Here is a 203,947-nt window from a genome sequence, read left to right as displayed (position 1 = left end):
CAGACAACTGCCCCCGCGACCGTTCGGACGACTGCCCCCGCGACTGTCCAGACAACTGCCCCCGCGACCGTTCGGACGACTGCCCCCGCGACTGTCCAGACAACTGCCCCCGCGACTGTCCAGACAACTGCCCCCGCAACCGTCCAGACGACTGGCCCCGCAACCTCCCCGGCTACCTCTCCTGCTGCGACTCCTTCTGTGACCGTTCCAGCGGAGGCTCCGCGCAGCGCGACTTTGGATCGCCACAGGACTTTCGTGCAATTTATTGAGGCTGTAACAGACAAGACCGTGCCCCAGGAAATTCAGGACTTGCTCCAGGGGGTAGTGAGCCTCGAGCGGAAGGGTAACGATATCGAATTAACGAAAGAGGATGGAAGTAAGGTCATGGCTGGCGGTGAAACTCATTTTGGCGCCACCGTAATTGGTGATTTCTCGGAGGCGAGGGACAAGGTCGCGCTCAAATTCGGTCCGGAAGTTGGTGCGCTAATTGATGAATTCGTGGGCGTCAAGGCAAGTGGTTCTCATCTGGAGGTGATTCGCACTGGTCCCGAAATTGAAGACATTGATTTGAGCGAAAAGAAAATCAATCGTCAATTGCCGCTCAGACGCGTGCGGCTCTCGAAAATTTCTCTCGATGTCGATGTTGCTGACTCGCATCCTGTCTTGCGTAACATTACTGGCATCGAAGCTGTGCCGAATACTGCTTTGGAAATTCCTATAGTCCTCAAGGAGTTTTCGCGTTGCAAGAATTCCAATGGCGACGATGTTTTTACATTCGGTGTAAAAAATCCCATTCCTTTCGTCAAGCCATTTAAGAAGTTGCTGGGAATCAAAGAGATCATTCCGCTCACATGGACTGTCAAAAGGCCAGATGCAGCAAACAAGGAAATCGGCGTGAAGGTGCCTGCTGAGCAACTCGGGGAAAGGATTGGCGCTGAGACATTTAAGCAACTCGGGGAAAAGACTGGCGCTGCAACCACTGATCAACAGCTCCAAACAAAGACCGGCGCTGCGACCACTGACCAACAACTCCAAACAAAGACTGGCGCTGCGACCACTGACCAACAACTCCAAACAAAGACTGGCGCTGCGACCACTGCGCAGCCCGGTACAAAAAACGGATCCGAGACCACTGAGCAAAAAGAGTAATACCCACAAGGATTAACTCAGTTGGAGGACACTTTCGTTCTTTCAACACTTAATTGCCGCACGCTCTTACACTAAATCGTTAAATCGTTTCTGGTAATTCACAAAAATTGGAAGGTGTGTAAAATTGAATAGTAGGTAGTTGGAATCCCGGAACAGCTTACACGTGATTTTAACTGCCTATAAAGTTTTACTAGTTCGGGCAACCTTCCACTGCCCGGACCCAACAAGCAAAGCGCCCGGACATCCGGGCGTTTTTGTTGCGGTGTGAAGTGCATTTCCGCTAAGATTGTTGTTCGTATAGTTGGCGAGGTTTTCGCTGTGTCTGAGTTGATATCCGGATTGAAGATGGTCGAGGACATGTTGCAGGGCGCAGCCAAGGGATTCTTCGCCAAACTCGATGCCATGACGTTCAAAATGACCCTGGACGGACTTAAAGCTGAGGACTACGAAGCAATTTCGATAACGATTGACCAGTTGGTCAAAGAGCATCGTGCGATAAGTATTCCGCCACTGTATGTGGTATCGCAAGCTCACCCCAATCCGGCCGTTCGCAACAAGGCGTATGATGCCCTGAAAAAATTGGATCCTAAGCTTGAATTTGAGCATTTAACTGAAGGTAAGCCGGTTGAGGAAGCTGCGAAGGCTTTAATTCAACGATACGGCAACTATAAGGCATGACCTATTTAGCACAGCGATTTTTTTTCGTTCGTCACGGACAGACTGATGCAAACTCCGGTAATCTTGCGGCTGGAGCTGGTTGGGACATCGATTTGAACGAGACAGGTTTGGCGCAGGCTAGAGAACTAGCAGAAAGTGAGCACATCAAATCGTGTTTGGAAGTTCAAACAATTTGCGTGAGCCCCATGCGCAGAGCCATGCAAACAGCAGATGCCCTACGAAAGATCATAAATGCACCTGTTGTAGAGATTCATGAGTTGCGCGAATGGCATCTCGGAGACTGGGAGCGCCGCAGCTGGAGCGAATTGCCGAATCTATTTCATCCTGAGGCAAATCCGCCAAATGGCGAAAGTCAGCTCGAATTTGGAGAGCGGATTGCAGTCGGTCTGAAAAAGGCGCTTGGGCATCCCGGACCGGTGCTGATCGTCGCACACGGCGGCGTCTGGCACGGTATTGCAAGGATTCTGTCACTCCCCGGCGGTAGCATCAGCAATTGCGAATTGAAACACGTGACACGTGACCTTTCTGGCAATTCGTGGGTTCTGGGATAGTAACTCGGTAAGCCCGTCGATAAGCCCGTCTGTGAGTCCGTCCATAAGCCGTTGGTAAGGAGTAGCACTCGGTTAGTCAAGTGGCGGCTGCTTGCCTGCCTAATTCGCCTTCATCATCGCCTCTGAATACTGATTCCTGAACCGGGGAAAATTGTAACGCTGAACTTTTTTGACTCTTGTTACGTATTACTTCTTGAACCAAGTTGAGGAGGGCAGCACATGATTTTGAATGAGTTGGAGTACGCTCGAGCAAATGCGCGCATCGCCATGCTCAAATCCAGGTGCGACCTTATGCGCAGGCGGGTCGCTGACCCTTATAAGGCGGCAGCTGCCGAGATCGAAATCGATCGTCTTGAAATAAGAATTGCCGAATTAACAAATCAAGTACGGGCTTACTATCGGGTCGTTGACCGTAGCGCGGTTGTCCAAAATATGTCTGCAAGCTTTACGCAAGCGCTTATTGATATTCCCACTAGACTGATCGAACGCCGAATTAGAGTTGGCTGGTCACAATATGACCTCGCAAAGGCGTGCGGGCAAACGAGGCAAGTCATCTCCGGTTACGAAAGATCTCGCTATGCAAGCGTTTCTTTGAAGAGGTTGATTGCAATTGATTTTGTCTTACGGACTGAGGAGATCCGCCGATTTGGAGCACGAGGTAAAGAAAAGCTTGGCATGGACGCAATATTGGGCTCAGATGGTATAGCATGTCCATTTCGTGCGGCAGACCAGGATTTCGAGGGGAAAGATGAGCGTTAAGACAGAAAAACAAACAAGCGTGAAGGCTTTTATCACACGGCACTTTCGCCACTTTAACGCAGCTGTTGTTGTAGATGCGGCCGAAGCATACGTCAAACATCTGCAAACCGGCGGCAAAATGTTTATGACTCTAGCTGGCGCAACCAGCACTGCCGAGCTGGGTTTGTCGCTTGCTGAGATGATTCGGCAGGACAAAATTCACGGCATTTGCTGTACCGGAGCCAATCTAGAGGAAGATATCTTCAATCTGGTTGCACACAATAACTATGTACGCCTACCGAATTACCGTCACCTCTCATCGGAAGAGGAAGTGGCGCTTGCAGACAAAGGACTGAATCGCGTCACTGACACCTGTATTCCCGAAGACGAAGCTATTCGCAAGATCGAGAAAGAAGTCTTGCAGCTTTGGAAAGCCGCTGATCAAAAGGGTGAGTCATATTTCCCATATGAATTCATGTATCAGTTGATCAACAAGAAGATGATCGAGAAGCACTATCAGATTGACCCCAAAGATTCGTGGTTGATTGCAGCTGCTGAGAAGAATCTGCCAATCTGGACTCCAGGATGGGAAGACTCCACCCTCGGAAATATATTTGTATCTCACGTCATCCGCGGTGACATCAAGAACATACACACTGTGCGCAGTGGGCTCGAAGCCATGAAGACGCTTGCGGACTGGTACAAGGCTACTGCACCAGACTCGCCTGTTGGTTTCTTCCAGCTTGGTGGTGGCATCGCCGGTGACTTCCCGATTTGCGTTGTGCCAATGATTCGTCAGGATTTGGAAGAAGAAACCCCATTCTGGGCTTACTTCTGCCAGATTTCAGATAGTACAACTTCATACGGATCTTATAGTGGCGCTGTTCCGAATGAAAAGATCACATGGGGCAAATTGGATCTCGACACTCCACGATTCGTTATTGAATCCGACTTCACGATCGTAGCTCCGCTTGTATTTGCGTACGTCTTGGATTGGTAAGTCGCAACTTGGCTGTCGTTAGTTTGTTGAAGGGGTGCACCAGATACGGTGCATCCCTTCCTGTAAGCTTCGATGTAAACTGCTTGTTGTGCAAGCATGGAAAATTGTGTCGAGATGAGCATAACTTCAAATTCTCTTGACTTGCCTCGTGGTAAAATGAAAACCGTTTCCGTTTGGGCTGTATAATAGAGATATGTTAGGAAAAGCCGGAGCCACCTTGGAGAAAGTAACCAGGGAAGTAGACGAGCACCAGCACGAGTCAGTGCGGGCGCACAGCCAAGCGATTGCTTGTGAGAACAGCTACGCACTCACCCGTGAGCAATCTCAGGAGTCGCATATGCATGAGCCGCATGAATCAGACCATGAACATGGTCACCAGCACGGGCATGCTCACGACCACGGACATGCTCACGACCACGGACATGCTCACGATCACGGGCATGCTCACGACCACGTAATTGTCATAGAACCGGAGCACAGGCGGGAGCATAATACCCGCCAGACTATCGTGTCGATGGATGCGCTAGGTATCTTCGCTTCAACCCTCTGCCTCATCCATTGTCTCGCAATGCCTATGGTGGTTGCGTTCCTACCTGTTTTGGGTTTGCAGTTCTTAGAAGGACACGGAGCGCACCAGGCGCTGGCTGGCTTCGTCGTCATGTTTGGATTGTTAGCAATTCTGCCTGGCTATATGAAGCACCACAAGCCGGCTGTATTGGCTGGCCTTATAGTTGGCCTGACGCTCGTGCTCATTGCCACGTTCGGTTATGTAGTCGGCCTGAGTGAAGCGGCAGAGTTGCCACTCATAACAGTCGGTAATCTGGTTCTGGTAATCAGTCACTTATTCAACCGTCAGCTTTGTAAGTGTGAGCACGGTCACTGAGCAGGTCACTGAGCCCGGTCACTGAGTCGCCACCTTGCTTGGAGTAACGTAAGTCGCCACCCTTTCTATGGATGTAGATCTTGGCAGGGCCTTACTCCGATGTAATTAATTCCGTGCGTATGGAGTGCCAACTGGTGGGCATCGTTTGTCATGTAATTAATTACCTTGAAGTAAGGGGATAACAGGATACGCCACCCTGAATCGAATGGCTGGCAAAGGTTTCGGGCTATGTCGGCATGTCTTTCGTATTTGTGAGCGCCTGGAACGCTGTAAACATGCGCGTTTGATACAAATGGGTGCTGACGGCACCTATGTAAGCGTCGCACGGTCACGATCGCGGCCAGCGTATCTAGACCTAGTCGGTACGGGAGTTAGATACTTTCGGTTGACCAGAAGGTTGAATAGCTAGATACAGCAAGTTGAACGGAATTGCGTGTCCAAAGAATGTCGGATCATCTTCGGTGTAATCGATAGTCTCGATTCCAGGGATCTGCGGTTGTTCCTTGTGACGGAACGCGCCGTTCATCATGCCAAGTCTTATGCCGCCATGCAGCATCTTTGACAGCAGCAGGCGATAATCGCGATACGAAGCGAAAATGCGTGTGTCATTCGAGCATTTCACAAACAGATCCGAATACTTTTTGAAGACTTCAAAGTCGATGTCCGGCGAGCACAGGAATATATGGTCGAATTTTTCGGGCACATCCGAACCTGAAGCTTTTGCCTGTTGCAGAGACCAGCAGAGCATCCGGCATCCCATGCTGTGTCCGACCAGAATGATGTTTTCTTTTCCGTAGCGTGTACTGAGATCTTGCAAGATCTCAGTCAATTTGAACGATGCCCATTCAGCCATGTTCTCATCCGCGGCGTAAGTAAGCGGGTTGCGTCGCGAAGGCCATGAGTACATAATCACAGGCAGTTTGAGCTCACCAGACATCCGGGCTGCAACCCGGCTAGAGACGTCGATGTTCATGTCGTATCCATGCACATAGAGGACGACCTTCTTGGTGTGTCGTAACTTTTGCGAATTTGCTACTTGTTCCCAGAAGCTATCTTGCGGCAGATCTGCTGGCGGCGTCTCGCTTTCGTACTTTACTTTTTGAGATTTTGTTGATGACAGCGTGATTTCTCGGGAGCCGTAGCTCAGTGTTTCCGATTTGTCATTTGTGTATTCAGGGTTCTTGCCAGAACTTTTTTGTCGATTGGTAATGTAATAGACTGGCACCGTAGTTGGTGTCGTTGGTAAACGCGTAAATGCCACTGAATTTAGTGGGACCGGAATAGTTGGATCGGCACTTGCAGGAGACGGGACTAGGGACAAAATGAGCGCAAACGTACACGCGACTGTGCTCAGAGCTTTCATCGCCTTGGCCAATTTATTGGGTGCATCGTAGTTTGCATTCGTCATGTTCAGAATTTTTGCGGTAGCTTCCTCTTGCAACGACTCAAATTTGCTCAACATCTCTTCGGTCTTTCTAGTCTCGGTCTGGTCTCGGTCCGTATCAGCTAAATTCAGCTTGTTCTGGCCTGGTCTTTTTTCTCAATAGCCTGAATGGCCAGCAGTCTCAGCCTATTAAATCATAATAACGAGGACTGTCGCATTCCTTGCATAGTTCTCTAAAGCATAACTGCCGCAGCGCTTGGTGTCACTTGACAGGTACTTAAGGTTGTCAGATGTACGACCAGGGCGGCGTTGACGTTTTTACAATCGTCACCGAGCAAGTATATACACTCTGGAGCGTGCAGAATTAGTGGAGTTTGATTGTAAAACTTCAAAAACTTGGACTGGTGCGCCGCCTGATGGCAAATTGTGCGATATCAGCGACAAGCTCAACCGTTGTCGTGTTGTTGTATAGCCGTGTCCATCAGATTTCGCGGGACTGGGAGCTAGACGCCATGTTAACTGGCGCGTCTGATGACTAGTAGTAGAGATTGCCCCAAACGGCTTCGAGCGAGTTCATTCGGCGAGTCAATTGTTGCTTTTCTCTTCGGTCGGGCGTGCAGTATGACTGCCAATACAAATCCCACCACTGGCTGTAGGCTTCCTTTTTGCCGTTGCTCGCTTCTTTCTGTAGAACTTCGTCGCCAATCAGAAAGAGTTTCGGCATGCAGACGTCGCCGTCACATTCGTAGTTTGAGAAATCGTCGCTTTTTGTGTCTGGTCCTCGTTCGATCCAGACTTTTTGAATGTGCTTTCTCGTTACCGGGTGCAGATGTTTGAGTTCTATCGAAAATCTGTCGTCATCTCGGCGCAATCCATGTGGATGAATCTCAATCGTGCCGTCGTCAGGTATATGTTGCTTGGGCTCGATCGGCGCATTGCTGCCGTCGTAAATGATCACGTATGCCGGATGTGTGGTCAGTAGCTTGTCGAAAAGCGCTTGCTTGATGCGCATCCAGAGCCGGGTGGTGAGCGTCAGGTGCCCATCGTTCGAGGCTGAAACAGCTACCGACACTGTCTTCAAACTATTGACTAAGGAATGAAGCGTGAACGCTTCGTTACTGCCGATTGTGCTTTTGTAAAACTCGTAGGCCTGGTCTAGAGCAACTTTTTCTCTACGGTCTAAACGTGCCATGACTGTTCCCTCGCATCCGGGTTCCCAGTAGGAGATATACCCCTGCTGAGTGGCAGATAAGTGGTCCGCAGGATTAATTTAGCGTGGAGGAAACTCGAACTCAAAGAGCGCCTGACCGACAGTCAGGTCGAGTATGCCATTCTTGAAATTGGGCACGTCCCAGTAGAGTGAGCCCTCAATCGTTTGACCGGGCGCGATTGTGGTTGCACCGAGGCTGCTGCTCCTGATATTGAAGGCTGTCTGCTGCGATTTCTCGGTAACGTCGGCAGCTTTTTGCAGTGCTCTAGCTTGAGCCGCGTAGTCAGGAACTTGCGTCATCATCGTGGTCATGTTGCCGTTACGACTGATGTACGGCATCGCGCCACCGTAGCTGTAGATGGGCTGGTAGCCCCACATGCCGCCATTGCCAATCATCGTCGAAGTCATTGTCTGAGTGGCGTTTTCGCCCCAGAAGCGAATCCACTTCGCTTTCTTATTTCCTGATTTCTCAACGGTTTGCGCCAGGGTGGTAGGGTCGAGCAAGTGTGCAAAGTAAATCTTCGGAGTCAGCGTGACCAGCTGTGGTGGCTGCCCGAGAAACTGAATCGGCTTGTCCGTATCATTGCGGATTTTGATATTCAATTGTGCATACTTGGCAAATGTCGTCGAGTTGGCTGCAATAGCGGCGCCGACAGTGACACCATTGGCGGTGGTGATCTCCAGCTCGTTGCCATCGATAAATTTGCGCAAGCAATTAGGTGAGCCGTCTAAAAATCTGAATTGCACTTTGTCCCAGTACGGTTGCGGTGCATACTGTTTGCTGACTGCGTTGTAATTGAGTTTGACCTGAAGGGAAGACTCAAAACACCTTTTTGATTGTTCTTGTTTCCCCTGCTTTCGATAGATGACCCCCAGTTGATCGTTGAGATTCGCTGCCATCAAACTGTCGGCGCCGTACTTTTCGGTCTGGAAGGCTAGTGCCTGTGTGCCTATCTTTTCTGCTTTGTCCAGTTGACCATTGCGGTCCAGCAAGTTGACGAGGTGCATGGCCGCAGCGACATAGACGGCGGGCTCGTTGGCTGCATTGGCTTGCTGCAATGCTAATGCCTCCGTCATTGAGTCAAGCGCTTTGTCCATCTTGCCTTGCGTTTGATAGTAGTAGGCGTAGTCGTCCAGCAGTCGCGCTTGCAATTTCTGATCGGCATTTTTCAAAAGTGATTTGGCTTTGTCGAACTGCTTTCCAGCGTCAGATAGTGAACCCTGCCACAGTAAAGCTTCTCCAAGACCAAGCCTGAGATATCCTTCTGTTTCTGCATTGCTGCTACCGGTGGCAAGCGCGCTCGAGAAGGCTTTCTGTGCTCTTGGATAGTCTCCGGTCTCAAGCGCATTTTCGCCATCTGCATTCGATACGACGTTTGTCGCTGCTTGCACGCCCCCGGCATTCGCTGACGCCGTGGCAGCTGGTTGCAACATACCGAATGTAAGTGCCACCATAGTTAACAAAGCGGACAAACGCATATAGTCACCCCTATTGATTGTCGATCCGGTTACCACGCCTGCTTGTCGAGTCGGTCGCGGCATCGAATCGTGCTTGTCGAATCGGCTGCGGCATCGAATTTGTGATTCGGCGAATTGGATCGACGCATCGATTCCTTCCTGTCGAATCGTCTGCTGCTAAATGCTTCGAATCGGCTACTAAACAATAACCTTTTTGAGCTTATTCTTCCAGAATCTTGTACCCGAAGGGCTCGGTAACGCCCAGCTCCGGCGGCAATATGCTGGCTTCGACATCAGCGCTTGGCTCATTTCGTAGCAATTCCATGACAAATTTTTGATCGCGAACAACCTCTTGATCTTCCACATAGAAAGCGCATGAGAATACGCCCTGGTGAATGAATGCCAGGCATGTGGAGAAACTTTCCCTCAGGCTGATGGCTAGACATGCAGTCTGGGCACGGGTTTTCAACCATTTGCAAATAAATTCTACGTATTCCGCGGCACTCATATCGTCCGTCCTGAACACCGGGTATCCAAGAAACAGAGCCGACATCGGCAGTACCGTGGTCTCGTGCAGCGGATACACCTTGATGGTGCCATTTGGATAGTGTAAATCGCGCACAACCAGCTTGATTGCTTCTTCTGTCGGCTGCGTCAATGGCATCGTTTTGGTGGCGTAGATGCACCCGACGGCTCGTCCCTGATATAGAAGCAATCCCGAGCGGGTTTTGTGTGCATCATTGGAAGAGATCACGCATCCGGTAAGTGCGCTGGTCGCCCATTCCTCTATGATTTGGCGAGCATTTATTTCGCTTGTCTGCATAATTTTGAAGCTGTTGCCAATTGGCGGCGGCAACAGGTCAATTGCTCGTTTAAAGTGAAAACTGCGTTTGACGGGCGACATGTTGATGCCGCCCGCGCTGAGCTCTTCTTCAGTTGCTATTTCTGAATCTGGCTGAAATGAAATTTCGTCATCTTCAGTAGGTTTTTTGGCCATGACTCGCTTCGCGCATCAAGAGAGTTGACTGATCACCAAACGAAAGTAGAACTCAATGTCCAGACGTGAGATGCCGGCGCTTGAGTGGTCGCCTTCAGCGCATGCTTTCTCAATGTCATCATGATTGTTGATCAAAAAGGAGATAAATGACTTTTCTCGCATTGGAACATCGGGATTATTGAGATGTGCCGCAAGCTCGTCCATTTCGATGAATCCATTCTTGTTGACGTCGAGCCGGTCGAATGCGTCGTACGCGTATTGCTTGATCTCTTCGATATTTTTCTGCACCGGTGAAAGCTTCTTTTGCGAACTGGGCTCCGCCGCTGCGGGAGTGCGGCTGAACCAGGCGTTATCGAAGCTGGAATCCTTCTTTGCGGTTGCTTGTTCGTCAGCCACGTCATATCCCTCGTAAAGTCCTGATACTGCCTTATGCCCAACCTGCAACAATAAGACGCATCGGGTTACTTTTTATCAGACCGCATGACTGTCGAAACGATTCAAACTCTAGATTTTCTCGCGCCGTACACTGGTTCGAGCGATTTGACCTTGTTGGAGGTCGGCTGTGGAGAGGGTGCGCTTGCCCTCTCGCTGAGTCAAAAGCTCATTGTGACGGCAATCGACAAAGATGAGAGGGCTGTTCTAACTGCCGCGCAAAAGGGCGTTGAAGCCCTACTGGTGAACTTCCTTGAGTATCCTGAAGGCGCGGAAAAGTTCGATATCGTCTTGTTCACCCGGTCATTGCATCATATTCAACCTCTGGCAGGGGCGGTTTCAAAGGCTGCAAAGTTGCTTAAACCCTCAGGGCTGTTAATTCTCGAGGACTTTGCGGTGGAGAAAGCTGATGCCGCAACAGTTGAGTTCTTTTTCCGTGCCAGAGCAGAATTGGTTGCTGCGGGGCTGCTGTCTTCTCACTCGTTTATCCATTCGTTCGACCCTTGTGCCGATCCCATGACCTGGTGGCGTCATCATCATCTTGAAAAGCATCATGTGGCGACGGGCGCGGAGATGCTCGCGGCGATCTCCGAGCATTTTTCAATTGAAAAGGAAGATTATGTGCCCTACCTGTACAGATATTTGGTCTCGGATTTGCTGCCGGGAGTCGATACGACCGATGTGGAGTGGGCAATTTTTGGCAACGAAGAGCGCCTGTGCGTGGAAGAGAGGATTCTTCCGATCGGTTATAGATTAGTTGCTACTAAGAAATAGAATTCGCTCCTAATAAAAATTGCCCCTCCGTTATCACTCCATTGGAAGTGATTTTTTTTGGAGGATATATGACCAGTCAGCGTGTTCAAAATGTAGTGGATGCTTCATGTGGTTTTCTTTGCGGATTTTTCTTCATGTCATTCGCAACGCTGAAAGGTCATTTCTCTGATGTTTCCTTCATCGCCAGTCTAGCTGCTCTCTCAGCCTGTTTCGGATTCGGTTTGATTCAGCATCTGCGCAGAATGCCTGTTCAAGACAAGAATTTCAGTTTTGCGATTGGCGCACTTGTGCCGCTCTGCTCGCTGCTGTTCTACAGCTCACTGAGAGCGCTTTCGTCATTCAATGCTGAACCGAAGCCTACCTGGATGCTTGTGTCGTTAGCAATTTCGCTTGGTGTTATTGCCACTCGGACGATGGTTTCGATTGCACCGTCGCTGTTTACTTCAATCAACCATAGTCTGTCACGACGCTAATTCGAAGTCTCCGTTGGTCCAGAAGACCGGGAGAGATGAGAGAGACGCAGCAGACGAGCAAGCCCCAGCTTGATTCTAAAGGTTTATCGCGAACGAGACGCACTATCAGTTTTCCTGATAGTGCGTTCTCCTTTTCAAATGTGCGTTCTCGTTTTCAGAGCGCGTTCTCTTTCATAGTGTGTTCGCTAGAGTGTTCTCTTTCATAGCGCGTTCTGCTATGCCTTATGATTATCGAGCTGGTTTCCGCGCGTGACGTGTTCGATCGAACACAATTTCAGACGACCAGGATTATCACCAGCGAGCTTGCGACAACCACGTGACCATCCACTTTTCTAAGTGTTGTTATTGCAACATTAAAAACTGGACTGTACCGATATACTTTCTGTAGACTATGGCCAGCCTTGAAGAATGGACCGATGAACAAATTTTTGTCAGTACTTTTCTCGATTTATTTCTTCGCTTCATGCGCGGTACTCTACTCCGTGTGCGCAATGATTTGTCTGCTTACGGCACCGTTTGATCCACTAAGAAAGGCTTGTCATGCCTTTTCATGCTGGTGGGGATACCACTATTTTCAGCTTAATCCTTTCTGGAAGCTTTCGTATGAAGGTGTCGACAATATTAGACCGGATAAAACATACGTCCTGATAGCTAATCATCAATCGCTCGCAGATATTCTGGTCATCTATGGATTACACAGAAGATTTAAGTGGGTATCCAAAGAATCCATTTTTAAAGTGCCTTTCGTCGGCTGGAACATGGGACTAAATCAAGATGTGCTTCTGCGCCGTGGCGATATCAAAAGTATTCGCGAAATGATGGATGTTTGTCGAACCTGGCTTAAAAAGGGCTGCTCCATTGCGCTGTTTCCGGAAGGCACTCGTTCTGAAGATGGCGAAATACATGCCTTCAGAGATGGTGCGTTCCGACTGGCTATGGACTGTGGAGTGCAAGTGGTGCCGATAGTGATCGATGGAACCTTCGATCTTCTGCCGAAAGGAAGTACGACACTCAACTTTCGAAAGCACATCAGAATTAAGGTGCTGCCGCCTGTGGATGCGAGCGTGTTTAAGGGCAGTTCCGGAGATATGCGCACTGCTGTGCGCGAGCAGATGATTGCAGCGCTGGCTGAAATGCGCAAACAGACCACGACTATTGCCGAACCTGCTCCGGTGCTCTAGCGGTAAAGTCTGAAATAATGCTAGGAGTAAACTATCGTGCATCGCGGAATCAATCCGCATGACGAGTTGACGAATTGAGATCCCGGATAATTCACCAATTCATTCTTCGAGGGACAGAGTCGTGTCAAGAGTAAGTGTAATGGCAGCATCGTGCCTGATGTCCAGTCTCAGTTTTTTCAGTTTGATTGCGGTCTCAGTTTCTCCAGCCTTTGCAGAGACATTTTCAGCCAAGGTCGTGTCGGTTCCAGACGGCGACAGTTTGAATATTGTGCGCGCACCGGGTGGAAAAAGCGAGAAAGTAATTTTGTATGGAATCGATTGCCCGGAGATGGGGCAAGAATTCGGCCAGGAAGCACGTGCCTTCACCGATGGTGCATGCTACAAGAAGGAAGTTAAAGTCGAAGAGACCGGAAAAGACCCTAAAGGGCGCATCGTCGCCAACATCTATCTGACCGATGGCACGAACTTGAATCAGAAGCTAGTGGAAAAAGGATTAGCCTGGTGGAGCGATAAATATGCCCCAACTGACAAAACTTTGAAAGATTTATTTGCCGCGGCAAAAGCGCAAAAAATCGGATTATGGTCATCAGCGACCAAGCCTATTCCACCGTGGCTATTCCGTAACGGCGAAAAAAATGTAGGCGCTCAAATCCGACCGAAAGACTGAGATTTTCGTGATCTGTGAAATCCAGGTTTATAGATTCGGAGCACCTGGACTTGCACCAGGGAAGCCGTGAGGCGGCTGCTTTACAGGCAGGTGGATTTGCTGCTCTCCCATGCTCCGGTGTATTTTCCCTGAAGACGGATTCGAACCGTCAACCCACTGCGTTTAAAGCAGTTGCATCTGCCAGTTGTGCTACTCAGGGAAATTGGTCTGAGCGGAAGGTGCTGCCCCCTCTACCTCTCGCTTCCAAAGCGAGCGCTCTGCTAGATGAGCTACGCCCAGATATGGCGGTGCCGAGGAGATTCGAACTCCCGTTTTCTGCGCTGACAACACAGCGTCCTGGCCGCTAGACGACGGCACCATATTTAGTGTGCGAATTATTTGTATTGTTGTAAAAGGCTGCGCTCCTCTAAGGCACTGGATATGGTGCCGCTGTGCAACGACTTGATGCGCAAGATGTTTGCGCACTGACGTGTTGTGGATTGTTTGAAACCTAATACTGGCGTGCTTTTACGGGATTGGAATTGGATCTGCAAAGTGTCTGCACTGTGCAGTCTTCGAACCAAAATCGAACACACAAAGATATAGCGCTAGCGGGGTTCGAACCCGCGTTCCCAGATTGAAAGCCTGATTTCCTGACCAATTAGAAGATAGCGCCGCGTTTAAGTTGACTGGTGCAGAAGCCGCCAGATTAGCCGTTAAACGCGTTTTTCTCTCGATGAACATGATCCTTTTCCCTATATAAATTCACAACAAAATTCAGCCTTCTCGGCTGCGTATCGTTTTGTTGTGGATAGGGATACAGTTTCATGACCTTAGACCTTTATTGTCGCGCGCCAATTTGCGCGATCTCTCTATATCTAGATTACATCCAGTTCTTTTGCAGGTCAAGTGTAATTTGCAATTTTATTTCAAGCAAAAAAATGATGCGAACTTCTAAAGTTGACGAATTGATTTTGAGGTTGTTCCGATTGAGAAAAAAAATGATTGCGCAGATTGCGAATTTAGATCTGAGCAAATGGTTCTGCGTATCATCTCAAATTCTCTGCGCATCAGCTCAGGTTCTCTGCGCATCAGCTCAGGTTCTCTGCGCATCATCTTGGTTTGCTTGCATCTCTGAGCATTCGATCTCGAATCTCAGCTTGTTGCGCCAGACAATTCACGACGATCGCTTTTGGTAAACCAAACTTATCGAGGAGCGCTTCAATTTCTTCTGCGTTTGCAGATACAGAAACCACTTCGGCTTTGAACCAGATGTCTGGTTTGTCGTCGGAGCTGTATTCGACCATTCGCACTGTAGCGCGGCTCGATGGTGGCGCCTGGTGTTCGCTTTTTGCTTCATCAGCCACTGCGCTGAATACATCGTCGCAGGGTGGCATGGATTGCCATCCTTCGTCGAGCAGGTGAAAATCGTAGTTGCATCTGTTTATGGACATTTTGGAAACCCGCCAGTTGAACTCGACGCGCGCTGCTGGAGGATGTTAACCGAGACTATCAAAAAAGGAAATATGTACCGCTTTTAATACTTGAGCTGTTCTTGTCACGGCTCTGCCGGAACTGAGAGCAACAGGCACTTTTCAATACAAAAATCCTTGAACCCCCCATATTTGCCATTCCCTCTCCCCTTTGAAAGTTCTCATAACCCTGCCACAGCAATCAATTTGGCATTATGATCAACGGGTTTATTGGTTAGTTTGAATGGCAGCGACCGATTCAAAATCTACTCGAAAATATTTCAGCGCCGCCCTTGTTTCGGTGTGCCTTTTGCTGGCGCTAGATGCGTGCTATTCACTCGCGCGTCCCCAGGGGAAAGAAGACCGTTTCCAGCTGGAGCAGTCTGATGTTCTCAATGTCTTAAAGGCTTATCGCAGCGAACCCAAAACACCCGATCTTGCATTGCTCGGCTCCTCTCTCATTGAAGTTCCAACCATTGAAGCTGCTGCCATCGCGGCGAATAAACCTGTTGATCGGCTTACCCATCATCGCTGTGATTATCTGGAGAAGGAGCTTGCTCCCGCAGTGGGATATCAGCCAACCATCGTCTCTCTTGCAGTTGGTGGGGAGATGGTCTCTGACGCCTACTTGCTGGCGAAACGTTTATTGGTTGGCGATCGCGCTCCGCGTGCCATCATATACGGTATCGGACCTCGTGACTTTCAAGATAATTTGATGCCTGGTGTCGATTCCAGTGACACGTTTAAGATGTTATCGTCAATGGACGACGTGCCCGACTTGTGGTTGTCGCGGCAACTCTCGCCTGAAAGCAAATTGGCGCTGACGATTGAAAATCTTTCCGGCTTGTGGGGCAATCGCACACAGTTAGCTTCATATACAAATCAGTCGATGGCAAAGACGTTGACTCCGTTATTTCCGGAAATGAAGCGCTCTATTTCCGATGCCCCTAAAAAGACAGATGTGCGTACCTTCATTGCAGGCATGATCGGTCCAGGGCAGGCGGTTTGGCATCCAGACGACGAGTACATGCTGCAGAATTATTTGCAGCGCTATAACCCGATTGCACCGGTTCAAATCGAAACTCAATTGGGTTATTTCGAGCGGCTGATTCAGTTGTGCAAAGCCCGCAAAATACCGATTATGATTGCCAACATGCCGCTCGGTGAAATCAATAGAAAGGTTATGGCGCCTGGATTTTACGAGAAGTATCTGGCTGATACGAGACGAATTTGTGCTGAGCAGAATGTTCCTTACGTTGATTTGAACGTTGCACCGCTCGCTTCGAAGGAAAATTTCCTGGATACTGTTCATTTGAATCCGACCGGCAGCGCGCTTCTGTTTTCGATGCTTTCGAAGCGCATTGATCCTGCAATTGCGGTGGCTTTGAAGTCCGATAGCGCCCTGGCGACCAAGCCAGCACAAACGTACTAGGTACAGTCGGCGCGCGCTAGTGCGTACACAGCTACGGGTGTTCAGCTAAGCGGCGTAAACAGCTATGGTGTAAAAGCTACAGGTATTCAGCTAAGCAGCGTAAACAGCTATGGCGTAAAAGCTACAGGTATTCAGCTACGCGGCGTAAACAGCTACGGCATACAGAGCTTTCGCGCACAAAGCTACGGCGTGAAATCCAGAGTGTATCTTTCAAGATACTCTTCGCCCGGTCGCAAAATTGTGTTGCCAGGGAAGTTCTTTTGGTTGATTGAATCGGGAAAGTGCTGTGTTTCCAGCGCAATTCCACTGAAATCGTAGTAGGGGCTCTTATCACCCAGTTCGTGGAAGGATTGGCTTGTAAAAATCTGTAGCCCGGGCTGTGTTGCATAGATTTTTAAACGTCTTCCGCTCGCTTTTAGCTCCGCCTTTAATGCAGTCGAGTCTTCCCAATTGCGGAAACAGAAATTGTGATCGTAGCCGCCGCCGGCTTCTTCATGTCGCTCTCCAATTGTATGGAACTGCCGGAAATCAAAAGGAGTGCCTGCGACTTCTTTCAATTCGCCGGTGGGAATCAAGGCATCATCAACCGGTACGTAATGATCCGCATGAATGAGCAGCTCATGATCGAGGATATTGCCAATAGCCACTCCATGCAAGTTGAAATAGGCATGGTTGGTCATGTTGACGATTGTAGGTCGATCTGTGGTGGCTTGAAACTCGATTTCCAACTTGTTGTCGTCAGTCAGTTTGTATGTTACGCGGGCGCTCAAATTTCCTGGAAAACCTTCGTCCATGTCTTTGCTCAAATGCGTGAAAACGACTGTTTTTTCGTCTGTTTGTGACGCATCCCAGAGCGCTTTGTCGAATCCCACATTGCCACCATGCAAGGTGCACGTTTTGTTGTTGAGCGCTAACTTGTATTCTTTTCCATCCAGCATAAACTTGCCGCGCGCAATTCGATTAGCGTAACGACCGACGGTGGCGCCGTAATAGCATTTGCAGTCGAGGTAATCCTGCAAATTGTCGAAGCCGATTGCGATGTTGGCAAACTCACCTTGACTGTTCGGAACCCACAGTTCAGTCAGTGTTGCCCCGTAATTGGTAACTTTCGCCCTGGCTCCGCCCCTGTTGATCAGCGTGAAGAGTTCGGCTTTTCTGCCGTCGGCTAGAGTTCCAAAAATTTCGGCTTTCAAATTTGTATTCATAACAGACCTTATGCTCAATCTCGACCGTCGCAGGCTGAGTTTACATCACGTTCGCGTGAGTACTCACTTGATGCGACGCAGTCCGGGTCTGGGCAGTGTCAGAAGATCGGCGAAGTGCTCGCGCAAGAACTCGACTGCATCGCGCTCTGTGACCATGTCAGTTTCTTTTTCGAATTCAGCGCGCTTGAACTTTTTCATCGAAGCTACAAATTGTTCCCAGGATAGCTTCTTGGGACTGTCAGGACCAATCGCGATGTCGAGAACAAACTTTTCGCCGACTGGCAACTTTTGCAAATCCCAAGTGAGCGCTTCGATGACTTGTTTCGTTTCGACTTCGTTCAGACAGTCGTCTGGCAAGTCAAACTGATAACAGTTTCCATGTCTTACTTTTGACATGTCCCCACCTCCAAGACTTCAAATGCTAAGCCATATCGGCTGTGAGGGCAACCGTGGGGCTAATATTTAATGATGGATGTAAACAGAAAGGTCACACCCCCTGCGATGTGACCCTTCCTTCTCCAGAAATCATTTGTCGGTGGTAAACCACCACTACCTGTCCGGTTTGATTGTCATTTGTCTAGTTTGCTTGACGAGCTGCTGCCACCTGTTCGAAGGAAATTACTCGACCGTCTCTGCCTGTGACGGCGCGATAAGTGGTTCCGTTATTTGTGCTGATTGTCGTGTCATAGCGTCCGGTGCGTGCGTTGAAGTTCGTTTCGACCTGACGTACTTCTCTGATTGGTTGGTCTCCTGTCGGTGTTCTGATGGTGAGATCGGCACCGTTGCTGGCGAAATTGGTTTCGTAATTGACGACGCTGCGTACTAATCGTCCGGATGCATCAGTCGTTTGTTGGGCTGTGTACCTGGTATCGCGGACCCATCCGTCGTTCAGTTTGCCAGTGAAGTTAGTAACAGTGCTGCCGTTTTCCAGGCGCTGGCTCAGACCTGCTTCTCTAGTTGCCACTGCTGGGTCGCGTGAGCGGTCTCCAGCTAATCCCGGAACAGCGAGCGGGTTCGATGCACCATTGCGAGGAGCAAGTTCCGAATTATCTGGTGAGAGATTCGGGGTGTAAGGACCAGCTGGTCTGTCTGGGCGCTGTTGTGCAGGTGGTTGTGGCGCATCGCCTGGGCGTCTTTGTGCTTCCTGCGCGTTCGGAATGCGCAATTCGGTTCCAATTGGTACACGGTTCGGGTCTGCCAGATTGTTTTCACGAGCGATGGTGTTTACGTGTTCGAGAATTTGAGCGTTAGTCGGACGTTGACCATTCTGTTGTTGCAGAGAATCGCGCGCTACGGACCAGAGTGTGTCGTTTTGGCGAACTGTATAACTGCGGCTTCCGTCGACGGGGTTGTTAGTAATTTCGCGGGTGCCCATGCGTTCTGTGGCTGGCGCTGCAGGAGCAGAGCTTTCGACACGCATGTTACGGGCATCGCGTTGTTCGACCGTGCGTCCATCTTCACTGACGGTGACCAGGCGACCCTGCTCGTTTACACCGGCGATGCGGAAGTCTGAGGGAAACCCGAGGGCGCGCATGTCAACGCTTCTATTGATTTGATCCAGATTGCGCTGCAAGTGTGCAGGATCATTCTGTTGCATTTCTCTGATCTGACCAGCAACACGAGAGAAATCCTGGTTGCTGCGCATCCCTTGCAGGTCGTTAACGATATTGTCTACTTCGCGATTGCTCATTAGTAATTTGCTCCGATTGATTTGAGAAGAATGCTTGCTCCGTGATACCAATGTAATTTTTTGGCGTGACGGGTCGGTGGCACTTTTGTGACAGTACTGTGGCAGTCTAAATTTTCTCGAAATTACTCTTTTGATTCGCTTCGAAAGGCGGCGGCGCAAGCCATAGTGACCAGCGAGCCGAGCATGATGCGCCAGGGAAAGCCGATTACTGGCACAGGCGCCAGGAGCGCTACAACGCCCTTCAGCCCCAACGCCTCCGCCGTGCCTGAGGCGAGCCCGCTGTAGATTGCCACGACAAGGAAGCCAACCAGCATTCCTATTAAGTTGCCGGTATCCGTGCCCCGCCCTTTAGTGAGTAGTCCCAGCAAAAAGATTCCCAGCATCGAGCCGTATGTGTATCCGAAGATGCCGAGAACTATCGGTATGATGCGAGAATCTGGATGTGCGATGACAAAATATGCTGTTGCCACTGCCACCACAATTACCAGACCGGCAAATACATAAGTGAATTTGCGCACATCGCCGACTGCCACCTCATCCTCTGTATGTTCGGTGTGACCAGCCCGGGCTTGAACGAAATCGCGAGTGTAGCTTGTTGCCAGTGCATTTAAAGCCGCACTGAGCGAACCCATTGCAGTAGCGAAGATGCCTGCGATGAGCAGACCGCGCAAGCCGATTGGCATTTGTTTGAGAATGAAGTAGGCAAAGACTTCATTTGTTTTTGTGGGCAGCCCTGCATCAGCGTGGGCTTGATAGTAGAGATTCAGCAAAATTCCGATTGTCAGAAAAATGAATCCGATGGGAAGATCTGCCAGACCAGAGAGAACAAGCGAGATTCGACTTTTCTTATAGTCAGGTGCAGTGAGCATTCTCTGCACCATGTCCTGGTCTGTGCCGTGCGTTGCTAGCGTCGTGAAAGTCATGCCGATCAGCGCCGCCCAAATTGTGTAGTCAGCGCTGAGAATTTTGCCCAGGTTGGTCAAAAGGCTGGCGCTGGCATCTGTGCCAACGGTAATCATGGAAAGCTTGCCGCTGTGCAAAAGCTGGTCTACTGCCGCATGAGGTATTTGCGAGAGCAGGACAAATATTGCACCTATGGCGCCGCCGATCATGACTGAAGATTGGATACAGTCAGTCCAGATAACCGCTTTGATGCCGCCGATGGCCGTGTAAAGCGCAGTGATCAATGTGATCAGCACTATTGAAACAAGATAAATCAGGAATTGCTGCGATGCGCTCGGTTGTACTCCGGTAATCAGTGTGAATGCTACTGCGAGCACGATTGCCGCTACGTACAATCTGGCTCCGGATGCGAGAATGCGCGTCACTAGAAAAATTGCCGACGCAGCCTTTCGCGTTCCCGGTCCGAATCTAAATTGAAGGTATTCATAAATTGAATAGACATTGCGTTCATAGAATGGTCGAAGAAATACAAATGCCACTATAATCCGGCCGATGATCATGCCCAGCACGAGCTGCAAATATGTGTAGTTTACGAGTTTGTATCCCTCGCCTGGTGTGCCCAGGAACGTAGCCGCGCTGGTCTCGGCAGCAATGATGGATGCCAGCACTGCCCACCAGGGGATCGATCTACCCCCGAGTGCGAACGATTCGAGTGAATTTTCCTTTTGCCCAAAGACAAGGCCGACGAAAACGACGGCGCAGAAATATGCAGCGATGACGAGCAAATCGATGGCAATTTGAAAGTCAATTTGCATTGGCATTCGGTGTTTCAGTTTTTTGTGACGGACTGGTTGTCATGATCTTCGGGCTCAGCGGGTGAAGACGTGGCGGGAGCTGTATCCAAATATATTGCATCGCTGCCGTCGCATGTGGTGCAAATGTGAGTGTACTCATTCATGGTGCTATGCTTGTAGTTGGATTCGGAATTCGAGGGCAACGCAGTGGCTACCGCAAACGCTAAAAAGCAAGCTGGGGCGACTTCCGGAATACGGTTTCTGATTGCCGGTTTCGTTTTTCTCTTGGTTCTGTTCTTCTACGCCTGGGACTATGTGGACGGGCTCTCTTACTTTCGAACCGTGCAAAGCTGGCCGGTAACAGAAGGTATCATCGATCGAAATACATTGGCGCCTGTGATACCGCGCGACAAAGTCGACCCTTTGCAAAAAACCTTCGCTCCGCCTTCTGAGGAACAGGGAATTCAATATAGCTATAAAGTGGATGGCAAGGACTACAGCTCGACACGATTGGTAGCGGTGCAGCCACGCAAGTTTTTGCAGAGTCTGAAGATGTTTTACGACATGCCTGACGAGAAGCAGCTAGGCACAAAGTATCCAGTCGGCACTCCCGTTGAGGTTCATTACAATCCCGAAGTGCCATCGGAAGCTTGCCTGGATGTTACTGCCGGCTGGAAAAGTCGCTACATTGCTATTTGCTTCAGTGCATTGACAATCGTCGTTCCCACCATCGGTTTCCTGCTAGCCAGCCTGTTTATCCTGAAGGCTGAAGCTGCCGGAGATGTCAATCGCAGCGAAACTTAGTGAACTTGAACTTAGTGAACTCACATAATCACGTATTTTGACGTATTCTTAAAACTATTTCTTGTTTTCAGCGTCAGCCATGTCTTTAAAATCACCATAGACGGTGCGCCTCTAAAAGGTCGGTGACAGCCATGCCGCTGAGCTTCCATTGTAGCCGCTTGTGTGGAGTGTTATCCGCGGAATAACCACAATTCGAACTTATGATTTTTTCGCGATTAAAGGTCCCAAGACGAGCATTTGCTTGTTGGAAATAAAAGTAGTTTTCAAAGGTGTCTCATAGTGGCCAGTACACATCAAAAAATGAACAGCCTGATTTTAACGTCGGCTTTACTACTTCAATTTAGTTTTCCAGCTTTAGCTGCGGACCTGCAATCAGACCCCACAATTCAAACGGAATCTTCTGCTCAAGCCGCTACTGATCGCAATGCAAATCAGGCGACCTGGTTAGATCCGGACGTGTCGAAGTCGTCAAACATCGATGCATCGATAGCAAAAGCAGCCGAAACGCAGGCGGATGCTGCGGCAAAACCCGAAACGGAAACGAGAGCGGAGGCTCCTGAAACCTTCGCGAAAGAGGAACCGTTTACAGGTTTTGCGCCTTCGAAGGAGCTATTGGCGTCTTCTCAATTGGCTGCAGTTCAACCAGAGCCCACAACTGACGCCATTCTTCGTGGTGGCGTGTATAGTGATCCGGTTGTCGCTGGTAAACAAGTGGATGATCTGACACGTCAGATTCTAATTAAGTTGATTGAGCTTGAACGGTTCAATTTGCACTACACCCTCGAAGTCGCCAAACAGGGACGCTGGAAGGGATGGCGTTACGCATTCTTCCAGGAAATCAATACCGGAACCGGTTTGGCCGGTTCAATCATCTCTACGGTCGAACGCGGCAGTCACCTTCACAGTCCGGGAAGTGTTAGTAGGGTCGTGCAGCAACGCGCCAACATTGTTCCGATGATCGGTTCAATAATCGGTGCTGGTGCAGCAGCCATGGAATTTGGTATCAACGAATATCACGATGTCGTTGCTCGCTCCAAAGGGTTTGCACCCAAGACGGCGCGCTTGCATGTTGCTGGCATCAAGGCAGACATTGACCGTCTGATGGCTCAGCGAGAGGCCTTGTTAAAAGTCGAAGAGACATCTTCCGCGTTGCAAGCTCGTGCCCACATCGATGAGGCCGAAACTAAAGTCTTGAACGACTTGCGCGACGAATGTGTAATGGAATTCGAGCGCTATCAAATTGGTGCTCGGAAGATCTTTGCCTTCCAACAGTCGCAATACTTCTTCGACTGCACCAAATACACGCTCAATGCCATCGGTTCATATTTTGCCTATAAGTCTCTCCATGACCACGATCGTCGTTGGAATGGACGAGCTGGCGTTATGTGGAATATCTCCGGCGGTGTGTTTATCTTTGGTCCAATCATCAGCCGCGTCATTGCGAAGGGTGTGGGCGAAGGACATAAAGCTGCACTGAGAGCCACTGTGGGTGATGCTCATGCAACTACGATCGCTAAGCTCGAAGCCGATCGGCAGATGTTGGAAAATCTCTGCAAGAGCGCAAATTGCAGTCCGGACAAAGTCGAAACGGCAGTGGTAAGAACTGCGATGTATGAAGGGCATCAGAAGCGGTTCTCACAGGAAATCACGGGTGGGCAAAAGTCTGCCGCTAAAGCTAGAACCACTGCAACGCAGAACATCGGAGCCGGTATTTTTGTTGGTGGAGCGAGAGTTGCCTCTGGTGTGTTATTCACCATTCCTGGTTTCAATCGCGCCTTCAACGGCAAGACCGAACGTGCCGGCAAAGTCACAAACCAGGACCTGTTCGCCGCTGCTGTTATTGGTATTCCGGCCAGTACATTCGCGATGTTAGACACATTGCGAATTCAAGTCAGTGGCGAAATCAATCGCCAGAAACTCAAGAAAGCTGGAATGCTACCGGCTCAACTTGCCAATGCTCGGTTGAAGCAGTTGGATGAGATGGAAACACGGTTGTCGCTCAAGTGATGCAACTGCATTGCTTTTATTTGGCTACCTTTTCTTTTGCCTGAACGAGTTCTGTGACTTCGTAATACTGGATAAGTGGTGGCACCTGTGGTGACAGTTTGAAGGATAAGCTCAAAGCTTCTTCGCCGTCCCCGTCGAGGACTGTAACATCGGCGCAAGCGGCGTTCTGGGCGACGATTTCACCGCACTTGAGCGGGCGTTTTATCTCGGAGAAGACTTCGAAATCTTGTTTCCGACGTCGCAAAGATTCGTCGAGTGCTACGTTATCCGCGAAAATTTTCTGCGCCCGCTCGTCGCTCCAATCGTTCAGCCAGGCGATAAGAGCCTCGGCATGTCTTTGTAGAGCAGCGGTCGGACGTACTCTGGGTGCGGGAAGTAAGCCTTCGGCCAGCAAGGTCTCAAGGGCAATGTAATTCGCGTCGAACATTGGTGCGTAGGTAATATTCGCCAGTGCAATTAGTGCGACTTGCCGCTCCGGGTGCCAGATCATATTCGTTCCGTATCCGGGCAAACCACCTGAGTGTGTAACCAGGTAACCGAGTTTGGTGTCATCAAATATGCGCAGCCCCATGCCGTATCCGGCGAATATATTTCGTTGCGAAAGACCCGGTGCGCTCGTCCGTCTTACTGCACGAGATATCTGCTGCATCTCTCTGCGACTGGCTCGACATAATGGACCCTCATCTTTTCCATCTCTTGCCGGAAAAGCATTCAACATAAAGTTGGCCCAGAGCAACAAGTCATCGACATTACTCCACAGTCCTCCCATAGAGGCAAACCCGCCGTCTCCGAGTGGCGGCGAGCCCTCATCGATTGCCGCTCCTTCTCTGCGTCTGTGCGGCGTTGCGTGGTGTGCCAATGGCGTCCATCCAGTCGAATGCATTCCTATAGGTGCCAGAATTTCTTGACTGATGAACTCTTGAAACGATTGACTTGACGCATTACTGATAACGCGTCCGAGAATCGCGTATCCGTAATTCGAGTAACAAAAATCTGTGCCGGGTGGTTCCGCAAAATAGCCGCCATCAGCGAAGAGCTTCTGCAGAAATTCATGGTCTGCGTCGAGGTGCCTATCGCCCCATGGGTCGTCGGTCGCCAGTCCTGAAGACATCGTCAGCAGATGCCTGATTGTTACTTTGGGGGAGTCGCTGGTTGGAAGAGGCAAATTCTTCAATTCAGGAACGATGTCGCCTACAGGTTGGTCTAGCTGTAGCTTGTTTCGATCTCTGAGCAACAGCACTGCCGCCGCTGTAAAGCTTTTACTCATGGAGGCAATGCGGAATTGCAGAGTATTGTTGTGTGCAGCGATTTTTTTGTTGCCGAAGGTGATTCCGTACGCCAGGCTCGGCGCTTTGCAGGCGTTTTGAATCAAATTGAAGTGTGTCTTCAGCACCGCTGAAGCGTTCGGATTTTTCTCGCCCTTTTTCACGTAAAGCCTCCACTGACTCTGTTGTTGCTAGTTTACGACACTAACGCATTGGGAATGATTTCCAGTCTCAGCGAGACCTTTAAGGATTTGTGTAATTTCGTTAAGGTTGTCAAGTTGAAGCGTAGGATGTTGCTACGGAAAAGTATGAAGTCCCCGAAAAGCTAACCATTCAAGCAGTGCCACCAGGCAGGCTTGGAGCGTCTTTCTACTGATGCCGAAAAACACTGCAGGAGTTGCGTGATGCCTAACGAAGATGAAGAGCCCAAAATTGCGAACCTTCCTGGTTACCAATTCTTCAGCACCGATCTCAACTATAACTATTTCGGTGATCAAAGTGCGTCAACGCCGGATGTGTTAGCCACTAGTGCCGGTTCATCATCACTAGATCTGTTGACGACAAGTGCCGGTTCATCATCACTGGATCTGTTGACGACAAGTGCCGATTCATCATCATCACTGGATCTGTTGACGACAAGTTCCGGTTCATCATCACTGGATTTGCTAACAACAAGCGCCGGTGCATCATCGCCGAATTTATTGACGACAAGCATCGGTTCATCGGCGCCGAATTTATTGACGACAAGCATCGGTTCATCGGCGCCGAATTTATTGACGACAAGTGCCGGTTCATCAGCGCCGAATTCGGTAGGGACAAGTGCTGGTCCATCAACACCGAATTCGGTAAAGACAAGTGCGGTTTCATCGGCTCAGAACGCACCTGTGGTCGAGAATTCTCCTGTTCGCGTTGCCTATTCGTTAACTGAGGACGGACCTGAGCCAACTTTTGAAGAACGAGTTGCCGCAATGGAGCGAGAAATCGCAGCTGCTGACGCCGCTTCTGCCGCTGCGCGTGCTGCCGCCGCCGCCCGCCCTGCGACTGCGCCAAATTCTGAAATTAGTTCAGCCTCGATTTTTGCTCCCGCTAAAGCACGAACTCCTGATTCGTTGTTTGCGCCACCTCAACATCTTGATACGACTCCAAATTCTTTTGCAGCACCCGTTACGTGTACAGCTTCGGCTCCTGCTCCGGTGTCAGCCGTTCACACAACACCAGTAACATCACCTGGATACGTAGCCCAGCAGGCTTCGACTCCGGTTCAATCTGAGCCAAAATGGAACCAGTACGTGGAACCGAGTGTGGTGCCTGACGTATTTAGTTCAACTTTCAATTTCAATCGCTCGCTGCTCAAGATCTTCTGGCGTATAGATATCGATCACAACAATCGTGTCAGCAAGAACGAGTTGGCTATTGCCCTGCAAGAGAACTGGTTTGAAGGTGATGAAAGAGTGCTGGCAAAACTCTTGTATGAGAGCTACGAAGATATATCGCCTGAAACGATCTTTTGTGATGCAGGGCTGTCTGTCAACAACATTTTGAGCTTTGGACCATTTGCAGAGATGGCAGCTTCTCAGTTGGAGTCACAGATTCCTGAGCCTGTACGACCAGAAAAAAGTGCGCGCCCTGCGCAAAAGAAATCTAATAACAAATCTGCGCAGTCACTAAGAAGCTTATTTAAGCGTTAGTGTGATTTCAAGGGGCGAGGCGAAAATCACGCGGGATATACCTCTCCCGCTGGATTGAAGAGCAGCTCAGGCGCGATATTGTTATGCCGTCAACCAATCAGGGAGCTGTGAACATGTCTACTGACACAACACTTTTCGAAATCTATAGCGAACTCAATATCCTGGACATCATGCAAAGCGAAGAAGCGCAGGAATTTATCGGTGAAGAATGTGAAACCGTCTGGAATGCTCCGATCGTCGTCGTCGCTGCTTAGTCAACTTATATGGTATTAAATATAGTGGCTTGGTAGTTACTGCTACTTACAGCCGGCTCTGCCCTCGAGCAGTTGTCTTAATTGCCATGAGCTGCCGGACATGCCAGATTTAACTTTCTTTTCGCGAGCAGTCGCCAGCGTTGGCTCAGAGCCCTTGTCAAAGCGCGGAGAGTGCGCAAAGGCTCAAATCCGGGTACTATTAATTAGACACGCTCGGATTTGAGATGAAGACCCCGATTTGCCTAGCGGCGCTTTTGTTTGTTGGAGTATGTTTTCCGCCACAAGCGGGAGCATATGATCCCAACGATAAGGTGCTCAAAGAAGCGCTCCAGCTGTATAACGGTGGTCATGTGGAACGGGCGATTCCGCTCTTTTTGCAAGACTTAAAAGATAATCCGAATAACGGAACGGCTCATTATTACCTGGGCATGGCGCTGAAAGAACATGGCGCCGATGCAAATGCAATCAGTGAGCTGGAATTAGCCGCAAAATTGTTGCCGGCGGGTGTTACCCAGGAGCTGGCTAAAAAGGCGCTGCATGGTGGATTTGAAGAAGATCCGATTGTGCCTTCAACGCCTACAGCCCCTGCTAAAGCGGCTCCGGCACAACCTCAAAATTGGTTTTCGCCAATTCTCAATTTTTTTCAGCCGCCGCCTAAGTCTGCTGAGCCCAGGGCTCCAGTCTTTGTCACTCCGAGCCTGCCTGCATTTCCAGACCTGGTCAGTCCCATGGGTGATGCCTGGAAAAGCACGAAGCACTGGATTCGCGGTCAGGGAAAGGCGGTTCGCAGCCTTGGAAAGAAACCTTCAGACGCCCGTCAGACACGAAACGGCGAGCCAGACGTCATACCGATGGGCGAAATGTTGAACCTTGCCGACGACAGCCACGCGCTTCCCGGGCACAAGCAAAGCCACCCTGGCGGCGTAGTAGTCTTTGAGCAAGCGCCTGAAAATTCCCTCTCCTGGGATAACTGGATCAGGCGATTCCGGAAAACTTTCGACGCCCAGGTTTTCCGATATCTTTTCAAGGATGCAAAGGACGAGAGAACTGGTATTGCCAGTGTCATATTCAGTGTGGACAGCAAGGGGCATTTGCGTGGAGCCGTCTACTCTGCCACCGCGGATGATACCTTGCAGCAATGTTTGCTAAAAGCTATCCGCGACCTTGATAAGTCGTATATTCTGGCTTTTCCACCGGAAAGCGGAATTTCGGGCTGGAATTTTAGAATGACCTGGAATTTCGGCAAAGCGCTTACTTTTGTGCAAATGGTACGGGAACGGCGCGCTAAGTTGGCAGCGGTGCCGCCGCCGGTGATCAAAATTGATACAGCCGCGATGATCAAGAAGATGAAGCAAGATCAGCTTTCCGCTCAGGCAAAGAAATTAGCAGAGCAAAAGCGTCTTGCTAAGACCAAAATGGCCGTACGAGTGCCGCCACCACCAGTGGTGAAGACTGATGTCAATGCACAATTAGTGAAACCAGTAGAGCTGAAGGCAAACGCCCTCAAACTCTCTGATATGCCGCCGTTGCCTAAGAATGCAAAACCGCTCACAAGAGAAGACATGGATGAGTTCAACATTCTCAATCAAGACGTCAGCGGTCTCTTTCACTAATTGTTTGCAGTATGCCTACTTATGAGCGGCTCCATAGAACGACTACTTAAAATGGCTACTCAAAACGGCTACTTAAAACGGCTTTCTCAAAACGGCTACTCAAAACGGCTAATCAAAACGACTACTCAAAACGACTACTTAGGAGCGACTATTTCCAGTTCGCTGACGTAGTCTTTGCCGTAGCAATTTTTCGCTAGACTTTCGATGATGCTTTTTTCCCTGACGCTGTCGACCGGTCCGCGGAGAGTCATTTTTCCATTTTCGTCAATGAGTTTGACATTTTGCGCATTAACCGACAGTCCTTTCTTTTTCATGATTGCTTTACGCAGCGTTGCCGATCTCTCGACTGAAGCCTTATCATTCGCCTGGTTTTGAGCCGTCGGCTTGCTATCACTGATTTCTCTGGCATTTCGTTTAGTGTTGTCAGCTTTTATCTCGTCTGCTTGCATCGGCAGAGCGCTGTAGTTTAGTGAGAGCAAAGATGCTGCAATAGCTAATGTCATTTTTTTCATTCAAAACTTCCTTTCTGGTTTGAATTGTCGCGTTTCGGATAGTCCTCAGACGCATGTGACAGTGAGTTGGGTCCCTTTTTGTTGCAAAAATGTCGATAAAGTTCCTGCAGTTGAGCTTGTCGCAGGTTAAATGCTGGCGCGTTCGTACTTTCACCAATGACCGGGCGCGTCAATATCTATAGGATATTTTTGTTCAGCGCACCCCTTCTCTCTCCATAATCGCGACTCGCTCGTTCATGCACGACTTCCGTTTTGCGCGGTTTTTAAGTGGTGACAGATGTCCCTTGAAGTTCCAGTTTCGACGAAAAACGATTCAGGCTCTGACAGCGCCTTGAGCCTGGCTAAGCTTTCCGGCCAAGCGCTCCTTTACTCTGCAATACAATCGCCTATGGAAGGCGTGACTCAACTCGTCAATAAGGTGGCTGAGCGTCAGGTGCTGCCTTGTCCGCAATTGATTGACGCTCCGGACGCGACTGAGTTCGGTAGCAAAGCTTGGGTAGCGCAAACAATCGGCTCCGGCGTTGGCATGGTCGGACCATTTCTCTTGACAGAAAAGATTTCAGGCGGAATGTTGAACAAAGCGGGCCTTCTAAAAGAAGAAGGGGTGGCAAGCACGTTGAATAAATCCGGTCTTCTGGGCGAAAATACAGTCGGTCGCCTGGAGGGCTCTATGAATTTGACAGTGCCTGCATCTCGAATGGCTGTAGCTGGTGCTCTTTATGGACTTGTTTTAACCCCTGCAAGTGACCCGACCCGAGACTTTTGGGAACAGCGAGCAGTCTCGGCAGCCAGTTCTGCGATCACTTTTGCTGCTATGGGAGCCTCCTCGCTTGCTGTTGCTAATGGGATTGAATCCGCCCGCATTGCTATTGGTGTTCCCGTCGCGCAATCAGCTGTCGAATCAATCGCCATCAGAGTTGGAAGCAATGCTGTTGGTGGCGCAGTTGGTGGCGTCGCCAGTGCGGAAAGTAATTCGCTGCTTTCTGGAAAGGGCTTTTCTTCAAGGGAAGAGTTGGTGCACTCTATCGCATCATTCATGGTAACTGGCGCTGGACTTGACGCTGCTCACATCGCCGGTGCGCACATTGCGGGCGCCAAGAGTGCTCCCGCTGAGAGTGCTCCCGGGGAGAGTGCTCCCGGGGAGAGTGCTCCAGCTGAGATTGCTCGCGGTGAGATTGCTCGCGCTGAGATTACACCAGCTGAGAGTGCCCCAGCTGACGTTGGCACAGGCAAGACAAATGAACAAATCGCCGCCAGAGAATTGCCGGCTTCAAAACTTACACCGGGTGAGCATCAATTGCTGGACAAAATGCAGCGAGCCCACTTCGAATATTTCAGACAACAAAGCGATCCAGTTACAGGCTTGACCAGAGACAGATCAACCGATACATCACCTGCAAGTATAGCTGCGGTTGGGTTTTCTTTGACTGCACATCCGGTTGCAGTCAGCAGAGGCTGGATCAGTCGTGAAGAAGCTACAGACTACACTCTGAAGGTGCTGAAGAACTTGTCCGAGACGCCGCAAGGACCGGACGCGAAAGGAACCTCAGGAGATCACGGATTCTTCTATCATTTCCTCGACCCCAAAACTGGATTGAGACAGGGAGAAAATGAACTCTCAACCGTTGATACCGCGCTGCTCATGGGCGGAGTTCTTTTCGCTAAAAATTTCTACGATGGAAACAATCCGAAAGAGACTCAGATTCGCGAACTCGCAGACAATCTCTATAAGCGCGTCGATTGGCCGTGGGCTCTCAATGCTGAGGGCCGTTTATCGATGGGATGGACTCCCGAGCACGGCTTTATTTCTTCCGATTGGCAGGCTTACAACGAGGCACAGATATTGTTGTTGTTGGCGATGGGCTCCCCGACACATCCATTGCCCGCTGCAGCCTGGGACAAGTTCATGTCGACCAGCAAAGTGGTTGAGATGAACGGGCAGAAGAGTCTCGAGTTTGGACCGCTCTTCGGACACCAATATACACAGATATGGATGGATTATCGTGGTATCAATGACGCCACCAATCGCAAAGTCGGCTTCGACTATTTTGAAAATTCCAGACGTGCCGCAATGGCTCAGCACGCGTACGCAGTTGCGAATCCGATGGGGTGGAAAGGCTATAGCGCTCTCGATTGGGGTCTAACAGCGTGCGATGGTCCAGGCGATGTGGTCAAAAATGTTGATGGAAAGCCAGTGGAGTTTAAAAGTTACAATGCACGTGGATTTCCCAACGCTCCAGATGACGGTACTATAGCTCCGACTGCAGCGGCTTCATCGCTGCCGTTCGTGCCCGAGCTCGTGCTTCCGACGATTAAGCACTGGTACACCAATCGTCCCGAAATCGTTGGACCGCTCGGCTTCCAGGACGCATTCAATCCCACATTTGACGGCAGCAAACCTTCGGGTTGGGTAGATAAAGAGACGTTGGGAATTGACCAGGGTCCGATTTTGTTGATGACTGAAAACTATCGAACTGGCATGGTTTGGGACAAAATGAAGAAAGACACTTACCTGAATTCCGCTTTGAAAAAAGCTGGTTTCAAATAAACGCTTGATCTGAGAAGTTTGCTGTTCAATCCGCTGGATCTTCAAAAGCCGAAGCCTTTAGACCACAACAAGACCTCATGTTGACGCAGCTATCGAAGTGTGGTCTGGGCGAACGCTGATTATATGAGGGTGTTTGCTTTGCCACTCCGATTCGATTTTGTGAATCGTTTTGATCGACTCTGCATCGTCGATGACGTGTCCGAAAATTGTGTATTTCTGGTCCAGGTGCGGCGCACTTCCTAACAAAATCGAGAATGACGTTACGGCTGAATTCGGGTCATCTCCGTGCGCCATCGAAAGAACATACTTCTTGTGCAGCACTTTGCCGGACTGTTGGGCTTTCACTTCCAGTGGCAATCGTCTGAGCATCGTCGTTATATGCGGCGAATTGAGTTTGAATCCATCTGCTTTGTTTTCCGCTAGTGCCGTCTGCAGAACAAAATTGTGTTCGTAGCGCACGATGCTCGTGCCGTCAAATGCACCTGCAGTAAAGAGCTTGTACATTTGTGTGGCATTGATTGGTGCTACCGCCGGGTCTATAACCATTCGAATCGTACCGGCTGACGTTTTCATTTCAACTGTTTTTGGAGCAGTTAGCAGCGGCCCGTCAGTCTTCGCGCTGAACACAGGATAAGTCTCATCCACGTTTTTCTTCACTTCCTTAGGGGCGTCAGGTTTTATGCCGCAATATAGGTCATTGCACGCTTCATCGGCTTTAGACTTGCCAGACAGTGCATTCAATTGGGCGGACGCATCCGCAAGTAAATCTGATTTGCTGTTTGGTGCCGGGAGGTCTTTTGCACTAATGATATATGGGTGCGCTTTTGTCCAGGTTGCGATCATTCGTTTCATGGTTGCCGTAGTCACTGCATCTGGTATCAGGCGACCGAAAACTGTGTACTGGTGATCCAGGTGGGGTGCATTGTCCAGCAAGATTGAAAAGGAACTTACGGCTGAATCTTCGGCATGAGACCGAGCCATCGTCAGCGCCCACTTCTTATTAAGTCCACGTCCTTCTTTGTGACTTTCCACTTCCAGCGGCAATCGTCGCAATAGCGCTGTTTGTTCCGCTGTTACGGGTCTTTTCGGATCGTGTTTGATGTCGATTGAACCAACCTGAAATAAGTAGTTTGGCTGATAAGTGATGACGTTGGTGCCATCGAATGCGCCCACCTTGAAGAGCTTGTAGAGTTGGGTTGCATGCGCCGGAGCGATGGTGGGATCGATTACCATATGTAGCTTGCCAACTGAGGTCGTCACTTCCATGGTCTTCGGTTCTGTCAACAGTGGTCCGTCATTCTGTGCGTTAAAAGGGCTGTAGATGTCGGAGCCATTGTAATCTTCCGCCGTCGAACCATTGGCGTTGGAAGCCAGTGTCGGCGCATCTTTCCAGTTTGGCTTGACGAAGTGCGGATCGTCGTAAAAGATTCCTTGTGAAACCATGGAATCTTGTATCTTTCCGGTGGTGTTGTCGTACACCGAATCAATTTCGAAGTGTTTTCCTTTCGGCAGAACCAGGCCGTCTTTGAAGTATAGGTCACCTATTTTTGCGATTTCCAATCCGTGATCGGTTTTCGTTGTGATTTGTGTGGTCCAGGCTGGCGTCTTTTTTGTTCCGTCACAAACCATCAAAGTCACGTTTTTGCACAACGGATGCACGTGAGTCCATACGGCACGCACTGTGCGATCTTCTGTGTTGAAGCCCATGTCACGCCCGTCTGCGATGGGACAGGTGTATGGTTGTATGCCTGGTGGCACGAGCCAGTGCCCCGTCGTCTTTCTATCGTTGGCGTCGGTCATCACCGCCCCGGGTACCGCATTAGGTGCGTTATCACCTCGAGATATGGCCATGCATGACGGACCGTGAATGCTTGGTTCTTTGATTCTGGTCTTTTCGTTCAACTCCACTGCCACATAAGGCGTATACCAGGAGAGTGCTTTCATTGGCTTTTTCAGCTCTGAGTCTTTAACAAAGTCAATCGTGCAAAGGTGTTTGACTCTGCGATGTTCAGTCGTTGTACGATTTGCTGCCTGAAATGCAATGTGCAGAAATTCTTTGCTCGAAAGCGGAACTGCATAGCCTTCAGGAAACCGAAAGTCGGTTTGTCCCTGTGTCAAGGTGAAGAGTCTGGGACTGCCTGTGTGGATTTCAGGAAATACAGTGTTACGTGGATCCACATCGATATTGAAGTGACAAATAAATTCCGCTGTCGGCAGCGGCTTGTCATTCTCGTCCAGCACGATCAGCTTTACGCCTTTTGCCCAGATCAATTCTTTAGGCTCATTCGAGTGAACAATCGCGCTCGTCCTCGAGTTGCTTCCGGCGTTGCCGCTGCCATTGCTCCCGGCATTGCTTCCGGCATTGCTTCCGGTTCCGCTTGCGGCGCCTGCCATCATTGATGGCTTGTTGCCATTTTCGACAAAATTTACGGCAGACTCATTCACCGATATCTCTTTGGTTGCGAGCATGTCCGCCACCCTGAAGGTCTCGTTGACGTAAGGACCTTCCATAGAGCGATATTTGCGATGAAGGTCGAAAGGACCGGCTGTGATTTTGACTTGATGAACCGGCTCTTCCAGAGAGTCGACAGAGTATTTCGATTGAGCCTGGGGTGGAGATACGCTGAGAGTGCCCGTCTGCGTGCCCGGCACATGTATCGAACACGAGGTCAGCGACAAGGTGCTCACCAACATGGTGAGCACTGTCAGAAGGCACGATTTGATGTGCGCGTTTTGCACTGTTAAGCAGTCCGCCGAAAGCTGAACGTCCGGTTCTTGGCTGATTTTACTATATAGGCATGGTTGCCAATAAGCTTTGCGACTGAATGCGTTGTTATGCCTTATTCATCTGAACTATCGGTCCATAAACTGAAGAACGATTCTGCCACTATCGCTCAATTTCGCCAGTACGTCGAAATTTTGATTATCGGCTGAACGAACTGGTTGAGCTTGTGAGTTAAAGGCGACCACGAGTTTGGGTCGGTCGTAATTCAGTCCGTTCAAGTTTTGTTCCATCTGCGATTTGATCTGCTCGAAGGAGTTCTCGAAATCTTGAAAGCTGTTGCGGCGCAAGTCGAAGACAAGTTCGCTGAATTGCTGATTTAGCTTGTTGAAGGCGTTTACGCACGCAAACTTGAGTGATTTCCGGTCTGTTCCGCTCGCGAATGAGCATGAATTCATCTGCGCGTTGCGAAGATTAGCTGCATCGTTTTGAACCGCCGAATCAAGTCTCCACTGTGTTAACGACATTTTTTGCTCCATCTGACAACTGACTGGTTTTTCAACCAACTTTGTTGTTACGAAGTGGGCAAAAAAATTAGGCGACTTCTTAAACCCGGCAGGGATTATGAAATCGATGTTATTCTGAACGTGTAGCGGTACTGAAGGGTGCCATTCTGATTCCATGAACGCTGAATTGGCGTAAAGCTGAACATGCAAAGCAATCGAAGAGCTAAGCGAACAAATCAATTTTTAAATGTCGGTGACTGCAGCGGTCAGTTAATAAAGAGGGGCGTTCTCGCCGTAATCGCTCTGACCATTTCGGTAAGCGCGGGCTTTGCCAGATCAGCCGAAGATGCGCAGGCCCCCAATCGCCCAATTCGCGATAAGTGGGCGCTGGTAGTGGGAATTAGCGAGTTCGAAAATCCTAAATTGAACTTGAGATATTCTGCAAAAGATGCCGCCGATTTCGCCAGTTATTTGACTAATAGTGCAGGATTTGCTCCCGATCACGTAAAGATTCTGCTAAATAAAGATGCGACTCAGCGACGCATTTTATCGGAGTTAGGAAATAAGTGGTTGCCCCACGTGGCAAATCCCGATGACCTTGTCGTGATTTTTCTTTCAACCCACGGCAGCGGTTCTGAAATGGATATTGGTGGGCAGAACTATTTGCTTGCTTATGATACCGATATCGACGATCTCTATACATCTGCAATTCCAATGCAACGTCTTGCGCACGATATAAAATCCCGAGTGCATTGCGACCGCGTCATTATTTTTCTGGATGCCTGTCACAGCGGTGCCACCGAAAGTGGTGGCAAGGGCATGATACGCACCGGAGTCGATGCTAACGAACTCAGCACCGGCTCTGGGCAGTTGGTTATTGCTTCCAGTAAAGAAGATCAAATCTCCTGGGAAAGTAAAAAACTCGCAAACGGCGTTTTCACTGCTGTGTTGCTTGACACTTTGAAAAAACAAGGCGACTCGACGACTATTGGCAAAATGTTCGAGCGTTTGAAAGACGATGTTCAGGACACTGTTTTGCGTGAGCGAGGCACCCTGCAAACACCGGTCATGAAAAGTCAGTGGAGCGGTAATGATATTTTGATCGCTGGAAAACCGACTTCGCCGAGACCTGGGTACGATGAAGACAAGGCGAGTTCGCTCGAGACGCCCACTACGGTCGCGGCTGCTCCTCCGACACCTCCTTCTCCGCCGCCGTTACCCACAGCGGTTCCGTCAGCTGTACCTGTTGCTTCCAGGCGCAAGCAGACGAAAGCAACGGCATCGGGTTCAAGTTCGCTTGCAAAGAAGTTCGGCACAGGTTCATCAAACCAGACATTATCGAGCCAACCCGGGTCTGCCGATAAGGCTGATTTGGCCACAGACAAACCAGAGCCTGTCAATCCTCGAATACTTCTGGTGCCTGGGCAGTCTGTCGCGAGAATGAACCTTGGCATGACCAGCGCCGAAGTGCTAAATCTGCTCGGCAAGCCAACTTCTAGCAGCGACAACGTTATCACTTACTGGACATCCGACCGTAAATATTTCCTCAGCGTTCTGTTGAAAACTGGCGTGGTCACCGAGATTGCCTTCAACTCACCGGCGTTTAAAACGGCGAATATGATTACTTTGAGCAACTACTCTGCTCACTCCAGAGAATTTTCGAAACCATCGAATTCGTCCATCACTCTTCTTGACGGCGGATTTTCAATTGTCGAACGTGGCAAAGATTTGCCGGTCGGTGTGATTTTCAAGAAACGCGGTGCTCAAGCTCCTTCTGGTTGGTGGGAGGCACATTCGGCGCCTCCAGCAAAGCCGACGCGTCCGTCGCAAAATTAGTTGAATTTCCTCTCACAGCGCCAAAACGCATCTTATTTTTCTCACTATTAGCGGGTCAATTGCGGTACGCTCAAACCTTCAGTCATGCTCGGTCTGTGCTGTGCGTGTCTGGTATCAAAGATGCCCCGTTTCCGCGGCAAAGAGGAGTTTAGTATGGATTTGCAGAAGTTGTTAAGAGTTGGAATTTGTGTTGCAGGAATTGGCGTGAGCATCAGTGCATGCACACCAAATGCGACTGAAACAACAACTTCTGATTCTGCTGCCAGGACACAAGTTGCTGTCGAACAGGCCGTCTGGGAAAAGTTAACCAATGACGGTGACGCAGCGAAAGCCAAGGGCGATCTTAAAAAAGCCGAAGAATGTTATCAAGCAGCCGTCCAGGAAGCGCAAAAGCTTGGCGAGAATGACCCGTCTCTAGCAAAAACGACCGCAAATCTTGCCGACTTTTATTACGCTCAAGGCGACGGTGCACAGGCCGATAAGTTGTACAAACAAAGTCTCACCATTCGTGAGAAAGCTCTTGGATTAGAGCATGCGGATCTGGTGCAATCGATTCTCGGTTTAGCGCGAGTTTCATCTGCCGAGAAGAATTATGCAGAATCAGTTGCCCACTATGAAAGAGCGATTGCAATCTTGAATAAGAACAGCATGCCTGTTTCTGATGAAGTGCAAGCCGAGTACAAAAAGGCTAAAGACAACGCTTCAGGTACTAAAGGCTCGACTAAGACAGAAGCGGAAAGCACTGAAGAAGGCGGAGCCAAAAAGTCGGAAGGCGGTGCCAAGAAAGGTGATGCCGAATCGAAGAAAGGCGACGCTGAATCGAAGAAAGGCGATGCCGAATCGAAGAAAGGCGATGCTGAATCAAAGAAAGGCGATGCTGAATCGAAGAAAGGCGATGCTGAATCAAAGAAAGGCGATTCCGAATCGAAGAAAGACGATTCTGCCAAGAAAGAACAGTAATTCCTATTTTGATTCGGATGAGTGATTCGACTTGGATTGATCCGCACCGCCCGCGGTGACAGGTTGGAATTCCAGCGACTTTACGGCTTCATCGATTAGTGGCATGAAAGCGTCGTAGGCGCCTTCGATCGCAGTGTAGTTGAATGCATACGCGATTTGATTAGCGACGACTAAATACTGCAACATTTTTGCCGACGAACCTTCCGCATCTAATTTCAGAATATAGATTGATTTATGAGCGTCGAGTGAACCAATTTTGCATGCCGATTCCTCGACGCGAGTTAGTGGTGAACCTTTGACTGGATATTGCTTTTCGAGTTCTTGATTGACATTTTTCGCGTACTCTTCAACTGTCATAGGCACGGATAATTTTTCGGCACTAACACGATAGCTCACGAGTCCGTTGTCAGTTAAAAAACGGCAGATGAGCGGTGGCTGCCCTTCGGCTTTTTCCCAGTTCTGCGGATATTTGATGCTGAAACCGAATTCGGAACTTTTATAGCTGGCAAGATTTGTCAGCGCTTTTTCGCATTGCTCTTTCAATTCGCTGGTATTTGGCACTTCTACAGCCATCGCTGTGAGCGGCGTCAATGGCATCCAGGCAAGGCACACAAGCACAACACCTTTTCGCAGCAGCTTCGCAAATTTCATTATCTACCTACGATTCTTCGGGACATCTGGCAGAAATCACGATAGGGATAAATCAATCCGCCACCGTTAGGATAATACCAACCTGTATGGTGGTGAAATTCTATCATTGAAAATGGCACACACCCGACCAAATACAAGTCGGGTGTGCCTCTCGGTCAAACATCGAAACTTCTGCGTTGCCAGCGAAGGACTCTTAAATTCTCGAGCTCGACAGGGGATATTCGAACTTGGCAGCGCCGCCTGCTCGGTAGATAGACTGTTTTTGCTGCTTGCGCACGTATTCTGCCTTCATCGCCTCATATTCCTGGGCGAAATTCCGCTGAGAAAAGCTGTAATTCTTAGGAGGGCTCATCGGGGTAAAGAGAGCAATCAATAAATCACGCATAATGCAGACTCCTTAATGATCGAGGTCAAGCTGGCTTCAAAGCTCTTCGGCGCTTGGTCCTTTGCGACAGGGGCAAACCGAACTGGGTGTTGGTCATGTTTTAACTTTGCCAGCCAAGTGTGATCTTTTGGTTCCCCCCATGAAAACTGTCCATGCTCTAGAATAAGGGCTGCTAAATCCGACCTAGAGACGTTTATGAGTTCTTCTTCCTCCGATATTAAAGCGAAACGCCGCTCCCAGCGAATCACGGCTGAGTTCAATCTGCCGGGCGTAATGGATCTCAACCAGGCTGCCACGACCGAATCCCCCATCATGCACGTCATGGCTTACAGCGAGCATGCATATGTGGAGCAAGCGGTAAGGGATCCGGCAGGGCTGATTGAATTTCTGGCTAAGTGGCCTGTCACCTGGATAAACGTAGACCCTGTCGGATTTGGTCCACATGCTCAAGCGTTTATGGATCGGCTGGGCAAACTCTTCAATCTGCATGAGTTGGAGCTTGAAGACATCATCAATGTTCATCAACGCGCCAAAGTCGAAGAGTACGAAGAGCATATTTTTGTCGTCACGCGTATGTTAGTCAATCGTGATTCATCCGAAAGCGAGCAGCTCAGCTTGTTTCTGGGCAAAACTTATGTGCTCACTTTCCGCGAGGTGACTGCTGACTGCCTGGATCCGGTGCGGGACAAAATCAGAAAATCGCGCGGAAGAATTAGAACAGAAAAGTCGGATTATTTGATGTATGCAATCATCGATGCTGTTGTTGATAGCTATTTCCCATTGCTGACTAAACTTGCCGATCGCCTGGACAATATCGAAGAAGAAATTCTAGAGAAGAGTGAAAAGAACACGCCCGAAGATGTTTATCAAGTTCGGCGCGATATTCTCGCTATTCGTAAGTCTGTTTGGCCGACACGCGAAGCGTTGAGCACTTTGTATCGTGATACCAATCCTCTTGTTAGTGAGGCTACGCGTCTCTATTTGCGTGATTGCTACGACCATGCCGTGCGGATTATCGACTTTGTCGAGATGTATCGAGAGGTCGCATCGGCACTGATGGAGTTGCACTATACACGTGTCAGCAATCGACTCAATGAAGTAATGAAAGTATTGACGATTATCACGACGCTGTTTATAGGACCGAGTTTTGTCGCCAGTTTGTATGGAATGAATTTCAACACTGAAAAATCACCGCTCAATATGCCTGAGTTGAGTTGGTATTTTGGCTATCCGCTGGCCCTCTTTTTGATGTTCACCTTCTCGTGCAGTATCTTGATGTACCTGTGGTTTCGCGGTTTTCTTGGTCCGCAACGTCGCGGTTAACTCAACTGTTCATTTAAAGAACAACACCTGTAAGCAGAGTATGATTGCGCCACTAAATAACTGGCGAGCTAGTGCTCGTCCAATTTTGCTTTGAAGGAGAAGAAATGTCTGGCAAGGTTAAACCAATTCCCGATGGATACCATACAGCAACCCCTTATCTGATCGTCAAAGGTGCAGCAAAAGCAATTGACTTCTACAAGAAGGCTTTCGGTGCTACAGAACTCATGCGCATGGGTGAAGGTGATTTGATTCATCACGCCGAAATCAAAATCGGCGATTCACTTCTTATGTTGGCTGACGAATGTGTTGAAATGAAGGCAGTCAGCCCGCAGACCCTGGGTAACAGCCCAATCACAATTATGCTTTATTTTGAAAATGTCGACGAGTATTTCAATAGAGCAGTGGCTGCTGGAGCGACGGTAGAACGCCCGCTCGCAGATCAATTCTATGGCGACAGAACCGGCGGCATTGTTGATCCGTTCGGTCACAAATGGTATCTCGCGACTCACGTCGAAGACGTTTCACCAGAAGAAATGAAAAAGCGGGCGGCTGAGTTCAACAAACAGATGAAAGAAAAACACACTGCCGGAGTTGCATAACTGACGGCAAGCTCAGAAGCTCAAAAGCTCAAGAGCTCGGAAATCTCAGAGGCTGGTGTTAGTGGGACTGTGCAATCAGCACGGTCCCATTTTCTTTCGCAGATTACTAGACTTGCTGTTCTAATTATGCGCGTTGGCGTCAATGTCAACAAATGGTGCCTGCACATGCACTTTGCCACCATCCTTTTTGACCTTGACGAACGGTAGACTTACGTTGACATTGTCATCTTTGTCATTGCCGTCGATCTTCACACCTGGAGCGCGCACTTTCACTTTTCTTACGCCATCCTGGTCTTCACCAAGCTGAATGTTGATCTTGTCATTGTCTTCAGGTGGCGGAGTGGTCGTGACAGTTGTTTTCTGTTGAAAAAGCTTCTTCTCGACGACGGTCGTGGTCTTCGAGCCGTCAGGATTATCGACCGTCGTGGTTGTTGTTGACTCGCCGCATCCGCTCAGTGCGAGCGAGACACACGCGATCACAGCGAAATTGATTGAGCGATTGTTCGTAGTCATATTTTATCTACCCATGCTTGCTGGATTATCCATTGATGCCTGCACCGTTCTGGGATCGACTCTACTTAGTTCGATATCCGGATTTACTTCCTTGAATTTGTTCAGGTCCCACTTCGTTTTGAAGAGGAGCACCGGATCTTCAAATTTATCGGTTGCGACAGTATAGCCAGACCGGCTGGTTGCGGTCTTCATGGTCTCCCACGCACCGACTGGCCACAGGGCACAGTGCATATCAACGACTCTAAGTATGGTGGCAACGCCGTACTCTGACTGCAAGCGAAATTGAACTACTTCGAATTGCAGTGGTCCCACTGCCGCAAGCAATGGTATACGGGTGTCGCGTTCCGTCATCCAGAGAATCTGGATAGCGCCTTCATCTTGCAGGGCGGTGATGCCCTTATGGAATTGTTTGTAGCGGCTTGGTTCTTTATTTTCCAGGAAGGCAAAAAGTTCTGGTGCGAATGTCGGAATGCCCGGGTAATTGATTTTCTTGCCACTGGTAATGGTGTCGCCTATAGCAAAAGCTCCTGGATTGCTGAAGCCGACTATGTCGCCTGGGAAGGCTTCTTCGATCGATTGACGCTCTTTGGCAAACAATTTTTTCGGCTGGCTCAGTTGAATCGTCTTTCCGCTGCGACTATTGGTTACATCCATGTCTTTTACGAACATGCCGGAACAGACGCGAACAAATGCAATTCTGTCTCTGTGACGCGGATCCATATTTGCCTGAAGCTTGAAAACGAAACCCGTGAAGTCAGGAAAAGTTGGCGCAATCTCGCCTTCAGCGGCTGTGAATGAGCCGGGCTTAAGCGAGAGTTCGATGAAAGAGCGTAGAAAAAGCTCGACGCCGAAATTGTTCATGGCGCTGCCGAAGAAGACTGGCGTCAACTGTCCGTTGTGAATTTTCTCCAGGTCGAGTGGATGCGAGGCGGCTTCCAGGATCTCTAACTCTTCCATGAGTTGGTCGTAAAGACGCGCAGGAACCAGTTCCTTAACTTTTGGATCATCTAATTTGTAAGTCGCGACGTCTGCTCTGGTGCGTCCGCCAACTGAACGTTCGAACAAGTGCACGATCTGGGAGGCGCGATCGACCACTCCTTTGAATTCATCGCCTGTACCAATAGGCCAATTGACCGGATACGTCGATAAGTTAAATTCCTTCTCGATTTCATCGATCAGCTCCAGCGGTTCGCGGCTGGGGCGGTCCAGTTTGTTGATGAAAGTGAACAGCGGAATCTTTCGCAAGCGGCACACTTCGAAGAGCTTGCGCGTCTGCGGTTCAAGACCCTTGGCTGCGTCGATGAGCATGACGGCGTTGTCGGCCGCTGCCAGGGTGCGATAGGTGTCTTCACTGAAGTCCTGGTGACCTGGAGTGTCGAGAAGATTCAAACAATGTCCGATGAATTCGAACTGCAGCACGGTCGATGTAATGGAGATGCCGCGCTGCTTTTCCAGTTCCATCCAGTCAGAAGTGGCACTGCGCTCGGCACGGCGAGATTTGACGGCGCCCGCTTCGTCGATGGCTCCTCCGAAAAGCAGCAACTTCTCTGTGAGCGTCGTCTTACCTGCGTCAGGGTGAGAGATGATGGCGAAGGTGCGGCGCCGCTCTACCTGCTTCTCGATAGTGGCGGTGTATTCAGCCGGCGCTAGTTTTGTTTGTCCAATTGTGTCCGAGTTCATCGGTTGTCCTTGCGAATCGCCTGTTTGTGTGGCGGAACCGATTTGTCAGTTTAACACGCAAGGGCACCGGCAATGGTCTTTGTCTGACGCGTTGCTGCTCTTTGTTACTTAGACTTAAGCGCTCAACTGGCTGGGCGCATCTCCTCTTCCGGCTGCGCCCAGAACAGCTTGTAACGCTGTTTCTTGATGCGGTCGAGGGCTACCTGAATCTCGGGCAGTGGGCGTGTCAAACTTTGCAATGCCAGTCTGGTTAGTTCAATGCTGGCTTCGAACTCTGGTTGAACTACAGCGCTAGCACCTGCCGCCCTGAAGGCATTGATGTCTTCAGTGCGATGTGCCCGAGCCACTATCTTGATGTTCTCATTGCAACGTTTGGCGTAGTTGATAATGGCAAGTGTGGAAATAGGATCAGGAGTTGTCACTACGAGACATGCCGCTTTTTCCACGTGCGCTTTGTCCAGCACCAGCGGACTGACGGCATCTCCATAGATATGTTTGATTGCTCTCATGGCTAAATCATCCATGATACCGGCGTTCAACTCTATGACTATGAACGGAATGTGGTGTGCTTCCAGAACATGACCGACGTTCTTTCCGATTCGCCCGAAGCCGCAGACAATGACGTGGTCGTTGAGCGCATCGACATTTTCTTCATCTTCATCACTTTCTGATTGATTGCCGACATCATTTTCGCTGCCGTTACTGCCACCAGTATTAGTACCAGTTGGTGACAATCCGGCAGTTCGACGTTGATGCGACAGTGCCGAGAACTTTTTCAATAGTTTAGGCATCAAAGTCATCAGTGCGGGCGAAGCTATCAAAGTGACGACGGCACCAGCGAAGAAAAGATTGTACATGGCGGCGGATATCAGCTTCGAATCATAGCCAAGCGACAGCAGAACAAACGAGAACTCTCCGATCTGTGCCAGACCGACACCTACCAGGATGGCGCTACGCAGGTTCCTGGTGGCGAAGAACGCGCTCAATGTCCCAATCAGGATTTTTCCGATAATCAATAGAAGTACGAACGTAAGCACTTCTAGCGTATGACTGAAAATGAAACGAGGGTCGAGCAACATACCAATTGAAACGAAAAAGACGGTTGCGAAAAGATCGCGCAGAGGCATCAGATCGGTCAACGCCTGATGAATATATGGCGACTCGCTGATCATGATTCCAGCAAGGAAGGCGCCCAGCGCGATGGATAGACCGATTTGTTGGCTCACCAGCGCCACTGACAGGCACAGCACCATTAGAGTCAGCAGAAACAGTTCACGATTGTTCGATTTCGCTGAAAACGAGATGATATGAGGAACTACCTTTGTTGCCCCCGCAATGATGGCAAGTAAGAACAGCGCTGCCTTCCCCGCGGATATGAGAAAGTCTGTGTAGTTCGCGTTCGCTGTCTCTTGCAGAACCGGCAGGAATGGAATGATCAGAACTAGACTGAGATCCTGTACTAGCGCCAATGGAATCAAGATTTGTCCATGAATAGAGTCAGTCTCACCACGTTCGCTCAGCACTTTTGAAATGATTACGCTACTCGAGATGGCGCAGACGCAGCCGAACAAGAATCCCGCCGCTATGTTCGGTGCCAGACCAATCGTTGAAGCGAGCCACCACGATGCGGCGATTGTGAGCAGCATCTGCGTGCTCCCGGCAAGGAGAATTTTCTTCGCTGATGAAACTATCTGCCGCAAAGATAAATCGACTCCCAGGGCGAATAGCAGCATGGCTACGCCGAATTCGCTGATCACTTTGATCTGGTCCATCTGATTGATCAACTTGAGCCCGTGCGGTCCAATAGCGATGCCTACTAGCATGTAGCCTGCCATAGCAGGTTGTTTTGCCTTGATACAGATGTATCCGGCTATTAATGCGGCGCTCCATATGATTGCCAGATCGGCAATCAACGTAAATTCTTCCATGGTCTGTCCTCAATTAACGTGTCACGTCGAAGACAGCTTTAGATCAATAAAGAGCAGAATAAGAGCCAGAGCGAGCCCCGGTTGTTTACAGAAATTGAGATTTTTCGATTGGACGCAGCGCAAATCGATTGTCGGCTGCCCGCTTGCGCCGGTCCCAGGCTGACGTCATTATGCGGATAAGTGTTATTGTCAGGGCGAGACTTGTTAGATTTGATCAGGCAGAATTCTGCGTCCGCCTCCAGGCAGGCAGAGAACAACCGGTCGGTTCTTTCAATTTTGGAATCTGAAAGAATTGCGTGCGAGAGCTGAGCCGGAGGCAAAAGAGGCAACAGTTGCGCGATAGCGACTATCAGGAAAACAAACAGGCTTTCGACTATGTGTTTTTTCATAGCGTCTCCTGAAAGGCGCGCGTTTAAGCCTTAAAACTGCTAAGGCTGACTCTATTTGCAGTTTAACCTGCCAACCTGTCAAATGCCTTTCAAAAAGGCGCTATCCTATTGTCGAGCTTGTCTGAATGGATGCCTCTGTAAGGCTTTCGGGGAACGATAGGTAATCCGCCGGCTGTTTGCTTTATCGGTAACTGGGTATCAGATATTTGGCGACAAAAGGATGGTTCAAATGCCGCTTGTTTTTGTACATGGCGTAAACGTGCGCCTCGGAACGAAATACGAAAAAGAGATGCAGCAACGCAACCAGTATTTCGTCAACATATTTTATAAGCTCCTGGGACGCCAGTTCAGTGCGGATCGTGTGATAAGCCCGTACTGGGGCGACCTTGCCACAAATACGACAAGTGGAAATCCATATTTGCCGCAGAGTAAATTCGAGACCGGCTTGGGCCGCGACCGCACGCGTCTGAATGCCGGACTGAGTGGACGTTCCGGCGCAGCCTCAGCTGTTCGAGCAGATGCAACTTCCGAATCAGGTTCCGATGCAAGTTCAGAGTCCGGATCCGAAGTTGGCTTCGGTGTTGGGGTAGATGGACCTTTTGATGCAGCCGGGGAGTCCTGGGATGGTGAAGAGTCACATGGACGTTCCCTGGTCAATCTTGCGCGCACTGATTCCATCGCGAAAGTATTTGATATCGTCATCGCTGCTGCTTCGGAGCAATCGCTGGACGCGTCGCTTGAGCAGGCGCGCGCCCTCTCGGAGCTGGCTCTCAGCGCGCTTGATCTGAGCCGTCGTTTTAAGTCTCTCGATGAACAGGTCGCATGGCTTGAGGGTGTCGTCGATGATGCACAGTTACTTTTGAAGATTGAAGATGAACTGAAAAGAGACTCCAGTGCTGACCAGAAGAGACGTCAGCTCAGTCTCGAACAAATGAAACTTGCCGGTACCTGGCTGCAGACTCGTTATGATAAAGCCAGCCAGTTGACCCGGGATAGATTGCAGCTGCGCACAAAGCAGTTGCAAGCTCGGATGAATCAGCTCAAAATTACCGCCGGTAACAGCATGAAGCAGGTGCGCGAGACCAGACGAAAAACTGCAACTCATATGGCTGCCGCCGCGTTGACCTCACCGGTCCGCAAACTCTTTCACGACCGATTGTTCCTCTTCCTTGGCGATTCGTTTTTATACTTTGGGCAACGTGGCACTCCCGATGCGCCTGGTGCGATTGTTCGAAAAATTTCTGATGCGTTCGAGTTGGGCTTGAGTATGAAAACAGCCGAAGACCCGGACTTGATCGTGGTCGCTCATAGCATGGGCGGAAATATAGTCTGCGATGTTGCCTCTTACTTCAGACCTGATCAGCAAATTGATCTGCTCATCACAGTGGCGACGCAATTTCCGCTCTTTGCCGATTTGCACATGTTTCCTGGTATCGATTCGCGAACCCGACCAATTAAGAAGCCACCGAATGTGAAGCGCTGGATTAATGTGTATGATATGAACGATATTTTCGCTTTTACGGCTCAACCTATGTTCGAGGACATAGAAGATCTCGAATTCGCCAGCGGACGCTTAGGAATGACTACACACGCTGATTGCTTCAAATTTGTATCTCTCTACGAGCATCTTGCCAGGGCGGTGTCTCGTGAGTAATGAGTCTGACAAGTTCGACAGGGTTTTCGAAAATGTGGATGCTTCGCCAATCGATGCGAAGAAGAAGAACCTCGAGAGGATTTATAAAGAGGAACAGAGCAATTTGATCAAATTGCGCCACGATGTGGGTAGCGCGATCAACATTGATAAGCAACTCGAGCAACAGTTGAAAAATCTCAAACGCAAGCATTTTGGAGAGAGTGAGACCAATCCGGAAATTGCTGCTTTGGAACACAGGCTCGCTGAACACCGCAAGGTGAAGGATGCTTTGAAAAGCCAACTGGCTGAAAGGGAGAAGAAGTTGCAGGCTGTCTATGATGAAAAGCCTGGTATTATTGGTTCGCTTATTTCTGAACCCAAAAACGTTTTTGCTTTGATTGTCTTGCTCGTGATCATGGCCGCGTTATCGAAAATTCTCTAGATTTAGCTGTTTTCGGGATGGACTGATTCGAGCTCACTGCACTCATCATGAAGAAACTGCCAAACCGTTCTAAACCACCCAAACGTTTGAAGGATTCTACAGCCAGGGAGCGAGAGTTCCTGACGCCCGAGGAGGCCGAACGTCTCATTGCGGCTGCAAGGCGTCATGAGGCATTTGGTTTGCGGAACGCAACTATGATTGCATTCGCTTACAATCACTCGCTGCGAGCTACAGAGGTTCTGGATTTGCAGTGGGACCAGGTTGACTTCGAGAATAAGCGCATAACTGTGAAGCGGCTTAAGCGCGACTCTGAGTCTCCGAACCTGGAAATTGCATTAGACGATGCTGAAATTGATGCCCTTGTCGAGTTGAAGCGAATCAATGAGGGTTTGAAAAAATCCAGTTTCGTTTTCGTCGGTCCGCGCGGTTCGTTATTTGTCGATTCATTCGAGTTGGTGGTCAAAAAGGCTGGTGAATCTGCAAAGATAGGTTTTCCCGTGCATTCTCACATGCTACGTCATGCGAAAGAATCGTCAAACAGCTAACATGAAGCGCAATGCGAAACGTTCGTCTGGCAGCTAATGTGCGCGTCACGCATGGTTCGTCAAACAGCTGATCAGTTGGGAATATTTGAACCTGCGTGGTGTACTTGTGCCACCATTTGCGGTTCGCTGGATTTTCTGAGGTAAGCGACATCTTCGCCGGCAATTTTGGTCCCTGCATATTTTTCTACGATATATACAGGTGTTCCGACTGGCACCAGGCTATACAGTTTTTTGATGTCTTCGTTCTTATGTCTGATGCAACCATGGCTGGCATTTCTTCCAATCATAGACTGTGCGTTTGTGCCGTGCATTCCTACGAAACCTGTGTTCAAACCTAACCATGCAACTCCAAGCGGATTGCTGTGTGTTTTGCTCCAGCTTTGCACTTTTCTTTGCTTGGGGTCAATGCTCGCAGGTGGTGTCCATTCCGGGTCCCAGCGCTTGTTCGCCACCGCCATCCGGCCGTTCGGGGTCGGGGTTGTCTTCTTTCCGGTGGTGTTGGCAGCGCTGAAAATCTCTTTTAGTTTTCCGTCGTGATTTTGCAACACGTGTGTGATGTGCCGTTCCTTTTCAACTACTACAATCATTGGTCCTTTCTGGGGATGGTCAGTCTCGATGATTGTGGATAAGACGATGGTTTCTTCGGGCGGATTTGCATCTTTCTTTTCGGCAGCGTCATTTTGTGCTTCTTCGCTCGTTTTTTCACTTGCCGTGGAATTCAAGTCGGCGGTTTTTGTTTCTTCTTTCAAGGTGCCTACTCTTGTCTGTGTCAATGGTGCGTGCATCAATTCAACGGCTCTCGCGGGCGAATCCCATCCCATTAACACAGATAAAACCGCGACACAAACTAAACTTCCACGTTGCATAGAAGTATCCTCCTTCTAGTTTTGATATAGCCGAAAGCCGCGGCTCAACCAGATAACTGGCGGTCGCGCTATTCCTTTCTGTTTACTAAAATAGCGGAGACTCGTAATGCGCAAATGTTCCCGCTGTTAGTCGGTTGTCACGCTATTGTTAAATTGATGCTAACGAGAACGCATCGCCGCATCTAATGGCAAAATTTTCTTTGTTAGTTCGATAGAATGTCGTCATGTCGTTTGCTGCAGGCATAATTTTTTGCGATGCGCTTTGCTTGCATCGATCAAATCGATGACCAACTATTCGCAGTGAGAACTTACGAAAAACCCGATGATTACACGAAAACAACTACTTGCACTTACCGCGTTTGTTTTAATTGGCGCGGTCCTTATATTGATGGGAAGAGAGGAGCCATCAAAGAAAAATAAAGATGACGATCAAGCACTCCTAAATAGATCGAGTCAGGTCGTAAACCAAAAATTACCAGAAGCATCTGATTCGACAGCTCAAAATTCTGTCGCGATTGAGCCGAAATCTGTTTCACCTGATGCCCCCAATCCGACGCATCAAAATCCTACAACTGCAGCTGAAACGGCAGGTTCGATACCTCAGAATTCCGATGCCGTGGGTCCGTCAACGGTTACGTCGGTCGCTGATGCTTTTCCGCAACGCCCCGGTCGGGAAGTATTTCTGAGCCGCTGTACGATGTGTCATTCTTTGCAATCTATCGCGGCGAGCCCGAACCTATCTCGCGAAGGTTGGGAAAAGGTTGTGGCGAGAATGATCAAAAATCATGCTGCCGACATTTCCTCGCCTGAAGCTAAGCAGATCGTTGATTATCTGGCTGTTGTTAAGGGCTCCCGGTAGCCGTGACGACAGTCCCTTACGCTTAGGCTTAGCGCATACAGCATGCGCCGAGACTAGCGACTAGAACATATGTCGAGAGCACGACAGTATCTTACGACATTAGAAAGTCGAGCAATTCCGGAAATTCAACGGTATGTCGATCTTCGACGCAGAAGTGTCCATAGTTGTGAAATTCACGGTATTGAATATGGTGCACAGTGGACATGATTCGTTCCACGCTTGTGTGAATACTGTGACCGTCATTATCTGAATTGAACAGAGCCGTTCCTTTCGTCCGCGTTGGAAATTCTGGGTCTAGATGAAAATTGAAAAACTCTGTCGTGCGAGTTCGTTCAACATCTATCCACGGCGCGACAAGCGCAACTTTGCCTACCGATACGTGCGGGTGGTCGCAGAGCCATCGTACAAGGAAGCCGCCACCGCAGCTGTGTCCAACCAGAATCGTATTTTCGTTAATATCGTATCGCTCGAATTCTCTTTTCCAGGTTGGATAATGCGGCTCATGCGGGTTTGGAATTTCCGGAGTGTGTGCTTCATAACCGCGCACGATTAGCTGCTTCTGCAACCATGGCAACCAGTGGTGGTTGCTTGGTGATGGCACGCGCCCGTCGTAAACTTCGTCGTGATTGGGCGCGCCGTGAACAATGATTGCTGTTTTTCGCATGGAATTCCTGACCTTTAGCTGCGAAATATTATGCGCCTGCTTGTTTGAATATTCCAGCTAATCGATGCAGGTGTTACGCAAAAATACGTATATACAACTTATGCCGGCGTCAGATGGGCAGTTAGAATCAAGCATGCGCGACTCTTTGAGCGTGAACCCGGCTTTTTCCAGTGCCCTGCATGAAGCTTTGTTTTCCTTTTGTGGAACTGACACCACTGCATCGCACTCGGGATACAGTTGGAACGCTTTTGTTACCATTTTTGAGATTATCGCAGGACCAATGCCTTTTCCTACAAAGTCTGGGTTTCCGATTAGATAGTCAATGCCGATGGAATTTTCTACTGCTACTGTTCTATCCCAATCTGGAAAATCTGCGTGTTTGTAACACTGAATCATTCCAATCGGCAGGTCGTTTCCACTCTTCGGTTCCTTTGCAATCACCGGTTCCTTTGCAATCACTGGTTCCTTTGCAATCACCGGTTCCTGTTCAATCACCGGTTCCTCTTCAATCAACGGTTCCTGTTCAATCAACGGTTCCTTTTCAATCGGCAAATCTTTCAAAGATGCAATGAAGACATGTGTTTTCGTATCCGGCGCCATGCGCGGCCCGTATTTTTCCTTTACGGCTTTGAGGTCCGTCAGACCGTCCCAAAACCTAGCAACATGTGGGGCATTGATCCACTCGACAAGTGTTGGGAGATGTTCTGGTGCTAGCGGAACTAGTGCAATCTTCGGTGTGTTACTTGACATTGTCATGCTGAGGTTCCTGGTTGAGTGTCTCCGTGATGAGCACCTGCGGTAGACTATCAAAGCGAGTCGAGCCGTGTGTGAACACAAGTTGGAGATGCATATGCCAGTCGTCACATATAACCAGATCGAAGTTCCTTCCTTCATGTACGGAACAGCGTGGAAAAAAGATGCGACTGCTCGACTGGTCGAGGAAGCAGTCGACGCAGGATTTAGATCGATTGACACCGCCAATCAACTAATTCATTACTACGAAGAAGGTGTAGGACACGCTCTGCAATCGCTGGCGAAGCGCGGGATTTCGCGCGAGAAACTGTTCTTGCAGACCAAATTTACATCCGTCAACGGACAGGACCATCGCACTCCTTACGACGCGTCCGCAAATGTGACGACACAGGTTAAGCAGTCATTCGAAAGTTCGCTCAAGCACTTGCACACTGACTATCTCGACAGCTACGTGCTGCATGGACCTTACACTCGCGGCGGTCTGGTGCGCGAAGATTGGGAAGTCTGGCATGAGATGGAAGCTCATTTTGCCGCTGGTAAGACACGCATGATCGGCATCAGCAACGTCAGCGCCTATCAATTGACTGAGCTTTGCTCGAAGGCAAAGACGAAACCGATGATGGTGCAAAACAGGTGCTACGCGTCTGCGGGGTGGGATATGGAAGTGCGGCAGATTTGCCTGGATAGCGACATCATCTATCAGGGCTTTTCTTTGCTAACTGCCAATCCACAGGTTCTCGTCGATTCAAACGTTCGTGCGCTGGCAAAGAAATACAACACAGGCACTGCGCAGATTGTTTTTCGCTTTGCGATGCAAGTCGGAATGTTGCCGATCACTGGCACCACTAGTGCAAAGCACATGCAAGAAGATTTGACGTGTGAGACCTTCACTCTTGAACCGGCTGAAGTTCGCCAGATCGAGTTGATTTCAGTGCAAGCTGCTCGCTAAAGCGCCAATCAAGGAAACTGAGGTGCGCAATTTATTTCTGCCCGTTCAGCTCTTTGATTTGATTCTCGAATGCTTCTAGTGAAGCAGGTGCTCCGGCTTCGTTTTTCAGAACCTTGCCGGCCGCATCAAGATAGATCAGCGTCGGATATGCGTTGACATTGTATTTTTCTTTCAACGCACTGTTGTCCGGACTATCGCCATCGAGACTGACAAATTGGATACCTTTGAAGTGCTTTTGCGCTTCTTCGAAGTGCGGTTTGAACTCCTGGCAGGGACCGCACCAGGTGGTTGAGAAATCGATGATCTTCTTTACCAGCCCTGAACCACTGCTGGTGGCTGCTGTCGCAGATGACGACGCAGCCGGCTTAGGCGCAGGTGCCGGAGTCGCCGTGGCGATCGGCGTTGGAGCTGATGTTCTGATTTTGTCTATGGTCGCCAGTCCCCGCTGGGCATAACTGCGAAGAGGCTCGGCGCCGTTTGCGATAACCCAGTTATATTCTGCTTTCGCTTCGGTCATGCGATTCAAGTTCTGTGCGCACAGAGCAATGTAATAGTGCGCAGTAGGATTGGTCTTCAGGTTAAGAGCCTGGAGCTTCTGAAGACAGGCGAGATACCTTCCGGCATTGTAGTCATTTATTGCTTCTTGGGCACTTGGCGCCGCTATTGCTGTCACGCTTGCAGACAGACTAGTGAGGATTATGGTTGCGAACAGGAGAGCCGTTTTTTTCATGACACATTCCTCTAAGTTGCATCGCGAAGGTCTTTTAAGAAGTTCTTCGCGGTCACATTGTCGGGGTCGAGCGCAATAGCGTTGAGGAGCAGTTTTTCAATTAACTCTGCCAGTTGGTCGTCCACTTCTCCTTTGGCGAGATTCAGATGGCAGGCGGCCATGGCCGTGTAAGACTCGCTGCTGGTCGGGTATTTATCGATGCAGTGTTGGCAGATGAATTTGCCCAGCCATTTCAATGGATCAGTGCAGCCGTGAATCACTGCGACATTCAGCAGTGTCGGCACCAAATCTTTGTCTTCGGCAAACTCGGCAACAAGTTTTTTAACTGCTTCTTCGCCGCCGGTATCCAGCAAAAGCGCCAGCCTGCGGGCTATCGCGTCGACGGCAAAACTCTCTTCATCCAGATCGTCAGTGACATCGTCCTGGTATCCGTCTTCCTCATCCCAGAGAAATACTTTGTATGCGAGCGGCACGTTGTCGGTGTCTGGATAGAAGGTTCTTAAAACAAGATCCTTTTGCAAATCGCTGTAGAAAGCATGCAAATCTACCGCTGAGATCTCGGCAAGTTCTCCACACTGAGGGCAGATCGCTGTCAGATCGTCAAAATCAACATGCGACAGCAGATGCAGCCAGTTGATCATTTCCGCCCAGTCACTGTACGCAACTTTTGGCAAATGCTTGATGACGTTTGCTGTGAACTCTCTGCCACAGTTGTCACAGCGATATTGACAGAGCCGTGAGTCCATAGCCAGAGCTCCAAACTCTTTTGTCAATTTGGTGCGCCCCGAGAGCACGGTGTCATCGACAAATGTTTCGAACGGTAGTATCGCCCGTAGTGCCGTCTCCGAGGGCGGTTCCATGTCGAGCCAATCGTCTATATTGAATTTCTCTTTGAAGTCCCTGGTTGGCGTTCGCTCGTGTGCGAGGTCTTGCAGCCATTTGTGAGCTTCAAGAAGGTTTTGTTGAGCTGCCCACTCAATGTAGCGGGCGCCGCGCTCGACGTCTCGAGCCGTGCCATCTCCGACCCAGTGCATCGTGCCGCAGACAAACGTTCCTTCGAGGTGACCCTGGTCAGCCAACTCTTCGCAAATAATCAGAGCCGCCACCGGGTCGACTTCGCAACCGATGCCATTTCTCAGCATCTGAGCAAGGTGGAATTTTGCGTCGTCATTGTCTGATGCAGCCAGACTAATCCACTTAAATGCTTCGGCGTAGTTCTTGCCGATTGTTTTGTCGTACTCGTAAAGATTTCCTAGTTGAAATTGCGATGAGCTGAATCCCAGTTCAGCAGCTTCATGCAACAGTTCTATGGCATCATCGAGGCGCCCTTCGTCCATGTGATAGAGGGCGAGCTCGTGCATCGCAGGTGGTGCGTGCTGCAATGCTGCTTTTTGAAACCACTTCTTCGCTTCCTCGCGATTTGTTTCTACGCCTTCACCGTCGCGGTAATGCTGACCGACGAGTATTTGCGCAAACGGCAGACCCTGCTCGGCTGCCTTTACGTAGCATTCAACGCCTTTCGAAAGATTCTTTTGTACGTCGACGCCGACCAGATATTTCGAACCAAGCGCCAGAAGGGCGTAAGGCTCGCCTGCATCTGCAAGCTCTTTCAGCTCGCCTTGCCCCAGCTCAAGCATGGCGGCAAGTGCATGTTCGTTGTGAAGGTAATGAGGGTGATGAGCCGACGAGTCAGTTGTCAAACCAGAGACCAGATATAAGGATGCAACTCAACACTTTAACAGGATTGGCGAAAATCAGACAGAGTCAGCGTCAAAGTCCTGCCGTGTGAGCGGCGTTTAACTCCGGTAAAGGCTCTTGAATACGCCGGGCGGCTGTTCTACTGCGCCTCACTATGGTTGCGTCGGACATAGTCGTGATTAACGTTGCTGATTTCCAGTGCGGGCAGGCTTCCTTCAGACTGCATCGTTTGGGAAGCTTGCATAATTTGCGCTCTCTTTCGACTTTCCGCGTTGAAGTATCCAGCCCGATTGCTATACGCGCTTTCGATGTTAGTAGTCGGTTTGGCTTCGAGCGGTTCCGGAGCGTCATTAGAATTTGTTATTTGACTGTCCATTTTGTTCACTTCGCGCTGTTAATTGACGGTTGGGCGATTCGGTGCTTTTAACGTAATGCACTCGGGGTAAAAGCGAGGTAAAGCTCCAAACGATAGCCTTATGGCGCTTGCGCCGGCTCAAGCCATGGCAGCACCGCTCTCCCGAAGCATTATTTAAGCGAGTAAGCCAGGAGCAGATTCATTCTCGTAAGTGAGCAATGTCTGCCGGGCTGTGCGACACAGGTTTGGGCTTGGAGAAGCTTCGATTCTTGTTTCGATGCATGACGGTAAAGATTAGCGGTACCCAGAGCAACGTGAAGAACGTCGCTACCACCAGCCCCCCAATCACGGCTCGACCGAGAGGCGCGTTCTGTGCGCCGCCGGAACCGCTTCCGATTGCCATCGGCACCATACCAATAATCATCGCCGCCGCCGTCATCAGCACCGGGCGGAAGCGGGTACTTCCGGCTTCTAATGCTGCTTTCATTGGGTCCAGACCCTCGGCTAGCTTTTCACGTGCGAAGCTGACTACCAGAATGCTGTTTGCTGAGGCTACTCCGATGCTCATGATTGCGCCCATAAGAGCCGGAACGCTAAATGGGGTTTGAGTCAAAAAGAGCGCCCAGACTATTCCGCTCAACGCGCCTGGAATCGCCATCAAAATAATGAGCGGATCTACCCATGATTGGAAATTGACCACAAGCAGCAAATATACAAGGACGAGTGCAAACAACATTCCTGTTAGCAACCCGGAAAATGCTGCTTGCATGCTCACCATCTGACCGCGCAGATCGAGGAAAACACCGTGCGGTAGTTTGCCTTTGTACGAACCGACAATAGTTTGTACCTTTTGAGCAACGGAATTTAGATCTGTTCCTTCAACGTTAGCCAGAATGTCTATTACCGGTTGCACGTTGTAGTGATTGATCACGGTTGGTGCAACCGATCTGTCGAAGCTCGCCAGGTTACCTAAAAGCTGACTCTTTGAGCCTTCAGCGTTTGTTACTACTGTATTGGAAAGGTCTGACATCGAAGCTATTAATCGTTGTGGCGTCTGAACCGCCAGGCTGTAGTTGACACCATTCTTGGGATTGACCCAGAAATTTGGTGCGGTTTGGAAGCTGGAGCTGAGTGAAACGAGCATCGAGCCTGCGATGTCTCTTTGCGTATAACCGAGCTGCGCGGCTTTCTGTCGGTCTACATTGACATTGATTACAGGTCCGTTAATCGATTGTTTGATGTGCACATCGACAGCGCCAGGAATCTTTTCAATTTGTCCGCGAATCTTTTCCGCCAGAGCATAATTGCCCTTCATGTCCTGACCCCGCACTTGCACGTCGATCGGCGCTGCTAGACCGGCATTCAAAATCTGAGTAACGATGTCTGCCGGTTGGAAAAAGAACACGCATTCCGGATGCAACTTAGGCAGTTTCTCGCGCAGCATTTTTCTGTAATACGAACTTGGTTTGTCGTGCTTTCTCACGAGCGTCACTAGAATTTCACCGTCTGCTTCGGTGTAGTTGACGCTGTCGCTCGAAGACAGGTTCAAGCCTGAGTTGGGAATTCCCATGATGTCTGCGATGTTGTCTATTTGATCGGCTGGAATCCATTGCGCGATGTCAGCCTCGATTCGTTTGATCAGCCGCTCTGTTTCCTCTACGCGCATGCCGCGGGGCGCTCCCACGTGCATACGAAGAACACCGGCGTCGATTGTTGGAAAGAAATCTTCGCCCAGGAAAGGTACGAACGAAAAACTGATTGCCATAAAAATTACGGTACAGGCAACCACAGCCCACTTGCGCAAAAGGATGTAAGCAAGAAATGAGTGATAGACGTGCCGAACTTTGTCGAACCCTGAATCGATTCTTTTCGTCAGTAGAGACAGCAGCGCAGAAAATCCTGTCCTGGGCTTATGGTGCAGCTCGGCGTGACTGGCGAGCATGTACTTAGCCATCACGGGCACCACCGTTCGTGATAGGAAATAAGACGCCAACATAGAGCCGCACACTGCCAATGCGAGTGGGTAGAAGAGTGAGCGCGCGGGTTCCGTCAAAAGAAATACCGGAGTAAACACAATACAAATGGAAATTGTCGATATGAAAGCCGGTGCCGCGATTTCAGCAGCTGCTTCGAGAATGGCTGACCTCATCCATTTGCTGGTTGATTCTTTGTCGTCCATGACTCCTGCTTCGTGCGCTGCCAGTCGCTGGGAGCGCATCAGCTCGAGGTGCCGGTGAATGTTTTCGACTTCTACAGTGGCGTCGTCAACCAGCATTCCTACAGCGAGTGCGAATCCGCCCAGAGTCATAGTGTTCAGTGTTTGACCAGTGAGCTTTAAAATGATCAGTCCAGCCAATACAGATAGCGGAATAGATATCGCTACGATGACGGTGGATTGCCAGTCGCCCAGCAAAAGCAGCATTAAGATTGCCGTTAGCCCGGCAGCTGTGAGTCCTTCTTTCACGACATCGTCGACAGCTTCTTGCACGAAAATCGATTGGTCATTGAGGATTCGCAAATCAACGCCGGCAGGCAAAATGTTTTCGATAGCAGGAATTTGCGCTTTGACTCTGTTCACGACATCGATAGTCGAAGCAGCACCAAGTTTGACGACGTTCTGGAGAATAGCTCTGCTGCCGCTCTCGTTCACCACGTTTGTCTGAACGGCGAGCCCGTCGTGGATTTGTGCGACGTCTTTCATCAAAATCGTCGCATCACCAACCTGCTTAACCGGCATTTCGTTGAGCTGCTCTACAGTGGTGGGGCTGCTGTTCAGCATGACATAGTATTCGGTTGTGCCGAATTTCGCAGTTCCAGCCGGCAGAATAATGTTCTGTTGATTGAGAGCCAGAGCCACGTCTGCCGCCGAAACACCTTTGGAGGCGAGTTTTTGCGGGTCGATGTCGACCATGATTTGTCTCGCCGCACCACCGTAAGGCCACGGCAGGGCAGCACCTTGCACGGTGGCAAGTTGTGTGCGCACGAAATTGTTAGCGAAGTCAAATAACTTCGTTTCAGGAATTGTTTTAGAGCTGATACATAGCTGCATAACCGGGATGTCTGTCGCACTGAATGCGGTGACCAGCGGCGGCGTGACGCCAGGCGGCATCTGTTTCAACATGGTCTGGCAAATTGCGGCAAGCTCGGCAAGTGATTCTTGAGCGTTGGCATCCTGATGCAAATAGAGTTTGATTACGCAAACACCAACCAGCGAGAGTGACTCTATATGCTCGATTCCAGTGACAGTTGTGGTGGCAGCGCGCTCCGTGACGTTTGTGATACGCCGCTCCATTTCAACGGGAATCAGCCCCGTGTAATTCCAGACGCAGGTGAGAACCGGAATGTTGATGCGAGGAAAAATGTCTACCGACATCTGTTTGATCGAAAGTGACCCAAACAGCGCGATTAAAATCGCCACGACGACAAATGTGTAAGGCCTGTCTAAGGCAAGTCTGACGATCCACATAAACTTTTTGACCTCGAGTCTAATCAATTATAGCCGGATTATCGATAATTCGGCTATAATTGCTAAGGGGAAATTTTTTCAAAAAATCCCTGAAGTGATTGATTCGGCGATAATTGAGCTGCTTGGCAAGTTTTGCCGCCAAATTGGGTAATTATCGATAATTTGGGTGAGATCAACGGTGCAATCGACAGATAAGACGACTCCTGAGAAGTCCAAAAATTGTGCAAGCAATCGCATAAAAGATGTGATTTTGCAGCGTATCTGCGATGGAACATATGCACCTGGTCAGAAACTTGTTGAGCTACAAATTGCCAAAGAATTTGCCACCAGTCAGGCTCCCATTAGGGAGGCTCTTTCGCAGCTCGAGGCAATGCGTGTAGTCGAAACGCAACCATATAAAGGTACGCGTGTCAGAGAAGTTACGAGCCGTGAAATGCAGGAGTGTCTTGAAATTCGGGGCGTTCTCGAACAACTTGCGGCCGAAAAGATGGGTGACAGATTGTTGCCTCGAATGGATGAGTTACGCGCGAAAGCTCTTGAAACAGTCGCTGCTGCGCGTGAGCAGAATGCGCAGAAATACGGTTTTGCCAATATCGAATTCCATAGAATCATTGTGGAAGCCTCTGGCAATGCAACTTTGATGATTGTCTGGGAGACGATAGCGCCTGAGATTAGAATGCTTTCGCTAGCCCACTCCAATTTGTTCAATCTCGAGGAGTGTGCGCAAGAGCATATGGAAATCATCGAGGCATTTGCTGAAAACGACAATCGTTATGCCGGCAAACTTCTAAAGTTGCACACTGAAACTGTCTTGGTCGGAGTCGAGTCTCCAGGGAATCCGTCCACATAAAGACATAAAGAGGAGTAAGAGACAAAAGCATGGAACCGAATAGCGACACGTTAGCATCTGCGACATTGCCTGAGAGTCAGGTTCCGGTTGCTGCCGGCGTTCCCGCGAAAAAATCAGCTTTGCCCTGGACTATTGGCACCATAGTGGTGGTCGCACTGATCGGTCTTATTGCATTCGGTGCTTTGCCAAGAATTTTTCAACAACAAACACTGATTCAGGACACCAAGAAGCAGATCAGCGAAGCCCCCAGTGTCTCAATCGTCGTTGCTCAACCCGGAGCCGCGATACAGGAATTTGTATTACCAGGTTCCACTCAAGCGATTCAGGTTGCCCAGATATACGCACGCGTAAATGGCTATTTGAATGAGCGGTTTGCAAATATCGGTGACCAGGTAAAAGCCGGTCAGGTGCTGGCAACGATTGATACGCCTGAAATCGATCAACAGGTGCAGGCAGCAGAAAGTGCGGTACAACAAGCCAGAGCCCAGGTGGAAAATGCCAAAGAAACTCAGGTAAAAGCTCAGGCTGATATGCGCACCGTGGCGGCGAATGTACGCAAGGGACGGACTGACTTGCAGTTCTACACAGCTGAAGTTACACGCTACACCGGGCTTGCTAAACAAGGTGCAGTCAGTCTCGAAGACAGAGATTCTCACGTGCAGCAATATAACGGTGCAGTTGCAACACTTGAATCATTGAATGAAGCCGAGCGATCTGCCAGGGCGACATACAACTCTGCTGCAGCAGCGGTCAAGGCAGCCCAGAGTGCGCTTGACACAGCAAAGGCGCAGCATCAGCAAATAGAAGCGACCCGGTCGTTTAAAAAAGTGACAGCACCGTTTTCCGGAATCATTACCAAGCGAAACGTTGACGCTGGTGCGTTGATTAGTTCCGGAAGCAACAATGGCAGTTCGATTTTGTTTGAAGTAGCAAAAACAGATGTGTTGCGTGTTTTTGTCTACGTGCCCGAGCAATACGTCCCCTACATTCATCAGGGCGAGATCGCAAAATTGACGTTCCCTGAGTTTCCACGACAAGATTTCGAAGGTACGGTGACGAATGTCTCGGGCGGCCTGGATGAAACATCCAAGACATTGCAAGTTGAAATTCATGTGCCCAATCAGAATCATAAGCTCTTGCCCGGAATGTATGCCAAGGTTCGCTTTCAAGCTCCGTCTACGATGAGGCTGCCGGTTATTCCAGCGTCGACTCTAGTGACTCGCGCCGATGGACAATTTGTCTATGTCCTGGATAAAGATAACGTTGTACACGTTAAGAAGCTTGATGTAGGGCGCGATCTGGGCGGACAATTTGAAGTCGCCAATGGTGTCAATGATGGTGACAGAGTGATTATCAGCCCGCAGGATTTTATTATGGATGGAATGAAGGTAAATCCTGTGGTGGCACCGATTTCTCAGACCACCGGCAAGTAGCATTTCGCATACAACAGGTCGTTCTGTATTTCGCTGCCGCTCTGAGCTCTGCCCTGTCCGTTGCTGTTCCTACTTTTCAGGTTTTGCATCATGGAGGAATCTTGATGGTGTATCTGGGATCGGCAAAATTGCATCTCGCACCAGCTCGAACATTGATGGTGAGATCTTAAGTTCGCCGCTGTAAGGGTCTGAGTAAGCCGCCAGGAGCCAGATGTTTAAAGCCAATGCCGCTGCAACGAGAGTCGTCATAGCACCTTGCACTTGATGAAATTGCGAGGCAAAGACATAAGTGAATGCCACCGTAATAAGTGCGCCGATACCTACCACTACCCATAGTGCTTTTGGCATCGCCGTTGATGCAAGCAAGATTCTTTGTCTACGCTGTTCTCCAAGTGATTGCATGGAAGCGATCATGCCCTGTTGCAAATTGCTCTGCCTGTCGTTCTCTGGCACGGTTGCCAAAACGGCTTCCCACAGTTGTTGGTAGGTCTCCCATCCGTGATTGATTTTTTCGTGCCGTTGCATCTTCGGCCACTCAGAGTTGATCACATCATCAACGTAAGCTCGACAAAGATTACGAATTCTCGGTCGGTCGATATCCGACATGCCCCGAGCTATACGAAATACGCTGGCCACATTGCTTGCTTCCATTTGTCCACACATTTGTGCGTCTTGATATTTGGTCATGGCGCTGGCGATCATGAATCCGAGGAGCACGGAAAATAGTGTTCCAACAACGCCCATCATGGCTTCGCCGGCGCTGTGATGTTGCTCGAGAATTTCGATTTTTACGAATCTATTGACGATGTGTTGACCCACTAGAGCAATTCCTACAAAGAGGAATACAAGTAGGAATGCGTCGTTAGCGGTGTTCATCATTTTGTTTTATTGATTAGTTTAGGGCTTGTCGTATCGCTAGGTTCGGCTGATTCGGTCACTCTTATATTAGAGTCGTGCTCGTCATGGGATCTACTCTTGAAGACTTTGAAAATCCAATTTTGCAAATCATCCATATAAGTGAAGACTACAGGCACAACAACCAGTGTCAAGAGAGTAGACATGAACAATCCACCCACAACTGCTATCGCCATGGGTGCTCTGGCTTCCGAACCGGCACCCAGCCCTACGGCGATGGGAAGCATGCCCGCTATCATAGCAGTTGTTGTCATCAGAATCGGTCGCATCCTGGTTCGGCCGGCACTAAAAATTGCCTCGCGACGACTCATGCCGCTCGACATCGCCGCGAGGCAGTATTCGACGAGAAGAATAGCGTTTTTAGTGACCAGACCCATGAGCATGACGATGCCAATCAGCGCATACATGTCGATCGGCTTGTTGAAAAGTACCAGACCGATCAAGGCGCCTCCGAGTGACAGCGGCAACGACATCATGATCGTGAAAGGCTGCAAAAATCCTCGGAACAATAGCACCAGAACTGCGTAGATAAGGAGCACTCCGGTGACGATGGCATAACCGAAGCCTCCGAAAATATCGCCCTGAATTTCGGCATCGCCGGTCTTATGTTCCTTCAGTGAGGGCGGCATATTTTTGTATGCGGGCAGGTTGTGGATAGCCTCGAGTGCTTGCCCAAGAGTGTAATTGGCGCCGAACTTGGCGTTGATGGAAACCTGGCGAGCCCGGTCGTGTCTGTCGATTTTGAACAATCCACTGTCGAGAGAAACTTTAGCGACACTCGACAACGGCACGAGCCTGCCCCCGTTACCTGCGACACGCAAATTGCCTATCACCGACATCTTGTGACGATATTTGGGATCGATTTGCACAACAATCGGTATCTGTCTGTCAGCCAGGTCGAATTTTGGACGGTTTGCTTCGGTATCGCCCACGGTAGCAACTAGAGCCGTTCGGGCTATCGATTCGACCGAAACTCCTTGTTCCGCTGCTCGGGCGAAGTCAGGCCGAACTACGATTTCAGGTCGCAGCGATGACGCGGTTGATTGAACGTCTGTCAGCTCTGGAATTTTTCGTACTTCTTTTGTCAGTTCTTGAGCCGTCTGCTCCAGGGCTGCAGTGTCGTAACTGGTGAGCAGAATTTGCACGCTGCCTGAGCCCCAGCCGCCGTTGAAGGTTACACGCGCACCTGGCACTTCAGCGAATTGTGGGCGCAATTTGTCTTCAAATTCATCTTGCGAAATTTTGCGCTCGCCTTTGGGCTTGAGAACTATGTGAATGCGTCCCTGATTTACCTCACCACCTTTTCCGACAGAGGAGAAGATGGTCACTACTTCAGGTTGTTTCTTGATAATTCCGGTCAGCTTGTCAACGACATTGAGCGTGTCTTGCAATTGTGATCCCGGTGGCAATTCCACCGTAATTGTCGATTCGCCCCGGTCGATTCGTGAGACAAGTGAAGTCGGTAGCGATTTGAAAAGCACGCAGCTGGCGCCAAAGAAAATGATGCCGGCGATTGCCGTAATCAATCTGTGTTTCAGGGCAAGAGCGAGGAAGTGTTCGTAGATATTATTGAGTGTATGTGATTCCTTTACTTCTTTGTGTGGCTTGAGCCAGTAGGCTGCCATCACGGGAGTAATCAATCTTGCCACCAGAAGTGAGCAGAATACGGCTACCGAAACAGTCAATCCGAATTGGCGGAAGAATTGACCCGGTATACCTCCCATAAAGGCAACCGGCAGGAAAACAACCACTGCTGCCATTGTGGTGGCAACGACCGCTAGACCAATTTCGTCAGCCGCGTCAATTGCGGCGAAATATGGCTTTTTGCCCTGGTTCATATGCCGCACAATGTTTTCGATTTCAACGATTGCATCGTCGACGAGAATTCCTATGACCAGCGCCATTCCGAGGAGCGACATGTCGTTGAGCGTAAAGTCTGCTAATTTCATGAAGCCGAACGTCGGTATTACAGACAGTGGCATAGCAACGGCTGCGATAATCGCCGCTCTTCCGTCCCTGAGAAATGCCCATATGACGATTACAGCTAATATTGCGCCCAGCAAAAGCGACTCGAAGGTAGAGTCACATGATTCGCGCACATATTTTGCGTCGCTGAAAATCCGAGTGAATTTTATGTCTGGTCCTAATCGCTTTTGTAAGTCGTCGAGAATTCGCTCAGCGTCTTTCTCGACGGCGACAATGTTTTTTCCGCGGCGTCGAATGATTTCGAAGCTGACTACTGAGTTGCCATCCAGCATTGCTTTGTGCCGCTGCTCTGATATCCCTTCCGACACGTCACCCAGCGCCCGCAGTTCCACCCAGCGGTTGCCCGGCAGCATGATGCGTGTCGATCTGAGAGCATCCACCGTGGGGGCACTGCCCAGCGTGCGAATCGATTCTTCAGCCGCGCCCACCGTGCCCCGACCACCAGGTAGATTGATGTTCAGCGCGCGCAGCTGCGTGTTGACCATGTCTGCTGTGACTCCAAGGGCTTCCAATCTGATCGGGTCCAGGCTGACGTTGATCTGCCGATCCACTCCACCAAATCTGTAAACTTGACCGATGTTGGAGTTCGCCATGAGGGCACGCGAAACGTCATTGTCGACAATCCAGCTCAATTCGAGTGTGGGGCGATTTTTTGTCGATGAGATTGTGTATGTGATTGAGGAACCGCTGACGTAATCCTGGCGCTGAACTATCGGTTCTTCGATGCCGCGAGGCAGTTGTTGCCTGATGCGTGAAATGGCTTCGCGAACATCGTTGGTGGCTCGATCGCTGTTCGTTCCCAATTCGAATTCAATATTAGTGTTGCTTACTCCAGTATTTACTTCTGAATAAATGTGTTTGACGTTGGCGACGCTGGCAATTGCGTCTTCCACCTTTTTAGTGATTTGCGTTTCCAGCTCGATTGGAGCTGCGCCGCTCATGGTCACACCCACCCAGACCCAGGGCATGTCGATGTTTGGCTCTTCTTCGATGCCCAGTTGGGCCAGCGATGTGCAGCCGAAGACGGTCAGCAGTACAAACAAAATAATGGGCGGAATTGGATTGCGGATGCACCATGCGGAAATATTCCAATTCATAGGATTATTTCGCGACGCGAACGACGTCGCGGTCGGAGAGGAATCGTGCGCCCTGCACTACCACAGTTTGCCCTTCATTTAGACCACTGATGATTTCGGCATAGGTGTCATTTTCTTGACCGACTTTTACCGGGTAACTCGCCACTCTATCGCCGTCCAGGGTGAATACCGCTGATTGACCGTTTCGAGTGATGACCGCACCGACTGGCACGGTGATGGCGTTGCGTTTGCCGAATGTGACATCGGCACGGGCGAACATGCCTGGTTTCAGCCCCGCGTTGTCTGGAAGCGAGATGCGCACAGTTCCCAGTCGTGTTAATGGATCGACCTGTGGGCTTACGAGTTTGACGGTCGCCTTGATCGGTCTGGAATCTTCCTCTGTCGAGGTTACAGTGACAACCTGTCCGGGTTTGAACTTGATCAAATCCTGGTCCGATACTTGAGCGCGTAATTCCAGTTTGTTCAGTCTGATGATTGAGAAGAGCGGCGTACCAGCAGTTGTAATGTCGCCGATATGGGCATCGCGCTTCGAGATCAGCCCATCGTCAGGTGCGACGATGATGGTTTGGGCGATTTGCTCTTGCAGTTGATTGATTTGAGCTTTTGTTTCTGCCAGAGCCGCTCTGGAAATTTCTATATCTTCGTTGCGTCCGCCGTGAGTCGCTGCCAGCAATTTTTCGCGTGCTTGCGTTTCAAGAAATTGCGCAGCCTTGATTTTTGCTGTGGAACTGGCTACTTCTTCGCGTGCGGTATCGGCTGCCAGTTGCTTCGCTTCCGCTTCCTGTGCGCTGTTGGCACCCATTCTAGCCAGGGTCTTATAACGGGTGGCATTGATATTGGCGTCTCGCAAATTTACTTTTGCTTGAGCGGCGTGTGCTTGCTCCTGGGCTGTGTTTGCCTCTGCCTGCGCCAGTGCCGCTTGCAGAGCGCGGATGTCCTCAGAGCGATTGGGTTGAATTGCCTTTTTCAAGTTCGCTTCATTTGAAGCTAATCTTGCTTGTGCTTGTTTGAGTTGCGTCTTAAGAACAGCGGAGTTCAGCGTCACAAGCACCTGGCCTTTCTTGACGCGATCTCCTTCTTCTACATTGACCGAGTTGATGCGAAGTCCACCCACTTCAGAGCCTACACTGAGAGGGTCCCAGGCGCTGATAGATCCCGTCACGACGAGGTCGTCGTCAACCATGCGTTTCTCTGCTCTCGCAGTCGTAACTGTAACCGCAGGTGGTGCTGCCTTGGGAGCCTGATGCGGTTGCCAGGGCTTGTTGTTGTACAAGTAGATGCCGAGCATTCCGGCAATGCCCAAAATTACAGCTGCTGCGATCGCCAGTGTGGTTTTACGCGACAGTGCGGGTGCATGATCTATCTGACGCAGTTGTTGGTTCTTATGTGGTTGAAGAGCACCAGGTTGCAAGCCCACAGGTTGCAGGGAACCGGTCTGTCGAGAATCCGGCTGTAGTGAATCGGTCTCGACCGCATCAGGCTGCAGGGTATCAGAACGCATAGACGTGGCATCCTGACCTCCAGTCCGTTCTGGAAGCTGTTCTTCGTGTTTACTGTTTGCCGAATGATCGCCGATTACTTGTATCGATGATCCAGTAAGGGATTCCGAGAATTCTTTAGTCATTACTTCGGTCTCGTTTTCCGATTGGCATTAACCGGAAAACCTGGCGCGGCGGATCTAACTATCGATTGTGAGATTCTATCAATGCTACCGCGATAAGCGTAAGTTTGCCTTAATTCTTGGCAAAGCCGCTAAATGCAGTGCCGAGCGATCTCAGCAACTTATTTTCGATCGTGAATCTTCTTTTCCAGAGCGTCTGCTTCGTCCAGATATTTCTTTGATTCAGCAACGCGCTTTGTTTGTCGAAGCAGATCGGCGTAACTGCGCAGAGATAGTACTTGCAGCTCGGGATCTACGCTCTTATCTCTGGAGAGTTTCAGGGCCTCGGCTAGTTCCGCTTCTGCGTCTTTCATGGAACTCTGATCGAGATCGAACTGACCCAGTTTGCTCAGAGCTCGCACGTATTCAGACGGATCTGACTTAGCGTTGGCTTTTCGAATCTCTACCGCATCCAGCAGAATTGGTCTTACTTCGGAGAATCTTCTCAAAGCGATGAGTCCGTCCGACAAATTGACTTCAATTCTGGCGATAGGCGGTTCTTTGTCTCCAATGAGCTTCTTTTCGACGTTCAGCGCTCGCAGCAAATAATCTACCTGGTCGTGATACATGCGCCGTCCATACAATTTAGATGAGGTCGCGAGAATACTCGGAACGTCGGCTTGCGCCCTCAGCTGGTCGTTTGTATGCGATACGCTGGTATCTTCAGCCTTGCCCGAGCTTTTTGTTGCCCTTTCCAGAACGATAAGGCTGGCGATTTGACGTGCAAGTTCGTTGCGTATACGTTCGTCTTGAACGTTTGTGATTTCTACGTTTGTCTTCTCCAGCGCTTCTGCGTGACCTTCCCACTTCGCGTAGAGATCTGCTTTCTGTCGCAGAGCCGCTTCCAGTCTTGTTTTTGCGTCGGAAATGTTGTTGGTGGCCGCGATGGCGTTGTTTATACTTCGCTCAGCGCCCTGGAAGTCGCCGCTTTGCACTTGTGAAGATGCTACAGACATATTTATCGTCCAAGTGAGCTTGTCGAGAGCGCTGCCTCTGTCCTCCGGCGGTCCCTGGAACATTGTCAGTGCCGCAAACACTCCAACGATAAAAAGCGACGTCACCCCCGCCACGATCTTCCAGACCGGACTTGGCGGTTTGCACTCGGCAGCCGCCTGCGCGAAGGTTGGCGTGTCGGAAAGCGAGCTCATTGGTCCGCTCACCGCAGCTCGTTTTTTAGTTCCCAGCTCATTCAATTTAAGCGAGACTGCAGACAGATGATCGCGAATTTCTTCGGCTGTATCGAAGCGATCTTCAGGCTTCTTCTCCAGACATCTGTCAATAATTCTTTCGAGTTCTACAGGCACTTTCGCATCAGGCGCAAGTTCGTGAATTGGCTTCGGTTTTTCGCCAACATGTTTGTTCAAAGTCTCTAGAAAGGTCGCCCCCAGATGTGGTGGCACACCAGTCAAAGTTTCATACATCAAACAACCGAGTGCATAAATGTCTGAATGTCGATCTACGTCTTTGCCTAAACACTGTTCAGGGCTCATATAAATCGGGCTGCCAAAAACTTCACCGGTTTTGGTCAAACTCTGTTGTTGCTTACCCGAAGCCGGCAATAATTTGGCGATGCCGAAATCGACCAGCTTTACAAGCTCGAATCCTTCGTCTTGCTTTATCAGCACTACGTTTGCGGGTTTCATGTCTCTATGGACGATGCCTTTTTTGTGGGCGGCCCCGAGCCCATCGCAGATTTGTTTGAAAATGCCGATGGCCCGTTCCCACGGCAGTTTGGTCTTTCTTTCAAGGCAGTCGGCCAGACTTTCCCCATCCAGAAAGTCCATAACGAAGAATGCTTCGCTCTGCGGCGTGACGCCAAAGTCATAAACCGTAATGATGTTTTGATGATTCAGCGAGCTGGCTGCCTGCGCTTCGAGCCTGAATCGTTCCAGAGATAGATGGTCGCTCTTTATGTTGCCATGCAACATTTTGATGGCAACCACCCGGTCCATCAGGCGATGCCGGGCTTTATAGACGATGCTCATGCCGCCCAGACCCAACACCGATTCGATTTCATATCGCTCTGCAAAGACCTTTCCAATCAATGGATCGTTCTTTGGACCGCGAAGTTCAGCGCCATCAGACGGACAAACTTCGATGGCGCCTTCGAACTGCCCGTAGCATTTGGGGCAGTACTTTTGCTCAAGTTTAATACTTTTGGTGCTGTCTTGTGACATCGGTTCTGTGTTATTCTCGCCAACTCATTATCTCATAACCTCGCAAGGTGCGAGTCCGGGGGAGAAGGAAGATGTCACGATTTAGAGATATGTGGATGTCGGGTAAGTACGCTGTCGACCGCAAGTCGAAAGGCGAAGTAGATAAGCGCGCCGAGAAAGAGGCAGCGCAGTTGATGCATCAACTTATTCCCGAGCCCTCCCAACAGCTTTATCAAGATCTGAGCGCTCGTCGAGGCAGTGAGACTGGCAAGTGGCTGACTGGGCTGGCTGGGGAAGCGCCGGCGGCTGCCGAGAGCTGGGTGCAAGCCCATGCTAAAGCAGTAGACACTTTCGAGGAAGCGCGGGTATGGATCGACGCTTTGTTTGAAGAATTTGCCGGATTGACCTTTGGATTTAACGATAGAGTCGTCGGAACGGACCTTTTCGTCAATTGCGAAAAAGCCAAGATTGTTGAGACTCGAGATGAGGATATCTGGTATCACCCTGTTGTGAAAACGATTCAGGGACGATTGGCTACACGTTTCTGGTGTCTCTACGTCAAAGGGGATGGCGATAAAATCGCTATTTATCTATTCCCAAATGAGATGACAATTGCTTTCAAGGCTGGTCAGATTTCCGATCATGATTCGCCACCACTATTGGTGGCAGAGCATAAAGAAGCTGATGGCAGGAAATTTTGGTCGATCCAGGGCGGTGAGGCTTCACTAGCAACGATTCCGCCACTGGCAAAAGAGCTGTTCGGTGATTTGATTCGATTGGCTTCCGGCAAAATGGATAGCTCCGAACTCTTCTCCAAGCGCAATGAGAAGCCGAAATTGGGCGAAAACGTCGCTGTCGGATATAAGAGCGATGCTCAGGCTGGGGCTGCTACTGCTGCTGCCGAAGTTACTTTGAAAGTCGACGAAGCTCATTTGCATGAGGCTTGCGATTTATTGGATAAAGTGATTGAGAAGGAACTGCAGCGTCTTTATCAGTCTACTTCCAAAGCCACACCGGGCACGCCGGAAGCAGATCAACTGCGTCGTGAAATTTCTGCCGTTACAACTTTCCGCAGCAAGATTGTTGATGCATTCGAAACTTTCACCAAGGAAGCACAGGAAATTTTGAACCCGTCTCCGGAGCCGGATCGGATGCCGATGCCGACGCCTCGTCCGTTGGGACGATAAAGCAGGCGATTAGGTGCACGCGGGACGCGTGCGTTCCATGAACAACTGGGACACCTCCCATGGGTTGGGTACGCGGGACGCGTGCGTTCCATGGCGTGCTCAGGTTGTGCGGGCTTTTGCTCGGTCTAGTTGTTTCGCGCCTTCTTTTAAACTGAGCGGGGAGAGCTTGTCTTTGTTTTTATCCAGGAATTTGCGCACCGATTGTGGTGCGGCGTAGCTGTACTCTCGCAGTGCCCAGCCGATCGCTTTGCGAATGAAAAACTCTTTCTCGTGAGCCCGGTCCAGGCAGTGCTCGAAGAGCATCGCTTCATTTGTCTCGGATTTGTGTCTGTTCTGAGACAAGATCGCCGTTCGTCTGATCCACATGTCCGGGTCTCGAATCCATTTATTCATTTTGGGCTCGAGCCTGGTTCTATCCTTTTTCAAGGCAATACCAACTAACCAGATTGCCACAGGATCGACAAAATCCCACCACTGACCCTCGCGCACCAGTCGCTCATAGAGCGCAACGGATTTGTGCGAGATGAATTTGTCGAAAAACATGGCGTATTCAATCGCAGCATATTTTTCTTCCCGATGCGGTAACTGCCAAAGAGCCAGCACACTGTCTTCGTATTCTTCTTGTGATGCGGGCGCGTACTCCTTTTTCAGTGTTCTATAAATGGGCACGCGCAGCGGTTTGGGAATACCATAAAACGGCATTTCCGTTTTCATGTACGCTGCCATTGGCACTGCATTGACCGGGTCAGCAAGCTTCTGGAATTCCTCTTGCACATAACTGACAATTAGATCCGGCAGCGCATTCGATGACGAAGTGCCCGACCGTTTTTGATCGGGCACTTTTTTCAGATCTGGTGATCTCTTTGACATTATGCAGGGCTAGCCAGGCATTTTTACAGTCTGGTCGCCATTTGCATTCGTGTAGAGGTCGACAAATCGTTTCGCCTGCACCGCTGGTCTCATCAATGCATCGATTTTGATGATGGTGGTGACGTTGCAGGTATTGTGTTCACCTTGATTTATGTGCTCAGGATTAGCTGAGTCGTGCAACATGGCAAGCACAGCCCGATTGCGGTCGTTTTGATCCAAGCCTTGTGCATAGATTTGCTTGGAACGTGTAAACATGCGATTCGCCTGGTGCAGCAATGCCGCCTTGTCTTTATCTGACATCGGGAAAAGTCGATCTTGTCCCTTATCGTTTTTGTTGGTCAGAATTTGAGTGATCGCTTCGGTGATCAGTTTTTTCTCGTCGGCAGTGAAGCCCTCTGATGCTGCTGCGATGTGTTGCTTCAATTCGTCAGCTTCGCTATCAGCTGTGTGCAGTCCTCTGCCACCTTCATCTTCGTCCAGGTCACGTCCGCCCGAGTTGTCTTGCACTCCGCTGCTGTGATTCCAATCAACAGTTTTTGCGTCGAAACTAAGTGACAGCCCATCGTTACCACGCGCTAACTTGTTCTTGCCGGGAGCCGGCAAAGCGCCGGGGCTGACGCTGCGAGTAGGTGGACGCGACACGTCAACCTGGTCTGGTTCGGCGCAATAGTTCATAGCAGAAGCCAGTTCATCCGCTCCTACCCAGCCGTTTCGAGGTTCACCGTTTTCATCACAGCCCCACGAATTGAGCAATTTGTATTCGTGTTGAGATGTTTTGCCTTTGCCTGATTTTCGATCGCGGCGTTCGCTGATTACTACGACATGCCCGCCTAGATAATTGTTGTCTGCGTGAAGACGTCGCAACACCTCATCTGAGTAAAACATGCGAGTAATTGTGTTGAGGGCGACAATCAAAGGTTGTCCGCCGAAGTTGTCCCATGCTTTGTCCAGGTCTGCACCAGTGGCAATCATTGGCACATTCTGATTCTGGAACGGTGTCAGTTTGCCCATCTCCTGTCCAACAACAAAGTAGGGTCTGCCGTTCAGACTTTCCTCGAGGAAAGCGATTCCGTCTATGGAGGCGGCGAGACCAGGACTGTCACTGCCAAACTCCGGACCCGTAAATTTGTTGATGTGCATCTTCTCGCCGTTGTTTTGAGCGTGCCCAGCCCACATCGATCGCATGCTCTGCGTGTAATAGCAGTTGGCAAGCCGTTGATTTACATCGTTGGCATACAGGTGACTCAATCCGGCTACATATTGATCTCTGAGACCATTGTTTACGCCGGACATATCAACGTCTTTGCTCTCTTTGAACGCCCACATCACTTCTTTGGCGTCGTCTTTGTTTTGGCAGCCGTCATTGTGCAGGCTGTGAATGTCGTAAGAAACTTTCACTTTGCCGCCCTTAACAGCATGCGCTCCTTCTAATGCGGCTTTATCCAGAGCGATCGAGCTGACTGGAATGGCACTGCTCAAGCCGAGCACCGCTATTAGAGCCGTTCCTATAGCGCGACGATTGATGTGAGGTTTTGAGAGTGATAGTGAAAATGAGACTCGCAATTTTTTACTCCGTTTTGTGTCAGATTTTGTCGTTGCTTAGATTTTGGTCGGTTACTGATTCGACGCTACTTTGGGACGGTCCTTGATTACATAGTTCAAGTTGGTTGTTGCCCAGTCATCCAGATCGATTTTTGCTGCTTCCTGCTCCGAGTCTTTGCGCACATCCCGCACGCCCCTCGTTACCATCGACTGAAGTGCAGAGTTTCCGGGCGGTGTAGGAGCCGCGTCTCTCAGACCTTTCTTGGTCAAAACCGAGAAGTCTGCAGGTTTGGTAGTGCCAATTACTTTCACCGTCTCGGTACCAAGAGGATAGTCTGCCACCAGGACATCTGTCTTCATCGTGTCACCGGGATTCAGTGCCTTGCTGGTGGCATCGTAGAGCGCGTCAATCGCTCCACTCGAGCCGATGCTGAGCAGATTGATATAGACCGGTACGTCTGCCGTGTTTTGCACTGCGAATCTGAACTTGTCACCAGCGTGGAAAATCGGCGAAGCAATCTGATCTTCTTTTCGGATCTCCTCAGTTGGAACCTTTAGACCGTTATCATCCTTGTGATACCCGGTCACTCTAATCACCGATAGCTTCAACTTGTTGTTCAGTGGTGAGAGCTGATTCCCCAGGCTTCTGAGAAAATCTTGTTGGCTTTTCCTGTGAACGATCTTCAACAGTTTTGTCGCTGCATCCGGATCTTTCTGATTGACAAAGTTGTTGAATAGAGGTTCTCCGCTTGCATCAGTCAGATAAAAGACAGGCGTGTCCTTAGGCGGTGCGTCGGGCACTCTATGACCTGTGTCGAATTTTTCAAATGTGCTATTCGCCAGCACCAGGTCAAAGTCTGCTGAACGTCCTTTGAAAGGATTTGCAGAGCGTCCGGCGATTCGCACAATCGGATCGTCCTTAACGCTTGTTTCGAAAGTACTCAGTACCTTTTGCGCGTCTGGAGTATTGAGCTTTTTGTCACTCGGTATTTCCAGCATCACCCTTTGAGGCTCCGCTTTCAGCTTCGAAGATGCGATTATCGCCTTAGCCGATAGAGCATCTTGTTCACTAACATTTTCAGGCATGGTTACTTCGGCAGAGAGCGGCATTACTTTAGTCACCACTCCCTGTCCAAGACGATTTTTGTCACCTTCGAGTTTCAGTGTGCTGGCCTTGTAGAATGCGATGATACTTCCTTCAGTGACACCGATATTGGTGCCGGCGTCTATAGTGATCAGCTTCTTGTCTTTGTCCACTTTTGTGACGCGCAATGATGCATCAGATCTGTCTGCTGATGAACCAAACACGGCTCGATCCAAATCACCGACGATGTCTGGGTGTTGATTGTCGTCCTTCATCTGTTTTTGAAGCATGTCACGCAGCTCTTTGTACGTGGTGGTGGGCGTCACCTTGCTTAGAGCCGTAATCAAGTTGCGTGTCATCAATCCGTTGCGCTCGGATTCAGAAGGGTCTTCAGTTTCCTGTGCAGTCTCAGTTGGTAGACATGCTGAAATGCAGATGTATCTGTCAGTGCGACGCGTAAAGCCCCCGGCGTTGTCGTCGTCATCGAGACCTCTGGACTTTTTCAACTGGGCTGCCAGATTTGCTGGAATCGGGCGCTCATCATCTTTGAGCGCGCGTGTCTTTCTGTTCATGCGGTCGATATGACCTGAATGACAACTGTCAAAAGTCAAGATTGCATTCTTTGTGTATTTCGTCAGCTCTGCAATCAGGGGGGCGATCTCTTTATCGATCAAGTCGTAATGGTCAGGCGTTCGTGAGTCTGCCGGCACGATTGTTTCGTCAAATCCATCTTCATCACCGTTGGTTGCGTCTTTCCATCTAGAGCCGTGACCGCTGTACTGGAAGTAGAAGAATGCATCGGGATGCTTTTTGGCATTTTCGACGAGCTGCGTTCTGAAGTTGTCGATGATTGCCTGTTTGGTTGCGTCATGATTAGACAGGACTTTGATGTGCTCTGCATCTTTTGGCCAGCCGTTCTTTGCCAGCACTTCGGTTATGTCATGAATGTCTTTGTTGCAGCCATTCAGTTTATTGATATTCGGTGAAATGTAGTCATCAATCGCAATCAGCAGTGCATAGTTGCCACCTGCGCTTTTCGCGGCTGTTGATGCGGCTGAATTCGCTGCACCAGATCCCGTTGACGAAGAGTCGTCGCTCTGTGCAGCGAGTGGAAAAGTATTTGAGAGCAGAAAGAGCGCCCCTGCTGCTACTGAAGCGAGTGTGCGTTTCTTGACTGACTGGTACTTACCTGAATTCATTTATTACTCCAAACAGGATCTCTGATCGACGTGACGGCTAGATCAAAAATAGTGACAATTGCGCCGAAAAAAACTTGACTCCAATGAATTCAAATTTTATACGGGCAAGAAATTTGGCGCTTGGATACCGGGGACACCGTTCCGGAAAAAATCTGGAAGTCCACAATATCACTTCGAATCGGAAAGATCTTAAAATCTGTTCTTGCACCAGTTAATATTCTCGGTGTCAATTTCGATTGTGGTCAAGAGCGACAACTAGCGGCATTTTGAGGGTTTTGTCAAGCGCTTGCGGGTGAGCATGTTTTCGCCAGTGGGATAGAATTTCTGTACGATGCGGAAACTCTGTTTGGATGCAACGTAAATCAAGTGGTCGCGGATTTCTTTCGTTTCTAAATATTGCGAGACTTTTTCGTTTGATTTTTATGAACCGGGCTAGAACTCTTTTACTGGCAGCTACGCTTTCAATTACTACATTGCAAGCGCTGCCTGGTCTTCCGACATTTTCCGCTCCCTTTGCCTCGGTCAAGTCGAATCTGCCACAGGTGGGCAAGCGAGTTGGGCTTGTAGCTGCGTATAGCGGTGACTGGGTGCTTGAGAGCCCTAAACAGAAGCGCCCCGTCAAACGCAGAGGGGTCTCAGTTTATGAGAATGAGCGTCCCGTTCGTGTCAGTAAAGAGGGCTCCTTGACGGTTGTGTGCGTCAATAATACGACGGCGGTCTGTCCCGGAAATCATAAAATCGGCGAGCCATTTCTGCTGAATGAAGTTGAACAGGTCGATGATTGGTGGTCTCAATTTCTGCCGTTTATTTCTAACTATGGCGGCTGGATCTTTCCCGCGAGCAGGGATGTTAATGGTTCTGTCGCGCTTACTGACGCTGTTGTCTGTCTGCCGGCGGGGGCTGGTTCATCTGCGTCTGCAAATTTTGATTTTGGTGATGTCATGGCCAGGCTGCCGGATGGAAAGTATCAAGTGTCACTGACTGAGTTCGTTGATGGCAAAGAAGTTGACGCCAGTTCAGTAAAGTTCAAACTGGAAAAAAGTGGTGCTTCAGCAATTGCTGATCCTTTGACGGCGACAAAAGTTCGGTCTGTCAGTCCAGGTCTTTTCACGTTCAAGATTCTTGCTGGTCCTTCCGCTTCGAATGTTGATTGGTCAGCTCTGGGCGTTGCAATCGTAGAAGTCGCGACGGCTGCTAATTACGAGGTGCACAAAGCCAACCTGCAAATCTTGCTGAAGAAGATTGAAGCCTGGAGCGATAGCAAGGCGAGCACTCGAACTGATTTAGTACGAGCTTTCCTTTTGGCGCAGACTAAAGCACCCGGCTCTGATTATCCAAAAATCTCAATACCAAACAGAAAGAAATAGTTGACCGATGCGATTCATGAAGCGGCGATCGGATGTTAATTCAAGATAGAGCTGCGTCAGTTGAAGGAATTCGCCGGTATGGTCAACACGACATCCGTTCCTTTGCCTTCGAAAATAGTTGATGGAGACTTCCACTGAATTTCTCCGCCGATAAGCGTAGCTCGGCTTCTCATTGTTTCCAGCCCGCGTGAATCTTCTCGACCGGCTCCCAGTCCCTGACCGTCATCTGAAATAGTCAAGGTCAGGTTCGCGTCTTGTTTCTTCAAAGTCAGTTTTACGTTAGTTGCTTTCGAATGTTTGATGATGTTTGTAAGCGCTTCTTGCGTAATCCGGTAGACAGCCAGTCTGTTCGTCTCTTTCAAATCATTTATGCGTCCATCTGACTCATCATTCAATTCCGCTTCTAACTTCGCTACCTCGGCCCGCTTAACGAGGCGTTCCATATTTTCGATCATGGTGAACTTTTCAAATTGCGCCGGATACAGATCCTGAGTTATCTCTCTGACATTTCTTTGCGCCTCCGTCAGCAACTCGACTGCTTGCTTGACGTGCTTTTCGGCACCTGCCTGATCTTGCAATACTCTTGAGATGGACATCGATGCTTGTCTGAAAAGTGAACTGGTATCATCGTGCAACTCTTCTGCAATTCTTCGCCGCTCGCGCTCGGTGCCTACATCGACTGCACGCACTAATTTCTTCTCTGCATTCAAGAGTTCCATTGTGCGCCGTCGAAACTCGCGCATATGCTCGTAGATGAAGTATCCCTGTATAGCCAGCACCACAGGGATGAAATCAAACCACATAGAAAATGAGGTGAAAGATGCCCAGCTTGTCGCACCCAGCAGCACCAGCAACAGTATCGTGCTCGCCAGAGGCACTTTGCTGTCGATGCTTGAAAATTTTGTATTTATAAATGCCAGAAGAATTCCTACCATTACCTCTATAAGGAATAGGAAAGTTTCGCTGGAGGGGACCAAACCCACCTGCTGCATTTCAGTTTCAATGATCGAGGCATTGATAAGAACCCCGGGCAACCTCCCGAGCGGCGTTATGTACGTGTCTGTGGGCGCGTGATATGTGCCCCCCAGAACAACGATTTTTGCATCACCACCATTGAAAAATGATTTCCAATCTTCCGTATCGTGTAATTTCAGCACTGAATTACAGTTCATCTCGGCATCTATGGTAGGAACAGAAGCAAAGTTCAGATTCTCGCGCTCATATTCAGCATTCATTTTTACCGAGTGCACGGGACGAGAGCGCTTGATGAAACGCAGCATTATTTCGTTTGCGTCGGGGCTGCGCATGGGAGCGCCGGTGGCTTTTAAAGCAGCCCACGGCAGGCTGTCGAGTTCGCGATGAGTGCGACCTGAGCGGCTGTACAATCGTCTCAAGTAATGCCGCACCACTCCGTCGGGATCTTCTCGAAGTGCGGCTACGCCCAAAGCTACCTTTGGGTTTATCTTCTCGATCGGTGTGCCCAGGGCATAGAGTGTTTGCTCTTGTTCTTGATCGCCTGGACCTTTTGCAGGCACGGCAGCCCAGACGATTGGTACGTCTGTTTTGAAATTGAGCAAGGATTTGAATTCTTCTTTGGATGTATCGAGATCGACTACAATCTGGCGCGGATGAGCATCTGCAATAGCGGAGATTACCTTTTGCAATGCTTCCGGCGATAGTTTCCAGTTGAATAAGTTTTTGTCTTCAAAATCAGATTCATCTATAGCGACGACGAATACATGTTCGGGGGCGATAGGACGCAGGCGAGAGAAGGCGTCGATGGCCGGGTCGGCCAGCCCATTCAGGGCGCCGATCTTGTGCGCCAGCGTGCAAGCCAGGCTCACAATCAAAATCATGGGGAGGGCCTTGAGAACACCTCGTAGTATTGGATGATTCGTGAGCATGCCGCGTGCTGTTGGCTCGGTTGCGGTTTCAGTGCAGGTCCATAATAGCACTGGAGCGCCAGAGTGGCGTTTGACGTTTTCGTCATAGACAGCTTTCAGAAATTTGTTCGATGATTGCCTTATAGTTATGGAATTAAAATGGAGAAATTGTTATGGATCTTGCGCCCACATCTGAAACAGTTGCGCTCAGCTTGAGAGAACTGACTGTTTTGATTGCCGATGATAAAGAATTTTGGCGTCAGTGGTTAAAAGAGGAAATCGAGAAACTTTTTCCCAATATTCAGCGCATAACGGTAGTTGAGATGGCCGCAGAGGCTATTGCGCGGGCTTCCGCCGAAAAGCCGACGCTGATCTTTCTTGATATTGAGTTCAGAAAGGAAACCGAAGACGGCATTCATGCTGCCGAGCAGATTTGGAAAAACAATCCGCAGGCTTCCATCATTATTGTTTCGAATCACAGCGAAGAAGCGTTCGTTAAGCGCCTGTACAAAGTGACACCAGAGACGGGGGCATATGGCTACCTGCTTAAAGATAACGCCGGTATGTATTTGCAAAAGGCTGTAGCTGGTGTTCTTGCCGGCGATTGCTGGATTGATCCCGAGGTCGCTCGTGTTGTCAGTCGCATGAGCAAGCAGGAGCACTCTTTGAGTGAAGGTGAATTCGAAGCTCTGGTTTGCATTGCATTGGGTTATACCGACACAACCGCCGGGAAAGTTTTGCACGTTACCGAGCGCGCCGTCCAGGCGAGACTGCGGTCTCTATATTCAAAATTTGCCATTCCGGCGAAGGACCACGAAGATGCTGGAGTTTTGAGCCCGCGCTGTCGTGCCGTCTGGTTGGCCACGCAACGAGGTATTTTGACTGAAGCCGATTTGAAAAAATGGAGTGAAAAGTTAGCAAAAATTGGAAAAGATTCTGGTATCAAATTAGATTTGCGCTAGAATTCTATACGCGAATCAAACACAAACAAAAAAGCGCAGTCTTCTCGACCGCGCTTTTTGTTGTTAAAAGACACCACACGTTGAGGAGAATGTGGTGTCTTTTAGAGTTCCAATTGAGCACTTGACTGAGATCGCACGTTGAGGAGGATGCGACACCGTCTCAGTGCCATTTTACGATGAGCATGTCGTACGTTGAGGAGGATACGACATCTGCACCGTAATGCAGCGTGCCACAGGTGGCGCTCGAATCGCGAACGATTGATTAGAGTCTGAGTCAAACATAGTACTTGCTCCTGTTCTGAACTGGACTCGCAGAATGGCGAACCTTAGCCGCGGGCTTGTTGGTCGATCGAATTGGTTTCAGTTTGCCCTTGTTTCTGTTTTCGAGTAAACAAAGCATGGCCAGATCGCTAATTTGTCCGTCGCCTTGATTGGCGGCACTTTCAAGCCATTTCGCGGCTTTGCGACGATCTAAGGGAACACCGCTGCCGCGACAGTAGCGAATCGCTAGTTGCAATTTCTCGTAGGCATCGGCGTTCTTTGCAGCGGCGATATACAGTCTTTCCGATTTCAATACGTCTTGAACGACGTTATCTCCGCGTTCGTACATTTGTGCGAGGGTTCGTAACGACTTGTTGTGACCCTGGTTGGCTGCAACTCTCAGCCAATAGATGCCGAGGAAAATGTCATGTATTGGATAGTCAACGTCCAAATACATGAGCGCCAGATTGTATTGTGATTGTGCAATGCCGTTGCTGGCTGCGCGCTGATACCATTGAAATGCTTCCTTCAGGTTTCGCTCGACGCCGACTCCTAACTCATACATGACACCCAGATCGTTTTCAGCTTCTGCCAACCCCTGCGCAGCCGCCTGCAGAAGCAGCTCGTGCGCTTGCTTGTGTGCCGTTGCATCTCCTGTGGCTATCTGTATTTGTGCCAGATACAGTTGTGCATGCGGATCGCCTCCTTTTGCTGCCTGGCTGAACCAGATTGTCGCTTTTTCGTAGTTTTTTGATTCCGGTGTTACGTAGAGTAGCCCTGCTTGATAGTGCATGGCGGGGTCGCTGCTAGTGAGTGCTTTCTCCAGGATGTGGTGCTTAAGCGCTGATATTCGCGTCGCGCTCAGTGTCTTTCGCATCTGCTGTTCTTTTGCTCTCATGCCTCCGTTCGATCGAAACATAATCTGAACCTCCTGTGTTGTTTCCAAACGTTTACGTACGTGCGGGCATTTCTATTTTGAATTGCACTATGAGCGGTGGCGACCAGATATTCACCAGAAGCTCCTTGACGTAAACGTCAATTGATCTCTGACGATTCTGCCGTGCTGCGAAACTCCGCTGTCAGCGAATCTGAAAGAGGAAATACCTTTTGGAGGACTTGATTATGTCTACGCAAACCCTGGTCGGAAACGACCACTTAGATCCTGAAACGAAACTGGTCGGCAATCTGCCACGCTGCAAGAGTAAGTTGTTTTCCGGCAAGCCTGACGCGCTGCGTCGGCGAACTATCTTGCGCGCCCTGGCGGAGAAAGATGACAACATTCAATTTCAAGCCGGTCTTTTATATTTGAATCCATCTTTGATCAAACCCAATCATGCCAAAGCGGCAACCTGGTTTCACAAAGCTGCTCGCAACGGAAACGCCCAGGCTCAATACAATTTGGGACTTCTATATATGTCGGGGAAAGGAGTCAAGAAGGATTTAGGCTCTGCTCTTTACTGGTTCACGCTGGCGGCGCAAAGTGGCGTCAGTGAGGCTCAGAATAACCTGGGCGTTATGTATGAGCGTGGAGTAGGGGTTGATCCTGATCCTCAGAAAGCTTTTTACTGGTTCGAGACTGCTGCAGTAAATGGATTGCCGAAGGCGCAATTCAATGTCGGATCAATGTATTGCATTGGTCAAGGTGTCGCTCCAGATTCTGAACAAGCGTTCTATTGGTTTCACAAAGCCGCGCAGCAAGGGCATCGTAAAGCTCAATACAACGTAGCCTTTGCTTTTGCCAATGGTGTCGGTGTAGCTGCCAATCCATACCAAGCCGAACGTTGGTTTGAGCAGATTGCAAAAGAAGGCGATGCCAATTTCCAAATTGAGCTCGGTCTCAGGTTCTACGCTGGTAACGGCGTGCCAAAAGATTACGACAAGGCTGCTTTCTGGCTCTGTCGAGCGGCTAAACAAGGTTCTTCTCGCGCTCTCTATAACCTGGCGATGCTGCATTTTTCTGGAAAGGCGATGCGTATCAACAAGAAAACTGCTGTGCGTTTGGTACGGCTGGCTGCAGAGCGCGGCTATCCGAAGGCACAAGCCTTTTTGCGTTCTGCAGAGAAGCAATCGCCGATCAATCACGAATTTGATTGAGTCGGACAAACAATTGCCGATCAATCAGGAATTGATTGATTGGACACACAATCGCCGATCATTCACGAATCGATTGAATCGGACAACTAACCCCAGTTACCTCTATATTTTTTCACAAGGAGTGAAGTTATGAAGTTTCGAAAAAGAAAAGTGGCTGCTACAGTACTATTGCAAGCCGCACTGTTACTTGGATTCGGTGCTCAACTGAGTGGAGAGCCTGCTCACGCTGCGTTGTCGGGAAACATCGTTACGACGACTGGCGCTGATTTGCCTGCGGAGGCTGTGGCTCAACACGTTATGGAATCGACAGTTAAGTTGATTCTCAGCGATCCGGACGGACGTAATGCCGTAACAGGCTCAGGCTTTTTCATTGCACCAGATATGGTAGCAACAAATTATCACGTCATTAAGGGAATGGGTGCAGGCTACGCCAAGTTTGCCAATGATTCCAAGCAGTATCGCATTGTCAAAGTTGTTGCCAGCGATCCTGTCAATGACCTGGTCATTCTTTATGTTCCGGGGACGAAGGCGAAACCGCTTGATATCGATCCATTGCAACAAAAGATAGGCGAAACTATTTTCGTTGCAGGCAGCCCGCTTGGTCTGGAGGGTGTATTCTCACAGGGCGTTCTCAGCGCCATTCGAACCAATGGAGACTTGCAGATTACGGCTGCAATATCGCATGGAAACAGTGGTGGTCCAGTTCTGGATGGGCAGGGCAACGTAATCGGCATTGTCGAATATACGATACCTGCCGGTCAGAGTCTAAATTTTGCAATTCCCGTGAAGCAACTGCTGAACTTGATGAAAACCGCAAATGCTTGATGGGGCGTGTTGTGTTGGTATAGAATTCGGACTCCAGAGAGTTCGTCAATAAGAAAGAGGTGAAGATGGAAAGACTATTCAAACTTATGCTGGCGATGTTTGCGGTTTTCGCGATAATGGTGCCAAATGTCAATGCTGCTGATGAAGCCAGTGACACAAAATATAAAGTGAGAGAATTACCGGCCGTTAAATCTGAAAAGGTTTCCGGCAAAGATTCACACATCAAAGTAGGAAAGAAAACGAACTCGAAGGAAAAGCCTAAAGCGAATCCATCGAAATCAAGAGCCAGCGGCTGGGGCGCTTTTCGCGTCTACAATAAGACCGGTTGGTACATGGATGTCTACGAAGACGGTACCTATGTAGGCACCATATCACCGTGGAGCTATGCCACCTGGACCGCCTACGGCAATACCAGTATGTACTGCAAAGTTGAATTCGACAACGGCGATTCACTGAACTGGTCATACGCAGCCGATGTTCAGACCGGTGAAATCGTTTACGCCGCACCATCAGCCTAGGCGTAATGCAATAGCCCTACTAGCGTAGAGCCACCTGAAAGCTAAGAGAGCATCACCAACGTGATGCTCTTTTTTGCTCGATGGCGAATCTGTCAACTCGGTTTTGACGTTTTCGTCATTCTGGTTTTGCCTGTCAAAAACGAGAATGAAGATGTGGATGCGAGGTGCTCCACAAAACACCAATATTTCACTCTCTACAAAAGGAATAAACATCATGAACACTAAACTTCAATCCCGTATCTTGGCTGCAGTACTTATGCTCGCTTCAACTTCAGTTTCTCTTCAACCATCATTTGCGGCTTCAAACAACGTGTCTAAGACCGTTTACGCAACACCGGCATCAAGCTCTGTAGACTACAACACTGTCTGGAATCAAATCTACGCCTTGCTCAAGGCTGGCAACGGAGAAGAGGCACTCAAGATTGCCAATCAAGCAGTTGACACTGAACCAAACAGCCCAGTTCCTTATGTTATGAAGGCTTTCGTTATGTACAGCAGTAAGGCTGACTGCAAATCGATTCTGACGCAATTGAACAAGGCTATTGCACTGAAGGCAGACTACAGTGATGCGCTCTACCTGCGTGGATTGGTCTTCGAAGACATGAATGATTTGCAGAGTGCCGGCGCAGATTTCGACGCCTGCATTGCTCTCAACAATCACGATCTCGATGCAATCAACGAGAGTCTGAGCGTCAAGTGTGCGCTTAAAGATTGGAACGGAATGCTCTCGGTTTTGAGTATTGAATTCGCCAACAATCAGGTTGATGGCATGGCATACTTCGCCCGCGCATACGCAGAATTTCAACTCGGTCAGACATCAGCAGCGATCGCTGATTTCAAGCAGGCGCAAACGATGTTTGTTGCTGCCAATGATACGAAAGATGCTCAAGCTGTCGCTCAGATCCTTCAGCAACTTCAAGCTGTCTAGTCAAAACTTTGGGAGAGAGCTGAATGACCCCTCGTTCTTACGAGGGGTCTTCGGTTTGTGGTCGTTTCGGTGTTCGGTTTTGGGGGCTTCGGTTTTGGGGGCTTCGGTTTTGGGGGCTTCGGTTTTGGGGGCTTCGGTTTTGGGGGCTTCGGTTTTGGGGGCTTCGGTTTTGCGGGCTTCGGTTTTTGCGGGCTTCGGTTTGACGTTTTCGTCATTCAGGTTTTTAGCCTGGAGAACCAAAATAGAAATATCGGCACTGAACCTCTCTCACCAAAAGGATTTACACCATGAATACCAAACTTCAATCCCAAATCTTGGCTTCTGTACTTGTTTTTGCTTCGACTCTTACATCTCTGCAACCTGCTTATGCTAGTTCGCAATCCGGCGCGATGTCGGTTTCAACGACCTTTGCGAACACGGCCGTAAAAACTGATAGCTTGTGGAAAATCGTCAAGTCTCTGGCAAACGCAGGCAAAATACAGGAAGCGATGAATGCTGTTGACCAAGCGTTACAAGCAGATCCGAAGAATGGAACTGTTCAGGCAATGAAAGCCTTCGTCATGTACAAGTCTCACGCGAAATCAGAGGCAGTTCTCGCTCAGATCAATCTAGCTCTTTCGAATACGCCAGATAATGTCGATGCAATTTATCTGCGTGGGCTGGTTTATGAGGACATGAATGAACTGCAGAAAGCCGGCAGAGATTTCGACACATGTATCGCCATGGATAATCACAATATCGATGCCGTCAATGAAAGTCTCAAGATTAAGTTTGCCATGAAGAATTGGTCCGGCGCTGTTTCTCTTTTGAATTTCTACATTGCTAACAACAAGGTCGATGGAACTTTTTATTACGCCAGAGCGTTCGCTGAGTACAGGCTTGGACAAATCTCTGAGGCTATTAATGACTTAAAGAAAGCCGAGTCACTGTTTATCGCTGACAATCAGCAGGAGGATGCTAAGACCACCGCTGAAATGATCAAAAAGCTTGAGCAGGCGTAATTCATACGCCAGAGGTTGATCCCGAAAAGTCGAAACCCAGGCTCGAGTACTGCTCAAATTCAAAACCCCTCGCCAATGCGAGGGGTTTTGTGCGTAGGCGTTTTGTTGGCATTGGCGAATCAGTCAGTAGGCTTTTGACGTAAACGTCATTCAGTTTCCTGGTTCCAAAAACGAGAATGATGTTGTGGATGCCGAAGCGCTCCACATACTAACTCAATCATTTTGGAGAACAAAAATCATGAACAAGAAATTTCAAGCCCAAATTATGTCGGCACTGCTCGTTCTTTCCGCCGCTTCCACAACTGTTGTACCTGTCTTTGCTGCCGACCAGGGCGCCTCAACACAAGTTGTTGCTGAGTCAGGAGTACAGATGAATGACACGCAATTGATAAATGCAATCGACAAACTTTTGGATGCTGGAGATATCAAAGGTGCCTACGAAGCTGTGGAACAGGCTATCAGCGCTAATCCAAAGAACGCTACTGCTTATCTTTGCAAATCCTGGATTCAATACGCCGATTACATGGATTTCAACAAAATTATGGTGTCTCTCGACCAGGCAATTTCGATAGCACCTAAGTACATCGATGCTCATCTAGCAAAAGCTAGCGTATTGAAATTGATGAATGACTGGCGTGCTGCTGCTAAGGAATTCGATCAAGTGATCGCCATCGATCCAACCAACGAAGGCGCTATGAAGAACAGCATTGCGCTCAAGGCCGACCTGGGCGATTGGGCTGGTTTGGTCGATAACTTCAACGTCCAGATCTCTAACAATCCAAACAACGCCGAAGCTTACTTCGACCGGGCATATTGTGAAGCCAAGCTGGGTCAGCGAACTCAGGCGATTGCAGATTACGAACAAGCCGAGAAGCTATTCGTCGCTGCCAACGACAGTGAGCGCGCTAAGGCTGTAGCTGATGAACTTGCCCAATATCAGCAGACTGCATAACAATCGCGGCATTTGTCTAATCAGTTTTTGGAGAGAGCAAGAGACCCCTCGTTTACGCGAGGGGTTTTGCTCTGGTCAGGCCAAAATGCGCTCTCTGAAAGTGAGTTTTGACGTTTTCGTCAATAGCCTTGTGCGGTTCCTGTCAGAGGCACAGAGCTAGCGTTTCGATGTAATAGAGACATCACCCAAGAGCCACAACGTGCTCACTGACCCAAATAGAAGGAGATTTCTTATGAACACTCATAAAGGTAAAGGAACTAAGGATGCTCGGGTTTCCACCGAAAATGCAAAAAATGGCGTCAAAGGAAAAGCAGCTGTTAAATCGTCTCGGTTCACCGTTCGGCATCGGGCTGGAAAGGTTCCGTTGATGATGCACGACATGGCCGATTGTACTGGTGAAGGCGATTGCATTCACGAACAGGGCATTGCCGGTGTGGAAAGCATCGCCAGTCTCGATAGCATTGCAAGAAGAGACGGTATTAAAAGTGTTGACACCATTACACGTGTAGATTCGATTGCTAAGGCGAAGGTTGAGCCTGTTGCCAAAGTAAAAATGGCTCCGCAGAAAAAGGTTCGTGTTGCAAAAAGGATCAAAAGTGTGAAGGTCTCGACAGAAAATATGAACACCGTTCAATCATCAATCGAAGCACCCGCAACAAATCAAAATACCGGAACCAATTCTCAGGAAAATCCTCTTAAAAATGTTGTTCAGCTTCATTCGGTCAAAAAGGTTGTTGAAAACAATCGGAGAATTTTTACTGGCGGAATAATTGCAACCCTGGTCGCAGGAATAATTGCTGGAAGCACGTTTGGAATTGGCAAAATGCTTCCTGCTAACACGGACGTCGTCACATTTGTCACCGGAGCTTTGACTACGAATCACGCAGACCAGCTAGGTAAGCAAGGTAAGACCAGCGACGCAATTTTGGAATATGAAAAGGCGATTCAGCAGTCACCTAATGATCTAAATGCCTATAAGAAGCTTGCAACAATCTATGAGATGGATACTCGCGAATGGAGCAAGGCAATTAAGACATTGAACGACGCTGTCATGATTAGCGACAATGACGCAGATGTTTATCGTCTTTTGTCCTATGCTCAACTGTGGGCTGGTCAGTCAGAAGATGCGGCTAAGTCTGCACAGAAGGCTATTGACCTCAGACGTGGCGACGCGCTTGTCACATCTACAATGGCTCTTGCCGTAGCTGCAGGCGGTGACCTTTCGAAAGGAAAGGATATGATGCAGCAAGCGCTCAGCATGGACGGAAACAACGGGCGCGTAGATGCGAATGCAGCCCTCTTTTATCGTGTTTATGCGAAAGATAATGATAAAGCCGAAGAACTGATTCGCAAGGCAATCAAAATTTCACCGGATGATGCTAGTAATTATTGGGAATTAGCCAACCTAATGAAGGATGAAAGCAAGACTGGCGATGCTGAAGCTGCTTTGAGAAAGTCTCTAGCATTGCAACCTGACAGTGGTTTCCGCGCCGATGATCTGGCTGATTACTTGAGTTCGTCGGCCCTTAAGAAGTATTCAGAAGCAGCTGATATGTATCGCAAGGCAATTGCTCATGGATATGATGATGTAAGTGTTGTTGATGCGCTTGGCGCTGCCCTGTTCAATGCAGGTAAGTACACGGACGCAGTCGCCGAATATCAAAAGCTAGTTAAATTGGAACCGAACAACGCTGACCACGTTCTCATGCTTGGCCGGAGCCAATTCGAATCTAAGAATTATTCCGCAGCGAAGGATACTTTCACCAAGCTTGTCGGAATGAATGCCTCGGCTTCCAGCTACAACTGGTTGGGTTGCGCTAATTATGGATTAGGTGAGTACGATACCGCAATCAACAACTTCAATGCTTCACTCAAGCTCAATAATGGAGACGCTACAACCTGGGCGAATCTTGCAAATGCGACGGATAAAACCGGTAATACCTTCGTTGCGGCAGGCTATGCATTAAATGCACTGGATTACGATGCTAATAACTCCGTAGCCTGGGTCGTACTCGATCAGATTGGTAATCACATGATAGCCAACAATCAGAAAGACATGGCTCGTGATCTGTTCTCACAAGCGACGAAGTTGTTTGTCTCTGAGGCTCCAGGTCGTGCGCAGGTGTTAGCTGATCTTTCGCGGATTCAATGACGGGTGAGATAGGCGAATTGCCGGCGGTGCTCAGTGCATCGCCGGCTTTTCGTTGGAAAAGTCTTGTGATGTGGTTATGTGGATGGTGACTTTATTATCAATGTTCTTTGGTGTTTACATCATGTGCACTGAATACGGTGCTTGCGATGATAGATGTGTAAGCCATCAAGGTCTAGTTATAACCCGTTAAATTGAGGAAGCTTTATGAACAGAACTAATTTGAAACGCATCAACGGTTTGATTTTGGCGATAACGATTGGGATTTCTACCGCGTTATCATCGAGCGCACTCCCGTCGGAAAGCGGCGACGTACCTGCTAATAGCGATATGTGGAGCAGCCCCGTGCAGCGGATTCCTGCTGCTGAGTCGAATCAACTATATAAACAACCACAGAAGAAAGAATTATCCAAAACTGAAACGCTTGATGAAACATACAGAAAGAGCGGGGACATGAAACTAAGTGATGGCGACTTCACTGGTGCGCTCGACGAGTATGACAAAGCGCTCCAGGTGAATTCCAAAAATGCCATGGCTTATTACGGGCGTGGAAGAGTGCGTCTGGCAACATCAGATTATTCGGAAGCGCGTATTGACTTAAACAAGGCTCTCACTATCGATTCTAATCTTACATCTGCGCGTCTTGCACTGATTGGAATCCTTATGTATACGAGGGACTTCGCATCAGGCATTTCGGAAGCTACTAAAGTTATCGAGAGTGACCCTCGCAATGCGCTCGCGTATTATGAGCGCGGTATCTGCAACGGGGAAGTCGGACGACGTGCCGATGCAATAAATGATCTCAGTGAAGCGAAGTCCTTGCTTCTCGCCGACGGCGATCAAGTTGGATGCGACTTTGTCAATTTTTCACTCGGAAAGCAGTATCAAGAGAATGGTCGCTATGCTGCTTATCAAAAGGACTTTGAGACCGCGCTCAAAGATTTCGATGCGGCACTGAGCATAAACAGTGCTAGCGCTGCCACGCTCATAGCAAAGGCATCTGTAGAAGCTGAGATGGGCTCCAAAGAAGCAGCGCTGGCAGATTACAACAAGGCGATTGAAGTGGCGCCATTACTTGCGGACGCTTATAAACAACGTGGCAATTATTACATGCAAACGGCTTCCTATAAGCTGGCGCAGGAAGATTTCACGCGAGCTCTGGCTATCGACCCGAGTGATCCTGAGTTATACAACTCACGAGGTCGAACTTATGAAGCACTCGGCAATATGGATGACGCCAATGCTGACTACAAGCAAGCTCAGGTCGTGGCAAAAACCCAGAGCAAGCAAGAAACTGAGCAGCTAACGAAGACGATTACTGATCTGGTGCAAAAGGTTTGAGAAGCGCGAAGCATAAGAGCGACGGAGTGCCTGGTCTTAAAGACCAGGCATTATCGTTTCAATGTCCTCTATGATTTCAATTCCCTCTTTGTTTCCTTTGGTCGTTGAATTGGATATTTGTTTAAGACATCGTTGTATTATTGTGTTTCTTTCTCCTGTAGTGTAGTTCCAGCCAAAAATAGACTGCTGGTATTTGACACAAAGATTGAAGAGTTGTGCTAAACGTTGAATGGTTCAAAGTCGTCTGGAGGATTTGGGATGTCTACGATGAAGCGTTCTGGGATTGTGCTAATTGGTTTTGCACTGGCCTCTGTGCTATCCAACACAGTCGCTCTGGTGAATCCTGCACGCGCTGAAATTTCAGCACATCAATCACCAGCGTATGTTGCTGGGACCGGGGTTTTGCACTCCAAACGCTTAACTCTCCATAAACCCGCTGTTCGAGACGATGATCCTGCCATTCCGCTTGTCACTGAAGCTATTGCCAAATCCAATGCAGGTGATAATCAGGCTGCGGTGGAAGTTGCCACAAAAGCGATTACGAAGTATCCAAATAGTGCCATTGCATATGCCTATCGCGGTTCGTTCTATTACATGCTCAATAAATTCCCAGAAGCTCTGGCTGATGAAAATAAGGCTTTGAGTCTTTGCCCTACTTACGCGCAGGCTCTTAAGACTAGAGCTGCGATTCATATTTTTGGTTCGCCTCAAGACATGCAGGCGGCAACCGAAGACCTCACCAAGGCGCTGGCTTCAGACTGTAGCGATCCCGTTATCTGGTATTTCAGAGGTTATGTACGCTTCCTTGCGAACAATTTTGCTGAGGCTTTGCCTGATCTGTGTGTTGCGAACGACATTAGCGGCGGCGGCTGGTTCTTTTCTCATTTCTTCAGGGGAAATACGTTGACCTATCTCTCAATGTATTCAGTCGCCGAGCCTGATGCACAGCAAGCAATCAAACTTGATCCAAAGAGTGGAGATGGTTACTGGCTACTTGGATACGTCTATGAGCACACCAACAGAAAGCCAGCTGCAGCCGAGCAATACCAGAAAGCGGTCGATGCTTTTACTGCTGCGAATGACACAGCTAATGCTGAATTCGCGCGTAACGCATTGAAGCGAGTTTCGTCCTGAGCAGCTAGTTTCGTTCTGCGCAAAATGTATCAGCTGCAATCATTAGCGTGAATCTTAGCTAAAACGAAAAGAAGGTTCGACCTGGCAATCGAACCTTCTTTGTGCTTTTTATCAGTTGTTTGTTTAGTTCCTCCTTTACTGTTTTCGCTTCATCTACTAATTGGTTTCCTTTGATGCCGGGATTCCTTTGTTGTTTTTCTCTTCTCTTCTTCTCCTTTTCTTCTTTTCTTTTTTTCTCCTTCTCTCGTTATCTTGTTTATTTCTCTTTCCTTATCTTTTCTGTTTCTGTTTGCCCTTTCTCTTACCTATCCTCGTTTTTTGTTTGTTCATGGACGCTGGAACTCAGGCGCTGAAAAACTTCGGTATGCATGTCATGGCGAAAATGCCTGCTCCGATTGCCCAATATTCCATTGGAATCCAGTACAGATGGCGACGAATTTCTCGTCTTCGTAATTCGAGTCCTGCTGCTGCTAAGACTATTGCGGTGGTGAGAGCTGAGATGAAATTGATTGCATTGTCTGGTACCGAGTGCCCCAGTACCATGGCTGTTCCGAAGCTGCATATGACAGCGATTGCTGGTATCAAAAGACCGACTCCACTCCATATAAGTAACATGATGCTGTTCCTCCGTTCGATTCGTTGTTCCGGTCATTCAACCGACTCTTTCAGGATAGTTTCTGGTTGCATTTGTTCGAATAATGAGAACGCCAGAGTCGACTTGCGGTTTTCGTCAATTGCTTGAAAGGGCTGAAAGGATGTGAGCCTCTCGAATTCTCGAGAGGCTCATCCTGGTTCTGTGTTCAAACTTGTGGGCGAAGCTCAAGCTGCCAACCTTACTGTTGTCAAAATTCCATTGCGACCTGGCCAGAAATCGACTGGTATGAGTTGTGCGCCGACTCTATCGTGTTTGGCAACGAGAATCAGCACCGTTGCCAGCAGTCCAGTGGTAGTGAAGAATGCAATGACGAATTCGTGATTATTGCCGTGATCGTTCATGAACGGATTCAAGATCAGAAAGCAGAAGTAAGCCGCTAAAGCAACTGCTGTGTAGAGTCTTACCAGATAATTCGAAAACATGATTGCGTCCTCCAGTGGGTGAGAATTTGTTGGCGGTGTGTCGTCAACCGATGTCTTTAGAATAGTTTTCCGGGCGCTCGCCTTTTAGAAGGAGAACGTCAGACTCGATTTGACGTTTTCGTCAATCGGCCGTATGACAACCTGTTTGTGCGGTCGGTTGGCTCCGCGCTTTGCTATTTCATAAATTCGATTCTGTGGCACTGGTGAGCGTCTTGGCGCATTTAAAACATCGGGGCTTGTAGAGTTGGTATGATGCTCCAATTCTATAAATAGGGATCCCTCGTCGTCGCCGTCCAGATAGCAGGAGCAACAATGCAGGCAAAAAAGCATCGCTATGGGAAAAAATCATTCATCGTCTTGCAAGCGGTTTTGGCCGTGGTGTGCGGAACGCTTCCAGTTTCAGCGTATGATGCGTTCAACGCCGATCTGAAGACCGATGTCACCAAAACGTTGTTATCCGCACCATCGAAGAGTCGTTCCACCATTAGCGCGTTAGCTGCAAGTGGATGGAAGCGACTGCAGTCTGGTGATTTTAAGGGCTCCTGGCAAGACTTTAGTCAAGCAATCGCTCAAAATCCCGGTGACCCAGAGGCTCGTGCTGGACGTGCTGCGATAAGTATCGACAGAGGCGACTACAACAGTGCATTTGTTGACGCTAACTATGGGGTTTTCGCTGATTCCGACAATGTGCAGGTGCGATGGGTGCGCAGCATAGCGAATTTTGATATCAATAAATTTGGTGATGCTCGTGATGATTTGAAGTTCGTGCTCAGTGTGAATCCCGACAATACATCTGCTCATGAACACCTGGCTGAAACTTATCGCTTCCTGGGCGATCGAAAGAATGCTTACAACGAGTACATGACCGCAGCGCGATTGAACGCTGCAAGCAATCCGGATCGAGCAAAGACCTGCGCCTATTTTGCTAACCTCGTAAATCCCAACCCGGGTGGACTGCCGGGACGGGATGTTGTTCCTCCGCCTCCAATGATTGTCGAGAATCTCGCGGCGATGTATAAAGCATCACCAAAAGTTGAAAACGGAAGAGCACTTTTTGCGCCGTCAGCTAAGTGGCCTGTAGGAAAAACAATCACGGTTGCGTTCAATGGTGGTGATCCTGCGCTTTGTCAGAAGATCGCCGACACCGCTCCTGAATGGTCGAAATACGGAAATATCAAATTCGATTTCAAAGATCCGGCTACAGGACAATTTAGAAAGTGGAGCCCCAGTGATACTAAATACAGTGCGGATATCCGCATTGGCTTTGGGCAGGATGGATACTGGTCTGTCATTGGTCAGCAGAGTGTCTCTGTTGTGCCTCCGAACCAGAAATCAATGAACCTGGACCCTACTGATTGGCAGCGGTTGGGCAGATTCTACACCGGTACAATTCTGCACGAGTTTGGTCACGCACTCGGTTTCTTGCATGAACATCAGCATCCTTTTGCTGGTGGCATGACTGAGATTAGATGGCAAGACGACTATGGCTACGTACCGACGAAAGACAACAGCGGCACTTACATGGCAGATTCAGCTGGTCGCCAGCCGGGGCTGCTTACTTATTTCGTCTCTACGCAAGGTTGGAGCCCGCAGATGAGCTATTCGCAAATCGCAACCTATGAAGATACGGATGCCCTGGCCCTGGGACCTCTAGATACAACGTCAATTATGCAGTACGCGCAGACCCCGTTTTTGCTGAAAACCGGCAAGGCGAGCCCCGCCTATGCTGATGAAAATGATGTTTTATCGCCCGGAGACAAGGTAGCCATTCAGAAGCAATATCCCGGTCCTACCAGCTTATCGGGAGGGCACTGATTTTGAACGCCGCACAAGTAGATTTATTCGACTTCAAGGGATTAACGGTAATGCAGAATTTGAAAGCTTTGAGTTTGAGCGTGCTGATGATAGGAAGCCTGATGGCTCTCAGCGCACCAGTCTATGCAGCCAATGACGGCAGCATCCGAGGTGAGTGTAAACGTCTGTCGAGAGGCGAGCGCGGAAGAGATTTCGCTAGTGCGGGCACTCAGGATCTCGACGATCTGGGTTACAGGGCATATCAGCAAGGCAATTACACAACCGCGATCAACTATTTCACTCAGGCTATTGATAAAGATCCGCAGAACGTGCAGGCTCTTTTGGATCGGGCTGATGCGCGTCGCGCTGTTGGAGATTACTTGAATGCCATCGCCGATTATTCAATGTTGCGAATCGCTCCTCTTCAGCCGGACTCGCTGACAAACATTGGTTATTGTCATGCCAGTTTAAACAACTTTCCTGGTGCGCTCGCTGATTTCAACAATTCTCTTGCTTTGCGCAGCACTGGAGATTCGGCGGTGTCTGCATATTCCGGACGAGCCGCGGTTAAGCGCTTGATGCATGATATCCAGGGAGCTCTTGCTGACTGCGATGCTGCTTTGCGCTTAGACCCAGACAGTCTAGATCCAAGATGGCAGCGAGCGGTCACCTATTATGCGTCGCAACAGTACGCAAAGGCCGTTCCGGACTTGACCATCGTTGTTGGGAAGGAGCCGCGCTTTGCTGATGCGCATTTGATGCTGGCGCAGTGTTATGAAAGAATGGGAAACAAAGCCAACGCAATCGCTGAGTACCAGAAGGCGAACTATCTCTATCAACAGGCTCACGATGATGATGGTGTGCAGCAAACTACAAATGCTTTGAAAGTTTTGCAGGCAAGTGCTGGAGCTAAACTGCGCCCTGTCAGTTGAATTTGCAACCCTGTGGATTGGATGCAGCAGCCCTGTCGATTTACTGTTGCAGGTTCTCTGTCGAGTGCAGAGTCTATCGAATCGGGTAGTTTAGCTTTTCATGCTCCGCGCAACGTAATTGCGAATTGGCGTTCGTTTCGGCTCGTTGCTCTGCAATCGATTGTATGCGTTGCATCAACAGTTTGAGTTCCTCTTTTCGAAGCCAATATTGGGTGCTGCTACCTGATGTGTTCCAGGATTCTACTTCGATGATATCGTTCAGGTTTCCGTACATTTGTCATTCCTCAAAAGAGAAGTAAATTGTCTTGTTGTTAACGACAAGCGTACTGTCGCAGCTATTGACTAAGGCAAGGTTAAGGCTGCGCGAAGGCGGAATTAATTCTCTGATTTGAGTTTTTGCTGAGTGATTAATTTGTGGCGGCGTTACGGTTCACAACTCAGGCGGGCGAATGTTTTCAAAAGCTACTACCTTTTCCATTCGTTCCAGATCTTCGGCGCGTCTGGATATATAAGTATCTGTAACGAACCTTGCTTCGGCCTCGAGTAGTTGCCATAACTCCATCGCTGATTTCAAATCGGTAGCAGCACCCGCGGTATCACCTGAAGAGTGCTTGACTGTTGCTAATTTGTCGAGCACAAATGCTGTTTCGGCCAGGCTGTTGTCGGTTTTTTGCACAATTTGCAGCGCCGTCTCATAGCACTCTTGCGCGCGTGGATTGGCGAGGCGACCTTGAACCATGTGCGCATCTCCCAATTTGACGAGAGCAGAAGCATATTCGAAACTGTTTTCGCCATGATCGAGTTTCGCCTTCTCTGCAATCTCTGCCAGGCTCTCGGGCTTTGGACCGAATGCTTCATAAGAACGTGGGTTTGGCGGTGTTGGGTCTTCTTCCTGGAAAAAACTGCTCACATTGACCTCGATTTGACGTCTTAGGGCATCCGGGACGGATGCGCTCCATGGAGTACGGTTGCCTTCGGAAGGATGCGCTCTATTTGAGCAATTCAGGTGCATCCGGGACGGATGCGCTCCATGAAGTGCGATTGCCTTCGGACTGATGCGCTCCATTTGAGTGTGCCTGCGATGGCAAATGTAAAGTGTTTTGTTGGATTTGTCCATCACCGTTGTTCTTGCAATTGCTTTACAATAACCCGATCACTGAGTGAACTGTTGTTTTTCCCGCTCGGGCATACAGCTTCCTTGACATCATTTATTTGTCGGGAAGCAGGAGTCGAAATGGATATTCGCAGCATTACAACTGACCGGTTGTTATTCAACATGATCTTGTATGTTTGCCTGCCGCTCTGGCTCGTTATGGGTTTTGCTGACTATTACTGCCACCGGAAGTCTAAAATCGAGTTGACGACCGGCATGAAAGAATCTGTCTATCACGCTGTTATGGGAATACAAATCGGAATTCCAGTTTTCCTCGGTTTGTTTTTCACAATCAACGTCTTGCTGCTTCTGCTCATGTTTGCGGTGCTGGTGTTTCACGAGTGGGTCGCACATCACGACGTGAAATACGCGCTAAACAAGCGTGAGATCTCGATTATGGAAACTCATGTACACAGCTTTCTCGAAGTCTTGCCGTTTGTGATTGTAGCTTTGATTATTTGCATCAACTGGAATGCATTTGTAGATTTGATCACACTCAACTGGAACGGTCAGATGACTCTCACTTTGAGAGAGAAACCTCTGGATTTCTGGTACGTTTGCGGCTACGTCGCACTGATGCTATTCGCTGATGTATTGCCGTTTTTAGAGGAATTCATTCGTTGTTGGCGTCACCGGCATTCAATCAATCCTGATTCTAAGGGGATTACATAAATGAGCACTCAACAAGCGTTTATAACTAGTTCTGGCAGTTTTCTACCGGGACCTCCGATTTGCAACGATGAAATAGAGTCGATTCTCGGACTGGTGAATGGAAAACCGTCGAGACTGAAACAGAAAATTCTGCGTGCAAACGGCATTAAAACCCGGCACTACGCATTGAATCATAATCAACAAAGCACCTATCAGTGCAGCGAACTCGCCGCTCAAGCTGCATTGCATTGTTTGAATAATGCCTTTGCAGACAGTGATGATATTGATTTGCTCGCAGTTGGTTCGACGCAAGGTGACCTACCCTTGCCAGGCCTGGCAAGCATGGTTCAAGCCGAGTTGGATATTCCTGCCTGCGAAATAGTCAGCACTCACGGCGTATGCAGCAGTGGTGTGATGGCGCTTAAGGCGGCAGCAAATCAAGTGAAACTGGGTGAGAAGCAGACGGCACTTGTGTGCGCTTCTGAGCTTGCTTCTCGATTGCTGAAGAAGAGCAGATATGAAGCAGCCAAGCATGAAGCATTAGATCTGGAGGCGGAATTCTTACGCTGGATGCTCAGTGACGGTGCGGGTGCACTTCTGGTTGAATCTAAGCCGCGTCCTCGTGGAATCAGTTTGCGCATCGATTGGATTGAGGTGATGTCATATGCGTCAGATTTCGATCTATGTATGTCCTGCGGCACCGCCGATCAAAGCCAATGGTCGGCTGGGCACTATTCACCTGCATCTGCTGCGGCGCCGTCACTGGAGAAACTGAGTGAATTGCAGCAGTCGGCACGAAAGACAAACTCTGCAACGTTGTTGCGCGAGCGCTCATGGCAAGACTATGAAACCTACGCTGATGCGGAGCGTTCCGGTGCGCTTCTATTGAGACAGAATCTTCGCATTCTGGACAATATCGTCAAAGTAGGTGTGGAAGGATTCTTGCGATTGATCAAGCAAGGTAAGGTCAAGCCCGAGGAAATCGACTATTTCGTTTGCCACTACTCTTCGCATACTTTTCGAGGCAAAATCGTTGATTTGCTGACTCGATCCGGTTGCATGGTGCCTGAAGAGAAGTGGTTCACGAACCTGTACACCAAAGGTAATACCGGTTGCGCTTCAATTTTCATTATGCTGGATGAGCTTTATCAGAGCGGTGAATTGAAAGAGGGTCAGACGCTTTTTTGTACGATCCCCGAGAGCGGTAGATTTACAACTGCATACATGAAACTCACAGTCGTCGGAGGCAAACAATGATTACCGCAGATAAGTCTACGACGCTCAGCCTGGCAGGTCAGTTGACTTTACGTGATTTGCTGGCGGTCTGGCTGCAATTTGAGCGGCAGCTCAATCGCGTTCCCATCATTCGACGTCTTGAGCAGGGAACATTTTCTGACGAAGACTATATGACTCTGCTGCGTAATTTGCGCCCGCAAGTTGTTGAAGGTGCGCGTTGGATTACGCGGGCAGCGTCCAGCTTCACATCGGAGTACGCGGAGGTTCGTTCTGTCGTGATCCGCCACGCCCTGGAGGAGCACCGTGATTACGAATTGATCGAGAATGACTATGTTGCCTGTGGTGGAGACCGCGATACCATCCGCAGTGCACCTAGAAACATCGGAACGGAGGCGCTTGCCGCGTACCTTCTCAATCAGGCCAGCCAGCCGAATCCGCTCGATCTTCTGGGTGCCATGTTTATCATCGAGGGCTTGGGCGAGAAAATGGCTAACAAGTGGGCGGGTCGCATTCAGGATTTGCTCTGCATCGAACCTTCTAAGACTAAGTTTCTCAGCTATCACGGTGCAAACGACGAGTCTCACATCGAGAAACTTTATGCCTTGCTCGACCAACATGCTGAAACTGCATCCGATAAAATAGTGAAGACCGCCAAGGTGGTCAGCCGACTTTATGCGATGCAGTTAGAGGAATTAGACAATGTATAATCGCGCCGACCCATCATTGTTCGATGTTCTGGCAATCGATGATAGCCTGCCCATGGACAAAGAAGCGGCTCGTTGCTGGCTCGTGAATTTGAAGCATCCGTTACGCCTGACGGTTATGCATGTTTGCCGGTTAGGCGCGACTATCACTCTGTGCACTGCATATTTTTTGAAGCGGCTCTTTCCGATTCAGTTTTCAGCGCATCACGCATTGCAGGCGACCATTTGTTGGTTTATGAAAAATGTTGTAACGCCAGAAGCTAACTACATTATCTTGCGTCACTTCTGGACGGAATCCAACATCATCAATTTCGTCATTGCCAATAGTAAGAACTGCAAAACTCCACCTGCAGATCTTTATCCCTGCCAGATCGATGATTTCATGAAACAGACTTTCATCGATCACGACATTGTTCTATTCAATTCATTGCATGACCTCGGTAGCGTAGCCGAGGAGGATTGGCCGGTGCCGTTGGAGAAACTGGACTTTTCTTTGATGCGCGATATTGACTTTCCGTTCGATGTAAACAAGCGGAAATTTGCACAGGTAGTCGACTTCGAAACTGCTCACGAATTATTCAAAGCTTTGTTTTGTGTTCTCTTGAAGGCTTCTGAATATGAGCGATCTATCAATTCATTGCAATTCGATCAATCGCTTGCAATCCGTGCGGCGCGCATCACAGGGCATGCTGAGATCGCCGCCCTGGCTGGAAATACTTATCCGATGTTTCTGGTGGGACCACTGCACCTTTCGCAACGCTTTGTACTGCATGGACTGTTTACGGAACACTTGCATGAGTACCTGCTGCAATTGCGTGACGCTCAGTCAAAACTAAAGCAGAAAGTGCCAGTATGATTGAATTTATAGTCGCCTTTGTTTTGCTGTACACAGTTCACATGCTCGGTGTCACGGTTGGTTATCACCGTTTTCTGTCGCATCGATCTTTTAAATGCAGCAAAGTGGTTGAATACTTTTTCGTGCTTGCCGGGTACCTGGCGATGGAAGGGTCGCCAATTACGTGGGCGGTAATTCATCGCGCTCATCACAAACATCCCGACACGGCAGCAGATCCTCATGGTCCATCCGCCGTATGGTTCTATCAATACGCCGGCTGGATGTTGAAGTTTAGATACACGAATGAGACTTCGCCGGCTGCGCTCACCCCTGACCTCTTGAAAGATCCTCTGTACCGCTTTCTTGATCAGGATGGGCATCTCTACCGCGGCTATTTCTTATGCGTTGTCATTTGTGTTCTACTGCGCATCTCTCTATTTTTCTTAGTCGATTCGAGGATAGCGTTGGCGAGCGTTTTCGCTGGTATAGCCGCGCAACAGATGCCGTTGATTCTCAATCTTGTGTCGCATATTCCTAAATATGGATATCGAAATTTCGAGACGTCAGACAATAGCGTCAACGTTCCGTGGATAGCTTTTTTGACTCTGGGAGAAGGCTGGCACAACAACCATCATGCCTTTCCTGGTTCTGCACGCAGCGGCTTCGCTGCTCATGAAATCGATGTGTCCTGGCTCGTGCTTCAGGCTCTGCAACGCATCGGGCTGGTGCAGACGTTGAATCTTCCAGATAAATCGTTGCCGTCGAAATTGCAAGCCTATTAACTTCGGTTTTCTGAGCATCAACTGTGCGCCTCTTTTGGAGGCACTGGTTCTGCTGGATAAGCGCGGAGAAAGCTTCATGAGAGTAATGAAGGGAAAGCTCGACAGGTACATGCTAAATTGATGAGGCACCCCGGTCTCGGGGATTGCAAATATTGATTTGTCCGCGTTTGGATATCTTTTCGATATGCCTGCGGCTATATCACTTTTGCATAGTTGGTTTCAAGACTGATTAGAAAGTCCAATCACTGGTTTAAGAGGAAGTTAAAGTGAACACAAAATTCTTTCACCGACAGTTAGCTGCAGCCACCGCGGTCACGATATCAATCATGGCTGGACCACTTGCGGTCTTGGCCAAAGGCGCTGTGACGCCAACGGTGCAACCAGCTTTCACTGAAAACCAGATCTTTAAAGGCAGCGTCAGCGCCGGGGTTAAAGAAGGCGAAGCTGCTTTGATGAGTGGTGACTACGCCAAAGCCACCGATGCGTTTCGAACGGCGCTCAATCAGAATTCCAAAGATACAAATGCGATGTGCGGACTTGGTTTTGCCCTTGCTTTGCAGTTCAAATTGGATGGCGCTGAGCAGCAGTTCAACAAAGCGATCGCCATCGACGCGCAGAATCCACTTGCCCATGTCGGTATAGCGTTCGTTACTCTGAACCGTTTGCAATCTTCATCGATGACCATTATCAATCAACGTGCCGCGCTGCTTACACGCGCACAATCCGAAGTTGAACTGGCGTTGCGTTCCGATCCGAATATGCCGGAAGGTTTGCTGGTGCAGGGACTGATCGCAAAAGCGCAGGGTAATACCGCCCAGGCAAAAGCAAGTTTCGCAAAGTCAATTGCTGCCGAACCAAAATATGGTGTTGCCTTCGTAAATCGCGGGTTGATTTCACTTGATCAAGGCGATACCTCAAGTGCGATTGCAGATTTCAAAGAAGCAATCAAACTCCGTTCCAGTAACGGTGCCGCTCACTACGCGCTGGGAAAAGCTCTGGTCAAAATTGGACAGCTAGATGCTGCACACGATGAACTGAATACTGCGCTCTCGCTGAATAAAAATAGCGCGCCGGCTCATCTCGTAATGGGAGATGTCTATCGTTTGCAAGGCAATTCTGTTGCGGCGATCAAAGAATATAACGCTTGCATAGCTATCAAGCCTGAATACGCCGACGCATACATTCGGCTCGCAGACATCTACAATGGTCGCGGTGATCTGGAATTCGCGGCGGCCCAATTGCGATCTGGTTTGGTGGTGCAACCAGACAATATTGATCTGCATCGTAAATTAGCCGATGTGCTCTTGCGCAGCGATAAGCTCGACGATGCGTTGAAGGAGTACAACACTGTGCTCAGCTACGCTCCTGGAGACGTTTCTGCTGTTAATGGCATGACCACTGCTCTCATGCTCAAATCTCAGAAGGAAGCTTCGGGTGCATTTTTTGTTTCGAACAACTTCGAAGCTGCTGAGCGCATGTTGCAGCAAGCAATAAAATTGAATCCAAACAATTTGCAGCTGCGACTCGCTGATTGCAAGTTGCGCGCTCTATCAGGTCAAACTGTAGATCTATCTGCAGTTGGAGTACCGAGCAATGATCCCGAGCGCATCGCTTATGCGCAGGCTTGCCAGGCTCAGTTTAAGTTCAATGACGCCAGTCAGGCGATGAATACTGTGATTGCTGACTGTCAAAATGCCGATGATGCTTTTGCTGTTGCAGATATGTCTTTGTTGATTCACGACTTGGACAGCGCTACTGCTGCCTACAAGAAGGCAGGCGGTTTCCCCGGACCGGATAACAACGCCCGAGCACAGCGTGGCTTAGCAAATGTTGGATCGGCACGAGACAAGGCAAAGCAATCGTTGACGCTGGCAAATGATCTGGCCAAACGAGCACAACTCGCCAGTGCGATTGACAACTACCGTGCTGCCGCCTATGCGAATCCAAGACTGGCTGATGCGCATCTTGGTCTTGCAGAAGTACTGGAAAAGTACGGCAAAAAGGATTCTGCTTCCTTGCGCGAAGCCAATCTCCATTACAAGGCCTATCTGACGCTTGAACCGAATTTGCCGGCAAAGGAACGCGAAAGAATCAGCAAACGCGCCACTGCTTGTCAGGAGACCGCCTATAAGCTTGACAACGGGCAATCGACTTCGAAGATATCAGCGCTATTTCAGCCGATCGGCAACATAGGCAAGAAGGTTGGCACTGGTCTAAGCGATCTTGGTGGCAGTCTGAAAGACGCGTTCTAGAACGGATTAAGTCCTGATACACTTCCGGTGGATTAATTTAGGCGTGAGCCTAAATTAGTCCACGTCGAAGATTGGATTGCCGTGGTCTATTTCACTCGGCTTGCCATTTTCATAGCGTTTTAGAAACGCTTTTGCCTTTGGATAGCCGCGTTCTGCAGCCATGCGCACCAGCCGCAGTGCACTTTTCTTGTTCAATTGAAGTGCACCACCGCAGAAGTAGAGCATGCCCAGATTGTACAAGGCTCTTGAGGAGCCTTGCTTGGCTGCTTTGCACAGCCATTTGGCTGCTTTATCGTAGTCTTTATTGACACCTCGACCGGCATAAAATCTCAGACCCAGTTCGATCTGGAAGTTGAGATCCGACTCCTTGCCGAAGGAAATAAACCACTTTTCTGCTTCTATAGGGTCTGCCATGGTCCCGACACCATCTGCATAGGCGCAGGCAAGATTGTATTTGGACATTCTGTGCCCTTGCTCTGCTGCTTTGCGGAACCATTTGAAGGCTCGCTGTTCGTCGGCGTCTACGCCAACGCCTACCTTATACATAGATGCAACGTTGTATTGAGCCTTTGCTAATCCATTGTTTGCAGATAATTCGTACCAGGTAAATGCCTGACGCTGGTCGCAGTCAACACCCAGTCCGCGCTCATATAAGAAGCCCAGATTGTTTTGCGCTTCCGCAAAATTTCCCGCCGCTGCCAGTGAAAAATACTCGTGAGCTTTGCGGAAATCGCGTGCTACGCCCTTGCCGGACATATACAGTAAGCCGAGGTTATACTGAGCTGCATTATGACCGCTATGCGCTGCCTTCATGAACCAGACTGCCGCTTTCGAGTAGTTTATTTGATCCAGTGACGGATCAAGGTACATGAGAGCTACTTGAAATTGTGTTGCGGGGTCCCGCTCTTCGATCGCTTTCGCAATCGTCTCTTTTCGCAACGCCTCAGTTTTGATTGGTATCGAAACTGGTGCTTTCGTTCGCGAGCTTGTTGCGCTTCGACTGCTTGATTTTGATTGGGTTGTCTTTTCTGATTCGATCGATTTTGCTGATCTCATCGACTTTGCTGATCTCATCGACTTTGCTGTTTTGTTTGCTTTCGTTGACCTGGTTGTTTTTTCTGTTTGTACTTCTCTGGTTTTTTGATTCGTGTCAGTCAGTGCTTTTGTCGGCATTTCAAGTTCCTCCGTCAGTTACCCTTTTAGCATCGTTGATGCATGAGCAAGTCGGAGCTGCATTTACGTCAAGAGACCTTTGACGTAAACGCCAAAGATCTCTCAGTACTTTTACCGGAATTTTTACTGGAGTTTAGTTACCGAGTCGAGGGCTCGTGCGTAATTGTTGAAGGTCGATTCACCGATAATTGTCTGTCCGACTTTACCGGTCGGAGAGACGAATACAACCGTTGGAATTGGTCCGACTTTAAACTTATCGGCAAGCGCATCGTTGGCTGAATCTTCGATGTTGACGCGATTTATTTCGACCCGGTCACCATAGGTGTTGGCGAGTTGCGCCATAGCATCGTTCATGCCTTTGCACTGGTCTGCCCAATTTGCATAAAATGCATAGACTTTCGCTTTACTGGCTGGTGCGAAGATCTGTGAGGCACTGCCTGTAGTGTTAAGTCCGAACAGACTGCTAAGCTTGTCGAACGGGCTCGTTGACTGGGCTGGTGTCGTTGGAGTCGAAGCCGGCGCAGCGCCGGAACCGACCGCAGTGTAGTTGCTTGCGGCACCACCCCCGCCCGAATATCCGCCTGCTGCACCACCCGCACCGGCATAACCGCCCGCTGCACCAATGCCCTGTCCTCCGATGTTGAGCAAATATGAGTTGAATGCCTGCGCCTGATCGCCACCGGCTCGGCGAATTCGCATTGCCTGCCTGAACAAAGGTCCAGCTTTTTCAGGAGCACCGCTCTGGAAATATGCCTTGCCGAGAAGAGCCAGAACGTTCGGGTCCGTAGGTTTTTGTGCGCGAATTTGTTCAAGTGCGTTGATGGCATTGGTATATTGCCTGTTATCGAGCATTTGTGCCGGTCCCTCCAATCCTGCGAGATTGATGGGAGCGCGACTGCCAAATCCTGCTGGACCACCATAACCGCCACCGTAACCACCACCGGGTCCTCCAGGAGCCCCGATGCCATCCATCGGTCCGCGGCGAACACGCCTGCCAACTTTGGCCGTCAACCACGACGATATGACTCGGAAATTTTGATCACGTGGTCCGGGGTCCTGGGTTTGTGCTTCTTCAAAAATCAGATGCTCACCGGGCACAGCGAAGAACGATTTGTCTTTAGCTGCAACATCATTGAACAATTCCCATGTTCCTTCCGGCTTCACGAGTTGATCGCCAGTGCCCTGGACAAACAGCACCGGCATGTCGGTGACTTTTTTAGCTGCATCATGATTGAAGTTCATGAAGTCCTGGAATTGAATCAGCTCTTGCGGGCTCAAATTCAATCGAGCCAGCGGGTCATCTTGCCACTGACTTTTCAACTTTTGATTCTGCGTTGCTTGATTGACAAGATCGTTGCCAACGTTGGCGACGTTAAAGCCAGTGAGCAGATTCAGGAAGACTTTCATGCTCGTTTTTCCCTGGTTGAAGCGTTCACCTGCTGGAACCGATGAAATCAAGCCATCAACAAGCTGGGGGTAAAGAGATGCCGCTCTCAACGCGATCGCGCCGCCCATTGATTCGCCCAGTAAATAAACTGGCTTGCCGGGATTGGCAGCATGAATTGATTCGAGTGTTGTTTTTATATCGTCGAGGCACTCATCGAAATTGACTTTCGTTTTGCCTTTTGCGTTCATCCAGGAGCCGAAGCCTCGCACGTCGATTGCGTAGACGGCCAGACCGCGTCGGGATTGTTCCTTGCCAAAAAATTCGTATGAATTGCTTTGCAATCCAAGACCGTGGATACATAACAGACATGCAACTGGTGTCTGATCAGGAGGTAGCCACGAACGACAGGGTGCAGAGACTTTGCGCTGCGGAGCTGTGGTCGGATTGCTACCTGTAGACAGATTAGTGCCTGCTGCAGTTCCACCACCTGATACAGAGGCGGCACCTGTGAGCGGGGCGTTCGGTTGTGCTGGATATTGCGACCCATAAGGATATTGCCCATTCTGCTGTATTGAGCTTGGTTGATTGGTTCCGTACGGGTATTGACCGCCTGTCTGGTTCGGATATGGCGAATTGATTTGACTTGGGTTGGGTTGAAGATATGGATTTGTTTGGCTTGGATACTGTGAATTTGTCTGATTGGAATATTGCGAATCCGTCTGACTCGAATATTGCGAATCCGGTTGAGTTGGATATTGCGGTTGAGTCTTAGGATTTTGCTGATTCTGCAAATTCTGGTTTAAGTTGTTGATGACACGCTTCTGCGCATTGTCCAGAAGCATCTGACCGGCTTGTTTGAGAAATGAAGGAGTTTGCGTCGAAGACGTTGAACCGGCCTGGGCAATCAAGTCATTAGCAGAAGCAATTTGAGCCATTGGCGCCGTCATTAAAGCGCACAGCGCACAACCCGAAAACAGTGCTGCAGGAACTCTTTTTATTTTCATTTGGATCTCTTTTGGAATTAGCCATGTGTGCCGAATTCAGTATAATCTACGGCTGCGATCGACGCCTGAAATGTGCAATACTTGGGTTCGCCAGCTTAAATTCTCCGTCGAATTCAAAAGCTTGAATGCGCCATCCATGCGCCGTGGCGCTCGAGAATATATACAGGACGTCAAGATCATTTGTAAGCTTAAACAATTCGCATTATTAATAGTCGCCTTCTTGATGTTCCCGGTCAGCGCCAGTGCCTGGAGGCAAGTTGAATACTGCGACGTGTACCTTGGACCAGAGAAGGTTTTTACTGTTACCAATACGCCTGTGATGTCAGCAGTAGACCGGGCTCAGAGCATTACTTCGCACTTACAGACGATTGCCGCGACGACAGATTATGACCCCAGTCAATTGAGTGTACGAAAAGCACTTGATGGCGTGCCAGTACTAATGTTGGGCAACGTCCCCATATGCGGTGTCACTGCTGAAGACAGTGCTGTTTTTGGCAAACCCGCTGATAAGGTTGCCATTGAATGGGCGGAAGCGCTTCAGAGAAGAATGGAGGAGATGAAACGGACGGCTCCTCCATCTGCGACTCCTAAAGCTCATGAAAGCAAAACGCTGAATGAGCACGCAGTGCTCTTGTTATTTCTTGAAATTGGTGTGCTGCTTTTAGCATCATTGCTGTTCGGGGAGTTGATGGTTCGCCTTGGTCAGCCAGCCATTATCGGGCAGATTCTTGCGGGGTTGGTTTTAGGCCAGACATTTTTCGGCAACTTTTTTCCTGACCTATCGATCCAACTATTTCCGCAGGATAGCTCTCAATCTAAATTGATAGAAGCTGTTTCCTGGATTGGCGTCTCCTTCCTGTTGATGTTGACGGGCATGGAAACCGACACGTCGATGCTCAAGCGTCTCGGAAAACCGGCACTCTATTTAGCATTGATTGGTTTGTTTCTGCCTCTGGTTGTGGGTGCGGGAATTTCCGTAATTCTGCCGGCTGATTTGCGAGGCGACCCGTCAGCAGGATTGGCTTTTGCAGTTTTCCTCGGCACCGTCTTCGCCGTCTCTTCGGTGCCGGTAGTAGCGAAAATTTTGATGGACATGAAGCTGCTCAAGCGCGATGTCGGGCAATTAGTTCTCGCTGCTTCGCTTTCGCATGATTTGCTTTGTTGCTTATTGCTTGCAGTAATTGCTGTTTTATCCGATACAAAGAGTGCCTCGGGAGGTGGCGGTAATCCGTTGCTGACGGCAATTATCGGAACGATTGGATTTGTTTCGATCGTCTATTTTGGGCGCTTTATGTTTTTCCGGCTGCTTCGTTGGGTCAATGATAAAGTCTCCACGAGCGACGGACTGATTACAGCGATGATCGTTATGTTGCTTTTGGGTGCTGCCACCACTCAAGCACTGGGCATTCACATTGTGCTCGGGGCTTTTGCTGTAGGCGTTATCTTGTCGCAAGCGCCGGTAATCAATCACAAAGTGGTGCGTCCGCTCGAGATTGTGACGATGGGGTTTTTCGCTCCGATATTTTTCGCTGCCTCTGGATTGAACGTCAATCTGGGCTCGTTGTTGCACCCCAAACTGGCCGCTATCACTTTGTTCCTCTGTGCAACTTCAATGGCAAGCAAATTGATCGGTTGTTACGCTGCGGGCAAACTCTCCAAAATTGGTGCGTGGGAATCGCTCGCTATCGGTGTTGGTGCGAATGCCAAAGGTTCTATGGGGTTGATTCTGGCGATGCTCGGATATTCGCTGCATATCATTAGTCTGGATATGCTGGCGATCGTCATCTTTGTGTCGCTATTCTCGACGGCTGTGGCACCGCCGTTGATGAAGTGGTCTCTCGGTAAAGTTAAGGTCACCGAGGAGGAGCAGATTCGACTGGCGAAAGAAGAGCGTCGCGCCCGTACCGTTTTAAGCAGTATCAGGCGTGTGCTGTGGCCCACTTCCGGAAAAGCTCGAAATCGGTTCATCGGGAAATTACTGGATAGCATAGGCAAACGACAGGTTATCGAGACAGTGGTGCTCTGGGTAAAACCGCCTGATGCAGCGGGTGATGAAAAACCGTTTGCCAGCATTGCGAAATCCATCGATACGAAACTAGTGGGTCTGGAAAAGCGCACCGTCAAATCTGACGATCCAACTTCGGTCATTGTTGATGAAGCAAACCTGGGCTATGACTTGCTGGTAATGGCTACCGATAAGCCCCTTGCTGGTGCCGAGCATGTGTTCGGTCCACTTGTCGATAACGTCATTTTGAATACGAGCACTAGAGTTCTGGTTGTCTATGATCCTGATCAAAGTGGTGACAGAGAGATCAAAAAGGTGGTCGTACCGGTCAGTGGTTCAGAACTGTCTGTCAGCGCTGGTGAGTTCGGAATTTCATTGGCCAGCTCACTGGGCGCCAAAGTTACCATTTTGAGCATTGCCGAGTCTGAACTGGAAGATCTGTACAGTGAAGAGACAAAGAGTGGGGAAAAAATTCAACGCAATATCACTGAGGACATTGAAGGTTCTTTGAAGGAACTGGCGAATGCACTGAACGTGGAGTTTAACGCCATTCTTGTTCAATCTGCTGCTCATGCTGCTCAAGCTATCATCATGTCAGCACAACAACAGGATGCCGATTTGATAGTTCTCGGTGCCGAACCAAAAATGGGCAAGGGATTATTTCTCGGGCACACAATCAATTTCGTTTTGAGAAATGCACCGTGCGCGGTGGCAATTCTAAAATTACAGGCTTGATTCCAGAGCTATAGACTTGATCCCAGTGCTATAGCTTTGATTTTAGAGCTATAGACTTGATTCCTGAGCTTACGCCTGACGCATAATCGTTCGGAATAACTAGTAGTATTTTTCTGCTTCCTTTGGAGTCAGAATCTGTCTCTTGGGATAGTTTATATGGAAGTCGGGATCAAATACTTCTCCATTTTCGTTATTCACTTGATCAAATCCAGGATCCATATCGTGTTTCTGTGGTGAATGCCAGAAATAGTCTTCTTGCCCTTCGTGTTGCTTGGCCCAATTCTCGAAGTCTTTGACGCCGGTGCGAGGATCAGCCTTATGCTCAGCCTTATGATGTTTGCTCTCAGTGTGCGAGCTGCGTTCGCTGACTGGGCTGGCTGTGCCGCACGAGCCGTAAAGGTTGTCGGCTGTACCCATGTCGAGAAATTGCGCTGGTTTTGATTGATTTGAATAGGATGACCGCTCGGTCTTGAAAAATGCTTGCATATCTTCCGCTGAAACACTCAGTTTGGCGCTAACGTCGGAATGTTGGAAGGCTTTATTGTCCAAGCGATCGGCTGTTTCTCTGGTCATTGTTCGCCTTCCGATTTGGTTGGGGTCGGTGCTCTCTGTGACCATAGAATCCCAGAAAGTTTTGGCACGCGGTTGGCAATTCGGCGATTTAATGTTTCTGCTGTCCGAATTCTTTCCTTACTGCATATACCTGTTTACTCGGCGAACCTCATAACAAACACCGGCTACTTCCGCAAGGGTAGACCGCAGTCAGTCATGGGTGCTTTGGAGAATTACTAAATGTCGAAAGCGAACTTAGAATCAGCTCAATCCAAGCATGAAGGCGGTTTTCTTAATGGCGTAGAGGAGTTTCTTCACGGAGCAGCCTACGGCGCTATTCAAGTTCCAATCGATGGCGTCAGTCAGTTTATCGATCATGTGACTCCTGGTCATCTCCCACATCTTGAGATTGTTAGCAAACCTACGGATGATTCATTAGCTACAAGCGCCGGAAAATTCGCCGGTGCCGTTTTTGATTTCGCTGTATTGCAGAAAGTTCTCGGTTCAGCGGCACCCAAGTTCTTCGGTGCTGAGTCGACGGCTCCGGTGTGGTTGCGTGCCGGTGCCACAGGCGCTGCCTATCAAGCTCTTATGCCAACGAGTGAGAATGGAAATTATTTCCTCAACAAAACGCGCGATGTTGGTATAGGTTTTGGTGTCTTTGGTGCAATGGGTGCGGTCACTGCCTATGCTGCACCGAAATTCGGTAATTCATTGTTAGGACGTGTCGAAGCTGGTGCTGAAGGTGGATTTGCTGGCGGCGCCACTGATGCAGCTATGACTGACTTCCTCTACTGGCAGAAACCCGGCTTCAGAGATCTCGAGAAGATCGGAAAGTACACCGCATTTGGTGCTACACTGGCAGCCACGAGTTACTTTGAAGATGATTTGAAGACTCGTTGGGAGAATGCAAAAAGATCCTTCGAACAATCTAGTTCACATGCTCAGCCTGAGTCTGCTAAACCCCTGGAGTCGAAGCCTGCAATGACTGTGGAAGAGTCGGTGGCAAAGTCGCAGTCTGTTTTCAATGACGCTGATGTTGTTCCGGCTGGCAAGCAATTATATGAAGTGAAATTCCGAAAGGTTACCGATCCCGCTGGTGAACTTGTGCCAACACTGGAGAATCCTGCCGGCGAAACCGTGCAGCAGGGGCATTGGGTGGCACAGCGTCTCGACGCCAATGGTCAGCCTGTAATCGAGCGCGGTCAGGTGAATCAGTGGCCGATTTCGACTGATGTGAAAGTGGCGAAAACATACAACGTAGACCCTGAAACTCTCGCCACTAAGACTGAATTCGTTGCGCCGACGAGGGTTGATGCACCACCAGTGCACGTTGTCAAACTGACTGAGCCAATTACAATTCAGACTAAGTGGGGTTCTATGGAAGGTAAACCCGGCGATTGGTTGGCAAACTATGATTTTAATAGCGCAACCAACACACCGGGCTCAGATTATGCGATTATTTCAGCAACATCGTTTGAGCAAACTTACAAGGTTCAGAAATAATCATTTATTGCGGGTCGACCCCATCACCAGAATCAACGAATAGGAAGCACTCGCTAAATTCGCGTTTTGTCGATGCCGCTTCTGCGTCTGCGCGTTTGCTCGTGTATACATTTTGCCTGATGCTGCTCTGCTCTCCTTGCGGTCTGGCAGACAATTTTCTTCAGCAGGACGGCTCGCATTCTGCCGAGTTGAAAAGTACTGCAGGCACCAATAGCAACAAGAAACTGGCTAGAAATCCTGAAACTGCGACTGGAAAGTCTGAGACTAAACCCGGAAAGTCTCATGGTAGTGGAACCTCGAAGTCTGGTCGAGGCGTGATAAAGATTGAGACCGCAACGGGAAAAGCTGGGACCGCAACGGGAAAAGCTGGGACCGGATCGGGAAAAGCTCATACTGGAACGGGGAAGTCTGCGACTGGAAATGAAAAGTCTGGGACTGAAACGGGAAAGTCAGAACAAACTGCGCAGCAGGCTTATGCGGCGAACCGCGAAATGTATGCGCAGATGTTTTTGCGCATGCGCGCGACGCCTGATAATCCGCGCGGCGCAAAACTAATTGCTGCTCTTCAAAAGGTGGCATTGAAGTATTTTCGGATGCCCATAATGCTTGTTTCAGAAAGCGAGGAGGGTGGCGTTACGCACCTCGTTTATAAAGCAACCGATCCTTCAGTCGATTTGTTGATTAGTTGCAATGCGACGAAGGCAGGCGGCGAGTGGGTTTTTACCGATCATGATTTCAAAGGAAAAAACTCCACGGATGTTGCCCTTGATCCATTCAATGCCATTGCAAGTGTTTTCCCTCAGGAAATTTCAGAGATAACGCTCGGATTGACAATCTTAGGGTTCGGTTTGTCTGGTTGTTTTGTTTCGGCAATTCTTCTCTTGATTGCATCCTTCCGTGTTTCAGTGCTTTGGGGACTCGTGACTCTCTGCTTGCCATTTGGAAATTTGATATTTGTAGTATGCCGATGGCGCGAAGCCAAAAACCCTTTCCTTGTTGGTTTCATTAGTTTTGTTGTAACGGTGATCGGAGCGTTGATTCCGCTAGCTGTATTGCAGTCGCTCAATGGTGTGCAAAAAATGCTTCCTGACTTTGTTCCAGGCATGGACAACGAGCACACAATGCAGTTGATTAGAGCTGGATTGAAACAGTCCAAAAATGCATCTGGTGAGTTAGTACCAGAATTGAATGATGATCAGACAACCCAGCTGATTCGCAATGGATTCAAAAACTCTCCCAATATCAAGATACAGCGCTTAAATTGATTTTGAGTCTATTTAGATCTTTCCAGGCTTGATAGTTTCAATTCCGCTTCTCGCTTGTTCATCAGCGAATTGATTTTGGCCATATTGACGAAGTGATTGAGACTGTCTTTCTTATCTTGTGGCGTGGTTTCCATCACGTACGTGCCACCGTGACCGGCAACTAATCGGCGGCTGATCTCGCCACCGTTTCCCAGGCGCGCGTGGATTTCCAGTTGTTTGTTTTGGAACGCCCATTTTTCCTTGAAGCTGGAACCCTTTGGTGCGCTTTCGCTGTCGCTCCATGCCGCACCACTCATAGCCAGGTCGTTCGTGGCGCCAATCACATATGCGTGTCGGGCGACGCTTGCGTAGAGTCGGTCTGCGTCAGCTACTTTTCCTGTAGCGTCAGTCGGTGCCATGGCTGAACATTTTACGTCTGGATGTGCCAGTATGACCTCGTCTATCAATGTTGCATTGGTTTCTTTTCGGTGTTGCAAGTATTTTGTGTCGAACATGGCACCATGGCTGAAGGCAATCATGTCTGTCTGATCTGCTCCGATGTGGCTGATTGCCTGGTCCAAAACCTTCTCGAATTTCGGATATGATTCTGCTGCACCGCGTCTATTTATGTCATAGGCTGCTTGCAGTCCATATGTTTCGTCCCGAACTGCAGTAGACTTCCAATCTACGTTGACTACTGAGTGTCCGTTCGTCAATTGCAAGGCTAGTGCCATGAAATCAGCATCTTCGGCTCCTGTTCGGATACCGTGCGTGTAGAATGATACGTCTTTGGGATCAGTCAATCTGGCGTTGATTGCCGATTTGTCAGACAAGTCTGATTGACGTTTTTGCGCATGGTCGACCAGCGCCTCGAATTGTTTGGCATCAATTGGTTGTCTATCTTTGTAATCGAACTTGCACTCTTTCAGCGAAGTTGCGTTGTCGGGAACGGTTATGTTTACCAGTCTTTTGAAGTGCTCTGCGCTTGTTGCTCCTGGTGCAAGGTCTCTATCTGTGATGCCGATCTGTTCTATGGTGTAAGTCGTGGTGCCATCCTGTGCATTTCTTACAGGTGGAAATCTATCTGCATCTCTGTTCAATGCGGCCTGCGTGAAAGGTGTGAAAGCTGCTTCGCTAGCCAGTTGCGATAACTGCTCCGCCACTGCGATTTCATATTTGTTTTTAGGAGGCTCGGCCGTGTCGCTAGTAGATCTGGAGCGATTGAGACGCGTAGTTTCTGGTTTAGTTTCGGAAGGATAAATTGGTGCGCTCAGATCGAGGCTGCGATTCTCATTTTTGATTTCTGGTAAGCCGGCGAAGTTCGATTTGCTACTAACTTGAAATTGTTCGCCGCTTTTGCGGCCGTTATGTTCAGTGGTTCTAGCAGTCTCTCTGTTTTCGCTGCCTCTGGCCGGTTCTCCGCTTTCGCCGTTGCTGCCGAGTGGCGCTAATTTTCGCCCATTTGTTTCTAGGCTCGCTGCTCTAATCGACAGAAAATTTAGAGTTCCCGGTGTTTGAACTGGTTGTGGTGTTTGCGGCGCCGCATCGCTTGTTTCAAGACCCATAGATATGATGCATCCTCTAGGAAGTAGAATCGGGTATTTGGCGGGGCTAACGGCATTGGGGATGTAACCGTTACTAAGACTCTAAGCATCATTTGTGAGATAAGTGTGTCTAAATCAAATAAAAATTTCGGCGCGCATAAAACGCCTCCGTCCCGAATGCGCCATGGAGCGCGCCCGTCCCGGGTGCCATGGAGCGCGCCCGTCCCGGGTGCCATGGAGCCGCCCCCGTCCCGGGTGCCATGGAGCCGCGCCCGTCCCGGGTGCCATGGCACACACACGTCCCCGGGGGTGCCGGCACTGCCTATTTCTTAGAAGTTTCCATCGGCACAGTTCTAGCCGGCGGTTTCTTAGACCGGGTTGCGGTCTTCCAGTTTCGTGTAGCAAGGAATAGCGCCGGTCCAACCGCTCCCAGAACGAGTACGAACAAGATGCCCGTAAAGGCTGTATGGGCGCAGATCAGAAAGATTAGCTGATCGATTGGCTTTTCAAAGACAATCATTCCGCGAATCTTGTCGGTCAATTCCTCGGACACTGATTTTTGATTCGGCACAATATTGATGAAGCCGTTGGGCGCTCCCGTCTGTATCGGGTTTTTAGCTCGGTCAAAACCACCAATCAGGTAGCGTCTGGGACCTGACGTGAAGCAAACGATCATGCCTGCGTGAGGGTTTATCCCTTGCGCTTTGCATGCAGCGGCGAGGTCGCCGACATTCTCTTTCGCTGCGAAACATCTGATTCCTTCACCGCGTTTGGTGAATGGATTCGTGTATGACAGATCCCCGCGCTCGTTTGGTCCGGGATATCTTCCATGTCTCTTGAAGAAGTCTTGCGTGTTACTTCTGAGCGAGTACATCTTGCTTGCAACGGCGTTTTCCGGCTCGGTTGCGTCAAAATATGTGGTGGCATACTGGTCTTGCATTGCGTAGCCATTCCAGCGCAGAAGCAGATTGTTGGCGGAGTAAGTGACAATGAAAACGGTAGCCAGAGAACCAGGAGTTCCGTCATAGACTGCAACGGGCAGCTTTGTGCGATCCGCAATATCGGTACCGGAAATTTCGCCGTTTCCGTCCTGTGACCATGACAGAGTTGCGTTACTGTCAAAAGTCTTGAAGGGCCACTTCTGCCCTTTCGCCTTGCAATGCTGCGCGTTTAATGTGCGAAAGTCGCCGTGCGGTATCTTGTATTGCTCAACCGGATACGGGTGGGTCAGCCACCAGAACACCCCGTAGACGAGCATGCCGAAGAGCCCCGTCGATGACACCACGATTGATGTGCGGGCTAGAAATTCTTCCAATCTTGAACTTGTCAGTTTCTGAACGACCGTTTGATAGAGAACAACGAACGGATTCGATTCGCGCATGATCTGTTTGTCCAGCGCGACTGCCCACAGCCCCTGCAATGTGCGTGCGTGTTTGCCAGGCTCAATCTTCGATGCTGCTTCCGAACTCTGAGCGGTCAGGAGCACCGACGTGAGCAGAATATTCTTCGCGTCACCGCCGCCTTCAAGTGATGTCCATGCCTTCAGCGCTTTCTCAAGGCGGAATATCGGTATCATCGCCTCGTCAGAAAGAAGTCCGTATTTGTCTTCAGAGAGCTTCCGAGCCTTGTCGAAATAGTTGACCGCGTCCTGGAATTGTTTCAGTCCCAAATAAGCGTCGCCGATAGCCAGGTAGCAAGCGATTTTTATCTTTGCCGCTTCCATCTGGTCCATGGTTTTCAGGCTGTCTAATAATTTAGTAGCCGTTTCGATGCACTCGGAATACTCCTTTTTCTGGAGTTTTTCCTCGAATATTTGCATCCTTTCTTGTTGAACGTCAACCATTTATCAGACTCACAATTTAGGGTGGTGGCAATGCGCGCTTGGGATCCAGCTTGCCGATCGCTTCGGCAAAGGACAAGCTACCGTTCTCGATGCGTCCTTGCGCATTCAAAACACGTTTTAAATCTCCCTCTGTGAGCGAGCCCTGGCTGACCAGCACTTCGCCCGTCAATTTGCCGCGGCGACGACCTTCCTCGACAGCAGAAATCAGCTGGAGCGGCGTAATCATAGTCGAAGCAACAAGCAATTCACCCAGACGGCTTCCTTTGAATGTCTCGATTTCTCGAGTGACAGGCTTGCGCAACGCTTCAGGGTTGGCCACTTTTCCGTCTGGCTTTTTGCAGCGACTCAATAAATCGACAGCTTCCTCGAATGACACTTCACTGAGCAGGACTTTCTCTTGCATTGAGAGCAGGTAGTCAGCAGTCTCCATCGTCACGACATTGCGCTGAACGAGGGCTGAGAGGTACGGAAGTTGGTAGGGCACGCAGGTGGCCAGGGCCTGTGAGTTGTCCCTGGCGCTAATCAGCGAGGAGGCGAGCAGTAAGTCTCGCAATTGCCTTATATTCTCGTGATAAGCATGGTCCCAGCCGACAAGAGTCAGGGCTTCTTCGATGGGGATATCTTTCTCGCTGAGCGTTTTGACCGCTTTGAGTGCGACTGATCTAGTGAGCAACTTTTCGTGCATATACATCTGGCAAAACACTGCGCCGCGAACGATTTGCGGGTTCAGCTTGCCCTGCCTGAACATATACTCGCCTGGCTCCATGTTGGCGTCGAGGCAAGCTAAATTGAGCACGGCAAGGTGCTCAGCCTCGAGAGAGAAGCATTCAGACAGTAAATCAATTGTCGTCGGAACCGTTTCGGCCATAGTAAATAACCCCAAAAAAGGGAGTTAATGACGATCATATACCCAAATTCGCCAACCGGTACAATCTGTGGCTGATTTTGCCGGAAATTTAGGGACTCCATGCTCTGCTCTTGTGTGAGCTGTGGGGTGGCAGAGGATGGATGTAGACAAGGGGGTACTGTAGAGTCGGTCCCAGATTCGAATTGCACATGAGCGGAATCCAAAACACTTTATACGCGAAGTTCTATCCACCTGCGCCACCGCGATCGATGTCGCCCCTTAATGCGTTTCTCTCCGGGTTGATTATTTCTTGCAGCATTGTAGTTGTCCTCGAGACGGAACCAACGATTGCCGGCCCGAATCGGCACATGTTTGTGTTGCTGGACACACTATTTGCAAGCGTGTTCATAATCGAATATTTTGTGCGACTCTGGGTGATTGGATGCGATCCACGTTACTCAGGCGTGATCGGACGTATTAAATACATGGTGACACCAATGGCGGTGATTGATTTGCTTTCAATCGTGCCATTTTTCTTTGTTGCTTTCAGTAATAATTTCTTCCTTGTTCGCGTGGCTCGCTTATTCAGAATGATTTCGCTTGCTAAGTTCAGCAGATATTCCCGAGCTATGACCGAATTTGCAGAGGTGATTCTTTCTCGCAAATCTGAGTTGCTGCTCAGTCTGGGAATTGTGTTTACGGTGCTGCTGTTTGCCTCGGCGGTCATGTATGAGGTGGAAGGTGTCGCTCAACCGGAGGCTTTCGGAAGCATTCCTCGCGCTCTCTGGTGGGGCGTAGAGACTTTAACAACAGTAGGTTACGGTGATGTGTACCCGCGCACACTGCTCGGTAAAATTTGCTGTGGACTGACTGCGATCGCTGGTATCGGTTTGATAGCGATGCCGACAGGTGTCGTGGCTGCAGCGTTTACTGAGACCTTCGCACGTATGCGAGACCAGAATTTTGACGACGAATAGTTTGTCACGAAAAACTTTGACGTTCTTTTGAATCATTTTTGCACTGTTTTCTTTTGCCTCTTTACGCACCATCGGTACTGTATTTGTGCACCATATTTGGTGTCGGCTCTATTCTTTGAATCGGAAGTTATAGATTTAACCAGGCTGAGATAGCTCAACGATTGGAATGATCTCCATTCCTTGAGATGCGCACAGGCACTTATCTATGGGGTACACTTGAATGAAATCACGTGCACGACTTGCAGAGGAATTGATGTAATGAATGATTCGGATAAAAAAGTAGCGATACAAATTCTCAATAAGATTATGGAACTCGAGTTGGCAGGAGTTGTTCGCTATACCCATTATTCTCTTATGATTTATGGATATAACCGCATTCCAATCGTGAGCTGGCTCAAGGATAACGCCAACGAGAGCCTGCAACACGCTTACAAAGCAGGTGAACTGGTGACGCTAATGGGCGGTCATCCTTCGCTTAAAATCGGACCTCTCCTCGAAACTGAAAAGCATGATGTGGGTGATATATTGCGTGAAAGCCTCGAGCACGAGAGTGCCGCTATCACTGCTTATTACGAACTGTTGAAAGCCAGTGAAGGCAAGTCTGTATTGCTCGAAGAATATGCACGAGAGATGATTATGGGCGAGGAGTTGCATCTCGACGAAGTTAATAAGATGCTGCGTAAACCTGGCGATATTCAGCCATTCCATGAATAGGTATTGAGTAAAACTCAGTTCTAATTCGATTGAAACGGAAGACGCTCGGCCAAAAGCTGGGCGTTTTGTTTTACGTCATTCGCAATTGACTCGACTGTCCTGGAAATTGATGTGTCATGCAAAAGCTATGCCCTTGCCGGTTTTGCAACAGTGCTGCAGTGTTCGATGCGATGCATTCCACGATGAATTGTGCGAGTGGTTCGCAATAACAGGTGAAATTGCGGTGTGCGAGTGATTCGCAATAACAAGACTGCATGGAGTCTGCAATGTATTCGCAACAACGGACAAAAGAAGTTGCGATAGGTAATCAAATTTGGAAATACAAGGCATCAGATTGAACAGCCTTAAATGGCAGAGAATATCGAAAATTCCCCTGACAAGCAGGTTTATCAGCGACATTTTGAGCCGAGAAAAGATTAAATTTGGGCGGTATTTTAGTTGCAAAGACGACTGGTTTCAGTCGGTTGTTAGTGCCGAGTGTTAGTGCAGAGTGAACTTCGCTTTCTTCAAATTGTTGCTGTCAGTGCCGCAGTAGACTTCGAATTCTCCTGGTTCGGCGACATAATTCAAATCAGAATTGTAGAATTTCAGATCATCAACAGTCAGTTTGTATTCGACTGTTCTCTCTTCACCTGGCTTTAGTTCTACCTTTTGATAGTGTTTGAGTTCTTTGACCGGACGAGTAATCGATCCAACCAGATCCCTGATGTAGAACTGGACTGTTTCAACTCCTGGGCGATCACCCGTATTTTTTACCTTTGTTGAGACAGTGATGGTTTCGGCGGGAGTAATCGAGGTGCGGCTCAGTTGCGGCTCGGTGTAATCGAAAGTTGTATAGCTGAGACCGTAGCCGAATGGATACAGTGGCTGATTAGGTATGTCGAGATACTGCGATCGATATTTTTCGTTTGGCGCGTATGGGCGCCCGGTGTTTTTTGCGTTGTAGTAGATCGGGATCTGTCCCACGTTTATAGGGAACGTGATTGATAATTTGCCTGACGGATTCGCGTCACCAAATAGCGTGTCAACAATCGCGTCACCAGATTTGGTGCCGCCATACCAGCTCTCTAAAATGGCATCCATGTTCGCGTTTTCCCATGGCAGCGTTAGTGGTCTGCCGTTCATCAGGACGAGTGCGATCGGTTTGCCTGTCGCCTTCAATGCTTTCAACAGGGCGACCTGGTTTTCCGGCAGACCGATCATGCTTCTGCTGGCGGCTTCACCGCTAAATATGAATGGTTCACCCAGCACTGCAACCACCACGTCAGCCTTCTTTGCCGTTGAGACGGCTTCGTCGATCAGTTCTTGCGGCGAGCGCTCATCTTTTTTGAGCAAGGCACCATCGTGGTTGAGTCTGGAGATCAGGACTTCATCGTCCAGTATATTGCAGCCTTTTGCGTAGAGGAATTTGTCCGCACCAAATTTGGTGTCGAGTGCTTGCCAGATGCTGGTGGCTTTGTTCCAATCACCAAAGCCGCTCCATGACCCGAGCAAGTTTCGTTGGTCTTTGACGAGAGGACCGACAAACGCTACTTTCTGAGATGCGCTCAGCGGTAGGGTTTTGCTCGAATTTTTCAGAAGGACCATGCTCTTTATGGCTGCTTCTTTTGCAAGTTTAAGCTTGTCTTCACTGAGCATTTCTTTTTTGTTTCGCTCTTCGCTGATATAGCGGTAAGGGTCATGGAACAGACCAAGTTTGTATTTGGCTTCCAGCACTCGGCGACAAGCTGCATCGACTTGTGCTTCGGAGACTTTTCCAGATTTGACGAGAGCTGTTCCGTGTTTGATGAAAAGCTCACTGACCATGTCCATGTCGATTCCGGCATTAATCGCCAGTTCTGAGACTTTCGCTTCGTCTCCTACGCCATGTTCGATCATCTCACTGACTGCGGTGTAGTCTGTGGCGATCAGTCCCTTGAAACCCCACTGTTTGCGCAAAACATCGGTGACCAGCCACTTGTTTGCAGTTGCCGGAACGCCGTTGATTTCGTTGAACGAGGTCATCACCGAATCGACCCCAGCCTCGACAGCTGCCTTGTACGGCGGTAAGTATTCGTTGTACATGCGCACAAGGCTCATGTCTACGGTGTTGTAATCGCGCCCGGCTTCAGCTGCACCATAAAGGGCGTAATGTTTTACGCATGCCAGAACGGTATCTGCATTGTCGTAATTCTTTCCTTGATATCCCCGCACAGTTGCTTTTGCCATCTGTCCGCCCAGATATGGATCTTCTCCTGAGCCTTCTGAGACACGCCCCCAACGAGGGTCTCGAGCGATATCAACCATTGGGGCAAAGACCCAGTTCAATCCGTCAGCTGCTGCTTCGCGCGCGGCGGCACTGGCTGTGCGTTCCACGAGTTCAGGTTCCCAGGAACAGGACATGCCGAGGTTAATAGGGAAAATAGTGCGATGACCATGAATTACGTCGTATCCAAATAGCAGCGGAATTTTCAGTCTGGAGTTGTTGACGGCCATCTCTTGCAACTTGCGCACGGCCGATGGTGTGATGGTGTTGAAAACACCTCCCACGAGTCCACTCTTGATTTTTGCATCCACATCTTTACTGACAACAGGACCGGTCACATCTACTCCGATCGACAGGAGATTCATCTGACCGATTTTTTCTTCCAAAGTCATCTGGCTCATGAGCTCATCGACTTTTTTCTTCATTCCTTGACTGTTTGCAGAAGGCACTTTTGTTTCATGAACCTCAATCGCGTGCGCCGCAGGCAATGTTTGTTGAGTGGCAATCAATATAGATAGCGCGGTAATCCAGTGCTTCACAACCTGCAGGCTCCTCTGAAGAATTGACGGTGATCTCGAAACTCGGGCATTGAAACAGTATCTCACCGGTTGTCTTGTTTTATGGTCAATTTTTTCTGCTTGGCTATCGCATTAACTTTGCAAGAATTTGAAGGTAACTGGCGCTAAGATAGTGACGCACCTTGAAATCCGTAGGGCTATGACAGCTGAGTTTTCACATACTGAGCCCGACCCATTGGCTGGACAAATAGCCAGGGCACATGATTCTGTCATGCCGCAATATTGGGCGCCTCCGCGAAATGGTGTCACGCCGCAGCTTCGCATCGGCAAACGCTGGTTCAATGTGCTGTGGCTAATTCCTATCTCTGTGACAATCCTGGTTATTAGTGCAGGCGCGGCGCATGAACTGCGCGCACTGCCCGTGGTGAGTGACTTTATCGCCAGATATCCCGGGCAATCGTCTACTACTGTCTATTATTCTGGGTTCCCGGTCTGGTTGCGTGTTCAGCACGTTCTCAATCTCTTCCTGATGATGTTTATAATTCGCTCTGGGATTCAGATTTTGGCAGACCATCCGCGCCTCTATTGGAACAAAGATTGTACGCCTGGCACTGAATGGTTTCGATTTCAGCGTGAGGTGCCCAGGGATGTTTTGTGGACAGCGAAGGACGACGCGGTAACGATACCAAAATGGTTGGGTATCCCTGGCATTAGACATTCTATCGGTCTGGCTCGCTGGTGGCATTTCAGTTGCGATTTCGCCTGGCTACTGAACGGGGTCATATTCTATGGTCTGTTGTTCGCGAGCCATCAGTGGCAGCGCCTTGTTCCCACATCGAAAGAGTTTCAGGAATTGTATGAGGCTAATTTCGTCAACTACAGTTTGAGCGTCGGCGGATTGGTCGAAAATACACATGATTTCTCGTATGAAGAACTGCTCTCTCTACCGAAACAGGAACAAACGACTGAACACTTTTGTATTCAAGGCTGGTCAGGCATTGCCAGATGGGGCGGAGTTCCTATGACCAGCATAATGGACATTGTCAAACCGCTGCCGCATGCCCGCTTTGCTGTTTTCTATTCTTTTGGCGAAGGTGGCGAAGGGGGCACGTATTATGACGTGCACAGCATTGCGAATATGAGGCACCAGCTTACTATTCTTGCCTATGAGATGAATGGCAAGAAGTTGCCCTTATTGCATGGTGCTCCTGTGAGATTACGCTGTGAAAACGAAATTGGATTCAAGCAGGTCAAGTGGATTCGCTCAATCGAGTTTGTGGCTGATTTTAATTCGATAGGCAGCGGGCAGGGCGGCTATAACGAGGATCATGAATTTTACGGATATAGAATGCCGATTTAACATCGCAATGGACTTTCTGTAATCTCGGAATGTCCAGCTATTTCTACGTTTTCGGTTTTGAGCAACACTTTGCCAGGTGTTGCTATTGGTCCTAATTTTCAGCTATTACCAATTAAGTAGAAATTGAAGGCGTAATCGCGCCTCAAGCTATAGAAATGGTGGGTAGCTTTGAACACATCCGGTGCTAGTGCAACAAACAGAATTTCAGCTGCGAGGAAATCAGGAGCAAGGGCTGCTGGCGCCGAGCGAAAGTTCGTTTCGCCATTTTATGCGACTCTCATTTTTTCGCTGTTCTTGCCGGGAGTTATGCTGGCAGGAAAGGTGGCAGGTCTGCATCACATTTTTGCGCCGGCTGTGTCCGCCACCACTCACGTCCCGTCCGTCAATCTGTGGGCTTGGGAACGCGACGAAGATCTGTCGTTCATCGACCCGTCAAAGGTCGGTGTATCGTACTTTGCTGGAATGATTTATGTGCGTGGAGCCAGCACTGAATTTCGCCCGCGCACTCAGAAGTTGAAATTACCGGCGGGCGTCCATTCTGTTCCGGTATTTAGAATCGAAACGTTGAGAGGTGAAGGATTACCAGGCTCGGTGTCGACCTCAGATGCACGTCCTCCAGAATTTGCTGCGGCTGATTACATCGCAAAGTCTATTGTTAAGGCAATCAAAAGTCTTCCATCGTCGGATACGGTGCAGATTGATTTTGATGCGTTGGCAGACGAACGTCCGTTCTACAGAACCATCTTGAAGAAGCTTCGGCAGGAACTGCCGCCTGAGAGAAGAATTTCAATAACGGCGCTGGGTTCCTGGTTGCTATCGGATAAATGGCTTCAGGATGGCGATGCAGACGAGGTCATAGCCATGATGTTCAGTATCGGGGCGGACCGAAAAAATATTCTGCAACGTGTGCAATCTCAAAGATTGGACTCAGGCACAAATGCACAGGTATCGCTGGGAATTTCGGCAAACGAGAGTCTTACTAACAAGGCATTGTTTGCTGCGCATCTTCAGAACCAGTTCGACAAGGTCTACATATTCAATTCTCGTCCATGGAATCGCGATCGATTCGATGCAATTGCAAAAGAGGCTTTTCAAAAATGATTACAAAGACGCGGGGTCTGTTCGCCGCATTATTGGCCGTATCTTTTATCGTCAATCCAGTGCCGCCGGCAAAAGCGTGCGCGCCTGACCTCGCTTACAGCATTCTGGTCAACGGCAACCATCCTGACCTTCCCTTGCCTCTTTTCGCCAGGGGAAATATAGGCGTCGTGCAAGCTGGCTGGGCGAAATCATATCTGGTGGTGGCATACCGTTATTTGAATCTCAAACCACTTTCTGCGGCAGAGCAGGAGAGTGTCGTCAGTCTATGGCACTCTCGCATCAAAAACGGTTCTTCATTTAGCAGCATGGGGTTGATTGACGAGCGAGATGCTTATCTTACGATGCGTTCGAAAGCGATCGGAGCTTCCAACAAGAAAAACATGGATCTCGCATGGAAGATGTCGCAGTTTTGGGAGAAATATGCGATCGGTGACGCATCAATGTCGCAAGCCAGACGAACACTGGCGAGTTTGATGCAGAAGTATAAACCCTTGAGCCCGCAGGTTCGTGCCTGGGTCAATGCTCAAGATGGCGTGTATGGCTTAAGCGCGCAGAAAAATCAAGAAGTTGTCGTGCCTGCGCCGTTGCCCGGCTCTGCCGATCCAGAGCTGCAAGATTATCGAAATTACCAGATTGGCGCTGCTAATTTTTACCTGTCGAATTATGGGAATGCTCTTGCGGCTTTCGAGAAAGTTGCAGGTCGTTTCGGTTCGCCGCTGAAAGACCTGGCATCGTATATGGTTCTACGGATCAAGGCGGCACAGGTAAGAAACGTGCAAAAGGATGAAAACAATGCAGTCGCGAATCTTTTGCAAAGTGCTGCGGGCAAAGCCGATAAGGTTTCTTCGCGAGAGAATATATTAGATCTGTTGCGTCCGATCAACTATATGAATATGGATTCCGCGGCTGCGGTCAAAATGCTTTCATCTGTCGTGCTAGCAGGTGGTGATCAACGATTCGGCGGAGATGTTGGTGATTTGACTTTCTTGCTTGACGGTAATCCGTTGCACCCAGATACCTCTGCACCAATATCTATGATCGGTGGCGACGGTTCTGTTGCAGGTTCTGCCAATTCTTCTGTGAACAGTTCCTCAACTAATTCTTCCGCGAGTTCTTCCACGAGTTCTTCTGCTGATAGTTCTTCCGCCCAGCAGTCAAAAGCAACGGAAGAGCTTGCTGCCGCAAGTGATCTGGCTGATTGGGTGCTGACTATCCAGAGCAGCATGTTCGCTGACGATAATTTTGATGATTCTCCGCAAGCGAAGGCAAGGATGAAAGCGACCGCTCAGAAGAATGCGTCCCATGCGCTGCAAATGTGGCGAAAGACGCGCAGCACTCCATGGCTTGTCGCCGCTGTTACCACCAATAGTCTTCGAAATCATGGTACTGACGATCTTTATGCTGCGGCGCAAAATGTTTCAGCCGCATCGCCCGCTTATTCCACATGCAGATTCTATCTTGCCGATGCGCTCATCGCTACTGGCAAGAAGAGTGAAGCTCGAAATATGATTTTGCCTCTGCTGAGCGACAAAAGTCTGCCACCATCTTCCCGCAATTTGTTTGCGATGCAAATGGCTGCGGCTAGTGAAACAACAGCGGATTATTTGAAATTCGCAGTACAGGAAACGCCCGAGGTTCTTCAATCTCTAACCGATCTCGTTTCGCCAAAATTCTTGAAGATTGAAAACAGCAAAACGTATGTTACAGAAACCCCCGCTTTCGACGCGGAAGTTGCCGATGATATCAGTCGAAATGCACCACTTTCTACGTGGATGTCTTTCTCGCAGAATGCTTCCGTACCGGCGGCGTTCAGAGCAATTGTTTTGCGAGCAACATGGACACGCGCCCAGTTGTTGAACCGGGATGATATGGCGATGAAGATATCAGATGCAGTGGCAGCGTCTAATCCCGTTCTGAAGAACGCGATTGCAAAATACAAAACTGCACCTGAGGGTCCAGCCAAACAATTTGCTGGCGCTTGTGCGGTGCTGAAATTCTACGGCATGACGCCTTACATTCAGGGCGGTTTGCAACGGCATGGTGAGCGTCTTGATGAATTCGACTGGTACAACGGTAACTACTGGGTGCCGTTTCCGGTGGTCAAAAGACAGAAGACTGAGGAAGAAATGTGGTCTGACTACGAGACCGTATGCTTCAACGGTTGTGCGTCAATGAGTGAACGAATTAAGTCATATGGCGAGAATGGTTTGGCGAGCCGACTCACTGCTGCTGAAAAGAAACAGGCAACAAGCGAGCGAACTCAAATCTTCAAAAACAATCCGTCTCGATACTACGGTCAAATTGTTCTTGATTGGGCGAAATCGCACCCTTCTGACCCGGATGTGCCGGAGATGTTGTATCGCATCGTCAAATTGCCGAAGTGGACGACAGCATCGGATGTCGGCAGCGAATATTCCCGAAAGGCTTACATGGCTCTGCACGCGAGTTATCCCGGCAACAAGTGGACCAGGAAGGCTGTTTGCTATTACTAGCTAAGCCATGCTCGATTTTGCGAACTGCTGATAGATATTGCCGGCATTCGCTGCACGATCCCCGAGGGCGGCACTGCGTTCGTACTTCGACTGGAACGCCACTGCAGCTTCTTGCGGTGTGGTGGCAGATTTGATGGCAGCCATAGCTCTGCTTTCTTTGCCGTTCAATTCATGCATGATGAAATCTGCTTGTACGTGCCAGTCAGTCACCGGTTTACCCTGCTCGCGGGCAAAGTTTTCCAGGTCGGTTCTTCGACCGCCTTCCCACTGACAGAGCCCGATTGCGCCTTCACCTGCGTTATAAGCACTGGTTTTGAAACTGGATTCCGTCTGAATGTTGCCCAGAATGCCTGAGGCTTGCGCGGGAGTGAATCCGTGCTCAACGAAGTAATCATAAAGTTGCTTTGCCTGGACTGTTTCGCCTGGTCCAATTGGTTTGCCTGTTTCGCCAGTCGAGATCGAGCCGTCACCAGCGCCGCCGTTGCCTCGGAACATACCGCTGCTGTCGAATCCGCCGTTTCCGGCAAAACCGCCGGCTCCGCCGTCTCCGCTGCCGCCACCGCCGCCGGGACCACCCGACGAACCACTCACGCCTCTCGGTACGAAGCCGTTTTCAGGCGGCGGTGCAGGTGGCTGGTTGGCTGCTGGTGGGAACGGAACAAAGTCAGGTAAGTTTGGCTTGGCGTTGACCAGGTCTGTCATCCATGACGGCACTGGCTCACCAGGGTGTGCTTTTTGGAACAGGCGAATCATGTCTTGAGCTGCCTGCTTCTGCATTTCCGTTTCGTGCGTGATCGCATCGCGCAGGCTCTTGTTGGCTGCCTGGTTGGTATTCTGTATCTCAATATTGATGCTGCCATCGGGGCTCGGTGTCGCCTTTGGATTCGGCACCATCTGACCCTCGGGCGTAAAGAAGTAGTCTGGTTCCCGGTGAGCCTCGGCGTTTTCGCCTGGTGAACTGAACCTGATTGTCGAGCCGCGTGATATAGCGCTCTCGATCGGCGCTGGAATCTCAGGTCTTGGTCCTGATGCCACTGTCAGCCGTGGCACCGGCACTTCGCGCTGCCCGTCTCCGGACGGTGGAACGACTAAAGCCGATGTGTCTCCCAGCGGAATTGCAGCATATGGATGATTCTGTCCAGAGAAAACCTGCTGGTCGCCGACTGGTGTATGAGCGGTGCTCAGGTCGCCTATCGGTGCAAGTGGGATGTGTTCTTCGGCTGGTCCGGATGATTTCGACATACTTGTGGTCTGGGCCCCATGGGTGTACGACTATGACGTGGGCACCCCAAATATAGGGCAAATATTAACTTCTTGTCAAGTTCGAAACCTCGTAATTACCGGGGGATAGACCGGTTCAAGGCCACTCCTGTGGAAAGATTAAATTGATGGTCCGGAGGTGCGGCCGGGCTCACGCCTGCTTTTGCCTGCTCATGAACTCATCGCGCAGCTCGGTCAGTATTCGCACAAACACGGAAGATGGAAAGTTTGTGTTTGGAGGGTCTGGTCGTCCCGTCAGGTGAACTAGTTCCCTGGGGTAACTGTCGAGTAAAGCTTTCAGCACCTCCTGGTTTTGTTCAATCTTTGCTTTGATGGCTCGCTTAATCAGTGCGTGGTGCTCGGTGCTTCCCAATTTGATCGTGGTGCCACCGTATTCGGTTTCGGTCGGTTTGGCTGCCTTACCGGCTCTTTTCGCTTCTGCGCCAAACAGTTTGTTCATCTTCCGTCGTTCATCCTGATTTGAATATTTAAGACCAACATAAAAGCCCTCGACCGACTGATATCTAACATCGTCAAGTATGAAAGGAGTGTGCGCGAAGTTAGACAGTAGTTGTGCGTTTTCGTCAGCCGAAGTGCTGATTACGTTGAGCGGGCGCAGGTTCTTGGGACGCGTTTCACTGATGGTTCCATCAGGGGCGCTGTAAATGCGTGTCCCATCCGGCAGCATCTGCACAACTCCCTCATCGGGTTTGCGAATTTCTTTCTTTCCATCGGGCGAAATGATCACGATGGTCATGTTGGCTTTTGTAATCACGCGAGTGCCATCTTCCAGCACTACATCTGATACTACCTCTGTCCGCATTGCATCTCTCTTTATTGCTTACAGCCATTGTAGCTAATCAATGATTTGCTCTAGAATAGCTGCAGTCACAAAGAGTCGGGAGTTCTCGTTCTGGTATGCGTTACCTCGCTTTGGCTTGCGATTACGACGGCACATTAACATCCAACAATCAGCCGGACCCTGAGGCTTTTGGCAGGCTCCGGCAGGTGCGTGCATCCGGCCGAAAGGTGATTTTAGTGACCGGTCGCACACTCGAGCAGTTGACTGAATCCTGCCAAGAGTTGGATGCCTTTGACAGCATCGTCCTGGAAAATGGCGCCGTTCTGTACGACCCAAATACCGGTAACAGCCGCTTGTTGTGTGATCCCGCTCCGGCTGGATTCGTTACCAGGTTGAAGAAAAGAGGTGTCGCCCACGTCGGTGCAGGAAAGGCAATCGTTTCGACCTGGTCTCCGCATGAAAGTGCGGTTTTGGGCGTGATTCGGAAGATGGGACTTGATCTACAGCTCAGCTTCAACCGCAATGCCGTGCTCGTGCTCCCGCCTGGCGTAAACAAAGCCTCAGGTCTGCAAGCCGCCCTGGAGGGTCTTGGAATTTCTCCTCACAACGTTGTGGGAGTTGGGAACGGCGAGAACGATCATATATTTCTATCCTATTGTAAGTGCTCTGTCGCGGTTGCGAATGCCACGTCGCTTGTCAAACAAGACGCCGACTGGGTCTTGAAACGTCCCGAAGCTGAAGGATTTTGTGATCTTATCGATGAGCTGGTCAATAATGACTTGCAAAAGCTGCGATTAGAAATGCATCGCGACCGTTTGCAAATTGGGTCGTCTGAGCAGGGGCCTGTTTCAATTGACGCTTATAACAGCCGGGTTCTCATTGCCGGTCCATCGCGCAGCGGCAAGTCGCGTCTGACGTGTGGACTTCTTGAGCGTCTCGGTGCAGATCGATATCAATACTGTGTTGTGGATCCCGAAGCAGATTTTGATGGATTCCCCGGGGCTGTCACGCTGGGGAGCAATACCCATGCGCCGGATGTCGATCATGTTGTGTTGGCTCTGAAAAATCCTGATAACAGAGTGACTGTGAACCTGGTTGGGTTAGCTTTTGCTGAACGCCCGGCATATTTCGTGCGCCTGCTCAATGCCGTGCAAGATCTGCGCCTTTCGACCGGGCGTCCCCACTGGTTTGTCGTTGAGGAAGCACATCACATGCTTTATCCTGACTGGAAACATGCCAGCCAGGCCATGCCGAGAGACTTTCCTGGTCTGCTTCTTGTTACCGTGCATCCTACGGAATTATCTACTGATGTTTTGAAGAATATTGACACGGTAATTGCCACCGGTCGAGATGCGCATGATGTCATTAACGATTTCACCAGAGCGCAGAAACTGAAGGTGCCACCAATTGACAGGGTTGATCTCGATGTCGATGAAGTGCTTCTCTGGTTGCGATCTTCGCCTCGCCAGGCGCGCAAGTTACGCCTGCTGCCGACTTTGCACGAGCATCGCCGCCATGTACGCAAATATGCACAGGGAGACGTCGGATACCATCGCAGCTTCTTTTTCACCGGTCCAGATTTTCGTCTTAATTTGCAGGCAAGCAACTTGCGAATTTTCGTTCGCATCGCCGATGGTGTCGATGACGATACCTGGTTGCACCACTTGCACCTTGGACATTATGCAAAATGGTTTCAAGAGGTGATTAAAGATCAAGAACTTGCCGATCTTGCCGACTCTCTTGCTCATAGTGACGTGAGCGCAGCAGAGAGTCGCAACGCAATTAATAACTTTATTCATTCAAGATATACTTTACCTGAGAGACCCAGCTTATTTGGTGCTTGAGGTTTAGCCTTTTGCGTCAAAACCCTGTAAATGAGACGAGCCAGCGGCGCCAGAGCAAGAAGTAAAAGAAAAGCTGACTTCAATTGTTTTGAAGTCAATAGTGCTGCATACAAGTTTTATAAAGCTGGAGATTATAAGAATGCGGCAAAGATATTGCTTTCCAATAAAAGCCATATCGCGAAGCTTGGAAAAATGGATGAAGGAGCGGCATACGCTTATTGGCTGCTCGGGATCTCTCTTTTCATGTGTGAGAAGTTTGCTGCTTGTGAGCCTTACTTACTTCAAGCAGGTCGCATTTACGATGACTTGAAAAAGTCAGAGGTATTGAACTGTATGTGGTGGCGTGCCATGTCGTTGCAGGCTCGAAATCAGTTCAAAAGAGCGGCGCGTGTCTTGAATAAGGCAATTGAGTGGACTGAAGCAAATGCTTTTACGGACTCTGAATGGCCACAGCGAATGCACGCGCAAGTTGGTTATTGTTATTGGAAGACGAAAGACTTTGATGCAGCTTTTGACGCCTTTGAAAAATCGGTTCGACAGAGTAAGAATGTTCCACTTGCTGCGGTTTCTGGATTAGTCGAAAAGCTGATGCATCTCCTTAGCGTCGAGGCGAAAGATCCTTCACATAAGAAAATGCTTCGCAGGTTACTTCGACGTGCCAATAAAAATGTTAGCCACTTGCTGAACCAAACCGTTTTTCCGGAAACAAGGAAAGAAGTGGTTAGTGAAAAGCATTTCGGAGCAATGATCAGTGATCCTTATCGCTGGTTGGAGGAGGTGCACGCAGATGAAGTTAAGCAGTGGATTGCAGTTCAGAATCGGTATTCGAACTCCTATCTCGAGGCGATTCCCGGACGTGGAGAAGTCCTAAAGCGTGTTCATAAGATGTTCTCGGCGAAGACTTTGAAAGTGATCTACAAAGTTGGACCGTATTACTTCAGCTCAGACAAACCAGCGACAAAGTTGTTCCGCAGTGAAAGACCAGGGCAATTTTCACAACTTGTTTTGAGCTCTGAGGATTGGTCTAAAAATTGCAGGCTCGGTAACAGTTTTGTCAGCCGAGACGGCAAGTACATCGCGTACTTCGTTATGACCAACGGGTCTGATTGGCAGACAATCTATGTGAAAAATATGGATACCGGCAAACGGGTCAGGGGCGTGATCAAGAATGTTCATGCAAGAATGCTGACCTGGGACAAAAACAGCACCGGCTTTTACTACGCTGCTTTTGATCGAGGTGATGATCGGTGTCAAATTCGCTATCACAAATTGCATACCAGTCAGGCTGAAGACAAGGTCATCTATAAATTCGACGAGCCGGACGTGTACGCATCGATCAGTATAATCGGAAATCATAAATATCTGATGGTCACTACTTATGGTACCAAAAAGACTCGGCATTCTATATTCTTGATCAAAATTCAAAATGTCAGATCCAGGCGTTTAAATGTTTTGAAAGAGCAGTCTAAGGGATTCTATTTTATCGGGCAGAAAGATGATCGGGTGTTCTTTATCACTGATAAAAATGCTCCCTTGTTTCGTATCGTTTCCCTTTCTATTCGAGAAGTAGAAGAAAGTGCAAAATCGAATCGCCTTCCACGCTTTCGTCAAGCGCTCGAGGAACAGCCGCATTTACTCAAGCGAGCGTTTAAGTGGGGCGAATATTTGGTCTGCGTCTACGCTACGGACGAATGCGAAATTATTCAGAGATGGAATACGGTTAAAAACACGAAACTGGCAGCCATCAAGCTTCCCGTTGGCACTTCTGTGAATGAAATTTATTATATGGATTATCCAAACATTCGAATGCTTGTTGAAGGGTACACAATACCGACGACAACTTATGAATTGAATTTTGAGACGGGTAAATTTACTACTAAGTCTGCGTATCAGTCGATGCTGGACACATCGCAGTTCGTCACCGAAAAATTGTATGCGCGCAGCCGCGACGGAAGCAGAATTCCGTTCTTTGTGCGCTATAAAAAAGGGTTGAAATTGAATGGCGCCAATCCAACAATCATGACCGGTTATGGTGGTTTCGATCGCGATGTCGACCCGTCCTGCGACAATTATGATCTTGTTTGGATGGACCTTGGCGGCGTTTGCGTCGAAGCTATTCTTCGGGGCGACGCAGGTCTGGGCGCCGATTGGCGTAAGGCCGGAACGCGTGAAAGCAAGCAGCATACATTTGATGATTTCATCGCTGTTGCGCAGGCATTGATTCGTCGGAAATATACCCGGCCCGATCGTTTGGGAATTTCAGGATTCAGCAATGGTGGCTTACTGACTGGAGCGGCTCTGACTCAACGACCTGACCTGTTTGGTGCGGTAGAGATTGGATGTGGACTTTTGGACATGCTGCGCTTTCACAAGTTTGGCACCGAGAGACATTTTGAGCTCGAATACGGCACTGCCTCTACAAAGAAGTTTTTTGAAATATTGCGAGCCTACTCGCCTTTGCATAATTTGAGAAAGCGAAAATATCCTGCTGTTCTGATCAACACCGGCAGCCACGACGATCGAGTCAGTCCGGCTCATAGTTATAAATTCGCAGCCACGTTGCAAGAGCTTCAGCAGAGCGATGCCCCCGTGCTCTTGAATGTTGAAATGAATGCCGGTCACGGTTTTCATGCTCAGTCGTACCTGGGCATCAACAGACTATCGTTTTTCGGTTATCAATTGGGTCTCATCCCAAAAGCTTTACTGTGAGCTTTCTTTCGTGACTTCTGCTCGTAGCTGGTGCCGCAATATGCTTCATTCATGTTGCCCGCCAGAGCCCAGTCAGGGCGCACAAACTTGTTGTCTGAGCAGTACAGTGCCATTCCTGCCATTGAATCTTGCGGCTTGCTTGAAGTGTTGTTGTATGTTGCCTGCAGTTCGTAGCTCTTGCCTGCTTCAAGTGGAATTCCAGGTACGGAGCTGATTGTATCAATCTCAGTTAGTTGCAAGTTCTTTTCGTCTGTCTTTGCTTTTACAGTGACAATCTCTTTGGTCTGACCTTTGTCGTGCTGAATCAAGACACACTTTTCACAGAAAGGATGAACGTGTGTAAGTACAAGATGAATGTCGGTATCGGCTGCAGCAAATTTCGCCGTTGACATTGACCCGATTGTGTTGATAGGGCTGGCGTAGGTGTGCACTCCCGGCGGTACCACCCAGTGCCCAATCTGGCTGCGACCGAGTTTGTCTGTGAAGATCATGTTTCGCATGCTAGATGGTGCCGGTACGCCCTCTGAGATAGCACTACAGTCCGGGCATGACTTTCGCTCGGCTTTGATGCGCTCGGCTGAGTTTCTGTCAATTACAACGTTGATTACAGGGTAGTACCAGAAGAGTGCTTTGATCGGATAGACAAGCTCGCTGTCTTTAACGAATGTGAGCAGGCAACGTCCTTTGACCTTGCGAGGTACATCGCTGGTGCGGTTTATCGTCTGAAATACGAAATTCCAGCTTTCATCACTGGCGACGGGCAGCGCAAATCCGTTTGGAAATGCGAATTGGGTTTGTCCTTGAGTTAGGACAATGTGTCGCATATTGCCTGGATGCTCGCTTGCCGGAAATACTTGATTGCGAAAGTCCAGATCGACATCGATAGTCGCATGGCAGAAAAAAGCAGCATCTGGCAGTGGTTTGTCATTTTCGTCCAGCATGTCTATTTTTACTGACTTGAGCCAGAGTAATTCTCGTTTTTGATTGGCTGCATTGCCGGCCCCGTCGGCACTAATGGCCCCGTCGTTACTCATGGAGCGCAGCCGTCCCGGCTGCATCGAGGCCCCATCGGCACTACCAGTCATGCCCGGCCCAGCCTGTGCGGCTCCGGGTATTTTGACGTAAGATTCCGGAATGCTGACATTTTTCTCTGCCAGGATGTCCGCAATTTTCAAAGGAACCCGAACATAAGGACCTTCCATTGAGCGGTATTTCTGCTTCAGATCGAATGGTCCGACCTCGATTTCGGCAGTTACGGCAGGACCTTCGCTTGTGGTTGTGGCGGACTGTTCGTTGCTCGTTTGTTTCTTTTGCTCGTGGTGCTGATTTTCAGGTGTATCGATTGCCCTCGCAGTGGTGGTGGCGGGTCCCATCAAAAGTATGATGCCTGCTATCGACAAAAGTAAGTTGGAGCGCTGAGAAAACATCAAGCTTTGACCGTGGGGCGTTCTGTCGCTGGATCCCTAACGTCTGTGTTGGCTTGCGCACAGGCTTCATCACTAACTTCCGCAAGTTTATCGCCAGTAAATACGCCGTTCAGGTGCATGTCCTGGATGAACTCTGCAAAATACTGCACAGCGGCATACGGATTCTCCGGCGGAAACATAGTGCATGCGAATTGAGCTAATTCGGCGTATGAAGAATCAGTTGCTGTCATCCGTTCGATCAATGCAGCGGCATGTTGGTCAATTTCGAAGTCCTGAACCAGGTGATTGTGCGCATTTTGATATGTGAGCAGGTATGTTTTGGACTTCTTGACGTTACGAGGAATTCGCTTTGAATGCCGAAGTCTTTCATCAATTTGATGTACAGGAAATTCATACTCCCGCAGGGTCAGAGTGGCATTAAGTATAGGTTTGTATTTTATGTAATTTTCCGGCGTGTCTAGAGAGCAACGCGGTGCAGTTTCTATCACACCTTTGTGGTGAATAGCTTGTGTTTCGATGCGCTCGTATTTTGCTAATTCGAGCAGAAACGGAAACGCTTTTCGATACCGAGTGAAAAGCCGGTCGGCGACGAACTGCGGAAATGCATCGCCCAGCAACAGCATGTCATGGCTGCGAGGAGGGTACTGTTGAATGTACTCAGCAACGATATTTTTCCAGGTCGGTTTGAGAATCGCTGCGCACGATGGGTACGCTTTCGTCATTGAGTTCAGATAAGAACTGTGGATGACGTTAACATAGATGGGCAGTCTGCTGGTGTCAATTTCATTGGCTATTTCACTTGAAATAGTGTCTATCATTCCCTGGGCCAAGCGATCGGATTTGTCAGGATCCATCCAGAGTTGTTGCATTACCTTTTCGACGCGGGCAAGACTGTCTGGCGGCGCTGGTTTATCATTCACCAGAGAGTGAATTGTGATTGAGTATTTTTTGAGCTGCGATTGCTGGTTTCCCTTTGCTGCTAACTCGCTTGGAGCAGGTTGGATACCGCTTCCGGCTATAGCTCTAATTTCGTCCAGTTCCGAGAGGATTTCATTGAAGTCGTCCGGGAAGTTCTGATCACGCTCGAGCAGAATTGCCTTTACGTCTGTTCTTTCCATAACGTATTTCAGCAGTTTATAAACGGGACCGATAATGGGGGCGCCGTGTGTGTCGACATAAGCGTCGAATTCAGGTGCATGGATATGCCCGGCTATGTGTAACTGCACTGTTCGATCGAGGGGAATCTGCTCTAAAAATTCGATCGGATCAAAACCGTGATTCAGTGAGTTGACGTGAACATTATTGATATCCAGCAGCAAGCCGCAGTCTGAAAGCTCCAGAACTTCAGACAGGAACTGCGCTTCCGTCATGGTGCTGCCTGGTATGCGCATGTAATAAGTAATGTTTTCGAACAGAAAAGGGCGCTCCATATACTCTTGTATAATGCGCCCGCGTTCCGCTACATATCTTGCTGTTTCTTTATTGAATGGAAGCGGCAGGAGCTCGTTCATGTATGTGCCACCATGACTGGTGAAACAGAGATGATCACTCCACCAGGGCGGATTGAGTTTGTCTATGAGCGATTTTAGTGTCTTTTGGTAATCTGAATTAATGTCATCGGTGCTGCCAATCGACAAATTGACACCGTGAGGAATGATTTTATAAACGCCGGAGGCGCGTTCGAGTAATTCTCTACTGGCGCCTCCGGCATTCATATATTGTTCTGAGATGATCTCGAGCCAGTCAATGCGGTCGGTTGATTCGAGTGTCTTCTGAGCAACTTCCGAGCGAAGACCAAGTCCTACGCCTATCGTAGGAAACGTTTTCTTCAATGCAGAAAAGTTGGCAGTCATAGCTCGAAGTTGTGACCGTTTTGCGCTGGCTCTTTCTCTTACTTGGTTTCCGTTTTGGTCTCAGTCTTTGATTCTGCAGCAGGCATTTTGCCACTGCCCTTCATCGACTTACCGCCGTAGTGGCAGCCGCAAGGGTAGTTGCAGCCGCGACCTGATACGTCACGGTTTTTAGTGACAGATTTCTTCTTCTCTTCGATCTTCTTTTCATCGGTAGCAGAAGATTTCTTTTCTGTCTTTGTTTCAGTTTTTGTTTCTGTCTTAGCCTCTGATTTTTCTGCCAGAGCTGGAAGACCGGATACCACTACACCTGAAGTGATGCTGAGCGCTGTCAGCAAAGCTGTCAAGTCTGGTTTGGAATTTCGTTCCATTTAACACCCCCAAAGTGTGGACAGTTGACGATTGATATACCACGTCGTGAAACAGCTGTTCATGAAATCTCCAAATGTCAATATGAATGGCTGAAGTCACCTTTTTATTCCTTAAAACAGGTAATTAGCTTTTGCGCAAGCGTGAAACGCCTTTTCGATACTGTATATAGTGGCATTTTCTTTTCTTTTCACGACTGAAAACTGAGTGCGTATATGGAATTGCCGTCATTTATTATCCGATTGAAAGATTTTTCCTGAACGCTGCACCGATTCATCTGAGCAGTCTGCCGATTCACCCGAGCCGTCTGCCGATTCACCCGAGCCGTCTGCCGATTCATCTGAGCCGTCTGACGATTTTTCCTTAACTCTGTACTGGCAGCCGGACAATTGGCTGGACGTGGAGGTGTTCTTCGGTATACGCTTTGGGTCCGGCCGGCCTATTCTGGTCCAGAGTGTCGGCAAAGCAACCCGCAGGGGATCAAAGGGAGCGCTCAAATGTACAGTCAAAAACTCTTGGCAGCAAGTGCAGTTCTAGTTTTGCTTTCAGCCATAAACGCAGTGTGTCAGTCGGTGCAAGCGAAGCCCGCACATAAGTTACTGGCCGCAAAGACTCAGCAGTTTGTTGAAAAAGAGGGTTTTGAGCGGAAAGAGAAAGATGTGATCAACACGTTGAAAGACAATGACGTGGCAAAATTTTCGACATTGCTAGATGGTTATACCCAAGCCTATTCTCTGGATAATACGTTGAAAGGCAATGGACCATTCACGATTTTTGCTCCAACCGATAAAGCATTTCGCAAAATGCCAGACGATGACAGAATGTCGCTGTGGGCTAACAAGAACAAGTTGAAGCAGGTTCTTCAATACACTGTAGTGGAAGGCAAGATTAAAACGGTTGACTTAAGGAAGGAGCCGAAGCTGAAAACGATGGAAGGTCACTCCATTTCAATCACAGCCAAGGGCAACGACATTTATGCAGACAAGTCTTTAATTCTCACGACAGATATTCCTTGCTCTAATGGTGTTATTCACATATTAGATGAAGTAATCATGCCACCATTAAGCAAGTGATCGTTACGTCGGGAAGAGGTTTACGCATCAGCTGGTTCGCCGAAATGTCAGCGATGTGGCATGGCTGTGTCACATCTGTAAAATGACTTTGTAACGTGCGACGAATGGCTCTAATTATTTCGAGTTGAATCTATATCCTGCGCCGTGTACTGTTTCAACGACGGAACCTTCAGCGCCAGCTGCTTCGAGTTTCTGACGCAATCGCTTTAGTGTGCTTCTGAATGCGTCTGTCGAAGTTTCAGAGTCTGTGCTCCAGACTCGCATCATTACTGCTTCTGCTGTGAAGACGCGATCTGGATTGCGCATGAAAAACTCGAGGAGGCTAAATTCCTTTGGAAGCAGAGGTACATCTTTTCCGTTGAGGGTCAATCGCATCTGCTCTGGCGACAGTACGATGCCTTTGAATTCCAGTTGATTGGAAGTGAGATTTGACGATCTGCGAACCTGTGCACGAATTCTTGCCGACAATTCTTTCAGTGAATATGGCTTGGTTAGATAGTCATCGGCACCGCCGTCTAGCCCGTCTTCTTTATCTTGCACATTTGATTTGCCCGTCAACATGATTACCGGGGTCGTGTGACCTTTTGAGCGAAATTCTCTCAACAGGTCAAATCCCGATTTGCCTGGAAGATCCCAGTCAAGAAGGACTACATCGTACTGTCGCATCAGGAGGTATTCGAGCCCATCATCTCCGTTTTCGACGTGATCGATGTTGTGTCTCTCGGCTTCCAGCCAGTGCACTACAATTTCTGCACCGGTTTTGTCGTCTTCAACTAAAAGGATTTTTGCCACTGTTTCAATCTGGTCAATTTGAGCGTAGACACGACAAACTTATCATAAAAGTACTGCGGTGTTTCCCGCTACTTTTAAGTCTGATTGATTTTTTGCGAACTTTTTTAGTTCTTGGCTGCGGGTAGACCTGAGTTTGTTTCTTCTTCTGAATTTGATTGTTTTGCTTCTGCTTTTGCTTCTTCTTCTAATTCTGTTTGTTCTGCTTTTGCTTCTCTGATTATTTCTTCTTCCTCTTGACCCAATGGTTCATCGGTTTTGGGACCGAATTTCGTTTTTTGATTGATCAGTCTGTACACCGCTGGTAGTACCAGCAGGGTTAGAAGAGTGGCCGAAATGATACCACCGAGTACTACAAGAGCGAGCGGACGCTGAACTTCGGCACCTGTTCCCGGGCTGACAATCTTAGGAATAAGACCGACTGCTGCCACAAGCGCTGTCATCATTACCGGCCGGAGTCTGACTGTAGCACCTTCACGAACGGCATCATCCAATGACTGGCCCCGTTCTTGCAACTGCATAATGTAACTGATCAAAATGACCCCGTTTTGCACCGCTACGCCAAACAGTGCAATGAAGCCGATAATTGCTGGTACAGATAACGTTTCGTGCGATAGAAAAAGCGCAACGATGCCACCAATCATCGCGAATGGTACGTTCAACATGATCAGTCCGGCATTGCGCAGAGAGCGGAATGATGCGAAAAGCAGCAGGAAAATCAGCAGTAGCACGCAGGGCACGACAAGCGAAAGCTTTGCCATGGCACGTTGTTGATTCTCGAATTGTCCGCTCCAAACAACTTTGTAGCCACGTGGGATTTTGACGTTCTTGGCAACTCGTTCTTGCGCATCCGCAACAAATGAGCCCAGGTCTCTACCTCTTACATTGACCAGAACCGCTGTACGGCGTTGTCCGTTCTCTCTGTTGACGGTGACAAAACCGTTGTCCATATGGATGTTAGCGATCTGCGAGAGCTTGATACGTGCTCCTGTAGGGGCGATGATGAAGATGTTTCCGATTTGCTCTGGTGTGCTACGGTAGTCCTCGTGGAAGCGAATCAATACATCAAAGCGCATGGTGCCTTCGATTACTTCGGTAACGGCTTGACCGGCCAGAGCCGCTCTAATAATCGTCTGTACATCTGCAACATCCAAACCAAGCCGAGCAATTTTGCTGCGATCGATTTCGATTTTCAGTTGCGGTAGTCCCAGCAATTGTTCGCGTTGCATGTCCACTGCGCCGCGAACTTTACCGACTTCATGCAGAATGTTTTCCGCGATTGAATCGAGAGTTTTGATATCGGGTCCGAATATTTTGATGCCGAGATCGGCGCGAATCCCCGCTATCAGGTCATCAATCATATCTGCGATCGGTTGAGAAAAACTGAACATCAACCCGGGAATTTCGTCGAGTTTCGCAGCCATCATATCGACCAGCTTTTCCTTGCTTTTCGTCGTGGTCCACTCACTTTTCGGCTTCAGCCCAACATACAGATCTGTCGATTCGACGCCTTCAAGCCCCGGACCGGTTCCGGACCGACCTGTTCGTCCGACGACTGTCGTCACTTCAGGAAATTTGAGCAGTAGTTTTTCGACAATATTGCAAATACGAGATGTTTCAGTGTGCGCTGAACTCGCGTGCAACTTTGTGCGAAGAAGGATTGGACCTTCATCCAGCGATGGAATAAACTCGGAACCAAGAAATGGCACCAGGCAGAAACTGGCGACCAGGGCTGCAACAGCCACAAGCATTGTTTTCTTCGGGTTGAGAATTGCTCTGTCCAATGCCGGCTTATAGACTTTGGTAATCCAGTTAACGACAACGTTTTCCCGTTCACGAAGTGGCTTCTGCATGAAGAAATAGCAAAGAACGGGAATCACAGTTAGCGCTACAACCAGCGAGCCAAGCAGGGCATAGATAAATGTCAGCGCCAGCGGATGGAACATTTTTCCTTCCACGCCTTCAAGTGTGAACAATGGAAGGTAGACAACCATAATGATGCTGATTGCAAAAACGATCGGTCGTCCAACTTCCTGCGCGGAAAATCTTATTGTCTCGAGAACTTCTTTTTTTGTTCGTTGTTGATGATGGTGGGATAGATTTCTGAAGATGTTTTCCACCATGACGACTCCGGCATCTACAATGACGCCGAAATCAACCGCACCTAAAGTCATTAAGTTGGCGCTCAACCCTGTGAATTTCATCAAGATGAAACTGAAGAGCATTGAAAGGGGAATGATCACAGCGACGATCAATGCACTTGGTATGTGCAGCAAGACCGCGGTAAGAATGACGATGACAAGTCCGCCGCTGAAGAACAGAATTTCTTTCACTGTTTCAATGGTTTTGTCTACAAGTTCTGTCTGGTCGTAGTACGGCACGATCTTTACATCGGGCGGCAACTCACTTTGGATCTCTTTGACGCGCTCTTGAACTCTCGCTACTACTTCTTTTGTATTTACGCCTTTTCGGGTCATCACCATGGCAGTGATTGCTTCGCCATTGCCATCTTTAGTAGCTGAGCCGCGCCTGAAGCCTTCGCCAATGACGACATCTGCGACCTGCCAGATACGAACCGGTGTTCCATCGATCGTTTTCAACACAATCGACTTGATATCGTCGATGCTTTCTATGCGACCGATACCTCTTATGATTACTTCTTGCCCGGCTTTCTCAATGAAGTTGCCTCCGGCGTTTTCGTTATTATCGTTGACTGCTCTGATCAAATCGGTCAGTCGAAGACCATAGCTGTGCAGGTCTTGAGGGCGGACGATGATGTGATATTGCTTTACAAACCCGCCATAAGTCGAGACGTTCGCCACGCCTGGCACAGCCCGTAGCTTTCGGGCTACTTCCCAGTCCTGAATTGTTCTTAGTTCAGTGAAATTTCTTCTATCGCTTTCAAGACAATACATATAGACGTTGCTGAAGCTAGAAACGACCGGACCCAACTGAGGTGTCGGGCAGTCTGCCGGTAGCGACGAAGACATTTGTAGAAGGCGCTGCTGTACTAGTTGGCGTGCAAAGTAAACGTCCGTACTGTCCTCGAAAATTGCTGTGATGATTGAAAACCCAAAACTCGAGCTGGAGCGAATTTTTTCAATGTAAGGCAAACCATTGAGAGCATTCTCAATGGGATATGTGATCAATGTTTCGACTTCTTCCGTCGCCATGCTCTGCGGTTCGGTGATTATCTGAACCTGAACGTTGCTCACGTCGGGAAATGAGTCGGTAGACAGATTCAGCACAGACCAAATGCCAAGCCCCGACATCACCACGGCGGCGGCCAGCGTGACTATACGCTGATTGAGCGAGAAACTGATAATTTTGTTGATCATTTGGCCAGTAAAACGGCGCCACCGGCTAGATGGAAGGTACCCTATCGAAACATGGACCGTAGTGTATACGCCGGATCTTTCAGTTTTCTTTCATGCCGCTGTCGCGTATTGCCAAAAGCAGGCTGGAGAACTGATTGGATTCCTCTTTACTAGCGTAGTGATAAGCCAACACACTTGTCAGGGTACGGAGACCTTTGAGGCAATGCTTACTTCAAGGTAGTTAAATACATGCGTCTCGAGTGCCAACTGGTGGGCATCATGCCGCATGGAATCAATTACATCGGAGTAAGGCCCGGACAAAAATACTTTGGTCGGAATCCGCTGTTCATAAGCGTCTTAATATATCGAAGAGGGTTGTAACTGCTCTGGCGATCGTGTTGCGGTCCACAGGCTCAGGCTTTTCTGGCTTTAGCCTGTTTTAGCTTGCTTTGCCATGGCTAGGATCTATAGAGTGTCCGTGCTGTCTAACCTGACGAAGCGACAGTTTATTGATTTCGTTAAGAGCCGATTCATATGCGCTTTTGGAATCTTGAGAAAACGTGTGTCGTAATCCCGATGGTTTGTTCGAGTGGCGCAAAAGCGGAATGACTTCGCTACAGCTTTCTGTTCCGATAATCCATTCTGCCTTATCGATTTCGTTGTCATCTACGCCACTTAAGCTGAAGGTGAGATTGTAGATCTGCTCCATTGACATTGCATTCAGCATGTACGCGGCAGACGTGAACCCTTTCTTGTTAGTGAACAGCTTTATGGCTGATTCGTGCTTTTTGTCTTTCAGCCAGCCGTTCTCGTAGGAATAGATGCCTGTGATCTTTCCGCCATGGAAATACACGACAGCGCTGGCATTGTTGTCATCGTCTCGCATAACAAAGCAACCAGGAACCTTGCGCGAATTGATTTCGTTACTGACGCCGGCAAAGAAATCGTGTGTGCTTTTGTTCATCGGTTGAACTTGTTGGTGTCCTTCGAAGAAAGCCGCGGCTGAGAGAGCTGACTCTTCTGTAAGGGCGTGTATGGCGAGTTCAGCTTGTTGGTTCAATAAATCGATTTGAGCACGCGAGAAAGCTTCTGTACCAAACGTATAGTGCTGCTGCCCGCGCTTTCCGTAAACGCAGGATAATATTCTGCCTCTGAATATGATCAGAGTTGCGCGTGACTTTTGTTTGCTACACGATATTCGGATGCAGCATGTGCTGCGGTTCGCTGCCAGAGAGTAGAAAACTGCGTGCTGATTGAAGTTTTGCGAAACGATGGTTTTTCCTTCAGACATTTCTGCTGCTGGCGCTAAAACGGCATCGGCTCTCCCGCTCATCTTCTGTCTTTTGAATGAACCGCGACGTTTGAATTCTTCTCTTTTATGAAAGCCAAACATAGATGCACCCCGCAGTGAGCATTGCGTAGTAGTAATTGATTCAAAGGCGACTGCTAGTAAATTTGGGTTGCGTCGCTATGAATCAATTAAAACTGGCAAATGTGACTTTTTCGGACCTCAGGTGCTCCGGATTCATAAAGTGCGGGATGTGTTATGTGCAAGTACTTTCGAGAAGTTGTTGCGCTAAGAAGAGCAGGCAGGGGCAGCAATGTTCTTGCACAAGGCAGCATTGTTGCGCAAGTAGACTTCGTGGCGCACCTAATCGTGCAAATATCTAAAGATGTACAGCAGGGTCAGCATCATTCCCGACCAAACTACAATTATGCAGGTAAAGGAATTATCCATAAAACTCGACTTTCCGTTAGCGATAAACCATTGATGACTATGATGTAAAGGCTATCTGCAAGCGGTTAACGACCGGTTAAGGCTAATTTCTTTGTTACTGAATGTTGATGACGTGTAAGACTGGTAGGATCATAAGCTACTCCGCAGGAGGTGTTATGAGTCAGACTACCGAACTAAAATCTCAGCTGGAAGGGCGCATTGCAGAGCTCAAGGATGTCGAGCCGCTGGAACGTCTGGTTCAGTATGCTTTTCGAGGTGGAAAGGCAAGCAAATCCTGGACTGGGGAAGAGCATTTAGTTCGCGGTCCGAGAATCACAATCGATGGGCTCCATGACATTCTCAATGGAGTAGATCAGGTCATATTGCTTGCTGAGTTGGTTGATGGTGGCGAGCGGAAATTAGTTGGCTGCATCCACTTGAAGAGAGAAGGCGAACACGGACACATCGGTATGCTCGCAGTCGATCCAGACAGTCAAAGTACTGGTGCTGGAAAGTTTTTGATGAACTGGAGTGAGGAATACGCCAGAGAGCACTATCACGCTAAAGCTATAGTCGGGGAAGTTGTCTCTGGCCGCCCTGAACTGATGGCATGGTATCAGCGTATGGGTTACAACCCGACTGGTGAAACTGCGCCTTTCAATCCCGAGGGCGTAGTGCACCTCGTAGACGGTCTGCACTTCATCAAAATCGTCAAGCCAATTGTCTGATATTGGACCGTAACATTCCGCGCTGGCTCGCTCTTTTACAGCAGAATGTCTGCGACGGGCAAGATTGGCTCAGGAAGGTTCGTTTCGCCTATCATCTGCAGAAGTTCTATCTCGATCGTTCTGCATATCGCTGATAGTGGCACATCGTTGAGCGCAAGTTCGAATGGATCTTCGCTGCTGTCTCCTACTTGCTCCATTGTGATGAACATCCAGGAAATCAACACGCTAAAAGGTACTACCAGCAATGTGAGACCGGCAGTAGTTGCTTTTGCCAGCTCGTCAATCAAACCAAAAGGCAAGAGGAGCAAAAATATCCAGACGAAAACTTCGCTGAAGTAGGCATATTGGCGTGGGAACGGGAAGCTTTTCAGACGTTCGCATGCACCTTGCTCTTTGATGCATTCGATTATGGTGTCTGTCATTTTTTCGCAAACACTGCTATGAGTGTCGCTGAGATTTGCCAGTTCCTCGATGTCTCTGAGCTGCAACTGCAACAGGGATAGCGCCGGATTTGAGGAGCCATTCATATGCAGTTTATCTTCGGCAGTAATGGATCTTTCTAAATACTGCTGCAGGGTCTCACGGTCGTATTTTTCTTTAAAGATAGATTCGATCAACGTTGCTTCTGAAGAGGTTTTGTGCGCATTCCTATGGGCTGGATGACTTCGCAAGCTGAGTTTTAGAGTGTTGCACCACGCGATTTGCCTGTGGATCAGTCGGTCCTGGAGTTTTGATTCAATTGGTTTGTGAGCACCAAGAGCGAGCACCAACGCTCCAAATGCGCGGGACAAGTTTGTAATTGAACCCCAGATTTTGCGACCTTCCCAGAGTCGTTCGTACGATGCATTGTTTTTGAAACCAACATAAAATGCCACCGCTGTTCCGATCGTGCCGACAGGCAGAAACGGTATTGCCGCGAATTTCCAGTGGAGGACTTCGAATGCATACACTGCAGTTGCGCTATACAACGTGAAGAAGACGAGATGCCTCCAGCAAAACCAGAGGATTATCGATGGTCTGATTGAGCTTCTTACGTACATTGTGCAACCACCTTGTTTGACTCCAGCGTTCGATGATACATCATCGTCGCTGACGGTGGTTGATCAGTTTAGCCATTCCAATGAAGAAGGATGGTTTCGAGTTTCTTTGCTACTGTTGTTTGTCTTCCAAAAACTCGTAGGACGTCGTTAGTGGCTTGGGTCTGGCATTAAAGTCCCACAGCAGCTGAACCAGCGCGGGAATACCGACCGCAACCATCTCAAACAAGATTATGGGTAATGTTACGGGAATGTGGTGTTTCAGCATTCCGCCGTAAATGAATTGATCCGGTCGGAGCATCGCGCACATCATCGCTGCAAAAAATGCACCGAAAAAAGTCGATGATACCCCAATCATGATAGTTTCCTTCCATGGTTTTTTCAGCAGAATCATTGTTAGTGGCGGCAGAATGGCGCAACAGATGATAGTTATCACGCCGCATATAAGGGGTTTGACTCCCAGATCTACGAGCATAAATGGCCCGCAGTACGAAAAGGCTTGCACTATTTGATACTTCAATATCGCGCCGTTCTGGCTCGACTCTAGCTTTGCGATTTCGTTTTGCTGTGTCAAAGGAATAACCTCGGTTGCACAAGTTTATCCAGGCGCTCATGACTATTTGGTGCCCAAAAAACGCTCAGAACTATCTTCCGGAAACATAGAACTGCCTGTGGGAAGCTCCGAACGATTGTGTGAAGCTGAGAACAAACTGCCGGAAGCTATCCCAGGGAAACGTGGCTCAGTTAAACATCTATCACGCAATGGCGGTGCTGGTTGCTAAGCGGATTTGCTAAAATCACGTCTTTAGAAAACCCGTTTAGACCCCAACCGTGAGCATTTTCATGGCAGCGCCAGAGTCTGCGCCTGACAACGACGCTACTTCCTTGAACCTCGGTCCTGACACTGGCAGAACAGCGGTGGAGCAGCTGGATGCTTTGTTGCGCGACTCCGACCGCATCGCGCATCAGCAAAACCGGCGAAAGGTTAATCAGCGGAACCCTCGGGCTAAATCTGACAAGTTGAAGTGCGTTCTGATTTCCTCCGAGAAAAGGTCGCTGATTTCCGAACTTGAAGAGCTGTGGGATTATCGTGAGCTAATCTTTAGTTTTGTGCGACGAGATTTGACCACCCGCTATCGGCAGACTATTCTCGGCGTCGGCTGGGCTATCGTTCAACCTGTTTGCATGATGCTTGTCTTCACGCTATTTCTCGGACGTTTTGTGCACGCGCCGACCGACAATTGCCCCTATCCCGTGTTTGTATACACCGCTCTCCTCGTCTGGCAATACATTTCCACTTCCTTGACTAAGTGTTCAAATAGTGTGCTTGATGCCGGCAGTTTGATCAAAAAAGTCTATTTCCCTCGCCTGTGTGTGCCGATTGCAAGTGTTATCCCGGCGCTCATTGATTTCTCAATTGGTCTGGTATCACTGACAGTGCTGATGGCATTCTACGGAATGGTGCCTTCCTGGCATGTGGTTTTCCTGCCTGTGTTCATCGCCCTGGCGATAACTACGTCGCTGGGACTCGGCTTGTGGGCCGGCGCATTGCACGTAAGATATCGAGATGTCCATCATATTGTGCCGTTCGGGTTGCAGCTATGGATGTTCGCTTCCCCCGTAATTTATTCGAGCGCCCAGATACCATCTTATTTGAAGCCGCTATCAAGCTTTAATCCGCTCGTCGGAATACTTGAAGGTTTTCGATGGAGTGTTTTGGGCACCGTTGGTGATATCGTCTGGCCAACCGTATTTTCCGCTTCGGTTTCCCTTCTGCTCCTGCTCTCTGGCTTCGCTTACTTCCGATCTGTTGAAGACTTATTCGCTGATTATCTCTGATGAAAAAAATTGCTGTTAGATTTGAAAATATCTGCAAACGCTACGATGGTCCGAAGCGAAAACCCCTGCGCGATTTCTTGACTGGAAAGATAATCAAGAAAGTAAGCGCGAAAAGCGATAGCGCCGCGAAATCAGTTGAACAAATCTGGGCTCTGAAAGATGTTTCTTTCGAAATCGAGCAGGGCGAGGTAATAGGTTTCGTTGGATCCAACGGTGCGGGTAAGAGCACACTGCTCAAAATATTGTCGCGCATAACTAAGCCTACCAGCGGATTTGGAGAGATAACAGGTCGGGTCGCCAGCCTGTTGGAGGTTGGCACGGGCTTTCATCCGGAGCTAACTGGGCGAGAGAATGTTTACCTGTCAGGCTCCATCTTGGGAATGAGCCGCAGCGAAATCGATCGGCGGTTCGACGACATAGTTGAATTCTCTGGAGTCGGATCCCAGATCGACATGCAGGTCAAGTTTTACAGCAGCGGTCAACATGTCCGACTCGGATTTTCCGTGCTGGCGCATCTGGAGCAAGAAATTTTGATTCTGGATGAAGTACTTGCAGTTGGTGACCAGGATTTCAAAGAAAAATGCATGAAAAAGATGCATGACCTTGCCGGCAGCGGGCGAACTGTGCTGCTCGTCAGCCATCAGCTGGAATCGCTGGAAAAGTTGTGTGACAAGGTTATCTGGCTCGACCGAGGCCAGGTCGTTGAATTCGGCGAAACGTCCAGAGTTCTGGACGCCTATCGTAATGCGAAAGCGTTGGCTTGACCGGATAGTCGATTTCTCTGATGTCGACCTCCCGAATGGGCGATTTCCCTAGTGCGCGATTTCCCTAATGCGCGATTTCCCTAATGCGCGATTTTCCTAATGGGCGTGCCGTTTAGACTTCGTCGAGTGCGCAGTCGGGTAAAGTGGCACGGGCCGACTCATGGGCTCGTACGTTTCCACGGTTCCGTCCGAATTTCTTCGTACGTGCACGCCACCGATGACTTTGGAGTAAGACCGCGAGACAATCGGTCTTCTGTACACCTGGTTCGATTGTTGCCCGAGCGGCTCAGGCGACGAGCTTGAATCGAATGTTTCCACTGTTCCATCGGGGTTCTTCCTGACAGTGACTCCGTCGGAATAGCGCTGTTCCGACGCACTCTGAGACGGATTGGCAGAAGCCGGCATCCCACAGACGGACAATAACCATGTAGCTAGTAAACCAAGGGACGCCACGGCAAAGGTCGGGCGGGCGAAACTTTTCAGCCACTCCCTGAAAAATCTGGGCGCGTTCTCTTTCATCTGAAGTCCTCATATAGAGTTGACTTTTATGTGATAACAGAACGGTGTTACCAGAAAGTTTCACTGGCATGGTTTGGAGGGCTAGTCGCTGTTTTAATGTTGCAGCCAAGACATCAATAAATGGGCACAAGTAATTTAGTCCTGGTCTCAGAGATAAAATATGACGGTTCCGGACCAATCCACTGATCAAAGCACCACACAGTCCAGGAAGCGCGACCCGCTGATCGGAACCGAAATAGCGGCTCGCTATGAACTGGTCTCTTTGTTGGGGCGTGGTGCGACCACAAGCGTCTACAAGGCGAACGATAAGGTCAAGAATCGATTCGTCGCGGTCAAAATTCTGCGCACTGATTCGATATTCAACGAACAGTTGATTCGCCGATTCGAGCAAGAATGCAAGACTCTTGGGCTTTTGAAGCACAGGAATATTGTTCAACTGTATGACAGTGGTGTCAACGACGCGGATCAACCTTTCCTGGTGATGGAATACGTCGATGGTATAAGTCTAAAGGAGTTGATTGACGCTGATGACTGCGTTGATTTTGCGCGCACGCTAAAGATATTTATTCAGATTTGCGCGGCGCTGGCGGCTGCTCATGAGAAAGGCATTGTTCATCGCGACATGAAGCCTGCAAACATCATGTTGATGAAGAATTCTGATGGTGAAGAGCAGGTGAAAATTTTGGATTTTGGTGTCGCCAAATTGTTGGTTCAGGGAGACACTTTCCAAACTAAAACTCAGACTGGTGAAATGCTCGGTACGCTGCTCTACATGAGCCCTGAACAATGCCTTGAGCAGGTTCTTGATGAGAGATGCGATGTCTACTCGGTGGGTTGTGTTTTGTATGAGACGTTGACAGGCAAACCTCCCCTGATCGGACGCACCGCATTTGAAACTATGAATAAGCATTTGACTCAAATGCCGGAGAAGCTTTCAAAAGTTCGCCCCGATCGTCAATTCAACGATCGGTTTGATGTCGTCTTGCGCATCGCTATGGCAAAAGATGCCAAAGACCGATATCAAACAATCGGTGAATTTCAGACTGCACTGTCCGCGATACTAGCCAAATTGGATGATACGCGTGGGGATGAATCTCCCTCTAGCACTCCGGCCGAGGTTGTTCCAGAGAAAAAGCCTGAATCCGTCAATCGTTCCGTGCCACAAGAGTTGCTAGAAAGGGTGACGATAACTGAGTCAGATTCTGGGTTGTCTCCAAAGATAGCTGTTAATTTGGTGATCCTGGTTCTGTGGGGAATATTTGCCTTTACATCTATCAATTCAGGATTGTTCTTCCCTGTCTCCATAATTTGTTTTCTTGCTATCGGATGGAATTCACTCTTTAACAATCTCGATGCTCCTGTCATTCGTTCTGAACCGGAACGTCGTCTCATTACTGTACCGAAGCCAACCGGTGATGATTCATCTCGGGAAGGCGCGATTTATTTTCTGGCTGTGGAGTCTCGAGACGGGGTAGCCTGGAGGAATATCTATTCCAATCAAATCGCGCAGTACAACATCAAAGATTCAGAAGTGAGCGCTATGCGAACTCGACTTGTTGCAGCACAACGCGACGCCTGGTCAGAAGTGAAAACTTTCGTAATGGAATCTTTCGATAAGCTCGATACTGATAAGGATGGCTTCATTAGTAAAGCTGAGTTGAACGATGCGCGGGCGCGTTCGAAGCCGTATCTTAGAGCCTACGCTCTGTTATCTTTTCTGATTACAAATATGGAGGATATTCAGAACGTCGTGAACAGTGGAGAAAGTCCCGATAAAGGTGTTCGACGCCAGGATCTTTCAGAATATTTCTTGCATCTCGAACGTACCGAGCAAGAACTGCACTAAGCGGATAGTCATTCTTCAATCGATTTCGCTAGAGAATTGAGATGCGCTCTAAAAGTGTAATCTTGCGAGTCCTTTCGTTTTTTCAAGTATTCAGTAAATTGGAACTGCTCTCTCAGAGTCACTCCGTGAGCGGCGACGTTCGATTGATTTCGTTCTTTCACTCTTATTGATTTGGCGACTTCTAGAATCTGCTCAACGTCCATTGAATTTACAAAGACGACTCCATCATCGTCCACGAAAGCGGTATCGTCGGCGGTGACGATAAATCCTTCAAATTTTGCACTCGCTAAAGCATCCGGCTCCCTTGCATCTAGTCGTGCTGGACCTGAGGGATATGCTCCGTATGAGAAGATCGGCAGTCCTATATCGATAAGATCGCTTGTGTCGCGATGCAATCCACGGACGATTATTGATTTTATGCCGGCATTTTTTGCCTCGAGTACGATTAAATCACCAATGCATGCTTCGTCCTGGCGCGCCTGGTTGTCGATGACCAGAATTTTTTCCTGCGTGTCGCTGGTTTCCAGCGCTTCTAAAAAGATGTCGACGCTCCCATAATGTCGTGATGGTACGACTTCTCCCCAGATCATCGCTCCCATTCTTGTGATCGGTTTGATTCCAGCCGGAGCTATCCGATATGCCAGCTTCAGTCGCATACAAGCGTCAACTATCTGAGCTGTTGCTATGGCGTAGTCAGTTTGCGATGTGGTAGTCATATGCACCTCGGCGAGTCACCTGCGTTATTCTACTGCACTGGTGCGCCTGAGTGAGAAAGATACAGCCGTTGGGCTTTTCACAGGACCAGGCTTGGCTGATTTCGAGGGTAAGAAATAGTTGTAACTTCAAGCAGTTCGCTGCTAAAGTCTACGTGTCAGTGGTCTTAAGCCATTGAGCTAGCGGAACCCCTATGACTGAATCATCAATCAAAACATCCAGCGAGCCAGCAATTATCGACGGTATTCCGTTCTCGTGGGGTTCATACGTACCCGCGATTTTGCTTGCTGGTCTGGGTTTTCTAGTTGATGTGTATGACGTGCTGCTATTTGCGATTTTGCGCGTTCCCAGCTTGCGTGATTTGGGTGTATCTGCTGAAAACACTTTATCCGTTGGCGTAAACCTTTTGAATGCGCAAATGGTCGGGCTGGTGCTTGGCGGAATTATTTGGGGTTGGATTGGCGATAAGAAGGGGCGGCGCGCCGCGCTAGTCGGTTCGATTATCTGTTACTCGATTGCGTCAATTGCAAACAGCTTTGTCGATTCGGTGCCGTTGTACGGTCTGCTGCGTTTTCTTACCGGATTTGGTCTGGCAGGCGAGGTCGGTGCTGCGATGACGATAGCGGCTGAGATTACACCCGCAAGATATAGAACATTCGGCACAGCAACTGTTTCATTGATGGGTGTGTTCGGCTCTCTTCTTTCCAGTTATGTCGGCGCTACTGTCCCCTGGCGCGCTGCATTTTTTGCTGCCGGAGTGGCGGGGCTGTTGCTTTTGTTGATTCGTGTGTCGATGAAAGAGACCGCGCTTTTTGAGAAGGTTAAGGCTGAAGGAATCTCTGAGCGTCAAAATCCGTTTGCTCTCTTGAAGAGCCCTGCAAAGATTTTGAAAATTATTAGATGCGTTTGCATCGCGCTGCCGTTGTTTTACGTGTTCGGCGTTCTGGTTACCTTCGCGCCGGAGATAAATCACGCCGGTAACGATAGTGCTGTTATGGTGGCAAAGATTGCAGCCTTTTATTCACTGGGTGAAGCGATTGGCGAGGCTGTTTGTGGGGTTCTCAGTCAGGTCTGGCGGAGTCGGAAGAAGGTTATTCTTTTGTTCCAATTCTGTGCGTTCTTGCTCACGCTGTGGGTGATTCGCAGCGATATTGAGACTTATACGCTGCTCTGTTTGCCTCTCGGATTTTTTGTTGGCTATTGGGCGATTGCTATCACCACGACTGCTGAACAATTTGGTACCAATGTGCGTTCGACTGTGACAACGCTGGTACCAAATTTGATGCGTGCCTGTCACATACCAATCAACATTGCCTTTGCTGCGATATCGCAATCTATTAATACCTCTGCATCGGTTATGATTTTAGGAGGTGTCAGCTACTTGCTGGCATTTGTCTGCTTGTTCTTCATGGAAGAAACGTTTGCAAAAGATCTTGATTTTGTGGAGACTTGAAACTATAGCAGTGGGCTGCTTTGGCGGGTAGGAATGATTTTAAAGCGCATAGCTCGAACGAAATTTGCGTATACCCCGCTGCTAATGATATGTTTCAGAGTTTCGTTAATCATTTTCTTTGCCCTGGTCGCATCCTTTTGTTTGCCTGGAGTCGTGATTGCTGGCGATGGCTCCGCCGCTCAAATAGCTGGAATTTCAACCCATCAGATCTTGCCTTCCGATACTGATTCTCGAATCAATACCTTCAGTGGTCAGGGGTTCGCGCACTGGAGCTGGTTCTACCCGTCTGTTCGTGATACAGGGCAGCTCGTAGTTTTCCTGCCCGGCACTGGCGGCAAGGGCAACGGCTCAGCGCCGTTCAATCTAACGGCCGCAAGCCTCGGATTCCATGTGCTTTGTCTTGCCTATCCGGACGACATCAGCATGTCCACCTTCAATAACAGTGATGATCAAGGTGCCTTTGCCAAGGCACGTACCAACGTAATCACTGGTAAAGTGCAATTTGGCAATCTGAACATCAATGAATTTAATTCGATGAGCACCGGCTGGTTATGGCGCTGCGTTATCTTGCGCGTAGTTATCCGAACGAAAACTGGGCACAATTTCTCGATCGCAGCAACGATGTAGATTGGGAAAAATTGATTCTCACTGGTCAGTCACAAGGCGGTGGTCATGCCTGTTTTATTGCGATGAAGATGCATAGAGTGGCTCGCGTCTTGATGTTCGGCGCGCCCAAAGATTTCAATGTCTATTACAACAAGCCTGGTGCATGGTTCTTCGAACCAAGTATTACGCCGGGAAATCGTTTCTTCAGCTTTGTGCACGAGGGCGATGATCACAACGGTTGCACTTACCAGCAGCAGTTGCAGATTTATCAGGCGATGAGGCTGATGCCGCAATACAGCGTTGTTGACGCGGATCAAGTGCCATATCCATACAAGCACAGTCGTCTTCTCACTGGTTCTTTCCCCCAAACCAATGCACATGGCGCACCGATTCGCGATCAGCGCTACGTGAATGCTTGGAAGTATCTGCTGACTGAGCCTGTTCAATGAAGTTCTTAGATTTGTTCGCAGTTGCATTCCTGTATTGAACGACGTCGTTGTGTCGCGGTGCCGCATTTGGTATCTTATGTTTTCCGCGGATGATCTTGGCCGGAAATGCAGCTATTGTTCTGTTTGCCAGTGGAGTAGATTATGTCAATTCAAATAGTAATCAGCGCCTTCAATTTGAGCGACCTCGGGAAACAGCTTAAAAGCAAGAATAAGCAGCTTGCAGAAGATGCGATTGAGGCTTTTGAAGAATTCGCTGAGGAAGTCGACCTGGACGAAGATCTGATCGATGATGGAAAAGTTCGCATCAATGACTTGATTTTGAGCGGGGCAAAAGAATCCACCGAGACGGTTGCCGAGGTCTCTGCGATAAATTTTCTTGTCGCAAATTCTGCCTCACCGATAGAAGGCGATTGCGAAAACGAGTGGCCCTGGCAGTCTCTGAATGATATGAATGTGCAATTTCAGAAGAGATTTGATGAACGAACAAGAATTTTGTTCAATTATTGTGTGGAAGGCAGACCATACATTGGAAAAGAGTTTGATAGCGACGCTGGATTTTACTGGTATTTGACCAACTCAGAGGTCGTTGAACTTCATTCCGGTCTGGACAAAGTCTACGTAGTAGTGGCAGAGATTATCGATAGTGGTGCCATGAATGAGCAAGATTTTGACGGCAATCTGGTTGATACTCTACAAGCGTTTATGGAGACTCTGGATTCCGTTCGCGAGACAAAAATGGATCTTTTTGGAATAGCCTGTTAGCTCCACCAGCGCACCATTTTGAGGCTTTGTGCTCGCCGTTTCTCTTGACAAGCGGGCGCTACAGAGCTAATCTGGAAGCGTTACGCTTAGCCGCCTGCACTTAAAACCGCCTCGCGCAAGCGTAACTGACAGGTCAAGGTAAATCCGTTGATCTAGAACTAATTTACTAGTCGGAGTTCCCTGTTGGAGAAGGTAGCGAAATTGTTCGCTCGCATTGAGCAGACTCTAAGACCAGAGTCTGGGGTTTCCGACGCTTGCCGTCCGAGCCTGAAAGCTGCTGTATATGTCTCGAATAAAACTCCGAGCCTGAACGCTGCTGTATCCATCTCAAATACGAGTCCGAGCCTGAACGCTGCTGTATCCATCTCAAATACGACTCCGAGCCTGAACGTCGTACCTATTTCGAACAGGGTTCCTGGTTTGAACTCTGGCTCAGACGCGAATTGTGTGCGAGCCGGGTTGGAAATCGTTCCCAATTTGAACCCGGATTCAGAGGCTAATAGTATCCGAGCCGGGCTCGAGATCTTTCCCAAATTAGTTCCAGTCTCGGAATTTGCCGACAAAGCTGGCGGCAAATCGTTTCTTCGCCGCACGGCGCAGTTGTTCGAAACTGGTCGTCAGAATCAGAACCGACTTATGTTTCTTGTTTCTTCCGTTTTTCTTGGTCTAGTAGTTTTTACGCAAATTTGTGCGCCACTATTCAGTGTGAGCGATCAGCTGCAGTTTTCGCCTTTGAATCCGCCGCAGTTAGCCGGTGACTGGGTTGTTAACGATGTCAGTGACTCACCGGGTGGTCCGCATAATATTCGTTTTACTAACGTGCAACAGCATTATTTCGATCTTCACGGAAGAGGAACTGATGAATTCGGAGACTTCGAATTGGTCGGTAAGTTGAGCCCACCTAACAAGATTCATCTGGTAAAGATTCACGATAATCCGCTGCTTCAGGACACGCAAATCATGGACGGCGATTTGACTCTCGATAGCACTCCTCTATACGCACACGGTAGCTGGACTCGAGCTCACGCCATCGATGCATCAAAGGAAAGTTTGCAGGCTGAAGGCTACTGGGACGCTAATTTCTATTCGACTAACCCACAACCGCATTTTTATAGAGAAGGCGTCTTTAGCTCACCGGGCGCCTTGATGACATATTTGCGTTCTGGACACATCCCGGATTCGAGTCAGGAGCAAAAGGAACCGGCAACAGAATAAATTGTCAGCATCATTTTTAGAGCGCGGATTAGTTCTTTTCCAGTTGCGCATGTTTGCGCGTGCTGAGCAGGAATTTTTTTCGGAACTGAAAGAGAATCCTGATAATGCTCTGGCGCACACAATGATAGCCATGTGCAAAATCAGCATGGGGAAGCATAAAGACGCGCTGCAGTTCGCTGTCAAAGCGTTGGAATTAGATCCCGAACTGTCGTATGGGCACTATGTCCTGGCAATCTGTTACGCCAAATCTCATCGCACGTGGCTTGCTATGCCGGCTATCACAGAAGCCTTGCGACTTGACCCCGATGCTCCTGAGTACTGGGGGTTCAAAGCGTATTTGCATCTGTGCCTGGCCTCTAAGATTTTGCCCAACCATGCGCAGTCTGCGCTTGACTGTGCAGAAAATGGTCTCAAGTGCGATCCTGCAGATGCACAGTGTATGCAGATGAAGGTGCGTGTCTTGCTCGCCCTGAACTGTAAAGCGGAGGCTTTTGCCGCATTGGGTGAAGCTCTGGCACTTGATCCAAACGACTCCGAATCACACGAAATGCGCGCGTGGTTTGCGCTGGAGGGCGGCAAGTCTCAGGAGGCACGAGCGTTTTACGCAGAAGCTTTGCGCCTTGATCCCGGTTCGGCCAGTGCTCGCAGCGGTCTTCTGGCGGCAATGCGGGCTAAGCATGCCATCTATCGATTTCTTCTCAAGTTTATGAGCGCTGATGGTTCTGTAAACCTGGTGCCGCTTTTTTTGATTGGCGGCGCACCATTTGCAGTGGCATATTTGCATAAAATTCCGAACCCTGTTTGCCAGGCCTTGAGCCTGGCGTTGATCATGCCTGTTGTGTTGTTTACACTCTTTGCGCTGTTTGCATTTTTCCTGGCAAATCCAATTTTCAATCTGATTATCTGGCTTGATCCTGAAACTCGGTGGAGCCTCACGGCTGATGAAGTTCTCGCTGCAAAATTGCTCGCTATTAACCTGCTTATTGTCGCTTCAATCGTTCCACTAGTTGCCTTTAGCAGTGTTCTCTGGTATTTCCCGCTGGCAATGTTCGGATTGTTGCTGGCGCCGACCGTGATCATTTTTTCCTTTCAGCCAGGCAAGTTTCGGAAGTTTCTCTACGTGTATCTGGCTGTAAACTTTCTTTGTGCTCTGGCTGGTTCAAGTTTGTTGTTTGCCCTGGATTTCCTTGATCGAACTTTCAAGGGCAGTGGCGAATTGATTATCCATGTTTGGGCTTCAGCAATAACCGCCTCCATTGGTTTGTCCATATGCGCCTTCTGGTTTGAGGCGCTCGCAGGCAGAGTGGTCGTTCTAATGTCGAAATTTCCCCGGCATCAGCGATAATTGTGTTGTTGTTAACTGTCTGGGCCTAAGGTGAATCTCAAGCTGCCAAAACGAATCGGATTCTCGCGCTCGTTGCTGTGTGCGCTAGTTTCAGCCGTCACTTGCACGTTGTTGTGCGGTAGGTCAGCATTTGCGGAACAAAGCCTCAACTTCGTGGACGATGGTTGGATAAGCTCACGCTACGATTGGGCGATTTATCTTTATCCGAAGAGTATTCCGAATTTTTTGAACTATCCGACTTCAGGACTTTCCCCTGGTCTGAACATGACTGTCAAATACAGAGTTGCCGCCAGGTTTAATCCTAAATCGTTAGAGCAGATGCATTACGAAGATCTCTGGTATCACGGCGCAACACCGATTGGTTGCCGCATGTTTTCAAAGCTGGAAATCGGACCCGGTTGGCAGGGCGCGATTGTTGTGCCACCATCGGATGATGCAAACAAGAGTGCGGGCGCTATCGCCAACGCAATCGCGAGATTATTGTTGGATGTCAATTTGAAGAAGTGCAATCTGGTCGTTGTTTTTGCCGAGCCGCAGCTAGAACGTCAAATATGCGATCAGCTAAGTCTTTTCAAATTCTATAAGACTAATGATGATGCGCTGGAATCTCCAGGTACTTTACGATTTTTCCTTTCATCGGGAGATATCAAAGACCGAACATTTCTGGTTTATGGATCTCAGAAGTAATTGCTCCTGTAACCCAGCTGTCACTTTACAAGTATAAGATTCCTCTGTCGCCATCAACTGGAGCTTATATGACTGCAGAGCACGCAGAGTCGGGTAATTTTGACGGTGGTGTGTCCAGCGTCTCAGATGGTGCACAGCGGAATGTCTGGGCTGAAATCAGCGTTCAAAATGCTCCGGGTGGAATTACCGCGGCGTCGCGTGAATTCGCCAGCTTTTCAGCTGGCATTGGCGGTACCTCTGATGCCACGATAGGCGCAGACTTCATTACTTTTGCGGGTACTAAAACCGGTTCAGACTTTGCGCAGAGAAATGATGGTGTGACAACTGACAGTACCAGAGAAGGTTCGAAATTCAGCGGGCAGCGTACTGATTTCCCTGATGGTAGCGCGAGGGCGACAGTGGCAGATTTCGGCAGTGTGACAGATGTTGAGATCGGTCCGGATGGGCAGCTCAAAGGTATCGGCGTTTTGAAAAATGATGGACGGCCGACTTCGCATGAATCGGGTGATGAACTTAAAGACAAATTTGTGCCCAACATGGGTCCCGATGGTAAACCGGACGGCACTAGTTCTTACACGACTCCTGAAGGCGTGAGAATTGACAAAGGAAATTGCGGCGAAGTGACTAGCGTTTCGAGAGCAGGACAGGCGGTATTTAGTCGCGATGGATCGCAGTGTCTTTCGTAATCCAACTGGAAATTTGTTGATGCGAATTTCAAATTTCTCCTGATATAGTCGGCTTGCTTGTGTCGAATATAGCCGACATTGTTCTTTAATTTTATTGGGTTCGAGTTGAATATAGCCGACATTGGAGCTGCGCGTTTCATCAAGCTTTCAGAATTCTTTCATTCTGCTGGCTGTAGATTTTGCTGCTACAATCACTTGGCTTAATTGACGGGAGTCTTACCTGCTGACAAATTCGTTATGCGGATCCGCGTTACGTTGTATAAGGGAGAAATACATGAAATTGTCAAAGTACTTTGCATTATTCTTAGCGCTGCTGCTATCGTTCGCCGGCGCTAGCAGTGGTGCATTCGCTGCACATCAGGGCGTGGTCGTTCAAAACAGTCCGATCCTTTTGCCTGCATACTGCGGTGATGACGAAACTAAGTCTGGATTCGTTTCAACACCAGGTCTGCCACTGCTTTCTTCGGCCGAAGTTGGTGTTGCAGGTGGTATCATTGTTCAACCTGGTTTTGTTGATTTGCTCGATATACCTGGGTTGACCAGCTTGCCTCAGGGGAATGCACGATTCAACATCACGTTGAATCCACAGCCAGGAATTCCATTTGGCTTTGTCGCTGTTGAATACACATTTGTTCGAAATGCCACTCCAAATGTTACGAGAACAGGTTTGAGCATTTTGCCTCTGAGTGCTCTCGACGGCTCGCTTTTGTTCAACAATAAATTGGTCAAAGGCAAACAGCTCAATTTGACTGCATATGTAAACACAGACTTGTTTGCGCAGCGCGGTAGCTTGATCAACCTGATTGGCAATCTTGCTAACCAGCCTGCGTTTCCAAACACTCAGTCTTCAAACTTTCAGTTAAAGGCAATTGCACCATTATTGGTTAACTTGAATTCGAACGCTGGTATCGCTCAAACTTTTACAAGCGGCTTCGCGCTTAATGTTAATCAAGGACCTTTTGCTGTATCGACTGGGCAGTTCAACGTCAACCCTTCGGGTACAACTGTTAACTGCAACGCGGTCGCAACCAACGCTGCTGTGCAAGCCGCTGCTCAGGCAGCTGGCGCCGCGCAGATGAAGTAATCGCGACAGCTCAGTTCGTCAAAAAAGGGACCGAATGGAAGTTCGGTCCCTTTTATTCAAAATCTCTGGCGCTTTATTCGTCGCCTTCAATCATTTCGTACGAGCCCGAAAATTCTATCTCGCCGGTGCGCAGAAGCATTTGGAATTTCAGTGCATTGTGTAGCACTGTCGGCGACACCATTCCTGTTTGCATAAGCACCCGACCAAGTAATAGTTTATGCTCTTGACTCAGCTTGAGCGCAATCTCAAGATCTTCAGAACTTAACTGCCGAGCTCCGACAAGCAGTTCTCCCAACTTATATTTGTTGCCCTTTACGCAACGCACATTGCCGTTTCGCAGTTTTTGCTCGAATGCCCGCGCTTCGAGGGCCTGTTTTGATTGACTTGCCAGGTAAGGATTTCGATGGGTAACTAGAGCACTCAGTATTTCATCACAGACGTCTAGCTGATTCGCTAAACCCAACCTGGTCGATCTGTCTGAACTTCTGGACAGCATTTCAAGCACATCTAACGGGCATGCTGGGTTCAGCGCCACCGCTAACATAACGCTGCTGTTTTTGTCTGTTGCGAGGAGGCGTAGTACTGCGGGCGGTGTAGTTGAGCTTGAAGCTAATATCGTTCGAATTCGGCTGGAAGAGTGTTGGGCAAGCGCTTCAACATCAACAAACGAGGATTCCGGCTTTTCGAGATTATGCTTCATGGGGTAGATTCCTTGTTGGCCGGCTTAGTCGCTGTTGCTTTGTGTTGCAGGCTGCCTTTCCAACTTATTGACGATATTGGGGGGGAGAATTTATACTTGTATGCAAGTTGCGCAATTTCGCAACTATGCAAACGTGAGGCTGGAAGGATGCTGGTAGGAAATTTGCCTTTAGATACAACCGAAGAAGAGCTTGTTTCTTTCTTTGAAGCGGTTGGAAAAGTCAGTAATGTAGAGCTGCTTGCTGATAAGAGCGGCCGATGCAAGGGATTTGCCTTTGTCACTATGGTCGATCCGGCTAAACGGGAAGACTTAATTCCTGTTTTGGACAAACGACCTTTTAAGGGACGTATCCTGAGCGTCAGTGTCTCTGACAGACCGGCGCGCTCGAAACCAGCAGGCTTTTTCTCAAAACTATTTGGTGCTAAATAAGGGCAGTGGTTTCCCGTTATACACCATCTTAATTTTGATTGTTGAGCTGTTGTTCCGCTCGGAGCCAATGAGTTAGGTCGTCGCCCTGGTATCCTGCTTCTACCCAGTACTGGTATGCGAGGGCCGCTACGGATGTAGGCTGCGGTTTCTCAACTGTTAATGTGCTCGGCTTCGGGGCAATTTTTACAACTTTTGCCTTCTTTTTTGTGTTGTTCATTCTCGTTCCTCAATCTTCGTGTTAATTCTTCTGCCAGTGTTTTGGCAGGCGCCAGTGCGGATTCCATTGATGCAGCAGAATTGCGCAAAGCAGAAAGAGGCATTAGCACTGTATCTGGGAGCTAATTGCGTACTTTCGCAATTTCGCAATTCCGCATGCGTTATTACAATAGTATCAGCTGCAAATTTTGCAGTCAAACACCTTACCTGGTTGTGTTTTCAATTTAGTTACCGAAGACCGGATATATCCTTGCTCTATATTCCTTGTGCACTGAGGCCTTGTGCACTGAGGAATACGCTGCGGATAATTGAAAACCTGGTATTTCTTTTCTTGTTTGAGTTAGATCCTGTGACTAAGGATAGTTTGAGAGCAGCGTGTTTGTCGTATTGTTTGAGTAGTGTACGTCAGCATTGTTGGCTGCATCGACGTAAATATAGTAGTTGAGATTGGATGTATCAGCAGCAGTATATGAGTTGTTCTTGACTGTGTAATTCTGACCGCTCGTGGTGCTGTCTGCGCCGATGACATAGATGACTGAATAAGCGCCAGACGCGAGTCCGCAATTGCTAAGCTTATTTCCATCCGCAGTCAGTTGCGTATCGTGATACGAGTAGATGGCATTATTTTGCATGCCGCTTATCGTGTTGTTGATGCTTTGCGTATCGTGACAGTACTCGCTCGAGATGCCGTAGCTGAAGTTGCTGATTTTATTGTTTTTGAAAACAATGTTGTTTCCGTTAAGAGCCAGATTGTAGGCAAAGATTCCATACATCGCGTTGTTGCCGGTCAGCGTGTTGTCGCTGATAGTTACATTCGAACCTTGAACGTAGATTCCATAGTAGCCGGAGCCGACATTTGTGATCGAGTTGCCCGAGATGGTTGAGCTTGAACCGGCGATCGTGTAACCGCCTGACCTTTCTATATAGATGCCGTAATACGCTGGTGCAACAATCTGATTGTTTTGGATAGTCGATGTCTTTGTGTTGTGCACCCATGTGCCATATAACGTGTTGGTCACTACATTGTTGTTGAACACAAAGGTGTTCAGGTAGTCGCCTTCTGCACTAGCGTAACAGTGATCGAATTTGCTGTTCGTCATCGTCAGGCTTCCGGGCTTAGGAGTGATACCCGAGTTGTTGTATCCCAACGCGCCATAGTAGACATTATTGAATGAACATTGGTCGGCCGTGATTGTATTTTTTAGCGGGTTATATCTGATCGCCCAGCCCGAGCCGGAGCCATTAAAGTTGCAGAATGAGAAATTTACTGATGATTGATTTCGAACTTGGACTGCCATGCTTCCACTTGGAATATTTACGGTTATATATTGGATTCCCAGTCCGGTGCTGGAAGTTACGTTGAGAGCAGTGTCCCAGCCATTCAATGTGATGCCGGATATCAATGCATTTATCGTAGCCGTGAAATTAACTCCGGATATTTTCTGGGTGCCAGTGTTGTTAATCGTGACATTTAGGAGCTGAGCGTTTCTACCGTTGATGTCAATTTCAGCATTTGGATCTTCGAGATTAATTTCTGCATCTTTTTCGCCTTTCAAGGTATAGCTATCGATTGCGATTTTTGGATGCCCCTTTCCGATTCTGTATTTCCCCTTGGGAAAGTAGACGGCATTTGCAGCATCATGGTTCTTATAGGTTAGAGTTTGAATGTAGCGACAGGCTGTGTATATGGCGTCTGAATCGTCATGAACTCCGTCACCGACGGCTCCATAGAATTTCACGTTCGTGACCGTTGTAGCGTGCGCTGGTGCGCAAGAACAGGCGACCAGGGCAAAGATGGCGAACGCCCAAAGATAGCCGAATCTGCTTCTGGTCGTTGAAATTCTCATGCTCATGTAGGTTTTCCTTTGTCGACGTGCGCCAACGACCCGGAGGCGGGAGGCGTTTCTGGATTCTTAATGCTGAGCTTATCTTATTTCTTCGCTTTGGTAAACTCGCCCGGCGAGTTTTCAGAGGCATTTAAGATCGTGTCGGACTTTTGGAATAGGTGGCTATGAACAAGAATTCCGGTCATTGACCTGGGCTGTTTGCTCCGATCTATTTAACGGCGATTTAGATGGATTTTGTTTTTGGTTTACCTTCAGATGCTTTTAGCTGTTTCAGTTTGCTTGCTACAATCTCGTCTGACTTTATGGACAGTGCCTCGCTGTATTCGACAATCGCGCCTTTGAAATCTTTGTGTGATTGACATGATTCAGCACACTCTACGCGAGTCTTGAACGACTTTGGATCTTTGCCTTGATTTTGCAGAGCGGCGTTCAAGTTACTTCGCGATGCATCATTTTTAGGATCCCAGTAAAGTGCCAGGCGGAGAAGTGATAGAGCCTTTTCGGGCTCGGTGTTATTTGCTATTGCTAGATTGTTTGCAGCTACGGAGAGATTTTTTCTTGCCAATTCCTGATCGGGATTTATCGCCAGGGCTGCTTGCAATTTTTCAATCGCCTTTTCGAAATCGCCACTCATTGCCGCTGCTGAGCCAACGTTCGTCAGTCTTTCTGCTATTACGGACGGTGGCAGAGGGCGTCCGTATTCGTCTTTGTCTGATAGTGCAGTAGATGATTTGAGATCGCTGTTGTAGAGCGCCAGTAGGGTATTTATATCCCGATCGGATAGACCCTGCTGCACTATTAGTGTTGAATACATGATGTCACCTTCGGTGGGGCTGTGCCCTTCCAGCCCAAGCGCATGCCCGATCTCGTGAAGACATACGTTGTACAGCATATTTTTTCCGACAGGACCATCTTTCAGTGGGTCGACTGTCAGCAATTGAATATCCGCCTTAGACAACCCATTAGGACCGTAAGATGTCGTAGCCAGACCTGCCTCGGCCTTCAGGGCTGGAGCGTGCAGGTCGCTGGTCCATGTAACTGTCATGTCGGCATTCTCAGGTGACTGTAAGAATGAGAAATTGACTTTTCCGTTGCTTGCTTCAGACCATTCATCGAAAGCCTGGCGCAGAGCTTCTTCAAGCTCAGGTCTGTAACCTTCTAACCCGGCTCCATCTTTTATGTACACTTTGATGTTTTCTGGCGAAGGCCATCGCATCATTGCGTTTTGAGTAACTGCTGCCAAATAGTTGCCGACCTCAGCTTGTACTTTTCTGTGCTTTTCTGCCTCGGCCGCCACTGAACTTTGTAGTGCCTGCTGCAAAGCTTCGTACTGCCCGGTGCGTTCATCGCTGGGACTGGAAGCAATGAATTTTTTGTACCATTCAATTGCTTCCTTTGATTTATGCATGTTCTGACATATTTTTCCCATCAAAAGCGAATCTTCCGGGGTCTCACCAGTTGTCTGCATAGCTCGCTTCAATTCGTCCATCGCATAGTGATATCGCGCCAGTTTGTACAGGACGTCCGCATGCAATTCGCGTACTGCTGCATCGTCGCTTGTTTTGAGGAAGGCTGCTATCTGTTCTTCCGCTTTTTCTGGGCTGGTGTCATTGATTAGTTGGCGAAACTTTGCCACGTTCGCGCTTTGCGTGGTGGATTGTTTGTCTGCTTTTGATTTTGCCGGCGCTGCTATAGTGACCGCAGGTGCGTTTGCTGAGATTGCGGTAAGAACGACGATGAAAGTTAGCAGTGATAACTTTGAGAACTCTGATAACTTTGAGAAGCTGTTGTTAAGCACGGGCGCTCCAGATTGCGATCTATTAGCACCAGCATGAAGATTTAGCAGAAACTCTGAGTCGGATCTTGCTGGGTGCCTGAGGATGTAGGTCTGCCTGACATTATCTGCCCTGTTGACGACGAAATACAACCTCAAAGTGAATCTGCGAATTAAGCATTGGTCAAAGGGAACCAGGATTGGCTCTTTCATAAACGTCTGATTTGAAAGTTCCGATTCCACCGGTTGTAGATTACAATGTACACTTCTTTGCCGTGATTCCGATGAAGTGCATCTAACTGGGGGCGACGATTTGTAATGGAAAGTGATTGGGAACAACGGTATGTCGAGTCGAATACGCCGTGGGATAGCGGTGTTCCGTCTGAGCACCTGAAAGACTTTTTGTCGGATAATGGTATCAGTCCCGGACGAGTCCTCGAGCTGGGGTGCGGAACGGGCACGAACGCAATCTACCTGGCGCAGAACGGCTTTGACGTGACGGGAGTTGACCTTTCAAAGACTGCAATCGAACGCGCTCGGCAAAAATCTGAGGCAGTCGGTGTTAATGTAAGGTTCATTGAGGCAGATGCTACTAATCTCGGTGATATTGGGCAGCCATTTCCATTCGTCTTTGACCGGGGAACGTATCACGTGATTCGGAAGGTGAATCTTGCCGGTTTCCAGAAAATGCTCGAAAGTGCAGTTGCTAAAGGAGGATACTACCTTGTGCTAGCTGGAAACGCTAATACTCTCGCGCCCCCCGAACAGGGGCCTCCTATCGTGCGAGGTAGTGAAATTGTTTCCGAAATCGAGGCCGCAAATTTCGATCTGATAGAGCTACGACAAACTGTTTTTCACGGCATTAGAGTTAACGGGATGGAAATTGTACCGCTGGCATGGTGTGGACTTTTTCAAAGGCGCGAAAAAGATCGAGCGCAGTTGTAGAGTTCCACGCCGTTAACTCTCACTTCTTTCAAGTGATTCTCAGTGGTTGCCCCAATCTCTTGGGCCACCATGACCGTGCCAATCTCCGCCGTTGTTGCCTCCGTAACCGTTGCCTACCCCATTGCCGTTGCTGCCGCCGATACCGCTGCCGCTGTAAGATAGGGAGGAGTTAAGTTGCGTGTTGATTCGATCGAGATCTGCTGAGATGCGATTAACCAGATCTGGTGGCAAAGCAGTTGTCGCACTTTGCAGCGGATAGCTGACTCTGTCTAAATCTCGCAGCAGTTCACGCGATGCTCGGGGTGAAAGTTTGCCGCTCGACGCGCTGTCATTTATGCGTTTCTGCAAATCGGTTTTTCGAGTTACGAGATCCTGAAGCGGATTGATTGAGACTCTGTCGATCTTTGCACTGAGACGATCTAGATCGGCGAGTATTCGGTCTGCTTCGTTTTTATCGAGGCGTCCACCGGACTGACGGAATCCCGCTTCGATCGAGGCGATCCAGTTGAGGTTATCGTTCAGTCGTTGTGCGTCGCCACCTTTGATCAAGCGTTTTGCCACGCCGTCGTCGATTCTCTTTTTGAGGTCCGCTTGTTTTCTATCGATTTCTGGATACTGACTGGCAATTGGATCTGATTTGTCTTTCAGCTCGCGCACGATTGAATCGAGTCCGCGTTGTAATACATCAATTTCGTAAGGGCTTAAATTTCCGTCGGCACGATATGAGGCTTCAAGCTGTTCCAATCTTCGATAGTCAGAACGCAAATCTTCAGCTTCAGCGCTGGTTAGTCTGCCGTTGGCAGCTCTTTCATCAATGCGCTTCAGCACGTTTGCTTGTCTGATATCAAAATTTCTGCCGTCATTTCTATCGCCGTCTTTGTTCCAGCTGCCGTTGCCCGAGAAACCACCGTTGTAACCGCTGCCTGAATAGCCTCCATTGTAACCATTGCCTGAGTAACCGCTGCCTGGATAGTTATTGCCTGGTCCGCCGCTACGGAAGTCATTGTTCGGATAACCGCCGCGGTAGTCATCGCCCGGGCGTGAACCCGACGAGACTGGGACGCTGGCACCAGGAGTAGTGCTAAGCATTTGATTGAATGAGTTTTCTACTTTAGTCAGTTCTGCATTTATAGATGCGGTTTCGACTGTGCCTAGAGGACCGCGGGCTCGATAGTTGGCTTCCAGCGCTTTGAGCTGGTCTAATTGGACTTTCAGGTTTTGCGTGTCACTGGGACTGAGCTTATTGTTATTGATTGCGTCGACGATTCGGTTGGCTAATTGTGTTTCGCGCGCAGTGATTGAGTCGGTTGACGGGCTCGTTGTAGTTGTGTTTGCGGATGGAGGTATCAGCATATTTTTGAACATATCCGTCCATTGATTTGCGTTAGACGGTTGCGTTGCCGCGACCAACGAGATACCCAGTGCGCACATCGTCAGGCGCATTTTCGTTGTTATGGTGACCATGATCTCTCCAATCTTTTGCCAGTGGAAGCGTGGGGACAGCCAATTGACGCTCCGCTTGATAATTTCGGCTCGCATTAGCTTACTCAGCATATGACGTTGAAGCTATCTATTTGGTCCCAACCAATTTATTTTTTGTGTAATTTCTAGGAAAGAAAAATTGCAACGCCATTGTGCGGTCTGCGGCTAAATTTGGACTACAGTGTAGTCATGAGGGGCGTGCCCTTGCTCCTCTACTTTGTACTTCTAGTTGCAGTCCGATCAATCCTTGTTATTTCCTCGCCTGAACGTTCATGCTTTCTTCCGAGACTCGGGGTTCTTTCTATGATTGTCCATCCATCTCTGCGCTGATAAGAACTCCTCGTTATGCGGCTCCAGCGCGATCGCTTTGTTCAGAAAGACCTGCGCTTCGCCATACCGATTCAGTCCGCACAATGTGTCACCATGTTGGAAATAGGCAAAAGCTCTAGCATTTGTGCTAATTCTGTAAATCTTTCTACTATCAATTTTTTTGAGCAGCTCATCTGAAACTGCTAGGGCTTGTTTGTAATCTTTTTTATTTCGATAAGTTCGGACGAGGTAAAACCTGGCCTGTAGGAAGTCCGAGTCTGCCCTGATTACTTCCTTTAGCTTGTCTATGTCCTGATCGTAGACCGCACGAATGAATTTTTCCTCGAATTTCGCTTCCTGGCAATCAGGGTCGAGAATCTTTTGTTCGAGAAATTGACGAATGTTCGGTGGAGTTGTGACTGAACCGAATATGTAGGCGGTGGTCCATTCAGCAAGAGACTCCTCTGGTTGCTCTGCTGCGTACAAACTTGGTAAACCGAAATATTTTGCGCCATAATCATCCAGAGCAACAATTCCATGCTTGCGGCTGAATTTCAAGGCTGCCTGTAATTCTGGCACTTTCTCGTCAATAAAGGTGAGCCATTGTTGCGAAAGCGAAAGATGTGAACCGACATCAGCCTCATGTGTTACTTCGTGCACCAGCGTTCGGCAGCGATTGAACGCTGTCGCAGAAAAAAATATGTCAGTCAGCACTATTTCATTGAAGCGTGCTTGCGCTGCAGATTCTTCTTTCTTCTCGTCTAGTGAGCTGTAAAACTCATCCTTATCAATTCTTGCTAGGCATAGTCTGTCATTACGGCTCGCTCTAAGCGCTAATCCCGGCACTGTGTCGCAAACCCATTGCCAAGTTCTAACAACGATTTTCTTCTCCTCTTCAGTAAATGATTTAAGATGTTCGCCGGGTCTGTCTGTTGGAGTCAGGAATAGAATTCTTTGCTCAGCCTGTCCCTTCAAGCGGTCTTTATATTTGTCCTGACCACTAACGGTAAATCTAGGGATTCCATCTTGTGCCGGATTAAAGTACCCGTATGAAGAAAATTTTTGTGTACCCCTTCGATCTGAGGTTCCTGAGAAACTCGCCACATTCCTTTGTTGCCGCTCCGGCGCTGACTCCACCGTAGTAACCTGTTTCATGCGGGCGAGCGCCTGGTTGAGTAATTTAGAAGTGCTTAGAGGTTCTGTTGCACCATTGGCGGTGTCAATCAGAACTGGTTGATATGTCCCCCTTTTTTCTAAGTCCAGATATGCAATAACTGAGGGCGATGTGGTTGATACCGTGTAACGTTGAACGGTGGTACCAGCGAAGGGCGTTAAGTCGCGAGTTAGATGACTCTTTGCGTCGGCGAGATACAAGTGCACTGGTGAGTCGGCACGAGCACGCGCCATGTACACGACGCTTGCTGATTTCGGCAACCATTGCACCTCGGAAATTCCACCCGGGAAAGGTACTGTCTGAAAGCTCTGTTCCGTGAGCTTTTCCAAAATGGTAATGCGTGTTGAGTAATGCCCCGGGCCCCCCACGATGTACGTGTACACGGTGTATTGACTGTCAGGGGAATCCTTTCGTTGCGGCTTCGGACTTTCGATACTGTTAGGTTGGGGTGTTAATGGAGCTTGAGCTGTCTTTGAAGAGGTGACCTTAGATTCGTCGCTAGCAACCAGAGTAGCCGGGCTCGGGTTTGCTGTATTTTGTGTTGTTGCGCTTTGAGTTGCAGCATTCTTGGTCTCGCCCAAAGTGGGGGAGTCAAGTGCCCCCCCGTGAGCGGAGATTCCATAGAAAAGGGCAATCAGAAGTGCTAGCAAAAACGAATGCGCAAAGCGCGAAACCGGCAGCCGCGAGGCTGTCATTTTTTCTTGCGAAATATCTTTCATTGTTGTTTTAGTAAATGTGGAACCTGTAATCAGTATCTGCGCCCCACATAAAATCGTTGCTAAATGGTGAATTCCTCAACATGGTTGGTTCAACCTCAAGCGTGGAACTACTCCTCAGCTATTGCTAGATAGATAGGCTGGTTGGTTATTAGAGTGGTTCTGGACTATAATTCCTGGCACTTCATGCATGTGAGTGCAGATCTGAGGTGTGGAGCTGCTCAGGTAGTTTGGAATTTGTAATCAGGTAACATAAGGAGACAGTATGCACGAGTTTGAAGGCAAAGTTGTTTTTGTTACTGGGGCGACATCAGGCATCGGAGAAGAGATTGCCGTGCAGTTTGCCAAGCATGGTGCCAGCGTCGCCTTTACCGGAAGAAGGACGGAAGAAGGTGAACGAGTCGCGGCGAAAATAAAAGATCAGGGTGGCACTGCAATCTTCATAAAATCAGATGTGAAGGAAGCGACGGACGTAGAGAAATCTATTAACGCTGTTGTTCAAAAGTTTGGACGCATTGATATTGCGGTAAATAATGCCGGTGTCGAAGAAGCAATGACTCCATTCCTCGAGCAAAAGGTCGATAAATTCGATCAAATATTCGATATTAATGTGCGCGGCATGTGGCTCTGTTTACAGGGTGAAATTCGTCAGATGCTCAGCCAGAAATCCGAGGGTGCAATCATCAATATGTCTTCTGTCGCTGGTCAGATGGGATTTCCGCTTGCCTCCAGCTATGTCGCCAGCAAGCACGCCGTTAACGGTTTGACAAAGTCTCTTGCCTCTGAATTCGCGGCCAACAAAATTCGCATCAATGCTGTGGCACCGGGACCGATTCAAACAGAGATGTGGACAAGATACGCTGATAGTCAGCCAGGCACAGAGCAAATGGTTATACAGATGGTGCCGACCGGAAGGGTTGGTACGTGTGATGAAGTTGCAAGCCTTGTTCTCTGGCTAGCGTCTCCTACTGCGTCGTATGTTACCGGTCAAATCATTGCCGTCGATGGTGGCATGGTAAACGTCTAGAGCTCAGCGATTTATAGTTGCTGAAAGTGCTTTTCGCTTCGCGGCCAGTAAGTCTTCGCCTGCTTCATGTAGGCGTTTACTTCGTTTATGTCCCATTTCGCGAATGGAGAAACCCTCATGTCGAGCAAGTCAGTCACTTTGCTTTGAAGATCATTGCGGATATCGTTGGTGATGGCTGTCATCAAGTTCGCGTTTTCCGATTCTTCGGGGGCGTATTTGAGCTTAAATGACGGCCAGACGGTCACCATAATTTTTACCGGCAGCGGAATTGATCCAAAAGGAAACGGCAGCCACGGAAAGAACGGCGTTACGGGATAGTATGGCCACTTCAGCAACTTTGCTACCGGTTTGCAGTTAACGAGAATTGGATATATTTCGTCACCGCCTATAGTGACTACAGGAATTAAGGGCGAGCTCGTAGCGATGGCGGCTCGAACGAAACCCGAGTGGAATTCTTCTAACTTGTACCTGTTTTTGTACAGTTTGCCGGTCCCTTTTTCAGCTTCAGGATAAAAGAATACAAGTTCTTCCTTCTTCAACAGCTTGGTTGAGACTTCATAGTCAGCAGGAGTACATCCAAATGAGCGCAAAATATCGCCGACGGCGGGATTCTTCAACAGAAATTTAGAGACCAGAAAACGCAATCGGCGTGGCTCAGGATGGTAATTGATGATGCCGTCATAAAGGAGAAAGCCGTCTAGCGGAAGTCCGCCGGAATGGTTTCCGAAGAGCACCGCGTTGCCTTTTGCGGGGATGTTTTCGAGCCCTGCAACTTGCACCTGGAACCAGCTTTTGTAAAGGAAGTGCGTAAAACGCTCTACGTTTCTATATTTCGCCGGATGGAAACCGAATTCGTCTACGTCGTCTTCGTAGCGTTTGAAGAAACGACTCTCTGGAGTTTGTTTGGTGGGCTCTGGCACAACTAGGTCAGTCATTTTGTGTTCCGCGAATGAGAAGGTGCTTCAGAAGACTCCAAACTCGGCCGTTCGGTTCCCGTTTAGTTATTTGTAGCATTTTTTGATGCTTAAACTATTCCCTGTTTTCAATTCAGGATATTTCTTTTCGGATTGCGGACGGAGCAGCCAACAGTTTTTGATCAGGCTTTTCGAGAGTTCAATGCGATTTAAGCATGGTTAGAGCGAAAGCACATAGTCGCTTTGTTCTCGCCTGGTTTACAATTCCTCTCGACTGAGCGAGCATACCGAAGATGTAAACAAAAAGCGCTTCCGCCAGATGTTCCGAGGACAGGTCTGATCTGAATACACCACTTAACTGACCATTTGAGATCAGCTTGGACAAAAGCTTTTCCACTCTAATCAAATGTTTCTTGAGTACTTCGCTTGCTTTTGCATCACGCTGGCTAAGCTCTACCACGGTGTTAACTGCGAAGCAACCTTTAGGTGTGTCTTGTTTGCAACAGAGAATTTCCATTAAGCCCAGTAAGGAGATCAGCGCCCGTTCTGGATTGCGATCAGACTCCACTGCAATTTTCATTTTTTCGAAAAGGCTATCAAGATAATCTTCGAGCGACAGAAGAAACAGATTGTGCTTGTCTCCAAAAGCCTTGTAAAGACTGCCTTTTGTTAATCCCATGGCATTGAGAAGGTCGTCCATAGAGGTGGCTTCGTAGCCGCGCTCCCAGAATGTGGAAATGGCAGCTTCCATCGCCTCGTGCATATCAAATTCTCTAGGTCTGGCCATATTCTCTTCCTTTACCAGACTTCGAGGATAACGCGTTGGGGACCACCTGGTCAACAATCAAAAAGTTTAGACGGGGAAACACTTTTGAAACTTCAATAGATGTATGGGATTACCTGTCATGCGAATCTTTCCTGTGAGCAAGCCGATCGGGATGGTACGACGATGATTCAAAAAGTCAATCCAGAAACTAGAATCAGCTGTTACTTTCAAATCAGCAGTTCCTTCGTGGATCTTAGTTACCGTTAGTTTCCCTTTGTTAATCCTGATTCCAGCGCAGGCAGGTTCCTTTCCAGTGAAAGTGAAATGCAAATTGATATCAATGTCGCCGGCACGTTTTCTCTGAAAAACCGATCTTAAGCCGCTGATGAAGGTTTCAATCGAATTTGGTACCAGACTGTTGTTGACAAATCGAACTGTTTTGTGTGGAAAGCGTTTCTTCACGTGTTCTTCTGCATCGGTATCACGAACCACATAGATGGGTTCTTCCTTTTTCTGCAGTGGTTTAACTACATCTCCAAGAAACTCTTTTCGGCTGTTTAGAAACTGCCCGATAACATCATCACCAGCTGGGCACACCGACATACAGTACGCTGCTTTGTAATTCGGTCCGAACGACAGGCTCTGCCACATTGAAACTGACTCTGCGGCAGTTACTTTAGACTCATAGTCTTTGCGTCCACGACTGTCGGCGACTGTTCCTACCCAATCGTTGAAGCCACCCATGAACTCGCGATAGTTGTGGGTATAGCACGCAGAAAAGTCGAATTCTCCGGTTGGTGCTATCGCTCCTACAGGACAGACTGCGACGCAAAGCTTACAGTCAATGCATGGATTGTAATCAATGGGCTTGTCATACCGGCTGATGGGAGTGTCAGTGACAATAGTGCCCAGCAATATGAAGTTGCCGAATCGTGGATGTATAACGTTTCTGTTGATTCCCATTTTCCCGAGACCCGCAGCTTCTGCTATGGGTTTATGTGATATCACCCACACTTTTCCAGGAAATTTTTGCATCTCCATTGGAAATCCCATAGAAGGGTTTAGAGCTCTGACGCTGATTTTTTCCAGCTTCGCGACTATTTGTCTGGCGATCGCGTTTACCTCTTCGCCTTGATTGTGGAATTCGAGATTCGCGACTGATCTTGCTGGACTTCTTATCGGTTCTCGGTTCATGCGGACAACTATGCTGATAAAGGACTTAGCCTCAGGAAATACATTTGCTAATTCCAGCTTCTGTTGAACCATGGACTGTCTGTCAATGTCGACAAATCCTGCGTCATCCGCACCAAGACTGATCACCAATTCCTTGAGTGCATCATAGTCAAGACTTCCTTCCGCATTGAGCAGCGCTTTGTTTGTCTGCGGTAGCATCTCCGCATGATGATCTAGCGGACTTTCGACATGTGTCATTGTCGACTCTCCTCGCATTCGTTTTTATTGGGAACCGATTGGTCTATAATCTCAGAATATCAGTTTGGAACCATTCGGTCAATAATTATTTTGAGTTTGTGAACCTCTCGAGCCGAAAAGGCAGTATGTGGATACTCATGTTTTGGAACTAACGGAGCGCGAGACCCGTCCACCTCAGCTGTACGGTGCATGAACAGGGTACGACTTTTAAAACCAGCGAGCTTTATGATGACTGAGCCATTAGCGCAATCAAACCCGGATACGATCCCTTCACAGAGCCAAGATTTCTCCAGTTTTTTGGCGGAGTCGGATGGCAGACTCTCGCATGCAGAAGTTATTCGGAGGTTGTTTTCGCCCGCTAACCATTTACCGGAACCTCGCCAGGACAAAGCCATTGTTGTTGTCACGGCTGGCGAAACTGAGCGGGCTGTAACGCACGCGCATATCGAGAATCTTGTCTTGCACGGTGTCGAAGAATTGACGGCACGAGGCGTGCGTGCGGGCGATAAAGTCCTGTTCTACAGTGAGAACAGTCCTGAGTATACTTCAACGATTTTGGCGTGCTGGTCGATGAATGCCATGGCAGTTCTAGTTGACTATCGAGCCGACCGCGCGGATGTGCTGGCAATAGCAAAAAAGTTGAATGCAAGTGTGTTGCTCACATCTAAAAAACTCTACACGGATTATTCATTCGAAACTAAGCTCTTTGCCGACGCCGGGATTCAAGTAGTGGATGTGTCTGTACTGATTGACCGGAAGGATAAGGCTTTTGATTCGCGATTGGATTTCAGTTCTATTGATATTGACAGACCTGCATTCACGATTCTTACTTCAGGAACTACGGGGGCTCCCAAAACCTCTGTGCATACTCTCCGTTCGCTGATCGACAACATAATTGATCTTGCTGAAGCTGCGCACGAGCAAGGGGAAATTACCGCTCTGACGCCGCTTCCGATCAGTCATGTTTTCGGACTGACAGTTTTTTTGATTGCACAGGTGCTTGGCGCTAAGACCGTTCTGACTGAACTCGAACCTGTTGGATTTGTCAAAGCTGTTCATCGTCACAAGCCCGAGTGGATTGCTGCTCTGCCTCAGTACTACGGTGCCTTGCTTTCCGCGCCGCATGGATTCATTAAGTTGGAAAATGCCAGATTGTTACTTTGTGGCGGTGCACCGCTCACGGTATCATTGGCGGATAAGTTCGAAGAGACTTTTGGTAAAAGGTTGAACAACGGCTATGGTTCTACTGAATGCAAACTTGTGGCATTCAATCGGGATAATGGTCCACCGCTGTCCGTGGGAACTCCAGTTGGTGCCATCAAGATCGACATCGTCAACGAACAGGACGAGGTGCTGCCGGAAGGTAAGCTTGGCGAGGTGCGAATCGCCGGCTCGATGTTGATGGATGGCTACCTTGATAACGAGGAGGAGAGCCGCAAGGTTTTGCGCAATGGGTTCTATTACACCGGTGATATTGGACGGTTTGAGGACGGACATTTGTTCGTCGTTGGGCGTAAAAATGACGTTGTAATTGTGGGCGGCGTTGTTGTTAGAGTTGGCGTGGTGGAGGAAGCTCTCCGAAATAATCCCGAAGTTAAAGATGTGGCGGTGACTGCGGTTCACAATAGACGGCTGGGACAACTGGTCAAAGCCTCCGTCGTTCTTGTCGACGATAAGATTGGTGAAAAGCTGAATTCGACGAATTCGATGGAAAGGCTTGAGACGCAGCGTGTTTTGGAGCGCCGTTTTAAGGAGTTTTGCAGACAACACTTGTCGCGCTACCAGCGCCCTATGAGGTGGGAGTTTTTAGACTCGCATAAGAGCTTGCCGAAAACGCTCGCCGGCAAGACTGACAAGAAGAAAATTAGCTGAACCCAGAGTTGGATAACCTATGCGCCAATCTGGATTTTATGCGTTATAAGTACTACAGGCAGCCAATTGCGCTGCGGTCGAAAGAAAGACAAATGAAACAGCGCCGATTTATATTTTTAATGTCCGGGCATAATATATAGTCGACGCGACTTATTGACGCATTTGGAGTCTCAGTTGGCGGAAGAAAAGCCATGGGCTGACGGATTTAAAAAGGCAGACGGCGCGTTCAGTAGAAAACTAGATCGTGTCAGATCAACGCAGACTGGCTTGCCTGCCGCTGGTGGTCAAGTTCGAGAATGGAATTCTGGCGTTTTCACTGCGCGCACTCTGGATGAGCCGAGCAAGAAACCATCCACATCATCTTCTCAATCTTTTCCGATCATCCCTAACAACGCCAATAGGTCCCACTTCAATCTTCCTGCGCAGCCTGTTTCTTCACCGTATGAGTTGGCGCCTGAGTACACCGCTGCTCAGGGACCTTATAAACCAGCACCGGTGACGAACCAACCGGCGCAAGCTCCATATCAGGCGCAAGCACCGTATCAACCAGCGCAGGCATCGCACCAACCAGCGCAAACACCGTATCAACCAGGGCAGGCACCGCACCAACCAGCGCAAGCACCGCACCAACCAGCGCAAGCACCGTATCAACCAGCGCAGGCACCGCACCAACCAGCGCAAACACCGTATCAACCAGCGCAGGCACCGTATCAACCAGCGCAAGCACCGTATCAATCAGCGCAGGCACCGTATCAACCTGCGCAGGCACCATATCCAGCTTCGCAACCGCACCAACCGCCGCTAGCAACGTATCAAGAGCCGCAAGAACCGTATGCGGCGCAAGCACCGTTTCCTTCGCCGTCCCGAAGCTACGAGCAAGGCCCGGCATTCCACCAACCGGAACCGTCGACACGAACGCACGCATCCCTGGCACCAATACCGATTCCAATAACGGCGACGAACCCAACACGTCCCGCAACGCAGGCGACACCGGTAATGCCGGCAACACCGAACACGAACACGACATCTCCGACGATACCGGCTCCTGAGTCAGGTAATTCCGGTCATTCATCCGTTCAGAGTTCAGATTCATTGGATTCGACAGGCGTCTTCGATGCTCAGACTCAGACCTATAGCTTCAAATATATGGTGAGCAGGATTCAGCAGGAGCTGATTCGTTCACAGTACTTTCAGCGTCAAGCCGCCGTTTTTGTGGTCGCCATCGACATACTACAAGCCGTTCCATCAACCTGGGGTCAGAAGGAGAAGGATAGGGTCCTTCAAGCGGTGTCGCTCAGTCTTATAAATTCGGTTCGCCCTGTGGATTTGGTAGGACGATTCGCCGAGGAACGATTTTTTATTCTATGTCCGGAAATCACTGTTGATTCGTCACAGGAACTAGCGGAAACATTGCGCGCGGCATGTTCCGCAACAAAAGTGAAACATGAATGGCACGATATTCCGCTGTCGGTCAGCATCGGCATAGCCGTGTCATCAGATCAAGTTACGGACATCGAGACTCTGCTTGCTGAAGCAGATGTCGGAGCCGATCTTGCTATGCAAAATGGTGGCAATCAGTACTACTGCTATTAAAACTGTTGCTAGATACAACTGTTGCTAGATAGATACAACTGTTGCTAGATAGTCGATTCGCTTTGTAGCCGTTTGTCCTCCCTGCTGTAGCCACTTGTTCATTGCGACGACACGCCTGAAGCCCTCCCAGGTTGTGATTCGGTCTGCGACAACACCCTAATGGGGGACATTTAAAGAATTATTAGCTTGGTATAATGTTTTTGGCTCATCAGTCAAGTCGTTTAACGTAGATTTGATTCGGTCGCAGTTAAAACCATGTGCAGCGGAATCCCGGCATTCTTCTTTATCGAGTCTATTCGCGAGGATTTCTAATGCATCCGAAGAAGCGCAGGCGCGGAGCCACCTTGGGTTTGGTGGCGGTGGTTACGATAGTTCTGGTAGTTCTAGGTCTGGGAATTTTCTTCCTGATTAAAATCCTCGGCGGTCAGCGCGAACTGCAGAATGCCGTCGACTCCGGCGTGCTGAACGTTGCGAAGCAAAGCCTGAGAACGCCAACAGTTAATCTTTTCGGGGCATCCGGACCGTATGACCTGTCCGGCCAAGCACTGGACATTGCTCGACAGAATTTCAGTGAGTTGCGCGACCCGACGACCGGCGAGGTAAGCCTGATCGTCTACAACCGGTTGGTTGGGCAGGCGATGCTGGTGGCGATGAATGCGGCGTCAGACAACTTACCTGGTAAGCCTTCGCCTGACGGCATAGCCAATGCGAAAAGCCTTCTGAACGTTCTGACAAACCCAGACGATGGAATCGGCACTTTGCTGTCCAAGAAGCTCATGGTCGATTCGGCAATGGATCAGAGTTTCACTAAGTTGGCTGGCATGCAGAGTATGCGAATGCTTAATTCAGGACGTTCTGTGGATGCCGCTGCGGCAGAGAAGAACGTTGCTTATATGACTCGAGAGACTGCAACCAATTTGCAGGTCGCATCGGCATCTATTCCTCTGGAATTTTCGTTAGGCCTCGCGCCGGGATTTCTGGGAAATGCCACCGTTAAGAAGAACTCCAAGACATATTTAAAGGGCTATTCGCTGTTAGGAATTCCATCGATCACCGATGGCGCTAATCTTCAGTTAATGGGTGTTGCATTGAGACCTGGAGAGAAACCTCACCTTGTGTCTTATAGTGATTTTCTGAATCAGGCAACTTCGCCTCTGCCGAGTGGTGTAGGCAGCCGCGTTCCGCCCAATGCCTTCAAGACTGGTGGCAATACGCTTGAAGCAAAGTCGGGGGCTACGGCGCAATCAGTAGCCTGCGCTCAAACTTCATCTATCAATGATCAGGGTGAGTATACGGCTTCGATTCCGTGCGGTTATCTCGTTATTGCGAATGGAAATGGCTCCACGCCGACCGGCAAGACCGAGGGCACAGTCACCACTGACGGCGATGCGGTTGGACTGGAAGACAACGCTTACGCAGGTTCAGGACGAGATATCTTCTCAGACGTACTGATGAACCAGCAAGTGTTCGTTACTCAGAACGGCGCCATCGCTTCGAGTTTGGGGGCTATTACCGCCATTCAGAAGTGGAAACAACAGCAGCAGGCGCAAGGTCTGCCTGACACTCCAGTGCCTTCAAATCTGGCGGATGCGCTCGACGGTCCATCTCCAAAACAAACATACGCTGATGGAATCAGTGCAACGGAAACGGCTGCTGCTTGCGATAACTTCAACTCGGCTCCGGGACCCAGTGCCAACAGCACCTGTATGAATAATTTGTCGTCGATGGCATCTGTTTACGGATCGAGCCTGCCCGACAGTGGTAGCGGCAGTAAGCTACTGGGGCTTATGACGATCGAGAAAGAGAAAGCGCAGGTCATAAACCCGCGACCATCTGGAGGACCAGCTGTCGTGACCGGTGTCAACAAATGCACCGGGCTGAAAGTCTACCCGTTAGACGGAATAACTGCCGCTGATCCAATTCAATTCGGAAAGCCAGCGACGCTGGGCGATCTAATGAAAGCTTTTCGTCAATATGCTCCGACTTCAAACGCCGGTGGTGCGATCTACAATCAGTTCGTCACCAAAGTCAGGCAAATTCGTCCGCAGTCAACCCAGGCGGATATTGATGCACTCATGGCAAACCCCCTTCCGATGGGATCCGTTCGGTACGTCTGGATGGATAGCAAAGGCGCCCTTCAGTTCACCGACAGTGCTAGCCTGCCATCGTGGATTAAGCCATCAAAAGTTCTGCCCGACGGCACAACAACGGTTGCGGATACTGGACTGCGCGATCCAAATAGAGTCTTCGTCAACTTGTTCAATGAGCAAGGCTTCCCCAGTCCCTGGGATGCTCCCGGCGCATCAACCGTCCAGGACAAAGAGATCTGGACCAGATCGTCTGGATTTAACTGCCTGCAGGGAGTGCTGCGATTCATGAATTGTGCAACTGATGAAGGAAAACCGTGGCACGCACCATGCTGAGAAAGAAGAGCGATTGTAAGAATCGTCTGCCGAGTTCGATGTTGTTGCTGCTAACGATGGCACGAATTGCAGTGGCACTGTTGGTGGTACTAATTCCACTAACAGTAACTCCGGGTTGCGCTCAGCAGCAGAGCCCAGCCCTAAGTAGATTACCCAAGTATCCGCATCGAGATCGTCCTCCTGCAGCTGACAGTGAATTCAAGGCTGATCGTCTCACTCAAGACATTGATTTGCCCTCTGTTCCACCGTACTCCGGTAAGAAGATTTTTTTGAGTGGTTTCAGATATCCCAACGACAAAACAGGCGAGCGTGTCGGCATCACATATGGTGTCATGGAGCCGGAATCGCAAGTTGTCGACTGGTATAAAGATGCCTTAAAGAAATATGGTTGGGATATTCGCAATGCGTCTGAATCGAATTTGGTGGCGGCGGCGAAAGGTCCGAAGACATTTTCGGTGCGAATCACACCGAGCAATTCGCGAGACTACCGCTCGATGATCACGCTGTCTCTTAAAGAGTCGAAGTGACATTCATCTCGGACCCTAAATCCTTGACTCTAAATCCTTGAGCATAAATTCTGAAGGAAGTTTGCTAGAAGTCGATATTTGAGTAAAGCTGTATTTCATTCTTTTCGCAGTGCTGTACGGTATTGTACGAAGCGAAGATGCCGGTTGGCTTGATAGAAAATTTTGCGAACGTTCCTAAAAGAGCTTGTTCTCTGCGCTTGAGATAGCAGATCATGATTGGTTGCGAATAATCGAAATGCGATAGCAAGCGGATAGCACTGAAAAGCTGGGATAAAGAACAGTTGAAAAAAGGCGGATCGCAAAAGATGACGTCGTACTTTTCTTCAATATTCGTTGGTTTGTAGATGTTCCAAAATCGGAATCCAGGCAGCAATTTTTCAAATCGGGTGTCGATATCCAGCGCGGAAATTTTCCTTTTCTGTCCAATGGTTTCTTGATGCGATTGAAGAGTCTGCGCCAGAGTTGGAGCGCAAAGGATGCATGGATTTTCAAACGTCGCTAGCAATGAAGAAAATTGCTTGAGCGTTTGATCCGTGAAAAAATACTGCTCGTTTTCGTGTAGTTCTTGCATGTCAGATAGACGCGAGCTTGTGAAAAATTAGGGAGTAAGTGAGTTTTTGCCCGAAAGCATTCCCAGTACTATCGTTCAGCGGATATTATAGATCCGCCCTCTTACTCCGATGTAATTAAAGAGATGCTGTTGACAAGTCGTTCCATGGGAGTCTCTAGGCATGGAATTAATTACATTCGAGTTGTAAGGGGTAGATTTTTAGATGAGGCAGCACGGAGTAAGGGCGGAACGAAACATAGTTCCGTTCCGCGGCTAACCGAGAGTTGCTCTATCTGTTAAGGACGGGAAGCAGTCATCGCACTGGTCGCAGGATTTGTCGCTACAGTCGTCGCTGCGCTTGCCGCTGCATTTGCCGCTGCGCTTGTCGCACCATTCGTCGCACCCGTCACCGTTAATGGTGCTGTCGTTTTTTGTGCGCTTGACGGTAATGCGAAGCGCGCCTGGAAGAACCTCATATTCTCCGGTTCGTAGGTCATTTCCAATCCTTTGATTTGGTTGCACTGTTCCTGACATAAGCCGACGCCATATGCCACTACGTCCATGTGTGAGTTGGTATAGACGCGTCTGGGTACAGTCAATCGCACAAGTTCTAATTTCGGATAATTGTGCTGTCCCGAGACTTTGTCACGGCCGGCTGACACAACCCCTCTTTCCATTGCGCGCACGCCAGTCTCCAAATATAGTGCTGCTGCGAGGCTCTGCGCAGGGAATTGATCTTGGCTCAAGTGCGGAAGCATTGCCGCAGCATCTATGTAGACAGCGTGTCCACCTATGGGAAGAACAATCGGCACACCATATTCCTGAATTTTTTCACCCAGGTAATGAACTTGTCCGATGCGCTGGTCGAGGTGGTCTTCTTTTACAGCTTCTTCAATACCACGCGCCATGGCTTCCATGTCGCGTCCTGCCATGCCACCATAGGTATGCAGACCCTCGAACAGTGTTCCAAGCTCAGATGCCTTTTCATACAGCTTTGCGTCACGCAGCCCCAGGAACCCGCCTATGTTTACGAGCAAATCCTTTTTGCCTGACATTGTGCAGGCGTCGGTCAGACTGCAAATTTCCATCAGGATTTGGGCAATTGATTTATCGCTGTAACCCGGTTCCTTCTTTTTGATAAACCAGGCGTTTTCCAAACATCTCGTTGCATCGAGGACAACTTTTATTCCCTGTGAGTGACAATATTCAGATACGATCTTGAAATTTGCCAGCGAGAATGGCTGCCCTCCTGCCATGTTGACACAGGCTTGAAAATTCAGATAAGGGATGCGTTCGCGTCCAACGAGGCTGACTAAGTTTTTCAGTTTGTCCAGATCGACGTTTCCTTTGAACGGATGCACTGATTTTGGATCATGGGCTTCATCAATGATGACGTCTACGAAAGTGCCACCAGCCAGTTCCTGGTGTGCGCGCGTTGTCGTAAAGTACATGTTGCCAGGAACGTAATCTCCTGGTTTGATCAGAAGTTTTGAAATGATGTGCTCGGCACCACGACCCTGGTGAGTGGGCAATACAAATTCATATCCATAATATTTTTGCACTGCTGATTCGAGTACATAGAAGTTCTTTGATCCAGCATATGCTTCGTCGCCGAGCATCATTCCAGCCCATTGATATTCGCTCATCGCAGCGGTGCCGCTGTCAGTGAGAAGATCGATGTATACATCGCGAGATTGCAGAAGAAATGTATTGTAGTGCGCATTCTTAATGGCTTGTGAGCGATACTCCCTTGTACTCATCATCAAGGGCTCAACCATCTTGATTTTGTAGGGCTCAGCAACCGGCATTTTCTTGTTCAACATGATCGACTCCTGATTACGAAAGTAAATGTATCGCTTGATTAAGCGATAAGTTTCTCGCGGCATAAAGAAAAGAAAAATCATTCCGCGTGTGGATTCTTTCAGGTAACTACCCCGCGCGGATCCAGTCAACATCAGACTTTTGGGCTGCGGTGCTGTTAACTTCTTCGATACAAAGCGTCAAGCCTCGCGAGTGTTTGCTAAGAGGGTAATCGTGCAGGTGGATACTTATTTGTAACCATGGTGCGAGCATCTCTCATTTGTTAGCATTTCGGGCAATCGTTGAAAACGAGTGGGATAGAAGCATCCCAACCTCTTTTAAGAGGAGAGCAGATTCAAGGGGGCTGAATGATTACTTATCCCACACTTATTCAAGGCGGAATGGGTGTCGCTGTATCAAACTACAGGCTGGCGCGAGCGGTTTCTAAAAGTGGGCAACTCGGTGTTGTCTCAGGGACAATGCTGGATACCGTGCTGGCAAGGCGGTTGCAAGACGGCGACCCTGATGGATCAATGCGGAGAGCAATATCTGCTTTTCCGATAAATGACATATCAGAGCGTGTGCTAAGAGATTATTTTATCGAAGGCGGCAAGGAAAAAAGTGCTTCTTATAAGCCGGTTCCGATGCACTCCATGAAGTCATCGAGGAGTCTTGTCGAGCTGACGATACTCGCCAATTTTGTAGAAGTTTTTCTGGCTAAGGAAGGACATGGTGGTGTTGTGGGAATCAACTATCTAACCAAGATTGAGCTTCCCACTCTGCCGTCATTGTTTGGTGCAATGCTGGCGGGTGTTGATTATGTTTTGATGGGAGCAGGCATTCCCAAAGCAATTCCGGGCATTCTTGATTGCTTGAGTGAAAAGAAACCGGTGAGTTTGAAGATCGATGTGCAAGGATCCAGCACGGATGAAAGCTATGTTCTTGAGTTTGATCCTGCTCATTTCCCCATCGAACAGGCGAGTTTGAAGCGACCTAAGTTTTTGGCAATCGTCTCTTCGTCAGTATTGGCGCAGTCTTTGTCGAAAAAGTCGAGCGGTAAGGTGGATGGCTTCGTCGTCGAACATCATTGCGCCGGAGGGCATAACGCACCACCGCGTGGTGGTATCAAACTGGACGAAAAGGGCGAGCCGATTTACGGTCCAAAAGACGAAATAGATCCTGAGAGCTTTCGAAAGTTAGGATTGCCATTCTGGCTTGCAGGCGGATATGGCACAAGTGAGGGGCTTCAAAAAGCGCTTGATGCGGGAGCCCAGGGCGTGCAAGTAGGTAGTTTATTTGCGTTTTGCGACGAGTCGGGTATTACAGCCGAAATCAAAAAGACGGTGATTAAACTGGTTAAGGAAGGCGATCCAAGCGTGTTTACAGATCCGTTGGCTTCGGCGTCACGTTATCCGTTCAAGGTCGTGCCTGTGGAGTCATCTTTTTCGGACGAGCAAATCTATTTGAGCAGAGAGCGGGTTTGCGATCTGGGCTACTTGCGAGAAGCCTATAAGAAAGAGGACGGCTCGGTCGCGTTCAGGTGTTCGGGTGAGCCTGTCGGTACCTATGTGCGGAAAGGTGGAGCTGTTGAAGATACTTGTGGCAAGAAGTGCTTGTGTAATGCGCTCATGTCGACGGTTGGCCTTCCTCAGGTTCAGCACGACGGATACGTTGAACCACCGCTCGTGACAGCCGGTGACTATCTTGGTGAGATCGCCAAGATAGTTGGCGAAAGCAGAGATTCATATACTGTGCAAGACGTTCTAAATTTCCTCTTCGAACGCGAAAAAGTTCCGCACGCTGTTTGAAGAGAATTTTAGCTCAGTTAATCTCGTCCTTGCGGACGATGCGGGCAGGTGTTTGCGCTGCATCCGTGTGATTCGGTTGTGCTTTCAGGGGTGCCGTTTGTGTCGCTGGTGCAAGCGTTTGTGTCGCTGGTGCAAGCGTTTGTGTCGCTGGTACAACCGTTTGTGTCGCTGGTACAACCGTTTGTGTCGCTGGTACAACCGTTCGTGTCGCTGGTACAACCGTTCGTGTCGCTGTTGCAACCGTTCGTGTCGCTGTTGCAACCGTTCGTTGTTCTTGTGCGATCCATAGGGCAGATGCAATTGACGTGAAACATCTCATCTGCCAGTGACTTGATCTGCATATAGATGTCTAGGACCTTCTCGCCGCGCTCTGTAATCAGATGATCCACGTGCCGAGGTAAAACATCGTATTCCTTCCGCTCGATCAGTCCGTATTTTTCAAGCTCTTTGAGCCGTACTTGCAAGCTTTTCATGCTCAACCCCGGGATGACACGCAAAAACTTGCGTGTGCGCGTCGGAGTTACTGCAACTTCCCTCAAAATTTCAACTGTCCATTTTGCCGCAATAATCTCCAGCACCTGGGTTATTGGACATGGAGCTAGTAGATTTAAGCCAGGGCTTGTATTCGCGTTTGTGTTTGCAGTTTCATTTGGAGTTCCATCTCCATTTGGAGTTGCATTCGCGGTATGTGATTCTGGTGTTTGATATTGCATAGATGTCGCCAAATAGTGGATCTCCAGCGCAAATATATCAATTTTAATCAGGCGCTCCCTCATCCTAAATGATTAGCGTTTCAAGCAGATTTTCGGCACTTTTTCCACAATACAGCGACGCATCATTCGCAAGTACGATACTTCATCAGATGCAACACGGTACCGTGAAAATTCTGCATTACTCGTGAGCGCTCAGGAGTTTCCCATGGATTTCAATCTTTCCGACGAACAAGAACAGATCAGACGCCTGGCAAAGGAGTTTGCCGAGAAAGAGATCGTACCTAAGAGTGCTCATCATGACGAAACCGGAGAATTTCCCCGGGCGATATGTGAAAAGGCGTGGCAATCGGGGTTGATGAACACGCACATACCGGCTGAATTTGGTGGTGCAGGTTTGGGCGTGCTTGAAGGTTGTTTGATTGCGGAAGAAATTGGTGCCGCATGCACCGGCATAGGTACTGCCATGGAAGCAAACAATCTCGCTGAGGCACCACTTATAGTGGCAGGTAATGAGGCGCAGAAGAAAGAATTTCTTGCGCCGATGGCTGACGAATTTAAGTTCGCAGCTTATTGCGTGACTGAGCCTCAAGCTGGCTCTGATGTGGCAGGAATAAAAACAACGGCAAAGAAAGTCGGAGACGACTATGTGCTAAACGGTCAGAAGATGTGGATTACCAACGCCGGTGTCGCAGATTGGTACTATGTCCTGGCTGCTACCGACCCAACCCAGGGTAGTAAAGGCATGAGTGCATTTATCGTAAGACGAGATAGCGATGGTATCGTCGTCGGCAAGAAAGAAAACAACATGGGGCAGCGCGCCAGTGACACCAGAGCGGTGACTTTTACTGACGTAAAAGTAAGTGCTAAAAATCGGCTCGGCAATGAGGGCGATGGATTCAAGATCTCGATGGCTGCGTTCGATCATACTCGCCCGTTGGTGGCGGCTGCCGCTGTTGGTTTAGCACGCTCAGCTATGCAATACGCAGTTGCCTATGCGTGCGAGCGCGAAGCCTTCGGCCAGCAAATTGCCAACTATCAAGCAATCGGATTTATGCTCGCTGATATGGATAAAAATGTGGAAGCGGCGCGGTTGCTTGCGTGGAAAGCCGCCTGGCTGATTGATGCTGGAAAGCGCAACACTCGTGAGGCGGCAATCGCTAAAGCTTTTGCCGCTGATACTGCAATGCAAACAGCAGTCGATGCGGTGCAAGTTTTTGGAGGATATGGATATTCACGAGAGTATCCAGTCGAAAAGCTGATGCGCGACGCCAAGATTTTCCAAATCTACGAGGGCACGAGTCAGATTCAGCGCTTGATTATTTCAAGACAACTGACTGCGGGTTTCGCCAAGAAGCGGTCCTGAGTCAGTGAAATGGCAGCCCTCAGGGAACCAACTTGGATATGTTAGCCAGAACAAGTTTGGATGCCTCACGCAGCGTCTGAAACACTCCGACGCCCTGGTTAGCAACTGACTCGAACGTTGGAACCTGGCGCTCGTTCAAATCACGTTCCAATTGTTCAAGCGACAACGTATGTGCAAGATCTCGCTTGTTGAATTGCAAGATTAATGGAATGTCTTCAAGCGTCAGATTTAACGAGGATAAATTGCTCTCCATATTCCTCAGGGATTCGATGTTGTCGGGGCCGCGTTCAATTCCCGAATCGGCTACGAAGACGATTGCGTCTGCGCCATTCAAAATAAGCTTGCGGCTCGCGTTGTATTCAACTTGACCAGGCACTGTGTATAGCGACAATCTCAACTTCCAGCCATTTACATCGCCCAGGTCAAGCGGAAGCATGTCGAAGAACAGCGTTCTGTCAGTCTGTGTCGCCATGCTGACCATCTCGCTGCGCTTGTCCGGCGCAATCTGACTGTGAATCCACAGTAAATTAGACGTCTTGCCGGACAGACCGGGTCCGTAATAGACAACCTTGCAGTTGATTTCGCGCTTTGAGTGATTGAGCAGTGGCACCTGATGGATCTCGTTAATCTTGACTAGTTGTGCTTGACATGGGGCGCGACTGGCACGTCACGAAAGGATATGTTCGGGCCCCTTTGCCTAATCATTTTGCCAGTTTGGCTGCCGTTTTTCCAGAAAAGCACAAATTCCTTCTTTCGCGTCCAAATCCAGCAGGTTTTCGACCATTATTTTGCCTGCGAAATCATATGCTTCGTCGAGAGGCATAAGAGCCTGTTCGTAGAAAGCCTTCTTGCCGGTTCGGAGGGCTCGTCCCGACTTCTGAGCAATTTTCTCAGCCAGCGCCAGGCTGGTTTCGAGTTCTTTGCCCGCCTCCACCACTTTATTTACCAGCCCGATGCGAAACGCATGCTCCGCGGATATCAATTCTCCGGTCAACAGCAGTTCCATTGCGTGTTTGGGCGTTAGATTACGGCTCAGTGCCACCATCGGAGTGGAGCAGAACAGTCCAATGTCTACTCCCGGCGTAGCAAATCTGCTCGTGCTCGCGGCTACGGCTAGATCGCATGTAGCGACAAGCTGGCACCCCGCCGCGGTCGCCACGCCCTGAACGCAAGCAATCACAGGCTGAGGTAGATTCTTGATGGACTGCATCAAAGCGCCGCATTTTGCGAAAATTCGTGCATAGAACTCGCGACCGCCATCTGAATCTTGTCTATGCGACTCCAATTCCTTCAGATCATGCCCGGCTGAAAAGACCGTTCCTGTCGATGCTAAAACCACAGCGCGTAAGGTTTTTGTTTGTGCTATGCGTTCCAGTTCTGTAGACAAGTGATCGATCATACTTTCAGAAAGGCTGTTGCGCGACTTAGCCCGGTTGAGCGTAATCAGCTCCACTCTGCCATGCCGTTCAGTCAGTATGTTGGCGGTATCTTCCATCGTATTTGTCTGCCCGGTGCTTGTCATGTATAGCCTCATCACGGTGGTACGGAGTCAATATGCGTGGCGTCAATATGGAGTCAAAATGCCTGGAGTCAGTAGGGAATCAACATGTCTGGAGTCAGTAGGGAATCAACATGTCTGGAGTCGATATGAGTGGAGTCAATGTGTCTGGAGTCAATATGGAGTCAAGATTCCTGGCGTTGATATGAGTGTATTCAATGTGAGTGGATTCAATGTGAGTGAGTCAAACCGCGCACTATATGCGGTGCTGCCGTGTTGGGTCTGCAACTTTATCAAACGTTGAACCGGAAATGCACAATGTCACCATCGTTCATTGAATACTCTTTGCCTTCAAGCCTCATAGTGCCCTTTTCTTTCGCTACCTTTTCAGAACCGGCTGTGACATAGTCGTCATACCCAATCACTTCGGCGCGAATGAAACCGCGTTCGAAATCAGTGTGGATAATGCCTGCGCATTGTGGTGCGGTCATGCCGGCTTCGAACGGCCAGGCACGCAGTTCCTTCTCGCCTGCGGTGAAATATGTTTTCAATCCCAACTGGTCGAATGCCAGTTTGATCAAGGCATTGACGCCAGAATCGCCGACGCCGAGGCTATCTAGATAGTCTTTTCGGTCTTCAGGGCTGAGCGTTGCAAGTTCGGCTTCAATAGATGCCGAAATGACTGCCACTTTTCTATTTTCCGAGGCAGCGTGCTCCTTCAACTTTGCGACGTATTTATTGCCGTCACTATTTGCGAGATCGGATTCTGCAACGTTAGCGACGTAAATCAACGGTTTTGTAGACAATAATTGCATCTGTGGCAATATTTCTTTCTCTTCAGCTGTCAGTTGATCGATTGGCGGTGGTTCTACGTTTTGGATGGACGGAAGCAGCTTGCTGAGCAAATCATGTTCGAGTGCCGAACGCTTATCGCCATGTTTTTTCTGCTTGGCCAGGCGTTCCAATCGTTTCTCAATCGACGCCGAGTCTGCCATGGCTAACTCGATGTGAATCGTCTCCACATCGCGAATTGGATCAACGGCACCGTCGACGTGCACCACATTTTCGTCTTCGAAACATCGAACCACGTGAACGATTGCGTCCACTTCTCTGATGTGTGCAAGGAATTGGTTGCCAAGCCCCTCGCCTTTGCTGGCGCCTCTGACAAGTCCAGCGATGTCAACAAATTCGAAAGCCGCGGGAATGATTTGCTGCGGCTTGACCATCGTCGCGAGCTGCTCGAGGCGCGCATCGGCGACTTTCACGATGCCGACGTTAGGGTCAATCGTGCAGAATGGATAGTTCGCACTCTCAGCTTGATAGGTGCCGGTCAGGGCATTAAACAGAGTTGATTTACCAACGTTTGGAAGTCCAACAATTCCAGCTTTGAGCACGACAATAATTTCCTTCTGATAGACAGTATCTGACGCAAGAGGCAGCCGTGAGACTGATTTGTGCGCCGCGAGCATGTAGTTTCGCATGTTTGCAGCGAAACTACGCCAAATTTGGCGTTTTTCTAAAGGATTCTAGATACATTCGGAGGACCCTTGAGGGCTCCCCCGAACTTATCTCAACCAAATCGTATGCAATGCATGAGCGCTTTTATGGCATCAGCACTTTATCAATGACGTGGATTACGCCGTTTGATTGTTTTACGTCTGCCTGGGTCACAGTTGCAACATTGCCTTTGCTGTCAGTTATTTGAACTTTCTTGCCTTTCAGGCTTGCTTTCAATGATTCGCCTTGTACGGTCTTGACTGTCGCAGTGCCATTTCCGTCCTTTATCAGTTTGATCAATTCAGTAGCAGAAACAGAACCGGGCACTACATGGTACGTAAGTATGCCGACAAGAGTTGCCTTGCTTTCAGGTTTTAGCAATCCTTCGACGGTTCCGGCTGGAAGCGCCTTGAAAGCTTCATCTGTCGGAGCAAAAAGTGTGAACGGTCCGGGACCCTTCAGCGTTGTGACCAGATCTGCTGCTTTGACTGCAGTCACCAGAGTCTTGTGAATTGGCGAATTGACGGCATTGTCGATGATATCTTTGTTCGAGTACATCTCAGCACCGCCGACTTTAGATACATTTACATTACTGTCTTTGCCTTTGCACGAAGCGTCTTTGCCTTTGCACGAAGCGTCTTTGCCTTTGCATGAAGCGTCTTTTCCCTTGCATGCGGCATCTTTGCCTTTGCAAGCGCTTTCCGCACCTGCATGTGCAATCTGAACCTGTTGCTCGGATACTGTCATGTCACCAGTACCCGTCGCGAATACTGCGCTGTTCGAAGATATGCCCAGAACGGCTACCAGTGCGGCTGCCAACTCAATCTTTTGCATTGTTTCCTCCTAGGTTGAATAATTGCAGATTGGTTTTAATTTTGTTTTGACGAGAAAACGGCTCGTCAAACTTTGACTACTTTCACTCTAAAAGCCGGGCGTGAAATCCGTGTGGAGTTAAGTAGCTTTCAGTTGGGTGCTATGCGCGACACACAACTCTATAAACGGCAAGAAGAGCCCCTGATGGAGCTCTTCTTGGCTTCGCCTGCTGTTGGTTTACTTGGGAAGGACTACACTGTCAATCACATGTATGACACCATTATCGGTGACAATGTCTGCCGAAACGACTTTTGCATTATCGACGGTAACTCCATCACCATTTTTGATTGTCAGATCTTGGCCTTGAACCGTTTTTATTGAACCTTTCTTGCTCACTTCAGCTGCAAGATGTTTACCAGCGACAACGTGATAGGTGAGAATGGCAGACAATTTTTCTTTGTCTTTGAGCAGGGACTCGACAGTTCCCTCCGGCAGTTTCGCGAAGGCTTCATCTGAAGGTGCAAACACAGTGAAGGGTCCTTCGCCTGAGAGCGTATCGACCAGCTCAGCAGCAGTTACAGCGGCAACCAGGGTCTTGAAGTTTCCATTTTTTACAGCGGTTTCGACGATATTCATATTGATTCTCCATAAACACTTTCGCGATTCTTTCCAAAGTTGACATGGCATCTTGTGACCAGTGAGACGATATCAATCTGAGAGTGAACTGGATGTGAACGAAGCAATTCTGATTTTGAAGTTTAATCATTTCCTCTGAAACGCAGATTTTAAGCGCGTTCACGCGTTGTTCACGTTTTCGCTGGTATTCATATAAAATGGTTTTTGATAATGTAGTAATAGCGTTACCGTTTTCGTGGTGCGTTAATTTCCCGAAGACGAATGCGCTGCCAGCCGATGCGCCGAAGGAGTTCTAATGCGCACCAGAAATTTGTTGATATTGATTGCGTTGGGAGCAGGTGCCCTGGGATTGACAGTCGGACGTGAAGCCTTGGCTAAATATGAAGAGCCCAAATACGAAGTAGTACAAAAGTCGGAGAATATCGAAATTCGACAATATCCGTCGGTCATTGCTGCTGAGGTGACTGTTGAAGGAACGAAGGACAAGGCGGCCAATCAGGCTTTCAGGATTCTGGCAGGATACATATTCGGCAAGAATGTGTCGCGAGACAAAATTGCGATGACTGTGCCCGTGACGGAGACCACATCATCTGAAAAGATCGCCATGACCGTTCCCGTAACTGAGACAAGCGCAGAAGGAAAGATGACGATGCGTTTCTACATGCCGTCTAAGTTCACGCTGGATACTTTACCTGCACCGATTGATAAAAGCATAAAGTTCATCACGTTGCCTCCAGTGCGTTACGCTGTGATCACATTTTCTGGTTTCGCTGGGGAAGACAATATTTCTCATCACGAAGAGAAACTTCGTGACTATTTGAAAGAAAAGAATCTGACGGCGCAGGGAAAAGCAGTTCGCGCGTTTTACAATCCACCGTGGACTCTGCCGTTTCTTCGTCGCAACGAAGTCTGGTTGCCGATAGAAGGATCCTGAGCAACTAAAGTGGTTTGAAAGACGCATTGATTTCGTCTGCTTTGCGTTGATACATTGCAGCATCTTTGGGTCTGTGTTTGCGTCGCATCAGTTCCGCATAAGTTGAGTATGCCGACATGAGAGTGACTTTGTCTGCAACTCCATTTGGTCCTTTGATTTTTATCAATCGGTTCAGATGTTGTTCAGCAAAGTCGAGTTGATTTGATGACAATTCAGCTGAAGCCAATTGGGGCAAAAGCTCTTGCATCGTCTCTTCATAAGGATAAGGCGTCCGTTCGACAGTCGCGCTTACCGTGCCGTTCGACTCGTGAGTTTCAATTACCTTTTCAGGTTTGCGCACTGAATTTGGTGCCGGTTTCATGGCTCCTGCGTCAATAATTTGAAGCGCTTGCCTCAAGACTCTTGCGGCATCGGAAAAGCGGTTGGCCCGGTTGTAATGCATGCCCAGACCAATCAAACTATTGATATAGCCGGTGCTGGTTTTTCCCTTCTTTGCACTTTTGGCGACGGCGGCCTGGTAAATGGCGTCAGTATCCGGCATACCTTCAGACCCTGGGGACGATCCCGACACTCCGGGTTGATTTGCCGAGTCCGGGGCCGAGCCTTGAACCGAACCTGATCCCCCGGGTTCACTTGCCGAACCTTGAGCAAAGGCAGCAGCGTTGTACATGCTGCACAGAGTGATCAAGCTCACGAGTGTTTGAATTTTGCTGATTATCTGCATTCTGAAGGTGATCTCTTTTGTAAGTTTTTCCTGGATGGTTGTTTATATAGTGTATAGCGAAATCATTTTTGTGGTCGGTGAGATGCGTAAATCCTGTCTGCTTTTCACCGGCGAGTGCGGTCAGCCGGCATCAGGGGTATTCGAAAGTAGAATCTGCTACCGATGCCTTCAGTGCTGTCTACTCCAATCTCTCCTTTGTGCAATTGAACCAGTGCTTTGCATATCGCCAAACCGAGACCGGATCCACCTTTTTGTGATGCATCCGAGGCATAGACTTGACTGAAACGATCGAAAATGGTCCTGGTCATGTGCGCCGGAACGCCTCGTCCGAAATCTCGCACGCTGACCTCAATAGTTCCATTTGTTTCAGTTGCCGACACTTCAATGGATTGACCTTTGGGCGAGAATTTTATGGCGTTTGAAAGTAAATTGATGAGTATTTGTTCCAGGCGATGTGCATCTGCATAAAGTGTAAATTCTGATGCGCATTTATCTACGAGAGCAATGTCTTTTACTCGTGCTAACGTTTGCACGCTTTGGAGCGATTGTTCGATGACGCGCTTCAAAGAAGTGTCGGCTAATTCGAGCTGCAACATACCTGCATCCAGTTTGCCGATGTCTAATAAGTCGTTGATTAACCTGCGCATGCGGTCTGTATTTGCAATAGCCATAAGCAGGTTTTTCATTCCCAATTCATTGAGGTTTCCATAGTCTTGCAGGAGAGTGTAGATGATATGTATGGCCGCGAGAGGACTGCGCAAGTCGTGATTGACCATCTGTACAACTTCCTTTCGTAAATTCTCTGCAGCCTTTCTCTCGGTTATGTCATGTACGACACAGAGTAAGCTGCTTTCGGCTGGCACGTATTTTACAGACCACAGTGTGAACGCATTCGTGCCGTCACCTTTTCTTATTTCTGTTTCAAACGGAGCACCATTCACTATTGCCATGTGCAGTGGTGGCTGCGCACGTTGTTTGACAATGTTTTTAAAATTGCCTATGGCTTTTTTCTCCGGATCTGAAAAAAGTGTCGCCACGGGAGACTGAATTAGCTGCTTAGTTGTAAATCCAAAAATGTTTGCTGCTGATTGATTAACCACTGTGAAACAGAAGTTCTTATCATCAATTGAGCACAATACGTCGTGGACATTTTCGAACAGCGCCTGTTGCTTTCGGATTGTTTCGGTGATGGCATGAAACATGTCTTCCACGGTCTGTTCCAATTTTCCAATTTCGTCTTTCACGGGCAGTTTTGTAACACTCCAGGTGGTGCTTCGTCGGCTTTGCATGAATGCCAGGCATTTATCGTTCAGATTGGCTACGCGCCTGGTTATTGATTTGCTCAGGAAAATTGACATCGTGATCAGCAAGGTAATGTTGAGTAAGCTGCCGGCAATTGCGGCAACGATCCAGAAATGATGGTCTGAGTTTTTATTGTCCGATGGAGGTTGGGGGCGTTCTAGTGCGACCAGGTCGAACAGCAATTTTTCTAACTCAACTTCTGTATTCTCGAGTTTTGACCTCAGTTTCTCCGACAGTTGTCGATTTCCTGCGTTCGCCTTCTCGTCTGTTTGACTCCAGGGTATGGCAAGTGTTTCGTAGCAGGTCGCCACTAGATCTGCAGTCTTCTTGTCGATGTCGTCGATCAGGAGCTGGTTTTTTGATGAAGAATAGTGTTTGCTAAGTCGGTTGCTCCAGAATCGTGACCGCTCGAGATTGGCTTGTATGCGTGAGGATGACTGATTGCCGCTGAGTGAGAGGTCCACTGCGAGAATGGTGGCAATCTCGCTTTGCACCATGCTGCGCATATCAACGCTAAGGTCTCGGAGCTCTCCGGACGATACTGCATCTTTATTATTTGCCGTTTGGAAGAAAAAAGTTGCAATCAGAAAGAGCTGTATCAGTACCGATGCAATGAAGAGCAGCATTCCTCTCTGCGCTAGACTTGATCGTGTTTTGTGAAGCGAAGCCATTTAACTTTGACTTTTCCTTAGAACGATTGTTGTTGTTGTTGTTGTTGTTGCTTTGGAATGCGAAAGGAGAATGTGCATCCTTTCCCCGATTCACTTATTACACTAATCGAGCCGCCATGCTGCTCGACGAGCGCCTTGCAAATAGCCAGACCAAGACCGGAACCGCCTTTTTTTGTTGCATCGGAAGCTTGCACCTGGCTGAATCGATCGAAAATTGAGCCGAGCAGATGCTGGGGAATGCCGCGCCCCTGATCGGTCACACTGACTTCGACGAAATCTTTCAGCTGCCGTGCCGCGAGCGTAACTTCGCTATTCTCGGGCGCAAATTTGATGGCGTTTGAAAGCAGGTTAATCAAGACTTGAATCATTCTTCTCTCGTCGATAAAGGCAGTTACCGCGGTCGGTACCACGTTGAAGTGTATGCCGTGTTCGTTGGCTAATCCGATCACCGATTCTATTGCTTGTTCGAAAATACTGGACAGGCTTACTTCATCGCGCTCAAGTTGCATTGAGCCTGAGCGCATGCGCTCGACTGCTAACAGATCATTTACCAAGATCAGCATTCTATCTGCGCTTCGTTTGGCGACGCCGACTTGTTCCAGGTATTTGTCTTCGAGCTGCCCATACATTCCTGATTCCAAGAGCTCGTGAAAATTCGATATGGCCGTCAAAGGACTTTTTAGATCATGACTGACCATCTGAATTACGTCTTGCTGAAAACGTTCCGCAGATTTCATCTCGGTGATGTCGTGACCGACACCGAATATGGTTCTATCTTGAGCTGACCAGGTTAAGGACCAGAGAACATCCACTAGCGAATTGTCCTGACCAATCATGCGGATTTCGAAGGGGGATTCAGAGTTCCCGTTGGCGACGTCTACCAATTTCTCTGTAAATAGCTTCTGGTTTGATGGTTCGATTATGTCGTTTATCCATGTCCCCTTTAGCTCTTCCGGGGCGTAGCCGAGTAACGATACAGACGCTCTGCTGACGTCGAGGAGCCGCCCATTTCTGTCGATGGAGCAAATCAGGTCCTGTGCGTTTTCCAACATCGTCTTGTACGGATAAATGGTTTGATTCATGATTCGCGATAATTCGTGGAAACTTTCGTCCAGTTTTGCAATCTCGTCTTTGCCAGGAACCCGAGCCTCTAAGATCTGGTCGCTCTGAATTCGCTCGACGTTCGTCAAGATAGTGTTCAGTCGTTTGAAAATGTCAGCTATAAAAAAGACGCCGATCGCGAGTACGACTGCAAGATTGATAATCGAGCACGTGAGCAGCAGCAGTCGATAGGAGTTGCGCATCTCTGCTTGCTTTTCAGGTGCGGATGCACTTTTACTGTCGAATGCTGTCAGGTGCGTCAGCTCTTGCAATGGGCGCGGCAAGAATTGCGTTATTTGTCGATATGACTGCACTCGATTGTTGCTGAGACTGGCTTGCTTAGCGGCATTAACTAGCTGTTCGGCATTGATTGTGCACATCTCGAGCATCTTCGACGTTTGTGCGCGCAAGTCTTTGGAAGCTTGCGGTTCGGTATCGAAGATAACCAGTTTACGGCGGCGTTCGTCGAACTCTTGATAGGACTTGGCGGAATGTTCAGTGTCGTGTTTGAGATCCTGGAGATGTTGTTCGCAAGCAGGTTCCAGTTGTTTTGCGTGCGCTATCGAGCGTTTTACACTCTGTATTACCGCGAATTCGTCCAGGACGTATTTTGTCCATTCATCAGTGAGTTCTGTGTCTTGACTAGCTCGTAATGGATAATATTCAGTTTCCAGGTCGAGCAAAATTAGCCCGACTAGAAGGAAAAATTGGATGATGACTGGAATGAGGAGCAAGAGCGCTCCTTTTTTCGCAAGGCTCATCGCTCCTTTAATCCCCTTGAATTCACGTTGTCGATGTAGGCACAAAGCTACAGCTGCTCACGATGATAACAAACGCGCGGGCGCTTTGGGGCATTCGTAATGCGACAACGTTATGGAACTGGTGATGGAGTTTGGAACTGGTAATGGTCTTATATGGAACTGGTAATGGACGTTATGGAAATTGTTTTGGCGCAGTCATGGCGTTATGGAACTAGTTGTACGAATCTCCCTGATGCATTCCGCGCCGAAAGTTTATCTTTGGATATTTCGCCTGTAATTGTTTCCAATTCTCGGCATTGATGTTTTCATTGACCGTGTAGTGTATGTTCTTCAAACTTTTCATGTTGAGAAGTGCTTCTGTACCCCTGATTGAGATCTTGGATTCTCCGATGCAGATGGTCCGCAATTCTTGCATGGCTGTAATTGATTCGACGGATTTATCGCCTATGGCAGTGTCTTCGATGTTGAGGAATTGAAGTTTCGAGGATTGAAGAGGCTTCACATCTCCGTCGTTGAGACTTTTGATGCTTCGCAGACTGAGCCAATTCAAGGATCTACAGTGTCTCAATGAATTCAAGCTGTCGACTGTAATTTCGGTTCCGTCCAGTTCGAGTTTTTCAAGGATTTTCATGCCGGAAATTTCTTTGATGCCGTCATCGGAAACTTCTGTATTTCCCAGGTTCAATATTCTTAGCTTGTTGAATTTAGATATGGCCCTCGCGCCCCGGTCGTTGAAATTACTGCTGTTTAGATTGAGGTTCCAGAGTTTTAGTCTTGTCAGATTTGACAGCGCTTGATTGCTGATCTTGGCTCCTTTCGCCGAGAAATGTTCCACCCAGGCAGTTTTGCCAATCTTTATCAAGTCGTCGCTGGTCAGGATTCGCATTCTTAAATCTAGTCTGGAATCTGGATCAGGATGCGAAAGTAGCTTGTCTAAATCAGCCGAGGAGATTGGCTGTGCAATGCGGCTGAGCATTTCTGGATGCTCGGGAATAAGTATGGCATCGATCGAGGGCAACTTGCTGCCGTCGTAAGGAGCAGTTAGCGGTTTCAGTATCGAGGTCTGTATTGATGCAGATGTTGCTGTGGATGCGGGATTCGATGTTGACTTGGATGTTGACGTGGATGTGGCTGTGGATATGGATGTAGCTGAGGAAGTCGCTAAGGCTGTCGCCGAGTAAGTGGAGGTCGAAGTCGGTGTTAGGGTCGATGTCGCCGAGCGATTCGCAGTTTCAGGTGGCTCGACAGACTGAGCGCCTGGGGGCTGATTCGTTTGCCAGAACAAAAGGATTGCCGCGACTAAAACAACAGCAGTAAGAGCGCCAAAGACGATGGGAACTTTGTCTTGAGAAGACTTTTGATTTCTTTCGCGAAAAGTTGTTCCTACGTGCCGTGGCTGCCTGCCATGCTCCATATCGCCGAGATCCTGGATGACGGAAGTGAGGTTCTGATAGCGATGGTTTACCTCTTTGCTCAGCATTTTGGCGACGATGTTTTCAATTTCCTGGGGAAATTCTTGCCCGAGCGTTGCTTCCTTTAGTGTCGGGGGCTTTTCACGAGTATAGTGCTGAACCATGGTGGTGAATGCAGTGGCACCAAGAAACGGTGGTGTGCCGCTAAGCATTTCAAATAAGACGCAGCCCAGCGAGTAAATGTCGGCGCGCTCGTCAACTGGTTCTCCTGCGCACTGTTCCGGGCTCATGTAGAGTGGACTGCCAAATACCTCACCTGTTCTAGTAAGCGATTGCTCTTCTGTATGGTTCGTGGTCGAAAGCTTTGCGATTCCGAAATCAACCAGGCAGACGCGCTTGTTATCGCTATTGTCTGTGTCGTCGATGATCATTATGTTGCTTGGTTTGATATCTCGATGCACGACGCCATGGGCATGGGCATGCGACAGACCTGCGCAAATCCCTTTGACGATCGGCAATGCTTCAGTGGTTGTGAATGTGCCTTTCTTCGCTAGCACTGCAGCGAGTGACTCTCCTTCGAGGTAGTCCATTGTGAAAAATGGATAGCGGTCTGCGATTACTCCAAAATCGTGCACTGTGACGATGTTTTCGTGCTCAATCGAGACGATGAGCTTCGCCTCTTGTTGGAAACGGCGGATACCTGTACTCGAGATGTTCTCTGCATCCAGTACTTTCAGCGCCAGGCGTGTACCGAGGTAAATATGCTCGCACAGGTATACAGTCCCCATTCCCCCCTGCCCGATCAGCGACAGAATCTTGTACCGACCGTCCACTATCGAGCCAGGAGCAAATAACTCCTGATTGCCTGTTGTGTCTGACTCGCTGCGTTCCTGGTAGTAAATCGGCATAGCCCTAGAATCGGATTAAATGGACGGGTGCCTGTTTTATGCAGCTTACACTTTCAATGTGACGGATGTATGACGGTTCGGAGATTGTTCTAAGTGGGAACATGGCGCTGCGTACGTCGTGCCAAAACTTTGCCAGTTTTGACTGGTAATGTCCTTGCTGAAGGTTCGCTGATGAGATTTCAATGTCTTCAAACCCAACGCATTCAATTACGTTTGCTGACTGCCCTCAGTATTTCGAGGATGAGCAGTCTTTTCTCGAAGCGCGTCTCCACCGTGTCGAGCAGGAAATTTCGCGACGCCGAACGTGTTCTGAATTGTACCAACGGATTTGGGCGCTCGAAAAGCATTTACAGGCGCCAGATTCATCGTCGGAGTTTTCGAAATATGAGAGGGCAATTTCGGCTCTCGGCGATGCAATCCGGCGATTATATTATGCTCGCGCAAATCGTTCCTGGTTCAGGGATTTATTGAGTTCCTTGGATTTGATTGAAAGCATTGCAGAGCTTGAGGATATCGTATGGGCACATTCGGCCAGGGTTGAGCGGCTGAAATTAAAGCTGCGACTTAGTGGAAATAAGACGTTAGACGAGGAGTATCAAAATCTAGTCAACAGTCTCAATAGATCCATCCAGGAAGGAATTTCGCCCGACCGCAATCACGAAGAAATTTGTACGCTGGAAGACGAACGAGCCGAGATAATTAACAGGCTTATGCGAACTGAGGAAGGAAGTCATTTCGAAGCTGATTCGTTCGAAGTTAGTGATATTGATGTGAGTGACATGCATGTAATTGACATGAATGCATTTGATATGAATGCCACTGAGCAGGATTTAACTGGCAAAGATGCGACCGATGTTGATGCGACTGCCTCAGATGCGACTGACTCAGATGCGACTGACTCAGATGCGACTGACTCAGATGCGACTGACTCAGATGCGACTGACTTGGATGCGACTGACTTTAGCCCACCAGTTTCAGAGTTACCAAAGAATGCTGCCAGACGCCGAACCGTGTTCACCGATTTGAATTATTGGGAGACTTTGAAAGCGGACCTGCTATCGGCAGAAAGAACATTAGTCGTTGTATGCCCGTACCTTACAGTGAGACGTACTCGTGCATACACAGAGATATTCGAGGAACTTGTGGCGAGAAATGTTGCGGTGCGCGTTATTACTTTGCCTTCAGGATTGCTGAAGGAGCATATGGCCGATCAGTCTGCGCTCGTGATGGAAAATTTGCTGGACCTAGGTATTGAAGTAATTACAGTTCCTAAGATTCATCAGAAGATCATATTAGTTGATGAAAAAGTCAGCTGGGATGGCAGCTTGAATTGGTTGAGTCATAAGGATACTGCCGAGCATATTAATCGCAGCGAGAACCTCGATAAGGTGGCTGAGATCCGTGAGTCATTGAACATTTATCTGAAACCCACGGAGTCAGACACAGATCAGTCAATGATGGTAACGATTAATAGGTTCAGCTCTGATACGGAAAGCGGTTCATCTATATTTGTTCAACAGATTGTTAATGCGTCCTCAGAGCAGCTCGAATCAATACTTTTCGATTGTGATTGTGACTGCGAGCGCCTTTCCAGATCACCTTTATGACTGTTGTTGCGTTCGTCACTAGCTTGCGCACAGATTTGATTGAACTTCACCAAATCTTAGCGTCCCGAGTCAGGAAACCGAACTGGTAACGGATTTGTTTGTCGGCTAAAATTTGCATATCAAGCCACGGTGGATCAACCAACCTATCTATGTATCGGACGAACTTAATGCCAGGGATTATTGTCCACTCCTGGCGAATCTCCAAGTAACAGTCTACTAAGTAGCAAGTTTGGGAACTGGTTATGGTACTGGATGCAGTTCTTATGATCTGCTTTGGTTTGGAAAAAATATTCTCGTTTTTATCCACTGCTTCTGCAATGCCTTCTGTTCCATAGAAGCTTGCTATCAAAAGGCTACCGATTGTCAGCGGCACCAGTACGACTAAAACAGGTACCTTTATTGTCTGATCTGTAATGAGATTGGACCTCGTTATAAGCACGAGCAGCATAACTGGCAGCCACTCATATAGCCAGGCTCGAAAGAACTCCAATCGTGGATCTGCGAATTGAATCGGGCTAATCGGAAACAGCACAACGACGAAAATGATCCAGATTAGGAAAAGCGATTTGGCTGGCGTCTTCATTTCACTGCATAGATTGATGGCTGCCCAGGCTTAAATCCAAGCGCGCTTGCACGTTGAAAATCTTTATCGGCCTCGGTTTTATTGCCCATTGCTTTGTAAGCGGCGCCGCGATAGTAGTAGGCATCGGGTATTTTGCTGTCCGCTGAAAGTGCACGCGTCAAATACTCGATCGCGCGGGCATACTGCCCAGTTTTGTAGCAAGTTTCGCCGATTCCCTCATACGCAGCAGGCAGTTTTGGATCGAGCTGCAACGCTCTCGTGTAATCGTTCATTGCTAAAGCGTACTGTTTTTTCTCCAGGTATGCGACTCCCCTGTATGTTACTGCTGTAGCGTCGCCAGGTGCAATCGCTATCGCCCTGGTCGAGTCAGCGATAGCAGCATCGAAATTTTTCATTTGCATGTAGCAAATTGCACGCATTCCATAAATCATTTGTCCTTTGTCGCTCGCATCTTCCGGCGATTTGTATTTCATTTCGATCGCTTTTGTGAAATCGGCGATGGCTTCGGGGTAATCCTTTCTGAATTGGTGAACTGCGGCGCGCTGCACGTACAGTGTCGTTTCTTTAGGGCTGAGCTTTATCTGCTCATCGATCATGTAAAGAGACGGCAGCTTTGCCGCGATGTCTTCATAGCGCCTGGTCGACTCTGCCAGGCAACTCAAGGTGCTGCTGGTGCTTACGGCGCTTATTGCGTTGAGCACGAGAGCGGCTAAGAATACCTTTTTGCGTAGCATGGACATTCTCCTTGCCATAGGCGCCAACCATCGTATCCCAGTTTGACATACCCGAGGTAGAATCATGTTGTATATTCGTTTCAGTTCCTGTTGCGTCTGATTTGGTCGACAGCGACGTTAGTAGCTTTTGCATAAGGCATCACCGTGAACTCGCGAATGAATTTAACAGCGCAAGTGCTTTTGGTGATCTGTGTATTGCTCGCCTGTGAGGTGGGCTTGCTTGGCTGGCTCGGTTCGCTGTTAAAAAATGCCGAAGCGCAGATCGACCATGAGCGAGAGGTTCTGAGGACGATTGATCATCTGGAGCGGCTTTCTATGCTGCGAGAGAAAGCCACCAGCGGGCTTCTGCTGCAGCAGATGTTTTTGAAGGATGACCCGAATTCTCGTCGATTTAGAGAGACTTTTGGCCGGTATCTGGAAGAAATTCCTGCTGAGATGAGGACGGTCGTTGATCTCGTTCAGGACGATGCTGAAGTTTCTGCCAATGCGAAAAATCTCCAACGCTTACTGCTGGAGGGTGTTCAGGAGATGCGGCTTGAGCGCGATCTGTATGTAACCAAGCAGAATGATGATTTCCATGTAATGAAGCTGAATCGAATGGCTAATTCGGCAAGCCAATTAACTCAGGTTATTCTCGATCACTACAGAAATTTGGAGCAAGATGCTTCGCGCTACGAGGGAGAATCCAGAGCTAATCTTCAAAAAGCCCTCGGGACTGTTCTCGTATTCAACATCGTGCTCGCACTGTGCCTTGCATCTCTATTCATCAGGGGCATCATACGCCGACTGCGAATTGTGACTGAGAACAGTCAGAAATTAGCACTGGGTGTACCTCTGAATGCACCAATGAGTGGCGGTGACGAAATCGCAAACCTGGATCACGTCTTTCATCAAATGGCGGAGGCGCTGGAAGAATCCGCGCACAAGGAGCGAGCCATTGTAGAAAATGCCGTCGATATCATTTGCTCAATCGACAAACGAATGCGATTCGCGGCAGTGAATCCGGCTTCGCAATCTGTTCTTGGTTTTAGCCCTGATGATTTGATCGGAAAAAACATTTTGACTCTCGTCGCACCAACACATATCGACGGAACGCGTGAGCGTTTCGAGAGTATTATGCGTGATGAAACAAAATCGGAGTTCGAGACAGTTCTTATCACTAAGTCTGGCGCGCAAATCGACGTCGCTTGTTCGGCGCGCTGGTCGCAACAAGAGCGGGCGATCTTCTCTGTGATACGCGATATCAGTCAAGCGAAAGAGGTGGCGCGGCTCAAACAAGAATTTGCTGCTATGGTGAGTCATGATTTGCGCACGCCACTGTCGTCGGTGCATGGCACGCTTGAGCTTTTGCTCGCGGATGTCTACGACTCCAGGGACGAAAAGGGAAAAAATCGATTGCGCAAGGCGCTTGGAAGCCTAGATAGGCTGCTTGGTCTCGTCAATGATTTGCTGGACCTGGAAAAACTTGATGCCGGCAAAATGGTTATGGATATAAAACCGACTAGTGTTCCTGAATTGATAAAGAAGGCAATTGACGCGGTCGCTGGTTTCGCAGAAAGTCATAATGTGCAAGTCTCAGGCGAGGCTGCGGAAATCATTGTCATGGCCGACGAAGATAGAGTTACTCAGGTGATGGTCAATTTACTGTCCAACGCTATAAAGTTTTCGCCGCCAGGCACAAGTGTCAAAATAAGTGCCGGCCTCGTTTCTGCGAATGGTGATGACGGTGCTCATTCCGGAGATTTAAAAGGAGCTGGCGTTCACGGATATTGCGAGATTCAAATTTCTGATCGGGGCAGAGGTATTCCTGCCGATCAATTGCCGTTTCTTTTTGAACGATTTAGACAGACAGAGAAGGGTGACGGCAAACGTGGCGTTGGCACAGGGCTAGGATTGGCTATTTGCAAAGCAATAGTCGAGGGCCATGAAGGAACCATAGGTGTATCGAGCGAACTCGGTAAAGGCACCACCGTCTGGTTGCGCCTGCCGATAGCGACTTGATATATCGATTGCGCCGATGGTATGTGAAGTCGTAGTGTTGGCTGAATTGGCACCGTGATTCACATCAACGACAAACCCGACTCGTCATTGCCGCTGTTATACTTGACGTGGTTTTACAGTTTGGACACTGTTGATGCGATTTAAATTCAGTTTGGGAACACTTGCAGGTGCACAAACACTGGCTTTCCTTGCTTCGTTATTGACTCTGCAGCAGTCGATTTTCTTTGTTCCGGCGAACGCTGCAAATTCAATTTTGACGGAGAAGAAAGGGCAGTTACCATTTACATACATACCGTATATGTCGGATGTTCATACCGAAACCGTTTCTGCAGAAGCCGTTCAACTCGCGGAGCAACTGAAACTTACCGACAGTTTGATTGAGTTGACTAAGCTGCGGAAGGCACGGTCGGCCGATCGGAACTCGCTCTCTCGTGATGAGCTGGATCGCTATCGAGATCTGAAAGAGGATGTTGTAGAAGCGATTGAGCAAACACGAATGGAAGTCGATTTCGCTGAGGCTGAATTGACGCGAGAGATAGCCGTTCATGAGGAATTCTTGGCTTCGTACATTGCCGAACGCAATCACAGAGTAAATTTGTCCAATGCCTGGGGCTATCGGACAAACGGAGTGCTCTGGGCTGTTGCTGAGGGCCTTACTATTCCCACATACGCACGGCCGAGATATTCGATTTCTTCTGGAATAGTGGGAATCGTTGCCGGTCTTGCACCGAGTGCTTTTTCACTTTATGCGCTGCGTCAGGACGCCGGCGGACGATTTGAGCGCAAGCCGCATCCGAACATGCTCTCGAAGATTTTCAACTACCAGGTGACACCAGAGCTGGAATATCCTGACTCTGTTTGGAAGTGGCTGAATTCGCAGGCGCCCATTGGACCGAAAGTAACGCGGTTAGCGTACTTGATCGACTGGTGGCAGAGAGACGGAAACATTCGCTATTTTTCTCCTAAACCGACACATCACCAGCTGGATTTACTTACCGCCACTGTACAAGATGAACTCACTATTCAACTGGTATCAGATCGCTTATCGATGCTGCGCACGGTCGATGCCATGATCGTCGGAATGAATCGCCCGCTGCTCGAACTGATGATGGTTGTGCGTGGCACCAAATCTATGAGCGCACCAACGCAATAAACTCGCCTGCTTATCTGCTGCTAGCAACGCTGAAGGCAATTTGCTGCAACGTTCTCGCTGTAGCCGCCGGTAGTTCGAAAAGCTTCAAATTCTGTTTTGTGTCCTGGTCGTACAAAGTAAGATTGCTCGGCAGTCCGACTGGAGTGCGACCGAAAAGCTTGGCATAGAAAACACATGCAGCCAGATATGTACCTTCGCGCGAAGGATGTTTGCCGTCTGGGTTGTACAGGTTGATTTCGGCGTGTTCGCGTGAACACTTCGCAAAGGCATCGCCTACCGGCACCAGCAGCGCGCGAGCCTGGTTCGCTGCTTTTGTATAAGCGGCTGTCAAAGCAGACTGATCTTCCGGGGCTGCTTTGTCTGCCCAGGTTTCGTACAAAACCGTCATGGCTCTGACTTTCTTGATGTCATAGTCAAATTGCTGCACTGAAGTAAGGAATTCATCGGGAAGAACAATTGGCGTATGACTCTGCTCCTGCAAAACGACGTAGGTCCACGGACCGTCTTGTGCAATAGTTTTGCGTGCGCCACCTTTTTTGTAATGCTCTTGCAGATGTGCACCACCCCAGACGATTTGTGCAACCGTTACCGGTGGCTGAGTTTTTGAATCCATGACGAGCGCTGCCAGCGTCAGAGGCAGGCTGTTGTAGTAAGTGAAACTGTTGCCGATAAAAAGTACTCTAACAGCATCTCTCATTTTGCAATCGAAGAGTAGCTCGGCTTGGTCGTTCGCGTGAGCTGTCGAAACCCTGCCAAAGAAGATTGTCGTTGCGATGCAAACAGCGATAATGGCAGTTGAAAATTTCATTCTTTTGCGAGAACTCCCGGGCGACGAAGATATTTTAGCTGAGTCGCTCGTCCATCACTTCGCTCAACTGCAGGATTCGGTCGACCACCTCCGAGAGCGGCGCAGTCGCATCAATAATGATGCCAGTTTTCGGGATGTCTTCTCTAGTTTGATGTAAGCGCGTTATCAATTCGCGCTCCTGTGGTTTTGTGCCCCACTCATCGGCAGGTCGCTCATCAAGCCGCTGATGCAGAGTTTGCAGGTCGATTTCAAGGATAAAGACTCTGTCAAACAAACTGATGAATTTTGAGAAATTCCTTGAACCGCCGCAGAAGAATGTAATCGGGTGATCTTGGTTTGCGATCAGCTCTTTTACTTTATCAACATTCCAAATGTGGTGTTCGTGGGTGCGTCCAGTAGTCGGAATGCCAGTTTCGGGATTACCCTGATAGGCTAATTCTCGGTCGCCATGAATGGCCTGATAGCCGCGGCGCTGGAGTTCTGTACAAACGGAAGTTTTGCCGGTTCCGGATACTCCTTCAATCAGTATATTTTTCACGCCCATTGCTAAATGATACAGCTTTCTTCCACCGCTCGTGGACCCGCTGGATTAATCGAATGGAACATAGGACCAGGGTTTCATTGATTTGCGGACTTGCCATTGAGGCGGTCGTACGCCTGGACCTAATGAAGACCTTGTAGCCGATTTGCTAACATCAGTGGTCTGGAACTTTTGGAGGCACGCAGACATGACGGTTACGCAGAAAGAGAATTTTGACCTTGTAAATAGCTTAAATTGGCGCTACGCGACCAAGAAATTTGATTCCAGCCGAAAGCTTGATGCTGCTGTATACAAGCAATTGGAGGATGCTCTGCGGCTCAGTGCCTCTAGTTTTGGGTTGCAGCCATGGAAGTTTGTCGTGGTCACAGACCCGAAGATTAAAGCGCAAATGCCTGCATTTTCGTGGGGACAAACTCAACCGGAAGAGTGCTCTCATCTTGTAGTAATCTGCCGCATCGCCGAATTGACCGAACAGTACATAGATAAGTATGTAAGCCATATTGCAGGTGCGCGCGGTGTACCAGTGGAGTCGCTGGAATCTTACGCAGGAATGATGAAAGGATTTCTTCAGCGACCTGGCGATAAGACTCACTGGATGGAAAAGCAGTGCTATATCGCTCTCGGCACTCTGTTGACTGCAGCAGCGGCGTTAGGTGTTGATGCCTGTCCGATGGAAGGTTTTGACGCAGAGGCGTATGACCGTATTCTGGGCTTGCCGGAAAAAGGTTGCCATTCCGTTGTGG

At 49.0% G+C, this 203,947-nt stretch carries 171 protein-coding genes and 3 tRNA genes (1 of these 174 running past the window's edge); 86 read left to right on the top strand and 88 right to left on the bottom strand.

The annotated features are described in order from the left end of the window. Window positions 1-255: 255 nt before the first annotated feature. From EKK48_27845 to EKK48_27820, 6 genes are all read left to right on the top strand, one after another. Window positions 256-1,149 carry a hypothetical protein gene (locus tag EKK48_27845; GenBank protein ID RTL36167.1) on the top strand — a complete coding sequence of 298 codons (894 nt, stop codon included), beginning with the start codon at window positions 256-258 and terminating at the stop codon, window positions 1,147-1,149. 318 nt (window positions 1,150-1,467) lie between these two features. Then, window positions 1,468-1,827: a hypothetical protein gene (locus EKK48_27840; GenBank protein RTL36166.1), complete on the top strand. Its 360-nt coding sequence runs from the start codon at window positions 1,468-1,470 to the stop codon at window positions 1,825-1,827. After that, window positions 1,824-2,378, top strand: a complete 555-nt coding sequence (locus EKK48_27835) for a histidine phosphatase family protein (GenBank protein RTL36165.1) — start codon at window positions 1,824-1,826, stop codon at window positions 2,376-2,378. The genes EKK48_27840 and EKK48_27835 overlap by 4 nt, the downstream gene beginning before the upstream one ends. A 219-nt stretch (window positions 2,379-2,597) precedes the next feature. Beyond that, window positions 2,598-3,137 carry a helix-turn-helix domain-containing protein gene (locus tag EKK48_27830; protein ID RTL36164.1) on the top strand — a complete coding sequence of 180 codons (540 nt, stop codon included), beginning with the start codon at window positions 2,598-2,600 and terminating at the stop codon, window positions 3,135-3,137. Beyond that, a complete protein-coding gene (locus tag EKK48_27825) occupies window positions 3,127-4,116 on the top strand; it encodes a deoxyhypusine synthase (GenBank protein ID RTL36163.1) in 990 nt (329 codons plus the stop codon). Before EKK48_27830 ends, EKK48_27825 begins: the two co-directional genes overlap by 11 nt. 217 nt (window positions 4,117-4,333) lie before the next feature. Continuing rightward, complete coding sequence (locus EKK48_27820) at window positions 4,334-4,999, top strand: MerC domain-containing protein (GenBank protein RTL36162.1); 666 nt, start codon at window positions 4,334-4,336, stop codon at window positions 4,997-4,999. Between the two features lie 355 nt (window positions 5,000-5,354). Here EKK48_27820 and EKK48_27815 read toward each other — a convergent pair whose 3' ends face one another. From EKK48_27815 to EKK48_27795, 5 genes are all read right to left on the bottom strand, one after another. Beyond that, window positions 5,355-6,461: an alpha/beta hydrolase gene (locus EKK48_27815; protein ID RTL36161.1), complete on the bottom strand. Its 1,107-nt coding sequence runs from the start codon at window positions 6,459-6,461 to the stop codon at window positions 5,355-5,357. Window positions 6,462-6,918: 457 nt separating this feature from the next. Next, window positions 6,919-7,575 carry a hypothetical protein gene (locus tag EKK48_27810; protein RTL36160.1) on the bottom strand — a complete coding sequence of 219 codons (657 nt, stop codon included), beginning with the start codon at window positions 7,573-7,575 and terminating at the stop codon, window positions 6,919-6,921. A 78-nt stretch (window positions 7,576-7,653) separates the two neighbouring features. Further along, window positions 7,654-9,135, bottom strand: a complete 1,482-nt coding sequence (locus EKK48_27805) for a tetratricopeptide repeat protein (protein ID RTL36159.1) — start codon at window positions 9,133-9,135, stop codon at window positions 7,654-7,656. Window positions 9,136-9,271: 136 nt separating this feature from the next. Then, the gene (locus EKK48_27800) at window positions 9,272-10,048 is read right to left on the bottom strand and encodes a hypothetical protein (protein RTL36158.1); all 777 of its coding nucleotides are present in this window, start codon (window positions 10,046-10,048) and stop codon (window positions 9,272-9,274) included. Between the two features lie 15 nt (window positions 10,049-10,063). Next, window positions 10,064-10,444 (bottom strand): hypothetical protein, encoded by a 381-nt coding sequence (locus tag EKK48_27795; protein ID RTL36157.1) that lies wholly within the window; start codon window positions 10,442-10,444, stop codon window positions 10,064-10,066. Window positions 10,445-10,528: 84 nt separating this feature from the next. Between EKK48_27795 and EKK48_27790 the strand changes: the two genes are divergently transcribed. The 4 genes from EKK48_27790 (at window position 10,529) to EKK48_27775 (ending at window position 13,575) form a co-directional block, all read left to right on the top strand. Then, window positions 10,529-11,254 carry a class I SAM-dependent methyltransferase gene (locus EKK48_27790; protein ID RTL36156.1) on the top strand — a complete coding sequence of 242 codons (726 nt, stop codon included), beginning with the start codon at window positions 10,529-10,531 and terminating at the stop codon, window positions 11,252-11,254. A 68-nt stretch (window positions 11,255-11,322) separates the two neighbouring features. Continuing rightward, window positions 11,323-11,727, top strand: coding sequence for a hypothetical protein (locus EKK48_27785; GenBank protein RTL36155.1), 405 nt, complete (start codon window positions 11,323-11,325; stop codon window positions 11,725-11,727). Between the two features lie 416 nt (window positions 11,728-12,143). Further along, entirely contained in the window at window positions 12,144-12,908 is a 765-nt protein-coding gene (locus EKK48_27780; protein RTL36154.1) for a 1-acyl-sn-glycerol-3-phosphate acyltransferase, read from the top strand. A gap of 121 nt (window positions 12,909-13,029) precedes the next feature. Then, complete coding sequence (locus tag EKK48_27775) at window positions 13,030-13,575, top strand: thermonuclease family protein (GenBank protein RTL36153.1); 546 nt, start codon at window positions 13,030-13,032, stop codon at window positions 13,573-13,575. Between the two features lie 125 nt (window positions 13,576-13,700). Here EKK48_27775 and EKK48_27770 read toward each other — a convergent pair. From EKK48_27770 to EKK48_27755, 4 genes are all read right to left on the bottom strand, one after another. Further along, window positions 13,701-13,774, bottom strand: a tRNA-Leu gene (locus EKK48_27770). A gap of 83 nt (window positions 13,775-13,857) precedes the next feature. Then, window positions 13,858-13,933: transfer RNA gene (locus EKK48_27765), tRNA-Asp, on the bottom strand. A gap of 224 nt (window positions 13,934-14,157) precedes the next feature. Further along, window positions 14,158-14,230, bottom strand: a tRNA-Glu gene (locus tag EKK48_27760). Window positions 14,231-14,666: 436 nt separating this feature from the next. Further along, the gene (locus tag EKK48_27755; GenBank protein RTL36152.1) at window positions 14,667-15,008 is read right to left on the bottom strand and encodes a hypothetical protein; all 342 of its coding nucleotides are present in this window, start codon (window positions 15,006-15,008) and stop codon (window positions 14,667-14,669) included. A 262-nt stretch (window positions 15,009-15,270) separates the two neighbouring features. Between EKK48_27755 and EKK48_27750 the strand changes: the two genes are divergently transcribed. Beyond that, the gene (locus EKK48_27750) at window positions 15,271-16,458 is read left to right on the top strand and encodes an SGNH/GDSL hydrolase family protein (GenBank protein RTL36151.1); all 1,188 of its coding nucleotides are present in this window, start codon (window positions 15,271-15,273) and stop codon (window positions 16,456-16,458) included. A 182-nt stretch (window positions 16,459-16,640) separates the two neighbouring features. Here EKK48_27750 and EKK48_27745 read toward each other — a convergent pair whose 3' ends face one another. The 4 genes from EKK48_27745 to EKK48_27730 form a co-directional block, all read right to left on the bottom strand. Beyond that, complete coding sequence (locus EKK48_27745; protein RTL36150.1) at window positions 16,641-17,663, bottom strand: galactose mutarotase; 1,023 nt, start codon at window positions 17,661-17,663, stop codon at window positions 16,641-16,643. Window positions 17,664-17,726: 63 nt separating this feature from the next. Continuing rightward, window positions 17,727-18,059, bottom strand: a complete 333-nt coding sequence (locus EKK48_27740; protein ID RTL36149.1) for a hypothetical protein — start codon at window positions 18,057-18,059, stop codon at window positions 17,727-17,729. 181 nt (window positions 18,060-18,240) lie between these two features. Further along, window positions 18,241-19,353 carry a LysM peptidoglycan-binding domain-containing protein gene (locus EKK48_27735; GenBank protein RTL36148.1) on the bottom strand — a complete coding sequence of 371 codons (1,113 nt, stop codon included), beginning with the start codon at window positions 19,351-19,353 and terminating at the stop codon, window positions 18,241-18,243. Window positions 19,354-19,475: 122 nt separating this feature from the next. Beyond that, on the bottom strand, window positions 19,476-21,077 hold the full coding sequence (locus EKK48_27730; GenBank protein ID RTL36147.1) for a sodium:proline symporter: 1,602 nt from the start codon (window positions 21,075-21,077) through the stop codon (window positions 19,476-19,478). A 153-nt stretch (window positions 21,078-21,230) separates the two neighbouring features. Here EKK48_27730 and EKK48_27725 point away from each other — a divergent pair, with 153 nt between their 5' ends. Together EKK48_27725 and EKK48_27720 are read left to right on the top strand one after the other, a co-directional pair. Beyond that, window positions 21,231-21,854, top strand: a complete 624-nt coding sequence (locus EKK48_27725; protein RTL36146.1) for a DUF3592 domain-containing protein — start codon at window positions 21,231-21,233, stop codon at window positions 21,852-21,854. Window positions 21,855-22,133: 279 nt separating this feature from the next. Then, entirely contained in the window at window positions 22,134-23,861 is a 1,728-nt protein-coding gene (locus EKK48_27720) for a hypothetical protein (GenBank protein RTL36145.1), read from the top strand. A 16-nt stretch (window positions 23,862-23,877) separates the two neighbouring features. Here EKK48_27720 and EKK48_27715 read toward each other — a convergent pair whose 3' ends face one another. Then, window positions 23,878-25,290, bottom strand: coding sequence for a class A beta-lactamase-related serine hydrolase (locus EKK48_27715; GenBank protein RTL36144.1), 1,413 nt, complete (start codon window positions 25,288-25,290; stop codon window positions 23,878-23,880). 240 nt (window positions 25,291-25,530) lie between these two features. Here EKK48_27715 and EKK48_27710 point away from each other — a divergent pair, with 240 nt between their 5' ends. Then, window positions 25,531-26,814, top strand: coding sequence for a hypothetical protein (locus tag EKK48_27710; GenBank protein RTL36143.1), 1,284 nt, complete (start codon window positions 25,531-25,533; stop codon window positions 26,812-26,814). A gap of 478 nt (window positions 26,815-27,292) precedes the next feature. Beyond that, window positions 27,293-28,681, top strand: a complete 1,389-nt coding sequence (locus EKK48_27705) for a tetratricopeptide repeat protein (protein RTL36142.1) — start codon at window positions 27,293-27,295, stop codon at window positions 28,679-28,681. Window positions 28,682-28,815: 134 nt separating this feature from the next. On the opposite strand, the gene EKK48_27700 is transcribed toward EKK48_27705, so the two are convergent. Continuing rightward, window positions 28,816-29,193, bottom strand: coding sequence for a BON domain-containing protein (locus EKK48_27700; GenBank protein ID RTL36141.1), 378 nt, complete (start codon window positions 29,191-29,193; stop codon window positions 28,816-28,818). 1,030 nt (window positions 29,194-30,223) lie between these two features. Then, window positions 30,224-30,439: a hypothetical protein gene (locus EKK48_27695; GenBank protein ID RTL36140.1), complete on the bottom strand. Its 216-nt coding sequence runs from the start codon at window positions 30,437-30,439 to the stop codon at window positions 30,224-30,226. Window positions 30,440-30,490: 51 nt separating this feature from the next. On the opposite strand from EKK48_27695, the gene EKK48_27690 reads away from it, so the two are divergent. After that, window positions 30,491-31,741: a Tat pathway signal protein gene (locus tag EKK48_27690; GenBank protein ID RTL36139.1), complete on the top strand. Its 1,251-nt coding sequence runs from the start codon at window positions 30,491-30,493 to the stop codon at window positions 31,739-31,741. A gap of 75 nt (window positions 31,742-31,816) precedes the next feature. Here the strand turns inward: EKK48_27690 and EKK48_27685 are convergent, their stop codons facing one another. Together EKK48_27685 and EKK48_27680 are read right to left on the bottom strand one after the other, a co-directional pair. Next, entirely contained in the window at window positions 31,817-34,480 is a 2,664-nt protein-coding gene (locus EKK48_27685) for a hypothetical protein (protein ID RTL36138.1), read from the bottom strand. A 114-nt stretch (window positions 34,481-34,594) separates the two neighbouring features. Further along, complete coding sequence (locus EKK48_27680) at window positions 34,595-34,990, bottom strand: hypothetical protein (protein RTL36137.1); 396 nt, start codon at window positions 34,988-34,990, stop codon at window positions 34,595-34,597. A 183-nt stretch (window positions 34,991-35,173) separates the two neighbouring features. On the opposite strand from EKK48_27680, the gene EKK48_27675 reads away from it, so the two are divergent. Beyond that, window positions 35,174-36,805: a caspase family protein gene (locus EKK48_27675; protein RTL36136.1), complete on the top strand. Its 1,632-nt coding sequence runs from the start codon at window positions 35,174-35,176 to the stop codon at window positions 36,803-36,805. A gap of 84 nt (window positions 36,806-36,889) precedes the next feature. After that, window positions 36,890-37,765 (top strand): tetratricopeptide repeat protein, encoded by an 876-nt coding sequence (locus tag EKK48_27670; protein RTL36135.1) that lies wholly within the window; start codon window positions 36,890-36,892, stop codon window positions 37,763-37,765. A gap of 3 nt (window positions 37,766-37,768) precedes the next feature. Here the strand turns inward: EKK48_27670 and EKK48_27665 are convergent, their stop codons facing one another. Beyond that, window positions 37,769-38,416: a hypothetical protein gene (locus EKK48_27665; protein ID RTL36134.1), complete on the bottom strand. Its 648-nt coding sequence runs from the start codon at window positions 38,414-38,416 to the stop codon at window positions 37,769-37,771. Between the two features lie 193 nt (window positions 38,417-38,609). After that, complete coding sequence (locus EKK48_27660) at window positions 38,610-38,801, bottom strand: hypothetical protein (protein RTL36133.1); 192 nt, start codon at window positions 38,799-38,801, stop codon at window positions 38,610-38,612. A 195-nt stretch (window positions 38,802-38,996) separates the two neighbouring features. Here EKK48_27660 and corA point away from each other — a divergent pair, with 195 nt between their 5' ends. Together corA and EKK48_27650 are read left to right on the top strand one after the other, a co-directional pair. Further along, window positions 38,997-40,124: a magnesium/cobalt transporter CorA gene (gene corA / locus EKK48_27655; GenBank protein RTL36132.1), complete on the top strand. Its 1,128-nt coding sequence runs from the start codon at window positions 38,997-38,999 to the stop codon at window positions 40,122-40,124. A 104-nt stretch (window positions 40,125-40,228) separates the two neighbouring features. Then, window positions 40,229-40,723, top strand: a complete 495-nt coding sequence (locus tag EKK48_27650) for a VOC family protein (GenBank protein ID RTL36131.1) — start codon at window positions 40,229-40,231, stop codon at window positions 40,721-40,723. A 120-nt stretch (window positions 40,724-40,843) separates the two neighbouring features. On the opposite strand, the gene EKK48_27645 is transcribed toward EKK48_27650, so the two are convergent. The 4 genes from EKK48_27645 to EKK48_27630 form a co-directional block, all read right to left on the bottom strand. Further along, window positions 40,844-41,236 carry a hypothetical protein gene (locus tag EKK48_27645; GenBank protein RTL36130.1) on the bottom strand — a complete coding sequence of 131 codons (393 nt, stop codon included), beginning with the start codon at window positions 41,234-41,236 and terminating at the stop codon, window positions 40,844-40,846. 3 nt (window positions 41,237-41,239) lie between these two features. Beyond that, window positions 41,240-42,916, bottom strand: coding sequence for a peptide chain release factor 3 (locus tag EKK48_27640; GenBank protein RTL36129.1), 1,677 nt, complete (start codon window positions 42,914-42,916; stop codon window positions 41,240-41,242). Window positions 42,917-43,038: 122 nt separating this feature from the next. Beyond that, complete coding sequence (locus EKK48_27635) at window positions 43,039-44,844, bottom strand: hypothetical protein (protein RTL36128.1); 1,806 nt, start codon at window positions 44,842-44,844, stop codon at window positions 43,039-43,041. Between the two features lie 38 nt (window positions 44,845-44,882). Continuing rightward, entirely contained in the window at window positions 44,883-45,233 is a 351-nt protein-coding gene (locus tag EKK48_27630; protein RTL36127.1) for a hypothetical protein, read from the bottom strand. A 229-nt stretch (window positions 45,234-45,462) separates the two neighbouring features. Between EKK48_27630 and EKK48_27625 the strand changes: the two genes are divergently transcribed. Genes EKK48_27625 through EKK48_27615 form a run of 3 tightly spaced genes read left to right on the top strand, consistent with a single transcriptional unit; the run spans window position 45,463 to window position 47,853 of the window. Then, window positions 45,463-46,887 carry a hypothetical protein gene (locus EKK48_27625; protein RTL36126.1) on the top strand — a complete coding sequence of 475 codons (1,425 nt, stop codon included), beginning with the start codon at window positions 45,463-45,465 and terminating at the stop codon, window positions 46,885-46,887. Then, window positions 46,880-47,308 (top strand): hypothetical protein, encoded by a 429-nt coding sequence (locus EKK48_27620; GenBank protein ID RTL36125.1) that lies wholly within the window; start codon window positions 46,880-46,882, stop codon window positions 47,306-47,308. The genes EKK48_27625 and EKK48_27620 overlap by 8 nt, the downstream gene beginning before the upstream one ends. 47 nt (window positions 47,309-47,355) lie before the next feature. After that, window positions 47,356-47,853: an integrase gene (locus EKK48_27615; protein RTL36124.1), complete on the top strand. Its 498-nt coding sequence runs from the start codon at window positions 47,356-47,358 to the stop codon at window positions 47,851-47,853. Between the two features lie 71 nt (window positions 47,854-47,924). On the opposite strand, the gene EKK48_27610 is transcribed toward EKK48_27615, so the two are convergent. After that, on the bottom strand, window positions 47,925-48,440 hold the full coding sequence (locus tag EKK48_27610) for a L,D-transpeptidase (protein ID RTL36179.1): 516 nt from the start codon (window positions 48,438-48,440) through the stop codon (window positions 47,925-47,927). Window positions 48,441-49,041: 601 nt separating this feature from the next. On the opposite strand from EKK48_27610, the gene EKK48_27605 reads away from it, so the two are divergent. Then, window positions 49,042-49,578 carry a hypothetical protein gene (locus tag EKK48_27605; GenBank protein RTL36123.1) on the top strand — a complete coding sequence of 179 codons (537 nt, stop codon included), beginning with the start codon at window positions 49,042-49,044 and terminating at the stop codon, window positions 49,576-49,578. A 91-nt stretch (window positions 49,579-49,669) separates the two neighbouring features. Here the strand turns inward: EKK48_27605 and EKK48_27600 are convergent, their stop codons facing one another. Both EKK48_27600 and EKK48_27595 read right to left on the bottom strand, forming a co-directional pair. Further along, window positions 49,670-50,242: a hypothetical protein gene (locus EKK48_27600; GenBank protein RTL36122.1), complete on the bottom strand. Its 573-nt coding sequence runs from the start codon at window positions 50,240-50,242 to the stop codon at window positions 49,670-49,672. A gap of 57 nt (window positions 50,243-50,299) precedes the next feature. After that, window positions 50,300-51,136 (bottom strand): GNAT family N-acetyltransferase, encoded by an 837-nt coding sequence (locus EKK48_27595; GenBank protein RTL36121.1) that lies wholly within the window; start codon window positions 51,134-51,136, stop codon window positions 50,300-50,302. Here EKK48_27595 and EKK48_27590 point away from each other — a divergent pair. Continuing rightward, on the top strand, window positions 51,087-51,944 hold the full coding sequence (locus tag EKK48_27590) for an aldo/keto reductase (protein RTL36120.1): 858 nt from the start codon (window positions 51,087-51,089) through the stop codon (window positions 51,942-51,944). The two genes, EKK48_27595 and EKK48_27590, sit on opposite strands and share 50 nt — an antisense overlap. A gap of 31 nt (window positions 51,945-51,975) precedes the next feature. Here EKK48_27590 and EKK48_27585 read toward each other — a convergent pair whose 3' ends face one another. The 4 genes from EKK48_27585 to EKK48_27570 form a co-directional block, all read right to left on the bottom strand. After that, window positions 51,976-52,674 carry a thioredoxin gene (locus EKK48_27585; protein ID RTL36119.1) on the bottom strand — a complete coding sequence of 233 codons (699 nt, stop codon included), beginning with the start codon at window positions 52,672-52,674 and terminating at the stop codon, window positions 51,976-51,978. Between the two features lie 11 nt (window positions 52,675-52,685). Beyond that, on the bottom strand, window positions 52,686-54,374 hold the full coding sequence (locus EKK48_27580) for a hypothetical protein (protein ID RTL36118.1): 1,689 nt from the start codon (window positions 54,372-54,374) through the stop codon (window positions 52,686-52,688). A 137-nt stretch (window positions 54,375-54,511) separates the two neighbouring features. Further along, the gene (locus EKK48_27575; protein ID RTL36117.1) at window positions 54,512-54,748 is read right to left on the bottom strand and encodes a hypothetical protein; all 237 of its coding nucleotides are present in this window, start codon (window positions 54,746-54,748) and stop codon (window positions 54,512-54,514) included. A gap of 178 nt (window positions 54,749-54,926) precedes the next feature. Further along, window positions 54,927-58,193 carry an efflux RND transporter permease subunit gene (locus tag EKK48_27570; protein RTL36116.1) on the bottom strand — a complete coding sequence of 1,089 codons (3,267 nt, stop codon included), beginning with the start codon at window positions 58,191-58,193 and terminating at the stop codon, window positions 54,927-54,929. Window positions 58,194-58,371: 178 nt separating this feature from the next. Between EKK48_27570 and EKK48_27565 the strand changes: the two genes are divergently transcribed. After that, window positions 58,372-59,043 (top strand): GntR family transcriptional regulator, encoded by a 672-nt coding sequence (locus tag EKK48_27565; protein RTL36115.1) that lies wholly within the window; start codon window positions 58,372-58,374, stop codon window positions 59,041-59,043. 29 nt (window positions 59,044-59,072) lie between these two features. After that, window positions 59,073-60,476 (top strand): efflux RND transporter periplasmic adaptor subunit, encoded by a 1,404-nt coding sequence (locus EKK48_27560; GenBank protein ID RTL36114.1) that lies wholly within the window; start codon window positions 59,073-59,075, stop codon window positions 60,474-60,476. A gap of 69 nt (window positions 60,477-60,545) precedes the next feature. Here the strand turns inward: EKK48_27560 and EKK48_27555 are convergent, their stop codons facing one another. The 4 genes from EKK48_27555 to EKK48_27540 all read right to left on the bottom strand — a co-directional run bounded on the left by EKK48_27555 (window position 60,546) and on the right by EKK48_27540 (window position 68,311). After that, a complete protein-coding gene (locus EKK48_27555; protein ID RTL36113.1) occupies window positions 60,546-61,355 on the bottom strand; it encodes a DUF4239 domain-containing protein in 810 nt (269 codons plus the stop codon). Then, window positions 61,352-64,474 (bottom strand): efflux RND transporter permease subunit, encoded by a 3,123-nt coding sequence (locus tag EKK48_27550; protein ID RTL36112.1) that lies wholly within the window; start codon window positions 64,472-64,474, stop codon window positions 61,352-61,354. The genes EKK48_27555 and EKK48_27550 overlap by 4 nt, the downstream gene beginning before the upstream one ends. Before the next feature lie 4 nt (window positions 64,475-64,478). Then, complete coding sequence (locus tag EKK48_27545) at window positions 64,479-66,098, bottom strand: efflux RND transporter periplasmic adaptor subunit (GenBank protein ID RTL36111.1); 1,620 nt, start codon at window positions 66,096-66,098, stop codon at window positions 64,479-64,481. Between the two features lie 158 nt (window positions 66,099-66,256). Next, window positions 66,257-68,311 carry a serine/threonine protein kinase gene (locus EKK48_27540; GenBank protein ID RTL36110.1) on the bottom strand — a complete coding sequence of 685 codons (2,055 nt, stop codon included), beginning with the start codon at window positions 68,309-68,311 and terminating at the stop codon, window positions 66,257-66,259. A gap of 71 nt (window positions 68,312-68,382) precedes the next feature. Here EKK48_27540 and EKK48_27535 point away from each other — a divergent pair, with 71 nt between their 5' ends. Further along, window positions 68,383-69,477, top strand: a complete 1,095-nt coding sequence (locus tag EKK48_27535; GenBank protein RTL36109.1) for a hypothetical protein — start codon at window positions 68,383-68,385, stop codon at window positions 69,475-69,477. A 99-nt stretch (window positions 69,478-69,576) separates the two neighbouring features. Here the strand turns inward: EKK48_27535 and EKK48_27530 are convergent, their stop codons facing one another. Genes EKK48_27530 through EKK48_27520 form a run of 3 tightly spaced genes read right to left on the bottom strand, consistent with a single transcriptional unit; the run spans window position 69,577 to window position 74,172 of the window. Continuing rightward, a complete protein-coding gene (locus EKK48_27530; protein ID RTL36108.1) occupies window positions 69,577-70,347 on the bottom strand; it encodes a hypothetical protein in 771 nt (256 codons plus the stop codon). A 9-nt stretch (window positions 70,348-70,356) separates the two neighbouring features. Further along, window positions 70,357-71,910: a hypothetical protein gene (locus EKK48_27525; GenBank protein ID RTL36107.1), complete on the bottom strand. Its 1,554-nt coding sequence runs from the start codon at window positions 71,908-71,910 to the stop codon at window positions 70,357-70,359. Between the two features lie 51 nt (window positions 71,911-71,961). Next, the gene (locus EKK48_27520) at window positions 71,962-74,172 is read right to left on the bottom strand and encodes a hypothetical protein (GenBank protein RTL36106.1); all 2,211 of its coding nucleotides are present in this window, start codon (window positions 74,170-74,172) and stop codon (window positions 71,962-71,964) included. A 350-nt stretch (window positions 74,173-74,522) separates the two neighbouring features. Here EKK48_27520 and EKK48_27515 point away from each other — a divergent pair, with 350 nt between their 5' ends. After that, a complete protein-coding gene (locus EKK48_27515; GenBank protein RTL36105.1) occupies window positions 74,523-75,539 on the top strand; it encodes a hypothetical protein in 1,017 nt (338 codons plus the stop codon). Between the two features lie 56 nt (window positions 75,540-75,595). Here EKK48_27515 and EKK48_27510 read toward each other — a convergent pair whose 3' ends face one another. Next, window positions 75,596-77,443, bottom strand: a complete 1,848-nt coding sequence (locus tag EKK48_27510; protein ID RTL36104.1) for a CHASE2 domain-containing protein — start codon at window positions 77,441-77,443, stop codon at window positions 75,596-75,598. 152 nt (window positions 77,444-77,595) lie between these two features. Here EKK48_27510 and EKK48_27505 point away from each other — a divergent pair, with 152 nt between their 5' ends. Further along, entirely contained in the window at window positions 77,596-78,384 is a 789-nt protein-coding gene (locus tag EKK48_27505) for a response regulator transcription factor (protein RTL36103.1), read from the top strand. Between the two features lie 274 nt (window positions 78,385-78,658). On the opposite strand, the gene EKK48_27500 is transcribed toward EKK48_27505, so the two are convergent. Then, window positions 78,659-79,564, bottom strand: coding sequence for a sel1 repeat family protein (locus EKK48_27500; protein RTL36102.1), 906 nt, complete (start codon window positions 79,562-79,564; stop codon window positions 78,659-78,661). A 203-nt stretch (window positions 79,565-79,767) separates the two neighbouring features. On the opposite strand from EKK48_27500, the gene EKK48_27495 reads away from it, so the two are divergent. The 10 genes from EKK48_27495 to EKK48_27450 all read left to right on the top strand — a co-directional run bounded on the left by EKK48_27495 (window position 79,768) and on the right by EKK48_27450 (window position 89,587). Next, the gene (locus tag EKK48_27495; GenBank protein RTL36101.1) at window positions 79,768-80,739 is read left to right on the top strand and encodes a sel1 repeat family protein; all 972 of its coding nucleotides are present in this window, start codon (window positions 79,768-79,770) and stop codon (window positions 80,737-80,739) included. 129 nt (window positions 80,740-80,868) lie between these two features. Beyond that, window positions 80,869-81,564: a serine protease gene (locus tag EKK48_27490; protein ID RTL36100.1), complete on the top strand. Its 696-nt coding sequence runs from the start codon at window positions 80,869-80,871 to the stop codon at window positions 81,562-81,564. Window positions 81,565-81,629: 65 nt separating this feature from the next. Further along, on the top strand, window positions 81,630-82,082 hold the full coding sequence (locus EKK48_27485; GenBank protein RTL36099.1) for a hypothetical protein: 453 nt from the start codon (window positions 81,630-81,632) through the stop codon (window positions 82,080-82,082). Between the two features lie 73 nt (window positions 82,083-82,155). After that, entirely contained in the window at window positions 82,156-83,010 is an 855-nt protein-coding gene (locus EKK48_27480; GenBank protein ID RTL36098.1) for a hypothetical protein, read from the top strand. 57 nt (window positions 83,011-83,067) lie between these two features. Then, a complete protein-coding gene (locus EKK48_27475) occupies window positions 83,068-83,301 on the top strand; it encodes a hypothetical protein (GenBank protein ID RTL36097.1) in 234 nt (77 codons plus the stop codon). After that, window positions 83,298-84,011: a hypothetical protein gene (locus EKK48_27470; GenBank protein ID RTL36096.1), complete on the top strand. Its 714-nt coding sequence runs from the start codon at window positions 83,298-83,300 to the stop codon at window positions 84,009-84,011. Before EKK48_27475 ends, EKK48_27470 begins: the two co-directional genes overlap by 4 nt. Window positions 84,012-84,249: 238 nt before the next feature. Beyond that, window positions 84,250-84,963 (top strand): tetratricopeptide repeat protein, encoded by a 714-nt coding sequence (locus EKK48_27465; protein RTL36095.1) that lies wholly within the window; start codon window positions 84,250-84,252, stop codon window positions 84,961-84,963. 232 nt (window positions 84,964-85,195) lie between these two features. Further along, the gene (locus EKK48_27460) at window positions 85,196-87,115 is read left to right on the top strand and encodes a tetratricopeptide repeat protein (protein ID RTL36094.1); all 1,920 of its coding nucleotides are present in this window, start codon (window positions 85,196-85,198) and stop codon (window positions 87,113-87,115) included. Between the two features lie 204 nt (window positions 87,116-87,319). Then, on the top strand, window positions 87,320-88,453 hold the full coding sequence (locus EKK48_27455) for a tetratricopeptide repeat protein (GenBank protein ID RTL36093.1): 1,134 nt from the start codon (window positions 87,320-87,322) through the stop codon (window positions 88,451-88,453). Window positions 88,454-88,711: 258 nt separating this feature from the next. Beyond that, entirely contained in the window at window positions 88,712-89,587 is an 876-nt protein-coding gene (locus EKK48_27450; GenBank protein RTL36092.1) for a tetratricopeptide repeat protein, read from the top strand. A gap of 342 nt (window positions 89,588-89,929) precedes the next feature. Here the strand turns inward: EKK48_27450 and EKK48_27445 are convergent, their stop codons facing one another. Continuing rightward, window positions 89,930-90,202, bottom strand: coding sequence for a hypothetical protein (locus tag EKK48_27445; GenBank protein RTL36091.1), 273 nt, complete (start codon window positions 90,200-90,202; stop codon window positions 89,930-89,932). A 204-nt stretch (window positions 90,203-90,406) separates the two neighbouring features. Continuing rightward, complete coding sequence (locus EKK48_27440; GenBank protein RTL36090.1) at window positions 90,407-90,664, bottom strand: hypothetical protein; 258 nt, start codon at window positions 90,662-90,664, stop codon at window positions 90,407-90,409. A 312-nt stretch (window positions 90,665-90,976) separates the two neighbouring features. Here EKK48_27440 and EKK48_27435 point away from each other — a divergent pair, with 312 nt between their 5' ends. After that, window positions 90,977-92,479 (top strand): hypothetical protein, encoded by a 1,503-nt coding sequence (locus EKK48_27435; GenBank protein RTL36089.1) that lies wholly within the window; start codon window positions 90,977-90,979, stop codon window positions 92,477-92,479. A 2-nt stretch (window positions 92,480-92,481) separates the two neighbouring features. Continuing rightward, a complete protein-coding gene (locus EKK48_27430; GenBank protein RTL36088.1) occupies window positions 92,482-93,390 on the top strand; it encodes a tetratricopeptide repeat protein in 909 nt (302 codons plus the stop codon). Between the two features lie 73 nt (window positions 93,391-93,463). Here the strand turns inward: EKK48_27430 and EKK48_27425 are convergent, their stop codons facing one another. Then, a complete protein-coding gene (locus EKK48_27425) occupies window positions 93,464-93,664 on the bottom strand; it encodes a hypothetical protein (GenBank protein RTL36087.1) in 201 nt (66 codons plus the stop codon). A 156-nt stretch (window positions 93,665-93,820) separates the two neighbouring features. Continuing rightward, entirely contained in the window at window positions 93,821-94,300 is a 480-nt protein-coding gene (locus EKK48_27420; GenBank protein ID RTL36086.1) for a tetratricopeptide repeat protein, read from the bottom strand. A 339-nt stretch (window positions 94,301-94,639) separates the two neighbouring features. Between EKK48_27420 and EKK48_27415 the strand changes: the two genes are divergently transcribed. The 6 genes from EKK48_27415 to EKK48_27390 all read left to right on the top strand — a co-directional run bounded on the left by EKK48_27415 (window position 94,640) and on the right by EKK48_27390 (window position 101,003). Beyond that, a complete protein-coding gene (locus EKK48_27415; GenBank protein RTL36178.1) occupies window positions 94,640-95,215 on the top strand; it encodes a diguanylate cyclase in 576 nt (191 codons plus the stop codon). Beyond that, window positions 95,216-96,451, top strand: coding sequence for a 3-oxoacyl-ACP synthase (locus tag EKK48_27410; GenBank protein ID RTL36085.1), 1,236 nt, complete (start codon window positions 95,216-95,218; stop codon window positions 96,449-96,451). It abuts the gene before it with no gap. Further along, window positions 96,448-97,137 (top strand): hypothetical protein, encoded by a 690-nt coding sequence (locus EKK48_27405; GenBank protein ID RTL36084.1) that lies wholly within the window; start codon window positions 96,448-96,450, stop codon window positions 97,135-97,137. Before EKK48_27410 ends, EKK48_27405 begins: the two co-directional genes overlap by 4 nt. Next, window positions 97,130-97,990, top strand: coding sequence for a hypothetical protein (locus EKK48_27400; protein RTL36083.1), 861 nt, complete (start codon window positions 97,130-97,132; stop codon window positions 97,988-97,990). The genes EKK48_27405 and EKK48_27400 overlap by 8 nt, the downstream gene beginning before the upstream one ends. After that, on the top strand, window positions 97,987-98,751 hold the full coding sequence (locus EKK48_27395; protein ID RTL36082.1) for an acyl-CoA desaturase: 765 nt from the start codon (window positions 97,987-97,989) through the stop codon (window positions 98,749-98,751). The genes EKK48_27400 and EKK48_27395 overlap by 4 nt, the downstream gene beginning before the upstream one ends. Before the next feature lie 266 nt (window positions 98,752-99,017). Next, a complete protein-coding gene (locus EKK48_27390; GenBank protein ID RTL36081.1) occupies window positions 99,018-101,003 on the top strand; it encodes a tetratricopeptide repeat protein in 1,986 nt (661 codons plus the stop codon). 54 nt (window positions 101,004-101,057) lie between these two features. On the opposite strand, the gene EKK48_27385 is transcribed toward EKK48_27390, so the two are convergent. Further along, window positions 101,058-102,176, bottom strand: a complete 1,119-nt coding sequence (locus EKK48_27385; GenBank protein RTL36080.1) for a sel1 repeat family protein — start codon at window positions 102,174-102,176, stop codon at window positions 101,058-101,060. A 123-nt stretch (window positions 102,177-102,299) separates the two neighbouring features. Then, the gene (locus EKK48_27380) at window positions 102,300-104,567 is read right to left on the bottom strand and encodes an alpha/beta fold hydrolase (GenBank protein RTL36079.1); all 2,268 of its coding nucleotides are present in this window, start codon (window positions 104,565-104,567) and stop codon (window positions 102,300-102,302) included. Window positions 104,568-104,637: 70 nt separating this feature from the next. Here EKK48_27380 and EKK48_27375 point away from each other — a divergent pair, with 70 nt between their 5' ends. Then, complete coding sequence (locus EKK48_27375; GenBank protein RTL36078.1) at window positions 104,638-107,307, top strand: hypothetical protein; 2,670 nt, start codon at window positions 104,638-104,640, stop codon at window positions 107,305-107,307. A gap of 99 nt (window positions 107,308-107,406) precedes the next feature. Here EKK48_27375 and EKK48_27370 read toward each other — a convergent pair whose 3' ends face one another. Then, the gene (locus EKK48_27370) at window positions 107,407-107,880 is read right to left on the bottom strand and encodes a hypothetical protein (protein ID RTL36077.1); all 474 of its coding nucleotides are present in this window, start codon (window positions 107,878-107,880) and stop codon (window positions 107,407-107,409) included. Window positions 107,881-108,099: 219 nt separating this feature from the next. Here EKK48_27370 and EKK48_27365 point away from each other — a divergent pair, with 219 nt between their 5' ends. After that, window positions 108,100-109,365, top strand: a complete 1,266-nt coding sequence (locus EKK48_27365) for a hypothetical protein (protein RTL36076.1) — start codon at window positions 108,100-108,102, stop codon at window positions 109,363-109,365. Between the two features lie 101 nt (window positions 109,366-109,466). Continuing rightward, on the top strand, window positions 109,467-110,630 hold the full coding sequence (locus EKK48_27360) for a hypothetical protein (GenBank protein RTL36075.1): 1,164 nt from the start codon (window positions 109,467-109,469) through the stop codon (window positions 110,628-110,630). Between the two features lie 8 nt (window positions 110,631-110,638). On the opposite strand, the gene EKK48_27355 is transcribed toward EKK48_27360, so the two are convergent. The 3 genes from EKK48_27355 to EKK48_27345 all read right to left on the bottom strand — a co-directional run bounded on the left by EKK48_27355 (window position 110,639) and on the right by EKK48_27345 (window position 114,864). Next, complete coding sequence (locus EKK48_27355; GenBank protein ID RTL36074.1) at window positions 110,639-112,174, bottom strand: alpha/beta hydrolase; 1,536 nt, start codon at window positions 112,172-112,174, stop codon at window positions 110,639-110,641. 301 nt (window positions 112,175-112,475) lie between these two features. Further along, the gene (locus EKK48_27350; GenBank protein ID RTL36073.1) at window positions 112,476-113,996 is read right to left on the bottom strand and encodes a hypothetical protein; all 1,521 of its coding nucleotides are present in this window, start codon (window positions 113,994-113,996) and stop codon (window positions 112,476-112,478) included. A gap of 16 nt (window positions 113,997-114,012) precedes the next feature. Continuing rightward, window positions 114,013-114,864: a hypothetical protein gene (locus EKK48_27345; GenBank protein ID RTL36072.1), complete on the bottom strand. Its 852-nt coding sequence runs from the start codon at window positions 114,862-114,864 to the stop codon at window positions 114,013-114,015. Between the two features lie 188 nt (window positions 114,865-115,052). Between EKK48_27345 and EKK48_27340 the strand changes: the two genes are divergently transcribed. Next, window positions 115,053-115,820: an ion transporter gene (locus EKK48_27340; protein RTL36071.1), complete on the top strand. Its 768-nt coding sequence runs from the start codon at window positions 115,053-115,055 to the stop codon at window positions 115,818-115,820. 258 nt (window positions 115,821-116,078) lie between these two features. After that, entirely contained in the window at window positions 116,079-116,534 is a 456-nt protein-coding gene (locus EKK48_27335) for a bacterioferritin (GenBank protein ID RTL36070.1), read from the top strand. 480 nt (window positions 116,535-117,014) lie between these two features. Here EKK48_27335 and bglX read toward each other — a convergent pair whose 3' ends face one another. After that, entirely contained in the window at window positions 117,015-119,327 is a 2,313-nt protein-coding gene (gene bglX, locus EKK48_27330; protein ID RTL36177.1) for a beta-glucosidase BglX, read from the bottom strand. 169 nt (window positions 119,328-119,496) lie between these two features. On the opposite strand from bglX, the gene EKK48_27325 reads away from it, so the two are divergent. The 3 genes from EKK48_27325 to EKK48_27315 all read left to right on the top strand — a co-directional run bounded on the left by EKK48_27325 (window position 119,497) and on the right by EKK48_27315 (window position 124,250). Further along, a complete protein-coding gene (locus tag EKK48_27325; protein ID RTL36069.1) occupies window positions 119,497-120,657 on the top strand; it encodes a hypothetical protein in 1,161 nt (386 codons plus the stop codon). A gap of 168 nt (window positions 120,658-120,825) precedes the next feature. After that, entirely contained in the window at window positions 120,826-121,758 is a 933-nt protein-coding gene (locus EKK48_27320; GenBank protein ID RTL36068.1) for a DUF3142 domain-containing protein, read from the top strand. Beyond that, window positions 121,755-124,250, top strand: coding sequence for a hypothetical protein (locus EKK48_27315; GenBank protein ID RTL36067.1), 2,496 nt, complete (start codon window positions 121,755-121,757; stop codon window positions 124,248-124,250). Before EKK48_27320 ends, EKK48_27315 begins: the two co-directional genes overlap by 4 nt. On the opposite strand, the gene EKK48_27310 is transcribed toward EKK48_27315, so the two are convergent. Both EKK48_27310 and EKK48_27305 read right to left on the bottom strand, forming a co-directional pair. Beyond that, entirely contained in the window at window positions 124,251-125,492 is a 1,242-nt protein-coding gene (locus EKK48_27310; protein RTL36066.1) for a hypothetical protein, read from the bottom strand. It abuts the gene before it with no gap. 169 nt (window positions 125,493-125,661) lie between these two features. Continuing rightward, entirely contained in the window at window positions 125,662-126,333 is a 672-nt protein-coding gene (locus EKK48_27305) for a hypothetical protein (GenBank protein RTL36065.1), read from the bottom strand. Window positions 126,334-126,428: 95 nt separating this feature from the next. Between EKK48_27305 and EKK48_27300 the strand changes: the two genes are divergently transcribed. Continuing rightward, complete coding sequence (locus EKK48_27300) at window positions 126,429-128,156, top strand: phosphoglycolate phosphatase (protein RTL36064.1); 1,728 nt, start codon at window positions 126,429-126,431, stop codon at window positions 128,154-128,156. A 30-nt stretch (window positions 128,157-128,186) separates the two neighbouring features. Then, a complete protein-coding gene (locus tag EKK48_27295; protein ID RTL36063.1) occupies window positions 128,187-130,865 on the top strand; it encodes a hypothetical protein in 2,679 nt (892 codons plus the stop codon). Here the strand turns inward: EKK48_27295 and EKK48_27290 are convergent. The 3 genes from EKK48_27290 to EKK48_27280 are packed head-to-tail and all read right to left on the bottom strand — an operon-like array spanning window position 130,832 to window position 134,513. Then, window positions 130,832-132,292, bottom strand: coding sequence for a hypothetical protein (locus EKK48_27290; GenBank protein ID RTL36062.1), 1,461 nt, complete (start codon window positions 132,290-132,292; stop codon window positions 130,832-130,834). The two genes, EKK48_27295 and EKK48_27290, sit on opposite strands and share 34 nt — an antisense overlap. Further along, window positions 132,292-134,145, bottom strand: a complete 1,854-nt coding sequence (locus EKK48_27285; GenBank protein RTL36061.1) for a DUF692 family protein — start codon at window positions 134,143-134,145, stop codon at window positions 132,292-132,294. The genes EKK48_27290 and EKK48_27285 overlap by 1 nt, the downstream gene beginning before the upstream one ends. A gap of 38 nt (window positions 134,146-134,183) precedes the next feature. After that, the gene (locus EKK48_27280) at window positions 134,184-134,513 is read right to left on the bottom strand and encodes a hypothetical protein (protein RTL36060.1); all 330 of its coding nucleotides are present in this window, start codon (window positions 134,511-134,513) and stop codon (window positions 134,184-134,186) included. Window positions 134,514-135,008: 495 nt separating this feature from the next. On the opposite strand from EKK48_27280, the gene EKK48_27275 reads away from it, so the two are divergent. Then, complete coding sequence (locus EKK48_27275; GenBank protein RTL36059.1) at window positions 135,009-135,584, top strand: fasciclin domain-containing protein; 576 nt, start codon at window positions 135,009-135,011, stop codon at window positions 135,582-135,584. A 114-nt stretch (window positions 135,585-135,698) separates the two neighbouring features. On the opposite strand, the gene EKK48_27270 is transcribed toward EKK48_27275, so the two are convergent. The 3 genes from EKK48_27270 to EKK48_27260 all read right to left on the bottom strand — a co-directional run bounded on the left by EKK48_27270 (window position 135,699) and on the right by EKK48_27260 (window position 141,083). Further along, window positions 135,699-136,376: a response regulator transcription factor gene (locus tag EKK48_27270; GenBank protein RTL36058.1), complete on the bottom strand. Its 678-nt coding sequence runs from the start codon at window positions 136,374-136,376 to the stop codon at window positions 135,699-135,701. Window positions 136,377-136,480: 104 nt separating this feature from the next. Further along, window positions 136,481-139,711, bottom strand: coding sequence for an efflux RND transporter permease subunit (locus tag EKK48_27265; GenBank protein ID RTL36057.1), 3,231 nt, complete (start codon window positions 139,709-139,711; stop codon window positions 136,481-136,483). 418 nt (window positions 139,712-140,129) lie between these two features. Beyond that, window positions 140,130-141,083 carry a hypothetical protein gene (locus tag EKK48_27260; GenBank protein ID RTL36056.1) on the bottom strand — a complete coding sequence of 318 codons (954 nt, stop codon included), beginning with the start codon at window positions 141,081-141,083 and terminating at the stop codon, window positions 140,130-140,132. A gap of 446 nt (window positions 141,084-141,529) precedes the next feature. On the opposite strand from EKK48_27260, the gene EKK48_27255 reads away from it, so the two are divergent. Continuing rightward, window positions 141,530-142,135 (top strand): GNAT family N-acetyltransferase, encoded by a 606-nt coding sequence (locus tag EKK48_27255; GenBank protein ID RTL36055.1) that lies wholly within the window; start codon window positions 141,530-141,532, stop codon window positions 142,133-142,135. 35 nt (window positions 142,136-142,170) lie between these two features. Here the strand turns inward: EKK48_27255 and EKK48_27250 are convergent, their stop codons facing one another. Both EKK48_27250 and EKK48_27245 read right to left on the bottom strand, forming a co-directional pair. Then, entirely contained in the window at window positions 142,171-143,175 is a 1,005-nt protein-coding gene (locus EKK48_27250) for a hypothetical protein (protein RTL36054.1), read from the bottom strand. A gap of 109 nt (window positions 143,176-143,284) precedes the next feature. Beyond that, the gene (locus tag EKK48_27245; GenBank protein RTL36053.1) at window positions 143,285-143,746 is read right to left on the bottom strand and encodes a hypothetical protein; all 462 of its coding nucleotides are present in this window, start codon (window positions 143,744-143,746) and stop codon (window positions 143,285-143,287) included. Between the two features lie 269 nt (window positions 143,747-144,015). Here EKK48_27245 and EKK48_27240 point away from each other — a divergent pair, with 269 nt between their 5' ends. After that, entirely contained in the window at window positions 144,016-145,011 is a 996-nt protein-coding gene (locus EKK48_27240) for an ABC transporter permease (GenBank protein ID RTL36052.1), read from the top strand. Next, window positions 145,011-145,775 carry an ABC transporter ATP-binding protein gene (locus EKK48_27235; GenBank protein RTL36051.1) on the top strand — a complete coding sequence of 255 codons (765 nt, stop codon included), beginning with the start codon at window positions 145,011-145,013 and terminating at the stop codon, window positions 145,773-145,775. Before EKK48_27240 ends, EKK48_27235 begins: the two co-directional genes overlap by 1 nt. Window positions 145,776-145,871: 96 nt before the next feature. Here the strand turns inward: EKK48_27235 and EKK48_27230 are convergent, their stop codons facing one another. After that, complete coding sequence (locus tag EKK48_27230) at window positions 145,872-146,294, bottom strand: hypothetical protein (protein RTL36050.1); 423 nt, start codon at window positions 146,292-146,294, stop codon at window positions 145,872-145,874. Between the two features lie 160 nt (window positions 146,295-146,454). Here EKK48_27230 and EKK48_27225 point away from each other — a divergent pair, with 160 nt between their 5' ends. Beyond that, window positions 146,455-148,140 carry a serine/threonine protein kinase gene (locus tag EKK48_27225; GenBank protein RTL36049.1) on the top strand — a complete coding sequence of 562 codons (1,686 nt, stop codon included), beginning with the start codon at window positions 146,455-146,457 and terminating at the stop codon, window positions 148,138-148,140. 8 nt (window positions 148,141-148,148) lie between these two features. Here EKK48_27225 and EKK48_27220 read toward each other — a convergent pair whose 3' ends face one another. Further along, window positions 148,149-148,856, bottom strand: a complete 708-nt coding sequence (locus EKK48_27220; GenBank protein ID RTL36048.1) for an RraA family protein — start codon at window positions 148,854-148,856, stop codon at window positions 148,149-148,151. A 191-nt stretch (window positions 148,857-149,047) separates the two neighbouring features. Between EKK48_27220 and EKK48_27215 the strand changes: the two genes are divergently transcribed. From EKK48_27215 to EKK48_27175, 9 genes are all read left to right on the top strand, one after another. Continuing rightward, window positions 149,048-150,307: an MFS transporter gene (locus EKK48_27215; protein ID RTL36047.1), complete on the top strand. Its 1,260-nt coding sequence runs from the start codon at window positions 149,048-149,050 to the stop codon at window positions 150,305-150,307. An 84-nt stretch (window positions 150,308-150,391) separates the two neighbouring features. Continuing rightward, entirely contained in the window at window positions 150,392-150,934 is a 543-nt protein-coding gene (locus tag EKK48_27210; GenBank protein RTL36046.1) for a hypothetical protein, read from the top strand. Continuing rightward, a complete protein-coding gene (locus EKK48_27205) occupies window positions 150,859-151,362 on the top strand; it encodes a hypothetical protein (protein ID RTL36045.1) in 504 nt (167 codons plus the stop codon). The genes EKK48_27210 and EKK48_27205 overlap by 76 nt, the downstream gene beginning before the upstream one ends. 141 nt (window positions 151,363-151,503) lie before the next feature. Continuing rightward, window positions 151,504-152,124: a hypothetical protein gene (locus tag EKK48_27200; protein ID RTL36044.1), complete on the top strand. Its 621-nt coding sequence runs from the start codon at window positions 151,504-151,506 to the stop codon at window positions 152,122-152,124. A 183-nt stretch (window positions 152,125-152,307) separates the two neighbouring features. Then, complete coding sequence (locus tag EKK48_27195) at window positions 152,308-153,339, top strand: hypothetical protein (GenBank protein ID RTL36043.1); 1,032 nt, start codon at window positions 152,308-152,310, stop codon at window positions 153,337-153,339. Between the two features lies 1 nt (window position 153,340). Further along, entirely contained in the window at window positions 153,341-154,684 is a 1,344-nt protein-coding gene (locus EKK48_27190) for a tetratricopeptide repeat protein (GenBank protein RTL36042.1), read from the top strand. 153 nt (window positions 154,685-154,837) lie between these two features. Continuing rightward, window positions 154,838-155,371 carry a hypothetical protein gene (locus EKK48_27185; GenBank protein RTL36041.1) on the top strand — a complete coding sequence of 178 codons (534 nt, stop codon included), beginning with the start codon at window positions 154,838-154,840 and terminating at the stop codon, window positions 155,369-155,371. 68 nt (window positions 155,372-155,439) lie between these two features. Beyond that, the gene (locus EKK48_27180; protein ID RTL36040.1) at window positions 155,440-156,057 is read left to right on the top strand and encodes a hypothetical protein; all 618 of its coding nucleotides are present in this window, start codon (window positions 155,440-155,442) and stop codon (window positions 156,055-156,057) included. A 274-nt stretch (window positions 156,058-156,331) separates the two neighbouring features. After that, window positions 156,332-157,141 (top strand): hypothetical protein, encoded by an 810-nt coding sequence (locus EKK48_27175; GenBank protein RTL36039.1) that lies wholly within the window; start codon window positions 156,332-156,334, stop codon window positions 157,139-157,141. Between the two features lie 73 nt (window positions 157,142-157,214). Here the strand turns inward: EKK48_27175 and EKK48_27170 are convergent, their stop codons facing one another. After that, on the bottom strand, window positions 157,215-157,637 hold the full coding sequence (locus tag EKK48_27170; protein ID RTL36038.1) for a hypothetical protein: 423 nt from the start codon (window positions 157,635-157,637) through the stop codon (window positions 157,215-157,217). Window positions 157,638-157,781: 144 nt separating this feature from the next. Here EKK48_27170 and EKK48_27165 point away from each other — a divergent pair, with 144 nt between their 5' ends. Beyond that, the gene (locus EKK48_27165) at window positions 157,782-158,270 is read left to right on the top strand and encodes a hypothetical protein (protein RTL36037.1); all 489 of its coding nucleotides are present in this window, start codon (window positions 157,782-157,784) and stop codon (window positions 158,268-158,270) included. A gap of 28 nt (window positions 158,271-158,298) precedes the next feature. Here EKK48_27165 and EKK48_27160 read toward each other — a convergent pair whose 3' ends face one another. The 3 genes from EKK48_27160 to EKK48_27150 form a co-directional block, all read right to left on the bottom strand. Further along, the gene (locus tag EKK48_27160) at window positions 158,299-158,487 is read right to left on the bottom strand and encodes a DUF2934 domain-containing protein (GenBank protein ID RTL36036.1); all 189 of its coding nucleotides are present in this window, start codon (window positions 158,485-158,487) and stop codon (window positions 158,299-158,301) included. Window positions 158,488-158,839: 352 nt separating this feature from the next. After that, complete coding sequence (locus tag EKK48_27155; GenBank protein ID RTL36035.1) at window positions 158,840-160,339, bottom strand: hypothetical protein; 1,500 nt, start codon at window positions 160,337-160,339, stop codon at window positions 158,840-158,842. Window positions 160,340-160,556: 217 nt separating this feature from the next. Continuing rightward, a complete protein-coding gene (locus tag EKK48_27150) occupies window positions 160,557-162,320 on the bottom strand; it encodes a matrixin family metalloprotease (GenBank protein ID RTL36034.1) in 1,764 nt (587 codons plus the stop codon). Window positions 162,321-162,425: 105 nt separating this feature from the next. On the opposite strand from EKK48_27150, the gene EKK48_27145 reads away from it, so the two are divergent. Beyond that, window positions 162,426-163,052, top strand: coding sequence for a class I SAM-dependent methyltransferase (locus EKK48_27145; protein RTL36033.1), 627 nt, complete (start codon window positions 162,426-162,428; stop codon window positions 163,050-163,052). A gap of 39 nt (window positions 163,053-163,091) precedes the next feature. On the opposite strand, the gene EKK48_27140 is transcribed toward EKK48_27145, so the two are convergent. Then, the gene (locus tag EKK48_27140; GenBank protein RTL36032.1) at window positions 163,092-164,516 is read right to left on the bottom strand and encodes a hypothetical protein; all 1,425 of its coding nucleotides are present in this window, start codon (window positions 164,514-164,516) and stop codon (window positions 163,092-163,094) included. A gap of 288 nt (window positions 164,517-164,804) precedes the next feature. Then, the gene (locus EKK48_27135; GenBank protein RTL36031.1) at window positions 164,805-166,277 is read right to left on the bottom strand and encodes a hypothetical protein; all 1,473 of its coding nucleotides are present in this window, start codon (window positions 166,275-166,277) and stop codon (window positions 164,805-164,807) included. 721 nt (window positions 166,278-166,998) lie between these two features. On the opposite strand from EKK48_27135, the gene EKK48_27130 reads away from it, so the two are divergent. Further along, window positions 166,999-167,760, top strand: coding sequence for a glucose 1-dehydrogenase (locus EKK48_27130; protein RTL36030.1), 762 nt, complete (start codon window positions 166,999-167,001; stop codon window positions 167,758-167,760). An 11-nt stretch (window positions 167,761-167,771) separates the two neighbouring features. Here the strand turns inward: EKK48_27130 and EKK48_27125 are convergent, their stop codons facing one another. The 3 genes from EKK48_27125 to EKK48_27115 all read right to left on the bottom strand — a co-directional run bounded on the left by EKK48_27125 (window position 167,772) and on the right by EKK48_27115 (window position 170,832). Continuing rightward, window positions 167,772-168,695, bottom strand: coding sequence for a hypothetical protein (locus tag EKK48_27125; protein ID RTL36029.1), 924 nt, complete (start codon window positions 168,693-168,695; stop codon window positions 167,772-167,774). 178 nt (window positions 168,696-168,873) lie between these two features. Beyond that, window positions 168,874-169,461 carry a TetR/AcrR family transcriptional regulator gene (locus EKK48_27120; GenBank protein RTL36028.1) on the bottom strand — a complete coding sequence of 196 codons (588 nt, stop codon included), beginning with the start codon at window positions 169,459-169,461 and terminating at the stop codon, window positions 168,874-168,876. Between the two features lie 66 nt (window positions 169,462-169,527). After that, window positions 169,528-170,832 carry a 4Fe-4S ferredoxin gene (locus EKK48_27115; protein RTL36176.1) on the bottom strand — a complete coding sequence of 435 codons (1,305 nt, stop codon included), beginning with the start codon at window positions 170,830-170,832 and terminating at the stop codon, window positions 169,528-169,530. A 228-nt stretch (window positions 170,833-171,060) separates the two neighbouring features. Between EKK48_27115 and EKK48_27110 the strand changes: the two genes are divergently transcribed. Continuing rightward, window positions 171,061-172,743, top strand: a complete 1,683-nt coding sequence (locus tag EKK48_27110) for a long-chain fatty acid--CoA ligase (GenBank protein RTL36027.1) — start codon at window positions 171,061-171,063, stop codon at window positions 172,741-172,743. A 409-nt stretch (window positions 172,744-173,152) separates the two neighbouring features. Here EKK48_27110 and EKK48_27105 read toward each other — a convergent pair whose 3' ends face one another. After that, on the bottom strand, window positions 173,153-173,656 hold the full coding sequence (locus tag EKK48_27105; protein ID RTL36026.1) for a hypothetical protein: 504 nt from the start codon (window positions 173,654-173,656) through the stop codon (window positions 173,153-173,155). Between the two features lie 83 nt (window positions 173,657-173,739). On the opposite strand from EKK48_27105, the gene EKK48_27100 reads away from it, so the two are divergent. From EKK48_27100 to EKK48_27090, 3 genes are all read left to right on the top strand, one after another. Beyond that, on the top strand, window positions 173,740-174,336 hold the full coding sequence (locus EKK48_27100) for a GGDEF domain-containing protein (GenBank protein RTL36025.1): 597 nt from the start codon (window positions 173,740-173,742) through the stop codon (window positions 174,334-174,336). Window positions 174,337-174,647: 311 nt separating this feature from the next. Next, entirely contained in the window at window positions 174,648-176,759 is a 2,112-nt protein-coding gene (locus EKK48_27095) for a hypothetical protein (protein RTL36024.1), read from the top strand. Continuing rightward, on the top strand, window positions 176,741-177,286 hold the full coding sequence (locus EKK48_27090) for a hypothetical protein (protein RTL36023.1): 546 nt from the start codon (window positions 176,741-176,743) through the stop codon (window positions 177,284-177,286). Before EKK48_27095 ends, EKK48_27090 begins: the two co-directional genes overlap by 19 nt. A 64-nt stretch (window positions 177,287-177,350) precedes the next feature. Here EKK48_27090 and EKK48_27085 read toward each other — a convergent pair whose 3' ends face one another. Then, complete coding sequence (locus EKK48_27085; GenBank protein RTL36022.1) at window positions 177,351-177,857, bottom strand: hypothetical protein; 507 nt, start codon at window positions 177,855-177,857, stop codon at window positions 177,351-177,353. Between the two features lie 275 nt (window positions 177,858-178,132). Then, window positions 178,133-179,644 (bottom strand): tyrosine phenol-lyase, encoded by a 1,512-nt coding sequence (locus tag EKK48_27080; protein RTL36175.1) that lies wholly within the window; start codon window positions 179,642-179,644, stop codon window positions 178,133-178,135. 360 nt (window positions 179,645-180,004) lie between these two features. Between EKK48_27080 and EKK48_27075 the strand changes: the two genes are divergently transcribed. Then, window positions 180,005-181,444, top strand: a complete 1,440-nt coding sequence (locus tag EKK48_27075; protein RTL36021.1) for a nitronate monooxygenase — start codon at window positions 180,005-180,007, stop codon at window positions 181,442-181,444. A gap of 17 nt (window positions 181,445-181,461) precedes the next feature. Here the strand turns inward: EKK48_27075 and EKK48_27070 are convergent, their stop codons facing one another. Then, complete coding sequence (locus EKK48_27070) at window positions 181,462-182,220, bottom strand: transcriptional regulator (GenBank protein ID RTL36020.1); 759 nt, start codon at window positions 182,218-182,220, stop codon at window positions 181,462-181,464. 142 nt (window positions 182,221-182,362) lie between these two features. On the opposite strand from EKK48_27070, the gene EKK48_27065 reads away from it, so the two are divergent. Next, entirely contained in the window at window positions 182,363-183,520 is a 1,158-nt protein-coding gene (locus EKK48_27065; protein ID RTL36019.1) for an acyl-CoA dehydrogenase, read from the top strand. A gap of 19 nt (window positions 183,521-183,539) precedes the next feature. On the opposite strand, the gene EKK48_27060 is transcribed toward EKK48_27065, so the two are convergent. The 5 genes from EKK48_27060 to EKK48_27040 all read right to left on the bottom strand — a co-directional run bounded on the left by EKK48_27060 (window position 183,540) and on the right by EKK48_27040 (window position 188,015). Then, on the bottom strand, window positions 183,540-184,130 hold the full coding sequence (locus EKK48_27060; GenBank protein ID RTL36018.1) for a gliding-motility protein MglA: 591 nt from the start codon (window positions 184,128-184,130) through the stop codon (window positions 183,540-183,542). Between the two features lie 87 nt (window positions 184,131-184,217). Next, window positions 184,218-185,042, bottom strand: coding sequence for an enoyl-CoA hydratase (locus EKK48_27055; GenBank protein ID RTL36017.1), 825 nt, complete (start codon window positions 185,040-185,042; stop codon window positions 184,218-184,220). 269 nt (window positions 185,043-185,311) lie between these two features. Continuing rightward, on the bottom strand, window positions 185,312-186,487 hold the full coding sequence (gene ychF, locus EKK48_27050) for a redox-regulated ATPase YchF (GenBank protein ID RTL36174.1): 1,176 nt from the start codon (window positions 186,485-186,487) through the stop codon (window positions 185,312-185,314). 133 nt (window positions 186,488-186,620) lie between these two features. Next, window positions 186,621-187,073 (bottom strand): fasciclin domain-containing protein, encoded by a 453-nt coding sequence (locus EKK48_27045; protein RTL36173.1) that lies wholly within the window; start codon window positions 187,071-187,073, stop codon window positions 186,621-186,623. Between the two features lie 492 nt (window positions 187,074-187,565). Continuing rightward, complete coding sequence (locus EKK48_27040) at window positions 187,566-188,015, bottom strand: fasciclin domain-containing protein (GenBank protein RTL36016.1); 450 nt, start codon at window positions 188,013-188,015, stop codon at window positions 187,566-187,568. 244 nt (window positions 188,016-188,259) lie between these two features. Here EKK48_27040 and EKK48_27035 point away from each other — a divergent pair, with 244 nt between their 5' ends. Continuing rightward, window positions 188,260-188,898, top strand: a complete 639-nt coding sequence (locus tag EKK48_27035) for a heme-binding protein (GenBank protein ID RTL36015.1) — start codon at window positions 188,260-188,262, stop codon at window positions 188,896-188,898. Window positions 188,899-188,902: 4 nt separating this feature from the next. Here the strand turns inward: EKK48_27035 and EKK48_27030 are convergent, their stop codons facing one another. The 4 genes from EKK48_27030 to EKK48_27015 form a co-directional block, all read right to left on the bottom strand. Continuing rightward, window positions 188,903-189,622, bottom strand: coding sequence for a tetratricopeptide repeat protein (locus tag EKK48_27030; GenBank protein ID RTL36014.1), 720 nt, complete (start codon window positions 189,620-189,622; stop codon window positions 188,903-188,905). 104 nt (window positions 189,623-189,726) lie between these two features. Next, on the bottom strand, window positions 189,727-191,595 hold the full coding sequence (locus EKK48_27025; GenBank protein ID RTL36013.1) for a PAS domain S-box protein: 1,869 nt from the start codon (window positions 191,593-191,595) through the stop codon (window positions 189,727-189,729). Between the two features lie 17 nt (window positions 191,596-191,612). Further along, window positions 191,613-193,457 carry a PAS domain S-box protein gene (locus EKK48_27020; GenBank protein RTL36012.1) on the bottom strand — a complete coding sequence of 615 codons (1,845 nt, stop codon included), beginning with the start codon at window positions 193,455-193,457 and terminating at the stop codon, window positions 191,613-191,615. A 211-nt stretch (window positions 193,458-193,668) separates the two neighbouring features. Further along, window positions 193,669-195,777 carry a serine/threonine protein kinase gene (locus EKK48_27015; protein ID RTL36011.1) on the bottom strand — a complete coding sequence of 703 codons (2,109 nt, stop codon included), beginning with the start codon at window positions 195,775-195,777 and terminating at the stop codon, window positions 193,669-193,671. 467 nt (window positions 195,778-196,244) lie between these two features. Here EKK48_27015 and EKK48_27010 point away from each other — a divergent pair, with 467 nt between their 5' ends. After that, on the top strand, window positions 196,245-197,384 hold the full coding sequence (locus EKK48_27010; protein ID RTL36010.1) for a hypothetical protein: 1,140 nt from the start codon (window positions 196,245-196,247) through the stop codon (window positions 197,382-197,384). Window positions 197,385-197,963: 579 nt separating this feature from the next. On the opposite strand, the gene EKK48_27005 is transcribed toward EKK48_27010, so the two are convergent. Continuing rightward, window positions 197,964-198,767 carry a tetratricopeptide repeat protein gene (locus EKK48_27005; protein RTL36009.1) on the bottom strand — a complete coding sequence of 268 codons (804 nt, stop codon included), beginning with the start codon at window positions 198,765-198,767 and terminating at the stop codon, window positions 197,964-197,966. A 90-nt stretch (window positions 198,768-198,857) separates the two neighbouring features. Here EKK48_27005 and EKK48_27000 point away from each other — a divergent pair, with 90 nt between their 5' ends. Then, window positions 198,858-200,702: a PAS domain S-box protein gene (locus tag EKK48_27000; GenBank protein ID RTL36008.1), complete on the top strand. Its 1,845-nt coding sequence runs from the start codon at window positions 198,858-198,860 to the stop codon at window positions 200,700-200,702. Window positions 200,703-200,835: 133 nt separating this feature from the next. Continuing rightward, entirely contained in the window at window positions 200,836-201,855 is a 1,020-nt protein-coding gene (locus EKK48_26995; GenBank protein ID RTL36007.1) for a hypothetical protein, read from the top strand. Between the two features lie 10 nt (window positions 201,856-201,865). On the opposite strand, the gene EKK48_26990 is transcribed toward EKK48_26995, so the two are convergent. Next, complete coding sequence (locus EKK48_26990; GenBank protein ID RTL36006.1) at window positions 201,866-202,663, bottom strand: hypothetical protein; 798 nt, start codon at window positions 202,661-202,663, stop codon at window positions 201,866-201,868. Between the two features lie 34 nt (window positions 202,664-202,697). Continuing rightward, on the bottom strand, window positions 202,698-203,207 hold the full coding sequence (locus EKK48_26985) for a nucleoside kinase (protein ID RTL36005.1): 510 nt from the start codon (window positions 203,205-203,207) through the stop codon (window positions 202,698-202,700). Between the two features lie 184 nt (window positions 203,208-203,391). Between EKK48_26985 and EKK48_26980 the strand changes: the two genes are divergently transcribed. After that, window positions 203,392-203,947, top strand: partial view of an NAD(P)H-dependent oxidoreductase gene (locus tag EKK48_26980; protein ID RTL36004.1) — the 5' portion only. The gene runs 92 nt beyond the window's last position; 556 of the gene's 648 nt are visible here — the first part of the coding sequence; its start codon is at window positions 203,392-203,394; its stop codon lies off the right edge, out of view.

It is taken from the genome of Candidatus Melainabacteria bacterium, from assembly GCA_003963305.1.
Lineage (GTDB): Bacteria > Cyanobacteriota > Vampirovibrionia > Obscuribacterales > Obscuribacteraceae > PALSA-1081.
This window is presented reverse-complemented; position numbering and strand designations above follow the sequence as displayed.

What these genes read in the sequence shown, in the direction of transcription:
- EKK48_27630 (RTL36127.1), bottom strand. Translation starts at nt 45,233, where the DNA reads ATGAAAAAACACATAGTCGAAAGCCTGTTTGTTTTCCTGATAGTCGCT.
- EKK48_27470 (RTL36096.1), top strand. Translation starts at nt 83,298, where the DNA reads ATGAATACCAAACTTCAATCCCAAATCTTGGCTTCTGTACTTGTTTTT.
- EKK48_27035 (RTL36015.1), top strand. Translation starts at nt 188,260, where the DNA reads ATGCGCACCAGAAATTTGTTGATATTGATTGCGTTGGGAGCAGGTGCC.
- EKK48_27640 (RTL36129.1), bottom strand. Translation starts at nt 42,916, where the DNA reads ATGAACTCGGACACAATTGGACAAACAAAACTAGCGCCGGCTGAATAC.
- EKK48_27220 (RTL36048.1), bottom strand. Translation starts at nt 148,856, where the DNA reads ATGACTACCACATCGCAAACTGACTACGCCATAGCAACAGCTCAGATA.
- EKK48_27660 (RTL36133.1), bottom strand. Translation starts at nt 38,801, where the DNA reads ATGCGTGATTTATTGATTGCTCTCTTTACCCCGATGAGCCCTCCTAAG.
- EKK48_27170 (RTL36038.1), bottom strand. Translation starts at nt 157,637, where the DNA reads ATGCTGTCCAGAAGTTCAGACAGATCGACCAGGTTGGGTTTAGCGAAT.
- EKK48_27705 (RTL36142.1), top strand. Translation starts at nt 27,293, where the DNA reads ATGAAGACCCCGATTTGCCTAGCGGCGCTTTTGTTTGTTGGAGTATGT.
- EKK48_27145 (RTL36033.1), top strand. Translation starts at nt 162,426, where the DNA reads ATGGAAAGTGATTGGGAACAACGGTATGTCGAGTCGAATACGCCGTGG.
- EKK48_27125 (RTL36029.1), bottom strand. Translation starts at nt 168,695, where the DNA reads ATGACTGACCTAGTTGTGCCAGAGCCCACCAAACAAACTCCAGAGAGT.
- EKK48_27645 (RTL36130.1), bottom strand. Translation starts at nt 41,236, where the DNA reads ATGACTACGAACAATCGCTCAATCAATTTCGCTGTGATCGCGTGTGTC.
- EKK48_27115 (RTL36176.1), bottom strand. Translation starts at nt 170,832, where the DNA reads ATGCTACCGCAGACAAACAAAGCGCTGCTCAATGCGGAAGGAAGTCTT.
- EKK48_27370 (RTL36077.1), bottom strand. Translation starts at nt 107,880, where the DNA reads ATGACCAGAGAAACAGCCGATCGCTTGGACAATAAAGCCTTCCAACAT.
- EKK48_27520 (RTL36106.1), bottom strand. Translation starts at nt 74,172, where the DNA reads ATGAATTCAGGTAAGTACCAGTCAGTCAAGAAACGCACACTCGCTTCA.
- EKK48_27615 (RTL36124.1), top strand. Translation starts at nt 47,356, where the DNA reads ATGAAGAAACTGCCAAACCGTTCTAAACCACCCAAACGTTTGAAGGAT.
- EKK48_27085 (RTL36022.1), bottom strand. Translation starts at nt 177,857, where the DNA reads ATGCAAGAACTACACGAAAACGAGCAGTATTTTTTCACGGATCAAACG.
- corA (RTL36132.1), top strand. Translation starts at nt 38,997, where the DNA reads ATGAGTTCTTCTTCCTCCGATATTAAAGCGAAACGCCGCTCCCAGCGA.
- EKK48_27175 (RTL36039.1), top strand. Translation starts at nt 156,332, where the DNA reads ATGAAATTGTCAAAGTACTTTGCATTATTCTTAGCGCTGCTGCTATCG.
- EKK48_26985 (RTL36005.1), bottom strand. Translation starts at nt 203,207, where the DNA reads ATGGGCGTGAAAAATATACTGATTGAAGGAGTATCCGGAACCGGCAAA.
- EKK48_27425 (RTL36087.1), bottom strand. Translation starts at nt 93,664, where the DNA reads ATGTACGGAAACCTGAACGATATCATCGAAGTAGAATCCTGGAACACA.
- EKK48_27465 (RTL36095.1), top strand. Translation starts at nt 84,250, where the DNA reads ATGAACAAGAAATTTCAAGCCCAAATTATGTCGGCACTGCTCGTTCTT.
- EKK48_27020 (RTL36012.1), bottom strand. Translation starts at nt 193,457, where the DNA reads ATGAGCCTTGCGAAAAAAGGAGCGCTCTTGCTCCTCATTCCAGTCATC.
- EKK48_27735 (RTL36148.1), bottom strand. Translation starts at nt 19,353, where the DNA reads ATGAGCAATCGCGAAGTAGACAATATCGTTAACGACCTGCAAGGGATG.
- EKK48_27240 (RTL36052.1), top strand. Translation starts at nt 144,016, where the DNA reads ATGGCAGCGCCAGAGTCTGCGCCTGACAACGACGCTACTTCCTTGAAC.
- EKK48_27450 (RTL36092.1), top strand. Translation starts at nt 88,712, where the DNA reads ATGTCTACGATGAAGCGTTCTGGGATTGTGCTAATTGGTTTTGCACTG.
- EKK48_27560 (RTL36114.1), top strand. Translation starts at nt 59,073, where the DNA reads ATGGAACCGAATAGCGACACGTTAGCATCTGCGACATTGCCTGAGAGT.
- EKK48_26990 (RTL36006.1), bottom strand. Translation starts at nt 202,663, where the DNA reads ATGAAATTTTCAACTGCCATTATCGCTGTTTGCATCGCAACGACAATC.
- EKK48_27755 (RTL36152.1), bottom strand. Translation starts at nt 15,008, where the DNA reads ATGTCCATAAACAGATGCAACTACGATTTTCACCTGCTCGACGAAGGA.
- EKK48_27380 (RTL36079.1), bottom strand. Translation starts at nt 104,567, where the DNA reads ATGAAAATAAAAAGAGTTCCTGCAGCACTGTTTTCGGGTTGTGCGCTG.
- EKK48_27025 (RTL36013.1), bottom strand. Translation starts at nt 191,595, where the DNA reads ATGGCTTCGCTTCACAAAACACGATCAAGTCTAGCGCAGAGAGGAATG.
- EKK48_27790 (RTL36156.1), top strand. Translation starts at nt 10,529, where the DNA reads ATGACTGTCGAAACGATTCAAACTCTAGATTTTCTCGCGCCGTACACT.
- EKK48_27260 (RTL36056.1), bottom strand. Translation starts at nt 141,083, where the DNA reads ATGTTTGGCTTTCATAAAAGAGAAGAATTCAAACGTCGCGGTTCATTC.
- EKK48_27180 (RTL36040.1), top strand. Translation starts at nt 155,440, where the DNA reads ATGACTGCAGAGCACGCAGAGTCGGGTAATTTTGACGGTGGTGTGTCC.
- EKK48_27825 (RTL36163.1), top strand. Translation starts at nt 3,127, where the DNA reads ATGAGCGTTAAGACAGAAAAACAAACAAGCGTGAAGGCTTTTATCACA.
- EKK48_27785 (RTL36155.1), top strand. Translation starts at nt 11,323, where the DNA reads ATGACCAGTCAGCGTGTTCAAAATGTAGTGGATGCTTCATGTGGTTTT.
- EKK48_27780 (RTL36154.1), top strand. Translation starts at nt 12,144, where the DNA reads ATGAACAAATTTTTGTCAGTACTTTTCTCGATTTATTTCTTCGCTTCA.
- EKK48_27280 (RTL36060.1), bottom strand. Translation starts at nt 134,513, where the DNA reads ATGGAACGAAATTCCAAACCAGACTTGACAGCTTTGCTGACAGCGCTC.
- EKK48_27635 (RTL36128.1), bottom strand. Translation starts at nt 44,844, where the DNA reads ATGGAAGAATTTACGTTGATTGCCGATCTGGCAATCATATGGAGCGCC.
- EKK48_27120 (RTL36028.1), bottom strand. Translation starts at nt 169,461, where the DNA reads ATGGCCAGACCTAGAGAATTTGATATGCACGAGGCGATGGAAGCTGCC.
- EKK48_27605 (RTL36123.1), top strand. Translation starts at nt 49,042, where the DNA reads ATGATTACACGAAAACAACTACTTGCACTTACCGCGTTTGTTTTAATT.
- EKK48_27200 (RTL36044.1), top strand. Translation starts at nt 151,504, where the DNA reads ATGTCAATTCAAATAGTAATCAGCGCCTTCAATTTGAGCGACCTCGGG.
- EKK48_27740 (RTL36149.1), bottom strand. Translation starts at nt 18,059, where the DNA reads ATGTCAAAAGTAAGACATGGAAACTGTTATCAGTTTGACTTGCCAGAC.
- EKK48_27700 (RTL36141.1), bottom strand. Translation starts at nt 29,193, where the DNA reads ATGAAAAAAATGACATTAGCTATTGCAGCATCTTTGCTCTCACTAAAC.
- EKK48_27750 (RTL36151.1), top strand. Translation starts at nt 15,271, where the DNA reads ATGGCAGCGACCGATTCAAAATCTACTCGAAAATATTTCAGCGCCGCC.
- EKK48_27625 (RTL36126.1), top strand. Translation starts at nt 45,463, where the DNA reads ATGCCGCTTGTTTTTGTACATGGCGTAAACGTGCGCCTCGGAACGAAA.
- EKK48_27265 (RTL36057.1), bottom strand. Translation starts at nt 139,711, where the DNA reads ATGATCAACAAAATTATCAGTTTCTCGCTCAATCAGCGTATAGTCACG.
- EKK48_27800 (RTL36158.1), bottom strand. Translation starts at nt 10,048, where the DNA reads ATGGCCAAAAAACCTACTGAAGATGACGAAATTTCATTTCAGCCAGAT.
- EKK48_27445 (RTL36091.1), bottom strand. Translation starts at nt 90,202, where the DNA reads ATGTTACTTATATGGAGTGGAGTCGGTCTTTTGATACCAGCAATCGCT.
- EKK48_27045 (RTL36173.1), bottom strand. Translation starts at nt 187,073, where the DNA reads ATGTACTCGAACAAAGATATCATCGACAATGCCGTCAATTCGCCAATT.
- EKK48_27155 (RTL36035.1), bottom strand. Translation starts at nt 160,339, where the DNA reads ATGAGCATGAGAATTTCAACGACCAGAAGCAGATTCGGCTATCTTTGG.
- EKK48_27295 (RTL36063.1), top strand. Translation starts at nt 128,187, where the DNA reads ATGAGACGAGCCAGCGGCGCCAGAGCAAGAAGTAAAAGAAAAGCTGAC.
- EKK48_27305 (RTL36065.1), bottom strand. Translation starts at nt 126,333, where the DNA reads ATGCGGACAGAGGTAGTATCAGATGTAGTGCTGGAAGATGGCACTCGC.
- EKK48_27545 (RTL36111.1), bottom strand. Translation starts at nt 66,098, where the DNA reads ATGACTAAAGAATTCTCGGAATCCCTTACTGGATCATCGATACAAGTA.
- EKK48_27095 (RTL36024.1), top strand. Translation starts at nt 174,648, where the DNA reads ATGCATCCGAAGAAGCGCAGGCGCGGAGCCACCTTGGGTTTGGTGGCG.
- EKK48_27065 (RTL36019.1), top strand. Translation starts at nt 182,363, where the DNA reads ATGGATTTCAATCTTTCCGACGAACAAGAACAGATCAGACGCCTGGCA.
- EKK48_27100 (RTL36025.1), top strand. Translation starts at nt 173,740, where the DNA reads ATGCCGGCAACACCGAACACGAACACGACATCTCCGACGATACCGGCT.
- EKK48_27585 (RTL36119.1), bottom strand. Translation starts at nt 52,674, where the DNA reads ATGAAAAAAACGGCTCTCCTGTTCGCAACCATAATCCTCACTAGTCTG.
- EKK48_27375 (RTL36078.1), top strand. Translation starts at nt 104,638, where the DNA reads ATGTGCAATACTTGGGTTCGCCAGCTTAAATTCTCCGTCGAATTCAAA.
- EKK48_27015 (RTL36011.1), bottom strand. Translation starts at nt 195,777, where the DNA reads ATGCCGATTTACTACCAGGAACGCAGCGAGTCAGACACAACAGGCAAT.
- EKK48_27460 (RTL36094.1), top strand. Translation starts at nt 85,196, where the DNA reads ATGAACACTCATAAAGGTAAAGGAACTAAGGATGCTCGGGTTTCCACC.
- EKK48_27345 (RTL36072.1), bottom strand. Translation starts at nt 114,864, where the DNA reads ATGGCCGAAACGGTTCCGACGACAATTGATTTACTGTCTGAATGCTTC.
- EKK48_27600 (RTL36122.1), bottom strand. Translation starts at nt 50,242, where the DNA reads ATGCGAAAAACAGCAATCATTGTTCACGGCGCGCCCAATCACGACGAA.
- EKK48_27275 (RTL36059.1), top strand. Translation starts at nt 135,009, where the DNA reads ATGTACAGTCAAAAACTCTTGGCAGCAAGTGCAGTTCTAGTTTTGCTT.
- EKK48_27410 (RTL36085.1), top strand. Translation starts at nt 95,216, where the DNA reads ATGAGCACTCAACAAGCGTTTATAACTAGTTCTGGCAGTTTTCTACCG.
- EKK48_27315 (RTL36067.1), top strand. Translation starts at nt 121,755, where the DNA reads ATGATTACAAAGACGCGGGGTCTGTTCGCCGCATTATTGGCCGTATCT.
- EKK48_27530 (RTL36108.1), bottom strand. Translation starts at nt 70,347, where the DNA reads ATGTCAAAGAGATCACCAGATCTGAAAAAAGTGCCCGATCAAAAACGG.
- EKK48_27160 (RTL36036.1), bottom strand. Translation starts at nt 158,487, where the DNA reads ATGAACAACACAAAAAAGAAGGCAAAAGTTGTAAAAATTGCCCCGAAG.
- EKK48_27355 (RTL36074.1), bottom strand. Translation starts at nt 112,174, where the DNA reads ATGGGTCTTGAAACAAGCGATGCGGCGCCGCAAACACCACAACCAGTT.
- EKK48_27405 (RTL36084.1), top strand. Translation starts at nt 96,448, where the DNA reads ATGATTACCGCAGATAAGTCTACGACGCTCAGCCTGGCAGGTCAGTTG.
- EKK48_27555 (RTL36113.1), bottom strand. Translation starts at nt 61,355, where the DNA reads ATGATGAACACCGCTAACGACGCATTCCTACTTGTATTCCTCTTTGTA.
- EKK48_27455 (RTL36093.1), top strand. Translation starts at nt 87,320, where the DNA reads ATGAACAGAACTAATTTGAAACGCATCAACGGTTTGATTTTGGCGATA.
- EKK48_27815 (RTL36161.1), bottom strand. Translation starts at nt 6,461, where the DNA reads ATGTTGAGCAAATTTGAGTCGTTGCAAGAGGAAGCTACCGCAAAAATT.
- EKK48_27570 (RTL36116.1), bottom strand. Translation starts at nt 58,193, where the DNA reads ATGTGGATCGTCAGACTTGCCTTAGACAGGCCTTACACATTTGTCGTC.
- EKK48_27325 (RTL36069.1), top strand. Translation starts at nt 119,497, where the DNA reads ATGACAGCTGAGTTTTCACATACTGAGCCCGACCCATTGGCTGGACAA.
- EKK48_27040 (RTL36016.1), bottom strand. Translation starts at nt 188,015, where the DNA reads ATGCCATGTCAACTTTGGAAAGAATCGCGAAAGTGTTTATGGAGAATC.
- EKK48_27440 (RTL36090.1), bottom strand. Translation starts at nt 90,664, where the DNA reads ATGTTTTCGAATTATCTGGTAAGACTCTACACAGCAGTTGCTTTAGCG.
- EKK48_27030 (RTL36014.1), bottom strand. Translation starts at nt 189,622, where the DNA reads ATGCAGATAATCAGCAAAATTCAAACACTCGTGAGCTTGATCACTCTG.
- EKK48_27730 (RTL36147.1), bottom strand. Translation starts at nt 21,077, where the DNA reads ATGCCAATGCAAATTGACTTTCAAATTGCCATCGATTTGCTCGTCATC.
- EKK48_27210 (RTL36046.1), top strand. Translation starts at nt 150,392, where the DNA reads ATGATATGTTTCAGAGTTTCGTTAATCATTTTCTTTGCCCTGGTCGCA.
- EKK48_27805 (RTL36159.1), bottom strand. Translation starts at nt 9,135, where the DNA reads ATGCCGCGACCGACTCGACAAGCAGGCGTGGTAACCGGATCGACAATC.
- EKK48_27235 (RTL36051.1), top strand. Translation starts at nt 145,011, where the DNA reads ATGAAAAAAATTGCTGTTAGATTTGAAAATATCTGCAAACGCTACGAT.
- EKK48_27080 (RTL36175.1), bottom strand. Translation starts at nt 179,644, where the DNA reads ATGCCGGTTGCTGAGCCCTACAAAATCAAGATGGTTGAGCCCTTGATG.
- EKK48_27835 (RTL36165.1), top strand. Translation starts at nt 1,824, where the DNA reads ATGACCTATTTAGCACAGCGATTTTTTTTCGTTCGTCACGGACAGACT.
- EKK48_27055 (RTL36017.1), bottom strand. Translation starts at nt 185,042, where the DNA reads ATGACAAGCACCGGGCAGACAAATACGATGGAAGATACCGCCAACATA.
- EKK48_27490 (RTL36100.1), top strand. Translation starts at nt 80,869, where the DNA reads ATGAAGTTTCGAAAAAGAAAAGTGGCTGCTACAGTACTATTGCAAGCC.
- EKK48_27230 (RTL36050.1), bottom strand. Translation starts at nt 146,294, where the DNA reads ATGAAAGAGAACGCGCCCAGATTTTTCAGGGAGTGGCTGAAAAGTTTC.
- EKK48_26995 (RTL36007.1), top strand. Translation starts at nt 200,836, where the DNA reads ATGCGATTTAAATTCAGTTTGGGAACACTTGCAGGTGCACAAACACTG.
- EKK48_27670 (RTL36135.1), top strand. Translation starts at nt 36,890, where the DNA reads ATGCTCGGTCTGTGCTGTGCGTGTCTGGTATCAAAGATGCCCCGTTTC.
- EKK48_27340 (RTL36071.1), top strand. Translation starts at nt 115,053, where the DNA reads ATGAGCGGAATCCAAAACACTTTATACGCGAAGTTCTATCCACCTGCG.
- EKK48_27535 (RTL36109.1), top strand. Translation starts at nt 68,383, where the DNA reads ATGTCACGATTTAGAGATATGTGGATGTCGGGTAAGTACGCTGTCGAC.
- EKK48_27575 (RTL36117.1), bottom strand. Translation starts at nt 54,748, where the DNA reads ATGGACAGTCAAATAACAAATTCTAATGACGCTCCGGAACCGCTCGAA.
- EKK48_27350 (RTL36073.1), bottom strand. Translation starts at nt 113,996, where the DNA reads ATGGTTGACGTTCAACAAGAAAGGATGCAAATATTCGAGGAAAAACTC.
- EKK48_27365 (RTL36076.1), top strand. Translation starts at nt 108,100, where the DNA reads ATGTCGAAAGCGAACTTAGAATCAGCTCAATCCAAGCATGAAGGCGGT.
- EKK48_27610 (RTL36179.1), bottom strand. Translation starts at nt 48,440, where the DNA reads ATGATTGTAGTAGTTGAAAAGGAACGGCACATCACACACGTGTTGCAA.
- EKK48_27745 (RTL36150.1), bottom strand. Translation starts at nt 17,663, where the DNA reads ATGAATACAAATTTGAAAGCCGAAATTTTTGGAACTCTAGCCGACGGC.
- EKK48_27335 (RTL36070.1), top strand. Translation starts at nt 116,079, where the DNA reads ATGAATGATTCGGATAAAAAAGTAGCGATACAAATTCTCAATAAGATT.
- EKK48_27310 (RTL36066.1), bottom strand. Translation starts at nt 125,492, where the DNA reads ATGTCGAAATCATCCGGACCAGCCGAAGAACACATCCCACTTGCACCG.
- EKK48_27510 (RTL36104.1), bottom strand. Translation starts at nt 77,443, where the DNA reads ATGCTCACGAATCATCCAATACTACGAGGTGTTCTCAAGGCCCTCCCC.
- EKK48_27395 (RTL36082.1), top strand. Translation starts at nt 97,987, where the DNA reads ATGATTGAATTTATAGTCGCCTTTGTTTTGCTGTACACAGTTCACATG.
- EKK48_27500 (RTL36102.1), bottom strand. Translation starts at nt 79,564, where the DNA reads ATGTTTCGATCGAACGGAGGCATGAGAGCAAAAGAACAGCAGATGCGA.
- EKK48_27550 (RTL36112.1), bottom strand. Translation starts at nt 64,474, where the DNA reads ATGAATTGGAATATTTCCGCATGGTGCATCCGCAATCCAATTCCGCCC.
- EKK48_27485 (RTL36099.1), top strand. Translation starts at nt 81,630, where the DNA reads ATGGAAAGACTATTCAAACTTATGCTGGCGATGTTTGCGGTTTTCGCG.
- EKK48_27515 (RTL36105.1), top strand. Translation starts at nt 74,523, where the DNA reads ATGCAACGTAAATCAAGTGGTCGCGGATTTCTTTCGTTTCTAAATATT.
- EKK48_27680 (RTL36137.1), bottom strand. Translation starts at nt 34,990, where the DNA reads ATGTCGTTAACACAGTGGAGACTTGATTCGGCGGTTCAAAACGATGCA.
- EKK48_27130 (RTL36030.1), top strand. Translation starts at nt 166,999, where the DNA reads ATGCACGAGTTTGAAGGCAAAGTTGTTTTTGTTACTGGGGCGACATCA.
- EKK48_27255 (RTL36055.1), top strand. Translation starts at nt 141,530, where the DNA reads ATGTTGATGACGTGTAAGACTGGTAGGATCATAAGCTACTCCGCAGGA.
- EKK48_27000 (RTL36008.1), top strand. Translation starts at nt 198,858, where the DNA reads ATGAATTTAACAGCGCAAGTGCTTTTGGTGATCTGTGTATTGCTCGCC.
- EKK48_27650 (RTL36131.1), top strand. Translation starts at nt 40,229, where the DNA reads ATGTCTGGCAAGGTTAAACCAATTCCCGATGGATACCATACAGCAACC.
- EKK48_27810 (RTL36160.1), bottom strand. Translation starts at nt 7,575, where the DNA reads ATGGCACGTTTAGACCGTAGAGAAAAAGTTGCTCTAGACCAGGCCTAC.
- EKK48_27075 (RTL36021.1), top strand. Translation starts at nt 180,005, where the DNA reads ATGATTACTTATCCCACACTTATTCAAGGCGGAATGGGTGTCGCTGTA.
- EKK48_27400 (RTL36083.1), top strand. Translation starts at nt 97,130, where the DNA reads ATGTATAATCGCGCCGACCCATCATTGTTCGATGTTCTGGCAATCGAT.
- EKK48_27005 (RTL36009.1), bottom strand. Translation starts at nt 198,767, where the DNA reads ATGATTCTACCTCGGGTATGTCAAACTGGGATACGATGGTTGGCGCCT.
- EKK48_27140 (RTL36032.1), bottom strand. Translation starts at nt 164,516, where the DNA reads ATGGTCACCATAACAACGAAAATGCGCCTGACGATGTGCGCACTGGGT.
- EKK48_27150 (RTL36034.1), bottom strand. Translation starts at nt 162,320, where the DNA reads ATGAAAGAGCCAATCCTGGTTCCCTTTGACCAATGCTTAATTCGCAGA.
- EKK48_27540 (RTL36110.1), bottom strand. Translation starts at nt 68,311, where the DNA reads ATGTCACAAGACAGCACCAAAAGTATTAAACTTGAGCAAAAGTACTGC.
- EKK48_27110 (RTL36027.1), top strand. Translation starts at nt 171,061, where the DNA reads ATGAACAGGGTACGACTTTTAAAACCAGCGAGCTTTATGATGACTGAG.
- EKK48_27710 (RTL36143.1), top strand. Translation starts at nt 25,531, where the DNA reads ATGCCTAACGAAGATGAAGAGCCCAAAATTGCGAACCTTCCTGGTTAC.
- EKK48_27215 (RTL36047.1), top strand. Translation starts at nt 149,048, where the DNA reads ATGACTGAATCATCAATCAAAACATCCAGCGAGCCAGCAATTATCGAC.
- EKK48_27495 (RTL36101.1), top strand. Translation starts at nt 79,768, where the DNA reads ATGTCTACGCAAACCCTGGTCGGAAACGACCACTTAGATCCTGAAACG.
- EKK48_27205 (RTL36045.1), top strand. Translation starts at nt 150,859, where the DNA reads ATGGCGCTGCGTTATCTTGCGCGTAGTTATCCGAACGAAAACTGGGCA.
- EKK48_27590 (RTL36120.1), top strand. Translation starts at nt 51,087, where the DNA reads ATGCATATGCCAGTCGTCACATATAACCAGATCGAAGTTCCTTCCTTC.
- EKK48_27505 (RTL36103.1), top strand. Translation starts at nt 77,596, where the DNA reads ATGGATCTTGCGCCCACATCTGAAACAGTTGCGCTCAGCTTGAGAGAA.
- EKK48_27225 (RTL36049.1), top strand. Translation starts at nt 146,455, where the DNA reads ATGACGGTTCCGGACCAATCCACTGATCAAAGCACCACACAGTCCAGG.
- EKK48_27285 (RTL36061.1), bottom strand. Translation starts at nt 134,145, where the DNA reads ATGACTGCCAACTTTTCTGCATTGAAGAAAACGTTTCCTACGATAGGC.
- EKK48_27675 (RTL36136.1), top strand. Translation starts at nt 35,174, where the DNA reads ATGCAAAGCAATCGAAGAGCTAAGCGAACAAATCAATTTTTAAATGTC.
- EKK48_27665 (RTL36134.1), bottom strand. Translation starts at nt 38,416, where the DNA reads ATGAAATTTGCGAAGCTGCTGCGAAAAGGTGTTGTGCTTGTGTGCCTT.
- EKK48_27595 (RTL36121.1), bottom strand. Translation starts at nt 51,136, where the DNA reads ATGAAGGAAGGAACTTCGATCTGGTTATATGTGACGACTGGCATATGC.
- EKK48_27435 (RTL36089.1), top strand. Translation starts at nt 90,977, where the DNA reads ATGCAGGCAAAAAAGCATCGCTATGGGAAAAAATCATTCATCGTCTTG.
- EKK48_27290 (RTL36062.1), bottom strand. Translation starts at nt 132,292, where the DNA reads ATGTTTTCTCAGCGCTCCAACTTACTTTTGTCGATAGCAGGCATCATA.
- EKK48_27830 (RTL36164.1), top strand. Translation starts at nt 2,598, where the DNA reads ATGATTTTGAATGAGTTGGAGTACGCTCGAGCAAATGCGCGCATCGCC.
- EKK48_27300 (RTL36064.1), top strand. Translation starts at nt 126,429, where the DNA reads ATGCGTTACCTCGCTTTGGCTTGCGATTACGACGGCACATTAACATCC.
- EKK48_27070 (RTL36020.1), bottom strand. Translation starts at nt 182,220, where the DNA reads ATGAGGGAGCGCCTGATTAAAATTGATATATTTGCGCTGGAGATCCAC.
- ychF (RTL36174.1), bottom strand. Translation starts at nt 186,487, where the DNA reads ATGCTCGCGGCGCACAAATCAGTCTCACGGCTGCCTCTTGCGTCAGAT.
- EKK48_27250 (RTL36054.1), bottom strand. Translation starts at nt 143,175, where the DNA reads ATGTACGTAAGAAGCTCAATCAGACCATCGATAATCCTCTGGTTTTGC.
- EKK48_27385 (RTL36080.1), bottom strand. Translation starts at nt 102,176, where the DNA reads ATGCCGACAAAAGCACTGACTGACACGAATCAAAAAACCAGAGAAGTA.